Consider the following 230,686-nt stretch of genomic DNA (forward strand, 5'->3'; position numbering starts at 1 on the left):
CCGACAAAGCATCTGGCAATTTTCTTTAGACAGGTGTTCCTTTATGTGAAATTTAATATTTAGCATATTTTGCTATACATCTATTCTATTATTTATCATGGCTCTATTTTCAAATTTCCATTTGTCAACCAAATATTTATCTTTACCCAATATTTTGATTAAATTTTGTGTTTGTTGAATACAAGCATCGTAGTCATAATAATATATTACAATGCGATTATTATTTTTTATAACTTCCCTTATAATATCGCCATCATTTACATCTAAGCTATGACCAAAAAAATACGCAGTATTGTCAATTGGCGAACTATCGTCGTAAAATCTAGTATACTTTCTAGCTGTATTTTTTACTTCACGCTGCATATATTTTTTAAAATACGCGCATCTTGTGTCTTTGCTAGCATTGAAATCAGGTAATGTTTCTTCACACCCTAACACCAAATTGCTTATATATTCTCCATGGATTTCACCTGCTTTCCCATGAACAAATTCTATTTTCCCATTGTAGTTTATATTGTCTTCCCTATTCATAAGTTTCCTATATTTCATTCTAAATATATCAGTATAGTTAAAGATAATTACTCTATCAAAAACAAGTGCTTTACCCTTTTCATCTACAAAATCTTCTACTTCTATGTGATTATCCATTAGCTCTATAAACTTAATATACTCATCCATAAAGTTTATAAACACATCTAGTTCTTTTCTTAGATACTTTATGAATTTATCCATGTTAAAAAAGTAGACATTACGCTGCCGAATGTAGGTGATTAATCCTTCCCCTTTTTCATCCATATATGTTTGTAAATCAATTCTGCTACCTATATTTCTTACATTCACTCCATCCTTTAAGGCCATCTCAATTGTTTCATCTTTTTCTATTTTTTCTATCACACGAGATATTTCTTTCTCAAAATCTACCCAGTTATCACCGTTAATTCGAATACACTCTCTTACTAGCCTATCATCATTACGAAGAAGGGCTTTATAGTATTCATACCAGCAATTTCTTTTTCCTTCACTATAGTATTCTTCCATATACTGTGGAACTATTGAATTAATATTACCTGCCTTAATATCTATTTCCTGAAGAGTATTTTGCATACACCTTGCTAATTTTTCCCAAAGCTCGCTATAATTTTTTTCTATTTCTTCTAAAGTAGTGTTTGCATTATTAGATTTCCTTTCAATAACAATTTCACATAATTGAAAGAAGTTCATAAAATCCTTGTATTGGGTAGGATACCCATGTGCTAAATCAAAACCATTACCAATAACCAGTGTATTCACTAATATTACCTCCCCAAAAAAATTATTCGTTGTATGTAAAAAACCTGCTACCAAAAGTTAAACACTTATGAGCAGGTTTTTCCTTTAAGCCTCATTCAATGCAGCTAATTTATCACATAATGGCAACAGTTGCTCGATTCTGTCCACAATGCGCTTTTGTTCGGCCAATGGTGGGAGAGGGATAATTGTATTTGCAATGTCACGCAAAACCCAATTTTTATTGCCAACACCTCTGGTATTTAATTTACATTGTTCTTGTACAATGGGTGATTCTAATAATTTGACAAAAAAATATGTATCAATATCAGACGTATACTTTAACAACGCAATGCTAACAAAAATACTAAACTCCTTATCTGATTCTATAGCAACTGGAATACCAGTAGTACCAACTTTGCTTAATAGAATATCTCCTTTTTGTGGGTAACAACGCTTCTTTAATTCTTCATGTTCATCTACAGATATGAACTTTGTGTTATTAAAATCTATTTTTCCAGAAGAAATATTTTTTACTGATAAAAATGGCACCCCACTTTCAGTATAATGTGGTGTACTATGTGTACCATCTGTTAATGATAGTAAAACTTCTCCCAATCTCACCCATTCCCAGCTCTCAGGCACATCGAATGGGATTTCATCCTCGCTGATAGGTGGCAATGGTTTGGTTTTCTTTATTTTCCCTTCCTTTATGAGCTGGGCCTTTTCTGCCTTGATGGTTTCCAGTAATTCCTGGGCAGTACCATCCTCTGGGCGCTGCTCCACCAGTTTGCCCTCAATGGCATACTGGAGAATGCTCTTTTTCATATCCTCCGGGAATTTACCGTTTAATTCAGTGATTTTGGTATGGGCCCGGTCATATTCGTCCACCAGTGGCAGGAGTTTTTCTATCTTGGCCACAATGCGTTTTTGCTCAGGTAATGGTGGGAGTGGAATAAGAAAATTCTTTGTTTTTTCTGCACTTAATCCTTCTCTTGATACCCCAACTTGGACAGACATTATCATCTGTTGTATGTAAGGCGAAATTAATACAGTATGAATATAGTATCTACATAACTCGTTTATGTTACGAATAATCAGTATGTGCTGATTTATATTAGCAATATCAAAATCATCTGGCACTAATGCACATCTTCCGATAGAACCACCAGTTATATTGAGAAGGATATCCTTCGCTTGTACAATACTTCCTTGTTTACGATTATTAATTTCTTCACTAATATATGTAATTCCAGCCATTTTCAGACCATCATTATATATATTTTGTGAGCGCAAAAACTTAATGCCAGACTCAGAATATACAGATTTTCCACCCGTTGGTGTACTTCCAGCACCAATTTTAGAAGTAATATCCCCTAACCTCACCCATTCCCATCCTTCCGGCACATCGAAGGGTATTTCATCTTCGCTGATAGGTGGCAATGGTTTGGTTTTCTTTATTTTCCCTTCTTTTATGAGCTGGGCTTTTTCTACCTTTATGGCTTCCAGCAATTCCCGGGCAGTACCGTCCTCTGGGCGCTGTTCCACCAGCTTTCCTTCAATAGCCCGCTGGAGTATGCTGTTTTTTAACTGTTGTGGTGTCATCCTTTTTCCTCCAGCATGGTTTCAATTGTAGCCAAAATATTGTCTATCTTCTTATTGAGGCTGGTTCTTTTTGCCTGATAGGACGCTATTAATTCATCCGGTGGCAGTATTTCTTCTTCCTCATGTGGGAAGCCGCACAAATCAAGGTTAAAGTCATTGTCAGCAATTTCGGCAGCTGTGAATTTCTTGGCCTTTGGCCATTCTTCCACAGTTATTTCCTGCCGGTTGTTCCACCATTCCTTCACCTTTTCGAAATGCTCCAGCTTCATTGGCTTGGTCTTGGAAAAGTGCTTGTACCCTTCCGGCATATCCATCCGATAAAACCAAACATCCTTGGTGGAGCCGGTATTATCAAAGAACAGAATATTGGTGGTTATGCTGGTATAAGGGGCAAAAACACTGCTTGGCATACGGACAATGGTATGGAGATTGAATTCTCCCAGCAGCTTCTTCTTGATGCTGGTCTTGGCATTATCATTGCCAAAGAGGAAGCCATCTGGCAGAATAACCGCCGCCCGGCCATTCTTCTTTAACCGATACATAATAACAGACATAAATAAATCTGCGGTTTCACTGCTGGCCAGATCATCCGGGAAATAGCCCTTGATGGCAGCATTCTCATGGCCACCATAAGGCGGGTTCATCAAAATCTTGTCAAACTTGTCCTTGTCGGTATAATCCAAGAGATTTTTGGCCAAGGAATTGTCGTGGACAATGTTTGGATTTTCCACATCATGGAGCAGCATATTGGTAATGCAGAGCATATATGGAAATTGCTTCTTTTCCACGGCATAAATGGAGTTGTTTATTTTCTCATTGTCCTCAGTGTTTTTCTCCTGGGCTTTCAACTGCTTCAGCCAGCTGGTGAGGAAGCCGCCGGTACCGCAGGCAAAATCCGCCATAGTTTCACCGATTTTTGGCTCTATCATTTCAGCCATAAATTCTGTCACTGCTCTTGGGGTATAGAATTCACCAGAGGAACCCGCAGACTGGAGTTCCTTCAGGATGGTTTCGTAAATATCCCCAAAGGCATGGGTTTCAGTAACATCGTCAAAATCTATTTCATTTACTACATCAATAATCTGACGAAGCTGAACGCCATCCTTCATATAGTTATTGGCATCCTCAAAGGTGGCCTGCACAATGGCCTTTCTTGCTTCGGTATCGCTGGATACATTGAGATTTTTCAGAGCCGGGAACAGCTCATTATTGATAAAGTTCAGCAATTTTTCTCCGGTCAGGCTCTTGTCATTGGCCCAGTTGTGCCAGCGGAATTGTTCCAGAATAATGGACTGATAGCTGTCATCATCAAATTCCCAGTTTCCTTCCTTGGCATCATATACCTTCAAAAACAAAATCCATACCAACTGCTCAATGCGCTGGGCATCACCATTGATACCCGCATCCAGACGCATAATATCTCTTATTCGCTTCACAAAGCCAGCTATTGCCATTATTAACCTACCTCATCCTCATATAAATCTTTTTTCAGCTCCTGGACAGCTGCCAGGTACTTGTCCTTACCGCCAAAGATTTCGGCTATCTTCTTCGGGGTGCCAAACTTGGCAAAATCCGACAGCTTCAATATGGCGGTTTTCTCTATTTCCTTTATTCCAAGGTCCATATATTTATCCAGCAGGGTTTCAAGGATTTCCTTGGCGGTACCGCTGAATTTGCTGAATATGTCCTTTTTCTTGATATTGTTGGCCCGTTCCTTGCGGGTCAATGGTTTCTTGCCATAGGCAATGTAGCAGATGAAATCAAAGTCATCCACATGGGCCATGTTCTGTTCCCGCTTCAGCTTGTCTATATCTATACCAAACTTGGCCAGATATTCAGCCATGATGGCCTTGCGTTCAGAACCCTTCCATGTCCTGATAAACGCCTCCAAGGAAGCATAGCCGTTTAAAATATTGGTCTTGGTATAGTCGATGATATTTTCCTGCCGAAGCAGCTTGCCCCCAGCATCATATACGGCCACAGTTTCATGGATAACGGCCACCTTGCAGCCATCTTCCTTCACATAGTAAACGGTGCGTGGGTCCTTCGGTGACTCCGGCTCCGGATTTGGGTCCTTTTCTCCGCCATTTTCAAGACCTTCTTTTTCCTTTTTTGCGCCTGTAAAGCCCTCATTAATCTCAATAGGCCCATCCCAATCCGGATCAGCAAAGAGACGGGTCACATTCCGGAAATCCATTACCATAAAACTCATTTTGCCTTCGTTTGGGCGCAGTCTGGTGCCACGGCCAATAATCTGCTTGAAGGTGGTCATGGAGTTAATCATTTTATCCAGTACAATGAGCTTGGTCATTTTGCAATCCGCCCCAGTGCTCAAAAGGTCTGAGGTGGTTGCTATTACCGGGTATTCTGCAGATACGGATATAAAATAATCCAGCTTGCTCTTGCCGTAATCATCACTGCCGGTTATACGAACCACATAATCCGGATTTTTCTGCATCATATCCGCATTGCAGTTTACTAAGGCCATGCGCATACGTTCAGCGTGTTCTTCGGTGGCACAGAATACTATGGTCTTCTGCATCCGCCCGGTTTTCTTCAAGTATTCCGTAATTGTTTCCGCCACCATTCTGGTGCGGTCTTCAAGGACAAGATTATAGTCATAATCCCCATTGTTATAGATGCGGTCCTCGATTTCATTGCCGTAGTAATCCAGCTGACCAGCCCTTGGACGCCAACCATCAGATATATCCATGGTTATATTGATAACCTTGAATGGAGCCAGGAAACCGTCATTAATACCATCATTTAAGCTGTAGGTATAAAGGGGCTCCCCGAAATAATTTATATTTGATACATACTTGGTTTCTTTTGGAGTGGCGGTCATACCTATCTGGGTGGCACCCTTGAAATACTCCAAGACCTTCCGCCAGCGGCTTTCTTCCTTGGCAGAGCCACGATGGCACTCGTCCACAATAATCAGATCAAAGAAATCTGGGTCAAAGTAGTCCCGAAATCTTTCCTCGCCATTATTCCCCACCATCTGATGGTACAAAGCAAAATATACTTCATAGGAACCAATAGTTGTTTTATCATCCTTGGAAAAGTTTATCTTATGGATGGTTTTATCCAATGGGGCAAAATCCTGCAATATGGATTGGTCCACCAAAAGGTTGCGGTCAGCCAAATAGAGGATTTTCTTTTTTATGCCGGCTTTCAGCAAGCGGTACACTATCTGAAAGGCCGTAAAGGTCTTGCCGGTGCCGGTGGCCATAACAAGGAGTATTCTGTCCTGGCCAAGTGCAATGGCATCCAGTGTGCGATTGACAGCAATTCGCTGGTAATATCTTGGGGTGTTAGCTCCCATGCCGGAATAATATGGCTGCTCAATAAGAGTCAGTTCTTTCTCTGTAAGATTCTTTTCCTTTTTGAAGCGTTCAATAAGCTCCTGCTCACTTGGGAATTCATTAAGTGCCAAAGTCCGTTCCTTGCCCGTGAGAAAATCATGCTCAACAAAGCCATCACCGTTGGAGCTATAGGCAAATGGCAAATCCAGCATTTGGGCATAGGTCATGGCCTGCTGCAGACCATAGGAAACAGAATGCTTGTGGTCCTTGGCCTCCACCACCGCAATAGGGTTGTTGGCAGACAAGTACAGCAGATAGTCAGCCTTCTTTGGCTTTTCCCGGGAGGCCATATTGCCACGAAGGTTTATACGGCCATCAGTCACCTTGGTTTCCATGGTTATCTTGCCCCGGTCCCACTTGGCTTCGATGGCTGGTGTAATAAAATGTAGCTTTATGTCTTCTTCTGTCATTTGGTCAATGGTCAATACAGTAGACATTTTAATCAGCTCCGATAGTAACTATTTTGAAAGATAATATATGTATCACATAATGTATTGGCTAAATTTTATAATACTCCTGCTTTAACGTATCATTAATATAAATAACTGTCAAAGGAAAGATGTCATTTTTTTTGAACAACACAATAATATTTCATATATGCTCCTGAATGTCCTTGAAATAGAACAAAAATTCTGCTATCCTATACATACAAAACAGAACTCATATTCTATATAGAAAGGAGGATTTTCCATGGTTCTATACCGACCCCGGATGGCGGATTATCATGAAGCCATGCGCCACATCAAGATATTTGACCAAGTACCGGAAGTAAACCGATACATCATGAATTTTCACAACCTCTACAACATTGCTGAAGCCACCAAGGCGGACTTTCTGCTCCACGGTGACGGCCAGGAAATGAACGATGAAAGGAACGGCTGGAAGCACTCACGTTACATTTTTCTCGGAAACACGCCCCTGGGTATTTTTGACTCCAGCACCCTGCGGGACATTAAAAAGCCCCGGCTCCAGATCAAAGAGGATTATACCGGCGGGCTTAGCTGCCAGTTCCAGATAACGGACAAGGAATATATTTTCTTTCTGGGCATCGACCTGTGGCAGACCACCAGCCGCTGTCAGGGCTTTCTCTGCCGACAGATGGGACATCCCCTTTTCCGGATGGATGACATCCCCATCACCCGTGAAGCCTTTACTCAGCTGCTTACCAATTTCATTGCCGAAACGGCCATAAGGGAAATCCAGACCGCCGAAAAGGCTGCCAATATTCGTGAACAAACAAAAAAGCCCGTATAAACTACGAGCCTTCATCATATTTACTATTGAAGCATTCCCTAAAAAAGGTCATGTATCACTGCCTCTGAGCCCCTATTCCATGCGACCTGAAAAACAATGATACAAAGTGGTCGTCCATCTTACCTGAATGCATGGAGATAATACACGCCGACAACCTGCAACAGCATTATCACCGGAACACCATATTTGAATTTCAAATGCAGTGTTTTGTGATGGAATAAGGACATAGCAAACAATGCCCCTAAACTGCCGCCTATTACAGCAATGGCCAGCAGCGTCTTTTCTGGCACTCTCCACTTATGCCGTATCGCACACATCTTATCCCAGCCATAAACTGCAACCGCAATAATATTGATGATAACCAAGTACCACATCAAAATTTCATGTACGTTCATATTACTCAACTCTCACAAATCTATATTCCTGTTCAACCTCCGGATATTTATCCCTATCTACTTTGCTCATGAACATATCCAGCGGTCTGGCATAAATACCACCATCACCATACATCGCCTGGTACACCACAAGCTGTTCATCATTTTCAGTATGCTGCGCAATGGCAACAATACGGTACAGTTTGTTTTTGAAATGCCGCCAGATCTCATCCTGGCGAGGTAATTCTCTATCCATAAATGTCCTCCCTTGTCTCTGGCTCATATTATAGCATAACAATGAGCTGCATTATGTAATCTTACACTATGTATCCCGTTTACTGGGAAGCTGCGACGCAAATCTAGTCACTTTAGTGCTTCAGCGGCTCCTTTTTATATTTACTGACTCAAAAAAATTTTTATCACAGTAATCAGCCTAATGTATCATTAACATTAGTATCGTTGCATTCCTTATTATTGACCGATATTTTAATACTGTATTTTACAATATTAACTATTGCTGTATAAATTCTTATGTTTTATACTGCTCATTGTAGCAGTGACCTTCTCCAAAAACTCCCAAAATGTTTTTGTCACTCTACTCCATAAATTTGCTGGTCCATTCCTCCAGCAACATATTCATTCTTAGTGGGCTGTTTCGGCAGCCCATCCCTATATTTAGACGTACACCGGGATAACCCAATCATATTTACCCTAAACAGCGCACACATTGTCCCGGTTACTATGGGGCTGCTTACGCAGCTCCTTTTTCATATTCTTTACAATTTTGTATGGTACATTACACCCACTATGAACGGAGGGAAAAGTCTTGATAAACATAAAATTATTACCACTGGAAGAAAGCGACCGGGAACAGTTTATACTGGATAATCAGGCGGCCTTCAAGTACGGAGCAATGGAAGAATTTGGCATGAGGGATAATCACTTCGAGGAAGATGAAGAAATTATATCCCGCAAAACCATTGATAATTTCATTAATATAGGAAATGCCTATAGAATAATGCTGGACAATAAAAAGGTTGGTGGCTTAATCATCAAGGTTGATGGTGAGAAAGGCGAGCTGGGAATTTTATTTACTTCCCCAAAGGAACACAGCAAAGGCATTGGTTATGCCGCTTGGTGCGAGGTAGAAAAAATGTACCCGGAAGTAAAACTCTGGGAAACTGTCACTCCGTATTTTGAAACCAGAAATATCCATTTTTATGTGAACCGATGCGGGTTCCACATCGTGGAATTTTATAACAGCCATCACCCTGATCCTAACGATACAGATGAAATGGATAATTCCCTTAATGACCAATTTCCCGCTGGAATGTTCAGATTTGAAAAGAGGATATTGTAATTCATATCAATAATCCCTCCCAGACAATAATTTTAAGATTTGATATACGACACTCCTCAATAATATATCATTATTTGAAGAAAAAAATACTCCAATATTAAATTATTGAGGGGCGGTGGTCGGGGGCTTGGCAGCTTGACATATCTGTTTTCCTAAATAAAAAAATCGAGGTTTTAACACCCCGATCTTTTAAGAAACCATTCCACATATACATCCTAATTTAATGTGTTAGCCGCCATTGCCTGTACCCTAAAAGCAATTAGGGGAATAACACGAAGAATACTGTTAGTTTTTCATTGATAGTATATCCTCGCATATTATTCGTTGGCAGTGTTATTTATATCCTTTGATGTAATATCAGGACTGACCATCGCTTGTGGCTGCACGTCATCTTCCTGTTTAAGTCCTTTTACAGTTTCTGTAGAAATTACTGTAGGATTTTTTTTCAGGGTGGGTTGCAGGAGTTTTACTCTGAGAGATAATCTTACCCTCTTTCCTAACAGTCGTGAGAGTTGAACCATCAGACAACACCTGAGTAGTCACCGTGGTTTTGTCATCAACCTGTATGGCATCATCATAGTTAGCCGGTTTATATTCCCTCATATTTTGCAATATCTTGGAGAACTCGTCACTTACGGGTACTCCCTTATTGCTCTTTTTCTTGTCCTGTGTTTGCTGTAATAGAATATTGCTGTTGTTTAAATCATTGTTTATCTTCACGCAAACCACTCCTTATTGCACTGAGCCAAACTTGAAGATTACTTTTCTTAGCATAATTATATATTTTATGTATGGAAAAGTCATTAGACTTAAAGATTAAAATAAAAAACGAAGCCGTTAAGCCCCGGTTCTGTTCCACTTTCTGTATATATCACCTACACAAGCGGCTAGGCAAACTGCCGCCCATCACTCCTGGTAGTGATGCCGATTAAGCAGAGAGGTAAAAGCCAGGCGCCAAGACTGCTCAATGGCCTGTTCCGGTTCAGGTGATGGGTACATTATATCAGTAGAACGAATGTTTTGTCAATTAATTAACTTAACATATATTTTGGGGTGATATGATTGTAAAATTACTATTTTTCATCTCCCAAAAGTTGTTCCAATATATACTCTCTTCGGTTTATAAAAAGTGATGTAACCTGATAACTATCTGTCTCTTCATATGGAGATATGTGAATTCCTTCATCATCAAAAACGAGTATTTCTGAATGAGGCATCCCCAATAATATTGGAGAATGGGTAACAATAAAAAACTGTGAACCATCCTTAACACTCAAGTATATTTTCCGAAGTAAAGCAAGTTGTCTCTGGGGGGATAATGCTGCTTCTGGCTCATCAAGAAAATAAAGTCCATTATCTCTAAACTGGCTATCGGCAACCCTAAAAAAGCTCTCACCATGTGACATTTCATGAAAATGCTCTGGCGCACCACCAGGGCCTTTGCTGTATTCATCTTCCTTAGTAGCAACATTATAAAAACTCTCGGCACGTAGAAAATATCCCCATTGAGTTCTCCTGGCACTTTTTATTAAGCACATGGCATCGCACAAATCAGAATGCGAATCGTAAGTTGAAAAAGTATAATTTTTCGTGCCACCCTCTGGGTTGAAACCTGATGCCACAGCCATTGCTTCTAACAGCGTTGATTTACCCATGCCATTTTCTCCAGCCAGCAAGGTAATTGGCGCATGAAATTCCAGCTCATCAATAGAACTTATCGAAGGAATATCCCTTAAATAGCTATAGTCATCGATTTTATTCCAATCAATAGTCAACTTATTAATAAACAATGAACAATCCATACTGCTCACTCCCTCGTGACCTTATATTGGTTAGAGTACCTTTCACCATAATATGCCATTTTCTTTACATTTATCCATAAATAAAACATTGCGCTTTTATCTTATCCCAGCCATAAACTGCAACCGCAATAATATTGATGATGGCCACGTACCATATCACAATTTCATTCATATAGTTAACTTCCCTTTATTGATTTGGCATTTCAAATAGCTCCAATACCACTCCATCTGGCAACTGCACCCATTTTTCAGGCTTTCCCGGAATAGAATTCACCTTTTCATAAGCAAGCATTTTAGCCAGGGTGTTCTTAAAATCCTGCACCCGTATCCCCAAATGATGAGCTTTACCTACCCCTGAATTGTCATCAGAAGCAATCAGCTGAATGCCTCCATCCAGCCAGATCTGCTGCAATACACCCTCATTCTCCCGCCGACGGGTTATGGTCATCCCCAATATTTCCTCAAAAAATTTAATATGCCATTCAATATCCGTTACTGTAATGGCCGCGTGATCGATATACGCATGCTTATTCATCAAGAAAACACCTCCTCACATCCGCTCCCACCAAGACTCGAATTTTCTTGGTTGCACACCGTCAATATAGACTGGTTCCCCGATTTTAGGAGTTAACAATTCATAAGTTTTATTCTGGCTATATTTGACCAACTCCTGATATGGTTCCTGCCAAGGATGCCGAGCCAAGGCGAACTTGCCACCATGGGCCGGAATAAGCATTTTTGTCCTCACATCCACAGCCGCCTGAGCCGTTTCCTCCGGCAGCATGTGAATGGCATGCCAGGCCATATTATATTGGCCATTTTCCCCCAGCATTAAATCAAATCCGCCAAACTTTTCTCCGATAGCCTTAAAATGGGGACCATAGCCACCATCACCAGTGTAATACACCTTCCGATTTGGAGTAACAAAGGCAAAACCGCACCAAAGAGTCTGATTGCGGGTAAGAAAACGTCCGGAAAAATGCTGGGATGGCAAAATATGCACTGATAAATTATCTACCAACTTTATCTCACTGTCCCAATCCTCTTCATGTATTATAACAGTATCAAAACCCCAGGCCTCGAGATGCTCCCCTACACCTAATGGACATACTATCTGTTTAATCTTTGATTTTAGTGCCATGATAGTAGGATAATCCAAATGATCCCAATGGTCATGGGAAATGGCCAGCACATCAATGTCCGGCATATCATCGGCAGTGTAGATATTACTGCCCGGAAAAGCCTTATTGATAAAGAATAATGGCGAAGCATAGGAGCTGAACACCGGGTCTATCAATATATTCTTGCCATCCAATTTCAAGAAAAATGAGGAATGGCCCATCCACACCGCAGTATCCCGGTCCTTTGACAATGACTTTAAATCAGTTTTATTTGAGAGCATGTTTTCCTTTGGAGAAAGATGTGATTTATCCCCAAAAAGGAATTTTGCCATTGCTACGAAACGATTCTCACCACTTTCATCACTCATGACCTTTACTGGCACCAGATTTTGAAATTCTCCATTGCGATAATTGGGAGAGGCCATTATCCGGGCCAGCCGCTCCCCTTGTGGGAGCCGGCCAAATTCCGGACGACGGGTAAAGAGCCAGCCGCCCCCAGCAGTTATCATAGCCAATATTCCAATGCCTCCTACGATAAATGTTCTTCTATTCATCAGCTTGTCCTTTTATACCGTTCATTTTTCCTGATAAACCTTCCGATTACCACATACATTCCCATTATAGCCAGAAGCAATAATACATAAATACCCATTGGCTCATTTACGGCTTCTGTGCCAAAAATATGCAGCATCAGCAGCCTGTCGCCCACCCGATTAAGGATTGAACCGTAAATTCCGCCGAAAATAATGGCCATAGGTAAAACAACAGCAATTATTCTGGAAGCTTTTGCAGGTAAATCAATATTCAGTGCATTTTTCCATTGAGAGAGCCAGCTATCAAAATGAAGTCCCCAGTGAAGGCCCATAAAAATCAGCAAATAATATGGCAAGGATACATGCAATTGTTGTAATGTGATACTTCGCCTGATATCCATTGGCATTATTCCCTTAAACAGATGATGAGAGATGCCACTGCCAGCCGCCACTGCCACCAACAGCCCAATAATAAGTCCAATACTTATTATGGTGTTGATAGCTCTAACCAGGTCCCACTGCCCCTTACCAAAAGAAGTAAACCATCTACGGTTTTGCCAAATATGAATAAGGGCAGCAATAAGCCACACCAGGCCTATTATTTCATGTAAAATTTTTGGAATATGGTGAAAACTCATAACCAGGAGGAAAAGGACCAGCAATATAACCGTCATTACCATCCTGCCCGTAATCTTCTGCCCGTTTATCATTACAGATTTACTCCTATTTTATATGCCATATCACCGAATTCTGAGCGCTCAACCAATGAACGGGCCCCACAGCCGGTAGCCCAGACCTGCCCCACATCCTGCCATCCCATATAGCGTACCAATGTCTTGTAATGGGTGGACAAGGCCTCCATAGTCCAGTCAGCGCTGTCATAGGAGGTAGCCATGAAAATGGACTTTTTGCCATGCAGCTTACTGGTGCGGGAATAAAAACGGTCGATTATGGTCTTTAGCTGGGCTGACATGCCAAAATAATAAAGAGGGGTCACTAATACTAACAGGTCTGCCTCCAGCATTTTCGGCATCAAGGTATTTTCTATATCATCCTTGAAGATACAGGGACCATCCATACCGCATTTATCGCACCCCCGGCAGGGATGGGTATCGGCATTGGCGGCATCAAAGGCAAACACCTCATGCCCGGCCCCTTTTGCCCCCTCAATAAACCGGCTGGACAAATATTTTGATGTAGACTGATCATCCGAATGTGGGCTACTGTTTATTACTACAATCTTCATTGCTTTCCCTCCTGACACACTACCCTTTTCGGGAATTTTTGAGCTACTGTTTCCCTTTTCTTCGCCCAGCCCCAAAAGACCGCAACCAGAAAAGAAGAGTGTCATAGCCCCAATACCACCTATTTTTAAAAAATCCCGCCTGTTCATAGCATCCCCACTTTATACAAACACTTGTAAAAATCCCATACTATTAATCAACACTTATCAGCTCATAGTCACGGTTTCCCATCCCCAGATCCTGCATAGCACTGAGTTGACGCAGGCCCTCACGGCTTTCGATACGCTCAATCAGGTCCTTTTTGCGGTCATCACCAAAGTTATAAACCAAATCAATGGAGGCTTGATCAATAGCCAATATATCCCCCCTCGTTAAGCCACATCGCTATATTGTGCTACAGTTTTTCATAAAAAGCTTTATCTATTGGCTCCAGCCACTTATTGCTGGTATTTTCTCCCGGTACTTCAAGAGATATATGTGAAAACCAGCTATCTTTTTTTGCCCCATGCCAATGCTTTACATTTGGTGGAATTACAACGACTGTACCCTCTTTCAGCTCCTGAGGTGCCTTTCCTTCCTCTTGGTACCACCCCTCACCAGCAGTACAGATAAGTATTTGCCCGCCACCTTTATCAGCATTATGAATATGCCAATTGTTGTGACAGCCCGGCTCAAATGTCACGTTAAATAAAGGAAATTGCCCATTCTTAAAATCGGTCAAAGGGTTTAAAAAACTGTCTCCAATAAAGTATTGAGCATATCCATCATTAGGCTGTCCCGTTCCAAACATATTAGCCTTATCAAACTCAGCTTTGCTTGAGTATTTCATGTCTATTCCTCCAAACTTGTTTCCCTATATTCCCAGACCACTGAACCATGTCTTTATCTCTGACTCGGAGCTTTGCGGGGTAAATAGTTTACCCTGTTTCCAATTTGCCTTCCCCTTTGTCAGTTTCTGCAGAGACTCAGTAGTAGTGCCAATATCACTGCCACCGGAGGTACAAATATTGGTTATATTTTTCCCGGTAAAAACATAGCTCTCCACAAAGGTATCAATAATCCTTGGTTCCTGTCCCCACCAGATAGGGTGGGCTATAATAACAGTCTCATAAGCTCCGATATTGGCATTCTTATCCGCCAGTGCCGGACGGGCCTGATTATTTTTCTGTTCCACAGTAGCCCGAGTGGTTTCATCATTGTAGTTTAAGTCATTGGAGGTATAAGGCTTTTCCGGACGTATTTCATAAATATCTGCCCCCAGTGCCTTGGCAGTGGTTTCAGCCAACGCTTTAGTATGGCCAGTTACAGAGAAGTATGCCACTAAAATTTTGCTTTGGCTACTGTTTGCCTTCTGTTCCTCCTTGGATGGTGCCGGATTTTCTTCTGCCTTGCCGGCCCCGCCACATCCTACAACACCAAAGACAAACAACATTGTCAGTAATAATATCCCCATTTTACGCATATACATTCTTCCTTTCTAAACTATGGAACTATTTATCCTTTTTAAGATCATCTTCGCAATCATCCCAGGAAAGCACCCCTGTTTTCAGTGCTACATCATAGCGGGAAATCTTATAGTTGAGCCTGTCCATAGTGGCCTGGTATTTATCCAGATTTTCCTGAACCGTCACCCGGGCCTCCATCAGCAAATTCCGTCTGGCCTCAAGGGTTTCGTCCCCTTCCTGAAACAGCTTGACATATTCAATCAGCATTTCAATGGGAACACCGGCATTTCTCATACACACTGCATTTTCAACCCATTTTTCATCCTCGGCAGAATAGCTGCGGATACCTCCCTTGGTCCGCCGCACCGCTGGAATCACCCCCACCCTTTCATAGTAACGGAGAGTATCAGCCGTAATACCATATTTTGCACAAATTTCTTTAATGGTCATAATACTTCACCTCACATAATTTACTTTATATCTGAACTATACTACTTGGAGTCAGCTCCAAGTCAAGTATTATTTATGAAAAACTGTCATGGTAAAAAAGCATGCTCCCGTCAAGAAGCATGCCTTAATTATAGTTATATTTTATTTCAAATTCCCAGCAAAGAAAGCCTCAATTTTGTCAAACGGAATTAGCAGACTGCATGGTTGCTCTATATTATTCAACTCTCACAAATCTATATTCCTGTTCAACTTCCGGATACTTTTCCCTGTCCACTTCACTCATGAACATATCCAGAGGCCTGGCATAAATGCCACCATCCATTGGCATTATTCCCTTAAACAGATGATATATGCCATATCACCGAATTCTGAGCGCTCAACCAATGAACGGGCTCCACAGCCAGTAGTCCAGACCTGCCCCACATCCTGCCATTAATCAACACTTATCAGCTCATAGTCACGGTTTCCCATACCCAGCTCCTGCATGGCTGTGAGCTGGCGCAGACCCTCACGGCTTTCAATACGCTCAATAAGGTCTTTTTTTCTGTCGTCACCAAAATTATATACCAAATCAATGGAAGCCTGATCGATAGCCAATATGTCCGTTGATGCCAATATTCCAATATCCGGAATAACCGGCTCAGCGGCAGATGTGCCGGCACAGTCGCAATCCACCGACATACGCCGCATAACATTAAGGAAGGTGATATGCTTGCCAAAATGGTCACATATTGCCTTACCACTGTCGGCCATCAGCTCCATAAACAATCCACCAGTTACCCATTTACCGTAATCTGCCACTCCGTGAACCTGTTTTTTCCCTTTATTGCCTGAAGCACAGCCAATAGCGATATTTTTTAAGGAGCCACCAAAGCCCCCCATGGCATGGCCCTTAAAATGGGTCAAAACCACCATGGAGTCATAATCTGCCAAATGGGAACCTACGGCCACCTCTTTTAAATGCAGGCCACCGTTAACAGGAAACGGTACATCGCCATCAGCGTCAATTATATCCACGGGACAGAAATTCCAGCCGTTGACCTTTAAGGTATCCAGATGACCGGAAGTTGACGAGCGTGGCCCACCATAAGCCACATTGGCTTCAACTATGGTTGAATTTGGCACTTGTCCCTGAAAGGCTTTCACCATATCCCTTGGCAGGATATTAGGACCGTGGGGCTCACCAGTATGCAGTTTTATAGCCGTCTTGCCAGTGATTTCGCCGTTTACTTTTTCATATAGCTTTATCAAATGCTCTGAATCGATATTCTTGGAAAAATAAACCTTAGATTTTCCACCTGTTGCTGCCTTAATGTCAGGAGAACTTGGCTTTGAAGCTGATGAAGAACCACTTTCTTTCGCACAACCAGTAGTAATCCCTAACAATCCAGAAACCGATAGTGCAGCCGTGGCCATTCCCGCTATCTTCACAAAGCTCCGCCTTGAAACCTTTTTCACATATACTCCCCCTCGTTAATCCACATCTCTATTCTAAGTTATTTCCCTAAAGATATGACTGCCGTCACATCACCCTTGCCAAGTATATTTTTTAACTCAGCTTGGATAATATTGTCTATATGCCCCAACCGGGTGAACAAACTAAAAATCTGCCTCATTTTTATCTTCACTTCCTTTTCAACTATATTTCTCGTAATATTCTATATACGCAATATACCACTTGGAGTCAACTCAAGGTCAAGTATTTACAATATAACTATAGAAAAGTTAAATCTATGCTTTACAGTAATAAAAATATGTATATATAATATTCCCAACATACATTTCAGGGAGATGTTGCAATATGGAATTACGCGTATTGAATTACTTTCTTACAGTAGCCAAAGAGGGAAATTTTTCCCGAGCGGCAGAAAAACTGCACTTATCACAGCCTACCTTATCCCGCCAAATAAAAGATATGGAAGAAGAATATGGCAAAATTCTTCTAATAAGGGAGCCGCGCCGGATTATCCTCACTGATGATGGGGAATTGCTGCGCCGTAGGGCTGAAGAAATTCTTTCCTTGGTAGATAAAACCGAAGGAGAGCTTTTAAGTAATGAACGGTCAATTTCCGGCGATATCCGTATCGGCGCCGGAGAATCGCCTAATTTTGCTCTTATTATGGAAATAGCCAAGGAAATTCGCCAACATTATCCTGGCATTCACTTTCATATTATCAGCGGTGATGGTGAAACCACCAAAAAACGCCTTGATTTGGGACTTATTGATTTTGGCTACCTTTACGGCCATTTGGATTCGGCAAAATACACAGAACTATCACTACCTGTCCAAGACCGCTGGGTTTTATTGCTGCAACATCTTGACCCACTGGCCAAAAAGGATTTTATTGCACCAGAGGACTTGTGGGAAAAGCCATTGCTGTTCTCCCGCCAAAGCCTTTCCCCGGGAGTCCATGGCGATTACCTTTTAGATTGGTTAAAAAAGCCTTTGGACGAGTTAAACATAAAAACAGCCCTGATATACATTGATATCAAGGCTGAAATTGTTTGGTTGAACGACCCTCCAAATTCAGTGGGTCGTATTGGTAAAAAAAATAATGACACAATAAAAGAGCAGCTCATAATGAACTGCCCTCATAGAAGCATGTCATCATGTGTTGTCTTCATCGAACCCTGCAACTGGGCCATTGGAGCCACCAATAATAAAGCAGACAGCCGTTCTGTTTTTCTTACTGGTTTTTCCTAAACCAATCCCCAAAAACGCACAAGCATTTATGCCTCCACCGTTAGTACCACCCGCTACCTGCTCCAGCTCATCCTCGGAAAGAGTCATGTTCTTCATCTGTTCCTGCTCGTATTCCTTCAATTCCTCAAGGGTAAATGGCAGGCCAACTTCCTTTGCCAGCGGAACAATAACAGCTTCAACTGCCTTTTCACGCATAGCAGCATCATCTGCAGAAGCCCCGTTCTTCTCTGCGAAATCCTTGTCCAGAGCATTGAGCTTTTCAGCCAAAGCTGCGTCCTGGGCCAACTTCTCATAAAACTTTCCTACATTTTCCTTTGCCATGATGTCGTCCTCCTCTTTATAGTTTTTCGTTTGATTGTTCTTTCCTTATCGTCCAATTTTAATTGCTGTCGGCGATAGGCCCGTTAGAGATACCAACAAAGATGCAAAATGCTGTCTTTTTACCGCTCTTGACTTTCCCCACTCCAACGCCGATGAAGGCACAGGCGGCGGCAGTACCCCCTTTTTTTCCTTTCCGATTCCGTTTGTTATAGTCATATTGATACCAATCACCACCAGCTACCTGATCAAGCTCATCCTCGGAAAGAGTCATATTCTTCAGCTGCTCCTGCTCATATTCCTTCAATTCCTCAAGGGTAAATGGCAGACCAGCTTCCTTTGCCAGCGGGAGAACAATAGCCTCCGCTGCCTTTTCACGAAAAGCAATATCATCTGCAGAGCCCTCATTAGTATCTGCAAAATCCTTGTCCAGAGCATTGAGCTTTTCAGCCAAAGCTGCATCCTGGGCCAGCTTAGCATAAAACTTTCCTACATTTTCCTTTGCCATGGTATTTTCCCCCTTATATTTAAATTTTGTTATTTGCTCTTGTCCTTTATATCCATAAGGAGATAAAAATGTTATCTCTTTTTTACTTTTCTGCAAAAAATTTGGTTTTCCTGCAAAAAAGAAGCCTTCTCATTGAGATAGGCTCCGTTTTCATTCCCGATTAATGATTATTTCTTGTTCATATTAGCCGCACCATGGATGGCATTTGCAATATCAATAGCACCGCCGGCTATAACAATAGCACCAGCTCCTGCACCGACTCCGGTGGCACACATTGCTGTACCGATGCTTTTCTTTGAGATGCTGCTGTAAAATCTTCGTGGACAGAGGGAAAAATTTATAATATCCCTGTGTAATAGCTCAGAAATTTAATCGTATATGGAGTCTTAATATGGCTGCATTTTTTTATTTTTATGCACAAAAAATGCATTATAACGCCATTGTTCAAATTTTTCTTCTTTAGAAGAAAAATCTTCCAATTAGCGTTTCCCTAAAGGACTAACTCACTTCGTTCGTGTCGCAACGAGCTGGGAGATATGCTCGCCAGCTGTTGTAGTTTGTTTCCCCCCACCTAAAGAGGTGGGGGACATCTAAAAGCTCGTTATAAACTTGCTGGTTACCGCATCAGCAGGAAAAAGGCTGGTCTTTTTGATATGTACCCTCTTTCCTGGACATCCAGGAAGGAGGGTATATATCACATACGGCACGCCTTTTTTTAAATCATCTTTTTCCTTCGCAAGATGAAGAACATATTAATCTCGTTATATCCATGGGAGGATAACGGTGTTATCTTTCCGTTTACGACCTATAGCTTAGCTTATTAAACTCTTTCAATAAGTTATCGGCCAATTCATGTTTTCCATCCTTTCTGAGCATACCTACTGCAGCATCAATGGTTGCTTTTGCAAGATCATCACCTAGTGGCATTACATTTTTGTACACTAAATAAGCCATTTGAGCGGCATTGCAGCCTTTTTTTACTATGACACCAATGTCACTAACGGCCGATATTATCTTCACTGGTATAGCAATTGGTTTAAAAACAGTTAGCGCTATCCCTTTTACGAAGCCACCAATAGACCATCCACCAGCAACTTTATCTAGTTCCTCATCAGTAAGTGTTTGCCCTGCAAGGTGATATTCTTCTAAAGTGAAGGGTAATTTCTCTGCTTTAGCCAATGGCTGAAGTACCTCTGCAAAATATTTGTCATTGTAGTCCTTTATGTCAATTTCTGTAGTAGATTCCGGTGGTATAGGATTTTTTTCGCAATAAATATTATCTGCTTCTTTTAGTTTTTTTGCAAACTCCTCGTTCTCTAATACCTTGTCAAAAAACATTTTTACATTTTCAACAGCCATAATTTTTCCCTCCCATTAGTTGTATTTTTTATTTGTTCTTGTTATCTATATTTTTAATTTTTTCCATTGCAGGATTGCCGGCTGCAACCACCATATCCAGCTCATCATCTGTCATCTTCCCCATCATAATACCTTTCATGGCATTATCCTGACGGTGCATGAACAATAACTGATTCCTTAAAGTCTCCCTCACTGGATGCAGGAGAGAAAAATCAAAATCTTCCAGCCGTTTTGTCAACTTCTCATCATTCATTTTTATCCCCCCTGTGTTATTTTTTGTGATTTAAATTCTTCCTGTTCTTTATATCCATGAGAGGATAGAAGTGTTATAGATTTTTCAAAATATATAACTAATGGCACAATAAAAGAGCAGTCCATAATGAACCGCTCTCATAGACTAAAGCTCGTTATTTACTTTCGCCTCCAATTGGGCCATCGGAACCACCCAGGAGGAAGCAATAGGCCGTGTTCCCTTTTCTCTCAGTCTTACCAAATCCAACACCAAGAAAAGCACAGTACGCGACTGGTTTAGACTTTTCACCATTACCACCACCAGCAATTTTAGCCCTTCCCCCTGCCACCTGATCAAGCTCGTCCTCGGAAAGAGTCATGTTCTTCATCTGGTCCTGCTCGTATTCCTTCAATTCCTCAAGGGTAAATGGCAGGCCAACTTCCTTTGCCAGCGGAACAATAACAGCTTCAACTGCCTTTTCACGCATAGCAGCATCATCTGAAGAAGCCCCGTTCTTCTCTGCAAACTCCTTATCCAGAGCATTGAGCTTTTCAGCCAAAGCTGCGTCCTGGGCCAACTTCTCATAAAACTTTCCTACATTTTCCTTTGCCATGATGTATTCCTCCTTAGTATTTAAATATTGTTGTTTACTCTTGTCCTTTATATCCATGAGATGACAAAAGTGTTATCTCTTTTTTATTCTTCTGCAAAAAATTTGGCTTTCCTGCAAAAATGGAGCAGTCCATAATGAACTGCTCCCATAGAAGTTTGTATTTGTATGGTTTTATTGTTTACTGTTTGTCATCAATCTTCACTGTCGCAAACACGGCCGTTAGAAAAACCTAATAAGAAACAGGCAGCTGTATTCTTACGCTTCTTATCTTTAACTACGCCGACACCAACCCCCACGATGGCACATGCTGCTTTGGACGAAGGTTTACCTTTGTCTTCAGGTCGCGGTTTAGCCCTTCCCCCTGCCACCTGATCCAGCTCATCATCGGAAATAGTCATATTCTTCAGCTGCTCCTGCTCATATTCCTTCAATTCCTCAAGGGTAAATGGCAGACCAACTTCCTTTGCAAGTGGAATAATAATGGCATCAACTGCCTTTTCACGCATAGCAACATCATCTGCAGAAGCCCCGTTCTTCTCCGCAAAATCCTTATCCAGAGCATTGAGCTTTTCAGCCAAAGCTGCGTCCTGGGCCAACTTCTCATAAAACTTTCCTACATTTTCCTTTGCCATGATGTTTTCCCCCTTATATTTAAATTTTGTTGTTTACTCTTGTCCTTTATATCCATGAGAGGATAAAAGTGTTACCTCTTTTTTACTTTTCTGCAAAAAATTTGGTTTTCCTGCAAAAACGGAGCCTTCTCATTAAGATAGGCTCCGTTTACATTCCCGATTAATGATTATTTCTTGTTCATAGTAGCCGCACCGTGAACGGCATTTGCAATATCAATAGCACCGCCGGCTATAACAATAGCACCAGCTCCTGCACCGACTCCGGTGGCACACATTGCTGTACCGATGCTTTTCTTTGAGATGCTGCTGTAAAATCTTCGTGGACAGAGGGAAAAATTTATAATATCCCTGTGTAATAGCTCAGAAATTTAATCGTATATATAGACAAGAAAAGAGAATCGTAAAAACACAAAGAAAGGAGTGCTTGAAGATGAAAAAGATGGAACTGAAATTAGAGGAAATGAAAAATGTATCGGGCGGAACCGGACCTCTTACTACCTGTGATCCACCAAAAGGAACTGGCCCTCTCAACGTAGTCGGTCCTGTGAATGAAACTGGTCCTATCGACGTAGTTGGTCCTGTAAACTATCCTTACAAAGGAATTGGTCCTCTTGGCTATGAAACTGGTCCTCTGAACTATCCTTACTAAAAAAGCTGATGTATCCCACTTCAATAGGCGAGGATGCCAAGAAGCTGGAATTTAGCCAGGAACAATCGGAAGCAGACATCAAACTCCAATCCTACATGCTAAACTCATATAATATCCCGGTTACTGGGGGGCTGCTGCGGCAGCCCTTTTTATTTTGGGCATAAAAACAGCCCTGATAGCAAGTATCAGGGCCGATATTATTCAGTTTGACACACTCCAAATATTGATGATCATAATACATGAATTTGAATTTTATGCTTTTTACAAATTTGAATTTAATACAATCTTAGTTATCACACCGTTCTTTACCGAAAATGCTAAATAAGCATAGCTAGTTACTTCCCAATAGTAACAATACCGTGTGATATCTTGGTGTTGTATAGTCTCATTAGGCGCGCCATAAACATCATAAAGTTTACTTACTGGCATTCCTACCTCAATTCCATCTGCTGTTTTTATTCCATTTTTATCCGAAGTTGTTATTTCGTACAACCACAAATTACCCTCGCCCCGAAAACTAAATATTAATGAATCACCGTAGCAATAATGAACCAAGCCTTTTCTTTCATTAATGCTGCTAGGCTGGCCATACATTTGGGTTACTGTTTGAGGTGAAGAATCCAGAATAGGTATATACCCTAAGGTTAATTGCTCTTCTTTAAGTGTTCCTTGAGGTAAAAAAGAAGCGTATGTGGAAACCGCATAAAACATAACTAAGGCAAAAATAGATAAAATAGTCAATTTTCTTTTCATTACAATCAAACCTCTCGTTTTTTGATACAACGATATAATGATATCATTCCTATCGAAATATGAAAAGAATTATTAAACTAACTACAGCACATTTCTTTTCTATATGGGCGGAACCAAAAGGAGTGCGCAGCACGGCTGGGTGCGAATAAAAAAGCCCGGCCCATACTCATAGTAGTAGCCATAGAGACATCCTAGCACTTCCACATTACCAACCTATAAAAAAGGGACTGCCGAGTTGTAGGTTGCCAAAGGCTGTTTATCTTCATCTCACTCAACTCTCACAAATCTATATTCCTGTTCAACTTCCGGATACTTATCCCTGTCCACTTCACTCATGAACATATCCAGAGGTCTGGCATAAGTTCCCCCATCACCGTACATTGCCTGATACACCACAAGCTGCTCACCAGTTTCAGTATGCTGCGCAATGGCAACAATACGGTACAGTTTATTCTTGAAATGCCGCCAGATTTCATCCTGGCGAGGTAATTCTCTGTCCATAGGATGCCCTCCCTTATCTTTGGCTCATATTATAGCATAATACTGTGTTTGCTTCCTTTTTTATGATATCTTTATTATCTGTTTAGTTTTTGTTTAGAATTGCCCTTTATAATAAAACCATCAAAGAAAGGAAGCGATTGTATGAACAAGAAATCTATTATTGCCGGAGTTGTTGGTATTATGATGTTAAGTGCTGTCCCAGCCTTTGCAGCTACCCATCACAATGATGGACATAATGACCATGAAATCTATCACCATGCCACAGCAATTGAGCATTTCAACAAAGAGGTTCCGCCACCACATAAGGATGTAAAACCGGCACCTCCTAAGAAGGTTGAAAAGCATGACCCACCAAAGGATCATGAGCCTATTCCAGCACCTCCTAAAAAATAACTATCTCGTATTACGAAAGCAAACAGCCTATCAGATAATCTGACAGGCTGTTTTTCATTTACATTATATGCTTTCTTTTCACTATCAATGCCACACTCTCAGCCGTCAACTGCATCCAATCAGTCTGCACTACGCTTGACTTCTTGGGCAGTTTTGGCATGGTCAGTGCTTACTGATTCTTCGGGCGTTTCACTTCCTCACAATCAGAGCCACTGACACAGCATTACAGCTCGGTGCCCTCATATATTTCAGTGATTATATCATTATCGTCCACATAAAAACTCATTTCCACCGGAGAACCAGCAGCCTGGTAGATATAACAACGCCGGCCACCTATCTTCATTTCCTCGCCATAACCAAAATACTCAATCAATTTTTCATAGGATATGCCTTTTAACATCAATTCCACATTCTAGCAGTTCCACATTCCCAACCTATAAAAAAGGTAACGAGAAACGAACATATCTATATCGCCCCAGTAAATATGCGTGTTCCAGAGTTGATATGTTTCCAATTTCAGAGCAACATTATCGCAACATTCCCAACTATGCCATTATCAGAGCTACATACCCAACCCTAATGCAAAAAACAGCAGAGCAACATACTCAATAGGATAGTTGAGTATGTAGTAAAACTATTTTTTAGCCTACTTTATCAATTTTTAGTCTTTTTCAGAACACATTTTTGTTGATTTTAAAAAGCCGGAAACCCTTGATATACTTGGGTTTCCGGCACTTTTATTTTTTGTTAATTAATGCTACCGACTCAACGTGTGATACTTGGGCTTTGTGTATAACATATCCACAACCTGAAACCCCTTTATTCTTCAAGTTTTATCGTGTATAATAATTAAAATTTTATTTGCAATAAAGTAGGCTAAACATATTCTTTCCGGAGGTATTAATATGCCCAAAATTAGAATAATCCCAGCCAGAAAATTTATGCGCAAACAACACGTCGGTATCTATTGTCGAGTTAGCACTAGAGAAAAGCAGCAGTTCGACAGCCTAAATGAGCAAATATCCGCACTTACAAGGCATGTTTTTTACAAGCCACATTGGATGTTATTTGACAGCTATATTGACATTGCTCCAGGAATCAGTATAGCAAAACGCCCTTCTTTTCAAAGAATGTTACAAGACTGTCAGGATTCTAAGCTGGATATAATTCTTATCAAAAATATCAGCAGACTCGGTAGAAACACTATCGAACTCCTGGAAGTCTACAATAAGCTTATTTCACTTGGTATTCGTATAATTTCCCTGCAAGAGGATTTTGATAGTACAAATGACGATGCATCTGTATTTATCTCCATTTTCAGTAAAATAGCCGAAGAAGAGAATATTGCTCGAAGCCAGAATATTATCATGGGACTAAAAATGAGAGCCCGATCTGGTTCCTTACGCAACTTTGACAGGATATGCTATGGATATCAGCATGAGAACAAAATGCTTGTCCCATCCTTGAAAGCAAAATATGTAAAAAAGATATTTGATTGGTACGTGTACGGATTAAGTATTTTGGCTATTATCTCAAAGCTTGAAGAAGAAGGTATTCCTTCACCATCCGGAAAGCCTAAGTGGTGCAAAGCTGCAATTAATAAAATTCTTACTAACCAAAAATATACCGGCCTTGGAACCGTAAAAGTTCAAGGCAAAATTCATATTATAGAAAATCATCATCCTGCAATCGTTGATACCGAAACCTTTGAATATGCTCAAAAACTTATGCAGGATAGAACCAATGTTATAATCATGCCTGATGGGACAAAACAGCGGAAAAAGACTCGCTATTCTTCTACTACTTAATTTTGTTCTAGTAGTTCTTTCCAATTATCAGGAAATCCCATTGTCTTCACATCCGCGTGTTCATTTTTATCTATCAATTCAGCGATTTTATTTACATATAGATTCCAATGCAAATCATTTTTCAAAATCTGCTTCATGCAAAGAAGAACACCAAATATTCTATTATTGCGAATACCTGCTTGTGAGTATTCCTTATACAGAATTGGAGTTTTTGACAGTTTAGCATTATATAATCTTCCATAATGTGCGCATATATTACGGACATAAGAAATGCTCTCTATCCAGCTTTCCAAATATGTGTAGCCAATCCCAAAGCTCTTCGCTACGACTTTCTTATCTACATTTTTCATATTCTTATAAAACTTTGATAATGTTCCAAAACTGAACACTTCTACAAGAGCATAAATAGGTAAATCGGCACCTTCATAATTATCCTGGAAATTTCTTACAAAAGGGGCTTTCGAATTTCTTCTAACTTCCTCACCTATATCTTTTAAAAAAATTTCATGATATTCTTCGTTTACAAAATTTGAAGAATCTTTATAGCCTAAAACACCATATATTTCCGCAAAATAATTTGCTATTCTGCATCTGACATTAACCTCAATCTTCTCTATTTCTGCAAAGGTAAGCTGCCTAAAATTGGCATTGAATAGATATAATTCAACGATTTGTTCAAATGTTACTCCGGAAAGATAATTTCCGTTTTTAGGTTTTAAACCTAAACTATAGGCTTTGATCAATCTAAAATATGATATGTCATTTAATATCTTCTTAGCATATTCTTCATCGTTTATTAATAGGCCAAGTTCTTTTAAATTATCAATTTGTTCATCAATCGTCATGGGCGGTTGATGTTGCTTCAATTCTCCCATAAATATCTCCTTAAAATTAAAAGACCCAACGTGGTCCGCATCGTCGAGAGGCGTGTTGGGTTCTGTTGCCATTATTATATTCTATTTCTTATAAAATTACAACGATTTATTTCTTACTTAAAAACCTCCCCAGATGATGTAGCTGTATAACTTCTTACTCGACTTCAACTAATTCGCGCTCAGCTCCACCTCAGCTTCCACCTCAGCTTCCAGCTCTGCTATGGATTCTGCTAGATTATAGCACATCTACATTCTAGCAGTTCCACATTCCCAACCTATGAAAAAGGTAACGAGAGCTGAACACGTCTATCTCACCTCAGTAACCACGCCCGTTCCCGAGTTGATATGTTTCCAATTTCAGAGCAACATTATTGCAACATTCCCAACTATGCCATTATCAGAGCTACATACTCAACCCTAATGCAAAAAACAGCAGAGCAACATACTCAATAGGATAGTTGAGTATGTGGCTCTGCTGAAATTCACTAAAAAGCTGTTTTTCTGGCACAGCTAAAATCTTTATTTTTACACTTTTTAAAATCTCGTAATCCCTTATACCACAAGGGTTTACGGGGTTTTTATTTTCTGTTAATAAGTACTACTGTCTCAGTGGTTCGCTGTTAACCGCTCTGCTTTCTCTGCGTTTAGCAATCGCGGACAGCTATCACATGGTCAGTGCTTACTGATTCTTCGGTCGCTTCACTTCCTCACAATCAGAGCCACTGACTCAACGTGGCTGCTGGACACGAACATGTCTACTGGCTGGACCTTTTCTGCCTTGTAGCCCAGTTTATCCAGTATTTCCAGATCACGGGCCAGGGTGGCCGGGTTGCAGGATACATAGACAATGCGGTTTGGCTGCATATTGGCAAAGGTCTGCAGTACCACTTCGGTACAGCCTGCCCGTGGCGGGTCCACCACGATTACATCAGGACGGATGCCCTGATTATACAGGCGTGGCATTACCTTGGTGCAGTCTCCTACGATGAACTCGGCATTCTTTACGTTGTTTTCACGGGCGTTTTTCTCTGCGTCCTTGATAGCCGGGCTTACAATTTCTACGCCATAAACCTTATGAGCCTTCTGAGCCAAGTAAAGGCTGATGGTACCCGTACCACAGTAAGCATCGATTACTGTCTCTTTACCCGTAAGCTGAGCAAACTCCAGTGCCTTGTCATAAAGCACCTCTGCCTGCTTGGTATTAACCTGGAAAAAGGAACGGGCAGAAACATTAAAGCTGAACTTCCCCAGCTTAGCCTTAATAGTTGGACGTCCCCACAACAGCTTGGTCTCCCGGCCCAATATAACATTATTTCTATAAGTCTGGATATTCTGCTGAAGGCTAACCATCTGAGGCAGACGGCTTCGAAGCATCTTAATAATTTCCTTTTCACGACTCAGCTGCTTGGTGGCAGTAACCAGCACCACCATAAGCTGTCCCTTTTCACCGGTGCGGGCCACCACATGGCGCATAACACCAGTATGACGGTCCTCATCATATACAGGAATATTCAGCTTATCTATTACCTCACGAACTGCACTGATGGCCTCGTTATTAATTTTGTCCTGAATCATGCAGTCAGAGGAATCAATAATCTTATGAGTTCCTTGGGCAAAGCAGCCGATAATAGTCTTGCCCTTTTCACGGCCCACAGGGAATGCCACCTTATTGCGGTAATTCCACGGCTCCTTGGCTCCAATGGTAGGCAACACGGGGAGATTCTTGAGATGGCCTATACGTTCCATGGCATCCTTCACCTGCTGATGCTTGGCCTTTAGCTGTCCTTCATAGGAAAGATGCTGCAGCTGGCAGCCACCGCACTCCTTGTAAATACCACAGGAAGGCATCACACGATCAGGACTTGGCTTTAACACCTTCACCAGCTTGCCTGTGGCATAGCTTTTCTTCACTTCACTAATCTTTACGGTGAGCTCCTCCTCTGGAAGACCTCCCACAACAAATACAGTGAAACCGTCAATACGGCCCACGCCTTCACCGCTACTGCCCAAGCTATTGATTTTTATATTGTATTGCTTTCCCTTTTCTACAGGAACCTTAGCCATTTATTTTCCTCCAAAACATAAAGAGGGCGTCACCCTCGGAATAATTGCATGGTATATTATACCACAAACATCCAAAGCTGACGCCACACCTTAATAATTACTTTTTTAGTTGACCTTACTTTTTGAACTGTACCTCAAAAAGAAGATCTGTTGGCTTATCCAGAAGCATTTTAGCTCCATTTTTCAAAAGCTCCTCATCCTTGCGGAAGCCCCAACGGGCACCAATAGGAAGGAAGCCTGCATTAACGGCAGTCTGCATATCCACGCCGCTGTCGCCCACATAAGCCACCTTTTCCGGCTCCACACCAATTTCCTTGCAAATTTCCAGGCAAGTAGCTGGATCCGGCTTTCTTGGATGACCCGGACGGTCACCCATTACAACCTTAAAGGTACCAGGCTCAAACAAAATGCTTATAATTGTCTTTGCCGCATCCATTGGCTTGTTGGTGCAAACAGCCATAGGAACATCCTTTTCAATGAGCTTCAGCAGCAGCTCACGAACGCCTGTATAGGCACGGGTTTTATTCAGCACCTTACCGTTATAAATCTCTCTGAATTTTGCCAACGCCTTTTCATAAAAGGCTCTGTCCTCGGATTTGTCAATTGGCAATGCTCTTTCCACAAGCTTGCCAATACCATTTCCTACAAAATATTTATAGGCCTCAACATCATGTTTTGGCAAATCGTATGCCGCAAGCATTTCATTACAGCTGTCTGCCAAATCATCTATTGAATTTATCAATGTTCCATCTAAATCGAATATTACTGCTTCGTAGCGCATAACTTTCTCCGCCTCTTTCTTCCATAAATAAATCTCGTACGATTTGTAATATTCTATAAAAAAAATTAATATCCTGCAAATTTTTTAATTTTTTTGAAGACAGCTTAATTTAAGCTGTCCGCTTCCATCAATACCTTAAGAACAGCCTGCTCATTAGCTAATAATTCTTCATTTTTTCCACTATGGTGACGAAGTACAATGTCAGCTTCGTGAATCATCCCCAGCTTCATCAGCTCAGCGCAGCCTATTTCAGGATGATTATAATAACGGTACATTATTTCCTTAAAGTAGCTGTCACTGGAGCGCTGACTGTTATTTACGGACCATTCATGGAAGAATTTATCCAGCAAAACCCCATAGGTTTTTTTGATGCTGTTCATCCTTGGACCACGGCCAATATCATGTAAAAGACAACAGCGCTTTAAAAAGTCCATGTCAATAAAGTCGACCAGCCCCTGCTTTTCAGCAATATCCACTGCAGTTTTCATAACACTAAGGGTGTGACGCTGATCGGCTACCGTCATGTGATAAAAGGCCTGCTGAGCCTCAGGGGACAGCAGGTCATTTATTGTATTCTGTTCTTCCTTATTGGGGCCCTTTGCAAGAACCCCCTTAAAAAACTGAACTATTCTTTTTATCATTATCTCACGAATATCAATTGCTGATATCCCTTTCCTGCACGATATTCCTCCGCATCCTGTTCGGTGGACGGTCCCATGGCCATTTCACATGCTTCCCCTGCCATACGCAGCTTCTGAACTGCCTTTATAGCCTCCGGCTCCTTCCCTGGTGCAAAGGCCACATACACATCCCGTTGGGTCTGTGGTGCCTTAAGTCCGTGACGCTCCAAAGCCAGCATTACACGCTCTATGCCAAAGGCAAATCCAGTGGCTGACATATCTGTGCCAAAATCCGTCAGCATATTGTCATAACGGCCGCCACCACACAATGGATAGCCAAGCCCCGGTGTATACGCTTCAAACACCATACCTGTATAATAGCTGAAATCACGGATTACACCTAAATCAAAGGTAATATACTCAGATACACCATAGGCTTCCAAAAGATTGCAAATCTCAGAAAGATTATCCAATGCCTTCCGGGACTGCTCGTTGTTCACCATGGAATAAGCCTTCTTCAAAATTTCACGGTTACCGTGAAGAAGAGGAATCTCCTTAACCATTTTTCTGGCATCATCTGAAATATCTGCCTTATCAGCTATATTATTAAGTCCTACAAGATCACGATTTTCAATGGCCGCACGGATATTGCCCATTTCCTTGGCACTTAAACCGCACTGCTTCATAAGGCCATTAATAAAATCAACCTGTCCAAGGCAGATAATAAAGTCATTGAGGCCCGTCTTTTTTAAGGCGGATATTGCTAAAGCGATTATCTCTGCATCAGCAGTTGCCTTATCACTGCCCAACAGCTCAACTCCCGCCTGATGGAATTCACACTGGCGACCAGTCTGAGCCTGCTCATAGCGGAATACGGAGCTGATATAAGACAGCTTCAATGGCAGCTTGTCTTCCTTCATACGGGAGGCAGCCACCCTGGCAATAGGAGTAGTCATTTCATAGCGTAGAGCCATGGTACGGTTATTCTTATCAAAGAGCTTAAACATATGAGGCTCCAAATTGCTGCCATTACCCATGGTAAGGGTGTCCAAAAATTCAACAGTTGGAGTCACGATTTCATCATAGCCCCAAAGGTTGAATTCTTCAGCTATAGCCGCTTCAATGGCACGCTTGCCAGCAGCCTCACGAGGTAAAAAGTCTCTTGTTCCATAAGGGATTTCCAAAACCATATCTCTATTTTCCATAGTCACTTCTCCTACGCCCAACTTGCTTTAATACTATTTCTTGTCCTTTAAGCGGTCAAATACCAGTGAATATCCGTCTGCACCATAATTCAGGCAACGCTTTACCCTGCTGATGGTAGCTGTGCTGGCTCCGGTACGGCTTACAATATCATCATAGGTGTGATGATCCTGCAGCATACGGGCCACCTCCAGGCGCTGGCTCATAGCCTTTATTTCACTGATAGTACAAATATCCTCAAAGAACTGATAGCATTCCTCCACAGTTTCCAATTTTAAAACTGCCTCGCAAAGCTGGTCGTTCAAATCATCCCTTAACTTAGGATTTACCATAAATACACCACCTATTACTAAAATGTGTTTATTCGCTTTCGTACTTTTATTCTTTCACGCTTTACTTTGTGAAAATATAGATATATTATACAGCAGTTGTTCAAATTTTTCTATAAAAATATAGAAAAAATGCCGCCATAGTTTTTATTTCATGACAGCATTTCGAAACAGCATATTTGTTTCACTAAAATTTCACTATTTTTTCACTATTTTTCACTATTTCTTCACTATTCTTCACTAATCAGGTGTCGGTAATGTTCATAAAATGCTCTTTGTACTGAAGTTCCAAAATTGGCAGCACATAATCCAGATCCACCCTGTTTTCCATGGTTTCCAGGGCTGCCCGGCGGGCCTCCAGCAAGATATCTATATCCTGCAGTACGTCAGCAATTTTAAGGTCTGGCAGGCCGTGCTGCATGGAGCCAAAGAACTGTCCCGGGCCACGGAGCTTTAAATCCTCCTCAGCCAAGATAAAGCCATCAGAGGTGGTTTCCATAATCCGCATACGCTCCTTGGATACCTCGGTTTTTCCATCTGTTACCAGTACACAGTAGGAGCTGTATTCACCACGCCCGATACGCCCACGAAGCTGATGAAGCTGGGCCAGACCAAACTGTTGGGCATTTTCAATAACCATCATGCTGGCATTGGGCACATTGACACCTACCTCAATAACGGTGGTTGCCACCAGCATTTTTAGGCGTCCCTCGTAGAACTCCTGCATGATATCTTCCTTTTCCTTCTGCTTCAGCTTGCCATGAACCAGCCCGCAGGGAATATCACGGAAAATGCCGTGGGTCAGCTCATCATAAACCGCCTCAGCAGAAAGAAGATTACTTTCCTCGCTGTCCTCAATAAGAGGGCATACCACATAGCCCTGGCGTCCCTTGGAAATTTCATCCCGCATGAACTTATAAATAAGCTCCCGCCTGTCAGGGGTACGCACAAAGGTTCGCACCGGCTTTCTTCCCGGTGGCAGCTCACGAATAAGGGACACATCCAGATCCCCATATACCGTCAAAGTCATGGTACGGGGAATAGGGGTTGCAGTCATAACCAGCACATCCGGCATAAGAGTCCCCTTCTTTTCCAGCTCAGCACGCTGATTAATGCCGAAACGGTGCTGCTCGTCCGTTACCACCAGTCCCAACTTTTTAAAGGCCACCTGTTCCTGAATAAGGGCATGGGTACCAATTACAATATCTATTTGCTGAGATACAAGCTCCTCATATATCTGTTCCCGTTGCTTTTTCGTCAATTTTCCAGACAAAAGAGCCACTTTTATTCCAAGTGGCTCCAGCTGTTTTACGAAACCTTCATAATGCTGTCTGGCTAATATTTCTGTAGGAGCCATAAGGGCTCCCTGATACCCGTTTTCTACTGTCTTTACAAGGGCCAGCATGGCGATAACCGTCTTGCCTGAGCCCACATCCCCCTGCACCAAGCGGCGCATAGGCACAGAACTCTCCATATCATTGCAAATATCATTCCAGGCCTTTCGCTGGTCCCCAGTCAGCTTAAAAGGCAACAGCCCCATGAGTTTATCCACCATTACGCTGTTAAGCCCATGTCTTATGCCCTGCTTTTTCTCCTGGGTCCGCTTCTTCAGCATCATAAGGCCGCACTGTATAAGATACAGTTCCTCAAAGGCCAAGCGATTTCTGGCCTGCTTCACCTTAAGAAAGTTATCTGGAAAATGAATGCCCTGAAAGGCCTCACTGCGAGATAACAGATTATAATGCCTTAAAATATTATCCGGAACCACCTCTGGAATGGTATCCACGCTGTTTAACAGTTCTCTAATGGATTTACGGAAAAACTTCTGATTAAGTGACTCCGTGGAAGGATAAATGGGAAGAATTCCCAGCCCCTTGGTTTCATCCTCATCAGCATCCATAATCTCGAAGGAGGAAAGCTGACTCATGGCGTACTGGCCCTGACCACCAAAGGCAAACTCCACCTTTCCGGTGGCAAAAACCTTTTTTCCTGGCTTCAGCTTTGCCTTCAAAAAGCGCTGATTAAACCAGGTAATCTGCACAAAGCCTGTGCCATCACTGACCATGGCAGTGAGAATAAACATATTTCGCCGTCCCGCCCGCTTTTCCTGCAAAGAGGTTATAACGCCGGAAATAGTGGACTTTTCCCCTGGCTTCAGCTCCCCGATAGGGGTAATACTGCTCTGATCTTCATAACCCCGGGGATAGTGGGTCAGCATATCAAATATTTTGCTTATACCTAATTTTTTAAGGAGCTGAGCCTTCTTTGGTCCGATTCCCTTCAAATATTGAATATCCTGCTCCAGCTCCATAAAAATCCTCCAAAACTGCTATACTTACTTTTATTCGCCACCACCGCTGTTCAAGAATACACCTATGGTTACGAAAATAACAACCATTATGACCACGAGGCCCACAAACATGGCTCCCAGCTTCACCCAGTTAGTGGAATCTTTAAGGAACTCCTCGCTTTCATTTTTTAGCTCATCAATAACTGATTTATCCTTTGGTGGCTCCTTAACTTCCTTATCAGGAGCTTCTGCAGCCTTTTCTTCTCCAGCAGGCTTTTCCTCCTCAGCAGGGGCCTCTTCCTTAATTATTTCAACTACCTTAAATATCTCACCGGCACCAGCCTCAACATCGCCTACATTGGCCTTGATTTCCGTGCCATCCTCTTCCTCAGTGACAACTATTACCGGCGTAATAGTATTAATCCCCTTTTCCTCAAAGGCTCCCAAATCGTACTCTGCCACCAAATCACCGGCCTGGACCTTCTGGCCCTGCTTTACATGAACGATGGTGGTCTTATCTGCCACATCATGGGCCTCCAAGCCTACATGAACTAAAATATTAAGTCCCGTATTAGTCATAAAGCCGATAGCGTGCTTAGTGGCAGCCACTGCAGAAACTATACCGCTAACAGGGCTATACAGCATACCATCCTTTGGAATAATGGCCACTCCGTCACCCATCATTTTCTTGGAAAAAGTATCGTCTGGCACCTCAACTAAATCCACGATTTTTCCTGTCATTGGTGCAAAAATAGAACTCTCTCTTGTATTCTGAGCCATAATAACTCAACCCCTTTTATCTGATTTTGCCCACATGTGCCGCATAGACCATGAATTCATCTTCCCCATCAAGGCCTAATTCGCGGTTCAGCTCTTCATCGTTAAAATGTCCTATGGCACAGCATCCAATTTCCTGGGTATAGCAAGCCAAATAAAGATTTTGGCATACATGACCCGCATCCAGATAAAGATACTGCAATGACCTTCCCCCAAAGGCATAGTCCATTCTATCAAGAACTGCCGCCCACATGAATGTAACGGCACCTGCATCATACATATTAATTTTATTAAATCCCTTCCGCAGCCTTTCCTTGACGCCATTACCGATGTCAATTGGCAGAAGTGCATGCTCGAAGGCCAAAAATCTGTATAAACCCTTTTCCAGGCCCTCAACCTTATCTATATAAAGATAGGTTTCAAAGGCGTTTCTGGCACCGGCCGAAGGCACAGTGCGCTTAGTGGCACCGGCAGGAAGCACCATCTTTACCCCCTGGGTACACCACAACAGAAAGGACAGCTCCTTCATGGTAAGAGGCCTCTCACTGTACTCACGGACAGTGGAACGAAGCTCCATGAGCTCCAAAAAACTGACTTCCTTATCCTCCAGATAATCCGGCTCCGGCAAGGCTATCAGCTGGGCATCTTCAGGATATGGCTTCTGGGGCATAGGCACTTCTTCATGGTTAATCTTTCTTGTATTAAGATTATTTTTTACCAACGAAGCCTCCCGCAAAGCCTTAAATATATCCTTGTACATAAAAACGCCTGCCTTTCAAAGTATCACTACCTATAATTATAACTCAAAGGACAGGCGTTTTAAATACATTATTAGCTTAATCTACTGGGCGAATGCCAGTTTTTCCCGTAAATTTGTGATAATCGCCACCATTATGACGATTTACCAGCTCACAGAACACTTCCTCAGGATTAATATTGTGATATGCCATCAGTACAAGACAGTGATACCAGAGGTCACCCATCTCGTAGATGATTTCATTTTTGTCGTTGTTTTTGGAGGCAATAATGGTCTCCACAGCTTCCTCCCCAACCTTCTTAAGGATCTTGTCCTGACCCTTTTCAAAGAGATAGTTGGTGTAAGAGCCTTCCTTTGGATTCAGCTGACGGTCCTTGATAACATCATAAAGCTCGTTCATGATGTTGGCCAGATACTTATCTTCAGGCTGGTCCACAACGGCCAGTGCCTTATCGTTTTCCAGCAGACGACGGCCGCTGAAGCAGGAATATGTGCCGGTGTGGCAGGCGCCACTGCCCTTCTGATGGACAATAACCAGCAGAGTATCCCCATCACAGTCGTAATACATGTCCTTTACCTCCTGGACATTGCCGGAGGTAGCCCCCTTGTTCCACAAGGATTTGCGGCTGCGGCTCCAGAACCAGGTGGTTCTCGTTTCAATGGTCTTTTGGAGAGAGTCAGCATTCATGTATGCCATCATCAGCACCTGGCCATTTTCTTCCTGAATAATGGCTGGTACCAGGCCCTTTTCATCAAATTTAATCATTGAAATGTCAATCATAACGTTTTCCCTCCATTTGTAGTGTATCCGGTTGATAAAGGGCAGTTGACTCCAGCGAGGGACTCAGGACTAAAACTATTTTTTGCGTTTTAATTAGCAGCAAGAAAAGTCGAACTCGCTTCGCTCAAACAGCAACATTTTCTCGCTGTGTAAGAATGCAAAAAATAGTTTATTAACGTCCTTCGCCCAATGCTTCAGTCAATTTGCCCTTATCAACATATATTTTCAAGTAGATCGGTACTAACAAGAGCCATTAAACTACAGCACGTAAGAAATATTTTTTTGCATTCCTGCATTAGTGAGAAAAATTATTTGTTCGAGCAAAGCGAGTTATAATTTTTCTCGCTATTTAAATTATTGTAAAAAAATATTTTAGTGATGTAGTTGAGGCGATGGTTGGTACCGACTACCCTAAAATCTCATTTCTATCCCACGAGATTTCAAATACTCTTTCACTTGACGAACGGTGAACTGACCGTAGTGGAACACCGACGCTGCCAGCACTGCATCGGCCTTGCCCAAAGTCAGCACATCATAGAAATGCTCCAGCTCTCCTGCGCCGCCAGAGGCAATAACCGGCACATCCACGGCCTCGGATACTGCTCTGGTGAGCGGTATATCATAGCCATCCTTGGTGCCGTCCGCATCCATGCTGGTCAGCAGGATTTCCCCGGCCCCCAGTTCAGTGCCCTTCTTAACCCATTCTATCACATCTATTCCCGTAGGAGTCCGTCCCCCATTGACGAAAACCTCCCACTTGTCCTCGCCGGTCTTTTTGGCATCCACTGCCAGCACCACGCACTGACGGCCAAATATTTCCGCCCCCTGCCGGATAATATCCGGATTTTTTACGGCTGCTGAATTTACTGAGGTCTTATCTGCCCCAGCCTTCAGCATTTTCCGCATATCCTCCGGTGTGCGGATTCCCCCGCCTATTGTAAAGGGAATAAACACCTGGGAGGCACAGTCCCGGGCCACCTGCACTATGGTGTCCCGCTGCTCATTGGAGGCTGTGATATCCAAAAATACCAGTTCATCGCAGCGTTCCTCATCATAACGACGGGCCAGCTCCACCGGATCTCCCGCATCCCGCAACCCTACAAAATTGGTGCCCTTCACTACACGGCCACCTTTAACATCAAGGCAAGGAATAATTCTCTTGGTATACATACTGATCACCCCTCTGCCCCGGAGGCCACCTTAATGGCCACAGACAAATCAAGGGAGCCGGTGTAAATGGACTTTCCAACGATAACCCCTTCTATGCCGTCCTCTTCATAAGGAAGAAGAGCCTTTATATCCTCAATGGATTTAACGCCGCCGGAGGCCACCACCTTGATGCCGCTTTCCCTAGCCAGCTTGGCAGTTGCCTCGACATTAACACCTTTTAATGTGCCGTCACGGGATATATCCGTATAGATAATAGTTTTGACACCAACTTTGGCCATTTTCTGGGCAAGGACACCAGCCTCCACATTTCCGGAGACCTCCCAGCCGTCTACAGCCACAATACCGTCCTTGGCATCAATGCCAACCACCACCCGCTCACCATATTTGGCACAGGCAGTCTGAACAAGAGCAGGATTCTTGGCGGCCACAGAGCCCAAGATAACACGCTGAACCCCGGCAGCCAGAACCTCATCAATGTTTTCCATGGTGCGGATGCCACCGCCTAATTCCACGGGAATATTGACCCTGGCAATTATTTTCTTTACCACATCAAGGTTCATAGATTTGCCCGCTCTGGCACCATCCAAATCCACCAGATGCAGATACTGACCCCCAAGAGATTCCCATTTTGCAGCCATTTCCTCTGGCTCGCCGAAAACCGTCTCCTGGGAAAAATCACCTTTGTAAAGGCGTACAGCCTTGCCTCCACGAATATCTATAGCAGGAAAAATAATCATACAATCTTCCTTCCACTAAAACCCCTTGCAAAATTAACTCTCAATAAAGTTTTTAATAATCAGCAGCCCCACATCCCCGGATTTTTCCGGATGAAACTGAGTGGCCATCACATTGTCCCTGGCCACTGCCGCTGTTAGCTTCTCACCGTATTCTGTGGTAGCAGCCACAATGGAACTGTCCTCTGGCACTGCATGATAGCTATGAACAAAGTAAAAATATGGCACCTCTGGCTCATCTTTGAATAAGCATAAATCCTTCTGGGTAAATTCCACACTGTTCCATCCCATATGAGGCACCTTCAGACCAGGAGCATTAATGCGTTTTACCATGCCCTTGAAGACTCCCAACCCCTTGGCGTTTGGAGATTCCTCGCTGCCCTCAAAAAGCACCTGAAGGCCCACGCAGATACCCAAAAGGGGCACTCCCGCAGAAATTCTTTCCATAATAGTTGGAATAAGTCCAGAGTCCTCCAGATTCTTCATGCAGGCCCCAAATTCCCCAACCCCTGGCAGTACCAGCTTTTCGGCATTTTCTATTTCAGCCTTGTCGCTGGTCACCTTCACATCATCAGTAAACTGGGCAAAGGCCTTTTCCACACTGAAAAGGTTCCCCACCCCGTAGTCAATAACAGCAATCATAAAAATCCTCTCGCTACTACCATTAATTTTTTTCCTATTCAATTACCATTCAGTAATTTCCTCTAACCCCTGAACAGTAAACGGTCCATCATTATATAAACAAAGAACATTCATAGACTTTACTTCCTTATCTGGGCCGTCCATAAAAACATGTTCCGGATTACCAAAATAATTATTAGGATTGTAGAGAGGAGGGTTATGGGAATAAATGCGATAATTATGTGAATGAAGCCAACTAAACAGGCCGTGTTTCTTGTCTTCCCTGTCTGCTTCCGCATAAATAACCGGGTGGAAGGTATTTATCAGCTTTTCGCCGCCTCTTAATACTTGCAATTCCATGCCCTCCACATCGATTTTTAGGAAATCACATCTGGGAAGATTTAAAGAGTCCAGAGTAATAGTTTCAACTGGCTCACCTTCAGTGGTGTGTTCCAAAGGCATTCCACCCCAGTTGTTTAACTTTTCCGTATCAAAAACAGGAACTTTTACCGTTCCAGGAACATCAGATACGCATTTCTGCTCACAATAAACATTATATAAGCTATTAATAGCCATATTCCCTGCCAAAATCTGAAAGACCAGTCGCTGTGGCTCAAAGGCCCACACCACTCCACTTGGACCGACCAGTTGGGCCAAATGCACCGTATGAGAACCAATATTAGCTCCCACTTCCACCACACAGTTTCCTGTATGGACTAACATCTCAAAAATATCAGCTTCTCCCTGACAGTATTCTCCATAACATTTCAAGGATTTACCAACATACATATCCAAGTTGTTGTAAATTATCTTACCATACCTAAAATCATGACATAAATTCATAATCAGTTTCTCCGATACACCATTATATCTCCCTTACAATACACCCTTGGTAGAAGGAATCTCATCCGCAGCCTCCGGATCTATTTTCACTGCTGTTCTTAGGGCGTGGCCCAAAGCCTTGAATATAGCCTCCACCTTATGATGTGAATTGGTGCCATACATCACCTTTACATGAAGGGTAATCCCAGCATTAAAGGCAAAGGCCCGCAAAAATTCCTCTGTAAGCTCAGTATCATAGCCACCAATCATTGGAGCCATTGAGCCGCCGGCATCGTATACCAGAAATGGTCTGCCACTTATATCAAGGGATACCATGACCAATGTTTCATCCATAGGAAGGAAGAAGGTTCCATAACGGGTAATTCCCTTCTTATCCCCCAAAGCCTCTTTTACGGCCTCTCCCAGGGCAATTCCAATATCCTCAACGGAATGATGACCGTCCACATTAATATCCCCATTACAGCCCACCACCAAATCCATGCGGCTATGGGCAGCAAAAAGATTCAGCATATGGTCAAAGAAGCCAATACCAGTGTCAATATCGGACATTCCTCTGCCATCAAGACTAATAGTCAAATCAATAGAAGTTTCCTTTGTTTCGCGGATAACCTTTCCTGTACGCATATTAATTCTGCTCCTCCACAAAGGCCTTTACAGCCTTAAACACAGCATCATTTTCCTCACGGTTGCCCATGGATATTCTCAGGGCATTTTCCAAAAGAGGTGCCTTGCCAAAGCTCCTGATGCCTATACCACGGCTTTCCAGATATTCATTCAGCTCCACAGCCTTATCATACTTAAGGAAAATAAAGTTGGTGTTGGAAGGGAATACCTTGAAGCCCTTTAAAGATCCGTACTGCCCCTCCATACGCTTGCGCTCCGCAATGGCCATCTGAATTCTTGGAATAAACTCATCCCGCATCTGGAATACAGTATCTGCAGTAACCAATGTCAGCACATTCATGTGATAAGGCATCATGGACTTGCCAATCATATCTGTCAGCGGTGCTGATGCCAGCATATAGCCACAACGACAAGCCGCCAGTCCATAAGCCTTGGAGAAGGTTCTGGCAATAATCATATTTGGATATTTCTTCATAAGGCCAATGGCAGTCTGGCCCTGGAACTCAATATAGGCCTCATCCACCAGGAATGCACAACTGGTATGGCTGGCAATATATTCAATGTCCTCCAGGGAAGTAAAGCTGCCAGTTGGATTGTTTGGATTACAAATCACACAAAGAGCGGCTTTGCTCTCATTTACCACATTGACAAATTCCTTAACATCCAAACTGTAGTCCTTTTCACTTAAGTTTACAGGAACAGCCTCGGCCTCAGCAGCCTTTGCATAGATGTGATACATGGAAAATGATGGCTGCGGGAATACAATTTTTCTTCCCCGGCCTCCAAAGCAATAAAAGATTTTCTCAATAATCTCGCTGGAGCCATTACCTATAAGGACATTTTCTACGCCAAGACCAAAATTCCTGCCAATAGCCTCCATCAGCATCTCCAAATCCTCATTTGGATAGCGGTTAAAGGCAATTCGGGAAAGACGGCTCATTACCCGTTCCTCCACCAATGGAGGAAGATTCATGCCGCTTTCATTGGCATTTACCTTAATATTCCAGTCACGCTCCACCACATCATAAGAGGGCATATCTGCCAATTTATTTCTATATTTCAACTTTGCCATTGTCCATAGCCTCCTAGCTTATTTCTCAATTTTTCTTATGCGAATGGCATTGGCATGGGCCTGCAGCCCTTCGGCCTCCGCCAGACGGATAATATCATCACTTACCCGGCTCAGCTCAGGCTGGGTGTAGGAAATGAGGCTGGTACGCTTCATAAAGGTTTCCACATTCAGCACTGAATAATAACGGGCGGTACCGCCAGTAGGCAATACGTGATTTGGTCCTGCAAAATAGTCACCCAGCGGCTCCGGAGAATAGGCTCCCAGGAATACTGCCCCGGCGTGACGTACATAAGGAAGCAGCTGGAATGGCTCCTTGGTAAGGATTTCCATGTGCTCCGGTGCGGATACATTGGCCAGCTCAATGGCCTGCATTATATCCTCAGCAATAATAATCAGCCCGTTCTTATCAAGGGATGCTCTGGCAATCTCCTGACGTGGCAGCTGCTGCAGCTGCTTTTCTGCCTCCTGGGCCACCTTCTCAGCCAGCTCAGGACTGTCAGTAATAACAATACTGGAGGCCAGCATATCATGCTCGGCCTGACTCAGCATATCCGCCGCTGTATAGGCAGGATCTGCTGTTTCATCGGCCACAATCAAAATCTCACTTGGTCCTGCCAGCATATCAATGTCGCAGTGGCCATATACAGCCTTCTTGGCCAGAGTTACGAAGATATTGCCAGGGCCGGTAATCTTATCTACCCGAGGGATAGTTTCTGTACCAAAGGCCATGGCAGCAATAGCCTGGGCGCCGCCGATTTTGAAAATCTTGGACACACCGGCTTCCTTGGCAGCAACCAGCACATAAGGATTAATCTTGCCATCCTTTGGCGGAACCATCATAATGATTTCTCCCACCCCGGCCACAGCAGCCGGAATGGCGTTCATAATAACAGAGGATGGATACGCGGCAGTACCACCTGGTACATAGATACCCACTCTATCCAATGGAATTACGGACTGCCCCAAAATAGAGCCCTGTCCCCGATAAGTCATCCAGGAATTTGGCTTCTGCTCCTGATGATACTGACGGACATTGGCTGCCGCCTTCTTCAGGGACTCCACTATTTCCGGATCAGCGGCCTTATAGGCTGCCTCATATTCCGCCTCAGTTACCAAAAATTCCTCTGCCGTAAACTCAGTACGGTCAATGAGCTTCGTATATTTAATAACTGCCTTGTCACCCTCGGCTCTGACCTCGTTCACAATCATATCCACGATTTCTGCCGCCGTCATGTCACGGCCGAACAATTTCTTGTTTGCCTCACGAATTCTTGGATTTAGCTCCACCTGGTCAAATGCAGGCTTTTTCAGCATTTTCTCAACATTTATAAGTCCAGTATCTTTTACATTAACAATCTGCATTACTTTTCCTCCCGAGCCATTTCCAATATCTTTCTTAAATCCTCCGTCATCTGATGGATACGGTCAAACTTCAGCTTGAAGCTGACTCTGTTGCAAATCAGCCGTGCCGTAGCATCCATGATGAAGGCTATTTCTTCCAAATTATTTTCTCTAAGCGTGGTACCGGTTTCCACTATATCCACAATACTCTCAGACAGACCCACTATAGGCCCCAGCTCTATGGAACCATTGAGCTTAATGAACTCCATCTGCATTCCCTTGCTATTGAAAAATCTTTCAGCAATATGAGGGAACTTGGTGGCTACCCTGGTATGGGCATAATCACTGAGCTTGGCCCGTTTCTGGTCCTTGTGTACTGCCATCATCAGGTGGCACTTGCCAAAGCCCAGATCCAGCAGCTCATACACATCCTTGCCGGATTCCAGGAGGACATCCTTGCCGATAACTCCAATATCCGCTGCCCCGTACTCTACATAAGTAGGAACGTCTGCTGTCTTGCTGATGATAAACTTTATCTTCTTTTCTTCATTGGTAATAACCAGCTTACGGGATTTTTCACTCAAATCCTCCGCTGTATATCCAATCTTGGCCAGAAGGTCGGCGGATAAACCAAAGAGCTTTCCCTTTGGCAATGCTATTGTAAGATATTCCATATTATTTGAAGTCATAAGCTTTCCTCCACACGCCCATATTTTTATTCTTTATCTCGTTAAAGTGCTAACGTGATAATACTAACACATTATGTATTCCCCGTCAACCCTAATATGGCGCAGTTTATGAAAAAGCCCCCTGCCGCAGCAGGGGGCTTAATTGGTAGGTTAATGTCTAAGACGATTATTCTTAGCCTTTTTCAGTTGCATCTACAACTACAGCAACGGCACCATCACCGGTGATGTTAACGCAGGTACGGAACATATCCAGTACACGGTCGATACCAGCTACCAGTGCAAGACCCTCCAGAGGAAGACCTACAGACTGGAGAACCATTGCCAGCATGATAAGACCTGCACCTGGAACACCAGCAGTACCAATGGATGCCAATGTACCGGTTAATACAATCATCATCATCTGGTCAATGCCAAGAGGCACACCATAAACATTAGCAACGAACAGTGAGCAAACACCCATGTAGAGTGCAGTACCATCCATGTTCAGGGTAGCACCCAAAGGAAGTACGAAGGAAGCAATCTCGCGGTTAACGCCCAGCTTCTCCTGACAGTTCTTCATGTTAACTGGCAATGCAGCTGCGGAAGAACAGGTAGTGAAGGCAATCATCATCTGCTCGGACATGCCCTTGAAGAAATCAATAGGGCTATGGTTACCCATGATACGTGCCATAGTGGAATATACACCCACAGCGTGGATAGTACAACCAATAGCTACGCAGGCAATAACTGTCAGCAATGGCAGCAATACCTTTGGACCATTTGCAGCAACTACAGGAAGCAGCAAGCAGAATACGCCGATAGGAGCGAGGTCCATGATAATAGCGATAACCTTGTAGCATACTTCAGCTCCGGCATCAAAGAATCTGATGAGAAGATCCGCCCTCTCACCACCAACCTTAACGATACCTACACCGATGAACAGTGAGAATACGATAGTTGGCAGAATTGCTGCCTTAGCCATGGAATCGATAGGATTAGAAGGAATCATGTCAAGGAGAACCTGCATAATGTAAGGAGCTTCCTTAACCTTTGGCTGTGCGCCGGCAACAAAGTCAGCACCAACACCAGGACCGATGATACCAGCTACTACGAAACCGATGGTAATCGCAATAGCGGTGGTAAGAAGATAGATACCTACTGTCTTCAAGCCGATACGGCCCAACTTCTTGGTATCACCAAGGCTGGTAATACCTACAACCAGGGAGAAGAATACAACTGGTACGATCATCATCTTGATGAGATTGATGAACATTGTACCAACTGGTGCAATCCACCATTTGATGAATGGCAGACCTGCTTCACCGGCAACCAGACCGACAATTACGGAAAGGACCAGTGCAATGAAGATTTTTACAGATAAGTTCATTTTGAAATACCCCTCCTTCTTAGATTATATTAACCTATTAGTAGTATAACATAACAATATTATCTGTTTCAACTAAATTATGCTGTTTTTATATGGAAGTATAAATTTTATTTATATGTTCTATACTTTTTAATATATGAAATGGATTTTTTAACACTTCTATTGTATAATAATTGCGTCAGGAAAGGAGTTTTGTCTATGGATTTTGAGATTTTAGGTTTTTTGGCCCTTTTCGGCTTTATTGGTGCGTTTATCGATGCAGCCGTTGGCGGGGGCGGTCTTATTACCATTCCGGCACTTATGTGGACAGGGCTTCCTCCTGTTACAGTATTGGGTACCAACAAGGTGGCCGCTTCCATGGGTTCCATATCCAGCTTCATTACCTTTGTAAGGGCCGGCAAGATGGATATAGAGCTGATGAAAAAGCTGTGTCCCCTCTCCCTTATCGGTTCCTTTGCCGGTGTAATTTTGGTCCAGCACATTTCCTCGGAATTTCTCCGGCCGCTGATTATTGTCATGCTGGTGCTGGTATTTCTGTACACCGTATTTAAAAAAGACTGGGGAAAGGATTCAAAGCCCCAGGAACTTACCACCAAAAAGCTGATTATTTGCCTTATAATGGCCTTTTCCTTGGGATTCTATGATGGATTTTTCGGTCCAGGCACCGGCTCCTTCATTTTATTTTCTTTCATTATGATAGGATATGACTTTATCTTTGCCACCGGCAATGCCAAGGCCATGAATTTTGCCAGCAACATCGCCGCCGCCATCCTGTTCTCATATTACGGCAGCGTGGACTTCACCTATGCCATTCCAATGGGTGTATTTATGGCATTGGGGGCCATAGCCGGCTCCAAGATGGCCATAAGCAAGGGGGTCAGCTACATCCGTCCAATGTTCATCATCATAACGGCTGTACTTATCGGAAAACAGATTATGACCATGTTTGGTTGATAAATAAAAAATGAGCAGTCCTCACGGACTACTCATTTTTTTGTGCTTTATTTTCTTCAATGAGCTGGAGCTTTTGATCCCGGCTCATTTTTTTAATGTGCCACTCACGGCTCATGGCGGCTTCCTTATCAGGACATTCCTCCAAGTAAACCACCTTTACCGGCAGCCGGCCCCTGGTATACTTGCTGCCCTTGCCACTGTTATGGCAGGCCAGACGCTTTTCCATATCTGTAGTATACCCGGTATATAGGGTGCCATCAGCACACTCAAGTATGTAAGCAAATGCCTTCATTTAACTTACCTTCATTTTAAAATTACTCAGCAGCCTTAATCTTGATGCTGCTGATAACCACATCATGAACCGGACGGTCCTGCATGCCGGTCTGAACGTGACCAATCTCACGAACTACCTCCATGCCCTTTACAACCTTACCGAATACTGCATGATGGCCATCAAGCCAAGGAGTAGCAGCCAGGGTGATGAAGAACTGGGAACCGCCAGTGTTAGGGCCTGCATTGGCCATGGACAGGATACCCTCGCTGTCATGACGGAGGTCCTTGTGGAACTCATCCTTAATGTGGTAGCCAGGGCCACCCATACCAGTACCGGTTGGGTCACCGCCCTGAATCATGAAGCCATCAATGATACGATGGAAAATAAGGCCATCATAGAAGCCCTCCTCGGTGAGCTTGATGAAGTTGCCGGCAGTAACAGGTGCCTTGTCCTCGAAAAGCTCCACCTCAAAAGTGCCCTTGTTGGTATCAAATACCGCAATACGATTTGCCATTTTAGAATTCTCTCCTTTTACATTGTCTGAAGCCATGCAGCCGGTGGTCATAAAGAGCATCAGCATCATAGCCAGCACTAAAATTTTATTCATAATTTACCTCCTTGTATTTAACGCCACCCTAACGGCTTCCTAAAAGCTTAAAGCCGTAATCAAGCAGCATAGCACCCTCGGTAAATCTGGTGTCCGTATCCTCGGAGTGAAGAATAACCACCAGCACTTCCTCTCCGTCCCGCTGGGCAGCAACCATCAGGCAGCCCCCCGCAGCATCAGTATACCCGGTCTTGCCACCAATGCACCCCGGGTAGCTTGTAAGGAGATCATTGGTATTTTCACAAAGCAGGGTCTCATCCTGAGGAATTATACTATATACTGTCTTTTCCGGTATGGCTATTATTTTCCTGAACTTTGGATTTTCAAAGGCATGACGTGAAATCACAGCCAAATCCCTTGCAGTGGAATAATGCAGGTTGGAGGTAAGACCGTTGGCATTTTCAAAATGGGTTCTGGTTGCCCCCAGCTCCTTGGCCTTGGCATTCATTTTCTGCCAGAACTGCCATGCACTTCCATTGCCCACCGCCTCCGCCAGGGCAGAAGCCGCCACATTATCGGAAATCATCAGCATCTGGGTCAGCATATCAATCTGGCGCATACTCTGGCCGGTATAGCAATAGGAATAAGGCTTCTCTCCGGCCCAAGGGCTCACGGTAATAATCCTGTCATCCCTGTCATCGTCCAGCACCAGTATGGCCGTCATAATCTTGGTAAGGCTGGCAGGATGCTCACTCTTGTCCCCATTCTTCTCATAGAGGATTTCGCCGGTCTTATTGTCCATCACCACCACAGCATCAGCTGTCACACGGGGCGCCGCCGGCAATACCTGCTGAGTCTTCGCCTCTTTCTTTCCCTTTCCCTGTGTAGCTCTGGAAAAATCATTATTTACCACTGTCTTGGCCACCGCCATGGACGCCACAACGGAAATCACCGACATGGCCACCAGCAGGGTTACTGCCAAGGCAGTAGCTTTCATATTATTCTTAAAAAACAAAACAATCACCTAGTTTTAAAACCTGTCAATTTGTAGGCAAGCCACCATAATTAAACCTCTGTGCAGGCTTCTTTTCTTCCTCGTCAAAGGTTATGATAATTCCCGGATCATCAAGCTCCAGACTGGTATAGGTCCAGCTCAGAAGATAGCGCTGTTCCGTCTCCATCTCAATCAGCAGCTTTTCCTTGGGAACCACCGGATTATAATAAATATAGTAGATATTGCCATCAAGATGCTTATGCTCAGCCTGTCCAAAGGCCTTTTGAAGGCCGGCCCTGGTGGCACCGTAGGTTACCCCGTGAGGTCCCACATAATGCTTGCTCTTGCAGAACATCTCCACCACTTTTTTATCATCGGCATCCACATAAATCTTCTGGTCAGCGGAATAAGTATAGCGGATAACATGAACTCCGCGAAGATACATATCCGTGTCAAAATCAGGCTCCCCCAGCTTTTCAACCATGGTATCATAGCTGTCTCCCAGCCTCAGCCCCTTAAAGGCAAAGTCATCGGCCACGGCTCCAAAGGCAACCGTGGAAATCAGCATTGCCAGCAGGAACAGCACTGCACTTATTCTAAACTTAAAATTCTTCATGGAAATCACCTTACTTTTTCAAGGAAGTACCCTTGTCCACTACCATATCAATCCATTCCTCATGGAAGCCCGCATCCATCAGCACTTCCTCCAGGCTGGTCAGACGGTGCTGGGTAAGGAACATGGATACCCGTTCCTTTTCAATGGACTTCTCCATATAGAAATCCTGCCCCTCAGAGGACTCATCTGGGAAAGCCACCGTATATTCGTGATATTCCTCGTCAGACATGGAGTCAGGCAGGCTGCAGGAATGAGCCACATTGGCCTTCCAGGCCGGAGTCTGCTTCTCCAGCAGCTGCTTTGCTTCATATATAATTGGCTGAACAGCATCCCTATATTCCTGAAGGGCATCCTCCACAGCCTTGGTATCCTGCAGAATAACTGCACAGATTAAATCACGGAGGCTTTCACGGGTAGAAAGATCAAACTGCATGAGATAAGAGGACTCAGTTATGCCATCAAGCCACTTCTGAAGGCTGTCGGTCATGTACTTCTTTGCCTTGGCCGCCATCAGCTCATCCAGCAGGTGGAGCTGGTGACACAGATTATAGATATGCTGGCCCTCCTCCTGGGATTCCATAATATCCTTCTTGGCACACTCACTGCAAACGCCCACAATGTGATAGGTGAACGGCTTCTCCATCAGCTCCCAATTGGCCGGGAAATCAAGGCTTAAATCCTCATAAACCTGCTTCTGGGCTGCAATACGGCTCTTGGAGAAATAAGTAATACCGTCATTGTCGTTACGGTACTTTACGGTAAACTCCCCCTTGCACTTCGGGCAATGGTACATCTTGTCTACCAGCTTCACACCCACATACATGGCATCATTGGGCTTATAAAAGCCATAAGGCATTGCATCTATAAAAGCGTAGTTATATACACTCATGAGATTATCGGTAATTCTTGTCATATCTATCTCTGGCATTATTGTCTTACACCTCTGCTAAAAAATTCACCTAGTCATTATACCCCAATTACGACTTTTTTTCCATTTTTTAAGAAATTCTTTCATCTTCTAATACTTCTAATGTCCTATTTTCCTCACTTTAAGGATTTTTTAATGTGCTCCGTGATATAATTAAACAGGTAAATAAATTAGGTAAAAAGGGGCGATATTGATGTTCAATTTTAAAAAGAAGCTTTCGAAAGTAATTGCCAGTGCCATGCTGGTGGCTATGCCTGTATTTGCCGGTGCGCCAGCCCAGGCTGATGCCAACTGGCTGGAAGCAGCCATAAATGTGGGCATTGCCGGCTACCAAATGTCCGAGTATAACAAGCAGATAGATAGAATCAACAACACCGAGGAAGGCAGACAGCAGCTGTATTCCCAGATGAAGGAAAAGCAGGGTGTCGAAAACGATCCGTATCTGAATCAGCGGCTTGATGGAATAATGACCAATCTTTCCAACTCTGTTGCTGTTACTGAGCCATCCATCAATGAAAAGCCTTTCCTTTATTTTATTAACCCAAGCAAGGATTTTAATGCCGCCTGCTCCCTGGGGCATGTAATGACCGTCAATGCGGGAATCTTCGATTTGTTGCGTACTGATGACGAGGTTGCCGTGGTTCTCGGGCACGAAATGTCTCATGGCATGAGAGATCACGTAGTTAAGGGCTTCAAGAAGTCTGTGCCTGTAACCCTTATTGCTACTGCCATCGCTTCCAATACAAATTCTGTGGGAATAGCAGTCACCAATGTTATTGTTAACTATACTGAAAAGGTTCATATCACCAAGCCTATGGAATGGGAAGCAGATAATATTGCCTTCCAGTACATGGCAGATTCCCACTACAATTTAGGTGCCTGCGCCGCAGTTTGGCAGCGGGTTATTGAAAAATACAACAGCAACCAGGACAAAATGACCGGTGACATCTTCTCCGTTTCCGACCATCCTTCCCATTCTGAGCGCTACAACAACTACATTCAGAAAATGAAGGAATACAGTGGCAACAAGGTGGATGTCAAGGGCAATGCCGTATATGTAAACGGCAAGGAATTTATTGTTCCGGCCGCTACCGAGGAAATGTCTGAAAAGGTTCGTGCCTGCTATGTAGCCGGCAACCTTGCCCGGGCCTTCCACGATAACGGTGGCATTGATGCCATTGCTTACGAGGGTACCGTATACATGGGCAACCAGGGCATAATAACCTCCCTGGGCACCGATGCCTCCGCCGAGGAAATTGCCAACAAGCTGAACAGCATTAAGTAAAACCTGTAATAAATGATTCAACTAAAAATGCTTCCCTACAATTTCGTAGAGAAGCATTTTTTATTTACTTATGAATTTTAGAAGCTCCAGACAGCACCTATCTGTGCACTGACACCTCTTTGCTTGCCTACCCAACCAGTTACACCAAGGTCTACGGTTACAGGGCCACCTGGCTTTACCTGCCAGCCCAGCTCCATCATGCCACTGCCGCCACGTACACTAGGGCTAGGAGTGGAACCACCATTATAATATGCTGTAGCCTTACCGCCAAATTCGAACTGATAAGCCAAACCGCCATAGAAGCTATTTTTATCATCTATTTCATGGGTAATGCGTGCGCCTAAACGAAGGCGATGGCTATTGATACTACTAAAGCTCCAATTTTCATCACCAGTAATGCTGGCATGCATTGTCACATTATCGCCACCCTGATGGCTATAGAAATACTTCAAATAGCTGTCAAGAGTATTGTGATGGCCTAAATCCATAATCTTACCTAATCCAAGATGAGTTGCCACATAAGTAGAGGAGCTGTCATAGGTTACATTCTGATTATTGAAATTACCATTATAATCCGAATTTACACGACCAACCCGTAAGCTTCCTTCATAGTATAAGCCATCATTGTTTATCTGCCGTGCCATGAGGCCAATGCCCCAATAATGGCTCTTGCCATCGCCGTGAGTGCCATTATCCAGATAGCTGTCATATTTGCCGCCGCCATATTCAACCAACGGGCCAAAAAGCAGCTTGCCCTGACCATTGGCAATCTCTCTGGCAAAACCGATATTCAGGCCAAAGCCCTTGGTATCTACATGCGATCCACTTTCTGCCCGCATACTGGAGCCGCCAAAGGCTGCAAACGGAGTGAAGCTGCTGACTGCTGGAGCTCCGCCGCCATTTTGCTGCTGCTTGGCCGTATCCAAAGCCACTGCATTTGCCGCCTGAGCAAAGCCCTGTGAAGCCAACATATCCGAACCTGCATTGATAAAGGTGGTGGTAGCTGCCTGGGTCTCAACTACAGACTTAGCATTGTTTTTGGCGGTTTCACTGTCAATAATACCACTGTTGGAACTATTATTGCCATTATTACCACTATCACTGTTGCCACCACTGTTACCACTATCACCACCAGAACCACCGTTGTTCTCACTACCTCCGTCATTGGTAAGAGTAGCTACAATCTTGTTGCTTTCTGTGGCTACGCTAAATTCATAGGTACTTACTGTTGTAATACTGGTAGGCACGGAAATATCCGTGGTCTGGGATATGGTATTACCGCCAGTCAAGGTATTGGCACTAAGCAAGGTTACTTTGCTATTTTTCGTAAGATTTGCCAGTGTTCCTTGTGCCAGAACACCTACCTTGGCATTAGTAACGTCGGCTGTGCCATTTACTGTCAGCATGGTATCGCTGGTTGTGATGGTGGTTGGGAGATAGAAGTTTAGGTTTTGGAAGGCTCTCAATCCAGCACCCATGCTACCATTTCCAACAATTACACCAGATGCACTTATATTTAACGTATTTCCCGAAGATGTACCGCCCTCAGACTGACCACCTTCCAATGAGTTTGGAATGGTAACTTTGGATAGTATATTGACGATATTGTTATTGGCTATACCACCCATAGAAAAACCGCCATAAACTGAAGTATAATCCCCAGTAAAATTTACATCCCCTTGAATAGTAAGTACATTATTGCTGGCTTCCTTTGCAACTTGCGTTGCACCACCTTGTACTGTACCACTTACTGTAACCTGAGCTCCTCCGACATTTCCAATGGTAACAGTATTACCTGATGCGTTATTGTCACTACTGTTACCACCGTATACTGCATTATTTACTGTACCCTTGATTATAGCATTATGAGTCTGAACTCCGGATTCTGCAGCTGGCCATCCACCAGTACCTTTAGCCCCATTAGATACATAATCCACAGTTTCCCCTTCATTCACTGTCACATCTGCCGCATTAACCGATGACATATTTAACAGGCTGCCACCAGTACACAATAAGGCCGCCAAAATCATCCCTGTTAATTTTCTGTCCTTGACCCTACTCATAATAATTTTCCCTCCCGTAGATAAAATTAAAAATAATAGCTTTTTACCCAGTGCAAAAATATCTTTTTCTGCAGATTGGATTTTTCCTCTCCTTCCCCTTCGACAGAAAAAAACATTTTCCTACTGTCAAAATGTTCAGTTTTTATATTTTACCACCTGTCAAATTTGGTAGGTGCCCAGTATTATCAAGGGATTACGCTATTAGGGTCAATATTTTAAGAACAAATATTCATCTCATTTTATTGGACCACTTTATGGAAAATTTCCCTCTTTTGGTGATAAAATAAAAATGTAAATATGTTTTTTCTTAGTGGTAAGAGGTGTTTTATTGTGCCATCGATTCGTTTAATTATTTCAGAAATGCTCCTTTGGGTATACGTGCTTCTTGTATACCAAAATATAATGAGTGAAAATGGTGGACTTTTCCTGCCTGGATTTTTAGGTTCGCCTGATTTTCGTATACTTTCAAATATAATTGTTCTCTCTCTGGCCGGTGCAGCTGGTATGGCATATTTTGCCTTCTTTTATAGACAGCTTTCAGGTACGATCCAAAAGCATTCGCCTCTGTATGCTTTTGGAGGGGCGACTATAGGGCAGCTTTTGATGGAGCTGTTTGCCACCAGTAATATCCTTGTGACGATAGGATTAGTGCTTTCCATGATGGGCTGGGGATATGTTATGGCCTACATACTGTATAAAGTTGCCACAGAATCCCTAGGAACCCATTTTGGCCGATTCATAGGTGTTTCCTTAGGAACGGGGGCTATTATTGCATATATAATTGGCACTATAGGTGCTTTTTTTCCCAAATATACCTGTCTCCCATCTCCTTACCTTGCCATGCCTTGCTCTACTGGCATTTATTTGCCCCAAGAAGGATTATTCGGAGATTCCGCAGGCTTCAGCCTCAACTTCGACCTGGCATACCTTTTTCACAAAAAGTCGTACTTATCTAATAATCGCAGCCACTTTTATGGGAATTTTAATGGGCCTTTGTGACAGTGTCACAGTTATTCGTTTTCCTGAATACGCGCCTTCTTTTCCTACGTCCAGACTTTTCTACGCTGGAGGCCTGCTCTTCTTTGGATGGCTAGCTGATAAGAAGTTTTCTGTCATGCCTGCCGTTGTACTAGTAATAAGCACATATTTTCTTTGGTTCAGAACATTCAATACAGAGCCTGGCTTATTTCTCCTTTTGGCCCAGTATGTTGAAGCCATCTATGCCGCACCAATCATAGTTTTGATGATGACAGGATTCCTTCATATAGCAGCTCATTCTGACAGGCCTGAAAAATGGGCTGCAATGAGCCGCATAATTGAGCTTCCCTCTATGAGTCTTGGACTATTATTCGGTGTCCTTTTTTTCCAATATGTATCCCTGCCAGTTATTTTTGCTACATACGCAACGCTACTGCTAATCAGTGTGGCACTGTTATATAAGATTACTATGTCCTATATGCAAGGATTGGCTGAGGAAAAGCTAGGAAAAAAGGTTGAAGCTGCTGTAGAATCTCATAAACAAGAAAAGCTCCCAGATGAAACAGCAAGGTTTAACACATATTGCAAAAACTATCACTTAACTGATCGTGAAGCTAATGTCCTGCAGGAATTACTAAAGGGACTTAAGATTTCCACCATAGCGGAAAATCTATTTATCAGTGAAAGGACAGTACGCTTTCACATTAATAATATTCAAAATAAAACCGGACAGGAATCCCAGCTGGCCATTGTTTCTGATTATTACCGCAGCAGCGATGTAGCACAGCCATAATAATAAAACTCAATTGTTAGAGGATAAATCAATTAATAGCACAAAAATAAGGACTGTATAGGATGATTCCAATGCAGTCCTTTTAGTTTTTCTGGAGGTGACACCCAGATTCGAACTGGGGAATAAAGGTTTTGCAGACCTTGGCCTTACCACTTGGCGATGTCACCACATAAAAAAAATGGAGCGGAAAACGAGACTCGAACTCGCGACCCCCACCTTGGCAAGGTGATGCTCTACCAACTGAGCTATTTCCGCATAATATTTTACAATATTTAATTATTTTTCCCTCTATCTCTTACAGTTAACGATTATAGCATTTATGCGGGTTCCGTGTCAAATGCAATTTTGAAAAAATACAACATACGCTTTAAAGTTTTCTTGTCCTGTTTTTGCCAATAGCAGAAATCATCCCAGGCATCATCGGACCATGATTTAATCATCGTAATTTACCTCGTGAATCGTGCCGCCAGTTTTTTCCATTTGGGCAATGGATGCCTTCAGACGACTGATATTTTCATCTGAATAAAACGGGTCAGCAGTAATTTCAAAAGGAATACGGCGTTCTCTGCAGAGTTTCTTAGCAAAGATGGTAAATGCAGCGGTCATGGAAAGGCCCATTTCCTTGCACATTTTTTCCATATTGTTTTTCAATTCCTTATCCATACGGAAATTTACAGCTACCTGTGCCATTTTGAATCCCTCCTTTATAGATACATTATAAAGAAAAATATATACATTGTAAAGAAAAGTCATTACATATTAGGATACAAAAAAATGTAACAAAATGCTGCAATTTTACTTTTATTGGCACAAAAAAAGCCCAACGCAAGTTTTGAAATCCTGCGAGGGCTTGATATTACTATGGAGGTGCCACCCAGATTCGAACTGGGGAATAAAGGTTTTGCAGACCTTGGCCTTACCACTTGGCGATGGCACCAGATAAATGGAGCGGAAAACGAGACTCGAACTCGCGACCCCCACCTTGGCAAGGTGATGCTCTACCAACTGAGCTATTTCCGCAAAATGGCGACCCGAAGGGGACTTGAACCCCTGACCTCCGCCGTGACAGGGCGGCATTCTAACCAACTAAACTACCGGGCCGCGTTTAGTTATCGCTTGTGACGACAATAGATATTATAGGTGATTGAAGCCTTGTTGTCAACTACATTTTCGCCACTTTTTATCATTTGTTCAATTTTGCCTGCTCCTTCAAGTCAAAAATCCTCTTAAGGCTCTCACTATATGGAGCTCTGGCAATGCCAAATTCAGTCACGATACCAGTCACAAGGTCATTGTCCGTCACATCAAAGGCAGGATTATAAACCTTCACACCCACAGGAGCCATGCGATTTTCATACCACATCTCCGTAACCTCTTCAGGCTTGCGCTGCTCTATCCTTATTTCATTTCCCGTTGGTGTAGCCATGTCAATGGTAGCCGTAGGTGCACAAACGTAAAAAGGAATGCCATGCCGCTTGGCCACGGTAGCCACAATAGATGTACCAATCTTGTTGGCCACATCACCGTTGGCCGCCACCCGGTCACAGCCCACAAAGATAGCATTTACCCAGCCGTTACGCATGACCATATTGGACATATTATCACAGATGAGGGTAACATCCAATCCATACTCCTGCAGCTCAAAGGCCGTAAGTCTTGCCCCCTGAAGCAGCGGTCTGGTCTCATCGGCAAAAACCTTGAATTTATAGCCCTTCTCCTGCCCCACATATAAAGGAGCTGTGGCCGTGCCATACTTTACTGCCGCCAGCTTGCCGGCATTGCAATGGGTCAATATGCCGTCTCCATCCTTAATCAGGGTCAGACCATGCTCACCAATGGCCCGGCACACCCGGATATCCTCATCACGGATTTCCACTGCCTCATCATGAAGACACCTTATAATATTCGCCACACCTTCATTTTTATGGTCCAGAACCACCTTTTCCATGCGGTTAAGAGCCCAGGAAAGGTTCACTGCCGTTGGGCGGGCGGAATCAAGATATTCCTTGGCCTTGCGGAACTTTTCATAAAAGCCCTCAAATTGGCCTTCCTCTGCCCCTATTTTCTTGGCCTCAAGATAAATACCAATGGCCGCCGCTACCCCAATAGCCGGTGCTCCCCGAACCTGCAGCAAATAAATGGCATCCCAGATTTCCTTTAAATCCGTCAATTCCAGTATTTCCGTGCTGTAGGGCAGCTTGGTCTGATCAATAATCACCAGCGCACTTTTGGCATCATCAAGAGCCACTGTATCATAATCCATAATGGTCTTCATATCGCTCATAATTACCTCATTTACCCTTTATTTGTTCTCACCGGGCAGGAGCTTTATTTCCTTTGGATAGGCCCACTTCTGCAATTCTTCCTTATCTACGTAGTCCGGCTCCTTGCCAGGGCCCAAAATGGTCAGGGTATTATAATAAATCTCCGCCAGCTCCTCGATGTAAGCAGCCTTGGTCAAGGCCTCCTTAATATCCTTGTCCACAGCCACAGCCCCATGCTTTTCCATGAGGGCCACATCGGCAATCTGCAATGGCTTTACCACTGACTCAGCCAAAGCTGCCGTAGCCGGCCGCCCGTAAGGAGCCACAGGAATATAGCCTTCCTTGCAGCCAAGATGCATTAATTCCGTAACAATGGCCGGAATTGGCTTATTTAAAATGGCAAAGGTAAGGGCAAATTTGGAATGGGTATGTACAACGGCATTAACATCAGGACGGGACTCATAAATCTTCAGATGCATAATGAGCTCACTGGTAGGCCGGTGCCCCGTTTCTGCCTCCACCACCTCAGCATCCATATTCACCACCACAATATCGTGGTAGGTCATATCCTTGCGGTCCATGCCGGTTGGCGTAATGCAAATGAGCCCCGTATCCTCATCCCTAATGCTAAAATTCCCGGACCGATGCTGGCACAGCCCCATCCGCTCTGCCTCCAAAGCACACTCCAGCACTTTTCTCTTTACATCCTTTAACATCTCTTTGCCCCCTCTCAGCTACTCATGTACCATCAATATACCACCTTAAACCTCTTCCTCCATGGTCTCCAGCAAAAAGCTGACGGGACGGAAGCCGTCATTGCAGGACAACATGGCAGACCGTGGGTTCTTCATCCATCCGTCATAGAAGTTCTCTGCCCCGTGGGACAGAGCCAGCACAAAGGGTGACAGGGTCTCCCAGGCGCTTTCGCAAAAGCCCTCAGGCCGCTGCCAGCCCTCAGCAATATATACGGACCCCTCCACCATATCACAGGCGTGTTCTATGGGATTCTCGTATTTTTCCATTAAATCAGGGTACAATGCCTTGCGCATGACCGTTATTCTAACCTTTTTCATAAAACCTCCGCTAAAAAAGACTCATCTGGTCGCTCTCATCCATGCCATCCAGACAGCCATGGATTCTCAGGGCCTCAATACTGGTTTTGGTTATACCGGTACGCTTTTTCAGGTTCTCCACCGAAGAAAACGGACCAGTTTTCCGCTTTTCCACAATGGATTTGGCATCCACACCGCCCAGCCCGGACAGGGTGGTAAATGGCGGCAGGAGAGCGTTCTCCTCTGTCACCATCTGGAAGCGGTCAGCCCCGGACTTATAGAGATCAACCTTCTTAACCTTGAAGCCGCGGATATACATTTCCCAGGCCAGCTGAAGCACTACATACAATTCCTCTTCCTTGTTATCCCGCTTGTCCTTGGCCTCCAGCTCCTCCATCTTCTGCTTGACGGCATCCTTGCCCCCGGCAATAATGTCCGAGTCAAAGGCCGCCGCACGAATGGAGAAATAAGCCGCATAATAGGCCAGCGGATAATGCACCTTACAAAAGGCAATGCGATAGGCCATCATAACGTAGGCTGTAGCATGGGCTCTTGGGAACATATACTTAATCTTCTGGCAGGACTCAATATACCACTCCGGAATACCCGTATTGCGCAGGGTCTCCACCACATCAGGAGCTATACCCTTGCCCTTGCGGACATTCTCCATGGTCTTGAAGGCCAGCAGCGGCTCTACACCATTGTGCATGAGATACATCATAATATCATCACGGGCCGCAATGGCATTCTGCATGGTACAGGTGCCAGCACGGATAAGGTCCTGGGCATTCCCCAGCCATACGTCAGTACCATGGGAGAAGCCGGAAATACGCACCAGATCCGAGAAGCAGCTTGGATGGGTGTCCGCAATCATCTGGCGGGTAAAGTCGGTTCTAAACTCCGGAATACCAAAGGTACCGGAATTGGCCCCCAGCTCCTCCTCTGTCACTCCCAATGCATTGGTGCAGTTAAAGAGGCTGAGGGTGGCCGGGTCATCAAATGGAATGGTCTTCGGGTCACGATGGGTCAGATCCTCCAGCATCTTGATAACCGTCGGATCATCGTGGCCCAGAATATCCAGCTTAACCAGTCGGCTGGAAATGGAATGATAATCGAAATGGGTTGTAATGGTAGCTGATGTCTTATCATCAGCGGGATGCTGCAGTGGCGTGAAGAAATGCACGTCCATATCCCGGGGCACTACCATGATGCCCGCCGGATGCTGCCCGGTGGTACGCTTAACACCGTTACAGCCAATAGCTACCTTATTTATATAGGCCTCCCGCTTGGTCTGGCCCTTTTCCTCATAATACTTCTTTACAAATCCGTAGGCGGTCTTTTCCGCCACTGTACCGATGGAACCGGCACGGAATACGTTATCCTTGCCAAAGAGCTCCTCGGTGTACTTATGGGCCACTGGCTGGTATTCGCCGGAGAAATTAAGGTCAATATCAGGAACCTTATCACCGTCAAAGCCCAGGAATACCGCAAATGGTATTTCGTGGCCGTCCTTAATCATATTGGTACCACAAATAGGACAGTCCTTGTCCGGCAAGTCATAGCCACAGCCGTAGGAGCCATCCGTAATAAATTCACTATGCTTGCAATGTGGGCAACGCCAATGAGGCGGCAGCGGATTTACCTCCGTAATATCCGTCATGGTGGCCACAAAGGAGGAGCCTACGGAACCTCGGGAGCCTACCAGATAGCCGTCCAGATTGGACTTGCGCACCAGCTTATGGGCAATGAGATAAAGCACCGAGAAGCCGTGGGCAATAATAGGCTTCAGCTCCTGGTCAATACGGGCCTGAACAATTTCCGGCAGCACCTCGCCATACATACTTCTGGCCTTGGCGTAGGTCATGTTGGTAATATCCTCGTCTGCCCCCGGAATCATAGGAGAATACAGCTCATCAGGAATTGGCTTGAACTTCTCGCACATATCCGCAATTTTCCGCGGATTGGTGACAACAGCCTCATAGGCCTCCTCTTCCCCCAGATACTGGAATTCAGCCAGCATTTCCTCGGTGGTCCGCAGATACAGCGGTGGCTGCAGATCCGCATCATCAAAGCCCTTGCCCTTCATGAGAATAGCACGATATATCTGGTCCTCAGGGTTCAAAAAATGCACGTCACAGGTGGCAATAAGAGGCTTGTTCAGCTTCTTCGCCAGCTCCGCCACCTTGAGATTTATATTGATAAGGTCATTATCGTCCTTAATATTCGGGAAATCTGGGCTTCTCACCAAAAACTCGTTATTGCCAATAGGCTGGATTTCCAGATAATCGTAGAAATCAGCTATTTTCAGCAGCTCCTCATCACTGGCACCAGCCACAATAGCCCGGATAAGCTCCCCGGCCTCGCAGGCTGAGCCGATAATAAGCCCTTCCCTATACTCCTGAATAAGCTGCCGTGGCAGACGCGGAGTACGGTGGAAGAACCGGAGATGAGCCATGGTAACCAGCTTGTAAAGGTTTCTCAGGCCATTAGGATTTTTCGCCAGAATAATGATATGGTTGGCCCGCTTCTGCTCATAATCCTCACCAACCAAATAGCCTTCAACACCGTAGATTATCTTTATATTCAACGGCTTGCGGCCAAATACGGTTTCCATGGCCTCCGGGAAGGCCTGCACTACACCGTGGTCCGTAATGGCAATGGCCGGCCAGCCCCATTTTACAGCGGTCTTGATAAGGCTGCTGGCAGAAGATACCGCATCCATATTGCTCATGGTGGTATGGCAGTGAAGCTCTACCCGCTTTTCCTCGGCATTATCCTTGCGGCTTTCCACATCCACCAAAAGAACACTGTCGGCAAAATATACATAGTCGTTATCATATTTATCGTAGCGAACGGAACCCTTGACCTTAATGGTGCCGCCACCCTTGGCAGCCTTCTTCAGGCGGTCCAGTACCTTCTCATAGCCCTCTGTGTCCTTAAAGAAGGCCTTGCAGGTGATACCCTCGGAATTATCCGCCACTGCAAAAAACAGCAGATTGGTGGACTGGAAGCTGCGGCCATCAACGCCGGCAATGGTACCCTGTACCACCACGTCCCGCATCTCCCCTTCAATCTCGGAAATAGGGGTAATTTCACCGATAATGGCATTACCATATACCAATGGTGAATCATCATCACCAATAGGAACTGCCGCTCTTCTTGACCGGGAAGGCTTATTGGAGCCACCATTGTTATCACCACTGTTGGATGGTGCCCCACCACCATAATTGCCCCCAAAGCCGCCACCGCCCTGGGCCGGCTTCGGAGCCGGTGCCTTGGCAGCCTCCAGGGCCGCCTTGTATTCCTTGGTCTCGTATACTGCGCCTTCTACGTCCGGCACTTCAATTTCTTCGTAGACAGACTGGCACTCCAGCTTAATTGGATAGCCGATTATCTTGATGCCGGCCTCCCGCAGCTCGTACACAACATTGTGCTCCTCCAGCAGGAACTTGCTGAAATCCCCATTAACCTGCAGAATAATTTTCGAATCCTTATAGATACGGTTGGAATGCAGCAAAATGTGGCGTATCCCCTGGTTTTCCCTGGCCACATAGTCCACCAGCTTCTCCCAGTTCTGCTCCACAATCTTGTCCATCTTCATGGCAGACTGATAGATAATAACATCAGACACCTGATTCTTTTCCCGCACAAATTCACTTACCCGTTCAAGGAGGGGCTCAGCAATTTCCGGCATGGTCCATGCCAGTATTTCCCAGGTGTTGGTGTCCAGAGAAATCTCCACATGACGAATAAAGCCGCCCTTCAGCAGCTCTTCCTCATTACTATTCAGTTCCATTCCCTTGGCCAAATCATACAATATGCGACTGGTCTTGGGAACAATACAGTATTTATCCACGAAAAACCAAACCCCCGAATACAAAAACATCTTTCCTAAATAGTATAACAGAAAACTGAGGACAAATGAGGACAAAAAAAGAATTCGCCGCAAAATTTCTTTTGCGGCGAACTCCTCCTGAAAGGGGAACTATTGAATAAAGGTATTAATCAAAGCATACCTTATGAGGATTCAAAATGTTGTTAGGATCAAATGCCTTCTTAATCCCCTGCATCAGCTTCATGGACTCCTTAGGGAGGCTTTCCTTCAAGTATGGCTTCTTGGCCAAGCCGATACCATGCTCACCGGATACCTGACCCTTGAGCTCACGAGCCTTGAGATACATGCGCTCCATAGCCTTGCCCAGCATCTCAGCCCACTTCTTGTCATCCATGTCATCACGGAGAATGTATACGTGAAGGTTACCATCACCTGCATGACCAAAGCTCTTAATACGGATACCCATCTCATTGCGGAGGTCATGGATAAACTCTACGAACTCATTTACGCAGCTTCTAGGAACAACTACGTCTACCTCATCCATCATAGTGGTAGAGCCCTTGATTGCCTCAAGGAATGCTCCTCTTGCCTTCCAGATAGCCTCAGCACGCTCGTCAGTATCTGCAATCAGGAGGTCAAGAGCACCCTGCTCCAGACAAATCTGAGCAACGCTGTCATAATACTTGCTGATTTCCTCTACGGAGGCACCATCGAACTTCAGAAGCAGATAAGCATCTGCCTGATTATCCGGGAACTTCTTGCCCAGATATTCCTCGGAGTCCATGATAACCTCACGCTCCATGAACTCTACAGCAGTAGGGATAACCTTGGAGCTTACGATAAGAGGAACTGTGCCAATAGCCTGTGCCAGAGTTGGGAATGGAATCAACAGTGATACATTCTTCTGTGGCAGTGGCAGCAGTCTGAGGATAGCCTTGGTTACCAGGCACAGAGTACCCTCGGAACCAACGATCAAGTCCTTCAGATCATAGCCGGAGCTGTTCTTTACAACCTTGCCGCCTACTTCCATGATAGTACCGTCAGCCAGAACAACCTCAAGGCCGCGTACATAATCTCTGGTTACGCCATATTTAACAGCACGCATACCGCCGGCATTGGTGCTGATATTACCACCAATAGTAGCAGTCTTCTCACCTGGATCTGGTGGATAGAAGAGCCCCTTCTCCTCAACATACTGGCCGATTTCCATCAGCAGTACACCTGGCTCAACAGTAAGAGTCAGATTCTTTTCGTCCAGCTCCAGGAAATGATTCATGAGAGTAGTATCAATCATGATACCCTTTTCAACTGCAACGGAGGAACCAACCAGACCGGTACCGGCACCTCTAGGAGTTACAGCGATATGCTTTTCATTGGCATATCTCATAACCTTGGAAGCTTCCTCTGCAGAGGTAATACGAACTACCATCTCAGGATAGGAAGCATCTGCACTCAACTCGTCATGACTGTATTCTTCATTTATTTCATCAGCCCAAAGAATGCGCTCACGAGGCACAAACTGGCTAATAGCCTCTAAATCGGAAGCATCTAAAACCTTGTATTCGCTCATGCCTTAACACCCTTTCCCTGTTTAACCTGCTCAATGAGCTGTGGAATAACTTCATAAATATCGCCGATAACAGCGTAGTTTGCTACCTTGAAGATACCGGCATTAGGATCGGTATTGATAGCAAAGATGTTTTCGGAGTTGTTCATACCAGCAACAAACTGAATTGCACCGGATACGCCACAGGTAATAATGAGTTTTGGACGAACGGTACGGCCGGAAAGACCAATCTGATGCTTTGGATCCAGCCAGCCAGCCTCTGCCAATGGTCTGGTGCAGGCGATATCGCCACCCAGAGCATCTGCCAGCTGCTTAACCAAATCAAGGTCTTCCTTCTTCTTCAGGCCACGTCCTGCAACAACGAGGATGTCAGCATTTTCAATGCTCTTTTCCTTCTGCTTCTGGGTAATGCCAAGAACCTGGGTACGGGTCTTGAGCTTGTCAGCAGAAACGCTGATCTTAACGATCTCACCCTTGGCATCAGCACTGCGCTCAGGAGCATCCATAATCTTATAACGAACAGTTGCCAGCTGAGGTCTGGAGTTTGGAGTCAGAATCTCTGCCATGATGTTACCACCAAATGCAGGACGAATCTGTACCAAATCAGTATTCTCATGAATGTCCAGAATTGTGCAGTCTGCAGTCAGACCGGTGTTAAATCTGGAAGCAACCCTTGGTGCCAGCTGACGGCCTACAGGAGTAGCACCTACCAAAATGGCAGAAGGCTTAACCTCGTTGATAAATGCCTCGAAGGCTGCGGTATAGGATTCCATCTGGAAATCCTTCAGCTCAGGAGCATCCACAACAAATACCTTGTCTACACCATAGTGAAGCAGCTCTTCAGCCTTTTTCTCAATATCGCTGCCGATGAAAATAGCATATACCGGATGGTTAATCTTCTTGGCCAGCTCCCCTGCCTTGCCAAGAAGCTCCAGAGTTACCGGATGAATCTCGCCATTTACATGGTCAACATATACAGTAATGCCCTTCCACAAAGACTTGTCTACGGACTTTACTTCTTCCTCTACAAATTCCATTGCGCCAGGCTGGCCCTTCTTGACACAGAGCTGGCACAGCTTACAGCCTGCATTGACTTCCAGCTTGCCATCCTTCTCCTCAAGGGCATTAAAAGGGCAAATGGAAATCATTGCCTGAATATCAGTAACTTTATCCTGATGTACTATAAGTTTTCCCATTTTTAATCCCCCTTATCCTAACAATTTTCTGCTCTTGATTGCACCGTAAATTTTCTCTGCCAATACATCAGCAGGATCATCCCAGGTAACCTGAACCTTGTCGGATGTAGGTGGGAATATACGCTGAACCTGAGTTGCGGAACCGTTAAGACCATAATTGTTCTTATTCTGGTCGTCCATATCCTTTAAGGTATACATAACGATTTCCTTGTTCTCAGTGTCTTTCTTCTTAAGATAAGATGGAAGACGTGGCTGTACAATATCCTTCTGAACAGTGATAAGGCATGGGAAGGAAACCTTCAAATGCTCAATATCCTGTGCCATTTCCATGTCTACAAGTATATTGTCACCCTCGACGCCCTTAATCTCTTTTACATTGCATACGCATGGAATATCCAGCTGCTCGGATACCTCAGGACCAACCTGAGCAGTATCACCATCTGTAGTCTGGAGTCCGCAAAGTATTATATCAAACTTGCCAAATTTCTTGATACCCTGTGCAAGGGTATGTGCAGTAGCCAATACATCAGCTCCGCCGAATGCACGGTCAGATACGATAGCACCTGCGTCTGCACCCATTGAATATGCCTCCTTGATAATTGCCTGAGCCTGTGGTGGTCCCATGGTAATAACGCTCACTCGGCCACCGTACTGCTCCTTCAACTTCAGTCCACATTCAAGCGCATACAGATCGTAAGGGTTCATTTTGCTATCTGCACCATTACGCTTCAATACTCCGGTAACAGGATCAACCTCTACCTTATTGGAGCCTGGAACCTGTTTGATACAAACCAGAATTTCCATGAATAAATCCTCCTCATACTTTCATTATAATGCCATTGTTCAAATTTTGCCCACGGCAAAATATACCTCTTAGCATTTCAACGAGGTGAAACCTCGTTATATCGCCCAAGGTAAGCATAATGCTTACCCTGGACGTTCCCCTGCTTAATATTATAACGCTATTGTCAAAATATTTCTTCAAATTTAGTAAGAAATATTTTCCAATTACAGCTTTTCAGCCAACAAATCTGCAATATGCTTTACCTTGATGCCAGTATTCTGGTTATCAAGACCGCCGCCAATCTGCATCATACAGGATGGGCAGGCCACAACGCAGGTGGTAGCTCCGGTATTCTTGATGTTTTCCACTTTTTCTTCCAGCATAGGGATAGAAACCTCAGAATACTTCATACCGAAGGAACCGGCCATACCACAGCACTTATCGCAGTTCTTCATCTCAACCAGCTCAACCCCTGGAGTAGCATCGATGAGAGCTCTAGGCTCCTCATAAATGCCAAGCCCACGCTTCATGTGGCAGGAATCATGGAAGGTTACCTTCTCACCGCCAGCAGCTGGCAACAGCTTGCCCTGAGCCTTGTATTCCTCAGCTACAAAGCTGGAGAATTCGCGAACCTTGGCACAGAATGCCTTGGCTCTAGGACCCCAAACAGGGTCATCGGCAAAGAGCTTTTCGTAGGTCTCACTGAGAGTCTCAGCACAGGTTGGGCAGGAAGTAACAATTACATCCGGCTTAACACTTTCCAGAGCCTCAATATTGCGCTTTGCTGCCTTCATACCAGTCTCACGGTCGCCTACACCGAGGATTGGCTTGCCGCAGCAGCTCTGAGCCATAGGATATACAACCTCCATGCCCAGGCTCTGAAGTACCTTTACTACGTTCTCGCCTGTGTCAGCGAATACGAAGTCAGTGTTACAGCCACTGAAGAATGCTACCTTCTTCTTTGCATTGGACGGATTCTTCTTTTCCAAAGCTGGCATCCGATCACGAATGGATCTTTCAGCAATGGTTGGTAAGCTTCTGCCCTTGGTCATGCCGGCGAAGAACAGCGGCAAATGACGGATGTACTTGCCTGACTTAAATGGTGCCTGACCAACGGAACCGGCCTTCAGCAGCAGCTTGTGGAACAAGCCTCTGTCGTTGAGTACGTTGTCAAAGAAGGACTTATCCATTGAAGGAACACCATGCTTCTTAACATATCTATTTCTCAGTTCATCAATGAGGTCCGGAATTGGAATCTTACCAGGACAAACCGTAGTACAGGTCCGGCAGCCAATACACAGATCGGAGAACTGACTAAAGTTTTCAATACCATTTAAGAGACCTGTAAGGATTGCACCAATACCACCGGAGTAGATATGGCCATATACGTGGCCGCCTACCAGGGTCCAGATTGGGCAAACATTCAGGCAGGATGCACAGCGTACGCACTGATAAACCTGCTTCATAACAGGGTCATGAGCAGCCTCAAGACGGCCGTTATCCAAGAGGATTACGTACTGCTTTCTGTCCTCCTCTACCCACTTGCCATCCTTCTTGTACATAACAGGAGTAGGACCATCAATCATTGTCATGTAGCTGGTCATCTTCTGGCAGGTACCATTACGAGGCAGCAGGCGCAGGATCTTGGCTGCATCCTCTGTCTTAGGAATTAACTTTTCATAACCAATAAGTACAACATGAATTCTAGGAAGAGTAGTTACCAGACGGGCATTACCCTCATTGGTAACAAGGCCGATGGCACCATTTTCTGCAATACCGAAGTTTGCACCGGTGATACCCATATCAGCCTGAAGGAACTCCTGACGCAGGGTCTGGCGGGCCTTCTGAATCATGTATGGAATGTCTTCGCCCGGAACCTCCTCCTGGAGCTCCTTCTCAAACATTTCCGCACACTGATAACGGTTCAGATGGATAGCAGGCATAACCATGTGGGATGGCTTCTGGCCTGCAATGGCAATCATCCACTCACCAAGGTCGGTTTCCTTGACACGGATGTCGTTGTCGGTAAAGCACTCGTTCAGATGAATTTCCTCGGATGCCATGGACTTGGATTTTACAACTCTCTTGACACCATTTTCCTTACAGATCTGAATGAGGAATTTCTTTACCTCATCTCCATCCTTTGCTCTAAATACTACACCACCACGGGCCTTGACATTTTCTTCGAACTTGTCAGCCAGCTCGTCAATGTGGTCAACTGCATCAGCCTTCATGCAACGCAAGTTTTCACGAAGCTCTTCAATATCCTGACCGGCATAAGACTTAAGACGGGAACCTGGATACTGATCTGCAAAGCGTGACAATGCATCCTGCATTATGTCATCTTGAAGCTTTGACTTTATTTCTCTTTTCAGATCACGTGCCATTACTTAGCCCCCCCTTCGTTCTCTACAGCGATTACAATGAGCTTGTTAGGGCCATGAACACCAAGGCTCAATACACGCTCAATATCTGCTGTACGGCTTGGGCCAGTAACAAATCCGCAATAGCCTTTCGTGAAGACCTTGCCAATAATCTGGCAGGCAGTTGTGATGTTTTCTACCATATAATTGGCATTTACGAAAACAACATTTACAAACGGAAGCATACTGGTTACTCTTGCTTCATATGAAAAATTATCAACAACAAGACTTCCGGACTCTCCTACACCAAATTCGGCTGTTGAAATGCCAACATCCGCGCTGGCAGCATGTTCAGCAATGTCGAACTTTTCAGTGTATACCTTTGTCCCATCTGCATCCAATCTGGAGTAGATCCCCTTCAATGCCGGATTTTCATCTCCACCAACGGCAATGATTTCCTTTGGGGCATACTCTTTTAACACTTCCTTGAGTTTTGCCTCACCTGCTGCATAATCAGCTACCTTATATACCTGAGCAGCTGCAGCTGTGGCATTTGCCTCAAAGTCGGCCCAGTACTTGGCATCTACCAATCCATTGATAAACGCCTTTTCCGGCCAGTTAACACACACCTTTTCCATTAGATACTCTCCTTTCAGAGAAATTCATCCAACAAAATCATCAAACCATTTCTATTCACGTTTTATTATAATATCGTACAAATCGTCTGTCAATAGGATTAAATAATCTAAAATCAATGCTAAAATTCGTTTTAATTAATATTTTATTGAAAAAATTATTCAGACAATTTTCTACATTTTTCTTGATTATTACAAATTTATCCCATATAATTATCATAACAATTGAATACGTTATTATATTTTTTATAGGCGTATATGGAAATCATCTTACAAATAGCCGTTCATTCATTTCAGTGAACAAGCAAACCATTTCTATTCGGCTTAAGTAACATATAATGAATCTTTTCATTATATATGAATGAAATGCAAGGAGATGATATATGTGTTAGCAATTATTGCCGCAATACCAATTATACTTACCATCATATTAACGGTAGGTGTAAATATGCCAGCTAAAAAGGTACTGCCAATCGCCTGGTTATCCATCTGTTTGATTGGTCTGTTCTACTGGCAGATGGATTTGCTCCATGTTACAGCTTATACCATAACCGGTTTCCTGGGGTCCATTGATACCCTGCTGATAATCTTCGGCGCTATTCTTCTTATGAATATGCTGAACGAAGCCGGGGCAATGCACAGAATCGAGTCGATGTTCAACGGTATCTCCGAGGATGCCCGCATTCAGCTGATTATCGTTGGTTATGCACTCTCAGCATTTATCGAGGGTGCTGCAGGCTTCGGTACTCCACCGGCTATCTGCGCACCACTGCTGATTGGTCTTGGCTTCCCTCCAATGGCAGCAGCAGTTTCCTGTCTGATCCTGGATTCACCTCCAGTATCCTTCGGTGCAGCCGGTACACCAACCAACTCCGCAGCCGAGATTTTGAAGGACACACTCCCTACTATCGGAGTTACTGACCTTGAAGCGTGGAAGCTTGACTTGTCTTGGGCTACTGCAGTTGGTCTTGCAGCTGGTACTTTCTTTGTTATTATGGTAGTTTTGGCAATCGTAACCAAGCAGTACAGCGAAGAAAAGTCTTTCTTCAAGCATTCCCTGCCAATGGTTCCATTCGTATTGTTCACTACTGTAGTATTTGACGTTGTTTATCTCATCGTTGCAAGATTCATCGGTTCCGAGCTGGTATCCATCTGTGCCGGTGCTGTTACTATCTTCGCAACCCTCGGTGCGGCCAAGGCCGGGTTCCTTGTACCAAAAGAAACATGGCGTTTCCCTGGTACTGAGCGTAAGGCAGAGGCTACCGCAACTACTGATGATAAACCATCCATGTCCCTTTTGAAGGCCTGGACTCCTTATCTTCTCATCGCTCTCTGGCTGGTACTTACCAGAATTCCGGAAATCGGTCTTAAGGGTATCATTACCAGCTTCGTATTCTCCATGAACAACATCATGGGCGTTGAAGGTGCCGGCTTTGCCATGAAGTATCTCAACAACCCTGGTTTGTTCCCATTCGTTTTAGTCGTACTAATTTCCATACCGTTCTATGGCTTAAGTGCAACACAGGTAAAGGGCATCGTAAAGAAATCCTACAATCAGCTCTACGGTGCAACCATCGCCCTGCTCTTCGGCTTTGCAATGGTTTACATTTATCGTTACTCCAATGCCAACCCATTAGGCTGGGATTCCATGCTGGTATCCATGGCCAAGGGTATGGCTGATCTGGCTGGTGCCAACTATGTATTCGTTGCTCCATTCATTGGTACCATCGGTGCATTCATGTTTGGTTCCAACACAGTATCCAACATCATGTTTACTCCGCTCCAGTTTGAGACTGCAACCATCCTGAACATTCCTCAGGTATTTATCGTTGCTCTCCAGAACCAGGGTGGTGCCGTTGGTAATATCGTCTGCATCAACAATATCGTCGCGGTGTGCGCTACCACGGGCATAATAGGTGCCGAAGGTAAGATGATAAAAGCCGCTGCGTTGCCGTGGGTAATATGGTACGTTGTACTGATGGCGGCAATGCTTGGTGCAGTAGCTCTAGGAATAATATAAATAATCCCAATTTTGGTAAAGCAATCTTTAGATAGTAGGTGGCCTGCCACCCCGATGGGTCACTTATTATAGATATTCCCTTTATCTAACAACCCAAATAAAAACGCGCTGTCTCCCCGACAGTGCGTTTTTATTTTCGCAAGAATCTATATAAAGTAATGGTGGAGATCCATGTGCGGAACGCTCTCGCTCACTAGTTTACATAACGGATACTAAGTTCATTCTTCGCTTTCAGCTTGAATTCACTAAGTACCGATGTAAACTACGTCCGCCCATAGACCTCCCCCATTACTTCAAAACTTTTCCACATAATAAAAGGACTACTCCCATAAAAGAAGTAGTCCTTTTTTGTTATCTATTATGCTTCAGTAGCTGCTGGCTTATGTCCAGCACCATTCTTTTTGCTTTCTGCAATATTACGCATGGTTACCCACAATGGGCTTGCAATAAATATTGAGGAATAGCAGCCGCTGAAGAAGCCGCACAGCAGTGCAAAGGCGAAATCCTTGGTGGTATCGCCGCCGAACCAGTACAGTGCAAAGGTAGTAAACAAGCAAGTAAACACTGTGTACAGGGAACGGGTCAGGGTCTGGTAAATACTGCGATTTGCCAGCTCATACAGGTCACCGCCACGACGGAAGTGAAGCTTCAGATTCTCTCTGATACGGTCGAAAATTACGATGGTATCATTGATGGAATAACCAACGATGGTCAGTACAGCCGCTACAAAGGAGCTGTCCACCTGCTTCTGAGTGAAGGAGAAAATACTCAGTACAATCAGAATATCATGTACCAGGGCCAATACCGCAGACACACCGAAGCGCCACTCAAAGCGGTAGGATACGTACATAATAATCAGTACCCAGGAAATCAGGGTTGCCATAACGGCATCCATAATCAGCTCGCCACCGATGGTAGCACCAACCTTCTCCTCACGGAGTACAGTGTAGCTGCCCACATCCTCCTTAAGGGTGGCCATAACCGCCTTGCGGTCGTTCTCCTCCAGGTCAATGGTACGAATCATAACATCCTTGGAGGCCTCTACATTGGTAACATCACCGGATAACTGAATAGTTGCATTATCCAGATTGTACTTTCTTAAGGAATCACGAATTTCAGGAAGGGTTACTTCCTTTTCAAAACGCATGTCGATAATGGTACCACCGGTGAAATCAATACCGAAGTTAAAGCCATTGGTGAACATACTGAAAATACCAGGAATGATAATAAGCAGGGAAATGGCGAACCAAATCTTGGAACGACGCATTATATCAAACGGAATATTAACCTGCTGTTCAACATACTTCTTAGCCAAGCTTGGTCACCTCCTCCTTCTCCTGTCCTACATTGCTGATACCATAACCGTAGATAGCAGGATTCTTGAAGAGATTTGCTGCAATCAGGTTCTTACACATGAACTGGGTAAGAGTAATAGCAGTGAACATGGACAAAACAACACCGAGGCCAAGGGTAATGGCAAAGCCCTTGATACTACCGGTACCAAAGCAGAACAATACTGCAGAGGCAATAATAGTAGTGATGTTGGAGTCAAAAATTGTAGTAAATGCACGCTCAAAACCGGCATCCATAGACAGACGCATGGTCTTTCCTGTGCGGAATTCTTCCTTAAAGTGCTCGAATATCAGCACGTTGGCGTCAACCGCCATACCGATGGACAGGATAATACCAGCCACACCCGGCAAGGTAAGGGTTGCATCCAGCATCTTCAGGCTGAAGAGCAGAATGATAACGTAAGCCATAAGGGCAATATCTGCAATAAGGCCTGGCAGACGATAGAACAAAATCATAAACAGTACTACGGCACCAAGACCGATAGCAAAAGCGTATACGGACTTATCCTTGGAATCCTGACCAAGGGAAGGACCTACAGTACGGGTCTCAATGATGTTAACCTTAACCGGCAGAGAACCACTTCTCAGGAGAATAGCCAGATTGTGGGCCTCCTCCAGGGTCTTGTTACCAGTGATAACAGCCTTGCCACCCATAATTGGCTCGTTTACACGAGGGTTGGTAAGCACTTCACCATCCAACAGAATGGCAATATTACGGCCTACATTCTTGGTGGTCAAATCAGCGAACTTTTCGCCGCCCTCCGGGCTGAACTCCAGCTCAACCAGATTCTGGCCCTGCTGGTCAGTCTGCTCACGGGCATCCTTCAAATCAGTACCAGTGAGAACAGTCTCACCCTTGTCATTCTTGAACTCCAGCATTGCGGTCTTACCAATAACCTGGATTGCCTTATCTGGGTCCTTGATACCCGGCAGCTCAATAATGATACGGCGCTCACCCTGACGCTGTACAATTGGCTCTGCCAAGCCCAACTCATTAACTCGCTTCTCCATGATACGCACTACGCGATCCATGGCATCACCATTAACTGGTGCTTCCGGGGTGTCCTCAGCTTCCAGTACCACATGGGTACCGCCCTGCAGGTCAAGACCCTGTCTGATGGACTTTGCCAGCGGACCAACAAAAGCAAAGAACACGGTGACAGTGATGACAACAGCAGCCAGAAGCTTTAATAAACTATCCTTTCTCAACTACCTTCATCCTTCTTTCAAGTATATTATTCGGAACATTTTATAATTCCATTATGTAATAGAAGATAATCCACGGGAATATCGTGGTCCATAACCTTGATCTCCTCCAGCACCTGACTCTCGTAGGCCACGGCCACCAGGGCCGCCTTGGGGATTTTTTCAAGGAATATGTCATAATATCCGCCGCCCATACCGATGCGATGACCCTTTCGATCAAAGGCCGTACCAGGCACCACCACAAAATCAATCTCCTGTGGGCTTACCTCCTGGTAGCTTTCCTCACTGACGCTGAGTATATCAAAGGCCCCCGGCGTCAGCTCACTCAAGGCACGAACTCTGGCCGCAGTCATAATCCGGCTTTGGGGCTCCGCAATATAGGGAATGCAGAGCTTTTTTCCGTCCCTTAGGACCTGCTCCATGATTTCCGTGGTATGGACTTCATCCTCCAGTGAAACATAACAAAAAACGCAGGATGCCTTTTTATATAGCTCAAAATCCTTCAATAATTCAGCTATGCAATGACTCTCCGCATCCCGCTGCTCATGGCTCATGGCCCGCCGTTTGGCTAAAGCATTCCGCCTGAGCTCTTTTTTTAATAACATGAGGTCATCACTCATTATTCTTTATCCTTTGCTTCCTCAGTGGTGGACTGAACAGGCTCACTGCTCTCCTTCAGCTCCTCCTCTGTAACAAAGGCAGTAGCTATCATTGGCTTGGCCACCTCAATAACTACACCCTCGGCAACCTCCAGCATAACAGTGGTCTCCTTTACCAGGTCCACCCTGCCGAAAATGCCGCCACGGGTAACAACCTTGGTTCCCCGCTTCAGCTTGGACACCATATCCTGCTGTCTCTCCTGCTGCTTCTTCTGTGGACGGTAAAGCAGTACATAAAACAGGATAACCATCAGGATTATAGGTGCTGCATTACCGAGACCAAAGAAATCTTCCCCCATTAAAATACCCCCTTAATCTGCTCTCTTGGCAGAATAATTATAAGAATCAAGGAAATTCCGGCGGAACTCGCCAAATCTGTCCTCAATAATTGACTGACGCATTTCATGCATAAATCTCTGCAGGAAGCGGAGATTGTGCAAAGAAAGAAGTCTCAGGCCGAATATCTCATTGGCTCTTACCAAATGACGGATATAGGCCCTGCTGAAGTTGCGGCAGGCATAGCAGTCACAGCCCTCCTCCAGCGGTCTGAAATCGCTGGTGAATTCAGCATTCTTCATTACCAGACGGCCATGCCAGGTCATGGCAGTACCATTTCTGGCCACTCTGGTCGGGAATACACAGTCAAACATATCAATACCGTGCATAACGCCCTCTACCAGACAGTCAGGAGTACCAACCCCCATGAGGTAACGTGGCTTGTCCTTTGGCAGCTGCTCAACTGTATGGTCAAGCATCTCATACATAAGCTCCTTAGGCTCGCCTACGCTGAGACCGCCAACGGCATAGCCCGGAAAATCCATCTCCACCAGCTCATTGACGCTGCGGGTACGGAGGTCCTTGTACATACCGCCCTGAACAATACCAAAGAGACCCTGATGCTCGCTGGTCATGACCTCCTTGCACCGCTGGGCCCAACGGGTTGTACGGGCTGTGGATGCCTTGGCATAGTCATAATCAGCCGGATATGGAATGCACTCGTCAAAGGCCATGACAATATCAGAACCCAAATCCATCTGAACCTTCATGGACACCTCTGGAGACAGGAACTTCTTGGAACCGTCAATATGTGAACGGAAGGTAACCCCCTCCTCGGTAATCTTGCGGAGATCACCTAGGCTGAACACCTGGAACCCGCCACTGTCGGTGAGAATAGCTCCATCCCAATTCATGAACTTATGAAGGCCGCCGGCCTCCCTTACCAGATCAGACCCAGGACGCAAAAACAGATGATAGGTGTTGCTGAGGATAATCCCCGCCCCCATATCATGAAGCTCCTCAGGAGATACGCCCTTTACGGACGCCTGAGTACCAACTGGCATAAATATTGGAGTAGGAAAGCTGCCATGAGGGGTGTGGATAATACCCGCACGAGCCCCCGTAGCCGGATCCTGCTTTATCAATTCGTAGGTTATAGCTGGCAAATAATCGCCTCGCTTTCATTAGTATTTATATAGGCATTTATACATACCCTAACTGAAATATCATAACATAAAAAGCCTGTTCTTTCAACAATGGCTAAAAGAACGAAACTACATGAAAAATCGGACTTCCACCGAAAGGCAGAGGTCCGATTTTGTATGCAATGATATCACACTTCTCTATATGGAGTGCGTACAATCATGAAAATGGCCAAAAAGACCGGAACAATGCTTATTAAAAGGGCTGTTTCCAGGCCGATATAATCACCCAGCACAGCAGTGACCGCCGCACCGATACTGCCAATACCGTAGCAAAGGCCCATCATCATGCCGCTGGCCACACCGATGAACTGAGGCATCAAGTGTCCCGTCCACACAATGGAGCTGGGCTGCGGTGCCATCAGCAATGCACCGGCAAAAAACAGGGCAATAATGGCCAATATGCTGGTATTAGGCATCAAGAAGAAATACACCACCGGAATAATGGCCAGCACCAGAGAATAGGCCATAACCTTCTTGTGGTTGGTTCTGTCCCCTATTTCACCGCCAAAAAGTCCACCAATGGCTGAACCTACCAAAAATACTCCCAAAAGAGTACCGGACATAACAGCAGATATACCCTTGCTCTGCATCAGCAAAGGCAAAAAGGTTACCACCGATACATGGGTCCAGCAGCGAAAGCCCATGGCCAGATTAAGCCGCACCACATCAATATTACGCAGGATACTCTTAAAGTCAGTTTCTACCGCTTCATCAGAAGGCTTGTCGCTTTTTGAAGGCAAATTCCACAAATTGGTGAAGATATAGGCCGCCGCCAGCAGCACCCCCGGAATAATCAGCACAGGCAGGCTCTCCAGCGGAAAGCGGTCCAAAAAGGCCACCACCAGCACCGGAGCCAGAGCAAAGCCGATATTGCCCCCGGCCACATAAATGGATACGGACCGGCCCATATTCATCTTACTGCTGACCTTACGCAAAAGTGAGGTCCCCAGAGGATGATAGGCAGATACCGCCACGCCCAAAAGGGCACACAGAAGGAAAAGCACCAGCTTGTTGGGGGCATAGCCCACAACGCACATAAAGACACCAGACAGGGCCACCGCATACACCATGCTTCGGCTGAAGTTATGCTTATCAAAGATATAGCCGAAGATTGGCTGCAGCAGATTGGCTGTTATGGACAGCACCATAACCAGCAGGCCGCACATGGTCAAGGACATATCCATCCTAACCATGATTATCGGCAGCAGCACCGGCAGAAAATTATTGTAAAAATCTATCATAAAATGACCGCCGGCCAGAAGCAATACTCCCGTCTTTGGCCCACATTTAATTTCGCCCATGTAAATAACCTCAACTTTCTCTAGCATTTATCTGGACTTATCAGAACCTATCTGGTCTTTACGCAATCATCACCCAAAATTTCCTTTAACAGTGACAAGGCTTCCTCGGAGCCATCTATCCACATAGACTGCTCCGTTTTAATAACCTTCTTGCGCGCAGAATAATAAATATATACAACGTGATCGCCCTGATGGGTAGTCAGCACATCCTTTACAGCCTTATACACTGCGTCATTTTCATGAGCCGCACTGATGGCCAGGTAAATATCCGGCTTATAATCCCTTAGCAGACAAACTCTGTCAGCCAATACCTTGATACCCTCATCAGTATAATTAACCTTGCCGCCGATCATGACTGCCGAATCAGGCTCCAATGCATTAACGCAACTATAGAACACCTTTGGGAATACCACCACCTCAATGGAATGGGAGAAATCCTCCACCTCCAGGAAGCACATGGTGTCACCCTTCTTGGTGGCAATACGCTTGGCACTAACTATCATGCCACCCAGCTTCACATTCTTGCCGTCCTTGACCTTTCCGGCCAAAATATTGCTTATACCGGTAAAGCCCTTGAGAGTATCACCATATTCATCCAAAGGATGGCCTGTAATGTAGAAGCCGGTGATTTCCTTCTCCCACATAAGCCGGGTACTGTTATCCACCTCAGGAATATCCTGCAGCTTCACCTCAGTTACAGTGTTCAGCTCCTCTTCGTCAAAGAGGCCCATCTGTCCGGTAGCCTTATCCTTCTGTGCCACCGTCGCAGCATCAACAGTCTGGGATAACACATCCAGCAGCTGGGACCGCCGAGCCCCAATGGAATCAAAGGCACCGCATTTAATCAGGCTTTCAATAACCCGCTTGTTAATGGTCCGCATATCTATCCGGCTGCAGAAATCCATCAATGACGTAAAAGGACCACCATTGTTGCGTTCCACTTCCAGATTAATAAGGGCCGCCTCACCAACGTTCTTTACCGCTGCCAAGCCAAAGCGAATAGCTGAGCCATCAACGCTAAAGTTGGTGGAGCTGGCATTTATATCCGGTGGCAGCACAGCAATGCCCATGCGCCGGCACTGCTCAATATAAACACTGACCTTGTCGGTGGTATTCATAACACTGGTCAGCATGGCCGCCATAAATTCCTCAGGATAATTGGCCTTTAGATAAGCTGTCTGCCAGGCCACATAAGCATAAGCCGCACTATGGGATTTATTAAAGCCATAGTCAGCAAAATGAGTCAGCAAGTCAAATATCTTATTGGCCAGCTCCCCATCAATGCCATTCTGCTCACAGCCCTTTAAGAAATTTTCCTTCTGGGCCATCAGAATGGCCGCCTTTTTCTTACCCATGGCACGGCGCAGCAAATCCGCTTGTCCCAAGGTAAAGCCAGCCAGCACCTGCACTATCTGCATAACCTGTTCCTGATAGAGCACCACGCCAAAGGTTTCTTTCAGAATAGGCTCCAACAGTGGGTGCATATAGGTTACTTCCTTGGTGCCATGACGACCAGCAATAAAGTCATCCACCATGCCGCTGCCCAGTGGACCCGGGCGGTACAGGGCCACCAAAGGAATAAGGTCTGTAAAGCCTTCCGGCCGCAGTTCCTTAATTATATTGGTCATGCCGCTGGATTCCATCTGGAACACCGCGCTGGTATAACCGTTGCAGAGAAGCTCCGAGGTCTTTTTGTCCACCAATGGAATAGTGCGCAAATCAACATCAAGGCCCCGATTTTTCTTGATATTCTTAATGGCATCATCCAGCACCGTAAGAGTACGCAGCCCCAGAAAATCCATTTTTAACAGGCCCAACTCCTCCACATGGTCCTTAGGATACTGGGTTACCAAAGTGCCGTCAGATACCATTACCGGCAAATAATCAGTCAAAGGATTGCGGGCTATCACTATACCCGCCGCATGGGTGGAAGAATGACGTGGCAGTCCCTCTACCCCCATGGCATAATCCAGCAAACGATGCACTTCAGGAGATTCCTCATAAAGAGTCCGCAGCTCCTTGGTGCTGTCAATGGCCTTCTGAATGGTTATGCCCAATTCTTCCGGTACCAGCTTGCTTACCCGCAATACGTCACTATATGACATATCAAGGGCCCGGCCCACATCCTGAATAGCACCCTTGGCCGCCAAGGTACCAAAGGTGGCAATCTGGGCCACATGGTCCTCACCATAGCGACGTTTTACATAATCAATAACCTCTTCACGACGGACATAACAAAAATCCACGTCGATATCCGGCATGGTTACGCGCTCAGGGTTCAAAAAACGCTCAAAGAGCAAGGAATATTTTAATGGGTCAATATCCGTAATTCCCAGTAAATAAGCTACAATACTGCCAGCCGCCGAACCACGCCCCGGGCCCACCGGAATCTGTTGGCTGCGGGCATAATTTATAAAGTCCCATACAATAAGGAAATAGCTGTCAAAGCCCATGGTGTGAATAACACCCAGCTCATACTCCAGCCGATCCCGCACCTCTTTGGTTTCCTCCGGATAATGGGAAGACAGATTGTCCTCACAGAGCTTTCTAAGATACTGCTCATCCGTCATCCCCTCCGGCAATGGGAACCGTGGCAAATGGCGGCTCTCAAAATCAAATTCAACGTGACAACGCTCTGCTATTTTAACAGTATTGGAAAGAGCCTCCGGATACTCCGGAAACAGCTGGGCCATTTCTTCCGGACTCTTCAAATAAAAGTCGCTGCCAAAAAACTTCATCCTGCCTGGATCATCCACGGTTTTCTTCATCTGAATGCATAAAAGAATATCATGATACTCACTGGCCTCACGGGTCAGATAATGAGCATCATTGGTGGCTACCAGGCCAACGCCGTATTTACGGGCCAGCTCAACAAGACCTTCATTGGCCTTATGCTCCTGCTCCATGCCATGGTCCTGAATCTCAATAAAGAAATTCTCCTTGCCAAAAATATCCAAATAATCCTGAAGGGACTTTTCCGCTCTACTCATGTCCCCACGCAGAATCCAGGCGGGAATTTCCCCGGCGATGCAGGCACTGAGACAGATAATTCCCTCATGATACTCCCGCAGCAGCTCCTTGTCTATACGAGGCTTATAGTACATACCCTCAATGTTGGCCTTGGACACCAGCTGCACCAGATTCTTGTATCCAGTCTGATTTTCCGCCAGCAAAATCAGGTGATAATACTTGGTACCATCTACCTCAAAGGTCTCCCGACGGTCCCGGGGAGCCACATAGACCTCACAGCCAATAACAGGATTAATCCCTTCAGCCTTGGCCGCCTTATAAAAATCGATAACACCAAACATATTGCCATGGTCAGTAATGGCCAGGTGCTTCATCCCCAGCTCCTTGGCCCGCTTCACCAACGGCTTTATCCTATTAGCACCATCCAGCAAACTGTACTCTGTGTGTACATGTAAGTGGGCAAAATCTATATTATTGTTCTCAAGCATACTTTCTTCCATGCTTAATCCTCCACTATTTACTCATCTTATTATTATACCCTATATGTAGATATTTTGCCCTCATTATTTATAATCTTAAAAGCTAATACACCAGTGCCCCTGCCCCTGAACGCACTATCTTATTTTGTTTACATAATAACAAAGGGCATGTGCAATATACTGCACATACCCAAATTGAATCTAATCTTTTTAATTTTGAATACATCAATATTCTTTATATGTTGGCTGCTCAGAAATACAGTTTTATTTCGTACAAATACCAAACATGCCACGACAACTGTATTAATTCTATTAAAATATACAAACAAGTGGATTATCCTCGTCAGGATCTACAAAAGCAATATTGAAAATGTATTCCTCTCCTCTAACTTTTTCCTTAATACAAATCTTTCTTCTAGTATCGTCTTTGATAAATTCTTTAAAACTATCTTTTTCATTTAAAATGCCTTCTATCTGTGATGGATTTAACATATTCTCCAATGAATAATCACTATCATACAGATACTTGTAAAAAGATCTTTTCATCGATTTTACTTCGGATTTAGTATCTTTATCGCCATCCAATGATGGTGTATAAGAGTAACTGACAATATAAATTTGTGGCTTATCTGATATCATATCCACAGTATTTACACCATATAGCGGGTTTTGGGGATCAATTATCCCTAATTCAATATTTGATTTAATCATTTCAACCAATTCATGTCTCAACTGATTGGTATATGAAGCAGTATTATATAAATACCGTAGAAAATCAGCAATATGACTTACAACACCACTTCCATATTTGACTTTTCGATGCTTAGCAATGTAAAGATTTTTACTCAATTCCTCATATTCTTCTTTTTTTTCTCCATAAGTTTTTCCGTTCAGCCCTTTAAAGCTTCTATTCGTTACCTTTAACTCAATAAGTGCAACATCATGTTTCCTCTCTTTATTCAATTTACGATTTATAGCAATCATATCGAATCGTCCACAAGGATTAGTTTTATCAATGTATTCCATGTCAATGTAATACCAATCATCCAAAACCTGGTTCGCGCCATTCATAAGCCATTGCTGACATATTTTTTCCCGTCTTTTTTTCCGATCGTGTCCTCCAGAAACATGCTTTTTGATTTGCCTACATATAGTCTCAAATGAATCCTGTAAAACATCAAATGTCATTTCTTTTTTAGAATCATCATCTTCAACATAATAACGATCCGTCTCGTAAATTGTATTTCCTTCCTTTTCGGTAAGTTTAAATGCACACATCCCCTTGTAATATAACTCTAGATAATCTCTTCTAAATCCAACAAAAAACACCCTGTTTCCTTGCTCGTCTGTCTCAAAACACTTTTTTACAAGATATTTGTATTCATCTATATGATTGTTTTTAAGATTATCCAATAGTTTTTCGCAAGACCTCATTAAATACCCCTCCTAAATTACTGATTACTAAATACATCTACAATTGTATATTCTACAGTCACTACTCATTTCCTTTTTTCTAAAACCAATCATGAAACGGTGCATCATCATCCCAGAACAGCAGCCAGAACAGCACTATCTCCCCCAATGAGGCTGAGCGTAAACCGGACCAAAGAAGCCAAACACATAAAACCGACAATGCCAGCCAAATTATTAATATCAGCAATAACATTTCATCCATCTCCTAACACCCGGTCATTATCATCCTAGTTATCTTCCATCTTCATCATTGCTTCACACATATCGACAACAACCAAGAATTCCTGCCTATACTGACCTTCAGGATACTCTTCATCAATATGTTGTTTGAATTCTTCAAGTGTTCCTTCCCAATCGCTTGTAAGCCAATCGCGCCTGATTAAATTGTCATCAATGTAGCATACAACATATTCTTTTTGACTTCCTACCGGACCGACCTGCAAAATCCTGGATGGCAGTTTAGCTGCGGTTAAATTGGTTCCATTTAATAAAGCACCACGCAGGTCAGTATTGCTCAGGTTGGCATCATGCAGATTAGCCCCATCAAAAACAGTATTACAAAGGGTCGCCCCCTGAAGATTGGCCGACCACATTTCGGCCCTATTCAGGATACTTTCACTCAAATTGGCTCCACGCAAATCAGCTTTATCCAGGAAACAAAAACTCAAATCTGCTCCACTCAGATTAGCCCCCTGCAGATTGGCCCCCCTCAGGTCAGCATAACACAAATCAAATCCACACAAGTCTGCTTCACTCAGGTCAGCTCCAGAAAGGTCAGCTTTTTCTCCACCAATTTCACCTATAAGCCATTTTTCATGACGTTCTAAAATCTCCTGCAGTTTATCCTTATCCATAGAAATTTCCCCTTTCCCAAAACCATGACATTCACTTTTGTTTTTATAATATCAAAGGGCATGTACAAAATATTGCACATGCCCAATTTAAATATATCTATTATTTTGCTCCAATTTTATATTGCTCAAAATCTGTCATTATACCGAGAAATTCTTCTGGCAGTCTGCTTTCACATTCCTTTTTCATTTCATCAGGGACGCCATACATTGCTTCGCCTACCGAACCCGCTATACAGGTCAGCGTATCACAATCACCACCAAGGGATACGGCATTTCTAATAACATCCTCAAAATCCGTCCCTTCAAAAAATGCCGTCAGTGCTTCCGGGACAGTTTCCTGACAGCTTTCCACATGATGATATGTCGGCCGGATATCATCAAGGGTGCGTGAAAAAACATAGCCATAGTTTTCAACAATATACTTCTTTATTTCACCCTTGCTGCTGCCTGTACGAGCCATATATATTGCTGACGCTATGGACTCAGCCCCCTTTATTCCTTCTGGATGGTTGTGGGATATTTCAGCAGACCATCTTGCCACTTCTTTTGTCATCTCCAATGAGTCAAAGGACCAACCAATGGCAGAAACCCGCATGGCAGCTCCATTCCCAAAGCTGTTATAAGGCTGAGGATTTGGTAATCTTAACCACCTTGCAAACATACCCCCATAATCCCTGACAGCATATCTGTTGCCAATATCCTGCATACACGTAATAAATGCTTTTTTCATTGTTACTTCGTCCGAATCAGTTCCCACTGTCATTATCCCCTTGGCTATTGCCAGGGTCATTGCCGTATCATCTGTGTATCTGACCAGCTTCCGGGGATCAAACAGAATAAAGTCCTTTGATTTATTCCCCCGATCAAACTCATAAGGTGCGCCTATCATATCACCTAATATTGCTCCATACATTTACCTTTTCTCCCCCCATATATCCTGAACATTGTTGTCCAGTTTCTCTTTCAGCCTGTACCTGTTCATATTCACTACCACTCCACCAGAAAATCTGGAACGAAGTTCTTCTAACAATCCTCTTGACTTATAAGGTGGACAATCTCCAGAAATAACTATCTGATTATTTGCGTCCATCACAGCATCAAAGATATTGCGTAATCCTTCCTGAATTGGCAGTCTACGACTGCATAACTGAATATCATCCAGAAGTAAAAGGTCCGCATTTCTATACTTTTTTAAAAATATTTCTATTTTATTATCACGAACAGAACCAATTAATTCCTCTGTAAATTCCCCTCCAGTGGTATAAACTACTGCTTTCTCTGGATTATTCTTCTTGAACTCATCACCAATATCATGCAATAAATGTGTCTTACCTGCACCTGTATCTCCGTACAAATAAACCGGATTATATTTTCCTCCAGGATTAGCAACCACCTCAGAGATTAAGAAATGTGCAAAGTTTGAAGTTTTATCTTCGTTTATTTCATTTTTTGTGTCAACTTGTGGTATAACATTTCCGCTGGAATTAGCTAAAAATCCTTGCAATGCCTTAGCCGCCAGATCAGTTGTTATATCAGATTGCAGCAACTCAGCATAGCCCATCACTGTTTCTAAGACACCATTTAATTCTCGCATATTACTGTCTATATTGTTAGCAAGATACTGAATAACATCATCACCTACATTGATATTTTTTATTTCAGCCTTGCCTTTTAAAAAGGCAATCCTTGTTTCCAAATCTGGCTTGTGAATCACTGCTATTGACTTACTGGACAATTTGATATGTAGATTTTTCTCCAACCATTTTTTCTCATCATACTTTTTGCCAATCATATTATGTGGGCAATTACCAGAAAAAACTATCCGACCATTCGCTTTCTTCATCTCATTAAGGATAAGTAATAGTTCTTTCGTAGTCCTTTGGCGATAAACTAACGATTGAATTTCATCCATAAGTAAAAGGCTTACATTGCTGTACTTTAGCCTAAACTTATCCATATTGTTGTCTCTCAAAGCGTTAACCATTTCTTCTGTAAATTGCTGTACAGTTGTATAAATCACTTTATTATCTGGATTCTTTTTTATGAACTCATTGCCTATAGCACGCAATAAATGAGTCTTACCAACGCCTATACCACCGTACAAATAAATTGGATTATGTTTTATGTCTGGATTAGTGGCCATATCAAAAGCTAATGAATATGCCATGCGATTAGAGCTGCCAACAGTAAATTGATCAAATACATATTTTGTCATTTGTTAATCCTCCTGTAACTTCGACTTTAGCTCTTCGGAAATGTTCAACGCCCTAAAGCCAGCGACGTTTTCCGTATGTATCGGCCAGATTTTGTGGGTGGGATTCACCTTGTTTATTACCTGCTCGATTAGCTCAGTGAAGGCGTGTCCGCTGGTGTGCTTGGAAAAAGCGTTATATTTCTTGCAAAATGCAGCCAGCTTTTCATCATAAGCCTGATTCTCCGGATTCAAATAGCCATCCCACATGGAATAAATCAATTCCGGCTTAGTGTCCGAAAGCTCATCCATAACCCGCTCATAATGCTCTGCTTCCCTGACTACTGCCACAAAGCCCTTTTTCCGCATTTCTCTTATGATGTTTAGGGCCTGTGTGTTATCCGCTCCTTCTTTGTCAGATATAAACGGTAATGGCTGTACATTGTAGAAATTATACATGGAAGTGTGCCATCTTTTGCCGGCCTGTCTATATACTTTAAACTGCTGCAAAATATACTTGTTGGCATACATTTTTATCCCATTTTTCCTGGCAGCCTGATAAAAGCTGGCCAGACTGTCTGCATTGGTGGAAGAAATCCTGAGAAAAATATGTCTATGTTCCTTGAAATACTCAGTGGCCCAAGCCATAAGGTCTTTCTCTGAAAAACGCTTTTCCTGGGACCGTTCCCCCATCATTGTGCCTTCAATAATAAGGTCATCCACACGTCTGCCATCCTTCAGGATATGTTTTTCTATAACCTCCAAAATGATATTTCTGTCCCCATTTTTGCCCTTCTTATGTCCACGATGGCCATGGTCCCGAAAATCCCCTGTGTACAGGATATTCCTTCCATCAGCTTCCACAAGATACATAAGGGCATCATAAGCGGAATGATCCACTGCAAAGCCGGTTACCACCACATCGTCATTTATTGCAATAGACTCGTTGACTTCTACAAATTTAATCGTCCCCTTGGTCAGCCGTGCTTTCATTGAATTAACTGTATCCCAGTCATGAAGTGCTTTACGGATATTAAGCAAAACCTTAAAGGTAATCCTTCCCATATACATGATCACATCATCAGGAATCTCCATAAAACGGCCAATATGGTCCCCATGATAATGAGTGAAGAATACAGCATCCACCCTTTCCTTGTCCCAGTCATACTTTATGTTGGTGGTGTCCTTTGCTCCAGGCAGACTCAGTCCAAAATCTATCAGTATTTTTGTTTTTTCTGTTGCAAGCTCCGTGACACAGCCACCTATTCTGTCCTCGTTATATATTTTGATGCTGCAAGCCATTTGTTTTCCCCCTTCGTTTTTTTGGCTTTTCATGGATGTCCACTGAAAAGCACATCTATTATGTTGAGCTTAGTCTAACACAATAGATGTGCAATATTTTGTACACGGAGTGATTATTATTAATTTTTAAAAATTATTTGCAGTATTTTTGCCACATATTTTCCACATCTTTCCGAAGCTGATCGCGCAATTCCTTTGGCCTCAACACCTCAACATTTGGCCCGTATTGCAAAGCCCAATACCTGATGGCACTTTCGTTACACTTTACCCGGATAACAATATAGTCTTCCTTCTCTTCTTCGATGGTAAAATCCTTACCGAACCAGTCAACCAAATCTCCCATCCTGTTCGGTTGGGTCTTTATCCATACCGGAACAGTTTCACCACTGAACATATAAATGTGTTCCGCCATGTGTTTAGGCAAATCCAATTTTTTACCATGAGCCAACTCTGGTATTTCTTCTTCCTTTTTTCTTGACGCAGCAAGGATTTCTATCTTCGTCATTTTATCAATGCGCAGATGAATAAGATTATCATGCCCATCCATATTACCAATAAGATAAAAGCGGCCGTTATTTGCTACCATCTGATATGGGTTAACTACATAAGGCTCGTTCTTCTTCGGATGCAGCTTTTTATCAAGGCCCATTTCATTGAAAATAAACTGGATTTTCTTCTCTTGTTCAATGGCTGCATTTATCACATCCACCACCTGGGCGACTGCTTCATTATCCGTATGACTAAGGGATGGAAGATTACATACATGGGTCACTTTTTTCTCGAAATTTTTACTGGCAAATCTCTGGAGTTTTTTTATTAAAGCCTTAGCCTGCTGCTGAGAAATGGTTTTTGAAAACAACACACTATCCACCAGCATTCTGAGCTCCCACTCCTCAAAGGTCCGTTGGAGCCAGTATCCTTTTCCGCTTATATGCACAATCTTCCGATCAAATGGGTCAAAATAATCATTTAAATCATCCAAAACCCGGCCTACTGTACGCCGGTCACAAATAATACCATATTCACTTTGCAATTTTTCTATTATATCGCATTGTCTCAGCTGGGTATTCCTATCTGTGTATTTTTGCAATATATCCAAAATATACAGATTAATAAGTCTTTTATTTCCTGTTTCCATACTATCCCCTGCCTTTAGTTAATAAAATCCATTTCATAACGGTTAAATATTTATTATCTTTATATTATCATTGCAGCTAAGTCTTGAAAATACCACTATTAGTAAAAATTTGACCACCATAAAAACGGCCCACCAGAGTGATTCATAACACACTCCAATGGGCCATCAATTCATTTACCTATGCAAATCAGCCACCTTCCTATATCACACAAACCCGATTGCAGTCTTAGGCTTTTTGTACATCTTTTCTGCATTTACAGAAAAATCATCTGCCATAAGAGATGTTAGATCCTTACGGCTGATCTTTTTGCCATTGGACTCCTTTATAAGTCTGTCTGACTGCTTCATCATGGCCTGTTCCAAGAGATTTCTGGCAAAGCGCCCATTGCCAAATTCCGATTGTCCGCAGGCACATTTAAATATATCCAGGCACTTTTCCCGTACCTCATCATTAATTTCATACCCCTTGTTTTTTACCATAAGCTCAAGAATTTGAAGCATCTCCTCGGCATTATAGTCAGGAAAATCCAAATGAAAAGCAATACGGCTTCTCAGCCCTTCATTTTCCGCCAAAAACTGTTCCATTCTATCAGGATACCCGGCAAAAATAACAATGACGTCATCCCGTCTATTCTCCATTTCCTGCACAATAGTATTAATGGCCTCCGCCCCAAAGGAATTTGTATAATTATCTACCAATGCATAGGCCTCATCAATGAATAATATACCTCCCTTGGCTTCACGGAACTTTTTCTGCACTATCTGAGCTGTCCACCCCACATATTTACCTACAAGATCCGCACGACCGCACTCCACAAAATGCCCCGTCTCCAATACACCTTCCTGCTTCAGGATTTCCGCCATAAGGCGGGCAATCGTAGTTTTGGCACTGCCCGGATTGCCGGTAAAAATCATGTGCTGGGATACTTTGTAGTTATCCAGCCCCAGCTTGCTTCTGGACTGTCTGATTTTGGCAGTATTAATAATCTGGTCCACCAATGCTTTTATATCCGCAAGCCCCACCATATTCTGCAGTTCCTCATAAGGCTTGTTTTCTTTCTTCTTTTCCCTAACAGCAACCTTCTCCACTGATTTGTATGCCTTGTAGGCCTTGCTCTTCAGCCCATTGCTAAACCATTTATTATAAGTTTTGTATACTTCAGTTGCCGTAAAGGTCTTGGTTTTGGTCGGTAAAGCCTTTTCCAGTTCCCCACGGGAAGCCTTGAATTGTGATTTCTTCGTCAGCTTTTCCAAGTAATTAACTGCCTGCTCCTTGTCTCCCCTTCCTTCACAGATTTCTATCAGGTGTATATCATCCTGTACAGCTGCAATAAGGCCTTTACTAAACCCAGGATTTTCCGAAAGCTGCACAAAAAAGCAAAGTGTATACATCTGGTTATCTACCACTGTCTTTGCAATAAAATCTACAACCTCCCGATATGCAGAAGCGTACACTCCGTGGTCTTCATCAGTACCACTCATATCAATCGCCACAGCCGATCCCCTGCCCAATTCAAACATTTGCTGGAAATCTTCATCACCGGAGCAATGCTCACTAATTTTATTAACGTAGCTTACCCGTCCTCCCAAAAGTCGGTTATTTGCCTTCAATGCAAAAACAAGCAGGCTAATAATATCATTGGCAGCCTGTACCGTTCCTGCCGTGATAACATAATGTACAGGATTACCATAATATTTCTTTTCATTCTGGCTGGAATAAATTCTGTCAATCTCCTCCAACAGGCTTTTGTCAGCCATAATATCATCAGCAAAAGATTTAAGTTTCCTTTTGGTGATGTCCTCCTGCTCATATACCCGTTCCTGAACCTGAAACCTTCTGTTTTCAAGATAATCCAGTCCCAGCTTGTTTGCTATATTCCATCCACTATAAAAGTCCCTGTCATTGGCCTTATCAAGAAGTTTATTAAATTCTTTTGCAGAAATTTCGCGGATATTTTCCACTGCCACATTTTTAACGGCATAATTATCCAAAAAATGATTCTTAATCCACTTCTCACAGTCTTTTAAAGTAACCTTTTCCAAATTGCAGGCAAAAACCATCTCCCAGTGTCCATATTCACCATTTACGGCAGCGACACTCAGGTTGTCATCCAAGCCGCAGCGAACCCCAAGGCCATCGTTGGCGTCATTAATAATCCGGCAAATTCTTTTATCATCAATTGCAGGATTCAGGGTTTCCTTATCGTTCTTTTGAGTCCGCAGAGATTCATATCTCAATTCAGCTTTGTAAATAATCATATTGCCCGCCTCCATCTAATAGCAGCCATATTTTCAAATATCCTCTTTTTCTTTTGTCTGTATTCTACAATATTGGATGTACAATATTTTGTACATCGCAATAAAAAAATGAAAAAAGCACATCCATCCTGCTAAACTGAGTCTAACAAAATAGATGTGCATTACATGCGACATATCGCTATTTCCTATTTTTCGGGGTTCCTAACATACACTGTTTGTTTACCTCGGCCCATTGGCATTATACGCCCCTGCTCCTTCAGTTTTCTCAATATTCTGGTTGCAGTGGACAGGCTCACTCCCAGCTCCTTTTCCACTTCCAGGCGGGTAAGCTCCCTCCTTGTATTGAACATATCCAATACCCTCGTATATACGTCATTATCAATATACGTGGTCCTATATGTTCCCGGTGCTTCCGTAACCATCTGTTCCCTGCCCTGATAAATTAAGTTCGGCAGTAAGACCTTAAATATGCCCTCAACTGCCACAAAGGATGGCTGAAAGCCATGGGCATTGTATATATCTGACCCGGTGTCCCTGTTGGCATAACCCGCCTGCATTTTGCTGAAGCCGGTGCCATACATTTCAATCAGCTTCAGACGATAAAAAATGTTGGCCAGCTTGGGATTACGGCAGGCCGATACACCACTCAGGGCCATTTCAAGGGTAATATCTCTTGGCAGGCCACCATAAGATAATATCTCTATCCTATCAGCGAAAATGCTAACCTTCGTGCTTACAGACAGCGAAGAATAATCCCTATGAACCACTGCATTAATTAATGCTTCCCGCAAGGCCACCGGCGGATAGCTTCTCTGATCATGGCGATACAGACCATTAAAGGACGCCGCGGTATGGTTATTAAGCTCCAAATAACTATAAGCATCGTTCATCTGCTTGAATACTGATCCGGAAAATTCTTTACGGTCCTGAAAATCCAGGCAATCAGTACCACGAAAAACTGCGCCTTTTATGATGTGGGGACATTGATCAGATACCAGCAACCCAAGATTGGTGTACATTCCATCACTGTTGGTAATACCCAGGGACTGCATTTGAACCTTGGATAAATCAATGTTCCTTTTCGAAAATTCCTCCATCATTTGCTTAAAGGTGAGCTCCTGATCAACTGAAAGCATATCCTCATAATTTCCCAGAGAATCACTTATCATTTTCCTTATCAGGTATATGCTGGCGGGATTGGAAGCTGAGCCATTGCGGATATATACCCCATTGGATGTGAGTCCTTTATCTTTAAGATAGTAGGGACGGTCCGGCCCCTTCTGAATAGTTGCCTCCACCACTTTTTTACCATCAAAATCCTTGACAGCGCAGGATATAAATCCCATGATATCCGGTCTTACGTTATCTCTGGCACAGTTTATTACTGACAGCATCACATCATCTGGACTGTCTACACCTGTTACAGTCCCCGTGTCATCTACGCCGATGTAAATTGTCCCGCCCATGGAATTGGCAAAGGCCACTATTTCCTTGCGAATCCCTTTGGTAAACTCTCTCTTCAGCTCAACAGTGCCGCTCTCCGTAAACTTCATTCTCCCCACCACCTTTCTGATTAAATTATATTCTTTCTAGTCATTCTATTCAAGTCATGAATATTAAAAAGCACACCTATACCATACAATCAATGCTTTTTCCTACCAAAAAAAGAGCAGTGCAAATGCCCTGCTCCAATACCCCTTTCCCGCATACCGACCAGTTAACCTGTCCTGATGAGATTGCGGAAATGTATCCAAATTTAATATTACTTGTTTAATCCTGTCAATCTGCCCCTTGGCATTCTCCGGAGATAGTTTATCTAGTGCTATAGCCAATTACTTTTTCAAATGAACTCATTTTAATGCACCTCCATAAATTGTTAATTTTCTTATCTTCTTGGCTATATCGTAGCAAAAGTAATGTACGCAATTACGTACATTACTTTTGCAAACAAAAAAGAGCAGTGCAAATGCACTGCTCTAGAAATCATCAAGCTTTAATGCCTGGTTGCTTTTGTACTGCTTGATCATGAACTCTTTCTTCAGTGGGTTAAATGTTTTCCCATAATTAAAGTGGACTCCTTCCTGGTAACTCCATTCCTTCATATTTTACTATAAAAGATTTTTTTCTACCATTCCGTGTTCACTTTTAGAGTAGCATCAATATTTTGCACATAGATATAAAAAAACATCCATATTGCTGGTGTATTGACAGCAATATGGATGTGCCATGATTTTTATTTCTTATCATCGAACGAACATTTCCATCATAATATTTTTTCCTTTGCTAAATATTCACCTATACATTCTACAAAACATTCCGCCTGCTCAATCTGTTTTTCTGCATCCTCCTTCGAAGCAATAAAGAAATCCAGATAGTCAGCCTTCTCTCTGCTTTCAGAAGAATATTTGATAATTTTAGATAATTCTTTCGTAAATACTCCACTTTTTACATAGTTTTGGTTGAAATATGAAATTACTCCACTATGCTTGCTGCTATCAAAGCCATCTAGGGCACAAACAGCTCTAATTGCGTGAAATATTGCATAATAGGCCCGATTAAGGGCATTTTTATACCTTCCATTATCAAACATTAACTTTGCGTCTGCAATATTTTCAAGACTGGTTTCATATCTATATTTGGATAATTCCTCTATGCTGCCTTCCATAAAACAATACCCTCTTTTTCAATATTTTTATAAAACGGCAATGAATTTTTCCACTCCAAATAATTTTGGATTTCAATAGGAATAACAGATAACGATACAGCCAAATCTAATTCATAATCTACAACAATGTCTATCATTTTATCATGTTGCTCTTGGCTGATATCTGCTTTTAATATAAGGGCGATATCAACATCAGAATCAGCACTTTCTTCGCCTCTGGCATAAGAACCATATAAAATAATTTTATCGACGCTATCACCATATATGCCATGAATATCATAACACATTTTAAGAAGTGCCTTCATCAATGTTGGATAGTTTTTTCTGATGGTCATTTTCTTCCGCCAATTACGATAATTGCCATTTTTTATCCGCTTATCCGATGGATATTTCTCGCTTTTAGGAATAATCCACTGATTGCCCAATTTTTCTCCGATTAAAGTGCCATTTATGAGCATACGTCTAATATTTCCGCTATCTCTTCCAGTTAAATTGGCATATTCAGTAACAGTATAATAATCCACCATAAAAAGCACCTCCTTTTTTCTAACATTAACACAGTATCGTGTAAATGTCAAAATTATAATTAATCAAAAAAACACATCCATCTTGCCAATACAGCAAAACAGATGTGCTAAGTTATTTTCAATGTACTCTTTTACTTGTTCTACCTTAAAACGCCTTATTAATATCAAGTAATCCAATATCTATCAACATTCTGGCAAAATCATTGCCATTTACTAACCGAACACCATACTCGGCAGCCAATATTTTAGCTCGGTCTGTAAACGAATCTGCTGAACTTATTACCCATGTAGCATAAGTGCAACCTTCATCACCAGTTTCTTTTTGATCTTTGTATCTTTTAATTTGCTCCACTGACCATTCATCCGTATCCCCTTCATGGTGTTTTGCCTGAACATATACTGTAAATTTTAAATTATCAAACTCAGCAATGATATCCGCATCAGCTCCATCAACCTTACCCGCTTCATTTTTAGCAGGTATCCATACTAAGCTTGCACCACATTTTTCAAGATACCATTTGATTATTTTTTCAAATTTACTATCATCTAAATTTTTAACAATAGATTGCTTGACCTGGATAACAAGGTCATCTATGGTTTCTTCATATAACAGTATTGGCTTGTTATTTATGCCTGCTTGAATACCATCCTCTACATTAGCTTTTATATCAGTTATATCAGCTGTTGTTACTCGTATTTTCATCCTTGAAACAAATTTGGAGTCAACAAAACTTCTCGGAACATTTTTTACAATCGGCTCCACCTTTATGTAAAACCCTAAATCAATACAACGATTATTTGTGTCATCATATATTCTATGTTCTTTCCATGTTAATTTATTATTCCCCCATGCAGTCTTGACCGTAGACATTATTGTTTCTAATTCTGAAATAGATTTTGCCAATTCTACAACCTTAAATACTGAAAATTTACCACCGTACAAAGGCACAACAACTGTGTCACCAATATTCATTTTAGCAAAATACCATATCGACCACCTAGAACGCGAACAGCCTGTAGTAATCTCCTCAAATTTTGCCATGTTCCCTTCTATCACTGCATCAAGTATATCAGTACCTGCAAAATATCCCCAGCCAAGTGTAAGATAACCACTCTCAAGCAAACTGTATGAAACATAATCTTCATGAGATATTCTGTGCAAATAATATCTTTTGTTCATTTTCTTCCTCCATTTAATTTTGTTTACATTTTAGTAATATTTTTTTATCCATTTGATGTATTACTTCTACGTTCATTAGCAAAACCCTTTTCCCAATCTCTTATTTAATCACTGTTTCTACACTTTTTTCCAACAAAAAACACATCCATCTTGCCAATACAGCAAAACGGATGTGCATTTTAATTGATGCTATTTATTTCTTCAGCTTATCGAATTCTTCTCTGGTGAGATAGGAATCCTGGGTTCCCTTGCGGGTTACGCTGAGGGAAGCATACTGGGAGGCTTCCTTCATGGCCTCTGGAATATTCTGGGTGCGGGAGTAGTTTTCCACGAAGCAGCCGATAAAGGAATCACCGGCGCCGGTGGTGTCTACAGCATCAACCTTGACAGCAGGCACTACCAGATAATCTTCCTTGGTGAGCCACATGGAGCCCTTGGAGCCCATGGTAACGATTACGTTCTTCAGGCCCTTGTCCACCAGAGTCTGGGCAGCTGCCTTAATCTCCTCCAGAGAGTTGGTAGGCATGCCAGTCAAAATGGACAGCTCTGTTTCGTTTGGAACGAAGAAATCACAGAGGCAGGCCTTCTCAATGGACAGCTCCTTGCTGGCAGGTGCCGGATTCAGGAGTACAGGCACATTGTGCTTCTTGCCCATATCAATTGCGGCATAAACGGTTTCCAATGGAACCTCCAGCTGCAACACGATAAGGCCACATTCCTTCAGGGCATCCTCGGCATCCTCAATAACCTCCGGCGTGAGGCAGGCGTTGGCGCCCTTGTGGATGAGAATGCGGTTCTGGGAGGACTCATCAACCAGGATAGTAGCTACACCGTTGGCTACCCCGGTGGCAGTCCACACATACTCGGTATCGATGTTATTTTCCAGGAAATTGTCCATGGACTTTTCCCCGAAAAGGTCATCACCAATGGCGGTTACCATCATAACATCAGCACCCAGCTTGCCGGCAGCTACGGCCTGATTGGCACCCTTTCCGCCGCAGGCGGTGTGGAAGCCAGTGGCCTCTCTTGTTTCACCGGCCTCTGGAATTTTGTCGGTATAGGATACAACATCCATGTTTGTTGAACCGATAACAGCAATTTTCATATATTTCACCTTATCTTTTTAGTTTACCGACGCTGCCCCTTACCACCAGATCATTGTAGAGTCTGGTGCAGGAGTGAGCCTCGTCACGGTTTTGAATCTGCTCTACCAGCCGGCGCACTGCCAGGCGGCCCATTGCCTTAATGTCCACACTAATGGTAGTCAGACCCGGAGAGAAAGCCTCTCCTAATGTAATATCATCGAAGCCGATAATGGATATATCCTCAGGAATGGAATAGCCATTCTTCTGCAAGGCCTGCATGGCCCCCAGAGCAATCATATCATTATCAGCAAAAAATGCGGTAGGCATTTCCCGGCCTTCTGCAATATAACGGTTCAGCCCTTCAAAGGCACCTACTACAGAGGGTTTTACATTAAATACCAGATTTTTGTCCAGGGTCAGGCCATTTTCCCACAGAGTCCGGCTAAAGCTGCGGCCTCTGGCAATAAAGTTTCTGATACGGGTATCCCCCTGAAGATAGCCAATCTTGGTATGACCGTTCTCCAGCAGAAAATTTACTGCCTTTGTTACGGAGTCCTCATTATCCATGAGCACCGTATCAAAGTTGAGGGATTCAAAGTAATTATCTACCATAACCAGCGGTATATGGGCATCCGTAAAGAGTCGGGCATCCTCCTCCGTCATCTCGGTGCCCACCAGCAGTACCGCTGATACAGTGTCATTTAACAACTCCCGGACATTGTCCTCAAAATCACTATGATGTCGGTAAAGATTAACAATAGAAACATCGTAGCCCGCCCGCCTGCTTTCGGCCTCTATGCTGTCCAGCAAGGTGGAAAAAAATGGTGATTCAGTAAAAACCTCTCCACTGTCGCGGTAAGTAACCATTTTGATACGCTTGATCTTTTCATCCTTGATATACCCGTTTTCCCGGGCTATCCTGATAATCCGCTCAGCCGTATCCTTGTTTACTCCCCGCTTGTTACTAAGGGCGTTGGAAACCGTTGCTACAGAAAAACCAGATAATTCACTGATTTTCTTTATATTTACCTTCATAGCAACAGTCCCCTTAGAATACTACGCCAGCCCTCAAAATAACATTTGCATAAGGACTAAACTCACCTGTGCGGATAGCAAACTTAACCTGTGCAGAGAACTCCTTTAAAGCATCGTGAGGCATGGATTCATGCTCAATGCCAGGGAGCTTCTCACCCACATAAGCCTTAAGCTGCGGATTTTTGTCATCCATTTCATCAGCCAGATAATAGTATTCAACCTCCATCTCAGTAAGCAGGGCATCAAGAGTCTGCTTAAAGGTTGGAATACCAGGAACCAGTGCCATATCTACAATAGTAACGCCCTCCGGAATAGGCATTCCGGCGTCACCAATCATTACAAGATCCTTATGACCCAATCCTGCCACCAGATAGGAAAGGTCAGCATTTAAAATTCCGGTCTTTTTCATAATAATCGCCTCGTAGCTTTCTGCTGTCTAATTATTAGTCCTTGGATTCGTTACGTGCCTGGAGAGCCATCTTGGCTTCCATGTTACGCTGGAACTGGTCAATGATAACGGCCAGGATAATAACCAGGCCCTTGATGATCATCTGCCAGAACTCGGATACACCGCACATAACCATACCATCGGAGATGACGCCGATAACGAATGCACCGACGATAGTACCGCCAATGGTACCGATACCACCGGCCATGGAAGTACCACCAAGTACTGCCGCAGCGATGGCGTTCATTTCCCAAGTCTCACCGGTTGCCGGATGAGCTGCTTCCAGCTGGGAAGCGGTAATCAGACCTACGATAGCAGCACATACTGCAGAGAAAATATATACGAGGATTTTAACCTTGTCTACCTTTACACCGGACAGCTTGGCAGCCTTCTCGTTACCGCCGATGGCGAAGATATGCCAGCCGAATACGGTCTTTTTCAGGAGAATGTGGGCAATGATGGCAATAACTACCAGAATCAATGCACCAACAGGGATTTCAGCGATACGGCTTCCGAAGAAGTTAAATCCCGTATTGCCAAGGGCCTCATTACCAGCCAGGCTGGAATAGGTTGCACCATTGGAATGGAGCATTGCCCAACCACGGGCCATGTACATGGTACCCAAAGTTGCGATAAATGGTGCTACGCCAAACTTGGTAATGATGATACCGTTGAGCCAACCAATGAAGGCACCGACGATAATGGTGAGAATAACTACCATTGGAACGCTGAAGTAAAGGGTTACGCCAGCAAACTGGAGAGTTACACCATTCTGTATCATACCGCCGGCAATCATGCCGGCCAGACCAACCACGGCACCTACCGACAGGTCGATACCGCCCGTAATAATTACGTAGGTCATACCGATAGCCAGAATACCATACAGTGCTACGTGCTTAGCCAACAGCAGCAGGGTATTGGTTGAAAGGAAATTTTCATTTGCAATGCTGAAGAAAATCAGCAAAAGTACCAGAACAATCAAGGTACGGCCCTTCAGGAGGGTCATCATCATTGATGTTTTATCTTTAAACATTTTAAGTTATCCACCCTTCTTTAATTCTTCTTCCCAGTGTTATGTCCCTCATAGGAAGCCATAACCAGTCTGTCCTCAGTGATTTCATCGCCTGCCAGCTCAGCAGTCTTGATACCGTTGGAGAGAACGATGATGCGGTCTGCAATGGATTTAATCTCCTCCAGCTCAGAGGAAACAACCAGCAGGGAAAGACCGGCATCTGCAAAGTGATTCATGATTTCAAATACATCGGTCTTGGCACCGATATCGATACCACGGGATGGCTCATCCAGAAGAAGAATCTTTGGATTAGTCATGATACCCTTACCAATTACTACCTTCTGCTGGTTACCACCAGACAGGGAAAGAATTGGCAGGCGCTTATCAGCAACCTTGATGTGGATTTCGTCGATAATTTTGTCAATATTGGCTTCTTCCTCATTGCTCTTGAGGAAAATACCCTTGGCATATTTTTTCAGGCTGGACAGAGACAGATTCTTGCCGATATCCATGGTCTGCACCAAACCCTCACGCTGTCTGTCCTCTGGGATAAGGGCAAAGCCGCGGTCAATCTGCTCGGTGATGCTCTTGATTTTCAAGGTTTCACCGTTCAGGATAACCTCGCCGGTGTGCTCCGGACGAAGACCCATAATGCACTCAAAGACCTCAGTACGTCCGGCACCCATAAGACCGTAAATACCAAGAATTTCGCCCTTCTTCAGCTTGAAGCTGACCTTATCAAGAAGCCAGCCGCCACCCTTTTTAGGCAGAGACAGATCCTTGACCTCAAGAACAGTCTCCCGCTTGGACCAATCAATGTCGCCGGCCCGCTTAGGATAGCTCTTGCCCTTACCTACCATCTTCTGAACAATCCAGGAAATATCAATGTCCGCAACGGCTGCGCTGTCCACCAGCTTACCATCACGGAGAACGGTTACATAGTCACCGATCTGCATGATTTCCTCCAGACGATGGGAGATATAAACGATGGAAATGCCCTCAGCTGTCAGCTCACGCATGATCTTAAAGAGAACCTGTACCTCCTGCTCACTAAGAGAAGAAGTCGGCTCGTCCATAATCAGAATCTTCAGATCCTCCTGAATAAGATTACGGGCAATCTCAATCATCTGCTGCTGACCTACGCGGAGGTCACCTACGATAGTATAAGGATCAATCGGATGCTGGAGCTTGTCCATTATCCGCTTGGTTTCCTGAATGTGGTATGCATTGTCAATGCCAACGGCGCCCTTTTTGCGCTCCTTGGCCATAAATATATTCTGGTATACTGCCAGATTTGGGAACAGATTCAGCTCCTGATGGATAATACCGATACCATGCTCTCTGGCCTCAGTAACGTCATCAAAATGAACCTTCTCCTCACCCATGAACAGCTCGCCCTCAGACTCCTGCTCAATGCCGGCGATAATTTTCATAAGAGTGGATTTACCCGCACCATTCTCACCAATGAGTACGTTTACCTTGCCCTTGTACACATTGAAGGAAACCTCATCCAAGGCCTTGGTACCAGGATAAATCTTGCTGATTTTCTCAGCGTGAAGGCAAACATCAGGCCCATTTGTTATATTGACTGCCATTTGCAGTTGCCTCCTTTACTTAACAATTAATTCTGCTGGGGTAACGAGAATTTCATCTGGCTTATCTACAGTGAATGCACCAGTGAATTCAATAGTCTTGCCCTGGAGCTCAGTAACCTTTGCCGGAGCAATAACATCCTTTGCTACAACATCGTGAATGCTCTGGGATATTTTAGCCCAATCAACCTGATTGGTGTAATCTTCATACTTAATAAAGCTGAGGCTGTCACGGATAGCAGCACCCTTGAATACGCTGCCGATCTGGAGCTTAACCAAAATAGGACCGCTGTAGCCTTCCAGCTGAACAGTCATATAACCAGCTTTCTTTTCGGTGTTAATCTCGGTAACCTGGCCCTTGCCCTTTACCACAAAGCTCAGCTCACCGGAATCACCCATGGAATATTTGCCGTACTTGCTTGCTACGGACTTGAAGTTGCCATTTGCCTCGTTCAGAAGCTTTGGCAGCTCTACTGCCTTTTCCTTCAGCTCAGGAACCGCCTGGGACGCCCAAATAGCCTCAACGGATTCAGCAGCATTAAATGCCTTGTTGCCGGTAATTTCATCCTCATGACCGATCTGCACAACCTTTACGCAGCCAGTAAGAGAAAATACCATTACCAGACAGATCATTAAAACTAAACTAATTCTCTTCTTCATAATTGTGTACTCCTCGTTTTCCAATTTTCTAAGGAAAGAGGGTGAACCGCCTATTGTCCACCCTCACCTTTGCTCTTTATACCTTAAGAATTACTCTTTGTATACGAAAGCCTTGAGCTTGTCAACATTCTTTGCAGTGATAGCAATGCAGTCTACAAGCTGCTTCTCATCGAGACCAGTGGAACCAGTCTTGAGGTACTTATCAGCCTGCTCTACTGCCATTTCAGCAATCTTTGCAGCCTGCTGCAGAGCGGTACCGGTCATGTCGCCAGCCTTGATTGCAGCAGCAGCCTCGTCGGAACCGTCAACGCCGATGATGGCGATCTTGCCCTGGAGACCTGCATTCTTAACAGCAGCTACAGCACCAACAGCCATGGTGTCGTTACCGCAAACGATACCCTTAATGTTAGGGTTGGACTGGAGAATGGTCTCAGTCTTCTGGAAGCCTTCAGTCTGCTCCCAGTTAGCAGTCTGCTGTGCAACCATCTTCATGTCCTTGTACTGGTCAATAACTTCATGGAATGCCTTGGAACGAACGCCTGCATTGGTGTCGGACTCCTTACCGAGCAGCTCAGCATATTCGCCCTTCTCACCCATCTTCTCTACGAATGCCTCAGCAATAGCCTTTGCACCCTGATAGTTGTTTGCTACAATCTGGGAGATTGCAACACCGCTTGCATTGATTTCGCGGTCAATCAGGAAAGTAGGAATGCCAGCCTCACGTGCCTTCTTAACAGCAGCTACAGTAGCATCAGCACCTGCGTTGTCGCAGATGATTGCTGCAGCCTTGTCGGAGATTGCATTCTCAAACAGCTCGGACTGCTTAGTAGCGTCGTCATCATGAGATACCATCTTTACTTCATAACCAAGAGCCTTTGCCTTAGCAGCAGCTGCATCAGCCTCAGTCTTGAAGAATGGATTAGAATGAGATGGAGTGATGATATAGATAATATTGGAGCCGCCTCCCTTAAGAGCAGCCTTGTCCCCTCCATCAGCAGCTTTCTTGTCGGCACCGCAACCAGCGATCAGCATCATCATCATGCACAGAGATGCTACTAATGCCAAAACTTTCTTGAACTTACCCATCTTGTTTTTTCCTCCTTTAAGATATAATTGGAAAACGTTTATGATTTATCAGGTTTAGGCTCCCTGCTAAATCCAAAGATTATTATGTACGAGCCAATGTTCTCCTAATTGAGCTCTTCCAACCCGATTTAAGTTGGTCTCTACGGTCCTGGCCCATACCCGACACATAACTAATTCGAGATATGGAGCCAAAAACCTTCTTATTTTCATAAATTCCTGCAGAAATTCCCGCGGCATAGGCTGCGCCAATGGCTGACAGCTCTTCCACATCAGGAACCTCCACTGGCCTGTCCAGAATATCCGCCTGGAACTGCATGAGGTAATCGTTTCTGGTAGGACCTCCATCAACCCGCAGGCCCTGAAGCTCCTTGCCCGACTCCTCCTCCATCAGCTCCGCAATGTCGGAAATCTGATAAGCTATGGAATCCACAACAGCCCTTACCAGCTCTGCCTTACCAGTGACACGGGTAATTCCGGTAAACATACCAGTTGCCTCGCTGTCCCAATAAGGTGCGCCCAAGCCGGAAAAAGCCGGTACAAAATATGTTTTGTCTGCCGGGTTGGACTTCTTGGCCAACTCAGCAGTTTCCTTGGCACTTTCAATTAGCTCCACATTGTCCTTGAGCCACGAAATGGAAGCGCCAGTGTAATTTATATTGCCTTCCAATACGTATTCCGGCTTACCATCAAGGCTCCAGGCCAGGGAGGTCACCAGTCCTTTTTTACTTTGAATTGGCTTTTCGCCAATATTCATCATAACTGAGGATCCAGTGCCATAGGTGGCCTTTATCATGCCGGGTGTATGACAGCCCTGGCCATAAAGGGCTGCATGTGAGTCGCCGAATACTCCATGAATAGGAACCGGCTTCTCAAACAGGCCCTCAAAATCAGTCGTGCCATACAGTGCATTGGAATCGCAAACCTCAGGCAGGGCCGAAGCCTTTAAGCCGAAGGCGTTGCATATTTCTTCATCCCACTTAAGGGTGTTGATGTTAAATAACTGTGTACGGGATGCGTTGGAGAAATCCGTCTTATGGGCTTTTCCCCCGGTCAGCTTGTAAACCAGCCAACTGTCCATGGTACCTACCGCCAGCTTGTCAGCCGCCAGCAGTGATTTCGCCTCACCTACATTTTCCACAATCCAGGCCAGCTTGGCCCCGGAAAAATACGGAGATAAAGGAATTCCCGTATGGTCCTTAACCCTGTCGCCAAAGCCGTCATGGTCCAGCCGCTGGCAGATAGCCGCGCCTCTGGCACATTGCCAAACTATGGCGTTGTATATAGGCTCTCCGTTTTCCCGGTTCCAGGCCATGGCCGTTTCCCGCTGGTTGCTGATACCCACGGCCGCAATGTCCTTGCTGTCCACCTTGGTTTCAGCCAGCAGCTCCTTGGTTATCTCCAGCAGATTGTGCCAGATTTCCATAGGATCATGCTCTACCCAGCCCCGGTCATCGATTATCTGACGATGGCCTTTATCCACCCGGCATATGGCCTTGCCCTCATTATCGAAGAGCAACACCTTGGTACCCTGAGTGCTTTGGTCAATTCCTAAAATATACTTTGCCATATCAGAGCTGCTCCGTAACGGTTTTCACAATACCCTCGGCATCAAGGCCGTAGTATTTGAAGATTTCTCTTGATTTGCCGGTTACCACCGGAGCATCTGGCAGAGTCAGATTTACTACCTTTACTGGAGCGTTGGCAGCGGTAATCTGTGCCACCATGGAGCCCATGCCACCATACATGGTGTGCTCCTCTACAGTAACGATAAGCTTGGTTTCCTTGGCTGCCTTAATGATTGCGTCCTTGTCGATAGGCTTTACGCAATACATATCCAGAACCCTGGCGGAAATACCCTTGCCAGCCAATTCCTCGGCTGCTGCCTTGGCATCCCCTACCAGCTCGCCACAGGCTATGATGGTAACATCACTGCCATCCTTTACCAGAGTGGCTTTATCAAGTTCAAAAGGAACATTGCCTTCCTCGTATACATCCTCAACGGCGTTACGGCCGATACGGATATAGGCCGGCTTTTCGTCCTTCAGTACGCTTCTGATGAGCTTCTCGGTCTGGAAGCGGTCACTTGGGAGATATACCCGCATATTAGGCATGGAGCCCATAGTTGCAATATCTGTAGCAGAATGATGGGTCATTCCCAAGGCGCCGTAGCTGACGCCACCGCTGATGCCGATAAGCTTTACATTTGTATTGGAATAGGCCACATCCACCTTGGCCTGCTCCATACTTCTGGTAGAAAGGAAGCTGGCTGGTGATACAGCAAATGGCTTCTTGCCACAGGCTGCCAGTCCGGCAGAAATACCCACCAGATTCTGCTCAGCAATACCTACCTCCACGAACTGCTCCGGACGCTGCTCAGCGTAGGATTTCATGCCCGCAGAGCCTCTGGAGTCACTGCACAGTACGATAATATCCTTATCCTTTGCAGCTTCTTCCAGCAATACATCATTTATTACCTGCTTGTTAGCTATCTTGTTCATAACTGGGCCCTCCTCTCATCAAGCTCCTGAAGTGCCTGCTTATATTCAGCCTCAGTAGGAACCTTGTGATGCCATGCTGCCTTGTTTTCAATAAAGGAAACGCCACAGCCCTTGGTGGTGTTGGCAATGATAACCGTAGGCTTGCCCTTGGTCTTTTTTGCCTCCTCCACTGCATCATCGATGGCCTCCATGTTATTGCCAGGAATGGAGATTACATTCCAGCCGAATGCTGCCCAGCGCTCTTCCTGGTCATCAGCGTTCATAACTTCCTCAGTGGTGCCGGAAATCTGCAGACGGTTTCTGTCCACAAAAGCCGTAAGATTGTCCAGCTTGTAATGAGCACCGGCATTCACTGCCTCCCAGTTGGAGCCCTCAGCCATTTCGCCGTCGCCCATTACGGCATAAACCCGATAATCCCGCTTGTCCATCTTGCCTGCCATAGCCATACCCACAGCTACAGACAAGCCATGACCAAGGGAGCCGGTATTCATTTCCACACCGTTAATCTTGTTGTTTGGATGGCCGATGAATTTTGACAAGTACTTGGAATAGGTATCAAACAATTCCTTCTTGTCAAAGAACCCCCGGTCAGCCAGGACACAGTAAAGAGCTTCTACAGAATGGCCCTTACTGAGAACAAAACGGTCACGGTTCGGATCCTCCATCTTGTCCGGGTCCACGTTCATCTGCTTATAGTACAGGTCTACCAAAATGTCGGTAACACTGAGGTCGCCGCCAATATGGCCACAGCCTGCGCTATAAATCAGCTCAACAATATCCTTGCGGATATCCAAAGCCTTTGCCTCAAGATTCATAATTACTCACCTCTCAAATAAGCCTTTACCTCTTCCTCAATTGGGTCGTAAAGATCCGGCTTTACCCCAATATATTTACATGCCTCGTAAAGTACAGGCACAACATTCTTGTGAATACCTACACAGTGGTGAATATAAGGGCCTTCAACAACCTTGGCCTCCAGACGCTTGATGTTCTCTACCTCAATCCAGAGATAGGTACCCATGCAGCGTGGGCCCTCAACGCCCTTGGCATTGCCCAGGAGCATGGAGTACTCGCCGTTGTCGCCATCAAAGCGGCACAGGGTAACATCACCATGACGGGCCTCAGCAGTCAGGGAACCAGGATGGTCAAAAGCTAATGGATAAGTAAGCTGAGCCTTTTCCTTGGCAATGGAAATTGGCCATGGACCGCAGTGCTGCAGAAGCTCACCATTTTCAATATCAGGATGACGAATAGTCCAGTCAGCGAAGAAGGAACGGGTTTCACCCATGCCGGCTGCCTCCACCAGAAGGGCGGTAATGGCACCGTGAATATCAGTTTCGCAGACTACCGGAATACCCTCGTCATTTAACAATGCATTGGCTGCACATGGCATAATGCCCAGCTCAGACTGGAGTGCGTTCCAGCACTGAATAGCTGCTGCATTGCAGCCATATTTCTTGATAAGGTTGGACATGCCCACCTTAAGGGCTGCTACGTTCTCAAGCTCGTCGTCCTTAACCTTGATTTCCATCTTCTCGCGGCAGTATGCCACTACCTTCTGGACCTCGGTGCCCTCTTCCTTGGCTGCCTTTACGGCATCCATAAGCTCAGGCATAGGAATTGGTGACAGCTGAATGTTGAACTTTTCCAGCAGCTCGCCTTCGTTGCACATGGTAGTCCAGAAATCATACGGACGTGGTGCAATCTGAAGGATTCGGATACTTCTAAAGGTCTTTACAATATTGCAGACTGCCAAAAAGTCCTTGATTCCCCGCTCAAACACCGGGTCACTGAGACGGCAGTTGGTCATATATGTAAATGGCACCTGAAAACGACGGAGCACCTTGCCTGTTGCAAACAAACCGCACTGAGTATCACGGAGTCTGACACCGTTTGGCTCCGGGCGTTCATCCAGTGGACCCCAGAGAAGAACCGGAACGTTCATGTCCTTTGCCAGACGGGCACACAAATACTCAGTACCAAAATTGCAATGAGGCAAAAATAATCCGTCGATCTTTTCTTTCTTAAATTTCTCTACGATCTTTAAGCGATCGTTCTCATCGTAGAGCAGCCCCTCCTCGTTAATATCATCGATATCAACGAAATCAACGCCCAACTCCTCAAGGCGCTGACGGGTTAATCCACGATACTTTACTGCATCTGGAGCACTGAAGATACTGCGTCGTGTAGGCGCATAACCTAATTTGATTTTTACCATGTCATTTTCCCCCTATAAAATAACACACATAATTATATCTAAATTTTTAGTTTCCCTTTTATTGGGTATCTTCCTTACCCTATACATTCTCTCTTTTTTTACACTCTTATTATAGCATTTGCTATATAAATTTTTCAATAAAATTTTAGTAAATTTATCGGTATTTTTTATTGTTTACCCCGTTTTTGGGTATGTTTTGGGTATTTTCAACTTGGTTTTAGGATTAATTCATGGGTTGTGGCTAAATAGTTTTATGTGTCTACAATTTTTATATAAAAATCCTCTCTAAAATTTTATAAATAATTTTATATAAAATTATGCATATTCCCCTTCTATTCCTAAAACAGCCAAATTTGACCAGGATACCCGTAAATGTTATCCTTATTCTAGTTTTGTACATTGCTAACATTTGCCAGACTTCCTCAAAAAGAGGAAGATAAGCAACCTTAAAGCTCTGGGTAAACTCGACTAGATTCAGCGGAAACAAAAATCTCCACTGAATAAGTCTCATTATATATGGAGGTACGCTCTTATGAGTTTAGATGGTATTTCTATGCATCCGTTGGCCATAGAGCTGGATAGGGCCATAACCGGCGGACGTATAGACAAGATTAATCAGCCAAATAAGCAGTCGGTTATTTTATCCGTAAGACAGCCGGGCAAAAATTATTTGGTTCATATTTCGATAAATCCCCAGAACCCTGCCGTTCATATTATAGAAAAGGCACCGGACAACCCTCCGGAGCCACCTATGTTCTGCATGGTTCTGCGCAAGCATATAGAAACTGCCCGCATTGCCCGGGTGTATCAGCACAGCCTTGACCGCATTATTATTTTGGATATGGACGTACTGGCCGCCGGAGGACAAATTGTCACCAAATCACTGGTGATCGAGCTCATGGGCAAGTACAGCAACATTATCCTGACACAGGATGATAACATCATTGATGTACTGCGCCGGGTAGGAGCCAATTCCAGCCGTATAAGAACAGTGCTGCCGGGAGATCCGTATGTTTTCCCACCAATTCAGGATAAGATGGATCTGCTGGAGTGTCCTATGGACAATGTGGTGGCTTCCATAAAGAGCAAAGGCGAATTAAAGCTCAGCAAGGCCATTCTCGATACCTGTCTGGGCTTTGGCCCGGTTACGGCCAAGGAAGTGGCCTTTGCCGCCGGCCTGCCCCACAACCAGCTGGTCAGTGAGCTGGAGGAAAGTGATTTTTCTTCTCTTAAGGATGCATTGACAGAAATTACAGGGGCCTTTAAGGAGCCATGTGGCGAAGCCTGTCTGGTAATCGATGCCAACAGGAAGCTGCTGGCCACTGCCTCCTTCCCTCTCCACTACTACATAAATGATACGGTACTGACCTTTGATACCATCAGTGAGATGCTGGCCAAGGCCTCCAGTATTGCCGGAAGCTTCCAGCTGCCGGACCGGGACCGCTTCAAGAAGCTTATCAAAAACGAGCTGAACCGGGCCGAAAACAAGGTGGATAAGCTGAAGGGCGATATTGCCGCGGCGGATAATGCCGAGGAATACCGCATTAAGGCGGATAATCTTATGACCTACCAGTATCAGCTGAAGGACAGGGAGGATGCCGTAGTTACTGTTGTGAACATCTACAGCGAAGCCGGTGAAAGCATTGATATTGCCATGGACCAGCGGCTGTCCGTCAGCGAAAATGTTCAGGCCTACTACAAAAAATATGACAAGCTGAAGCGTGGCAAGGAGCTGCTGGAAAAGCAGCTGGAGAAATGTCTGGATGATATAAAATATCTGGCCTCCATAGAGACTTCTTTGGAAGCCTCTACCAGCCTTGCGGAAATCAATGATATTAAAACAGAGCTTATTACCAATGGCATCTTGCGGGAAAACCTGAAGAAGCATGCTTCCGTAAAGCAGTCCCAGCCATTTAAGTTCACTGCCCCGGACGGCACTGTTATTCTGGTGGGCAAGAACAATTACCAGAATGACCGCCTCACCTTCAAGATCAGCAATCCGGGAGACATCTGGCTGCACACTCAGGAGATTCCCGGTTCCCACGTTATCATCCGCTGTGACGGTGAGGACCCATCCGAGGACACGCTGCTGCTGGCCTCCTATCTGGCAGTTCATTTCAGTCAGGCTGCCAACTCCTCCAAGGTGCCGGTGGACTACACCCGCTGCCGTTTCGTCAAGAAACCGGCAGGAGCCAAGCCGGGCTTCGTAATCTTCACCAACCAAAATACCCTCTATGTCACCCCGGAGGACGAGGTCCTGAAGCCGGTTCTTTTGCAGGAAAATCAATAAAATAGGACAAACAAAAAGGACAACGCACGTCAGTGTAAATACTGAATGCGTTGTCCTTATTTTTATGCTCATTTAGTCAAGAACGAATACGATTACCGATTGTTATCATCCTTATTGACCTTAATATCCTCCAGGCCATAATACTTACATAGTCCACCCTTTGTTACGCTGTTATCGAAATCCACAAAGAACACATGGCGCAGAGCCCGATTAGTCATCTTAATCGGCTCCATGTAGGCAATCGGCTCACCCTTGGTCACGGTTTCCTCCACAATTTCTATGCGGGCATTATGCTCCTGCTGCATGGTGTACATGACCACCGTAGCGGCAGAAATGGTGAACAGGCCAATGCCAAAAGCACCGGCATACAAAAGCTTCTCCGTGTACTGCTCATAGTACTGACGGATAATTGGTTCCCTTAAAACCGCCAACGTAGCAATAATAATCATGCACACTGAGCTGAAGGTTGCACGGGCCGGGAAGGTCGGTGCCGCCAGCATAACCATGTTGTTTAACAGGGCCAGGGCCAGCATAATTCCTGCATAACGAACAGACTCATAACGGTTCCATACTTCTCTGGCCTTCACATGCTGGGAAAGGAGCTTTATATTTTCCCCGGAAAGTCCCAGCTTTTTCTTGGCTACACCGTAAATCAGGAAAATTATAAACCAGTAAATGGCCATTTCCTCAAAGCCCCGGAAGATATTATTTACTTTGTCCAGCACCTTAGGGTCCGTCAGTCCAACCGGCACCATGACGCCGCTATACAGGGCATCTCTGAGAGCCCAGGCCACAAAGCTGCCATTAAAGTAGGACACCACCAGAAGTATGATAAGCCCAAGTAAAATCCACTGACCAGTGGTGATTTTTCCATCCACTTCTTTGAGGGCTATTCCCTTCTCCTGGGCCATTTTGATTTTAAAAATCCGCCATGCTATCAGAAGAATCAAAATCATTGGCAAAATGTAGAGAACCATCTCACCGTTGCCGGCAAACTGGTTGCCAATATGGGTAAGAATTCCCTTGCCCTGCCCCTGATCATCGTAACGGACGAAATTACCCGGTGCAGCCACCAGCCCCACCAGACCAATTAAGGCGCCTACACAGCCTGACAGCATCCATGCAGGCATATTGCCATTTTTCTTCATATACCAGCTGATGAGGGCCGACAGCCCCACCACGGTTACCGCCAAATTCTCCACTGACCAGCCGGCAATTACGCCAAACAGGAGCATTGGCAGAAGCATCCAGCCACCAAGGACTGATTCGCCTTTTTTCAAGGAAAGATTATATGGAAGTAAAAACAGGGCAACTGGCACCGCAGACCACAAATATACGGTGGAACCGCTTTTCCAGATAGCCACCTCGCCAAAATGTGGGAAGGACAGCCAGGCCAACAGGCTGGCAATGGCCACCATAACCGGCTCCTTGGTAAGGGAAGTATCCCGGCGGGCATGAAAATAAATCAGAACCACCAAAGCCACAAACATCAAGGCATTGGCAATATCAAACCAGATTTTCCCCAGCCACAGAAACAAATCCAGACAAAATACCGTGACCATACGGCCGCCATGCAGCATGTAATGCATATAGCAGGAATACAGCACATCACTGAAATTCTCGATGTGCACAGCCGTAGTATAAATCATGGAATAATCGTAATCATCACGATGCAAAGGCATCAATATATTAAGCATCAGCATCAGCAGAAAAAGCGCTGTCAATATCAGGCCTGTCTGCCAAACGTAATTTTTAGTCTGGGACAAAATGCTACACTCCTTAATTCTTAGTTACCTCCGGCTTTCTCACCGGACTGTCATATATAACCTTAATGCCGTTATATTCATCCACCAGATACACCGGACGATGCTTGCTCTCAGTAAACACCCTGCCCAGATATTCACCGATAATACCCAGAGAAAGCAACTGTACGCCGCCCAAAAACAGCATAACAGTAATCAAGGTTGGATACCCCGCCACCGGGTCACCATAACACAGGGCATTAAACAGCACGAAGCACATATACCCCAAGGCAAGAACGGAAACACCAAGACCAAGCATAGTAGTCATTCTGAGAGGTGCCGTAGTAAAGGAGGTTATACCCTCTATGGCCAGATTGCACAGTGACAGATAATTCCATGTGGTTTTGCCATAGGCCCGAGGCTGAACCTGGAAAGGGATTTCCTTTTTCTTATAGCCCACCCAGGTGTACATTCCCTTGGTAAACCGCTGATTCTCACGCATCAGCCGCAGAGCCGCCACACAGCGTTTATCCAAAAGACGGAAGTCGCCTACATCCCGCTGCAGCTTGTACTTGGACACGGAGTCCATGCCCTTGTAAAACAGGTTGGCCGCCGTGCGCTTCAGCCAGGCCTCATCCTGTCTATCAGTACGCTTGGCACAAACATCGTCATAGCCCTTATGCCACCAGTCTATCATTTCCGGAATCAGCTGTGGTGGGTGCTGCAGGTCAGCATCCATAATTATCACCGCATCCCCCTCGGCATAATCCAAGCCAGCCATCATGGCAGGCTCCTTGCCGAAGTTCCGGGAGAGGCTGATGTAGGACACATCACTATGATTCTCAGCCAGATTCCGTATCTTTATCAGAGTTTCATCAATACTGCCGTCATTTATAAACAGATAGTGAAATTCACAATCCTTTATATCCTTTAAGACATCGGACACCACCGTATAAAATTGTTCCACGCCCTCCTGCTCGTTATAGCAGGGAACTATGATAGTTATCTTATCCATTGTTGCCTTTGTCTCCTTAGCCTTCCATCACCAAAGAACGGAAATTGGTTATTTTCACCTTATTTTCTTCAATAAGCTTAATGATAGCCGGGGATGTCATGGCTTTAAATTCCGCCTCAAAATCGTGGTCCCAGCCTGTCTCAGGAATAAGCTGACCGTTATGGGTGCCCGGGTGCATCATAACCTCGGTAACTCCCGGCTTCAAATCACGGATAACACCGGCAAGGTTCTCCTCAGTTACGGCTTCTCCCGCCACAATGCCCGCAAAATAATCCGGAGTAGCCACGCCTCTCGCCTTGGCCTTACTGCCTGCCATCATAGCCAGAGTCCCCAGTCCCAGACGGCCAATAAGCTGACCAATGCCCCCAAACTCACCACTGAACAGTGGAGCCTTGGGAATGCGGACTGCCTTGATGCCTGCTTCCTTTACCAAATCCAGAACCACATTGATTACCCCAGGCAATGTATGCATGTGCTGATGGCTGTCTGCATGGGTCAGACTAAGTCCCGTATTCTGCATTTTTCTGAGCTGGGCACCAAGCTCTGCCCGTACCTCCTGCATATTTACGCTGCCAGAAACCAGCTTTTTTACAAAGGCTGAATGGTCATCCACAAAAACGCCTTCCTCCGTTACCAGAGAAGGAATCTCCTTGGGAGGCAATACAGGAAAACCATTTACCAGAGTAAAATGGATACCGACCCCCAGCTCCGGATGGCGCCGACCAATGTCCACTGCCGAATCAAAGGCTTTTGCTCCCGGCATAAGAGTGGCAGACCGCAGTATTCCCTTTTCTGTTGCCTGCTCCACCGCCTTATTAATCAGCTCATGACGGCCAAAATCATCGGCATTTACAATCAGTTTTTTCAAATATCTCAATCCATTCTATAGAAACTCAATTAAAACTCAATGTCTAACCAAGTTATTATACCGCAGTTAGTCCATTTTTTCCATTTTATGGGGAAATATTATCAAATTCAAAAGGACGGTCCCTAAGGCCGCCCCCAAAAACTATTATTTATACCGCTCCGGCCAGCAGGCCTTCAGATATTCGCTGATTCTGGCTTCCCGTCCGTTGGAGGTCGGGTGATAATAAGTAGTCCCCTTCATGGCTGTCGGGAGATACTGCTGCTTCACAAAATGATACGGAAAATCGTGGGCATATTTATAATTAATTCCATGCCCCAGCTTTGCCGCCCCTTTATAATGGGCATCCCGCAGATGCTCCGGAACCACACCACAGTCCTTGTGCCTTACATCAGCCAGGGCCGCATCTATAGCCATATAAGCCGCATTGCTCTTTGGTGCGGAAGCCACATAGGTTACGGCTTCTGCCAAAGGAATTCTGGCCTCCGGCATGCCCACAAACTGAACCGCCTGCACTGCTGCCATGGCCACCACCAGGGCAAAGGGATCCGCATTACCCACATCCTCTGCTGCACATATAGCCACCCGACGGGCAATGAAATTCAAATCCTCGCCACTGGCCAGCATCCGGGCCAGATAATGAATGGCCGCATCTGGATCACTTCCCCGCATGCTCTTAATAAAGGCCGACACCGTATCATAGTGATTATCGCCCTTTTTATCATAGCTTTGGATACGCTCTCCCAAAATAGTATGCAGCAGCTCCATGGTAATTTCACTGCCATCATCCACCATGGCAGCCGCCTGCTCCAGCAGATTCAGGGCCATACGGCCATCACCGCCGGAAAGCTGTGCCATGGCATCAACAGCCTCTTCGCTGGCTGTCAGCTTACGATTGCCCAGGCCCCGCTCCTTATCGTTTAAGGCCTGATTCAGCATCTTGGCCAAATCCTTGTCCGATAAAGCCGACAGTCGAACGATACGCACCCTGCTCAAAAGCGCATGATTTACCTCGAAAAAAGGATTTTCCGTGGTAGCACCTATCAGAATAAGCCGCCCGTCCTCCACATAAGGAAGCAACACATCCTGCTGGCTCTTATTGAAGCGATGTATCTCGTCAATGAATACGATGGTCCGCTTCTGATAAAAACGGCGGGCCTCCGCCGCTTCATCCACAATTTTGCGTATGTCACCGATACCAGCCGACACTGCGTTTAATTTTTTAAAATTACTGTTGGTAAGAGTGGCCACCATCTGGGCCAGGGTGGTTTTCCCCGTACCCGGCGGACCATAAAGAATCATGGAAGGAAGCTGGTCCTTCTCTATCATCTTTCTAAGGTATTTTCCCTTGCCCACCGCATCCTCCTGACCGATAAACTCGTCAAAATTACGGGGCCGCATACGCTGGGCCAAGGGTTCATACTGTTTACTTTCGCTCTGCTCAGCCGCAGCAAATAAGTCCATACCTAACTCCATATTGTTCCCTTACTTTCCTGTGGAACCAAAGCCACCTACTCTGTCAGCACCAACGCCGGCCTCGTCACCGTCCACGGTGAGATACTTGTAGAATATCCCCTGCGCCACCCGGGTTCCCTTGCCGATAAAAAAGTCCTTATCCCCGTGATTTATAAGAGGCACCATAATATGCCCCTCATTGTCCGGATTATTGTAATAATCCGCATCAATAATGCCCTGGCTGTTGATGCAGGAAATGGAATTTTTAATGGATATGCCGGAACGGACATGGATGCCCAAATACTCGTCGGGCTGCATATATGCCTTCAGCCCGGTAGGAACCAGCACCACCTTATGAGGTACCAGAGTCACATCCTCCGCCGCCTCAATGTCATACCCGGCACTGCGGCCTGTCTTGCGCTTTGGCAGATTTATGTTTTTGCCTTTATAGGTGCTTACCACCTGAAAGCCTCTGTTTTTCTCTGTCATACACTGATCAGTCTTTCTTTTCCCCGGTAATATTTTCGACAGGGCGTCCCATGGTAATGGTAGAAATGGCATGCTTGTACACCATCTGCTGCTTGCCCATGGAATCAATGATAACTGTAAAGTTATCAAACCCCTTTACAAAGCCCTTTATCTGAAAGCCATTAACCAGATGAATAGCCACCTGAATATTCTCCTTGCGCACCTGATTTAAGATACTGTCCTGCAAATTAATTACCTTTGATGTCATAACCATAACCCCCATTATCTCTTAAAAAATCTAGCTATGTTCCAGGAAACATTATCAATAAGTCCCCGTTCTCTATATAGCATAGGATGATACCAATGCACATAAGGCATTTTTCTATACCAGGTCAGCTGCCGCTTGGCAAAATGTCTGGTCCCCTTTTTTATCTCATCCACTGCCTTCTCCAGGGTATCAGTTCCCTGAATATATTTAACCATTTCCTTGTAGCCAATACCCTGCATGGCCTGGCTGTCCGGGGAGATACCGCTGTCCAGCAGCTGGCGAACCTCCTCCACCAGCCCCTTGGCCACCATTATGTCTACCCGCCTGTTTATTCTATCATAAAGGTCGGAGCGCCGCCAAATAAGACCTGCCACATAGGCATCATAAACCAGCTCACTTTCCTTTTCAGTGGAAATCTGCTCTCCCCCTAAATGATACACTTCCAAAGCCCGGATAACCCGCCTAAAATTATTGGCATGTATCCGTTCTGCTGCCTCGGGATTTACTTCCCGCAGCATGTCATGAATATACTGATTGCCCTTCTCCTCCGCCAGCTTCTCCAGCTTCATCCGATAAGCCTCATCCCCGGCGGTTTCATTAAACTGATACCCCTCCAGCAATGACTTGATATATAAGCCTGTACCCCCGGCGAGGATAGGCACCTTGCCCCTGCTGTTGATTTCAGTAATCAGCGGCTTTACCCGTTCAATGAAATCAGCAACATTAAAGGACGCATCCGATGGCAAAATGTCAATCATGTGATGGGCTATTCCGTCCCGTTCCCGCATGTCTGGCTTGGCAGAACCAATATCAAAGCCCTTGTAGACCAGTTGGGAATCCCCGGAGATAATTTCAGTTTTAAACTGCTTGGCCAGCTCAACAGCAAAGCCTGTCTTGCCGGAAGCAGTCGGTCCCAGCACCACTATCAGCTTTTCTCTCTGTTCCTTCGCCACGATGCATCCTCCATACAAAAATCATTAATAATAAAAGGACTACTGCTATAAATATACCACAAGCAGTAGTCCGTGAAAACAATTTAAAGTTAATTCCTAATGGATATTAAGCCTTAATCATATCATGCTCAATCATGTATTCTGCAATCTGGAGGGCATTGAGAGCTGCACCCTTGCGGATCTGGTCACCGCATACCCAGAAGTTCAGACCATGGTCAATGGAATAATCCTTGCGGATACGGCCTACCTCTACATCATCCTTGCCGGAGGTCTCCAATGGCATTGGATATTCCTGCTCGTCAGGATTATCTCTGAGGGTAACACCAGGGAACTTGGCCAGAACCTCCCGGGCCTTCTCCACAGAAACCTCGTCCTCAAACTCCACGTTTACGGACTCGGCATGGCTGCGGTATACAGGCACGCGGATAGTAGTAGCAGTAATACGCATATCCTGGTCATTCATGATTTTCTTGGTCTCGTCGATCATCTTCATCTCTTCCTTGGTGTAGAGATTTTCCTTGAAGACATCGATCTGAGGAATCAGGTTGAAGGCAATCTGATAGTGCTTCTTCAGTGCAGCACCTGGCAGAATGTTGGCCACAACCTCCTTGCCCTCGTTGATATCCTTAACCTGCTGCTCCAGCTCAGCCATAGCTTCCTTGCCACCGCCGGATACAGCCTGATAGGTGGATACAACCACACGCTTAATCTTGGCTACATCATAAAGAGGCTTCAGAGCCATAACCATAATAATAGTAGAGCAGTTTGGATTGGCAATAATGCCCTTGTGCCAGGAAATATCCTCAGGATTTACCTCCGGCACAATCAATGGAACCTCAGGGTCCATGCGGAAGGTACTGGAATTATCAATAACGATGGCACCAGCCTTGGCAGCAGCAGGACCAAGGGTCTTGCTGATGGAACCACCGGCAAACAGTGCAATATCTACATCATTGAAGGAGTTCTCTGTAGCTTCCTCAACGGTATATTCCTTGCCCATAAACTGGATTTTCTTGCCGGCAGAACGCTTGGATGCAAGCAATTTTAGATTGGCAAACGGGAACTTGCGCTCCTCGATAAGATTCAAAAACTCCTGTCCAACGGCACCAGTAGCACCCAGAATGGCAACATTGTAATTCTTCATACTTATATTTCCCCCTTAAAATGGACCTTAATCCATAAACTTATCCAACCCAATAATGAGACCCTTGTGACCCAAAATACTCTTTGCTGCCAGACAAACTCCCGGCATAAAGGATTCACGGTTCAGAGAATCGTGGCGAATGGTAAGGGTCTGACCCAGACCACCGAAGATAACCTCCTGATGGGCCACATAGCCTGGCAAGCGGACACTGTGAATATGCATGCCATCCACATCAGCTCCCCGGGCCCCGGCAACCTTTTCCTTTTCCTCAGGATTACCCTGTACATGGGCCTTGCGCACCTCGGAAATCAGGGCCGCAGTCTGCAGTGCAGTACCGGATGGAGCATCCAGCTTCTTGTCGTGGTGAAGCTCAATAATCTCCACCTCCGGCATATATTTGGCTGCCTGCTTGGCCATCTGCATCATGAGAACAGCACCGATGGCAAAGTTTGGCGCAATGAATACCGGAGTATCGTTGGCCTCAGCCAGTTTGGCCAGCTCCTGCTTCTGTCCATCGGACAGGCCGGTAGTACCAATTACTGGTGCCACTTTATTATTAAGGGCCACCTGGGCACTGCCAAACACCACATCAGGAATTGTAAAGTCCACCATTACCTGTGGCTTTACAGCATCAATAGTAGCCTGTAAGTCCTTGGTAAAGCTGACACCGCACTTGGCCAAGCCAACTGTTTCTCCCGCATCACCTTCACCTACTATATCAACGGCGCCCACCAGCTCCAGGTCCTTATCCTCAAGAACGGCCTTTACCACTGCCTGGCCCATGCGGCCGTAGGCACCATTTACCAATACTTTTATCAAAGTACAACCCCTCCGTAAAATTATGATTGTCCACTGCTGACGCATATAGACATCACATAATATTTTATATACAATGGTACTGTTTGGCAAGAAAAATTTCGTATTTTTCCATTTGCAGAGTACAAGTGTCTACTTCAAGAAAGGTTGCGTTACATTTGAGAATAAATCTTCCCCAACTTTATTTCAGTAAGCTGATGCGGGCCATTACTGAATTTGAACTTATTGAAAACGGGGACAATATAATGATTGGCGTATCGGGGGGCAAGGACAGCATCTTTTTGGCCTACGCCATGGCCATGATGAAGCAGCGGCTGAAAAAGGATTTCAAGCTGAAGGCCGTTACCATTAATCCCATGTTTTCCGATAACTTTGGCGACGGAGTGGAGCGTATCCGTGCCTTCATGCAGGAGCTGGATATTCCCTTTGATACCATTGATGTTGATATTGCAGGAACCATCGAGGCCCAGAACGGCAAGGACCCGTGTTATTCCTGTGCCTTCTTCCGTCGGGGCGCAGTAAACCGCTTTGCCAAGGAGCATGGCTGCAACAAGGTAGCCTACGCCCATCACCATGATGATGCGGTGGAAACCTTCTTCATGAGCCTGCTGTATTCCGGCCAGATTCACACATTTACCCCAAAAACTTATCTGGATAAAATGGACGTTACAGTTATCCGTCCCCTGGTGTACTTTAGGGAGCAGGAAATCATTGATGCCATTGAATATCACGGTTTTAAGCCTGTGGCATCCCCTTGTCCTTATGACGGACACACCATCCGCCAGACCGTCAAGGAGCTTATACAGACCATGAGCAAGGATAATCCTCAGCTATATCCCCATCTTGCCTCCGCCATGAGGGAAAATGCCGTGGGAGAGCTATGGCCGGCTCCAAAAAACCGCCAGGAAATGAAAAAAGCCTATTACAGTTATATGTATGGGAATAATAATGGCTGAACATACTGCTTTTCAGCATACAAAAAGGACTGCGACATTTTTATGTCTGCAGTCCTTTCTTATATTGTCTTATTGTGCTGGATTCAGCATCTTCTCGTAGTCCTCTACGCAAAGCGGTCGGCTGAAATAATAGCCCTGTATCATATCGCAGCCCAGATCCTTTAAGATATCCACCTGGAATTTTTCTTCTATGCCCTCGGCCACAGTCTTGATGCCCAAATCCTTGGCCATCATCATCATATAGCGGACAACGGCAAGATCCTGATTGGACATATTGAGGGTCATGGAATCAAAGAAGCTCTTGTCAAACTTCAGGATATCCAGCGGAATTCTGTTCAGAAGCCCCAAAGAGGAACAGCCTGTTCCAAAATCATCCATGGCAATCTTGAAGCCCAGCTTGTGAATCTCATTAATAAAGTCTATTACCACATCTTCATCAGTACCAGTGGAGCTTTCCAGAATCTCAAACTCAATCAGATCCTGCGGTATATCGAAGAGAAACAGCTTTTCCTTTACAAACTGCAGATATCCTGCCCCGTTCTGCATGGTTGGTCGGGTCACATTTACGGAAATCGGATGGATTTCCAGTCCCTTGGAGCGCCACTCACAAATGTTCTGGCACACCAAATCCATTACGTGCATATCCAGACGCACTGCATTGCCATCCCGTTCAAACAAAGGAATAAATTTCCCCGGCGGCATAAAGCCCATTTCGGCACTGTTCCAGCGGATAAGGGCCTCCGCACCACCATGGACGGCCTTGTCCCCTCCAATATAGAACTTTGGCTGATAATACATCATGAATTCGCCACGTTCAATACCGATAAGGAAGGCATCCTCAATTTTCTTGTCCTCAAAAAGCTCCCGGCGCATGCTCTCGTCAAAAAGATGAACAGTGTTGATATTTTCGCTCTTGCCCCGTTTCCTGGCAATATTGGCATCATCCGCAAATCTGGCTGCCAGCTCCCGACATCTTTCCTGAAGCTCCTCTGGGGTACACCCCGCCAAATCATTGCGCAGATCCTTGGCACAAATACGTATACCACCGGCGGAGAAGGAAATCATGTGGTTATATATGCCACCATTTAAATCTCCTTGAATATCCTCGTCATTGGTGGAAAGCAAATCGATGGACACATTATCAAGTATGCTGCGAATACGTCTGTAATCGCTGTCCCTATCCTGACTCTTCAAAAGCAGATAGAAAACATCATCATATATACGGTAGCACTGCTCCCCTTCCTTAAGGTTATTGGAAAGCATTTCACCCACCATGCGGATAATCTTTGTACCACCGGCAAATCCAAATACGTCATTTACAGTCTTGAACTTATCAATATCCAGGGTCACCATAATGTAATCCTGGTTATCGTCGCCTTGAGAAAGAAGATCCAAAAAATCCTCATTGTACCCCACTATGCTTGGCAGCTGGGTAACATGATCCTTTATATCACGCTCATGATACTCATGGAGTCTCTTCTTTTCCGCCAGTATGGAATAGCCGGCATTAATGGCCACCAGCAAAAATACAACCACCAGGCCCTTGTTTAAATAGTTGGCCACGGCCAGGGATTCAGCCTTTGGCAAAACCGACATCAGCTGAAATTCCATGTAGTTGCTGAGAGCAAAAAGCACAACGCTGGTAAGAATAGCCAATATTATAATCATGTTGCTTCGCTGCTTTAAAATCTTTATCATATGGAAGTTTGCCCCTCCTTCTTTTTTCTGGCCAAGGAAGCCATTATGCCGAAAACACAAATAAATGAGAAAATCCTGAATATCATCTGAATGGCCTCCAACAAGGCCTCATTATCTGCACCGGTCACTGACTGAACCGCATTTACATCCATGATAATGGTTACTATGGCCATCGAAAAGGCCTGGCCAATAAGCCTCATGGTAGCCAGCAGGGAAGATGCGGTACCATAATACTTAGGCTGGCAGGCTCCTAAAATTGCATTGTTGTTCGGTGAGGAAAATAATGCAAAGCCTATACCAATCACCATCAATATCAGCCCCACAAGCACCAGGGAGCTGTCCCTGTGAAGCCACGACAGGGCAAACAGTCCCACGCTGTTAATAGCCATTCCCACGGAAGCAACTACCCCCGGATCAATTCTGTCAGATAAGGCCCCGGCCTTTGGTGACAAGGTAGCCATCATAAAGAACTGCAGCAGGATGACACCACCGGCCACCGTGGCACTCAGACCACAGATAACCTGCAAATACATGGATACCAAAAAGCTGATTGCAAAGGTTGCGGCATAATGGAGCATAGCCGCCAGATTGCTGCATGTAAACACCCGGTTTCCAATAAACAGATTTACATCCAAAATAGGGTGTTTGGTCTGACGCTCCACATATATAAATACTCCCAAAGCCACCAAACCGGCAATAAAGAGATAAATTCCCAGAGTATCCGTAATTTTCGAAAAACCATACAGAATCATGGGTATGGTTATCATATAGCAGAAGCTGCCCTTATAGTCAAAGGGTGCCCCCCTGTCTCCATACCATTCTTCCTTTACACGGAGCATGAAAATCAGCCCCGAAGCTGCCACAGCTCCCGTAATCAGAAAAAACCAGCGCCAGCCCAAATACTCACATATCAGACCGCCAAGGGCCGGTCCACAGGTCAGCCCCACGTAAACCGAGGCTGTCTGATACCCCAAAATGCGTCCCCGCTCCTTTTTGTCAAACACCGAAGCCAGTACTGCCATTCCGGGGCCAAAAACCATGGCCATGAGCCCCCCCTGTATAAATCGTATATCCATGAGAAAATCTATAGAGGGGGCAAAGCCTGCAATAAGCAATGTAATGGAGAACATGACTATGCCGATTTTATAAAGCCGCTTTCTTCCTAAAATATCGGCCGCCTTGCCCAGGGGCAGATTAAATATGGCTGAACCAAACAAATAGGCCGCTGCTACCCAGCTAAGGTCCCCTGTCATAGCATCAAAATCCCGACCTATGGAAGGAAGGGCCACGTTAATGCCACTGCCCACCATGGAGCCAATGAAAGATGTTATCATAACTGCATATAAAACGTACTTCTGCAAGTCATCATCCCCCGTACTTCTCTTAAGTATAATTTTACAATAAATTAAACTAATATTCTACGATATTAAGGAAATAGATTTGTTTACTTGCAAAAAAATACCAGGCTACTGGCATAGCCTGGTATAAAAATAATTATACGGAATTAATATTTAAACTTGCGGGCCTCCACATTAAGCTCCTCTGCCAGCTCAGCCAGTGAATGGGCTGCTGCAGCAATTTCTTCGTTGGAAGCGGACTGTTCTTCTGTAGCTGCCGAAATTGTCTGGATTTGACGTGAAGTATCACGGCTAACCTTATCAATGGATTCAACGGCATCTACTATGCTATTTGCACCATCGGATACAGTGCTAACAGAAGAATCAATTTCCGTCATCTGATCGCTGATATTGCCAACCTTATTCATGATAGCCCGGAACTGCTCACCTACGTTGCGGATGGCTTCAATACCTTCCTTAACATCATTGGTACCAGTTTCCATGGTCTTAACAGCCTTTTCGGTCTCGCCCTGAATACCGCCAATGCGGGTTCTGATTTCTTCCGCAGACTCCTGGGACTGCTCAGCCAGCTTGCGAACCTCCTCTGCTACTACAGCAAAGCCACGTCCTGCCTCGCCAGCACGGGCTGCCTCAATAGCTGCATTCAATGCCAGGAGGTTTGTCTGTTCAGAAATAGCGGTAATGGCATCTACAATCTCACCAATCTGCTGTGATTTCTCACCCAACTGAGCAACAACAGCAGCAGACTGAGTAACGCTCTGCTCGATGTTGTTCATCTTGGATACAGCATCTTCCATCAGTCTTTCACCCTTTTCTGCAGCCTCTGCAGTGGAATTGGTGGCCTCTGTAACCTTCTTTGCCTTTTCAGCCATGCTGTTGATATCATTGTATACCATATCAACATTATGCTTGGCGGTATCAATGTCCATAAGCTGACTTTCAGTACCATTGGCTACTTCGCCTACAGTCTCAGCCACATTTACGGAAGCATCTGCAGACTGGCTGGCATTGGCCGTAAGCTCCTCAGAAGCATTTGCCACCTTGCTGGCTGTCTCGGTAATTTTCTTAATAGTACCTCGCAAATGATCCTGCATCCTATTGAAGGAATTTGCCATATCTCCCAATTCATCACCAGAAGTTACATCTACATGGCGGGCATTGAGATTACCAGCTGCCATGCCTTCAATTGCAACCTTCAAGGAACCTGCCACAGACTGGAGCTGGTTACCAAACATCATGCAGGCGGCAAGAATAAGGAGAATACCAATTATGGAAACAACGATAAACTTGTTACGCAGGGAGGTAACAGGAGCAAAAACAACATCCTTGCTTACAACTACAGTTGCAATCCAACCGGTGGTGTCCAAGGTGGAATAGGCTATTACATCATCGCCATCTACAAAGAAGCCTTCACCATTCTTTGTCATCTCAGCAAAATGACTACCCCAATGCTTTTTATCTACTTTTTCCAATGGAGCTGTATCATCATTGGCACCAATAATAACACCAGACTGTTCAATAATATAGCCTACGCCTTCACCACGATACTTAAAATCCTCAACCATTTCTTTTACGCGGGCAATCTGCACATCTTCACAGATAGCACCGGTAAAGCCACCCTCACCAAAAAAAGGTGTAATACAAGAAATAACCAAGGTATGGGTAATGGCATCCTCGTATGCCTCGGTTACAAAGGTTTTCTTTTCGCCCATGGCCTTTTTGTACCAAGGTCTGGTGGTAGCATCAATTACACCGGTGATATCGCCGTCCTTGAAGCTCATCAAGGCACCATCCTTATGGGCTGCAATCATACCCAAAATAGTAGGATCATCGCCACCCATGGCCAGATTACTCTTGGTCATAACAGCCTCATGGGAACCGCCGGCACTGGTTATAACCTGGCCAGCAGCCGTGGACATGGATTTACGTCCTTCTACCCACTCACCGATTTCACCCTTTTCAGCCTGAACCACGGCCACCAGCTCTGCCTCAACGCTTTCTTCCACTGTATTATTGGAGGAAACTAAGCCCACAATGGAGATAATTGCCATCAGCAGGCCACAGCCCACAGCAAGCAGAGCAAATTTTTGTTTTAATCGCATACTCATTCACCTTCCTAGATAAAATGATTAACCAAGATAGTTGCATTAACAAACTTTTTCCTTACATCTTCTATAATTCGACACATTAGTTATAATTCCTTTAAATGAGTCCAATCAATTTTAACTTTTAAAAAGTACACAAAAAAAGCTGGAAAGCATTGAATTATCAAAGCTTCCAGCTTTTTAAAATCATTATATCTTAGCCAACCTGAGCGGTCAATACTTCAATAGCCTTTTCCAAAGCAGCATTCAAATTCTCCGGCTTCTTGCCACCGGCCTGGGCCATATCTGGACGGCCACCGCCGCCACCGCCTACAACAGCAGCAGCTTCCTTGATAACCTTTCCGGAATGGGCACCCTTGGCCACAGCCTCCTTGGAGGCCTTAACTACCAGGTTCACCTTGTCACCATTAACAGTACCAAGTACAACTACACCGTTGGTAATCTTCTCGCAGGTCATATCAGCAATGCTTCTGAGGTCATCCATATCAGCAGCCTGTACAGCGGCAGCAATTACACTAACCTCGCCCACAGTCTTAACCTTGTCGGTGAGAGCCGCAGCATCAGCCTTGGCCTTTTCTGCATTGATAGCATCCAGCTGCTTCTGGAGCTCCTTGGCCTGGGCAGCCAATGCCTCAACATGGGATACCAGCTCGTCCTCACGGCACTTCAGGGCAGCCGCAGCATCAGATACCATCTTGGCCTTGTTATTGGCATATTCCAGAGCCGCACGGCCGGTAATAGCCTCGATACGGCGTACACCTGCAGCAACACCGGTCTCGGATACAATCTTAAAGAGGCCAATCTGACCTACATTCTTAACATGGGAACCACCGCAGAGCTCCATGGAGAAGCCAGGAACGCTTACCACGCGGACAACATCGCCGTACTTCTCGCCGAAGAGGGCCATAGCACCCTTTTCAACAGCAGCATCCTTGGACATTTCCTCGATAACCACGTCGGTACCCTTGAGGATTTCGTTGTTTACCAGCTCCTCTACATCAGCCAGCTGCTGAGCACTTACTGGCTCAAAGTTGGTGAAGTCAAAGCGGAGTCTGTCGCCATTTACGGAGGAACCAGCCTGGTTAATCTGGTCACCTACTACAGTCTTCAGGGCTGCCTGCAGCAGATGGGTAGCAGTATGGTTACGGGCGGAGGACAGCTTCTCAACCTTGTCCAGCTTAATCTGAACCTTGTCCCCTACCTTCAGCTGACCCTCTTCAACGTAAGACTCATGGTAAATAGTGCCATCTGGCAGTTTCTTGGCATTGGTAGCCTTAATACGGCCCAGCTCGCTGATGAACAGACCAGTATCACCTACCTGGCCGCCGCCCTCTGCATAGAATGGGGTAACAGACAGGATAATGCCTGCTTCCTCGCCATCCTGAAGGGAATCAACCAGAACGCCATCCTTCCAGATAGCCACAACCTCAGCCTCAGTAGCAGTTTCATCATGCTTCAGGGCTGCAGTATCAATATTTTTCAAATCTGGTACAGCAAAACGCTGATTTTCTGCACGGGCAGCTCTTGCACGGTCACGCTGCTCCTGCATTTCCTTGTCGAAGGCATCCTTATCGAACTCGATGCCATTCTCCTGCAGAATTTCCTCAGTCAGCTCCCAAGGGAAACCAAAGGTATCATAGAGCTTGAAGCTCAATGCACCATCGAGAACCTTCTTGCCGGCAGCCTTGGTCTCAGCCATATAGCCGTCCAACAGCTCCAGGCCCTGCTCCAGGGTAGCGGAGAAGCGGTCTTCCTCAAGGGAAATAACCTTCTTGATATAATCCTGCTTCTGGGCCAATGCCTCGAAATCGCTGGCACCGTCATAAATCTTGCAAACAGCATCCACTGCACCCTCAAGGAACTTGTCCTTGATGCCCAGCATGCGGCCATGACGGATAGCACGACGGAGAATACGGCGCAGTACATAACCACGGCCCTCGTTGGAAGGAAGAATACCGTCCATAATCATGATGCTCATGGAACGGGCATGGTCAGCAATAACCTTCAAGGATACATCCTTGTCTGCATCCTCACCGTACTTCACACCGGAAACCTTGGAAGCATACTCGATGATTGGGAACAGCAGGTCAGTCTCGAAGTTGCTTGGTACACCCTGGATTACAGAAGCAATACGCTCCAGACCCATACCAGTATCAATATTCTTGTTTTCCAAATCGTTGTACTGACCATCCTCAGTACGATCAAACTGGGTAAATACGTTGTTCCAGATTTCCAGATAACGGTCGCAGTCACAGCCTACAGCACAGTCAGGGCTGCCACAGCCGCGCTCCTCACCCAGATCGAAATAAATCTCGGTATCAGGACCGCATGGACCAGGGCCGATTTCCCAGAAGTTATCATCCAATGGAACGATGTGTGTTGGGTCGAAGCCAGGCTGCTCCTCCCAAATCTTGCGTGCCTCATCATCCTTTGGATAAATGGTAGCCCACAGCTTGTCCTTTGGCATTTCCAGAACCTCAGTAAGGAACTCCCAAGCCCAAGGAATAGCTTCCTTCTTGAAATAATCGCCGAAGGAGAAGTTACCCAGCATCTCAAAGTAAGTCTGATGACGGGCTGTGCGGCCCACGTTCTCAATATCACCAGTTCTGACACAGCGCTGGCTGGTGGTGATACGGTTGCGTGGCGGCTTAACCTTGCCGGTAAAATATGCTTTAAATGGTGCCATACCAGCACCAATCATTAACAAAGTTGGATCATTTTCAGGAATCAGAGAAGCACTTGGCAATCTCAAGTGGCCTTTCTTTTCAGCAAAGAAAGTAAGATAAGCTTCTCTAAGCTCATTACCTGTCATTTTCTTCAAAACAATCTACCTCCAAAGAATATGTAAATTATTAAGTATTCACACTAACTTTAAGATTATACCATATTTATTGGCCAATATGAAGATTTACACAAAAATAACTGCCGCATACAAGTATACAGCAGTTATTGATATTCCCGAATTTACAGTGGTATCACTGTAATATCTCTTTTACCAGATTAATGGCTGCTTCCTCACTGGAATCGTTGGTGCCCAGCTCTCCCCGGAAGGCCCGGGACAGAATGGCTTTTTTGATGATTCCGATGGAAGCAAGGGACTGCTCACAGGAAGCATTTACAGTACGCTCCTTGGCCAACAGATTACGCAATATAGATGATATTTCCTGCTGCTCATGCATAGTAGGAACAGAAACCTGTATATCCTGCTTTTCCTCCAACGCCAGTGTTTCCTCAACGGGCTGGGAATCAGTCTCCTGGGAATCAGCCTCCGGCTGTTCAACACAGTCTGACTTCTTCAGCCACTCCCTAAAAGGCTCATAAATATCCTCTGAGTCAAGGGATTTGGTGCACCAGCCATCGATTGAAACACCTTTGATTTTCCGCCAAAAAGAGGTCAATTTTCCGGTTACGCCACCATGGATAATGGCCTTTTTCCGCAGCTCTGCCCCATCCAATACACTTTGGATTTTTTCCTCTGCCGCATTCAAATCAGCAAGCATAGGCTCAATAAGTGAGGCAATCCGCTTCTGCTCAGGCACAGGTGGCAAAGGAACAGGCATATTGCCCAAGGCCTTGCCGGCAAGCTGTATTGGCTTGGAGCTGCTTGCATTCTTGTACAGATAATCCTCAAAATTAAGAATCAAAAATTTGGTATACATACTATCAACAGCATTGCTTCTGATGGCGTTCATTCCACGGCCCAGACAATACTCCTTGTCTGCTACTACAGGCTTTCCAAGAATTACCTTGGCAGAAATCACCACATCCCCGGCCTGGGCCAATCTGGCAGCCGCCTTGGTATATTTTTCCGTCTCTATGGAATTATCCTTAAGCTCTCCCGCTCCGCTTATTACAGGAATACAGGAGGCATCCTCAGTTATATCATCTTTTTTGGGAGACTGCCCCAATATAATATCACAAACGCTTCCAAGTTTTGCCCAGCACCAGTTTTCCGGTATCTGATATGGCTGCTCCTCCACCGGCACCAGGGCATCCTGAAGCTTCTCTTCTAAAGTCAGTTGTTTTTTTGCCATTTCTATATTATCTCTCCAAAGATTCCAGGGTATTTACTACAGCTTTCATCAGGTTAGCAGCCTGCTCCAGCTGCCCAGCCGCCTCCCGTACAGCCTCCAGCGGATCAGGAAGCTCCTCAACAGCCACCCCGTTATCTATGTTCAAGCTCTCATCATTTTCCACGTATCTTCTCCTCCATAATCATAAATGCTACCCTTTATAATAATATATGTAATTGAATTTGACAAATAAAGTTGTACCATAAAAAGACAAATGCCGCTGACTCAAATTGAGCCAACGGCATTTCCTTTAGGAATTTTCAGTGCAATAAATTACATTTCCTTATGAAAACCGCAGCCATCAAAAGGTGCCTTGTCAAGCTGGGCCATCTGCGGACAGCGGCATTTACCATTACCCTGCTCGTACTCAATCATGGTTTCGTAGGTATCAATATAATGATGCTCCCCTCCCCAATATCTGCAGCTTGCACAAACCGTGGTTTCCTTATTAATTGTAGCCATATAAATTCCTCCTTGCCCGTATAAAATAATCACATTTGAATTTCAGCTTTCATCATTATTATACAAAATCCGCACAAAATATTATTAAACTGCTGGTTAAAATAATGCCCATCCAAATATAGTGCCCCAAAATGTAAAGAAAAAAGCAGCCCGAAGGCTGCTTAAAAATCAAATTATAAGTTTCTGGGTAATAGATTTAAAAAACTCTTTGCTCCAAATTTCGATAGAATCCGGATTACGAACAAATGGCAATACATCTTCTTTGGCCTGTGAATAATCAATGATTACAATTGCCATATTATTATGGCTGTAGTAGGATTATGATAGCGATGCAATACAAAGCAATACATTTGTGAGGTATTATGATTTCTAAAATAAAATTGCCAGGAATGACAATAGAATATACTGGTAAGATTCCAGATAACCAGCTGGTACTTGTTGGGGGTGGCAGGCAACCCGACAGACAGTGGCTAAAGACAGTAGCCACTGACAAGGAGCTGTGGTGCATTGACCACGGGATGGATATTTGCCATGAGCTGGGTCTGGTGCCGAAATATTTGCTGGGAGATTTTGACAGCTGTGCTTCTGATAGCCTGACTTGGGCAGAAGACCACGGAGCAATAATTGAGCGTTTTAATCCCCAAAAAGACTTTACGGATACCCAGGCGGCTCTTGCCAAGGCAAAAGAAGATGACCATTACACCATACTAACGGGTGCCCTGGGAAAACGCTTTGATCATACCTACAGCACAGTATATTCCTTTGGATATTCGGGAATCAAGGGCTGTATTGCCGACGAACAGGAGACTGTATTATTCCTCCACGACGGAGAGACTATCTCCATAACCTTGGACCACAACCCAAAGGCCATTTCCCTGCTGCCTATTACTGACACCATGCAGGGTGTTACCACCCGGGGACTGTACTGGGAACTTAAGGATGCCGAGCTGACCCAAAGCAGGCCTTATGCTGTCAGCAATATTCCAGCCCATAATACGGACCATACCGCTGCTACAGATGCCGGCACCTTTACTGTGTCAATAGCCAAAGGCATTTTGGCCCTATACATCTGCCAGACAGAATAATATACCGACTCAATTTACTATATTTTTACAATAAAAAAGCCCTATAGATAGACTTTGGATACGTACGGGAACAGTCTATTTATAGGGATTTTTTGTTTCACTCTAACTTTAATTATACCACATAAGTTAATTAATAACAAATTATGTCTTCCCCGCCTCTGTTTGTAGTATATTTTTAATACAAATGTATCTATGATAATTATTTTTTCCTAAAATAATTACAATTAACTCTACTTTTCATAAATATTTTTTGATATTTTTACAATTTTTTATTATAATTCTACTTGACATTTAATCATACAAGTACTATGCTTTGCATAGTATATATATATGTTTTATAAGGGAGTGTTGTTTATGGATATCAAAATTCAGCGTACCACCAAGCCAAAAACAAAACCGGACCAAAAGGCCCTGGGCTTTGGCAAATATCTCACTGACCACATGTTCCTGATGGACTACAATCCGGAGCAGGGCTGGCATGATTTCCGCATAGTTCCATACGGACCTATTCCCATGGAGCCGGATGCCGTGGCACTCCACTATGCACAGGAAACCTTTGAGGGATTAAAGGCTTACCGTTATCCAGATGGTTCCGTTCATCTCTTCCGTCCGGATATGAACGCCAAGCGTTTAATCAACTCCAATAAACGCCTTTGTATGCCGGAGGTTCCGGTGGAGCTTTTTGTGGAGGCTTGTAAGGCCATTGTCCGCGTGGATGAGGACTGGGTACCATCCGAGCCTGGCACTTCCCTTTATATCAGACCATTTATGTTTACCAGCGAGGGTCAGATTGCCCTGCATAACTGCACCCGCTTCACCTTCGCCATCATTCTCAGCCCTGTAGGAGCTTATTTTGCCGAGGGTATCAATCCTGTAAAGATTTTGGTTGAGGATGAATATGTCCGGGCCGTAAAGGGTGGCACTGGCTTTGCCAAGTGCGGTGGCAACTATGCCGGAGCCATGATTGGCCAGGAAAAGGCAGAAAGATTGGGCTATTCCCAAGTGCTGTGGCTGGATGGTGCTGAACGCAAATATGTGGAGGAAGCCGGTGGCATGAACTTTGTTTATTCCATTAATGGCGAATTCTGGACCGCCCCAACAGAGGGCACTGTTCTTCCTGGTATTACCAGAGATTCCATTCTCCACATTCTCCGTGACTGGGGTGTAACTGTCCGTGAGGAACGCATGGACATTGATACCCTGATGGCTGCCGGCCACGATGGCTCCCTGAAGGAAGCCTTTGCCTGCGGTACTGCGGCGGTAATCTCCCCGGTAGGTGCCCTAAACTACAAGGGTGATGAGGTTACCATCAACGATTTCACCATTGGTGAGCTGACCCAGAAGCTCTACGATTACCTCACCGGCATTCAGTGGGGCAGGGAAGAAGACAAATATGGCTGGACAGTAGCCATCAAATAACAATAACTGATAATCAACGTTTATTTTAATGATGCAAGAGGCTTTCACCCCCTATGCGCATTTTTTAGGAGGAATAATTATGGCTAACAATGAATTATGGAAACTGGTTGCAGATTTAAAGGGTCCTAAGTATAAGTGGGTAGACCTGACTCATGAGCTTAGCCCGGAAACACCCCACTGGTATGGCTTTAAGCCGCTCCAGCAGGACCTGTTGTTTGATTATCTGGATGGTACAGCAGAAGACAAGCTGGCCCCAATGCGGGTTTATCAGTACAGCGTGGCCGGTCAGTACGGCACCCATGTAGACGCTCCTGTACACTTCCACGACAAAGCCCGTTCCCTCAGTGAAATAGAGGTTGATGAGCTGGTATTCCCACTGGTGGTTATTGATAAATCTGCTGAATGTGCCGCTAATCCTGATTTTATTCTTACCATTGATGATATCAAGGCCTGGGAAAAGGAATATGGCAGGATTCCAGAGGGTTCCTTTGTTGCCTTCCGCTCCGACTGGTACAAGAAGTCCAATCTGGACAATCCGGATGAAAATGGTGTGCCTCACTATCCTGGCTGGGATGTGGCGGCCATTAAATGGCTGGTGGAAGAGCGCAACATTGGTGCCATTGGCCATGAACCGGCTGATACTGACCCTGGTTTCGTAACCACCAAGGAGGGTGCTTACCCATATCCAGGTGAACAGTACATCTTATCCGTGGACCGCTTCCAGATTGAGGTTATGCGCAATCTGGACCAGCTGCCACCAACCGGGGCCATTATCGTAACCGCATTCCCACGATTAAAGAATGCACCAGGCTTCCCAGCCCGTGCCTTTGCCATTGCACCTGTTGAATAAACTTTTATCTCGTTTTGAAAAGGAGACTTGATATGGCACTGAAATTTGATGAGCAGCTTTCCCGGCTGCAAAAGCCTGACCGGGCAGAAATGACCGATGAGGAATACAAGCTCTTTGACAAAAATGTCAAAGCCATGATGAAAAACTGGGGCTTCATTAATAATCTGTTTAAGATTTTGCCCCTTAATGCCAAGGAATACATCGGTTTTCTGAACCTCAAGCAGTCACTGTACAATGACACCTGCTATCTCACCGATGCCCAAAAGGAAATGATTGGCGTTGTGGTTTCTTCCTACAACTGCTGTCATTATTGCCTTACTACCCATGGAGATAATCTGCGGGGAATGTGGAAAAATGCCCGGCTGGTGGATACCATCAGCCACAACTATCGGGCTGCAAAATCTGAACTGTCCAAGGTGGACTATGCCCTGTGTGAGTACGCCTGGTATGTAACTGTTCATCCGCAGGAAATCGGCCAGGAACAGGTGGACAAGCTGCGGGAAGTCGGTCTTGATGACCATCAGATTTTGGAAGCCGCCTATGTGGCCGGATTCTTCAACTATACCAACCGCTGGGTAAGCACCATTGCTCCGGTGGCCAATCCTGGTCATTTTAGTCACAACCGGGATTTTGATGAATAATTTGCCTCTCCTGATTACCGTAATATAATACTCCACACTAAAAGGACTGAATCACTGCAATGGATTCAGTCCTTTTACTTGTCAATATTTACTTATCCCCGTATGGTATAGCCGGCCTCAAAGCCGTCCCTAATGGCATCTCCGATACGGCCGCCCCGACGGGCATCCCCCACAGCCCTGATTTCTGCCTCCGGAAAGGCCTCCTTAAGCTCATCAAAAATCTTTTTCCGTGGGCGAACTCCCAGGGCCAGCACCACGCTGTCTGCTTCAATTTGTATTTTTTCCCCACTGGACATATTTTCCACGGTTATATTGTTCCCATCTATGAACAACAACTTATGCCCCGCATATACCGCCGGCTTGTGGACAAGCAGCCGCCCCAGCTCGTCATTACGGATAGCCGGGAATATGCCAGGGCCAATTTCCGGAGCCATCTCCACCAAGGCTACCTCATGGCCGGCACTGCACAGCATTTCTGCTGTCTCAAGGCCTGTTAAGCCGGTTCCCACTACAGCAACCTTTCCTTTAGGCTGTACGGTCCCAGCCACCACCTCTTCAGCCAAATAGACATTTTCTCCGTCCACCCCCGGCAGCTTGGGAACCACCGGCTCCGCTCCGCAGGCCACAATAATGGCCCGTGGCTTTATGGCTTTGATTGCCTCTATATTGGCAGGCTGGCCCAATCTTATAGTAACCCCCAAGGAGTCCAGTTGAGCGGTCATGGTCCTGGTCAGCCTGGTCAGCTTATCCTTAAAGGCTGGCTTATCGGCAATATTCAGGGTACCTCCCAGCCTGTCAGACTGCTCAAATAAATGCACCTCAAAGTCCCGCAGGGCCAAAATACGGGCAGCCTCCATACCAGCCGGGCCACCACCAATTACGGCTACGGTCTGCCCCTTGCCATCCCGGGCCAGCTGTTCAAATTCGATTTCCCTTGCCGCCCGGGCATTAACCGTACAGCGGATAGGCATGGCATCCCGCAGCACCCGCTCCCGACAGTACAGACAGCCGATACACTGTCTTATTTCCTCAGACTTGCCCGTAGCTGCTTTCAACATAAAATCCGGATCTGCCAGCTGGGACCGCCCCAAACCAACAAAGTCACACACGCCTTCTGCCAACAGGGTCTCGGCAAAGGCCGGGTCCTTAATGGTATTGGTGGCAATAACCGGAATATTCAGAGCCTCTTTATAGGCCCTGGCCACATGCTTTTTCCACCCGGACTTATAGGAAAACGGCTCACAATTAGCATCGCCATTACGGGCACTGCCGTTGCTGATATTTATGGCATCAATACCAGCCTTTTCCAGCTCCTTGGCAATTTCAAGCCCTTCCTCCAGGGTCAAAAAGCCCTCCACCGGGGTCATTTCATCACCACACATGCGGACAATAACCGGGTAATTTCCATATCTTTCCCGTATGCCTGCAATAATCTCCGTCAGAAAGCGGGCTCTGTTCTCTGCACTGCCCCCATATTGATCCTGCCGCCGATTGTAGTATTTACTGAAAAACTGGGCAATAAGATAGCCGTGGGCCCCGTGAAGCTCCACTGCATCATAGCCTGCCTTCTTACAGCGTCCCACCGCTGCCAGAAATTTATCCTGCACCCGCTTTATATCCTCCAGAGTCATCTCCCTAGGTACCGGGCGGCCATCAGCTATTGGCACCGCACTGGGCGCCAGATTTTGTCTTCCCGTAAAGCTTGGATTTGAAGTTGCTCCCCCGTGATGAAGCTGGGCTACTATCTTGCAGTCATACATATGAACTGCATCTACCAGCCCCTCCATGGCGGCCGTGTGATAATCTCTGGCAATGCGTAAATTGTGAATGGAAGGGATGCTGTCCACATCATCCACTCCCGTGTATTCGTTGATTATCATGGCCAGACCACCCTTGGCCCGCTCCTGATAATACTTTATCTGCCGTTTGGTTACCAGCCCGTCCTTGTCGGCCAGGTCGGTAGCCATGGGCATCATGATACCGCGATTCTTTAACACCAGTGGACCAATTCGTCCTTCGGAAAATAGCTTGGGATAATTCATACTTACTTCCTCCCCGTCTTGCAGCCATCTTATTACACTAACAGTTGCCCCGCAGTATTTCATTGTCTATATTTTTAAGAACCCTGCGGTCAACCGTCTTCAGTGATGATATTAAAGCATCAATATCCTTTCGGGTATTAAACATACCAATACTGATTCTTACGGTACCATCATACTCCTTGTTGTTTAAATGTTTATGAATAAGACCGGCACAATGGTGACCGGCCCGAACAGCAATATCATATTTATAATCCAGTATGGCAGCCACCTCGTTGGCCCTGAAGCCCTTTATATTAAAGGAAATCACTCCAGCCTGGCTGGCACCCTTTGGTGCTTTGTAAATGGTGATATCCGGAATCAGCGGGAGCTTTTCCAGCAGATATTCTGTAAGCGCTGCCTCCTGCTGCCACGGCTCCACGGTTTTAAGCCACTCCAATGAGGCCTCCAGCCCTGCTATGGCCACGCTGTCCATGCTGGCACTTTCCAGCTTGGCCGGCATATATTGGGGCATCTCGGGATTTTCCGACTTGATGCCATTGCCCCCCACGATAAATTCCTGCAAATCCACCCCGTTTTTAATGTACATTCCCGCAATTCCAAAGGGACTATACAGGGTTTTATGTCCAGCAAAGGTAATCACATCCGCCATGGTCCGGGCAAAACGGATTTTCAGCAATCCCACAGCCTGGGCCCCATCCAACAGGGTAAAGGCACCATGCTCCTTGGCCAATAAAAATATCTCCCTGGCTGGGAGAACATAGCCCGTAACGTTGCTTATGGCCGTAATGCAGACCAGCTTTGGTGGATTTTCCTTAAAGGAGCCTTCGACTGCCCCCAAATCAATGGATAAATCATCCGCCAAAGGAAGCTCCCTTACCTTAATCCCCACCCGCTTCTGCAACAGATGCAGAGGGCGCAGCACTGCATTATGCTCATATGGTGATACATATACCACATCACCCCTGCTTAACCCCACTCCGTTAATAACCATATTAAGGGCGATGGTCACTGATGGGGTAAAGGCCACCTCAGCCTGTTCACGGGCATCTATAAGGCTAAGGAGCATATTTTTCACCCTGCCCATCATGGCAGTGGCCTCTCTGGCCGTCTTATAGGCTCCCCGGCCGGCATTGGCACCGGAGGTCCTGGCAAAATGGTCCACCGCCTGATAAACTGCCTCCGGCTTTGGAAAGGTGGTGGCACCGTTATCTAAATAAATCATACGCAGTCTCCTAATATCTTTCTCTTGGGTAAACTGCCCACTTCGTCTTAAAGGATGGAACGCTTTCTGAAGGCCTCATACAGCAAAATTGCCGCCGCAGCAGACACATTCAGTGATTCGGCCTTGCCGGTCATTGGAATAAATACCTTCTGGTCGGAATCCTCCAGCATTCTGGTGGAAACACCATTGCCCTCGTTACCGAAAATAATGGCACATGGGCTGACGTAATCTGCCAGATAATGCCGCACCGCAGTTTCGTCCAATGCTGTGGCAATAAGGGCCACCTCGTTATCGTGGCACACATCCAGCAGTTCCTCCGGATGAATGCCGGTCATCACCGGAATATTAAAAATCGAGCCCATGGAGGAACGGACCACCTTATCGGCAAAAATATCCGTGGTTCCTTCCATGCACACCACCCCGGAGCACCCCAGAGCATCGGCAGTACGGATAATATTCCCCGCATTGCCCGGATCCTGAACCCCATCCAGTACAGCGATTAATGGAGCCGCGGCGTCCTCATTATTTAATTTCAGAATTTCCTGCCATGTAAAGATGCGGAATCCCATTACCAGCATCAGGCCCTGAGGGGTTACCGTATCCGCCGCCTTGTTATACAGCTGATCACTTACAAGGTAGACAGGACAGCCCTTTTCCTGCAGCTGCTCCACCACAGCCACTGCTCTCAGATTTTCCAGGGCAGAATCAGAAATCAGGCCAAATTCCATAGGCCAGTCTGACTGGGCCGCCATTTCCACAAGGCGTACTCCCTCCGCCACAAAGAGATTCTCCGCTTTACGGTATTTATTGGTATGCAGCTTGGCTGCCAGCTTGATCTTTGCATTGCTGGAACTTTCAATCCGTTCAAGGTCTAACATGGCCTCAGCTCCTTTCTCTCAACATTTCCATTATACCACAAAATAAAAAGAGCTGCCCTAAGGCAACTCTTGTTATTTGATATTACAGGTTTTCCTTTGCAACTGCAACCATCTGAGCAAATGCGTTAGCATCGCTGATAGCCAGGTCAGCCAGCATCTTGCGGTTAACCTCTACACCAGCCTTGGTGAGGCCAGCGATAAGACGGCTGTAGGAAATACCGTTAGCGCGTGCAGCAGCATTGATACGAGCGATCCAGAGACGACGGAAAACACCCTTCTTCGCACGACGGTCACGACGAGCGTAGTAGAGAGCCTTCATAACGGTCTCATTTGCCTTCTTAAACTGCTTGCTCTTAGAGCCCTTGTAGCCCTTTGCTAACTTTAAAATCTTATTATGACGTCTATGTGCAGTCACGCCGCTTTTAACTCTTGGCATGTTCTTTTCCTCCTAAATGTTTATCTAATATTTTTACCAATTAAGCGTATGGGAGACACTTGATCTCGCGCTTGTAATCACCAGCTACCAGGAGAGCTGCCTTACGCATGTTACGCTTACGCTTTGGGGACTTCTTCTCCAGGATATGTCTCTTATAAGCCTTGTTTCTTCTAATTTCGCCAGTACCAGTTACAGTAAAGCGCTTTGCAGCTGCTCTACGGGTTTTCATCTTCTGCATTACTGTTTTCCTCCTTTAGTTTGAGCCTTAGGGGCTAAAATCATAATCATATTTCTACCTTCAAGCTTAGCATCCCGTTCTACGGTTACTGAATCCTTCAGCGCCTCTGCAAACTTGCCAAGGATTTCCTTACCAAGCTCCGGATGGGACATTTCACGGCCGCGGAACATAATAGTTACCTTAACCTTGTCGCCATCTGCCAGGAAACGCGTTGCATTCTTCAACTTGACGTCAAAATCATGCTTCTCAATGTTTGGACGAAGCTTTACTTCCTTGATGGAAATAACCTTCTGCTTCTTGCGTGCTTCTTTCTCACGCTTCTGCTTTTCATATCTATATTTACCGTAATCCATGATACGGCATACAGGTGGTTTTGCCTTTGGTGCAATCTCCACCAGGTCAAGATGCTGTTCCATAGCCATATTCAATGCATCCTTAACCTGCATCAAACCCAATGACTGGCCTTCAGCGTCAGTCACACGGATTTCTCCGCCACGAACTCGGATTTCTTCGTTGATTCTCTCAGTTTCCTTACTAATAAAAAACACCTCCCGCTCCATTTTTAAAACATATAAAACAAAATGAGGGCGGCATACACCACCCTCAACAAATACAATCTGTATCAGACCCGCTGACCTAATCAGCAAGGTGAGAAGCGGTGGCCTCTGCTTTGTTTACCTTGAATATATTACCACTCAGCGACCACCATGTCAACAGATTTTTATTATATTTTTTATTAATACTCAGCAGACTTGGTTTCAATCTTCTCCTGCAGCAGAGCGATGAACTCATCCACCTTCATGGTACGGGTTTCCTTCTGGCCATGGCAGCGAACATTTACAGTGCCGTCAGCCACTTCCTGATCACCTACAACCAGGAGGTAAGGAATCTTCTTAACCTGACCCTCACGCATCTTGTAGCCAACCTTTTCATTGCGGTCATCTACCTCTACGCGGTAACCCATTTCAAACATCTTCTTTTTCAGCTCGAAGGCATAATCCATGTGCTTGTCGGTAATAGGCAGAATCTTGGCCTGCACTGGTGCCAGCCAGGTTGGGAATGCACCGGCATAGTTCTCAATGAGGATACCGATGAAGCGCTCAATGGAACCATATACTACACGGTGAATCATAACCGGACGATGCTTCTGGCCATCCTCACCAACATAGGTCAAGTCAAACTTCTCCGGCAGCTGCATATCCAGCTGGATAGTACCACACTGCCAGGTACGGCCGATGGAATCCTTCAGATGGAAGTCAATCTTAGGGCCATAGAATGCACCGTCACCCTCGTTGACAATATACTCCAGTCCACGATGGTCAAGGGCGTTCTTCAGGCCGTTGGTAGCCAGCTCCCACATCTCATCGGAGCCCATGGAATCCTCAGGACGGGTGGACAGCTCTGCATGATACTCAAGACCGAAGGTGCTGTATACTTCATCAAAGAGGTCGATAACCTTCTGGATTTCGCCCTCAATCTGCTCAGGAGTCATGAAGATATGGGCATCATCCTGAGTGAAGTTACGTACACGGAACAGACCGTGAAGTGCACCGGAAAGCTCATGACGATGAACCAGACCAAGCTCGCCGGCACGGAGTGGCAGGTCACGATAGCTGTGCTGCTGAGTCTTGTAGACAATCATGCCGCCCGGGCAGTTCATTGGCTTTACAGCATAATCCTCACCATCAATTTCGGTGAAGTACATATTCTCCTTGTAATGAGCCCAGTGACCGGAACGCTCCCACAGCTGACGGTTCAGAATCATTGGAGTCTTGATTTCCTGATAGCCATAGCGGCGATGAACCTCACGCCAGTAGTTAATCAGCTCATTGCGGATAACCATGCCGTTTGGATGGAAGAATGGGAAGCCAGGGCCCTCCTCATGAATGCTGAAGAGATCCAGCTCCTTGCCCAGCTTGCGGTGGTCACGCTTGGCAGCCTCCTCCAGCATGTGGAGGTAAGCATCCAGCTCGTCCTTCTTCTCGAAGGCAGTACCATATACACGCTGGAGCATCTTGTTCTCAACATTGCCACGCCAGTAAGCACCAGCAACACTCTGGAGCTTGATGGCCTTTACCTTGCCGGTGGAAATAACGTGAGGACCGGCGCAAAGGTCGGTGAACTCACCCTGGGAATACAGGGAAATAGTAGCATCCTCAGGCAGGTCATTAATAAGCTCTACCTTGTAGCTTTCCCCGGCAGCCTTGAACATGTCCAAAGCCTCCTGGCGGCTAACTTCCTTACGCTCCAGCTTCAGGTTCTCCTTGACGATCTTGTTCATCTCTTTTTCGATGTCCTTCAGATCCTCTTCAGTAAGGCGCTTCTCCATATCAATATCATAGTAGAAGCCATTATCAATAGCCGGACCAATAGCCAGCTGTACATTTTCAGACTTATAGAGGCGCTTAATGGCCTGGGCCAAAATATGGGAGCCGGTGTGACGCAGTGCCCAACGGCCTTCCTCATCCTCAAAGGTGAGGAATTTGATGCTGGCATCCTTATCAAGAACAGTAGTAATATCCTTGGTCTCACCATCAATGCTGATAGCCAGTACCTTCTTGGCCAGACTGTTGCTGATGGACTTAACCAGCTCCAGACCGGAGATACCAGCCTCTGCTTCACGAACTGACCCATCTGGCATAGTTAATTTAATCATAATCAATTCCTCCTAAAATAAAAAAATACCTCAATCCCAATAGGGACGAGGTATACACTTCGCGGTTCCACCCTGCTTGCCACACTTACATATAAATGTGACCAACTTTGACGATGTTAACGGAATCATTCCGGCAGCATTTAGTATAGGTTCATGCTGCGGCTCCGAAGGGGTAACAACAGACTCAATTATAGGACTTTCCAGCAACCGTCCCTCTCTGAATAACGAACTTCTGCGTCATGGCTTCTTCATGGCCTGTACAATATCTAAATTACTGTCTAATTATAGTATTCATATAATTCACTGTCAAGAAAATAATTAGCGGCTGGCCACCTGAATTTTCTGCCCGTCCCTGGCAATGATCGGAATCTGCAGCTTGCGGCCTGCCCGCATATCCCGGGCATTTTTAATGTCATTGATCTCCCGGATAGCTACAGTCAGCTCCTCCAGCTGCTCACTGTCAGAGGTGTAGCGGCTGGCAATATTCTCAACACTTTCACCATGCTGTACCACCACGGTATCAAATTCAGACGCTCTGAGATAGGAATTGGTTAAATTGAATGGGGACAAAACTGCAAGACCAACCAGAATAGCAATAACAAAGTTCTTCATAATAATGCTCCTTTACGACTGAATTTGAAATAATGCAACATACGTTCAAAGAAAATAAGTTCTTAAAACCTCTGTTTGGTTAGATATTATCATAGAATCAATGTTCTGTCAATAATTTACCAAACAAATTTTCGTTGATTTTATTTTTTCTTTCTGATACATTATCTGTGTTAGTTATGTATCAGTAAAAAGGAGGTTCCCATGGTTTTACACGGAGCCGTTATCATTGAGCAGGGCGTAAAATTTGCCCTTATATCGGTCAAACAGTCCGTTACCCAATATACAGTCCGTTCCACCAGATTTCGGCATGCCATTGCACCTTTTTTTCCGAACATGCCAATTATCCTCATGTCCCAGGATAAAAACGGTGTCCCCCACTACTATGGCCGCAAGGACATTGTGGAGTTTCTGAAAACCGTGCCCCTGGACCGGATTCCATGGAAAGTGTATCACATTTATTAAAAAAGAAAATGATTTTGTGGTCAAAAAAATAACCATCCCGAAGGATGGTTATTTTTATTTGCATTTATTAAATTATCAGCCACGGAGCTCAGCGTCAAACTTCTTCTCCACTGCAGCAATAATCTTGTTGAAGGACTCATCCACCTCTTCATCGGTGAGGGTCTTGTCATTGGACTGGAACAGCATGGTGAAGGCCACACTCTTCTTGCCAGCCTCAATCTGCTTGCCGGTATAGAGGTCAAAGAGAACAGCTCTCTTGAAGTACTTGCCGCCATTTCCGATAATGGTCTTTTCGATGTCGGAGGCATTTACATCCTTGTCCACCAGAATTGCCAGATCACGGAAAACAGCAGGATACTTAGGCAGCGCATCAAAGTTGAACTTTGCGGAGCTGTACTTCATAAGGGTAGGCACATCCATTTCAAAAATGTATGCCTTCTTGGTAATACCAAAGTTTTCAGCCACCTGTGGATGCAGCTCACCTACAGCAGCGATAATGTCCTTGCCCTTCTTGAAGAGAGCAGTCTTGCCAGGGTGCATTGCAGTATACTCCCCTGCCTCCACCTGATATCTGTTTATGTTCCGTCTTGCCAGCAGCTCCTCCACAACGCCCTTGGCATCGTAGAAGTCAATCATGTCGTCACCGGTATTCCAGCCCATTGGATTACGGCGTCCGCACATAAAGCCGGCTACCTTTACCACCTCATCAGGAAGCTCGGTGAGAGGCAGTGATTTTGGATAAAATACAGGTGCTACATCATAAAGGCGGATATCCTCGTTCTTGCGGGAAAGGTTGCGGACAGCATTTTCAATGACGCTGGCCAACAGGCTGGTACGAACCAGCTGTGCCTCCTCAACAAAAGGATTCATGAGAGGAATAGCCTTGCGAAGCGGACTGTCCTCCGGAATCAGCATCTTGTCCAGTACATCATAATTGCTGAAGCTGAAGGACAGCTCCTCACTCAGGCCAATGTGGGTCAGAGTAATCTTAATGTGGTCGATGAAGTCCTGCAATGGGCTCTGAACACCCTGAACCATGGTTCCCTTAGGGGTAGTTGACTGAATGTTGTCAAAGCCATAGATGCGGGCAACCTCCTCGGAAAGGTCCTCCATAAAGGTTACGTCATTTCTCCAGGAAGGAACTGACACATGGTAGCCCCCCTTGCCGTCGGCCTCGCACTTGAAGTCAAGGCTTTCCAGGATTTCCACCATCTTTTCTGCCGGAATATCAGTACCCAGGCGCTTGTTAATCTGCTCCGGAGCAAAGTCAACAGAAACAGGCTCCTTTGCCACCGGATATACATCTACGATACCCTTGGTAACGGTGCAGGCGCCCATATCCTGAAGGAGCTGGGCTGCTCTGTCCAGAGCCCGCATGGTCTGGGTCTCATCCACACCGCGCTCAAAGCGGCCGGAGGCCTCGGAACGAAGGCCGCAGGAACGGGCAGTACGACGGATGCTGGCACCATTGAAGGCAGCTGCCTCCAGTACAACTGTAGTGGTATTTTCAGTAACCTCAGACTCCAGGCCACCCATTATACCAGCCAGGCCAGCCGGCTTTTCGCTGTCGGCAATAACCAGCTCCTCACCCTTGGCAAGACGGGAGGAATCATCAAGAGTATGGAGGTTTTCCCCCGCTGCCGCCTTGCGGGCAGTAAGGCTATGGCCGGCAATCTGGTCATAATCATAAGCATGCATTGGCTGTCCCAACTCCACCATAACAAAGTTGGTAACATCCACAATATTGTTGATGGCACGGATTCCCGCATTTTCCAGACGGATCTGCATCCACTCAGGGGACTCCATTACCTTTACGTTCTTCAGTACTCTGGCAGAGAAACGGGAGCAAAGGTCGTTAGCCTCAATGCCAATCTTAATCATATCAGCTGTGGAGGCCTCATCATCCTCATTAACCTTAATCTCAGGCCACTTTGGAGTGTTGCCGGTAAGCACCGCAATCTCACGTACAAGGCCAAAAACACTGAAGCAGTCACCACGGTTGGCAGTGAGCTCAAACTCCAAAATATCATCGTCAAGACCGAGAGCATCCTTGGCTGGAATACCCACCTCAGTATCGGCCGGCAGAATGTAAATGCCATCCTTCTGCTCGTCAGTAAGGGCAGTCAAGTCCATCTTCAGCTCATCAGCAGAGCACAGCATACCATTGGAAGGAACACCACGGAGCTTGCCCTTGGAAATCTTCAGGCCGTTAGGCAGCTTGGCGCCAATCATGGCAACAGGAACAATATCCCCCTGCTTTACGTTCTGGGCACCAGTTACTATCTGAACCAGCTCAGGCTGGCCCACATTCATCTGGGTGATGAACATGTGGTCAGAGTCCGGATGACGCTCAATGGTCTCAACCCGGCCGGTAACTACCTTATCCAGGCCCTCACCGGCGTGAACCACGTTCTCCACGGGAATACCCGCCATGGTCAGCTTGTCAGCCAGCTCATCGGAAGTCTCAGTGAAATCTATATAATCGTGAAGCCATTTAATCGATACCTGCATTTTCTATCCCCTCCCTAATTAAAACTGTTCCAGCAGACGAATATCGTTGTCATAGAACAGACGAAGATCATCAATACCATACTTCAGCATGGTGATACGCTCAACACCCATACCGAAAGCAAAGCCGCTTACCTTGGAAGGGTCATAGCCGCTCATTTTGAGTACATTTGGATGAATCATACCGGCACCCAGGATTTCCAGCCAGCCGGTTCCCTTGCACACACGGCAGCCCTGGCCCTTGCACATTACGCAGGAAATATCCACCTCGGTGCTTGGCTCAGTGAATGGGAAGAAGCTTGGACGAAGACGTACCTTTACATCCTTGTTGAAAATCTGACGCAGGAAATCCTCCAGGGTTCCCTTCAAATCGGAAAAGCTGATGTTCTTGTCAATAACCATGCCCTCAATCTGGGTAAACATTGGGGAATGGGTAGCATCATAATCATCGCGGCGATATACACGGCCCGGTGCAATCATGCGGATTGGGCTGTTTGGCTCATGGGCCTCCATGGTACGTGCCTGAACAGGAGAAGTCTGGGAACGCATGAGAATGTCCTCAGTGATGTAGAAGGAATCCTGCATATCACGGGCAGGATGATCCTTTGGCAGATTCAGTGCCTCAAAGTTATAGTAGTCCTTCTCGATTTCAGGACCCTCCTCCACGCTGAAGCCCATACGCATGAAAATATTCTTGATCTGCATAAGGGTTACGGTAAGAGGATGAATGTGACCATGGTTGGTAGGACGGCCCGGCAGGGTAACATCAATCTTCTCGCTGGCCAGACGCTTTGCCATTTCCTTGGCCTTCAGCTCCTGATTTTTCTCCGCAATAAGCTGCTCCAGCTGCTGACGGGCATCATTAACTATCTGGCCAATGCGGGGACGGTCCTCCGCACTGAGCTGGCCCATGCCTCTGAGTATAGAGGTGAGCTCACCCTTTTTGCCAAGATACTTTACACGAATATCATTTAAATCATTAAGAGTACCGGCTACATCTTTGATAGCCTTGGCTGCTTCCTGACGCAGCTGTTCAATCTTGCTTTCCATAGTTGCCTCCTGATAACTGATTTTTTGTAATATAAAAGACCCTCACCCACAAAAAGGGGCGAAGGTCTGATTCGCGGTACCACCCTAATTTATTACTCATTTACGCCGTAACGCTGCAATGCGCCCTGACTACATCTCTTCACCAGGGAGACTCCGGAGTGAACTTCACCTGGCCTTAGCTGCCCTGTTCTCAGTTATCAGGACTTCCTGTAAGCATATCTCCCGGCTACTCTCTCTTTCCTTGCCTAATGTAGAACATTCTACCACTTACCGAACAATATTGCAAATTAATCTTTGATGATTACCCCGCTATCTCCGGAAAAAGCTTTTCCTTAAGGTTGCCTACCATATTGCTCAAAATTCCCAAAAATACCTTTCTGTCCTCTTCGGAAATCCCGGCAAATTCAGCCTCAATCCACTGGTGACGGCATTTATCAATGGCCTTGGCAGCCTTCCTGCCCTCCGCAGTGACCACTATATGGTTCTTGCGGTGATCCTGCTGGTCCTTTTCACGGACAATATAGCCCAGACGGGCCAAAGAATTAAGCTCCCGGGTAACATAGGCCTTGTCCATATTCAACCGTTTGCCAATTTCATCCTGTACCATACCCTCATGCAAATATGAGGAATACAGAACTGCTCCCATGGTTACTGTCCTAATGGAATATGCCTTCATGCTCTGTTCAAAAAACCGTTTCCAGTACATAACAAGAGCAGACATGGTCATTTCAATTGATTGGGTTATTGATGTTTTTTTATCCATTATAAGCCTCTCACTCAAAATTTTCTCTATTCATGGTACAACGGCCCAAGCTATATAAAACAGCTTCTATAGGTGATAAGTTGTCTGTGGTGGTGCCACAGGTCTGGGTACTGATTATATTGCCGTAGGGATCCGATATGTCCTCCTGAACAGTGATCTGATATACCTTCCGTGTCAATTGCTTTGCATCAATAGTAACCCGGCATATACGGTCACAGGAGGTCCTGATTGCTGCAGCATTCTGAGCTCTCTCATCTGTCTCATCTCCATCTACCGACTCATCAAAATCATAGCCCTCTATCATTTCCGTAAGCTGTTTCATATAAACTGCATCATTGTCGATATCATCCGGAAGATGAACTACTGCCGGAGCCAGATAGGCCCTTCCCTTTACCGGCTTTCCAGGCAGGGAAAATATCGTGGTTGCCTCGTCTGCAGCAACATGGTTATGCAAATCCTCATGCTCTGTCTCCAGGACATCCAAAAAATTACGGATGGAAGAATCCAGATACTCCGACATATTGTGGCTGAACTTCAAGGAATTTGGATTGCGTTTGCATTTTATCTCCTCTCCTGTCTGTTCATAGCCGGCCTTAATAAACTGCAGCAGGCCATGGACGGGATCGCCGCTCATGGTATATCTGGTATGCTTTACCACATTGCCATATTCATTGGCAAAGGTTTTGTTGCCCACAGCCGGAGCTCCAAAGGTTACTATACGAATGCTGCCCGGTGGAATCCCCATACATTCCATACGGGTACCCAGCAGCACCGCTACAGCACCGCCCAGACTATGACCGGTCAGTACGAGATCCTCCTGGTCATTATAAATAATATCCATCAGCGGGTCCACCCCAAGGGAACCATCCTTCTTCGGGGTGAAAAAAGCCGTCTGGGTATAGTCATTGAAGCCCTTGTGGACCAACGGCTGAGCTGAGGTGGTCTTCTCAGTGGCGGCATACTGCTCAAACTCGGAAGGAACAGAACCACCAAACAGGACCTTTTGAAATCTGAGATCCACCTCCACATCCTTCATCTTTTCCGTCCCCGGAACAGCAACGATGTTAAGGTACTTCCCCGACAGCTCCTCGGGTTCCTTTGATCTCAGTAAAATAAAGTTGGTATCAGCTTTTTTATCCTGATTGTTGTAATTGACAATATCATAGCCATAATCAGAAATCACATCCCTGATTACCTCATTGAGCTGGCTCTTATAGGACATCATATCCAACAAGGCACAGGCATACTGAAGTCCGGCATTACGGACAGCCTCCGATGCGGCATTGGCCTGTCCCACAGCTACAGATAAAACCAAGGAAACGGCTATTACGATTTTACTGCCATAGGAAATCACTTTAGATACGCATTTTGAAATCTCCATAGTCAAATCCCCTTACAATCTCCACCTCACCACGGTTATTTACTGCACAGATGTGAGGCAGCGGCATTCCGTTGAAGGTATTGTTCTTTACCATGCTGTAAATTGCCATGTCGCCAAAGAGAAGTCTGTCCCCAGGCTTTAAGGCATTGTCAAAGGAATAGGTCCCAATAGTATCTCCCGCAAGACAGGTAGGTCCTGCCAGGGTGTATGTATAAGCTTTCTCTCCAGCCTCACCGGTGCCCATAAGAGGTGGCCGATAAGGCATCTCCAAAACATCCGGCATGTGACAGGCCGCGGAAGTGTCAAGAATGGCAATATTCGCCTTCCGTCCATTTTCCGGAGTGGCCTCAATAATGTCCAGCACCGTTGCCACAAGAAAGCCTGCATCAAGGGCTATTGCCTCTCCTGGTTCAATATACACCTTTAAGCTGTATTTTTTCTGTATTCTGTTTATGCATTCTTCCAAAAGGCCGATATTGTAGCCTTCTTTGGTAATATGATGGCCGCCCCCAAAGTTCAGCCATTTTAAATGCTTAAAATACTGGCCAAACTTCTTCTCCACGGCCTCCAGGGTTTCCGCCAATGGCTCCGCCCCCTGCTCGCACAGGGTGTGAAAATGAAGGCCGCTGATACCATAGAGGAATTCATTCTGCGGTGCCACCTTCAGGGCCTGCTCCAGCTCACTGAGCTTGGTTCCCAGACGGGAATCCCCGGAGCATGGGTCATAAATTGCATGCTCCTCCGGCTGGGTGGAATATTCAGGATTAATTCTTAATCCGTAGGAACGGCCGGCTTTTTTTGCCATAGGGGCAAACTTTTTCAGCTGATTAATGGAGTTGAACACTATATGGTCGCAGATTTCCAGAATCTCCGGAAAATCCTTGTCCTGATAAGCAGGGGAAAACACATGGTTTTCCCCCTTAAACTCCTCATGGCCCAGCTTGGCCTCATAGATACCGCTGGCAGTGGTCCCCTTAAGGTATTCACCTATCAACGGATAAAAATGGTACATGGAAAAGGCCTTCTGGGCCAGCAGTATACTGCACCCCGTCCGGTCCTGTACCCCTTTAAGAATCTCTAAATTGTGTCTAAGCCTGTCCTCCTCCACCACATAACTGGGGGAAGGAACCTCAGTCAGCCATTTAGGCTGATAGACAAAGCTCATTAGTCCACCAGGGCAGGGTTATGGCTTTCCTGCCAAGGAAGACCCCATTTATTAAGTGCATCCATAAATGGATCCGGATCAAACTCCTCAATGTTGTATACGCCCGGCTTCTTCCAAGTGCCGTTCATAACCAGCATGGCACCAATCATGGCTGGTACGCCAGTGGTGTAGGAAATGGCCTGGGAGCCAACCTCCTTGTAGCATTCCTGATGGTCGCAGACATTGTAGAGATAGTAGGTCTTGTCCTTGCCGTCCTTCTTGCCCTGGAAAATGCAGCCGATGTTGGTCTTGCCCACAGTGCGAGGACCAAGGCTGGCAGGATCTGGCAGAACTGCCTTCAGGAACTGCAGTGGAACAATCTGCTTGCCCTCGAACTCAATTGGCTCAATGGAGGTCATGCCCACATTTTCCAGACACTTCAAATGACGGAGATAGCTCTCGCCAAAGGTCATGAAGAAGCGGATACGCTTGATGCCAGGAATGTTAAGGCCAAGGGACTCCAGCTCCTCATGGTGCAGGAGGTACATATCCTTTGGACCAACCTCCGGGAAGTCATATACACGCTTGATTTCCATTGGCTCGGTTTCAACCCACTTGCCATCCTCCCAATAGCTGCCCTTGGCAGATACCTCACGGATGTTGATTTCAGGATTGAAGTTGGTGGCAAATGGATAGCCGTGGTCACCGGCATTGCAGTCCAGAATATCAATATAGTTAATTTCATCAAATTCATGCTTTAAAGCGTAAGCACTGAATACACCAGTTACGCCCGGGTCAAAGCCGGAGCCCAGGAGAGCGGTAATACCGGCCTTCTCAAAGCGCTCACGGTACTCCCACTGCCACTTGTACTCAAACTTGGCAGTGTCCTCCGGCTCGTAGTTGGCAGTATCCACATAGCTGACCTTGCACTCAAGGCAGGCATCCATAATGGTCAGATCCTGATAAGGCAGTGCCAGATTCAGAACTACATCCGGCTTAACCTCCTTCATGAGCTTAACCAGCTGCTCCACGCTGTTGGCATCCACCTGGGCAGTGGTAATCTTGCAGACATTGCCATACTGCTTTTCCAGAACTTCCTTCAGCTTGTCGCACTTGCTCTTGGTGCGGCTGGCAATGCAGATTTCCTCAAATACCTCATGATTCTGTACACATTTATGAATTGCTACGCTGGCTACACCGCCGCAGCCAATAACTAAAACCTTACCCAATGTAAATTCCTCCTGTATATTAAACACAAATTATACTAATATCAGGGATAATTTCCTGTAGCGAGGGACTCAGAACTAAAAATATTTTTTACTCTCAATTACACATCAAGAAAAATCCAAACTCACGTCGCTCAAACAATGGATATTTTCTCGATGAGAAAGAATGTAAAAAACATTTTCTTAACGTTCTTCCCCAAATGCTACAGTAAATCTATCCCTAAAATCTATACTAAACTATATTTGTTCTGGGCCTTTTATAAAAGGCTCCTCCAGCTTTAACAGCATTTCCCGCAGGATTTTTAAGGCTGCCGCAGTGGACGCCCCGCTCTGGTCCAGACCAGGAGAAAGCTCCACAATATCACAGCCAACCACATTCAGGCCGCAGCCTGCTATGGCCGCTTCCATCAGCTCCTTGAAGGAAACCCCGCCATATTCCGGTGTGCCAGTGCCAGGGAATACCGATGGGTCCATAACATCCAAATCAATGGTGAAATACACTGGCTTGTCCGTCAGAGCCGCCAAGGCCTGTGGCATGGCCGTTAAATCAAATTTATGAAGATGGGTATGCTCCTTGGCCCACTGGAACTCCTCCCGCATACCGCTGCGGATTCCCAGCTGCCAGATACGGTCATCCCCCACAATATCCCAGGCTCGGCGGATAACTCCCGCATGGGTCAGATGGGTGCCCAGATACTCGTCCCGAAGGTCCGTATGGGCATCAAAATGGAGAATATGCAGATCCGGGTACTTTCTGGCCACGGCCCGAATAGCTCCCAGAGATACCAGATGCTCACCGCCAATCATAAAGGGCAGCTTGTTGGCTTCCAGAATCTCCTCCGCCCGCATTTCAATATCCTTCAATGCCATTTCCGCATCCCCGAAGCACAGCTCCAGATCGCCGCTGTCAAAGACCTTGGCATCCTCCATATCCAGATCCTGATATGGACTGTAGGTTTCCAGACCGTAGGACTCTCCCCGCATTATCTTGCTGGCAAAGCGGGTCCCCGGCCTAAAGGATGTGGTGCTGTCAAAGGGTGCACCGTACAGCACAATCCTGGCCTCATCGAAGGAAGCCTCACAGCCTAAAAAAGTCTCTATATTAGGACTCAACATCTCTTAGCAACTCCTCTACATAGTTTGGCAGAGCAAAAGCCCCGGCATGCAGGGCAGTATTGTAATATTTCAGCTTCAGCCCCAGCTTTTTCCATCTATCCCAGTTTACGCCCTTTACAGGGTGGTACTTCTTTGAGGCAAAGCCAAAGAGCCAGTGCCCCGATGGATAGGTAGGGATATGCACCTGATATACCTTGCTTATTGGAAAGGACATACAGATACGCTTGTGGGCCCGCTGCATGGCCTCAGCATCACCCTCGTAAAATGGGCTTTCATGCTGGTTGACCATTATGCCGTCCTCGTGCAGGGCCTTGTAGCAATTGCCATAGAACTCCCTGGTAAAGAGGCCCTCTCCCGGCCCGAATGGGTCCGTGGAATCCACAATTATAATATCGTATTCATCAGTCACCCGACGGATGAACTTCAGCCCATCCTCGAAATAACAGGTAACCCGTGGATCATCCAGCTTCAGGGCAGTAGAGTGAAGATACTTCTTGCTCACATCCACTACTTCCTCATCGATTTCCACCAGATCAATCTTTTCGATGAAATCATACTTGGTAAGCTCACGGACTGTGCCCCCGTCACCGCCGCCGATAACCAGCACCCGCTTAGGATTAGGGTGAACGCACATGGCCACATGGGTAATCATCTCATGATAGATGAACTCATCCTTTTCAGTCAGCATCAGATACCCGTCCAAAACCATGATGCGGCCAAATTCCTTGGACTCAAAAATATCAATGCGCTGAAACTCACTTTTGCCGCTGTAAATCTGCTTGTCAACTTTTATGGAAAGGCTAACATTTTCAGTATGCTTTTCTGTGTACCATAACTCCATTTGTATCACCTTTATTTCATCACATTAAGGAATCTGATATCCATATCCTCCGGGCCCGTCATGGAACAGCCCTTCTTCTTGGCATAGCGGATATACTGGAGAATCTCCTCCGTAATCCTCTCTCCCGGAGCCAGAATAGGAATCCCCGGCGGATAACACATAACAAATTCGCTGCACACCCGGCCTACTGTATCACCAATTGGAAGGGACTCCTTCGCGCCATAAAAGGCCTCCTGAGGCCCGCACACCACCTGCGGGTTGATATATTCCGCCTTCAGCATCTTGCGGCCGGTCTGACGGTAGTTCCGCCGGATTTCTGCCAGGGCCGATACCAGACGTTCAATATCCTTCAACCTGTCACCCACGGATACATAGGCCAGTAAATTGGCAATATCCCCAAATTCTGTCTGAATATCGTACTCGTCCCGCAGCAGGTCATAAACCTCAATGCCTGCCAGACCAATGGAACGGGTATATACCGACAGCTTGGTTATATCAAAATCAAAAATGGAATCCCCATTTATCAGTTCCTTGGAATAAGCGTAATAATCGCCAATGGCGTTAATCTCATCCCGGGCATATTCCACCAGATCAATGATTTTATCAATCATCTCCCCGCCCCTAAGGGCCATATTGCGTCGGGAAACATCCAGACTGGCCAGCAGCAGATAGGAGGCGCTGGTGGTCTGGGTCAAGTTGATAATCTGATGAACATAGCCCTCCGGCACACTGTCCCCAATGAGCAGCATGGAGCTCTGGGTAAGGGAGCCGCCGGACTTGTGCATGGACAGGGCCGCCATATCCGCCCCTGCATGCATGGCCGCCACTGGCAGCTTGTCACTGAAATACAAATGAGACCCATGAGCCTCATCTGCCAACAGCAGCATGCCATTATCATGAGCCAGCTTTGCAATTGATTTTATATCTGAACATATGCCGTAATAGGTTGGGTTATTGACGAACACCGCCTTGGCATCAGGATTTTCCCTGATAGCCTGCTCCACATCGGACACGCTCATGCCCAAGGAAATCCCCAGCATGGAATCCATCTGCGGATTTACATACACCGGCACCGCCCCACAGAGAATCATGGCATTGATGGCACTTCTGTGTACGTTTCGGGGAATAATAATCTTGTCCCCCCGCTTGCAGGCAGTCATTACCATGGCCTGCACCGCCGAGGTGGTCCCCCCCACCATAAAGAAGGCATGGGCCGCCCCAAAGGCATCTGCCGCCAGCTGTTCAGCATCCTTGATAACCGACACCGGATGACAGAGGTTGTCCAGCATCTTCATGGAATTAACATCCACCGACAGACACTGCTCTCCCAAAAACTCTGTCAGCTCCGGGTTACCCCGGCCCCGCTTGTGGCCCGGCACATCAAAGGGTACCAGACGGGCCCGCTTCATTTTCTCCAAGGCCTCCAAAATAGGGGCACTGTCCTGAGAATAGTATTTCATTCTTCCCTTATCTCCTTAGAAAACATTTTTCCCGCTAAAGATTTCAATCATTTCCTTGCGCAGGTTATCATGTATTTCCAGGCGGGTCTTTGGTGGAATCTCGTAAATATCCGTATTAAAGAGATAGTTCTTCAGGTCCAGCTCCTTGATGAGCATCTTGGTATGGAACAAATTGGCCTGATATACATTCACATCCACCGTATCATATTTATTAATTGTCTTTTTATCAATAAAGTTCTGAATGGAAGTAATATTATGGTCCATGAACAGCTTTCTGCCGGACAGGTCACGGGTAAAGCCCCGCACCCGATAATCCATGGTAATAATATCCGAATCGAACATGCCAATGAGATAATCCAGAGTCTTCAGCGGAGTAATCTCACCGCAGGTGGCCACATCAATATCCACCCGGAATGTAGCAATGCTGGTCTCCGGATGGAATTCAGGATAGGTATGCACCGTAACGTGGCTCTTGTCCAAATGGGCCAAAATAGTATCGCTGACAGGCTTAACCACAGTATCCCCCAGTGGCTTCTTCTGTCCGGAAGAAACCGCAGCCTCCTCCGCTATGAGCAGAGTAACACTGGCCCCCTGAGGGTCATAATCCTGTTTGGACACACTAAGAACCTGAGCGCCTATCATTTCCGTAACCTTAAACATTATCTTTGTCAGACGCTCTGAGTTGTATTGGGAATCAATGTATTTTATATAATCCTTTTGTTCCCTTGGTGTCTTAGCATAACAAATATCATAGATATTAAAGCTAAGGGATTTGGTCAGGTTGTTAAACCCGTAAAGTTTCAGCTTATCTTCCAATCTGATCTCACGCCCCTAAATCGTAATTTTTTACATAAAAAAACTCAGGTGCAGCAGCCTGTGCCCTGTTCGTCCTGAGAAAAAACAGCAATTAACCACAAATGAGCCATTGTGCTGCGGAACAGTCGAAAATGCTGCTTCTGCAGTTGTTGCTGATTTGGGTATCTCTCCCTCTTAAGCATATCTAATTATATGTTAAATAGTTCCTAAAAGCAAGTATTCTCCAAGTTCCATTAATAGTTGATTTTCCTTGTCAGAGCTGTTAATATTTAGAAAATTTAAACTACTACACATACCGGGGCTCCTATGCTATACTTTCACATGGTGTATCAAGTAAGTTAGGAGTTTAGTATTATGACACAAAATGAATGGGTGCTCAAGCAGATGGCATCCTTGAAAAATCTTCTCAGCGTGGGAACACTGCTGTTGTTTATGATGTACATTCTGGCATTCAGTGAAAGCAACGTCCCCGTTATAGTATTTTTTGTCTGCTTCTTTTTGGCTACTGCCTGGCGTATGCTGGCCATGATGCTGTTCTTTTCCCTTATAGCCTTCGGGCTGGTCACGCTTCTGCCCTTTTTGGCACCCATAGCATTTATTATTATGCTGGTGCTGTTTTTGGCCCGGATTGGCTTTGTGCTGAAAAACTGGCGGGCTGTAGTTTCAGGACTGCTGGTTTACGGTTTGGCCTACTGCTTATATGATGAGAAGTTCTATTACTTTGTTAATCCTATGTATGACATAGCATATTACATTTTGAACTTTTTTTCCAGAAGCCTGGTTTGCCAATCTCCAGGCCAATCTTTTTTATCAGTGCTACTTGGTCTCCCTGTGTGCCTGCACCATTGCCTTTCTGTTTCAGTCACTTTTATACTGGCAGTACCGCAACGGCTATACAGCTACAGGGGCATTAAACATTATGGGCAGCATTCCTTTGGTGATTATTGCCCTGATTCTGCCCTTCCTTAAGCTGGTATCTGCTGACGGCATGATTGACGGCGGAGCCGGCGGTGAATACACCTATGATGGTGATTTTGCCCCGGAGGGCGAGATGGTACATGATACTGCCATCACCCACGACAGTGCCATAGCCCACGATGGAGCCATCAGTCACGACGGCTATGTGAAGGCTCCAAGCGGCTATCATCACGTTAATGGCTATGACCGCCTGTCACCTACGGGAGAAATCGAGCATGTAAACGGCTATATCCGTTCCAATCCTGACGGCATTGTGGAAAACAACCTGTCCTATCACGGTGAGCATGGCTATTATGGGGAACACGGAGCACCTGCTGAAGGTGGTTACGGCGATGTAAATACCATTGACGCTGACCCGATTTTCAGTGACGTTCCTTATGTAATGGTAAACAACACCTACAGCTCAAAGCTCAAGAGATTTATAAATCCAAAGCGTCACATTTTCAGCTTCATGACAATCGGATTTTTTTCCATGAGCTTTTTGATGACAGGTATCCTTTACACATATTTTGCCAGCAAATCATTTTAAGCAAGTTTTTAGTATAGAAGGTAATATTATGTTATTTGTTTCCATGCTTATAATGGGCATGATAATCGGCTTTATTGGTATAGGTGGGGCCGGGATTACTATTGCCCTGCTCACTGTGGGGTTCTTGGTGCCTATACATACTGCTTTAGCCGTGGCTCTGTCTGCCATGGTCTTTACCACAATGTCCGGTGCCTACAGTCATTTTCGGGAGGGCAACGTCATACCTAAAACGGGAGCTGTCCTGGGTATCAGCGGCATGGTAGGTGCTTTTCTGGGAGCCAATGTATCCAATATTATTCCCTCAGATATTTTAGGGAAAATGTCCGGCTCCATTATGGTGTTGTCGGCAGTACTGCTGTATATCAAGGTATATCAGCCTGAATGGCTGAATAAGCACTTTCCTCCCCGGGATGGCCTGCTGGAAGGGCATAAGCTATACATTTACGGAAGCATAGCCGGGTGCGTCAACGGCCTTATCTCCGGTGCCTTCGGCATCGGGGCGGCCGCCTTTATACAGCTGACCCTTATGATAATCTTTGGAGTTCCTGTGCTGTACGCCATTGGCACCTGCATGATGGTTATTCTTCCAATATCCATCGCCGGTGGAATGGGCTATTTCCTTAACGGCCAGCTGGACCTTATGATATTCATCCAGACTCTGGTGGGCCAGTCCGTGGGAGCTTATCTCGGAGCCAAGCTAACCCGCCTCGCTCCCCGTCCAATATTGAAATTCTTTATGGTAGCCATGTCCGCCTCCGGTGGGCTGGTCATGCTGTTGTTGTACTAATTTAAAAAGACCTCCATTTTCATGGAGGTCTTTTAGTTTATTTAACAATATTTTTTATGATCCATTCCAGCAAATGCTCTTCAACACTACAGCCGATATGCTTGGCTATCTTTTTTGTGTCGGCATGGGCGTTGGCCGGGGCTATGCCGATGTCGGCGGCAGCCAGCATTTCGTTATCGTTAAGGTAGTCACCGCAGGCGATAATCTCGATGCCCGGCAGCTCTTCCCTGATAAAAGTCAGCATGGAACCCTTGGAAACATTCTTTGCCACGAACTCATAGTAGTTATCCTCAGAGTAAAAGCCGTTGCCCAGCTCTGCTACTCCCATTTTCTCTGCCAGTGCCACATATTTTTCCAAATGGGCGTGCTTATCGCAGGCAAAAAATTTCAGCCAAGGGGTCTTCACCGTATCTGTAAGCTGTTCCAGATCAGTGTGGGCATAGCTATAGTACTCCCGTGGCAGACGTGGATCGTCATTGGCCTCCGGGGTAATAATATGACAGTTGTCTGCAGTATAGACCTCCAGACAGGCTTCAGAAAAATTCTTTAGTGCCTCCCGGGCAAACTGCGGCCAGAGCTTCTGGCTGTCACCCGCCGTCAGGGGCAGGGTTTTGATAACCTTTTTCTTCTCCCAGTCATAAAGCATGGCACCATTAAAGAATACCGACGGTGCGTTGATTGGCAGCCCCTCCACATAGCCGGAGGCTGCCTCCGGGGTACGGCCGGTGGCAATGGCAAAACGTCCGCCCTCTGCCACAAAATCCGCAATGGCCGCTCTGTTTTCCGGGGAAATCACACCGCCCCGGGGAATCAAGGTGCCATCCAAATCCGAAATAATCATTTTACCTGTATATTTCCCCATAATCACAACTCCTTACAGTTTGATACCCACAGTTATTTCCTGCATAAATGCCTTTGGCGTAGTATGCAGATACTTTTTAAAGGCCTGGGTGAAATTCTTGTAATCACCAAAGCCCGTCTGCTCTGCCACCTCATATACCCTCCATGTGCCGGTCTGGAGCATTTCGATGGCCTGCTGCAGTCTGTACTGGGTTAAAAGGCCCCCGAAGGTCAGCCCAGTTTCCTCCTTTAGCTTACGGGAAAGATAGCTGAAGGAAACTCCCAGCTCCTCAGCAATGGTCTCACCGCTCAGATGCCCCTTAAAGCCTTCCTCAATGCGCTTCAGCACATTTTGTACATAAGGGTTGCCCGTATGATAAGCGGCCCGCAAGCCCTCATCCCAGGACAATTCCTCCTGCTTCTGCTTTTCCCGTTTTCCGTCAATTTTGGCCAGGGCATTGGTTAAATCCGCCTCATTGACCGGCTTAAGCAGATAGTCGGTAACATCCAGCTGCAGTGCCCGCTGGGCATAAGAAAAATCCGCATAACTGGTGAGATATATTATTTTGGCAGGATTTTCCGCTGCCTTCAGTGCCTCCGTCATGGCAATGCCATCCATCACCGGCATCTTAATATCCGTCAGTATCACATCCGGCTTGGTAGCCTCAATGACCTCCAGGGCCTCCTTGCCGTTGGCGGCCTCCCCCACCACCTTGGCCCCCATTTTCAGCCAATCGATGGTACACACCAGTCCACGACGGATTATTTCTTCATCTTCCACAATAACCAAATTAAGCATTTTTTTGCTCCTTCTTTGTCAGGGGCAGTCTCAGGCTAATTTCCGTGCCGCCATCCGGTGGACAGCTCAGCGTAAGGCCATAGTCAGTGCCATAGAGCAGCTGCAATCGCCGCTGCACATTAAAGAGTCCCCAATGTCCCGTATCATTTTCGCTGCTTTCCAAAAGATTGCGCAGCTGGGCAAGCTTTTCCTCCTCAATGCCCCGGCCAGAATCCTTCACCAGAACATGGAGCTGCCCGTCAATAACCTGCACCTGAAAGCTGATCCGCAGCTTGCCATCTTCATCTTCACCATATTTAATGGCATTTTCCAACAGCGGCTGAAACAGCAGCTTGGGAACAGCAGCTGAGCGTGCTGCCGATTCTATGTCGGCGTTAAATTCCAGACGGCTGCCAAAACGGTACTGCTGAATTTTCATGTAGCTTTCCAAATACTTTATGTCTTCTCTAAGCTCCACCTGCTGCCCACCACTGGTAATACTGTATCGCAACAGGGACGACAGGGCCATAATCATTTCCGTAGCCGCCCCAGGGTCCAAACGCACCATAAATTTTATATTTTCCAAGGTGTTGAATAGGAAATGTGGGTTAAACTGGGATTCCAGCTCCCGCAGCTCCGCAATGACAGTCAAGTCATCCACTGCCTGGGCCGTCATCTTGGTTTCCTGGGCGATGCTACGCATAATAAGCGGTACCATGAGCAGTATAACCAGCAGCATTGCCCCCACTCCTATGCCGTAACGCATAAGCAAGTCTGAAACTTCTGACACAGACTGGAGCCGATAGGTTTCATTGCCAAAAAATATATCCTGCTGAGATACATAGTAGATACCCTTGGAGCTTGATACCAAGCCATTGCGCTTATTGAGAAATTCCCCCTGCACCTTGCGGTGGTTTACTATCTTGTCAGCCGATTTAACCAACCGGGCATTATCGAGCCTATCAACTAAAATGATACCTGCCCGACCATCACCGGCCAAATGCTGCAAATACTCAGATGGCAGAATATAAATCAGGAAGCCTGCCACCTGGCCCTTAATACGAACAGCCTGTCCACAAATTAAATCCTGCCCGTCAGACTGTGGCAAAAATTCCAGCTGTGAAGCGTCTGGCCGATTATACAGCCGTGACCATATCCCCCAGTCACGTACCCCTGGCAGCAACTCTGCTGGCAGCTTGTCCTGGCTGCCTAAAATAAGCCTGCCCTGGATATCCAGCAGATAAAAATCCACGCCCCGATAGCCGGTATCATGGTATAGGCGGGCAAAGGCCTCCGCCCTTAGGCCCTTATCCGTCTCCCAAAGTGAAATATCCGGCACAGTCCCCAGAAATTCAGCTTCCACCTTGGAACGCTGCAAAAAATCCTGACTGACATTTGACAGGACATCTGCCGCCAGCTCCCGGGCTTCATGATTTACCTGGATAACAGCATGTCGCCAGCTGTCCAGCATTAACAACGACCCCAAAAAGACCATTACCAGCACAGGTACCAAAGCATACCAGGCCAAAGTCCGTTGCAGACGGGATTCCAAATAACGGTGCATGCGGGCCGCTCCTTTCGTTAAATATTACTACTTTATTATAACGCAATTGTGCAAATTTTTCTTCCAATTATGAAGATAATAAAATAGCGTGAAAAACCAGCTGTCCGTTCAAAAGAAGCTTTGGCTTTCCACGCTATTAAAGTACCTAAGTTACCTAGTATTACTGCACGCTGGTGAAGATATCTCTGAACTTATCCAGCCATGCCTTCTTGTTCTTGTTTACTACTTCCTCATCATCAGTAATGGACTTAATCTCATTCTTTGGCAACAGACCTACAGGAGCATCTACGTCATCGCGAACACTGCGACGATGGAGCTTCTGGGTAATCAGAGTCTGAGCTTCCTTGCTGGTGATAAAGTCGATGAACTTCTTGGCATTTTCCATGTGCTTAGCATTCTTGACGATATAAATACCATCTGGCTTGGAAATTACGCCTTCCTTCATGTAAACCAGCTTAACAGGTGCGCCATCAGCAACGTACTTTGCGCCGCCTTCTTCAAAGGTAAGACCTACAGCATACTCACCATCAGCAACTCCCTTGTATACAGCGGAGGAACCGGACAGCAGCTTGCCATCGAGGTTCTTGGCCAGCTTGGTCACATAATCCCAACCATTGTCTGGGTTGCCCTTGCCCATAGCATAGAGCATATTAATAATGTGCTCGTAGGAAGAAGAAGATTTGGAAGGATCAGCAAAAGCGATCTTACCCTTGAGGGCTGGATTCAGCAAATCCTCATAGCCTTCTACCTTAACATCACCGATCAGGTTAGTGTTAATCATGATAACACTTGGAATATCAGTGAAGCGGGTGATGGAGCCTTCCACATTCTTGAAATCCTTCTGAATGTGGTCTTCGTTTACGGAACGATACTCCTCAAAGAGAGCAGCCTTAGGCTTTACAGTGGAGAGAGAACCACCCCAGAAGATGTCGGCCAGTGGGTTGGCTTTCTCAGATTCCACACGTTTCAAAAGCTCCCCTGTACCGGCGGCTACTACTTCAACCTTTACGCCGCTCTGCTTCTCAAACTCCTCCACCAATGGGTTGATAAAGGCCAGCGGATGCGGGCAGTAAATAACAAGCTTGTTTTCTTCACTACCAGCGGCTTTCTCCGCTTCCTTCTTGTCACCACCGCCGCAACCGGCAAAGCAGGTGATGAGCATCGCCATGCCTACCAGCACGGCAATAAGTCTTTTCAGCTTCATAACGAAACCTCCTTAAAAAAATGTTATAACGTTATAACGTAACATCCCGACGGCCGGATACCTTGAAGAAGATAACCATGGCCGTGATGGTCGTTATCGTAAGGATAGTGGACAGGGCCGCCGCCGTACCGTAGCTGGCACGGATAACCTCGGTATAGATTGCAACCGACATGGTTTTCGTGGCTCCTGTAAAGAGGATAACCGATGAACTTAATTCGTTAATAGCCGTAATCCAGGAAATAATGGCACCACTCATAACGCCAGGCAACATCATTACTGCCGTAACCTTAAAGAAGGTCTTGAGAGGTGAAGCACCCAGGCTTATGGAAGCCTCCTCCAGACTCGGACTCAGCTGATAAAGAATGGCCGAGCTGGAACGAAGGGTGTACGGCAAACGACGGATAACCAGTGAAATAATGATGATAATCGCTGTACCCGACAGAAGAATAGGATCGTCATTAAAGGCCAGCAGCAGGGTAATACCAAGTACTGACCCTGGAATGATATAAGGGAACATGGTCAGGGTATCAATGATATCCGTGAGCCAGCTCTTTTTGCGGGTAGTCAGATAAGCCACTGTCATACCAAGGAACACAATCATGGCCATGGCTGCTGTACTGAACAAGTAAGTATTGCTAATGGCAGTCCCCAGGGAACCAAATATGGTGCGATAGCTGTCCAATGAATAGCCATCAACGAAAATGGCACCGTTGGTCTTAAGGAATGAAGTATAGATAACCACCATCTGTGGAATCATGGACAAAGCCACCAGCAAATAGATGCAAACATGCATGATGACATTCTTAATGCCCTTCATCTCCCCCACCGGCAGAGGACGCAGGGAACTCATGGTGAAGGATTTCTTATTTACGACATATTTCTGCAGCATGAAAATTGTAGAGGTAATCAATACCATAATGGCCGCCATGGCCGCTGCAAAGTTGGCCTGGTCACCAACCTCGTTGATGAACTCAGAGTAAATCATAACCGGCATAACGTTGAAGCCTTCACCAATCAGCATTGGTGTACCGAAGTCTGCCATGGCATTCATGAATACCATCAGGGCACCGGCAAGAATAGTTGGTGTAATCAGCGGCAGCATGATGGTAACTACTTTCTTGATACCGCTGCAGCCCAGACTCTCCGCTGCCTCAATCAAGGCCGAGTCGATATTTTTCATGGCTCCGGCCACATAGAGATAAATGAATGGATAGAGCTTCAGGGTCAGAACCAGCAATATTCCGGCAAAACCGTAAATTGATGGGAAATCTATACCCATGCTGGCCATCCACTGGGTCAATATACCGCTGCGGCCACCAATCAAGATCCAGGAATAAGCACCGATAAACGGTGGAGACAACAGGGAAATGATGATGCAGATTTCCACGATATTCTTGCCCCGAACCTTAAACAGGGTCATAAAGTAGGCCAGGGCCGTACCGATAACCACTGCCAGCACCGTCACACAAGCGGTGACGCTGAAGCTGTTAATCATGGACTGATAGTAATACTTCCTCTCAAAGAAGAGGGTGAAGTTACTCATGGTAAAGGCCCCGGTACTGGCATCCTCAAATGCACTGGCGAACAGGGAGAACAACGGATATATCAAAAACAATCCAAAAACCACAATGGAAAGCAGAGTAATCCATGCCCAAAAATCCCACTGGAATTTCTTATTCATTTTCCACCACACCTTCCATCAGGCTCTTGCTGCCATCTGCACGGAATACATTGATCTTGGCGGCATTAGGCTTCAGATAAACCGTATCACCAATTTCAAATACCTTTTCAGCATGACCCAAATCCTGGCTATACTCGATGGATGGTTGGTTTGGAACAAGCATATCCTCCGGGAAATCCAAGCCATAAGTGATGTATTTGCCCAGGAACACCTTAGTTTTTATGGTGCACTTTATTCCCTGTCCTTCACCCCGGATGGAAAATTCTTCCGGACGAACAGCAATAGTTACATCCTCACCAATTTTCCCCTCTTCGCTCAGAGTACTCATCGGCAGAACAAAACCATCTGCAAAAACAACTGCTTTGCCACCATCAGCTTCTTCTATCCGCCCCTTAAACAGGTTGGAATGACCGATAAAGGTAGCTACGAACACATTATAAGGTCTGGTATAAATAGTATGTGGGGTGCCAGTCTGCTGAATTACACCCTTTCTCATAACGGCGATTCTGTCGGAAATCGCCAGGGCTTCTTCCTGATCGTGGGTTACATAAACTGTGGTAATACCCACCTGCTTCTGTACCTCCCGGATAGCCGAGCGCATTTCCACACGCAGCTTGGCATCCAGATTGGACAGCGGCTCATCCATAAGCAGCACACTTGGATGAATAACAATTGCACGGGCCAGTGCTACACGCTGCTGCTGACCGCCGGACAAACGCTCCGGGAGCCTGTCCTGATACTCCGTAATCTGTACAACATCAAGAATCTTGTCTACCTTTTCCTTCATCTCTTCCTTGGACATATTGCGAAGCTTCAAACCATACTCCACATTTTCCCGAACAGTGAGATGCGGGAATATTGCATAGCTCTGGAACACCATGCCGATATTGCGCTTGTGAGCCGGAATATCATTAATAACCTGCTCATTGAAGCGGATCTGGCCACCCTCAATGGTGTTAAATCCGGCAATCATACGCAAAAGTGTGGTTTTGCCACACCCCGAAGGTCCCAACAAGGTGAAGAACTCTCCGTTTTTAATATTCTGGGTCAGCTGGGGTATAATAGTCAAATCCCCATACCGCTTAACCACTTTATCCGCCGTAATGGCAACACTCATTGCCCACTCCTCCAATCGAATTTCCTATTATTTATTGATTTATACATATTTTAACCCTCACAATAATACCAAACAAGCCAAAATATTGTATAAATGTCAGCAAAACTGAACTTTGTGTGAAAATTCAGTATAATTCGACACTATTTCGTCAAACGGCAAGGGGTAAAATTGGGCAACAAAAAACGCGGCCCAAAAGCTCTGTTGATCTTTCAAGTCGCGTTTTTATCTGTTTGGATATACCAATTTCGTTATTTCGTTAGCCATGTTCTGCAGGCTGACCTGTCTTTCCACAGCCCCCATATTAAAGGCTGCCTTTGGCATGCCATATACCACACACGAGGCCTCGTCCTGCCCCAGGGTTCTGGCGCCGGCCTGACGCATTTCCAGCAGCTTTGCAGCACCATCCACCCCCATGCCGGTAAGGATAACCCCCACCGCTTTGGGTCCAATAACCTTGGATACAGATTCAAAAAGCACATCTGCAGATGAAAGCACACCATGAATACGCTCCCCTGCCTTACAGGTGATGCGGATGGATGAAGGATTGCCGGATATGGACATATGCTTGTCCCCCGGTGCGATATATATGGTATTAGGCTTGGCATACTCGCCATCCACTGCCTCTTTTACCGCCAACTCACACTCTCTGTCCAGTCTGGCAGCAAAAAGCTTGGAAAATGTAGCACTGATATGCTGCACCACCATAACCGGAGGAAGAGGCGGCTTCAGCTTGGACAGAATCTCAGACAAGGCTTCTGTACCACCAGTGGAAGAGCCTATAGCTATAAGGCTGCACCAAGAGGATGGGGCTGAGGAGTATGATTCTTTTTTATCTGATATCTTCGATGCAAACAAGAAATCACATCCTTGGATTTAACTAAGAACAACACGGCAAGTTAAACATCATCCCTATCGTGGGAGCCAAGCTTCATAATAGTCTCCTCAATCTTATCCCTGTCTGTGTTTTCCTCAGAGAAAATAAGATTCAGTATGCCCAGCAGCCTCTCACCATCCCTGCGGATGATGTCCATGTATTCACTGATTTCTTCGTTACGCCTTGACGCTTCCTTGGCCGCCTTTGACTGTTCTATTATGTTTAATAAAGGTCCCCGGGCCACATCGTTTAACTGATGCCCCATGGCCTTAACTATTTTGCGTTCATTCTCGTAATGCTTTTCCCGAAGCTGCTGCTGCTTATCCATGCTCTTAAAGGCCATGACAAGCTCATCATTGGAGTCCAGCACCTTTAAGACCTCAGCCTGAGCATAATGAATTTCATCATTGGTGAAGGTCCGATAATTAAAGCTGTAAGCCATCTGCCGGGAAAAAATCTTACGCAGATTGGAAATGGTGAGTATAGGTTCAAAGAGCTCCTGGTCTTCACGGTACACGGCATTTCGCACAAAGTTATATATGTGGGTTTCATAATCGCCGCTGGCAAACTGCTCCCCAAATTTGTCCCGTACAAAACGGGCCATACGGTAGCTGCGGACCTGCCCCGTGGCAAGATTAACATAATAAACCCCTTGATAACTGTAGCACAAAGCATCAATAATCTTATTGCTCAGCTCCATCTCGGAACGGAGCTTCACCGTGCTTGGAATATTGTCCTTGTCCATAATAGACACACCCCTCTATACTACACTACTTCAATTATACAGGAGTATCAATTTAAGTACAATACGAAATATTATCAGAGTTTTGGGTAAAAAATATAAAAGTTCACCAAGTTAGCTATTTATAGCCAAAACCTTATCTGGGACTATAGTCTTATTTTTTTTGTCGTAATGGCCTATACCCAAAAATTCTCCACTGGCATAAACCCTAAGTATCTCATTTTCAGAATCGGAAGAAGCTGCCACAAAGGACCTGTCATCCGATGAAAGTCCATTGCAAAAGGCCTTTCGCCGCTTTGGATTAATATCATACCGCCTGATATGTCCAATGTATTCCTCGGAGCTCAGCAATGCCCTGTCCCCCAGCTCCTGCAATTCCTCAACGGACACCGCATCAGCCAGGCGGAATCTGCCCACTGCCGTCCGTATTAAAAATGACATGGTGGCCGGTATTCCCAGAGCCTGTCCCATGTCCTGGCACAACGAACGGATGTAGGTTCCCTTGGAGCAGTCCACATTAAAGAGCAGTGTTTTTTTTCCGTCATCCTTTTCAAGGAGCCTCAGGCTGTGAATCTCCACCTGTCTTGATGGAATATCCACGTGAATGCCCTGGCGAATCAAGTCACATGCCCGACGCCCATTAATCTTAATAGCAGAATGAGCCGGAGGCACCTGAACAATGGTACCGGTGAACTCCTTAAATACTTCCTCCACCCGCTCCACAGCAGGCATATCAAAGGAATCAACCCGTTCCAGGACCTTCCCCGTATCATCGCCGCTATCGGTCTCCACACCTAACAGCATCTCTGCCCTGTAGGACTTGCTTACATTGTCAAGGTATTCAATTAAACGGGCCGCCCTGCCCACTGCAATAGGCAATACACCCGCCGCACCAGGGTCAAGGGTACCCGCATGCCCCACATGCTTTTCGTGGAGCACACGGCGCACCAATCCCACTGCATCGTGGGAGGTCATGCCCGGCGGCTTTAGAAAATTAATAAAGCCTTCCATAAATACAAAAATCCTTATAACGCCATTGTTCAAATTTTTCTTCTTTAGAAGAAAAATCTTCCAATTAGCGTTTCAACGAGATGGGAAATATGCTTACCATCTGTTATAGTTTGTTTTCCCCACCTAAACATCTTTATCTCGTTATTCTGCAAGTGACTTTTCTATCTCTTTTAATATTTCTGCCTTGGCCTGGGCAAAAGGCTTTTCAATGGTACAGCCGGCAGCCCTGATATGGCCGCCGCCTCCAAGACCAACTGCAATATTTGCCACGTCTGTTTTCTTGGAACGCATGCTGACACGGCAAACTTCAGGCTCCACAGCCTTTAACAGCACTGCCACATCAACGCCATCAATCACTCTCACATGATCAATAAAGCCCTCAGTAGTTTCCAGTGATTCCGTCAGCTCATTGTCCAGAAACAGGCCGGCAACCCTGCCATCAGCATGAAGCTCAATGGTCTGCAGAGCCCTGGCCATACCCTGAACCACTGCAAAATCCTTGGTTTCAATAGCCTCAGAAATCATTTCAGGCCTGATACCGGTCTCCAGAAGCTCCGCTGCCGCCCTCATGGTATGAGGAGTAGTATTGGAATATCTGAAATATCCGGAGTCTGTGGCCAAACCCGTATAAATTGGTGTGGCGGAGTTTATATCAAACTCCACCCCCAATTCCTTGCCCAACTCAAAAATAATCTCACATGTGGCCGCACTTTTGGCATCAAGACAAAGGTAATCCGCCTTTTCGTCATTGGTGCGGTGATGGTCAATATTCAAGGTTGGCGCCTTGCATTTTTCAATTACAGTGCCCACCCGGTCCAGGCTGGCATCCAAAATAACCAGATAATCGGCCTCATAGCTTTCAGCCTCCGGTTTTTCTATTGTGTCTATGCCCGGAAGAACGCCAAGGAACTTTGGAAGGTCATCATCAATGAGGACCCTCACCTTTTTTCCCAGCTTTTCCAGCATAAACTTTAGCCCCAGACAGGAGCCAATGGCATCACCATCCGGATTGACATGAGCTGTCAATACCAGGCTCTTGGCGGCCATCAGCCTGTCTGCTGTTTCCTTTAAAGAAATAATCATAACATTATCCCTGTGTCTGCTCTTTTTCAATCTGCAAGAGCAGCTTCTGAATGTGATCGCTGTAATCCAATGATTTGTCCAGAACAAATTTCAGCTCAGGAGTTACCCGCAATCTGATGCGGTGCCCCACCTCACGGCGAATGAAGCCCAAGGAGCTGTTTAACCCGTTCCAGGTGTCCTCAATCTGCTTGTCATTGCCCATAATGCTGACAAACACCTTGGCAATGCTCAAATCCCGGGTGATTTCCACCTGGGTTACAGTAACAAAGCCAATGCGGGGATCCTTCAGCTCCTGCAGGATAATCTGGCTGATTTCCTGCTTCATAAGCTCCTGAATCTTTTCAATACGAAGCTGGCTCATATAAAACTCGCCCTCCTCATCAGTCCTTGTTCACATCATTGATGTTGGTCTCAATTTCTTCCATGGTATAGGCCTCAATAATATCGCCTTCACGGAAGTCGCTGTAATCCTTAATGGTAATACCGCACTCATAGCCGGCAGCCACTTCCTTGACTGCATCCTTGAAGCGGCGCAGATCCTCCAGCTCACCATCGAATACCTCAATGTTGTCACGAACAATACGGATCTTGGACTTGTTGGTAATCTTGCCCTCAAGAACGTAAGAGCCGGCTACCTTCAAGGTCTTGTTAAATACCATTACCTGACGGATTTCTACCTGGCCCTGGATAACCTCCTTAAACTTAGGAGCCAGCATGCCGGACATAGCATCCTTAACATCGTTGATAGCATCATAGATAACGCGGTAGGTGCGGATATCAATATCCTCACTTTCAGCAATGCGGCGGGCATTGGCATCAGGACGGACATTGAAGGCGATAATAAGGGCGTTGGAAGCTGTTGCCAGCATAACATCGGACTCATTAACAGCACCTACGCCGGAATGAATAATATTTACACGAACCTCGTCGTTCTTGTTGAGGCTCAGCAGAGAGCTGTTCAATGCCTCTACGGAACCCTGTACGTCAGCCTTAACCAGAATATTGAGGTCCTTCAGCTGACCCTCCTGAATCTGGTTGAACAGATCGTCAAGGGATACCTTTCTGGAATGAATGAGATCATTACGCTGCTTTTCGATACGCTTCTCAGCGATGGTACGGCAGAGCTTCTCCTCCAGTACAGCCAGCTCATCACCGGCGGAAGGAACGTCGTTAAGACCAAGTACCTCAACAGGAACGGAAGGACCAGCCTTCTTTACGTTCTCACCACGGTCGTTGGTCATGGCACGAACCTTACCATAGCAGGTGCCGGCAATAATGGAATCACCGATGTGGAGAGTACCATTCTGTACCAGTACAGTTGCCACAGGACCACGGCCCTTGTCCAGCTGTGCCTCGATGATGATACCACGGGCATCACGCTTAGGGTTGGCCTTAAGCTCCTGAACCTCAGCAACCAGCAGAACCATCTCCAGCAGCTCGTCAATGTTCATGCGCTTCTTGGCAGAAACCTCAACCATAATGGTGTCTCCGCCATAATCCTCGGAAACCAGGCCATGCTCCATGAGCTCATTCTTAACCCGCATAGGGTCAGCGCCTGGCTTATCGATCTTGTTGATGGCAACGATAATTGGCACCTCAGCAGACTTGGCATGGTTAATTGCCTCGATGGTCTGAGGCATTACGCCGTCGTCGGCTGCAACTACCAGAATTGCAATATCGGTAACCTGTGCACCGCGGGCACGCATGGCAGTAAATGCCTCATGGCCCGGAGTATCAAGGAATACAATCTTCTTGCCCTGGCACATAACCTGATATGCACCAATGTGCTGGGTAATACCGCCGGCCTCGGTGGAGGTAACGGCAGAGCTGCGGATGCAATCCAGCAGGGAGGTCTTACCATGGTCTACGTGACCCATTACAGTAACAACAGGTGGACGAATAACCAGAGTCTTAGGATCATCCTCGATCTCCGGAATCTCAGTAAGATCAACCTCAGGAGGAAGCTCCTCAACATTTACGCCGAACTCGGCAGCTACCAAAGTAGCAGTATCAAAGTCAATATCCTGGTTAATGGTAGCCATAACGCCCATGAGCATCAACTTCTTGATAATGTCGGCAGCAGTACAGCTGATCTTGCTGGCCAGATCCTTGACAACGATGGTCTCACCAACCTTAATCAGCTTAGGACGGGCGATTTCCATCTTAGGAGCTGGCTGCTGGCCCTTGCCGTTGCGGTTGTTCTTGTTGCCACGGAAGTTCTTGCCATTGCGGTTGTTGTTATTGCCAAAGCCGCCGCCATTCTTAAAGTTGTTATTTCTGTTGTTCTTGTTGCGATCCTTACCATTGCGGATATGATCATTATGCTCCATACGGTCATTACGCTCCATACGATTATTTCTGTCGTTTCTGTTGCGGTCATTACGCTCGTTACGCTCATTACGGTCGTTACGGCCGCCATCGTTCATTACCGGCATCTGTCTGCTCATATGTCCACCAGCCTTCTTGCCCTGCTGCGGACGGTTGTCAAAGCCGCCTTCATTGCGGTTACGCTCAAAGCCACCCTGGCCGCCATTATTCTTCCGCTCACCGTTATTGCGGTTGCGGTCAAAATTGCGATTGTTATGGCTGCCGTTGTTATTTACCGGACGTGGTGCACTGAAGCCGCCCTTCTTTACTGGCTGGTCGCCAGTCTTGGCCTCATGCTGCTTTTTCTGCTCCGGCTTGTGCTCAGCCCTGTGTTCTGGCTTTTGCTCCGGCTTATGGTCACTTGGCTTGCTCTCAGCCTTCTTTTCCGGCTGCTTTGGAGCCTTTGGTGCTTCTGCCTGTGGCTGTGGCTTCTTTGGTGCCTCAGCCTTCTTTGGAGCCTCGGCCTTTTTGGCCGGTTCACTCTTCTTCGGTGCAGCCGCACCCTTCATGGCATCCAGCACCAGCTTCTTTTCGCTGTCACTGATGGAACTGGAATGCTTCTTGCCGGTGATGTTATTCCGCTCTAATATCTCAATAATCTTCTTGTTCTCTGTATTTATTTCTTTTGCAAATTCGTGTATTCTCATCAATCCACCCCCGAATGACTATCTGTCTTCAAAGAGTTTGGATAAAGCATCTGCAAAGCCCTTATCCATTATGGCAGCCACCGCCCGGAAATCCTTTCCGATACAGTGACCAAGTTCTTCTCTGTCAAATAGATAATATACGTTAATTTCTGCATCATCCGCCATGTGCTGATAATTCTTTTTCGTTTCCTCTGAGGCATCCTCTGCCACAATCATCAGCAAGGCTTTTCGTCCTTGTACTGCCTTGGTTACAGCGAAGTCACCGGATACCACCTTGTTGGCCCGCTGTGCCATACTAAGCAGATTCAATATTTTCGTCTTGTCCATATTTATTCAAACAGCTGCTTTTCCAGCTCGTCAAAAATGTTTTTGTCCACCGTACACTTGAATGAACGGTCAAAACGGTGTTCCTTAACGGCCTTCTGGAAGCATTCCTTGTTGTTGCAGATATATGCTCCCCTGCCGGCCTTCTTGCCGGTTAAATCTATTGAAAACTCCCCTTCCGGGCTGCGTACAATACGCACCAGCTCCTTCTTGGGATGCTGCTCCTGACAGCCTATGCAAAGTCTGGTTGGAATCTTCTTTACTGTTGCCATATCTGTCACCCTTGCTTTTCTTACTCTTCCTCAGCCTCGAACTCGTCATCGGCGAAGACATCCAGATCCAACTCCTCTGTCTCCTCATCGTCAAAGCCAAATTCCTCAGCCTGGGACTCGCTCTTGATATCGATCTTCCAGCCGGTGAGCTTTGCAGCAAGGCGGGCATTCTGGCCTTCCTTGCCGATAGCCAGGGACAGCTGATAATCTGGAACAATCACCCGGGAGAGCTTTTCCTCCTCGTTGATGGCTACGGATACAACCTTGGCCGGGCTCAGTGCGTTGGCAATCAGCTGAACAGGGTCATCGCTCCATTTTACGATATCAATCTTCTCGTTGCGAAGCTCTTCTACAATAGCCTGTACTCTTGTACCACGAGGGCCTACACAGGAGCCTACTGCATCAATGTTCTCATCCTCGGCATAAACTGCAATCTTGGAACGCATGCCAGGCTCACGGGCTACGGACTTAATCTCCACGTCGCCGTTCTGAATCTCAGGAACCTCCAGCTCAAAGAGACGCTTCAGAAGTCCAGGGTGGGTACGGGATACCAGCACCTGTGGACCCTTGCTGGTGTTCTTGACCTCGATGATCAAAGCCTTGATACGGTCATTTGGTGCATAGCTTTCATGAGGAATCTGCTCGCTGGCACCGAGAATGGCCTCGGTCTTGCCAAGATCAATGTACACGTTCTTGTTCTCTACACGCTGTACCACACCAGTGATGATATCATTGGCACGGTTTACATACTCGCTGAAAATAATACCTCTCTCAGCCTCGCGAATAGCCTGTACAACTACCTGCTTTGCATTCTGGGCCGCAATACGGCCGAAGTTTGCCGGAGTAACCTCCTCCTCCAGGGTATCACCTACAGCATAATCAGCAGACTTCTGCTGAGCCATGGCCAAGGAAATCTGGGTAACAGGGTTCTCCACCTCATCCACAACTTCCTTGATGGCATATACATGATATTCGCCAGTCTGACGATCCAGACTTACACGGCAGTTAGCCTCATTGTTGTAATTCTTCTTATAAGCAGAAGCCAGTGCCTTGTCAATGGCATCAAACAGGATTTCCGGGGCAATGCCCTTCTCCTTGCCTAAAACCTCTACTGCCTCCATAAAGCCTGTATCAGCAACAGCCGCAGACTTGCTCTTCTTTAATTTGGTAGCCACTAAATAACCTCCTAGTTTATCTGACTTGTCAAAAATCTATATGCAAACGAACCTGAGCAACATTGTCCATTGGAATTACCTGCTCGTCGATGGTCACATTATCGCCATCATAGCCGTTCAATACGCCAACCAGCACCTTATTGCCGTCCTGTGCGGCATACAAGGTAACATCTACCTTCTTGCCCTGCTCCCGCTTGAAGTCCTTTTCCTTCTTCAATTCACGGTCAAGGCCTGGAGAGGACACCTCCAGCATGTAGGCTCCCTTGATGACATCCTTTTCATCCAGAATGTCTCCAAGACGTCCACTGAGCTCCTGGCAGTCATCTATCTCAATGCCGCCCTCTTTATCAATGAATACTCTAAGGTACCAATCCTTTTCCCGGACGTACTCCACCGCCACGAGCTCAATGTTGGTGCCTTCAAGCAGTTCTTCAACTATTTTTTCCACCGTATCCTCGATAAGTTTACTCATACGCGGACCCCCTTTTCTGTAAAGCAATTTTTAATCTTAAACATAAGACAAAAGAGCGGGTTTGCACCCACTCTTTAAAAATCAACTCATTATTAAAGGTATTTTAACACAGCCATCGCCGTTTGTAAACACATTCTACACTATTTTTTACTATATTGCAAACCATTCTGTGAGTTTGTGTTTAAGTGCCAAAATTGGCGAATGAAAAATCATTTTGGGGCCACTGTACCGCATTATCATCCGTATGCGTTCCCGACGATTAGGGGCAAAGCAATGGGTATTGCAGGCGCTGCAAAAGGTCTTCTCCTCCATGCGCGGACAGGCTGCAACCCGCTTCTCAACATAATCCAGAAGCTCCTGGCATTCAGAACAAAGATTAATACCATCAGTCTTATGAATATCCCGGCAATATATACCAATCATTTCAGTCACAGTTTTCAGTTCCTGCGCACGCTTATGCTGTAGCTTGTCCATATTGCACCTCCTATGACTGAAAATTTAATCACCATTGTTCTTCCTTATTTTACTCTAAATAAGGATACTTGTTTAGACATAGGGGGTATTTCTAACTGAAGTTTAATATTTTAATGTGTTTCTAATATTTTACTTGCCTGCCGCCAGTATTTCCCTGTCGTAATCCTTGTCATCAAAGATACGCGGCCGCAGTCTGTTGAAGCTCTGGCTGATGATACTCTTGGTAGGGTCAAAGTCCGCAGTGTGAATATCCGCAATATCCAGCACCGTATGAATCATATCATCAGTCATATAAGGATTGTTGATGGCCTCCTGGATCAGGGCCCACTTCTCAGGATGGTTCTGCTTGAACTTCTCCGAAGCCCACATAATCAGCGGTACCTCAATCATGTGACGGCTTGGGTTCTCCTCGATGTGACCGTTGACACCGCCCTCATCATACACCGCCTCGCCGTGGTCAGGCAGATAAATAACTATGGTATCGGAATTAATTTCCCGGAATTTGTCAATAATGCCGCTGACAATATAGTCATTATAGAACAGGGCATTATCATACTGGGCAATAACCTGCTTCTGGTCATCATTGTACTGGTCGCCCTTGATGCTGGCCTCAGTAAACTTGGTGAACTCATAAGGATAACGGTTGTAATAGGCCAGATGGGCTCCCATAAGATGCACCACAAAGAAATTCTTGGTGCTGCCGTTAATATCGGCAATGGCATTATCCACCAGCGGGAACAGCTCCCCATCAACCCGGCCTTCATCCTCCTTGGAATCACGAATCTGGGTATAGTGGCTGACATTACTGTGAGCAGCATAAATCTGGGCCACGTTGCCCCAGATGCCGGAGCTCTCCTGATTGGACAGCCAGTGGGTCTTGTAGCCGGCGGCATTCATAATATCAATAAGATTATTGTATTCATACCAAGGCTTCTCGGACTCATGGTCACAGAAGGTAAATATCTTGCTGAGGGACGCCACCGTAGTGGAATGGGCACTTACCACATCCCTAAAGAATACAATCTCGCCTTTTTTTGCCATATCATCAAGATTTGGCGTATTCTCCTGACTGTAGCCATAGAGATGCATATGGTTGCGGTTGGTAGACTCACCCAAAATAAATACAATATTGGTAATCTTTCCCTCATTCCGGGTCAGATGAATATCCACATCCAGCTTGGCCTGCAGCTCCTGATAGGCCACATGGTTTTTCCACGCTGTGCTGGTGGCACCCATAAGCCTGGTCAACGGAGTAAGATTATCCCCGCCAAACATGATTCCCGGATAGGCAAAGCACATGTAAATGGCATAGCATGAAGAAACAGCCATTACAATGCCCGCAATAACCTTCTGGGATATGGCATCAGCCTCCAGCCTGCGCCAAGGCTTATATCTCACCAGATAATACATCACGGCAGCGATAACGATGGCAAGAATACCACCCTCTACACCCACAAAGGTGTTGATAAATTCCGCCGACTCCTCCGGATTGGTTTCAAAGAGGGAATTAATGGTGCCCACTCCGGTGAGAGCACCGTACTGGTACAGTACAAAGGCCTCGATAACAAAGGCCGCAAACAGCACGCTCCCCAATATGCAGCGGATTATTTTACAGGCCTTCGGCACGAAGAGCCATCTTGTAATAAAGGTAACAAACAAAGCCCCCAAAAGCCCCGTAAAGGCCATGGACATTACAAGGTCAGTTTTTCCCGCCATGCCCCACTTAATAACCTGGGTGGAGCAGCTCAGCAGCCAAAACAGCATAAAGCAGCCAAAATCCTGGCGCACCAGGTCTGCCACATCCTGTAGGAACGCAGCTATTTTATTTGAAAAGGATTTCTTTTCCACCTGTTGCTCCTCCTTATAACTGGTCCATCATACGATGAGTCTGAGGAATAATCCGTACATCATGAAGGCTTTCCAGTGCCTGCTGCTGAAGCTCCAGCATCTGCTCCGGCAATGCGGCCTCCACCCCATTCAGCGGAGTAACCGGCTGTAAAATCAGCAGGATATCCGGGTCCACCCCGGCCACCAAATCCACGGCCTTCTGGAAGTCATCCATGTTAATATCCCCGGAAACTACCAGCTTAACATATACGTCCTTTGCCCTGGCAATCTCCAAAAACCTTCTGTGGTCATCCCAATGGTCCTCTCCGGTGGCCTGAGGCAGCTTTATATCCATGCTGATAATATCCACCATATCAATGACACGGGCCAGCCTGTCCGGCAGGGTGCCATTGGTTTCCAGCATCACCTTGGTGTTGACCATTGGCAGCAGCTCCTGCAGAAAAGCAGAGTGAAGCAAGGGCTCTCCCCCGGTAAAGCTGATAGCCTGATGAGGCAGCTCCATGGTAAAGCGGTTTATATATGCTGCCACCTCAGTTGGCTCCAGAGGATTTATGGCATCATGAAATTTTCTTGACCCCGGAAAGGTCTCAACGCCACAAATCGGATGGGTGCCGGCCTGGTTTTCCGTATCACAGTATTTGCAGTTTAAATTACAGCCCTCAAATCGTACAAAGAGCTGACGGCAGCCCACATAGCGGCCCTCACCCTGCACGGAGGAAAAAATTTCTATAAGATTTGCGTTCATAATTTTCCCTTAGTCCAAAGAGTATATCACGGAAGATTTAGGGGACTCCCAAACCTGAATATGCTTAAGCTTTACATTATCATTGAAGAACTCCGCCTTGGCCATTTCCTCATAAATGTACTGGGCCAGATGCTCCGCCGTAGGATTATGGCCGTCAGCAAAGGCAGGCAGCTCGTTAAGATACTGATGATCCAGGGTCTCCAAAAGGTCCCGCAGACGGCCCTTAACCACCTTAAAATCAACCAGCATGCCCAAGTTATCCAGCTTTGTTCCAATTACAGCCGCCTCAACGGTCCAGCTATGGCCATGGAGCCTGTCACACTTGCCATTGTAGCCAGCTACTCTGTGAGCCGCCTCAAACTCGGCACTTACATGTATTTCAAACATAAATTGTCTACCTCCAACATAATGGAAACCCCTTCATTGCCAACGCAGCTGAAGGGGTATTTTTCATCATTTTCGGCCGTCAATAAACTGATCGTAGCTTACAGCCTGTGTATGCTTGGTGTGAGCCCATTCATGCTCGTTGCGGTGAATGAAGCCCAGGAACACGATTGGCAGCCAGGAATAAATAAACACCTGATAAAGGGGTATATACAGCCAGGCCTTCCACTTGGCATTCATCTTGATGAGGATAATCATTGGCAGCAAATACTGGATAATGGTTATGGCCGTCATCAGATGGTTTGGCATAAAGGCATAAATACTGGTGTAAATCTGCTGGCCATAAATCTGCTGAATATAGCCCATGAGAATAAAGAAGGCTGTAAACATCAGGAAATATGGCTGAATAAGGTAGAGACAGCCGTCCAGAATAGGAATACTGCGTTGCTTGATACCCTCCTTCAGCAGTTTAGGAATAAAGCGGTGTGCCACATCAAACTGACCCTGGGCCCAACGCTTTCTCTGATACCAGGACTGCATGAAGGTCAGCGGCTTCTCGTCGTAGATGATGGCATCCACTGCCCAGGTGGTCTTGATACCCTCCACCAGTGACTTCATAGTAAACTCCATGTCCTCTACCAGACAGTTGGCACGCCAGCCATGACGCTTCAATACCTCGGTGGTAATACACATACCGGTGCCACCCAATACAGCAGACAGACCCAGATTGGTCTTGGCCTGATGAATCAGATAGTCAATAACCCAGAAGGACAGGGCAAAGGTAGCGGATACCCAGGAATCGTATGGATTCTTGGCGTCCAAAAAGCCCTGAATAATCTTGGCACCCTTCATAAGGTGATGGTTCATTTCAATGAGGAAGCGTGGATGAACCAGATTGTCTGCATCAAAGATACAAACCGCATCGTATGGCTTCTCCATATCCTTTTCCATATCAAAGAGCTTGGCAAACATCCAGTCAAGAGCATAGCCCTTGGTCTTTCTCTCAGGATCAAAGCGCTCGCAGACAATAGCACCAGCCTCACGGGAAACCTTGGCAGTATCATCTGTACAGTTATCGGCAATTACATAAATATCATACAGCTCTTTAGGATAATCCAGCTCCTGAAGATTCTTAACGAGATGACCAACCACGGCCTGTTCATTATGGGCCGCAATCAGGCAGGCAAACTTCTTTTCCGGGGTTGTAATCTTTTTCTCTCTGAACACCACCAGCCCAAAGAAGCCAATAATAAAGAAATATATAGTGAAACAGAACAGGAAAACCTGTAATGGAATCATTATTATATCAAGTGGATAAAACATTAAATTTTTTCTCCTTTATGACAGCATAAGTATCCAGCTTATTTGCTGCCGGAAATAAGATTAATACTGTGGTTTACAATACCAAAAACCGCATAAGACGCAAAAATGCCGAACAGAACAGCATAGCCTATTCCATCAATGCCCAGCCAGAGTATAGCTGCAAATACAGCTGCCGCAACGACCTTGGCCACCAGATTCATCTTCTCGCCATCACCCTTGAAATCAGGATAATGTACGGTGCTGACCATGAGATATGCCACTACCATGACAATAACAGGATATGCATAGGATATTTCATCCAGATTATAGCCCACAGCATTAATAAGCAGGGTGGATGTAGCAATAAGACAGCCACCGGCAGGAATAGCCAGGCCCATGAAATAACCATGAACCACCGTGGTATTTACATTGAACCGGGCCAGACGCCACATACCGCAAAGGGCAAAGAAAATAGCCGCAATGCAGCCAAAAATACCGAAATCAGCCAGCTGAAGCCTGTAGGCCAGCATGGCAGGAGCGGCACCAAAGGAAACCAGATCACACAGGGAGTCCATTTCCTTGCCCAGCTCGGAGCTGACCCCAAGAGCACGGGCAGTACGGCCATCCAGTCCGTCAGCCACCAATGCCAGCAAAATACATACTGCAGCGGCTGTCAGATTATCATTGAATGTACACAAAATGGAAATCATTCCAAAAATAAGATTACTGGAAGTAAACGCATTAGGAATTACAGATTTGCTCATTAGTCCTTAATCCTCCCCACAATGGTCTCTCCTCCATGAACCTTGTCACCCTTCTTCATAAGAACCTCGACGTTCTTAGGTACCACGATCTCAGTACATGAAGCAAATTTAATAAGACCGTATACATCGCCCTTCTCCATCTTGTCATCCAGGGTCACCCAGGAAACAATGCGACGGGCCAAAATACCTGCAATCTGAGTTACAGTCACCTTTAATCTGTCATTTTCAATACCAATCATGTGACGCTCATTCTCAAAGCCCACCTCATCCTTGTACGCAGGCTTAAAACGACCGCAGACATACTTCTGGGTCTTGATTTCACCCGCAATAGGACTGCGGTTCACATGAACGCTAAAAATGGACAGGAAAATAATAACCTTGGTACCAGGACCCTTTAAAAAGTCATCATATTCCACATCCACCACATCCTGCACTGTTCCGTCAGCCGGAGAAACAATCAGATTCTCATCTGCGGGAATAACACGGTCAGGATTTCTGAAAAAATATGTAAAGTATACTGCCAAAATTCCTGGTACTACTGCACCCAGCGGTCCCAGCAGCAAGCCCAGGAAGGCAGCAACAGCCAAAGCTCCGAAAATGAAAACGTATCCTTCTCTTACAATATGGAATTTACCCAAATTTTGCACCTCCTGATAACATATTTATACGAGAAAAATAGCTTTAAACTGGAATAATTATATTCCAGCCATCAGCCCTTGTCTACTCATTATTTTTTGCTTCCCATAACCTTAAACACGAATTTTGGAAGTGCCATAAGACGACCGATACGGCTTGGCTGCTTCAGTCCACGGAAAAGCCACTCCAGCTTTGCCTTCTGCATCCACAGCGGAGCCCGCTGCATAACACCGGCCATAACATCAAAGGAACCGCCTACGCCAATGGAAACCGGAACCTCCAGCTCCTTCATGTGGGCATAGAGCCATTTCTCCTGCTTGGGAACACCCAGGGCCACAAACAAAATATCCGGCTTTGCCGCCTTGATATCAGCAATAATCTGTGGCTCGTCATCAGCTGTAAAGAAGCCGTTGCGTGTACCCACTATATTAATGCCGGGATACCACTCCTCTGCCTTCTTCTTTGCCAGATCCGCTACCCCAGGGGCAGAGCCAAAGAAATAAATCCGCTGGTTTTTCGACGGTGCCAGCTTCATGAGCTCCTGGGACAAATCATAACCGGCCACACGCTCAGGCATTGGATGCCCGAGATAGCCGGCAGCCCACACGGTGCCCGCTCCATCAGGAACCACCAGATCAGCAGCATTCAAAATGGTTTTAAGCTCCTCATCGTAGGTAGCCCGCATTATCATTTCTGCATTTGCCGTGGCAATAAGGGTACTCTCACCTTTTTCAATGAAGCCCTCAACAGTTTCCACTGCTTCGGCCATGGTTGGAGAGTCTACCTTTACCCCAAGAATATCAACCTTATCAAAAGACATTAGTTGCCTCCTAAATTTCAAAAATACAAATTTCATTGTAACACAAAAGTATAAAGAAGGCTATAGGCAAACATGAGAAAAGGGACTGCTTTGCGGTCAGCCCCTTTTGCATTAAATCAATTTAATGATTAGTCTTCCTTAATCTTTTTCTTTACGTGGGTACGGATGGAAAGCTCCTTCAGCTGCTTCTCATCAACCTCGGAAGGTGCCTGGCTCATTACGTCAGATGCACTCTGGGTCTTAGGGAAGGCGATAACGTCACGGATGGACTTTCTCTTGGCCATGAGCATAACCAGACGGTCAAGACCAAATGCCAGGCCGCCATGAGGTGGAGCACCATACTTGAAGGCATCCAGCATGAAGCCGAACTTGTCATGAGCTGCCTCAGGAGTCAGGCCGATAGCCTCGAATACCTTTTCCTGCAGGTCGTTCTGATAAATACGGAGGGAACCGCCACCGATTTCCACGCCGTTAAGAACCATATCATAGGCAATAGCCTTAACCTTGCCAGGATCAGTGGACAGGAACTGAACATCCTCATCACGAGGTGCAGTGAATGGATGATGCATTGCCTTCCAACGCTTATCCTCTTCGCTGTATTCAAACATAGGGAAATCAACAACCCACAGGAAGCTCAGCTTATCAGGGTCAATAAGGCCACGACGACGGCCCATTTCCAGACGGAGCTCACCGAGAGCCTGGGCTACTACCAATGGCTTATCAGCAATTACCAGCAGCAGGTCACCAGTCTTGGCACCGGTAGCCTTCTTGATTTCCTCGAAGGTTTCATCAGAATAGAACTTCTTGAATGGAGACTTAACGCCCTCTTCAGTGTACTGAATCCAGGCCAGGCCCTTGGCGCCATAGCCCTGTACGTACTGAACCAGACCATCCAGCTCACGGCGTGGAATGTTGGCATAATCCTCAACATTGATAACCTTAACCTGGCCGCCGTTCTCCAGAACAGAAGAAAATACCTTAAAGTCAGAGCCCTTAACATACTCGGAAATATCCATGAGCTCCATGCCGAAACGGAGATCCGGCTTATCGGAGCCATAACGCTCCATAGCCTCATCCCAGGTCATGCGCAGGAATGGAGCAGGAATCTTGGTATCAAGAGCCTTCTCAAAAATCTCACCCATCATGCCTTCCATCATGGTCAGGATAGTCTCCTGGTCGATGAAGGACATCTCAATATCCAGCTGAGTGAACTCTGGCTGACGGTCAGCACGGAGGTCCTCATCACGGAAGCAGCGAACAATCTGGAAGTACTTCTCAAAGCCGGAGAGCATGAGAATCTGCTTGTAAATCTGTGGAGACTGTGGCAGAGCATAGAACTCACCTGGGTTCAGGCGGCTTGGTACCAGGAAGTCACGGGCACCCTCAGGGGTGGATTTGCAGAGCATTGGAGTCTCAATCTCCAGGAAGCCGTTGCGGTCAAAGTAGTCACGCATAACCTTGGTTACACGATGACGGAGCATGAGGCACTTCTGCATCTCCGGACGGCGCAGGTCGAGATAACGGTACTTCAGACGAAGCATCTCATCTACCTCAATACCATCCTGAATGTAGAATGGAGGGGTCTTGGCCTTGTTGAGGATACGGAGCTCCTTAACTACAACCTCGATCTCACCGGTAGCCATGTTAGGGTTTACGGTCTCCTCGCTGCGGGCACGAACATCACCACGGACAGCCAGAACGAACTCGCTGCGGATGGTCTCAGCCTTGTGGAAGGCCTCCTCACCAATAGCAGCCTCATCAAATACGATCTGAACCAGACCGGAACGATCGCGGAAATCAATAAAAATCAGACCACCATGGTCACGACGGCGGGAAGCCCAACCGCAGAGAACAACCTCACTGCCTACATTATCCTTGCGCAGCTCACCGCAATGGTGGGAACGCTTCAAACCTTCTAAAGTATCCATTTAATCCTTCACCTCATACAAAATATTTTGGGTTATTATTTAAGTTTATTGAAAAGCTCGCTTACAGGAACCTTCTCCTGCTCGCTGCCAGCCATATCACGGAGCATTACCACACCCTCGGAAAGCTCATCATCCCCCATAATGGCGGCGAATTTTGCTCCCAGCTTGTTGGCCTGCTTCATCTGGGCCTTCATGCTACGGCCCGCATAATCAACTGCGGCACTAAAGCCCGCATCCCGGAGGTCCATAACCAGCTTAAAGGCTTCCTCCTGTGCTGCTTCGCCCAGGGCTACCACATACACATCGACGCTGCGGTTCTTATCCGGCAGCAGCCCCTGCTTTTCCAGGGCCAGGAGAACACGCTCCAAACCAGTAGCAAAGCCCACAGCCGGAGTAGGGTTACCACCCATTTCCTCAATGAGACCATCATAGCGGCCACCACCGGCAACTGCACTCTGAGCCCCCAATGGAGGATATTTAATCTCAAAGGCGGTCTTGGTGTAATAATCAAGGCCACGGACCAGACGTGGGTCCAGCTCATACTTGACGCCTGCCTTGGCCAGATGCTTCTGGAGCTTCTGGAAGTGATCACTGCACTCCTCGCACAGGCAGTCAGTAATCTTTGGAGCATCCTTCATATAAGGCTTTTCCGCATCCTTCTTGCAGTCCAGAATACGCATTGGCGCTCTGTCAAAACGGCTGCGGCAATCCTCACACAGGTCCTCCAGCTTATCCCGGAAGAAATCCTGCAGCATGGTACGGTACTTGGCCCGACAGGTTGGACAGCCTACAGAATTTATGTACAGCTCCAAATCATTGAGGCCCAGGCCCTGCAGCAGCTTCATGGCCAGCAGGATAATCTCGGCATCCACAGCCGGATTGGACTCGCCAATGGCCTCCACACCAAACTGGTGGAACTCACGCATACGGCCAGCCTGCGGGCGGTCATAGCGGAACATGGAGCCAATATAAAACAGCTTGGTCAGTGCATTTTCCGCATAAAGCTTATTCTGCAGATAAGCTCTGACAGCTGAAGCTGTATTCTCAGGACGCAGGGTGATGCTTCTGTCTCCCCGATCAGTAAAGGTGTACATTTCCTTGTCAACTACATCAGTACCCTCACCGATACCCCGCTGAAACAGCTCAGTGTGTTCAAACATCGGGGTTCTGATCTCCTGATAGCCAAACCGCTTACAAAGAGAGCGGATATTCTCTTCCACAAACAGCCAGTCACCGACGGTATCCGGCAGTATGTCCTTGGTGCCCCGTGGAGCATTTGTCAACATATCTTACAAAACCTCCTTTGCTTCATTTAATATGAAAGCAAGGTATTATTTATTATCTAAAGGCTCTCCGTAGGCCTCCGCCAACAGAGCTGCCCTCTTTTCAATGTAAATATCTATATCCCTCAGATAAGTGATTAAATCCTTGGCATTAAATGAGGATTTCAACCGCTTTTCCCGGAAATTCACCACCTTGCTGGTGGCTGCACCACCAATACCAAGTATGGTCTGGTGCTCCTCCATAATCTGGATATTATAGATACTTTCCGCCCCCTCACGGCAACAGCCAACATTTTCCAGTTGACCGCTCATATAGCCCTGACGGTACAGATAATATGGCTTCATACCAGCCTTATTAATATAGCCCATAGCCGTATGGAACATATCCCGACAAGTCTTGTCATCCGGCAGCTCATACTCCTCCAGATTCATCTTCAAAACGGAGCCCCGCTTTAAAGCCAGGGAATGAAGGGTTATATCATCGGGCCCAAGGGCCACGATTTTCTGCATGGTATCTTCAATATCGGCCACCCCTTCACCAGGAAGGCCAATAATTAAATCCATATTGATTTCCGGAATACCAGCCGCCCGCAAATCATTGTACATAGTCACAATAGCTTCCGGGGAATGGTTCCTTCCAATGCGTTTCAGTGTCCTTGGCTGCATGGTCTGTGGGTTTACGCTGACCCGGGTAACCTGCATATCCACCATGGTCTGAATCTTGTCCGGGGACATGCTGTCCGGCCGGCCCGCTTCCACCGTGAACTCAATGGTATGTTCACAGTAAAAAGCCTCCCGTACTGCGCTGAGCATTTCCCGGAAATATTTATCCGGCAGGCTGGTGGGAGTACCCCCGCCTACATAAATGGACTGGACCTTAAAGCCATAGTCGGCCACCGCCTGCTTTACTGCAGCCAAGTCCTTATGGAATACCTCCATAAACTCCTGCAGGCCCTCTTCCTTCGGCAGGATGTTGGCCGGGAAGGAGCAATAAAGACAACGGCTCAGGCAAAATGGTATGCCCACATAGATGCTGATGGTCTTTTCGTCTGTCCTGGCCAAAAATGGCTGCTGGCGGATGGCCATATCCACAATGGTGGTAGCCTTTTCCTCGCTGGCTTCGTAATCATGGAGCAGCCGGTCCACCACCTCATCCCGGGATAATCCACCGTCCAGCAGACGATGAACTATCTTGGTGGGACGTACCCCGTGAAGGATACCCCAAGGCGCCGCTTCAAGGCCAAACTGCTTTCTGAACAGCTGATAGAGGTTCAGCTTTATGAGACGATGCTTGCCGGCGGCAAACCGTTCATCACTGCGGCCACGGATGGTCTGGGTGAGATGCACCCTTTCCCCATTTACGCCAGTCATATCTATAACCGTCTCCACCACCGGAACATTATCGGGGTGCAGATGGTTTTCTATATTTAGTGATTCCCAGGCATAATCCTCCTGGCAGCCCGTCTCAAACTTAAAGAGATTCAAAACCTCCCGGACCACCTTGACTACCACCTGATCCTCACTATTTAAGGTAAACTCGTTAATTTTCAAGCTTCTTGGCACACTCCTGACAGTATCCATAGAATAACACCTGATGATCAATGATGTTGAAGTTGCACTGATCAGCAATCTTCTGCTCCAGGCCCTCCAGCATATCCTCAGAGAATTCTATAACCTTGTCGCAGCCTTTGCAAATAAGGTGATGGTGCTGATGGCCGTTCTCCTGAATCTTCTTCAGCTCGTAACGGGCCCGCTTCTCACCGAATTCCATCTTCTGCAAAATATTCATTTCAGGACTGCACATTAACTCGAGAGTACGGTACACAGTGGCCAGACCAATATCATATCCCTTATCCCGGAGAGTACGGTGTACTTCCTCAGCACTAAGGTGTTCTCCTGTACTATTTAAGAAAACCTCCAGTACGTCCTGTCTCTGATGAGTCAGCTTGTACCGGCTGTTCTGGAGTCTTTTTTTCAGTTCTTCAATGCTAAATCCATCACGCATTTCTATATCCCCCGCATGCCAAAAATTTGTAATTAACATTACTCTCCTAATTTACACTCCAATTATTGTATTATAACGTAATTGTTCAAGAATTTCCATAACTATATGGAAATTCATCCCATTAGGCGTTTCGACGAGCCCAAAAGCCTACTCGTCATAACGCAAAGAATCATGTTTTTCCATATGTATTATTCATATTCAGCAATATATTTTGCTAATTCTGCATCATAGCTGTATTCATAACCAGAAGGACGGGTATCATCTCCTAAAAGATATCGTGATTCATTTGGCTTTATTTTTAATCTGTCAATAACCTTAAAATATCTTGTTTCATGATCCGCACAAGTCAAATATATGTCCTCAATATCTGAATTATGGATGTCATCTCCTGTATATACATTAGTAAAAGCAAACTTTCCACTTCCTAAAAAGCCATTATGGATAATATCAGCTATTTGTCCTGCCACGAAATAGGTTCTATCGATGGTCGATACCCTATCATTACCGTTTATAATCCCTGTCCCCATAAAAGGCCTGCCATCCAAATAGAATTTTTGGTTATTGAAAGTTACTCTGCCATAGGAATGCTCAGAAATCTGCTTTTCCAGCCTACGGATGCGCTCAAGAGTATCTGGGTGCGGGTTGTATTCATTCCCATCAATTACCTGAATGCCTTTGATATCATACCTTTTTTCATGTTTATCCATCCGATAAAGGAAAGAAACCAAGCTGCCGGGAGAAAATCGTGTGCTGTTGTTTAAAAAGGATACAGCCTGTCTGTCTGCCAAATATTCCCCTTCAACGGAGAACTGGGCATTTATGGCAGTTTTATTGTAAGCAATATCTGTCATCAAAAGCATAAGATTTTCAGGAGAAGGCGTGTTCCAATTACTCCCCAATAATGCTTTTAATCCCTTTTCCCCATAAAAATTATCTATCTTCCGCTGGAAATCACGGTTATACCAGTGAGAGGCTTCATGGGCAATAACCGAAGCAAGCATAGAGTATTGATACAGACTCCCTTCGTTATAGTCTGCAAGATTCCGATAATCTATCTTATCAATAGAAGGGATAGTCATAGTAAAATCAATCATTTGGGTTGATAAAAAAATACGCCCGGAAGGAAGGGTTGTTGCATCCACCTCATTAACCGAGGATTCTTTAATAGGATAAAGAAAACGGGAATGAACTCCGTCATTAAAATTTAATGTGGCCGGATTCATTTCAACCAGCTCTTTTTGTATTCTATAGATAAAATCATTATGCCAGGAACGAACTCCATTGGCATATTCATCTTCGATAAAATCACCATAAAGATGTTCAGCTTCATCGCTGATGACATAGGCTTCAGAAATATTAGCTACAAATGATACCGTTACCAGGGCTAAAGCCATAAAGCCTGCTAAAAATTTCTTCCTTGGATTCATATTTAATTTCATTAAAAACAATCCTTTCATGTAATTAATCAGAAGCTACACCAGAGCAGCCACTTTTTAATATAACATTAGAATATAATCAGGTACCTCTACTCTTCTTTTACTTACAATGATTTTTATTCTATCATCATCGTCAAAAAAAGTAACTTCTCTATCCATATCGGATTTACCCTGGGTATCCATAACAAGTTCAAAATCTTGGGAATGAGGCTTTTCCTTCAATTCAGCCATATCAAATTCAAGAACATTGGAATAAGGCTTTTCCTGGGGTGCTTCATATTTATATTTTTTTAGCTGTATATCTTTGATTTTTAGCACATAATGATTATCCTTTTGTTCAATGATGAAACAGGATGTAGAATCGCTATACATAATAGTTCCATCTATTAATTCTTCCGCCTTATTGCCCTGTGTACTACCGCGATATATCTCCATATAATCCTGATTTTCCGCTACCTTTTGACGGACTTCTACCAACCATTCATCTTCATATACAGGTTTCTTTTCCACGAACTGTGACGCATGGCTTATTGAAGCATGAAAAACCAGCAAAAATGTAAAACACATTACCCACATAATACATTTACCTACACCCATTAAATCCTTATTCATATTTCTACACTCCTCCCCAAATCATAAACTTAAACTAAAAGAACTACAGCCTTTCACGGATGTAGTTTTTTTAGTGTGCAATATAATGTTTGATGCCGCGAGCGGCATTTGCCCTGCGCAATTATTAATTATTATGTCAATGCAAAGCCTTCAGAAATGTTTCAATGCCGCGAGCGGCATTTGCCCTGCGCAATAAAACAACAGGCAAGGTAGTAGTTATGGGTATGAAGTTTCAATGCCGCGAGCGGCATTTACCCTGCGCAATTGCCATCTATGGCACAAAGGAAGATAAGGAAGCTTTCTAGTTTCAATGCCGCAAGCGGCATTAGCCTTGCGCAAGTAACTACTGGTTCACCAATAATTGAGTTTGAGGGTCAGTTTCAATGCCGCAAGCGGCATTAGCCTTGCGCAAGAGGTAATCCCTGATAAGCGAAAGAAAGCCCCAAAACAGTTTCAATGCCGCAAGCGGCATTTGCCCTGCGCAATTCGATGACCGTGACCCACATGCTATTCTGCATGGCATGTTTCAATGCCGCAAGCGGCATTTGCCCTGCGCAATGAATGGTTGGTAGAATTATCCCAATTTTCGCTTAGTTTCAATGCCGCAAGCGGCATTTGCCCTGCGCAATACTGTCCTCTGAAACCATTGAAAACAGTGGGCTGAAAATGAAAAAATAACACAGAAGGCGATTTTCAGCAAAATGTTCCAAAACGCCCGTGGACACTTGTTGCACTTTTATCCCAAAAACCGCTATGCAGTAAGCAACAAAAGCCATCCTTTAGTCCACGAAAATCCTTAATTCAGATTTTCATTTTGCTGGGTTTCTTCGCCATCGTCTTCCTTATTATAGAATAATTATAGTCCTTCTGCAACACTACATAATCGGGTCTGACCCATTCCCTGGGCGGTCATGCGTCCAACCCCAGCAAACTGGGCAAAATATGCTAATCTGTAAAATATCTTTTTTTGTTCATCATCAAGATTATACAGTGAATAGGTAAATTCCCCCACAAACCCAGTAACAGCGATATTTTTATTATATCTGAGCCGCTCTGTATTCCCCTTCCACTTCCACGGTACTACCTTTTCAGCCATGGCCTTGCACTCAGCCACATCAAGAGGCTCAGGCATATCAAACTGATTCCACTTCATTGCCAATGATCCCCATACCATTCTTGGCTCTGGGAAAGGATAATCACTTGTATCAAGTCTGAAGGTGGTCGGTGAAACATATCGCAAAGTAACCAACTCTGGTACCTTCGGCGGCATACTATCCATGAATTCTTTCTTGGTCAAAAGAACAGCTTCCGGATGCTCTGAAGTGGCTTTAAACACGGATTGAAGCTCAAAATTCGCTTTTCCTATCTGGAAAACATATCCTTCCGGGACATTCAAAAAGATATGTAAAACATCTTCTGAGAACGCAGTAATCGATATTTCAGCGCACTCTCCCTGTTGAACAGAATAGTGACTGATATCCTCTGTCTGTTCACCTTGATTGATATGTAAAGGCGCAACAGTAAAGGGTTTAACCTGCAAAGCATTATGCAATTCTGTTGCCAGCCCCTCTGACTGACTTTTCAGTAGCTTAAAAACAGCACCATGAAGCAGTTTTCCATTCACCACTGGCACACGGCATTTTTCTGTTGCCTGCACACGATATACAATTCTTCCTAAATCCATAATTAAATTCCTTATTTATTCCTTAGGCGCGGAAGAATATATTTCTTCCAAATAGCTAAAGTTGTTCTGGCATCATATAGAGCATTATGCTGCATTCCGTTTTCCAGTGGATTCACCAGCTCTTCTCTTGCTTTCAGAGGATCTATACCAATAACATAAAGCATACTGGATATATCCAGCATCGGAAACGGTCCCTGAAAAAGCCGCTCCTCAATATTACTGGAAACACATTTAGACATCAGACGGCTCTCCACCGGATGCATTACATCTATAATGATATAAGCATTCTGGGCATGAGTCCGCCAGAAGGACCATACTGCTTCTAATAGGCTATGCTCATCATCATACTTTTCGTACTCTCCCATAATGGGAAGTACATTCTCTCGAACCCATTCCGTTCTTATATGCTTTTCAGGCTCACTCAAACCGATGTATTGCTTTTCCAGCTCATTACCATCGGCATCAGTTAAAACCATAGCTACAGAAACAAATGGCCCATACAGGCCATCTGTCTCTGCGTCTAGAAAGATATAATTCATTTAATTACCTTCTGTTATTTCTATTACTACCTTGTGGCCTATTGTTATTAGACGGATTCGGTTTAGGAGCATTGACTTTCAATAACTCATTTTTGGACGGCTTTTTCACCATCATACCAAATCCAACATTTGTCTTGGCACCTATACCCATATCAAGTACAATTTGTTCAAATAACTCAAGCAACTCTGCAGCAGTAACTACTACTTTTTTGTCAACGACATAATCCTTACACACAAAAAAGAACTTAAATATTACTCCAGGCTTAATCTTTACCATGCTAACGGGTTTGGGCTCTTTAAACTCACTTGGATGCGGGGTGATATACTCTGTCGCTAACAATGTTTTATCATTTTCATCCACTTGAGGAAAAGCACCTAGAAAATTTATATTGCCCGGTTTATCCTGCCCAAAAATCCATTTGGTAAACTCTACTATGTCATCTACTTTCTTTCCATTTGGGCATGATTTAATATATTCAATTCTAGCATCATCTCCGGGTTCCGGAAAATAGCTTCTTAACATTCCTTTTAAAGATGAACCGGGTAAAAATGGCAGGCCAGTAACAAAGTCAAAGGTAAATCCATTTTTTAAGGCATCAACCATTTTTATCTCATGTAAAAGCCCTGTTCCTATCATTAACCCTGGATAAGCAGTATGCAGACTAAATTCCTGTAGTCCATCAATATGTTCAAATTCTGCCGGAAAAATATTCTCTGTTGGAAAATGAAACTCAACAATATTGGTTGTCCTGTCTGTTATACCTCCATTGACAAAAAATTCTTCATCATTCAAACCTAAGCCATCGTAGTATTCAACATTATATAAATAACTCATATTATTGGACTTCATCACTTTCTCCCGCCTTCTTATCAACCAATTCATAAAGATTCATGGCCAATTTCAGAGCAATTGCTGCATTAAGTATTTCTTCTTTACAATCCCTCTCAGCAGACATTCCCCTTTTTTTCCGTTCGATGGCATACTCAAACAGGGTTTCATGAAACTGTTCGCCCTCATGACGGCTCTTCACAATATCATAAATTGCAGCCAAAATCAGCTGACGTTCAACCGAAGCACCAGCTCTTTTTGAAAAATAAGCAATAGCCGCCAGAAGACTGCCCATAGTTATAGCTGCCCCAAAGGAAGATATCTGTCCACGAAATGCTCTATCAATCTTACCATCTTGAGCAATACCGTGCTGAGCCAGCAAACTATATGCTGACTCTATTTCATCATTTATTACACGCTTATTCATTGCTCATACCTCCCCCACAGTCGTCAGACTACATAATCCGTAGCCAATGGAAGCATTTCCACCAAACTGAACAATTTTCCCTTCAATAGCGTTCTTAAAGCCCCGCAAAGAATCCACCGCATCGTCACGTACTATTACCGGAAAAACAAACGTACTATGATGTGGTACAATTTCCTCATACCAAAGATTTTTACTTATACCATTCTCAAGACAATTCCTGGCCATTACAGGGAGCTCTATCATGCGGAACTCTGCATCACTCATAGAATATACAGTATCACCGGCCACAACAATTTTTTCTTCAACTTTTATTCCCTCAACAGCAACATTCGTCGAATCAGTATAATCTTCACCAGAAAAATCATCTGTTTCTGGAATAGCAAAACTTTTCCTTAACTGATCATATCTTTCCTGCGAGGATTTCGGTGAAACCATATAAAATGCCTTATCCCCTTCGGATGCTCTGGCTGGCATTGCCATCATATCTGCTGACAGAATTTTTAATGCTCCTTCAGTTTTTGCATTATCATCGCCAAACCAACTATTGACATCATCTTTTTGATTGTTCTCCGTAAAATACTGGCGCAATGCTCCTTTTAAACCGGATGAATTTATTGTAGGCAACCCAGTAACAGGATCCCTCTCCACTTCATTGTCGATAATATTGTAATTTACGTCGCCGTTGCCTACATGCAAATTAGTAACACACTGCACTTTTACTAAAATAGCTTTCATTTATTATCCCCTCCGATAACTATAATCTTGTTATACCCCAATTTTTTGAGATTTTTGCTTTTACCAGCTTCATCATCAGATATTTTAAAACAATTATTATAAAATACGCTCCCCCGCTGTATAAGCACAGTTCGTTCAGGTGTCCGTGAAAATCGGCTATGATAGCTGAGCTTATCCTTATATGCCTTGGTTATAATATTACGAACAAACCGCATGTCCACCATGACAAAATCATCATACTTAGGCACTTCCTGCAATACTATATCCGACAACGCATAGCCCCAGACCTGACTGCTATTATCACCTAATTTTCGAACCAGTCCTTCCAAATCCTCTTCCTTTTCAACAAATCGAATGGAAAAAATGTTCTTTCCAGCACCGACAGTAACAATATCATCCCTTAATATAACATCATTTGTTTTGACAAAGAACGCAAAGCATCTATTACTACGCTCACCTTTTTTCAAAACATACTCAGAACGACGAAAAAACGCTTTTGATTTCTGCGCCTTATCTATCAAATTCCCATTTTTATTCTTTCTATTTCCAGTCTGTACCACCCTTTTAAATAAGTCATCGTCAGAATAACATTTATGGGTAGTAAGATTTATATATCCTTCTGCTGGACCCGTTTTTCCTTCGTATTTATCAGGAAGATGTATTGTCCCATAATCTGTTTCCCCACAAATCTCTTTCATTGATAACCCTGAAAAACCTTTTTTACAAATATTACATTTTGGATTTTTTACTATATACTGAACCTCGCCATTATCACCATATTCACACAGGAAAACTGGTGATATACTGAGCAATTTGCCGAAATCCTGTTCCCCCTTGCTGGAAAAATCAAAACTTTCTGCTCCTATCAGCTCTTTTATAGACTCTGATTCCTGCTCACTATAATCAAAATTCGAATGTAACAAACCTGCCTGCTCCAGCATCAAAAGGCGCAACATTCCCCATATAGAGGTCTGTTCTGGAAATTTTTTTGATTCAATGTAATATGACTCTTTTCCGGTTGGCGTCTCGCCAGTATCATCATATCTACTTTTTTGGTCCGTGGAAAAGGTGTATGGATTTTCTGGGTTCATTATCGCTAAATATGTCTTCATATTATTCTTCCTCCCCTGCCTTTTCCAACAGGAATTTATTAAGTTTCAAAAAACCAACAAGTGCCTGTAGATTTTTGTCTTTACAATCAGAATCAGTCCCCAAATTTACAATAGCATAATCATTTTTCAGGAAGCAGTCATAGTATAAATCAACAATAGCCTTATAATATTCCTTAAAATCAGCCTGCCCAACATTATCCTGAAAATTCTTCCATCCATACCAAAGCTGCTGTCGACCATCGTCATCCTCGGTAATGTTTGATACTGCTTCATCCATTATTGCCATTATATTGCTATTCTGATATATAGTCTGTATGACACTACTTCCCACAGTTGATATATCCTTGAATTGAGCTTTCTTTCTATCAATTATCTCTCCCAACTTTTCTGCTACCACTTCATATTTTTCCCTTAACATAGTATATGCAGGAACCGGTATACACAGGCCAACAGTCTGCCCACTGTGCTTCTGTAGCTCCACTGCCATATTATTTTTTGGTTCCTGCTTGGCCACATCAAATAACAAGTGAGCAGCATTCTTCAATGCCTCATATAATGGAGCTTTCTTATGCTGAATCGCTATTCCAAACGACAATGTAGTATTCACAGTGCCTGAATTACCATTTTTTGAATTCATCTTATTAACAAAAAGCGCATTTAAATCATCACATAGTTTAAAAACACTTACCCCCTTGTCATTTTCTACAGGTGCCAAAAAGAGTAAATCATCACCACCGGCGTATATTGTCATCCCACCAAATTCACCAACCTTGGCAGATGCCTCTCTGGCGTATTCCATGCAATTTTTTGAAAACGCCTTAACCTCTTCATCTTCATCGATACTGTTCAGCAAAGCCCCCATCCGATCACCGTCAGCCTGTACAACCGCAAAATAATTATATTTCTTTAAATCACTATGCTTATGGATTCCATGACAACTTGCTATGTCTTCAATGCTCCAAATATTCCTGCTGCCATCATCAGAATCAAGTAGCTGATTGGCATACTCAGGAACTTTTTTAAATAATAATGAATCTTTAAGCGTCCGATTTCGATTATTCTCCTTGTTGGTCAATATTTTATAAAACAGATTATCCTTATCATCAACCGGACACGTCTGCATCAGTTCCAATGCATCAAGATATGGCGATATTTTTAGAATAACATTTCCTTCTCTTTCAATTTTTTGAACGTTTTCCTCCGTCAACAAAACATAATGACATTGCAGGTAGTTCTCTAAAAAAGAAGGCCCTCCGTCTATATTATGATATTGTTTCGGAAAATCGTTGATGGATTCAGCCTTGACATCCCGCATTATTTTCTTAACAGCCTTATTTACTTCGTCAAGATTTTGGTCAATGCTGAGTTTAAGTATTATACGGTCGTGATATTTTCCTACACCATCCTGCAAAAAATCATTCTGACCAGACTCAAAATGTGGAGAAAGAATATCCACACCGTTTTGATACTTATCCAAAAAAGCCTTGCATAGTCTTCTGGTCAAATTTGAAAAAAATGTACTGGCAAACCAAAGTCCTGCTGGACTGCATGCGTCATTTAATGTATTTAAAATAGGACCGTTTGTTATCCCCAAGTAATAACTCATTCGCAATTCACCACCATTATATTATTCGCAGTAATTCTTAAATCCTTATGTAAGCCACCATTATAATACTCTACATATTTGGCCATAAAATCTTCAATCGGGAAAACTCCACCATAATCGGAAAAATCGGCCTTAGATGGTGTCTTCAATGCCTTATCTATATCACCCTTAAAAACAAATTCCTGGTCATAGACCTCTTTGGGTACTTCCATTCCTATGATATAGACGAAATTGTCAATAATCTTAAAACGTACAATTGACGGTATTCTATCCAATGAATCAGACTGAGAATCTGCCGGTACAATCTTTATTAACTTCTTTTCATCTTTTTTTAGATTTTCATCAGCAAAAAATTCAATTTTATCACCCTTACCAAACAATGCCCGTACATAACGGGGATTCGGGTTTTCCGGATAAACCTCACGAACATGATTTTTTTCCACATTTGGAGCAATATCCAGTTCCTTCATCCAAGCTTTTTCATTGTCAATATTTAACTCATCATGCATATACCTGAATAAAAAGGAGCGTGCATACCAGCCCTTAGGGTTATCAGGATTTTTAAAACTCATATTTAAGCCAGATTTCATAACCGAATAAAAAGTTTTAATCTGGTTAAACATTTTTATAGAAGTTTCTATTTGTGGAGGATTTCTCCCTGTAACAACGACTGCCTTCTTATCAAATTTCATTTTATAAACAGTCTTTGCCCCCGCAGACTTGAATTCCTCTATCAATGTTTTTTCATCCCATTGCTCATTTTGAGGCATAAAACCGCCAAACCCCTTACCCTGCATAGTTCCAAAATTGGTTACCATAAAAAAACTGGTAAGATATTTTTCAATCTGCTCACGCAGCCCCTTCTTAAAACAGAATATAGTAATTACTGGGAATGATATTATTCCCATTTTATAATTACCCTCTCCCATATTCCCATAGAATATACTATAATTGTCTTTCAACTCAACCTTGTAGGTTCCCCTTGATGTTATACGTACTTTATATGACAATGCTTCAGTCTTCTTATCATCCGTCTCCTTTGATTTGTCCTTTTTTTCAATTAACCAGTCCTCATAATGTATTTCTTTTTCTTTAAACCTACCTATTAAGAATTTATCCAGCTTAGGTTTCATTTCTGATGCCCGTAGCGTTGCCCCACGTTGATCATATTGAAAATGAATAAGCGGCGATTGTGGCCACAGATTAACTGTCAGCTTACTCCCAGTAAATTTCATTTCTTTTTCTCCCCTCTTTATTTATTTCTTTGCCTAATAATAAGATAGAATATTGATATCAACACAATTACTTTTATACAAAATACCGAACCTGCCCACGCATTATCGCAACTACCATTAATATCATTTAAGATATCAGATACTATTTGCAATGGCCCAGGCCAAGTTGGAGAGTCTCCGAAGAACGATGGCAAGGCAATAAATATTGCTGCCAATGATACCAAAACAGCCCATTGGCTTATATTATCCGACTGACGAATGTTGGCAATATTATATAGTCCATCCAAATGCTCCTGTAAAATGCTGGTATGTTTATTGACTAAAAATATCTCCCGCATCATATCATAAAGCTCTATTGCCTGTTCCTGAGATGATACTTCACAGAGATTTATCTGATTTTGGAAGGCAATTAATTTCTCCTGCAAATTGGCAATCCCCCTGCGTGTCTCCTTATCAACCTCATTGTCCATTTTCTCTATACGGGCAGATAAATCTGAAGCCTCATTTTGCATTACCCGCAAGGAAGCTCTTTGAGCCAGTACCAAACACGCCATTTCATAATATTCTGTACGAAAATAATTTATAAGAATATTATAATCCGTGACACACATAAACGCTTGGGCTGAAATTGAATACATGGTTCCATATTGAGGCCTTATCCATCTACAATAAAGATGTTCTTTGATAAGCTGTTGTCTCATTTGCTCAAATACACAGGAACACTCCCCCGGTGGATCACAAAACATAAATTCATATATTGATTTTTCCATACTTTCATAATTATACAACCTTTTATTGTTAGCAAAATGTCCAGGTTGCAGAGCATTTATGTAGTCAAATGGAAAAACTTCTTTTCCATTTTGAAAAACCTGCTGATAATCTCCATTAACCTCACACATAACAAACATTCTATCATCTAATGCTGGTTGAATATACCAATAATTTTCTTTGTTTTTAGTATCCTTACTTGTAGTAAATTTCCAATTATTTGTCCCACTGCACGTAGAATAATTCAAAATCTGTTTTATAAAATCAGCAATATGATTAAGTTTAGGATTATATCTTTCACTGGTTCCATCAGCATTATTGAACCTTATAATGTTTTCCCTAAAATTCTGGCCAATATATCCATCCATTCCATCCCAATAAATATCAATTGAATCAGCACACACCGAGGCATCCTCCTCTGATGTCTTAGGAATAAATGGCAACGTAATACGCCGGCCATAATCGTTGATGATTTTTATGTCTGACAATTTATCGGATATGTGATTTTCACAAACGAATACCAATAAACCTACACCAGTATTATACAGTCTAAGCTTTATATCTGTTAAATCCAGATGGTATTCTTTTTTGTCATCTTTTTTGTTTTTGCGAATAATATATTGTGCCCGTTTAGTTAATTTTCCTTTTTCATCTTTTATTGGCTTAAATGAAAAATTCTGTACTACTTCCTTTTTATTTTCTTCATTTCCCTTACCAAACACCGCATCGCGGATTGCTGGCTGAAAATATTGGTATGTGGCATATTTCAGCTTATTAACATTTAGTCCATCAGGCTGCACATCTTCATCATTTACTTCAATTTGATGCCAATCCCTTAAATCATCATCCTCCCATGCATCATTATCATTGAATATACTCATAATTGAATTAAAATCGCGTTCTTTTTCCGTTTTATAATTCTGCCAAATAAACGGAAAAATGAAATTATGATAACTTTTTGCCAAATCTTCCATCTAATATCCCCCTACAAATGCTTTACAACCTCTATATCCATTTCTTTAGCCCGCTTGGCAATCCCCGGTGAAACTCCTTTCTTGGCCACTAAAACCTTACGGACCAGCGTGCCACCAAATCTATCCGCCACTGTTTCCAGCTCATAAAGTGGCTGGTTCATAGAAACCATTTTATTCTTACAGGATATAAATGTAGGTATATTTTTCTTCATGTAAATTATATCTATTTCATTCACCACATCCGGGCCGGGCCTGTATATGGAATTCGGATCCCCATCCCCAATCCAGTTTATGTGGTAGCCAATGGCACAGTCATTTACCTCAGGGTCCCGCACTATCTGCCAATAGGTAATGTGTTCCAGTATAGCTCCCGGATCACACAGGATATTACGTTCCTCATCATTGTAAAACGCAAGATTAATAATGCCATCACTATATAGTAAGCTTTGAAGAATATTCTCCTCCTTCATTTTTTTCAGCTTATCAATAAATGTGGATACAGACATCCTGGCTATCCTGGCAGCACCAGCCACATCCTTGCTGTCACCACAAATCAAGTCATCTTGTTTACTACAAAGATATGCCAACCCTTGGGACAACTTATTCCAGCACGATTTCTCGGTTTCCATGAAACGATTTAATTCAATCATTCTGGATTTATGGGCCTCATCATTATATTTTTGGTTTTTGGATTTCTGAAGTCTCCATTCAATGACTCCTTCATGAAGATTGAGGTACTCTTCAATATTCAAACGATAATCCCGTTTCGGTAATTGTTCATACGCTTCCGGAAGCGACTGAATCCTTACTTCATCCTCTGCCAAATCAATTTCATGCATGGGAAGATTCTTTTCGTCAGCCACCATCCCCGCTGCGGCCAATACAAGTTCTTCTCCACCAGTAAGGTCAAAAAAACATTGATTGCCTAAATCCTTTTCTTTCTCGACTATTTGAACCAGCTTTTTTTCAATATCATCAAGCCGCCCCTCCGGCAAAGGAACAAACTCTAACTCTTTTACTCCAATTTCTTCTTTTTTTAGGAACGCCGCCACAGTGCTTTTGGCTGCCCGATCCATATCTTCTTCGGCATAACCTAAAAAGATGACCTTATCAAACTGGAATTTTGTACAGGCCAATACATTATCCATAGGGTCATCGCTAAAAAATTCTATATCGACATTCATATAAAAGATCCTCCATTATCACAAATCCGCTCACGCCTTACTACTTCGATAAAAAAACTTTTTTTCCTGCTTAATAAGTATTTAGGCCTATATAAATATGTAAATAAAAAAAGTGTTAGATACCAATTTTAGTATCTAACACTTTTTTGTTTGAAAATAAGCCGCAAGCGGCATTAGCCCTGCGCAATACCTTATTCTTGAAGCTTGTGAAAACGAGCAAAAGTTGTTTCAATGCCGCAAGCGGCATTAGCCCTGCGCAATTTAATATCGCTTCTCAATACAAGGCTTTGGTTGAGTTTCAATGCCGCAAGCGGCATTAGCCCTGCGCAATTTATAAGTCGGAAGACAAGATAACAGAGGGTAGTGCGTTTCAATGCCGCAAGCGGCATTAGCCCTGCGCAATCCCGAAAGACATAAAGGTTCGTCCATTTTTACGGTAGTTTCAATGCCGCAAGCGGCATTAGCCCTGCGCAATACTGTCCTCTGAAACCGTTGAAAACAATGGGCTGAAAATGAAAAAATAACACAGAAGGCGATTTTCAGCAAAATGTCCCAAAACGCCCGTGGACACTTGTTACACTTCTATCCAAAAAACCGCTATGCAGTAAACAATAAAAGCCATCCTTTAGTCCACGAAAATACATAATTCAGATTTTCAATTTACTGGGCTTCTTCGCCTCTATTCACTTTATTATAGGACAATTATATTCCATCTGCAACATTAAAAGTGACACGCCACCATTGACGTGCCACTTATAGTTTATCCTATATTCATTACGCAACAATCTGGATTTTTCCTACAGTGTCAGCAAATTGCTCAATTTCTCTAAAAATATATCTGCGCCAGGATAAGCCATCCAGCAATTTACGCTCCTTGGTTATATATTCTTCATAATTTTGAATCCATCTTTTCCTGGCCTTGTCAGTCATCCTACAGCCGTCATCTTCATCATATTCAAAGTCATTAGGCGCAAAAATATGCTTCTCTTTTCACAAATCTTTCCCCATAAATTCAATTAACCCCCGTATAATATTTTTAATATCTTTAAAGCCCGCCCTTTTCTCACAACCCTTGGCCAGATACAAGCCGCGGTTAATTTCTATCATTACCGACTTCACCCTGGCATCCTGCTGATAATACTTAATTGGAACCAATGCCCCAGCGAAAGGTGTGTTTATCCCTACAGACAGGTTATGGGCACGCAGATAATTAACCATTTTCTCCACCAGCTCCGGTGGGGTGTGATAATCATCAGTACCGATACATATATCCGGGCGATCCGGCTGCTGGTCCAACTCATAAGGCAACGGTTTCGGATAAAAGGAATGTCCGTCAATGATAAGGCAATGGCCATATTGGGCCAGTCGCTGTTCCACAGCAGCCTCCAGCTCTGCATGATGCGGGTCGTAGTAGTTTCTGATCACCTCTTCCCGCTTGGCATTACTAAATTTTCTAAATGGCATATTCCAGGAACTATGAGTATAATACAGCCCCATTCCCCTTTGGCTCATAGTCTCATCCTTGTCATCACGAAAGCGCTCCACATCGCACACCAAGCGGCTCACCTTTAGATCCACCATCTCAGCCTCACAGGCAAACAGCTCATTACAATACCAGTCTGTCATTACCAGCATTTCGTGGCTCAAAACCTCCAGATCATAGTCCGGGATATACTCCTCAGGAATGTACAGGGAAGCGTGTGGTACATGAATTACAACTTTTTCCATCATTTTCATCGTCTCCTTTTGCTTTGTAAACCAAAAAGAGACGCAAATGAAAAAGCCCATCGTCTTGATGGGCCAGATTGTCTCATCCTACCCATCAATCAAGCTTTAGCACCTTGCCACACTTTCACCTGTGGTAGGTTGCTGAAGGGTCATAGAGCTTGTCTCTCGCCTTCTCTTTATGGTTAAGAATATATGTAATTATCTTGTTGCCTTTCCGGCAATCATAGTGTAGCAAATCTTATATTTTCCGTCATTAAAGTGATATTAAAAATTCCTTTCAATTATTTCAGCATTTCTGCCCTGTTCTTCAACTTCCATCGCCATCTGAGTTTTCTTCCTCTATGACGGTATTAGCACTGGCTTCAATCATTTGTGTAACAACGTGATTTAACTCCGATGCCTTTTTGCTAGTAATAACCGATCTGCCTGTTCCCTCTTCAATAGCCTTTCTGGCATCGCCAGCCACCTTGCCACCTCGCTTAGCTACAGAAACATTTTGAGCAAGTCCAGATGGTTTTTCTGCTTCTGAAAATTCTTTGGCCGCCGTTTCTGCCAGCATATTTATAACTAATTCAGTGGTACTCATATTATCCCGAAGACTTTCCTTTTTTAGTCCTTTTAGATTTTTGTACTGGCGAGTAGACATCCCGCTCCACGCTTTAGTAAGTTCATCGGTAAGTACAGCATATTCCTTGCCCTGCTTTATCCCACGTTTTTTCCATTCATCTGTTAGTTCCTTACGAGCACTAATTGCCATAAGCCGCTGATTTATCCACTCTTTGGTATATCCCTTTCGTTCATAGGTAGCCACCAATCTATCAGCTATAAGCTCCGGATCTAGGGTTTCATCAATACGCTCTTTACCCACCTGTGCCAGCCACAATTTGAATGGTTCCGCTTTCTTAGATGGTATTGACTGAATAATACGCAAAAGTTGCTCCGTATTGGCTACATCAGTAGCATATCTTTTTCCATCTTTTGGAGACTTCAATTTCAGTTGGTGACAATTTGTCACCAACTCACTTCCCTCAGCTTTTAGCCGTTGCTTTAGCTTGTTCCAATACTTACGGCCATCACTACTTTCCGTCAGTATCCGCACCACATCCACAATAGAAAAATACCATTCTTCCTCCGCCTCGTTCCAAGCAGTACGAATGGGCTGGTCCTCAAACAACTGCATATTTTCCATTTCTTCACTCATTATCCGTTTCTACCTTTCTAACGCCCTTTAAATAGAACAACAATTCTGTTATCTCCATTATATAAAACACATATTCTATAAATCAAGTATTTTATCAAAAATGTGCAATTTCCAAAAAATACCCTGCAACTCCATTACAAAGCTACAGGGTATCTTGCATATAAAATATCATTTTTAGAAAAACGGATTACTTTCCCGCTCGATGCCCATGGTAGAGGCTGGGCCGTGGCCCGGGAATACCTTGGTGGCGTCGGACACCTTGGCCAGAAGGTTGCGGATGGAATCCAGGATATCCTCGGTGCTGCTGCCCGGGAAGTCTGTACGACCTATGGAGCCGGCAAAGAGGGTGTCACCGCTAAAGAGGGCGCCGCCCCCGTAGAAGCAGACACCGCCCGGGGTATGCCCCGGGGTATGGATAACCTTGAGGCTGCAGCCGCCGAAGGAAACATTGTCTCCGTCCTTCAGCAGTACATCAGCTGCCTCCATTTCTCCCGGTGCACCCACAAAGGCTGACAGATTTTTCTTGGCATCCGTCAGCATCTCCGCATCATCAGAGTGAATGGCCACCGGAACCTTCAAAGCATTTTTCACCCCATCCAGTCCCCCGATATGGTCGAAGTGACCATGGGTCAGGGCGATAAGCTTTACCTCCACGCCCATTTCCTTGATGGCGGACAGTATCTTTTCCGGATTTCCTCCGGGGTCCAGAACCAGTCCCTCATTGGAATTGTTGTCCTTTAGTATATAGCAGTTGGCAGCAACAGGGCCAACCTCAAAGCTCTTTACAGAAAACTCCATCTGGTGTGAACCTCCCATCAGTCATTTCTCTTGTCAGGGGTGGAAGCCATGGCTCTGTTTACGCTGTAGACATCCTTCAGGCGGCGGATTTTCGCCATAATCTGTTCAACCTGGGATGTGGCATGAACCTCAATACCCATAACTATCAGCGAAGTCTTGTTGTTGCGGTTGGTCTTGGCATTAACCGAGGATACATTTATCTTCATTTCCGTCGGAATAGCCAGAATACCGGCCAGAATACCCGGATTATCATTACAATGTATCTCAATTTCCACAGTATAATCACGGTCAAGGCCCACATCCCAGTTTACGGCAATAACTCTCGTAGCCGCATCACTGGTAACCGCCACATTAGGACAGTCCGCCCGATGAACGGACACTCCGCGGCCCTTGGTAATAAAGCCGGTAATAGGGTCTCCCGGAATCGGGTTGCAGCACTTGGCTAGACGCACCAGCATACCGCCCTCACCCTCAACCAAAATACCATGGCTGGCCTTGGACTGCTTGTGGGAGCCCTGGCCCTGTGGACGCTTCAGCTTCTCCAGCATTTCAGAAACATCCTGCGGGGTATTCTCCTTCACCAGCTTCTTGTGAAGCTCAATGAGCTTGGCAATAACACCGCTTACGGTAACACCGCCATAGCCGATGGCTGCCAGCAGATCACCGGAATTATTGATGTTAAATCTCAGGCACACCTCATTAAGCCACTCATCCCGCAGAAGATCCTTGGGATCGTAGCCCAGCTTCTTGCCTTCCTTTTCCAGCAACTCCTGGCCCTTGGCCACATTTTCCTCACGGCGCACCTTCTTGAACCAGCCGCGAATCTTGCTTCTGGTATCAGAGGCGGCCACGATGTTGAGCCAGTCACGGCTCGGCCCCTGATTGGCCTTGTTGGTAATAATGGAAACAATATCACCATTTTTCAGCTTGTACTCCAATGGCACAATCTTGCCGTTGACCTTGGCGCCAACGCAATGATGACCGATTTCCGTATGAATTCTGTAGGCAAAATCTATTGGCACGGAGCCCTTTGGCAGGTCAATAACGTCTCCCCGTGGAGTAAATACAAACACCTCATCGGAGAAAATATCCATCTTAAGGGCCTGAATATACTCACTTGGGTCGTTAAGCTCCTGCTGGAGATTTACCATCTGACGAAGCCAGGACAGCTTCTTGTCGTAATCGTTGGCCGCAGTGGCTCCCTTGCCGTTTTCCTTGTATTTCCAATGGGCCGCAACACCATACTCGGAAATCTTGTGCATGGCAAAGGTACGGATCTGAATTTCCAGCGGAAAGCCACGGGTCATAACAGTGGTATGCAGGGACTGGTAGCCATTGGATTTTGGCATGGCAATATAGTCCTTGAACCGTCCCGGAATCGGCTTCCACATGGCGTGGATAACACCCAGCACCGCATAGCAGTCCTTCACGCTCTGCACCAGAACCCGGATGGCGGACAGGTCATAAATTTCACTTATATCCTTGTTGTCCCGCTTCATCTTGCGGTAGATGCTGTAAAAATGCTTGGCACGGCCGCTGATTTCCGCCTTTATGCCGCTTCGTATGAGCTTGGTATGAATCTGCAGGATAGAATCCTCAATAAACCGCTGCCGCTCCTGGCGCTTTTGCTTAACCTTTTCCACAAGGTCATAGTAATGCTCGCTGTCAAGGTACCGCAGACACAAATCCTCCAGCTCCCACTTGATGCTGGAAATACCCAGACGGTTGGCCAGCGGGGCGTAAACCTCAATGGTTTCCCGGGCAATACGCTGCTGCTTTTCTTCCTTGACGAATTTCAGGGTACGCATATTGTGAAGCCGGTCAGCCAGCTTTATGATAATTACCCGGATATCCTTGGCCATGGCCAAAAACAGCTTCCGGTAGTTCTCCGACTGCTGCTCCACCTTGGACTGGAACTTAATCTTGCCCAGCTTGGTAACGCCGTCAATGAGCATGGCCACCTCAGGGCCAAACATTTCCTCCATCTGCTTCATATCATAGATGGTATCCTCCACCACATCGTGAAGGAGGGCCGCCGTAATGGTTACAGCATCAATCTGAAGCTCCGTGAGAATCTTGGCCACACAGAGAGGATGGATAATATATTCTTCACCGGAAGCCCGCTTCTGCCCCTCATGGGCTGCATGGGCCAGGTCATAAGCCTTGCGGACAAGGTCCACGTCCGCATTAGGCTGGTATTTCAACAACGCACTAATAATATCATCAATGGTAACTTCCGCCGTAGCATCGGCCGGAACAGGAGTATAGATATTTACATTTACAGAAGTTGAATTGGCATCCATGTTAATCACCGCCATTCAATACACAAATAATAGTCAAACTTTTACATATTATAGCATATTTTCGTAATTCTCTATACATAAAAATAGCTATAATCCTCTATTTTCCTCTTTTTTCGCAAAAGAAAGGGAATAGCACTTAGCTATCCCCTGCTCTAATAATAGTATTATATTAGGTTATCCATTGAGCCGGCAAAAGGTTGGCGAATCCTGCAAATTCATCTTTCCCGTGCCCTCCACCAGATGACAGACGCCGTCGGCATCCACCTCCAGCAGACCCAGCTCCTGAAAAATCTTCAGCCCCTGCTCCACGGCCTGGGCCTCTGACTGCCTGCCGTCCCTGCGCATTCTCATGGCCAGCCATGGGGCATCCTCCAGCACCGGCTTTTTGTCATCACGGCACTGCTTTAAGAACAAATACAAATCCTTCAAAAACTCCCGGTCCACGCTGATGGGCCTTTCATCCTCCAGAGGATGGTCCATACTTTGCACTACACACTGAAGGTAACGGGTTCCCATATACTCATTTATGTTAAATGTATAGACCAAATCCAGTGGCTGAGAATTAATGACATCCAAATCCTCATTCATGTGAAAGGCAATAGCCCTGGCATAACGGTTACCATCAGTAATACTGAACCGTATGTGCTGATTGAGATCCCCCACATAAGAAGCATATGCACCTCTCGCCCCCCTATAACCAAAGAGGGGGCTTTCATTTTTCGTGCCGCAGGGCTCCAGCAAAGCCAATTCCTCCACCATTTCCATGGTAATCTCCAAAGGAGAAATCTCCTGTTCCAGCTCATAAAATGGTATAAATTGCTCTGCCGTCAGCTGCCGCATGGCTTCCTTTTCCATACGGCGCCTGAATTCGGGGATATCCTCCTCTTTTATGGTGAGACCGGCGGCTGCCTCATGGCCACCAAACTGCACCAGCACATCCTTGCAGTTCTCCAGTGCCTCATAAAGATTAAAGCCGTCAATGCTGCGGGCCGAGCCCTTGCCGATACCATCCTTCAGGCTGATGGCAATGGCAGGCTTATAATACTTGTTGACCAGCCCCGTCGCCATAAGCCCGATGACACCATGATGCCAGTCCTCACCGGCCACCACCAGCACCTTGGCATTATCTATGTCCACAGATTTTAACTGCTCCTCGGCCTCCAGCTGCATATCATCCTTCAGCTGTTTCCGTTCATTATTAATCCCGTTCAGCGTCTCGGCAAGCTCTGCCGCCCGTGTCTCATCAGTACAGGTCAGCAGCTCAACCCCCAGAGATGCATCGCTCAGCCGTCCGGCCGCATTTATACGGGGTGCCAGCCAATAGCCCACAAGGCCACTGTTCACCGGCTTTCCCGAAGGATTGACTGACTCCAGCAAAGCACGCATCCCAGGCAGCCTGCTGCTTTCAATGGCCTTTTGGCCAACACTGACAATACGGCGGTTTTCATTGACCAGAGGCACCGCATCAGCCACGGTTCCCAAGGCCACCAGCTCAATGCCCCGGTCATTAAGGGGCTCCCCTTTTATCTCCTGCCAAAGCGCCTGACACAGCTTAAAGGCAATACCAACTCCCGCCAGCTCAGGACAAGGATACTGTGAATCCCTTCGATGGGCATCCACCACAGCCACCGCCTCCGGCAGCTCCTCTCCCGGCAGATGGTGGTCCGTAACAATTACATCCATCCGCCCTGCCACAGCCTTTATTTCCTCCACGGATTTAATACCGCAGTCAACGGTAATCAGCAGATTAATCCCCTTGGCAGCCAGCTTCTCCATGGCCTCCGTATGAAGCCCGTAGCCCTCCGTCAGACGGTCCGGAATATAATAATCCACATCCACGCCCAAGTCCTTGAAGGTGATCATCAAAAGAGAGGTGGCGGTAATGCCATCACAGTCATAATCGCCATATATGGAAATCCGCTCCTTATTGTCAATGGCCTTGACTATCCGCTTTACGGCCTTGTCCATATCAGGCAGCAAAAAGGGATCACAATATTCAAAACGCTCCGGGTGCAGGAATATCTCACCCTTTTCCCTGGTTTCAATTCCCCGATTTATCAGTGCCCCTGCCAACAGCTGGGAAATCCCCAGCTCTGCTGCCAGCCTGGCCGTTTTCTCCCCTGAGTAGGGCTTCATTCTCCATTTTTTCAGCATAATAAACCAACTCCTATTTACCTGTTACCTTTAAATCTTCTAGAAAACTTCTTAAAATCCTCTTTTGTGCAAAACATCTCCAGGAGCCGGCACACAAAAAAGGAGCCCCACATGGGAGCTCCCCACATTTTTATCTGTTTTCTTCAAGTCTCATCAGTACAAAGCACAAATCAGAAACCCGGTTGATATAGAACCTGTCACTGTCGTGGACTATCTCCTGCTCCGCCAGGTCCAGAATAGCCCGCTCCGCCCTTCTGATAAAGGTACGGGCCAAATCCAGGCAGGAGCCCCCCTGGCTCTCGCCGGAAATAAGGAACTGATGCAGCGGAGGCAGCTTGGCCTCAATGCCATCAATAATGGTTTCAAGCTCCACCACATGACCGTCCGTAATCAGCGGTTCCTGGTCAAGGCTGGCCAAATCCGCCATGAGAAGTCCGTTGTTCTGCTGAAGCTTGAGGATTATATCCTTCACCTCGTCATTTTTACAAAAGGCTCTTGCCATACCAAGGGCTGAGCTGACCTCATCAATTGTACCGTACGCCTTCACTCTCAGTGAATTCTTCGCAATGCGCTGTCCCGTATAAAGACCGGTGGTACCCTTATCGCCGGTTTTGGTATAAACACTCATAACGACCTAGCCTCCTACTATACTTATCCGATGTTAACGGTTGCCAAAATTTGACTAACTTCAGATGGCTTTTAAAGCTCCACCTGAATAAGTCTCCATTTTATCAGTCAAAAATCTCAGTAGCACTAAAGTATAAGGAAATCTCCCTGGCTGCACTTTCAGGGGAGTCGGAAGCATGTACTGCATTGCGGCTGCCGCTGGAAGCATAGAGCTTACGGATGGTACCCTCATCAGCCTCGGCAGGGTTGGTCTTGCCGTTGATCTTGCGCACGTTGGCAATGGCGTCCTCACCAGCCAATACCATGGCAATAATTGGACCGGAGGTCATGAAGCCCACCAGATCATCATAATATGGGCGGCCGATATGCTCCACATAGTGCTGGGAAGCCAGCTTCTCATCCATCTGAAGCATCTTAACTGCCAGAACCTGCAGGCCCTTTTCCTCATAAATCTTAAAAATATCACCGATGTGATGTGCCTTCATGGCATCTGGCTTAATGAGTACCAATGTTTTTTCCATTTTGAAATAAATCTCCTTTTAAATACCTATTTTTTTAAATATCCTTTAAATTCTCCTGATACATCTTGGCAATATCCCTATAGGCGTCAGCAGACTCCTTAAGGGCGCTTATCTCCTCCTCGGTCAGCGGGCGGATAAGCTTGGCAGGATTGCCATACACCATGGAATTTGGCGGAATCTTCTTATTCTGCGGAATAAATGAGTTGGCGCCAATAATGCAGTTTTCACCGATCTCCGTATACCCCATAATAACGGTACCCATGCCCACAAGACAATTATCATGAATCTTGCTGCAATGAACCACCACATTATGGCCAATGGTAACATTGTTGCCAATAATGGTCGGGGTGTCCCACATGGTATGAATGGTGCTGTTGTCCTGGATATTGGAATTGCTGCCAATAACCACCTTGTTGATATCCCCCCGGACAACGGAGCTGAACCAGATACTGCTGTTGTCGCCAATCTTAACATCCCCGGCCACCACAGCATTAGGTGCAACATAAACATTCTTGCCTAATTCAGGCTTTTTATCAGCTAATGTCATCACATTTCCCATAAAAAAACCTCCCTCAAGATGTACACTTACTTTATTATAACGCAGTCGTTCAAAATTTCCCACAACCATGTGGGAAATTCTTCATTTTTAGCGTTTCAACCCGATTTAAATAATAACGGGTTATAACGCAGTTGTCATACAAATTCTAGCCCTTTAGCCAGCGTGTGCAGGCCATAACCCGCTGATGCCGCAGCCATTCTCCCAGAGCCTTCCCCTGAACGCCCTCCGGGGCCATGTTTCCATCAATGGACAGCAGCACATCCCTAAGCTCTGTGTACCGCTCCAGATATGCCGGCAGCTGCCCATGGTCAGCCCTTATAATATGGCAAAAATCCTCCGGTGGAAGGTAGCTGGCCATCTTGTGCAAAAGCAAAATGAAATCCGTAATCTTTCCCGGCTTCTGCATAAGAGGTGCCCGCATATGCTCCTCAATCACCAGGGCCCCTGCCCTCATCCACAGATTTGAGAATTTTGCCCTTTCATTCCACCTTTTAAGGACATCCAGCCCCTTCTTTTCGTGATCGTAATGATGGGGCAGCATATCCTCCGGGGTAACCCCCTTTCCAATATCATGAACCAGGCCGGCAAACACAGCCACCACATTGTCCGTGGCTGCTGCCACCTTATCTGTCACCAGCATGGTGTGATTATAGGCATCCCCCTCCGGGTGGAAATCCACCGGCTGAGTCTTGCCGATAAGGGCGTAAATTTCCGGAAACAGTGTTTCCAGCAGCTCTGCCCGTTTCAGCACCTGAAAGAACACCGATGGCTGCTTTGTTTCCAAAGCCCGCTTCAGCTCCCCCAGAATACGCTCCGGCGGCTCACCCTTCAGCTCCTCCCGGCAGCCCTTCATGGCCTCAATAAGCTCATCAGACACAGAAAATCCCAGCTGGGTGGCCTGACGGGCAGCCCTCAGAGCCCGCACCGGGTCCTCGGAAAAATGCTCCGATACCGGCCGCAGAACCCTGTCCGCAATATCCTGACGCCCCCCGTACAGATCCACAATATTCCCTGTCAGCACCTCCATGGCAATACTGTTCACCGTGGTATCCCGCCGATACAGGTCCTCCTCAATGGTAATATCCTCATCCGCCACTATATCAAAGCCCGTATAGCCGGCCCCCACCTTTTTTTCCTTTCGGGCAAAGGCCACCTCACAGCTCACATCATTTATTTTTACCAGAAAAACGGGAAAAGCGTTGCCTATCAGCTTGGCCGACGGGAAACAGACCTCAAAGCTCTCCTTGGAAAGGCCCACCACCACATAATCCTTGTCATTTGGTTCCTTGCCCATGAGCCTGTCCCGGACCCAGCCCCCCACTATATACAGGGTGCCTCCGGCCTCACCTATCTGTTGGGCAAATTCCTGTTCAGTCATCCATTCACCACCTCAGCCTTACTCTCTTTTAAAATTCGTTATTTTACCTACAAATCCTGCAAAAGCCCATCAAAAAACTGCTGCAACCAATGTCACAGCAGTTTGCTTTTCCACTATATAAGCCGGGCGCCCTCTTTGTCAATGTCCAGTATCATGTAGGTGGACTCCACCTTGTTGTCCTTGAAGGCCCTCTGCATGGCCTCCGCCACCTTTACCTCGTTGTTGGTGGCAAGAGCCATCAGACACGGACCGGCACCGCTGAGGAATGCTCCCAGAGCCCCTTCCTTTTTGGCCGCCTTGAACACATCGTACATGCCCGGAATAAGCTCCGCCCGATAAGGCTGATGGAGAGCATCGTCAAAGGCATTCCGCAGAAAATGACGGCTTCCCTTTATAAGAGCTGCCACCATCATGGCCGTACTGCCAATATTAATGATGGCATCCGCCCTGTCCACCTGCTTCGGCAGCACCTCTCTGGCCGCCTTGGTAGGCAGGAAGAAATCCGGCACCACAACCACCATTTTAAAGCGGATTTTCGGAATAAAGCGGAAGGTTTCCGGCCAGCCGTTTCTTACAGTGCTTATGGTCATGCCACCGAAAATAGCCGGTGCCACATTATCAGGGTGCCCCTCAATGTCCGTGGCAATTTTTAATAAATCACGGTTCTTCAGGGGATTTCCCAGGGCCTCATTGGCGGCCTTAATGCCGCCCACAATGGCTGTAGCACTGCTGCCCAGGCCACGGGATAAGGGAACCTTGTTGTCCATAACAATGCGGGCCCCTTTAAATTCATCAGCACAGCCCACCCGCTTCAGCACTCTTTGAATGGACCGCCAGACAATATTACGGCCGTTCTTGGGGATATTCTCCGCCCCTTCGCCGTGAATTTCAATGTCCAGCACATCCTCCCTCAGCAGGGTAAGCTCCAAATCATTGTAGCAGGAACAGGCTATGCCTAAAGTATCAAAGCCCGGCCCCAAATTCGCCGAAGTACCCGGAACTCTTACTTTAACTGTCTTTGCATCCATAACACTGCCCCCCAAGAATATTTATCAGTCTCCCTCAACCCGAATAATATTGCAGATTTTATCCACAACAGAGAGACCGTTCAAAAGCTCTGCGGCTTTTTCAAGCTTTCTGTGCTTAACCACATGGGTAACCGCCACAATTTCCGCATGATTGTTTACCATACGGGTCTGAATTACCGACTTCAGGCTCACATCACTGTCACCAAAGGCCGTGGCAATGGCCGCCAGAACGCCAGGCTCATCATCCACATGGAGGCGCACATAATAAGAAGATTCCGTATCAGCCAACGGGCACAGGGTCCGCTGGTTGTAGCAGGTGCAGCTGACCACAGCTGTATTGCCCGTCACAATGTTGCGGGCCACCGCTATAATATCCGCCAATACAGCAGAGGCTGTCGGCAGAGAACCGGCCCCCCGGCCGTAGAACATGGCATCCCCAATGGCATTTCCCCGAAGGAAAATGGCATTGAATACATCATTTACTGCCGCCAATGGATGGGTTGCAGGCAAAAATACAGGATGAACCCGTACATTAACGCCCTTGTCACCATAATCCTTGGCCACCGCCAACAGCTTGATAACATAATTCAGCTGCTTGGCATAGGCAATATCAGCCGCCTCAATGGTGGTAATACCCTCCACGGAAACGCTGTCCAGATGGATTCTGGTATTAAAGGCAATGGAACCCAAAATAGCGGCCTTTCTGGCTGCATCAAGGCCCTCCACATCAGCCGCCGGATTTGCCTCGGCATATCCCTTGGCCTGGGCCTCCTTCAGCACCTCATCGTAGTCACTGCCATCCTGGGTCATCTTGGTCAGCATATAGTTGGTGGTGCCATTCACGATACCCATGATGGAGGTTATCTTATTGCCGGTCAGGCACTGCTTCAATGGAGTAATAATAGGAATACCGCCGCCTACACTGGCCTCAAACATGAAGTCCACCTTGTGGGATTCAGCGGCAGAAAACAGGGTCTCTCCTGACTGGGCCACAGCATCCTTGTTGGCCGTTACCACATGCTTGCCGGCCTCCATGGCCTTCACCATGTATTCAAGAGCCGGATGAAGTCCCCCCATCAGCTCAACCACAATACTGATTTCAGGGTCATTTATGATGTCATCAATATTATCCGTAACCTTGATGCCCTCAAGATTTGCTCTCTTTTTGGCCAAATCCCGCACCAGGACGGTCTTGATGCCAATTTCACAGCCTACACGCTGTTCAATGTCCTTAACATTTTTCTTTAAGACCTCAACGACCCCGGAGCCTACTGTACCGGAGCCCAACAGTCCGATCTGAATTTTATTGCCCATAAAGCCCTGTTACCCCTCTCACGCCTGAGCCTGACCAAGTACCTCTAATCTCTTAACGCCGTCAACCATGCGCAGCTTGTCAAGCAAAGCCTCCAAATCAACGGACAAATTCATGGTTTCGATGGAAATTGTTGCATTTGCCACACCCTGGAGAGGAATACCCTGATTGATGGTGAGGACGCTGCCGGAATCACTGGAAATAGTGTTCAGCACGCTGGAAAGAACACCCTTCTTGTGCTCCAGCAGAAAGGTCAGGGTAACGATCTTGTTCTGACTTGCCTCATAGAACGGGAATACATAATCCTTATACTTGTAATATGCACTGCGGCTCAGCTCCATCTTCTCAACAGCCTCGTTGATGGTACGGGCATTGCCCCGCTTCAGCATTTCCTTTACGCGAATTGTTTTCTTTATAGCTTCTGGTAAAATTTCTTCTCTAACAAGGAAAAATCCGCTTTTTTCTTTTGTAGTCATATTTTTTCCTCCGTACACTATAAGTGGATATTTTTCTACGCACAAGAGATATTATACACTGTATCTCTAGGGATGACAATAGTGTTTTCAATAAAAACGTAAAAAGGGGTATTCACCTTGCGTATGAATACCCTCTTTGTCTACATGTAAAATACATTACTTTGCTGCCTTGATTTTGCTCTCCGTACCGTTCAGCAGCCGTTCAATATTGGACTTGTGGCGATAGATGATAAATACGGCTGCCAAAGCACCAAAGCCGGTGTAAACCATCGGCATATCGAAAATATAGGACAGAACCGGCACCATGGCCGCACCCACGATGGAGCCCAGAGATACATAACGGGTCACAAAAACGATGGCCAGCCATACCAGGAAAACGATTACAGCGATTATTGGCATAAGCATAATCAGAACCCCAAGGCCCGTGGACACGCTCTTGCCCCCCTTGAACTTCAGGAAAATGGACCAGGAATGGCCTACCACTGCCAAAATACCGCACAGCACCCCATACTCAGGAGCACCGGCATAAAACAGGCCCAGACCGGCTCCCAAAAAGCCCTTCAGCATATCCAGCACAAAAATACAGATACCCGCCGGCTTGCCGATGGTGCGCCAGGCGTTGGTGGCACCAATATTCCCGCTGCCATGCTCTCTGAGGTCCACACCCCATACAGCCTTGCCCAAAATAAGGCCGTTGGGGATGGAACCAATAAGATAGCTTGCTACACATGCAATAATCAGCTCTAACATCAGATATCCTCCTCTTCCTTACGGCCGCGTACAATGAGCTTCAATGGAGTACCCTCAAAGCCGAAGCTCTCACGAAGGCGGTTCTCCAAAAATCTCAGATAGGAGAAATGCATCAATTCAGGGTCATTAACAAAGACAATGAACTTAGGCGGGCAAATATCCGCCTGGGTCATGAAGTAAATCTTCAGCTGCTTGCCCCTATGGGATGGCGGTGGATTTACGGACACCGCATCACGGATCAACTCATTGAGGACACTGGTCTGAATACGCATGGACTGCTGGTCAGCCACGTATTTTACCAGCTCGGTAATACGCGGAATACGCTGATGGGTCAGGGCGGAGGTATAGAGAACCGGCGCATACTGCAGGAAGCCCAGCTCATCACGCAAATCCTCAGTAAAGCGCAGGGTGGACTTGTCATCCTTGTCCGGGAAAATATCCCACTTGTTGACGATAATCACAACACCCTTGCCGGACTCATGGGCATAGCCCGCAATCTTCTTGTCCTGCTCCGTGATGCCCTCAAAGGCATTGATAACCATCAGCACCACATCGGCCCGGTCCACGGCCCTAAGGGAACGCATTACGCTGTAGCGCTCCACGGCCTCGTCAATCTTGCCCTTGCGGCGCATACCGGCTGTATCTATGAGCATAAACTTGTTGCCATCAGATACAAAATGGGTATCAATGGCATCACGGGTGGTGCCGGCTATATCGCTGACAATAACCCGCTCCTCACCAATTAAGGCATTTACAATGGAAGATTTTCCAACATTTGGACGGCCAATAACCGCAATGCTGATTTCATCCTCTTCCTTTTCCTCCTCGTCATTCTGTGGGAAGGACTCTACCACTGCATCCAGCAGATCGCCCAGCCCCAGGGCATTGGAGGCAGAAATACCGATAGGGTCACCCAGACCCAGATTGTAGAACTCGTAGATATTGGCCTCCAGCTGAGGGCTGTCGATCTTATTAATGGCCAATACCACCGGCTTCTTGGCGGAACGCAGCATATGTCCCACCTCTTCATCGGCGGAGGTCAGGCCTACACGGCCATCCACCACAAATACAATAACATCCGCCTCAGCCATGGCAATCTTGGCCTGCTGACGCATGGAGCGGAGAATCTGGTCACTTTCATCAAACTCAATACCGCCGGTATCAATCATGGTAAAGGTATGATTGAGCCATTCAGCGTCCATATATATGCGGTCACGGGTAACACCTGGCATATCGTCAACGATGGATACCCGACGCTTGCCAATCTGGTTAAATAAAGTGGACTTGCCCACATTCGGGCGTCCCACAATAGCTACTATAGGCTTACTCATTGTTGTGGCCTCCTCTCTTGGTATATGCAGCATTACTCTGCCACATATAAGCAGCTGCCTCACCATTCACTCCCTGATAATTGAGAAAATCCGTCAACGCCATAAAATAATCCTTGCCGTCTCCAACGGTTTCCATCCGCCCAGGGAACCAGCCCTTGAACTCATCCAGGGAAACATCATCCAAAAATATATTATCGCCAGCCCGGAGAGCCGACTCCGGTATCAAAATACCGTCAAATTCCTCATTTAAAGCATCCATGGCACTTTTCATATCATGGGCCGTCAGCAGCCCCGATACATTTACAGTAGTGCCAAAATGGTTGTTTGGCACCGGCACTATGGTCACTTCCAGATTGTCCACCGCCAGCTCATCCGCCAGCTTTCTGAACATAGGCGCCACAGCAGTGCCGGTCATTACCGCCAGCCGCAGCCTTTTTCCATAGCCCACCGATGGAGCATCCAGCTCCTGACGGGCAGCAGAAAACTCCTCCATGAAGTTTCGGGCCAGCCCAATGCCATTATCCAGCTGTGGGAATCCATCATAGACTTCGGCAGGCGGCACTTCTTTTCCTGCCAGGAAGTAAAATTCATCACCTAAATACACAAAGGTGCGGCCAGTGGTTTCCCGCTCCTGCTTCTGGAACTTTTCCACCTGCTCAATAACCCGCAAAGCACTTTCCTTGTCAAAGCCCTTTAAAGGATAGCGGTCCTTACGGAATTTGGTCAAGCCCACCGGCACAATGGCCATGGACAAGGCATGGGGCTTCCGGGCCAGAATATCCCGAATGGAACGATCCAGCTCCGGACCATCATTAAGGTCACGGCACAGCACTATCTGGGTGTGGTACTCCACCTCGGCCTCCTCCAGCTTGTCCAGCTGGCTCATGAGGTTGCCGGCGGTCTTGCACCGCAGTATCTGGCTTCTGAGCTCAGGATTCGTACACTGAACCGATACAAACAGCGGGGACAGATGATACTGCTTTATACGCTTAAAATCATTGTCCACCATGTTGGTCATGGTGACGAAATTGCCATACAAAAATGACAGACGATAGTCGTCATCCTTTATATTCAAAGAATCACGCATGCCGGGAGCCACCTGGTCCACAAAGCAGAAGTAGCAGTTGTTGGCGCACTTGCGGATGCCGTCAAAAACAGCGGACTCAAACTCCACTCCCAGCTCCTCGTCGTAATCCTTGTCAAATTCCAGCATTTCCTGATCGCCATTTTCATGCTCGATCAGCATATCTATTTCTTCATCGGCGAAGGCAAAGCTAAGGTCGATAATGTCCCGGAGCTTCATGCCATTCACTTCGATTATTTTATCTCCAGGAACCAGCTCCAGCTCTTCCGCCAGACTGCCAGGCTCCACGGACAATATTTTACCGTAGCCCATACATTCTCCTTTGCTTAATTTTCACAAGATTTACACTATCCGTAAAAACTGTAAATAGGGAGTGATGTAACCATCACTCCCCAGAATTTGTTCATTATACAGTTAAAGCCAATGGCCTTGAGTAAAATTACTCAGCCTCGTTGGACTCGCCAGCCTGCTTAATGCTGAGAGAAATGCGCTTTCTTTCAACATCGATGTTCAGAATCTTAACAGTAACCTGGTCGCCAATAGCAACTACCTCATCAGCGCTCTTGATGCGTCTGTCAGCCAGCTCACCCATAGGAATGAGACCATCAAGGCCCTGCTCAATACGCATGAATGCACCGAAAGCCTTCAGGCCAACGATCTCACCGGAGATAACATCACCGGCATTGTACTTCTCAGCCTTAACTACCCATGGATCTGGCATGGTGTCCTTAACGCTCAGGGAAATACGAACCTTGCCGTCCTCGGACTCAGCAATGCTCTTAATCTTAACGTCAAGCTCCTGACCCTCTTCCAGTACATCTGCAGGATCCTTAACACGGTTCCAGGAGAGGTCGGAAATGTGAACCAGACCATCGATACCACCGATATCAATGAATGCACCGTAGTTAACCAGACGCTTAACAGTACCCTTAACTACATCGCCTTCCTTAACGTTCTCCAGCCAGGACTTGAGCTCAGTCTCAAGAAGCTGACGACGGGAGAGAACCAGACGCTGCTTGGTAGGATCGAGATCAATAGGAACAACCTTTACAGTCTGGCCAACATACTTGGACAGATCCTTAACGAAGTTCAGCTCAATCTGGGATGCAGGGATGAATGCACGAACACCAAGTGCACGGGCAACCAAACCACCCTTAACAACCTGAGTAATCTCAGCCTCGATAGGCTCAGCCTTCTCAACGATGCCATCCAGCTCCTTCCAGGATGCCAGACGGTCAGCCTTTACCTTGGAAACAGTAAGACCGTTCTCGCCACCCTTGGCAACAACCAGAACCTCAATAACATCGTCAACCTTAACAATGTCCTTTGCAGACTCAGGAGCTGGCTCAGCAAGCTCGAACTTGGAAATTGGAACATCGTTCTTGTTGCCCTGGATGTTAACGATTGCTTCGCTATCATTTACAGCAACAACTGTAGCCTTAACTAAATCGCGCTCATGTATCTCCTTCATAGAATCTTCTGCTGCTAACCAAGCTTCCATTGAATTCATTTCTTCTGACACTTTTTATAAACCTCCTTGATAATCCAGTCCGGCGTAGAAGCACCGGCTGTGATACCAATTTTTTTAATTTTATCAAACCACTCGTCACGAAGCTCATCTGCTGTTTCGATATGGTAAGTTTTGCATTTATCACTGCAAAGCTGAGCCAGCCTTGTAGTGTTGGCGCTGTTTTTGCCGCCAATAACCAGCATAAGGTCAACCTCACCCGCCAGCTTTATGGCTGATGACTGACGTTGGTCTGTTGCTGTGCAGATAGTTCTCAAATATTTTATATCATTTGACTTGTCAATAAGTCTTTCAGCAATCTGCTTAAATTTAGACACGGAGAAGGTAGTCTGTGCTACCACGCCAAGCTTTCCATACCTTGGTAAAGCCTCGGCCTCTTCTTCCGTTTCAATAGCTACGGCGCCTTCACCGGCCCATTCGATAATACTCCTTACCTCCGGGTGGTGCTTTTCACCGATGATAACTACCTGATACCCCTCATCAGCAAGCATCTTGGCCGATGACTGGGCCTTACGGACATGCGGACAGGTGGCATCAACCATATTCAACCCCATGGCCTCAATCCGCTCATATATGGCAGGGCCTACACCGTGGGACCGGATAATAATGGTCCCCCCCTTGACTTCATCCAGGGAGTTCACCGTTCCTACGCCATTCTCCGCAAGCTTTGCAACCATCTGGGGATTATGGATAATCGGTCCAAGGGTGTTGGTCACCTGACCGGGAACCGCTGAATCTTCTGCCAGCTGAATGGCCCGCTTTACTCCATAGCAAAAGCCCAAATTGTCTGCAAGGATTACTTCCATAACATATCACCTTGTATGCTGATTAATATGATTTGTCCAACATACCCACACATTATATCATTATTTTTCATGCTTGGCTATTCATTTTTATTAAATTATCGATTTTCTCCATAATTTTTTTAGAAAAATCAGCCAATGCTTCTTTATCATTGTGTTTTCCTTCAAAATACATAGGCTCCCCAAAAATAATTTGGAGACGTGGCAAAAAGCCCCCATTTTGCAGGATTTTGTTGGTCCCGATAATAGCCGTCGGCACCACAGGAACCTTGCCCATGGCAGCCAGCAGTGCTACCCCGGCCTCCGCCTTATGGGTCTTGCCGTCCTTGCTGCGGGTTCCCTCCGGAAATACCCCCAGACACAGGCCCTGCTTCAGAATCCCCAGAGCCGTCTTGATGGCCCCCCTGTCAGCCGCTCCCCGCTTTACGGGAAAAGCGTACAGGCTGCGGATAATGGCCCCGGCTATGGCCGGCTTGAACAGCTCCTCCTTGGCCATATAGGCCACAGGCCTTGGCATATAGGTGCCCACCACCGGCGGGTCCCAGTTGCTCAGATGGTTGGCCGCCATAATCATGCCGCCCTCCATTGGCACATTCTCCTGCCCCTGGATTTTCGGCCGGAACAAAATGCCGAACAATATCTGAAAAATAACCTTCAATACCTTATAAAACATCTTCTCACCTGCATCTGTCCAGAATAGCCTGCACTACTTCCTCAATGCTCATATCACTGGTATCCAGCAGCTCCGCATCCTCCGCCTGCACCAATGGAGAAATTTCACGCTCGCTGTCAGCCTTGTCACGGGCCGCAATTTCCTCCTGCAGCTTCTTCAAATCCACATCGTAGCCCTTGGCCTTCATTTCCTTGTAGCGGCGATCAGCCCGCTCCTCAATGGAGGCAGTAAGGAAAATCTTGATATCGGCATTTGGCAGTACATTGGTGGCAATATCCCGGCCATCCATAATAACGGACCCCTTGGTGGCCATATCCCGCTGCAAATCCGTCAGCTTCTCACGGACAGGACCCAGTGCAGCCACCTGGGAAACAATGGCAGTTACCTCAGGAGTACGGATAGCGGCAGTAACATCAGTATGGTCCACATACACCTTGGTCTTGCCATCCTTGTAATCCAGCACAATAACGATGTCCTTGACAACCTCATTGATAAGCTCATCAGTAACCGGCTTACCCTGCTGGAGAGTTTTCCATGCCACCGCCCTGTACATGGCCCCGGTATCAATATAAGTAAAGCCCAGCTCCTTGGCCGCCATCTGGGCCACAGTGCTCTTGCCTGCCCCGGCAGGGCCATCAATTGCCACAACTAATTTTTTCATTTACCATTACCTCTTTCGTTATTTGGTTAATCTATCCACTTCATCATAGAAGCTTGGATAGGAAATATCTACACAATCCGGCTCCTGAATCTCCACGCCGGCTCCGGCCAGGCCCAGCACTGCCAGACACATGGCCATGCGATGGTCATTGTAGCTGAAGCACTCCGCCATCTTCGGCACAGTGCCCCCATGGATAACCAGACCATCCTCAGTACCTTCAATATTGCCTCCCAGCCTGGTGAACTGCTGGCAGATTGCCTCCAGCCGGTCTGTTTCCTTCACCCGCAGCTCCCCGGCCCCGGTGATCACCGTATCACCCTGGGCAAACATGGCCGCCACCGCAATAGCCGGAATCTCATCCACCAGCCGCGGAATAATATCCGCCCCGAAGCTGGTGCCATGCAGCTGGGCGTATTTCACCAGCATATCTGCCACCGGCTCACCGCCGCTCTTGCGCTCATTGATAATTGTAATATCAGCGCCCATATCCTGCAACACATCTATTATACCAGTTCTGGTTTCATTTATGCCCACATTTTTCAAAAGCAGCTCACTGCCCGGAATAATGGAAGCTGCCACCAGCCAGAAGGCCGCAGAGCTGATATCCCCCGGCACCACCAGCTCCTCCGGTGCCGTCATTTTCTCAGGAGCCTTGATGGTAATGCTGGTTCCTTCATATTTAAGCTCTACCCCAAAGGCCTCCAGCATCAGCTCCGTATGATTGCGGGACGGATACGGCTCCACCACCGTGGTCTCTCCCTCCGCGAAAAGACCCGCCAGCAGCATGGCCGACTTCACCTGGGCACTGGCCACCGGCATCTCATAGCGATAGCCCTTCAGCCGGCCCTCCACCGGCACAATGGTAATAGGCAGCTTGGTATTGTCCGCCCTGCCCACAATATGGGCCCCCATCCTGCTGAGAGGCTTGATAACCCGGCCCATAGGCCGTTTATGCAAAGAGCTGTCCCCCGTAAACACGGAAACAAATTTCTGAGGGGCCAGCATCCCCATCATCAGACGAAGGGTGGTTCCGGAATTGCCCGCATCCAAAATAGTAGCCGGCTCCTGCAGGCCATGAAGGCCGTTGCCCTCCACTACAAGCTCCGTATCGCTTATTATATCCACCTTGGCCCCCAGAGCCCGCATAACTCCCACAGTAGACAGGCAGTCCGCCGAAGGAAGGAAATTGGTAATATGCACCGGCGTATCACCCAAAGCGGAAAACATCACACTTCTATGGGACACGGACTTGTCCCCCGGAATTATAACCTCGCCCCGTAACGCCTTTAAGGCCTTATTTATAACTCGATTCCCCACTTACTTTTCCTCCTCGTCATTCCATACTGACCAATTGCCGGCCGCCGCTCCCATGGAAAAAGCCGCCTGCAGATTATAGCCGCCGGTATAGGCATCCACATCCACCACTTCCCCGGCAAAATACAGATTCTTTATCAGCTTGGATTCCATGGTCTTTGGATTTATCTCCTTTACATCCACGCCCCCGGCTGTAACAATGGCCTCCGCAATAGGCCGTGTTTTGGTCACGGTCAGGAGCAGCCCCTTCAGCACATTGACCAGACGATGGCGCTCCTCCTTGGTAATGGAGTTCACCATTCTGTCAGGCTCAAGATAGGCCCCGTCCAGCACCGGCGGAATAAGCCGTCCCGGCAGCAAATCCTTAAGGGCATTCTTCATTTCCTTACGCTGGTATTTCTCAAAATCCCGCAGCACCCGGGCATCCAGCTGCTCAAAGGAAAGGGCCGGCTTCAAGTCCAGCATCAGCTCCACAAAGCTGCCCTCTTCCAAAAGCTGGGCCGTCTGGCGGCTCAGTGACAAAATAATGGGACCGCTGACCCCGAAATGGGTAAACAGCATCTCCCCAAACATATCCGTAATCTTCTTTTCATCAGCATAAAGGGTCACCCGGACATTTTTCAGGGACAGGCCCTGCAAATCCTTCACCCATTCCTCCTCCAGCTCCAGCGGAACCAGGGCCGGCAATGGAGTAACCACCTTATGACCGATATGGCTGGCCATTTTATAGCCATCACCCGTGGAGCCGGTCCCCGGATAAGAGGAACCGCCGGTGGCCAAAATAACAGCTTCCGCCTCAAAGACCCGGCCATCCGCCGTCCTAACTCCCACGGCCTTGTTATTCTCCACCAGTATATCAGTTACCCGTACATCAGTGTACAGCTTGACTCCCAATTCATGAAGCTGCAGCACCATGGCATCCACCACATCTGCGGCCTTGTCGCTCACCGGGAACACCCGGCCTCCCCGCTCCACCTTGGTGGGCACCTCTATGGCATTGAAGAAATACTGCACATCCTCATTATCATAGGCCCGGATACAGCTGTTCAAAAACTTGCCGTTTCCGGGTATATTCTTTATCAGCTCGGGAATCTCCGCCACATTGGTAATATTGCAGCGGCCCTTGCCAGTTATGAGCATTTTCTTGCCGGCCCGCTTCATCTTCTCCAGCAGCACCACCTGGGCGCCGTTCTCCGCCGCCTTGATGGCCGCCATCATCCCCGCCGGCCCGGCTCCTACTACCACAATTTTATCCATATTATTTCCCCGGCTTTCCCGCAATATGCTTCAGCTTGGCCACCTCATCAGCCGTCAGTTCACGGTATTTGCCCCGGCTGACCCCTTCAAGGGTAAGTCCTCCAAAGGCAATGCGCTTCAGGGCGGTGACCTCGTGCCCCACTGCACTGAACATGCGTCTCACCTGACGGTTGCGGCCCTCATGGATTACCACCTTCACCTTGGACCAGTCACCCTGCTCGTTGTATTCCACCAGCCTGGCCTCCGCCGGAGCCGTCATGCCGTCCTCCAGCCTGATACCGGTCCGCAGTTTTTGCAGCTTGTCCGGAGTCACCATGCCCTTCACCCGGGCCAGATATGTCTTGTTCACCTCATAGCGGGGATGCAGCAGACCATTCATCAGCTCCCCGTCATTGGTCAGCAGCAGCAGGCCTTCCGTATCATAGTCCAGCCGTCCGATAGGGTAAATGTACTCATCCACATCCGCCAGCAGCTCCACCACGGTCTTGCGGCCCCGGTCATCCTTTACGGTGCTCAGATATCCCTTTGGTTTATTCAGCAAAAAATACAGCTTGGCCGATTCTGTTCCAATAGCCACGCCGTCAATGGTAATTTCATCATTTTCCTCGGCCTGGGTCCCCAGCTCGGTGACCACCTGCCCATTAAGGCATACCCTGCCTTCCTTTATCAAACGCTCCGCTTCCCGCCGGGAGGCTGCCCCTGCCCGGCTGATGAGCTTCTGTATCCGTTCCATCTATAGACACTCCTTCTTAAATGATTAAAACATAAAGGCCAAATACTGTCTAGTTTTTATTGAAGAAGGACAAAAAAAGACGGGGACAGCTGTCTCCGTCTTTTTCATTCATTTTAGAAGCTGTAATTCATTCCAACATTCCATACCCAGTTTCCTTGGGCAGCCTTGCTGCCGATTCCCAGTCGGCCAACTTCAATATGCCATTCCACCGGACCGTCCTGACGCCTGAAGCCCAGGGCCAGATCCAGCCAGGTGTCCTTGAAGTCATTTTCAAGGGAATTGGACATTCCCCTGGTCATGGTGGCCCGCACACCTCCGGCAAAATCGTGCATAAGGTCGGCCCTTGCATAGAAGGTGCTGCCATGGCCAAACTCCCGGCCCACATTGATGCCAAGGTTTCCAATGAAGGAATTGCTGGCATCCACCGAAACATCGGAGCCGTCACTTAGGCTGTAGTTATAGTCATTTACATGGGCCCACTGGAATCCCACATGTGGCTCCATGTACCAACCGTCCGGCTTTTCCATGCGCTGACCATAAGTAAAGCTGATGGCCTGTCCGTAGGTGCTGTTGTCCCCCTTGGAGAGCACCGCCTGTCCAGGGTCCTGCAAATCAAGGTGGGAAGCAAGTCGTCCGGCCCGAAGGGTTATTTCGGAGTACCTTCCCCCATTGCCCTGCCACAGGCCGTAGGCGGTGAGAATATCATCGTGTGAATCCCCGCTGCCGCATGAATAGCCCTCGCTGCCGTATTTCAGGCCATAGGAAGCCCCCACCGTCCAGTTGGCATTGACCCTGCGATCAAAGCCAATATCCATGCGGCTGTAGGTGGCAGATACATCATAACCAAGATTATCCAATGAGTTCTTGCCTCTGGTAAAGTTCACCCAGAAATCGTTGCCCAAATCCGGGTGCCTTCTAAGCTGAGCCATACGTTTTATTACAGGAGCACCGGCCTGCCGCCAGTATGCCGCCTTGGAGGAGGCATTGCCCAGTGCAGCATACATCTGATTACTTGCTTTATAAAACTGTACACTGGTTATCTTCCAGGTAACGCCGGCATCAGTGGAGGTAACCGTCGGCAGATAGATATAGCCACCGATGGTGCTGGAGGCCCCGGTGAAGGTGGCCTTATTGGCCGCTCCCACCGTAGCCACCGTGGTATCGGTGTCTGTTACCTCGGCTCCCGCTGCCAAAGTCGGGTCATAGTTGATTCTTACAGTATTGGCACGGGTGCCATTTACCACCGTGTCCATCTTAATAACATCACTGGTGTTGTTGGCCAAATCCGTGTTTACATAGAAGTTGGCGTAGCCATCCATATTGGTCAGTACCAGAGTCTTGCCCGGTGCCGAGTAGCCGTTAGCATCCCCCAGACCAAGCCGTACGGTGTCACCCCGGGCATAAGCATCAGTAACAGTAAAGCTAGTCCCGGCCGGAGTAGTTAGATCACCGAAGCTGGCCTCGGCCAGGCCAATATCCAGCAGCTCCAGCTTGCCACCGGTAGCGGCATCTATCTGAGCTTTACCGTAGTCCTCCACCACCATAGTACCACCATTCAAGATAATATGCGCCGTGGTTCGACCTGAATGAACGATGGTTTTCCCGCCATCAGTCAAGGTCAGGCTGGCCCCTTCACCAACTACAGTATCAGCTGTTACACCGCCAGCAACAACCTCCTGTTTGCCGCCGGACATAAGAATAGCGCCATTAGCGGTACCGCCGGAGGCTATGCTTTGCACACCACCGCTATTGATGGTAGTACCGCTAGCCGTGCCACCGGAAGCCACGTCCTGTATACCACCGGAATTAACCGTTGTAAGGACAGCACTGCCATAAACCTTTTGGACAGCCCCCTTGATCAGGGTTCCACCGGAGGCAATTCCCCCGGCTTCCACGGTCTGGACGCCGGCCAAGGCACCGCCCTCCATGGCAATCTGAGTACCACCGGCTTTTATTGTGGTATTAAGGGAAGTTCCGCCACTGCTGACAATCTGGGTGCCACGACTCAAGTTCTCAACCGTGGCCGTACCGCCGCAGTAAACCCTCGTTGAACCGCCACTCTCGATGACGTGCAGATGGTAGCCGTCTGCAATAACCTGCGTGCCGCCGCTCATGGTCTCGATCGTGGCCGTGCCGCCCGAAACGCGCTGCTCGCCGCTGACGAGGGTCTTGATCGTGCCCGAGGCCAGACCTTCGACAGACTGCATGCCGCCGTTCATGACCTCGATTGTGCCGTGGCCCCCTGCGTATTCACCGTTCTCGCTTCTTTTAACGATCTGCGTGCCGCCGTTCATGGTCCTGATCGTGGCCTCAGCGTAGTTACCGACCATTTGCACGCCGTTTTTCATGGTCCCGATGCTGCCCGTGCCGCGGCTGACATCCTGCGTGCCGCCGTTCATGACCTCGATCGTGCCCTCGCCCGGAGACCAGGGGTCGTATAGAATTACCTGCTTGCCGCCGTTCATGGTTTTGACCGTGCCACTGCCCATTGAATCAATAGACTGCACGCCGCCGTTCATGGTCGAGATCGTACCGCCGGCGTTGGCGCTGACTATCTGCAGGCCGCCGCTCATGGTCAGGATCGTGCCCGTGCCGGCCGAGCCTCTAGAATCAATATCAACTATTTGCTTGCCGCCGCTGCTTATGGCCAAGACTATGCCCGTGCCGCCGCTGATATTCTGATTGCCGGAGATGAGGGCCGAGACTGTGCCCGTGGCGCCCTCATAAATTGTCTGATAGCCGTTGTTAGTGATCGCGCTGACCGTGCCCGCCTCGCCCATGACGCCGCTCGAAAGGATCTGGCCGCCGCTGTCGAGGAGGGTGCCCGTGACTATGGCGCCACTCTGGACGATCTGCGTTCCGCCGGAACCGACGGTTATGTCGTAGGCCGTGCCGCCCGCCTCGATTTCCTGCACCCCAATGATATTAGTTGTTGTGCCCCCCTCGTCGTGTCTTTCATAAAGTAGCAGGGTTCCGCCGGAGGTGTAGCCGCCGCTGTCAATATTATGCTGGCCTGTAAGGGTTCCGCCGCTGGTGGCAAGCAGTTTGCCGCCGGAGGTGATGCTGGTATGCTGTGATATGCCGCCGCTGCTTACGATTTGCCTGCCACCGTTAGAGAGAGTCACATTGTTGGTTGTGCCGCCTTGATAGACATACTGTATAGCAGAGCCTCCGGTGACAAGGACGTTCCCCACCAAGCCCTTGATGTGTTGCGTCCCTACCAACGTGCCGCCTATTGTGCCGTCCGCGCCGCCGGAGTTGCAGCCGCCAGCCTCAATCCTATGCGTGCCGGAAAGGATACTGCCTGGCAGGGACTCCAGCAGGCCGCCGGCGCTGACGGTGGTATTCAATGACGTGCCGCCCAATTCGACGTACTGTGTGCCGCCTTGCATGATCGTCGTGTCCTTGGCCATGCCGCTGTTGTGTACAATCTGCAAGCAGTTATTGCTCGTTACCGAGCCGACGCCGCCTGCGAAAATTTCCTGACGGGCATTATGGCCACTTGCCCAGGTCAGACTCGAGATAATGCCAATGCCACCATTGTAGACCCACTGCGTGCCGCCGCTGCTCACGATTCCGACCGTGCCAATACCGCCGCTATTGACATTCATCTTGTCACCGGCGGTCAACATTGCGACTGACACGGAGGTCGTGGAGCCGTCCGGCACATTATAATCTGTCGCCTCAGCCGTGGAATAGAGCTGGGCCGCAAAGGCATCCGTCAGCCCCTGGACCTGTCCCCCCGGAGCCTTCATATCCCGGGCCACATTCACATAGGGCAACGCCACCGGTGCAGTGGTGTTCAGGGCGTTCACCAAGGACATGGCCACCGCCAGCTTCTTCTGAAGATTCCAATTTTTCTTCGAATGACCTTCCATAGGTTTCATACCTTTCCCCAAAATTTTTATGATAATGTCAAACTATTCCAAAAATTTCCATATACACAGTTAAAGTTATCTCACAATTCTTGTGAAGTCAATACCAAATCAAAAAGTGATGGAAAAAACAAAAAAGTGCAGTTCATCTGAACTGCACTTTTTTATATCAGAACTTGTAATTAAGCCCTACATTCCATACCCAGTTTCCTTGGGCAGCCTTGCTGCCGATTCCCAGTCGGCCCGCTTCAATATGCCATTCCACCGGACCGTCCTGACGCCTGAAGCCCAGGGCCAGATCCAGCCAGGTGTCCTTGAAGTCATTATCTATGCTAACGGACCGTCTTTTCGTCATGGTAGCAGTTACACCCCCGGAGAAGTCATGCATCAAATCAGCACGGGCATAGAATATGCCCCCATTATCCAGTGTTTGTCCCACGTTGACTCCCACATTGCCGATAATGGAAGTAGCCCCATCCACGGACACAGCCGTTCCATCGCTTAGATTGTAGTTATACCCGTTCACATGGGACCACTGCAGGCCCACATGAGGTTCCAGATACCAGGAAGCTCCCTTTTCCATTTTCTGGCCATATACAAGGCTTACAGCCTGACCATAGGTGCTGTTGCTGCCACTGCTATAGGCCAGTTGGTTAGGGTCCTGCCAATCCGCATCAGCTCTCATGCGTCCAGCCCGCAGGATGACCTCCGCATAACGGCCGGCATTTCCCTGCCACAGGCCATAGGCTGAGAGAATGTCATCGTGGGAGCTGCCGCTGCCGCAGATATATCCTTCACTGCCATAGCGCAGGCCGTAGGCACCACCCAGGGTCCAGCCACCGCCCACGCAATGATCATAGCCAATATCCAGCTGGTTGTAGGTTCCCCAGGCATTGTGCCCCTGGTTGTCCACCGTGTTCTTGCCACGGGTGAAGTCCACCCAGATATTGCTGTCTTTCACCTTGGACTGACGCAGCTGGGCCATGCGGTTGGTCACAGTCTGTCCCCCCTGACGCCAGGCTGCCATTCTAAGAGAACCCTGACCCAGGGCCGCATACATCTGCTCAGTAGGTTTGGAATAATAAACAGAAGTAATCTGCCAGGTCTTGCCGTTATCCACCGAGGTAACAACAGGAATATATCCCATACCGCCTACGGTACTTTCAGCACCTTCAAAGGTGGCAGTGCCCGTCTGCACTGTAGCCACCGTAGTATTGACATCATAAATTTCTGTTTTTTGGGCCAAGGTTGGATCATAGTTAATTCTTATGGTATTGGCCTTGGTACCATTTACCACGTTATTCATCTGGATTAGATCACTCTTGTTGTTCTCCAGATCAGTATTCACATAGAAGTTGGCGTAGCCATCCATATTGGTCAGCACCAGGGTCTTGCCGACAGCAGTGCCCTGGCCCAGCCGCACCGTATCCCCACGGGCAAAGGCATTGGTTATGTTAAAGGTTGTATCTGCCGCCGTATTTATATCACCCAGGCGGGCTTCCGCGTACCCCACATCCAACAGCTTCATGGTACCGCTGATGGCCTCGTCAATTTGGGCCGTACCATAGTCATTTACTACCAATTCACCGCCATTTAAAATGATATGCTCCGTCGTTCTTCCCGAATTAACTATAATTTTAATGCCTTCATTCAGAGGCAGGCTGGCCCCGTCGCTAACAACAGTATCGGCAAGTACAGCTCCGGAGGCAATCAGCAGCTGACCACCAGCCTTAAGAATGGAAGCATTGGCAGTACCGCCGGATGCCACATTCTGCACGGCACCATTATTGATGGTGGTGCTGGTGGCTATACCATATATGGATACATTCTGGGTGCCCCCGCTTTCCAGAATGGTGTTTTTGGCTTGGGCATAATATGTTTTGCCATCTGTCTCATCATATACCCCCTCAACAATTTGCTGGCCGCCGCTCTCGATGATTGTATTCTCTGCCATGCCGCCGAAAATCTTCTGGGACCCGCCATCCTTGACCCGTGTACTGATGATATTCGCATCTGCTTTTATTAAAACTGTCTGTATTCCGCCTGACATAATCACCGTATCAATGGCCGTACCCCAATCTATACTTTGCTCGCCCCCCGACGAAATAATTGTCCCGCTGGCTACACCGCCATAGGACGTACCGCCGATGATGAGATGCTCCAATGATTGGACTCCACCGGAGGAAATAACTGTGCCAAAGGCGGTGCCGCCTCCCAGTTTCTGCTGCCCACTATTCAAGATAACAGTTTGGGAAGCAATGCTGCCCGGATTGACCTCCTGCACCCCAGGCTCAACAATATACTTATCAGGATCATCGTCTGCAATTACTGTACCGCCGCTCACAGTGGTGTTATAGGCGATACCATAAGTTAGTTCACCATCCTTCTGGGTTCCCACATACTGATTGCCAGCTGCCAAAACCCTGGTATTGTAGGCAATTCCCGGCTTGTCCTTGGTACCACGCAGCTCCTGGGAGCCAGCCTGGCGCACAAGTATACCCGTATCAACAGCAGCACCCGCAACGGTAGTATTATAGGCCCTGCCGCCCCCCTGAACTGCCTGCATGGCCGTCGGCATCACGCTGACGCCGGACGCCGTGCCAAAGACATACTGCTGGCCCCTCAGGCTGCCGCCGGAAACCACGCCCCCCGCCGAGACCACAGTGTTTCCGCCCATGGTTCCGTCCGACTCGACAATCTGTTTTCCACCGGAATCGACCATGGTGTTATAGGCATTGCCCCCCGTCAGGACTTTCTGTATGCCTCCCGAATGAACAAAGGTATACCTCAGTTCCGCGGTGGTAGAGCCATCCACCCGGCCGGCATTGCCGTTTTCATCAACTATCTGCATTCCGCCGGCATAGATGTGTGTATCACGGGCTGCACCGGAACTGCTTACTATCTGGATACCGCCGCCGTTAATCTGCGTATTGCTCGTAATACCATTCTCACTAACGATTTGCTTGCCACCAGAGTTAATCGTAGTTCTTATAGCCGTACCGCCTGCATTGACATTCATTGTAGTGCCACCGTTCAAGGTTTTATCAGTTACAGTTCTAGGAGCGCCATCCCCGGCCGGAACATCAATCTCTGCTGCCTGAACAACATTAACATAAGGCAATGCCACCGGAGCGGCGGTGTTCAGGGCGTTCACCAAGGACATGGCCACCGCCAGCTTCTTCTGCAGATTCAAATTTTTCTTTGAATTCCTTTTCATAATATTATCCCCCAATTTTAGCTAATCAGCTGGAAATATCCTTCCGTACTGCCTCGATTACATCCTGCACATACTCCGGTGTAATGCACCGGGTACATTCAAACTCCCGGTCAGTGCCCCGATGATGCGGACAGGCTCCAAAATCTTCATAATTGTGCTCATTGCGCTGGTCGTTGGCACAGCCATTGCAGGTGTGGAACTGCTGCACCCGATACGGGGTGTAAAACTCCGTACCCGGCAGTGAAAAGCCCACTATCATTACCACCGGCACATTGCAGCCCCAGGCCAGCCATGACAGGCCGCTGGGCAGCCCGATGAAAAAATCTGCCCCGGATATGAGGTCAACCCGCTCCTGCAGTGTGCGATTTCCCGTAAAATCCTCACAGCCATATGGAATGGTGTTGCCAAAAATACCATTTTCCACGACCTTGTCCCGATCCACGCACAGTACCCGATAGCCCTGCTTTTTCAGATAATCCACTATCTGCAGCCAGCCATTGGCATTGTTCCAATACTTGGACTGGGCCGTGGCCTGGGTGGCTATGCACACATAGGGCTTTTGTGGCCGGATTTTTTTTGCATTTCTGGAAGGAACCAGTCTGACCCTTTCCTCCCCTGGGAACACCCCCAAAATATATGCCGCATGGGCCTGCAGCCCCAGCCAGTCAACGGGCTGGAGATCCCGGTCATCCCAGGGGGCAAACAGCCCAATATAGTAGGTGGCGTATAAATCCGCCGGTCTTTCCTCATTGGAAATGAAATGCAGTTCCGGGTATCCCGGCTTCAATATTTCTTCATATTTTTTATCAACAATTACATAGAGCTTACACTGGTGCTTTTGCCGAAAAATCTCTGCATAAGGGAACCAGGCCAGCATATCCCCCAGGGCCCGGCCGGCAAACTTCAACAGTACCTTTTTCCCTTTGGCGTTATAGTCATGGGAAAAGATGAGCTTGCCTTCCTTTTTCTTTTTATCATTTTCCGGTGGCTCCTCCCACACCTCCAGCCTAAAGTTGACGAAGAACCGCTTGCTGCTTATGGCCATCACCCCGGAGGCCTTGGCATCATACACTGTCAGATGGCTGGTGCGGTCAATAAACCTTACCCGATAATTTCCCTCGGGAACACTGACCCGCAGCCCCAGATTAAAATCAAAAAACATACCCTTTTTGTCCGTCTTTTGGGTTGGTGTTGCCGGTGGTTCAAAAACCATGTAAGGTTCCGGCTGTGGTCCTTTATTTTCCATTAATAGCTCTCCTTATCTTACCCGCCTTGGGATCCAAATCATAATCCTTCATAAGCCGCTGAACGGTCTGGCAGACCTGGCCGGAGCTGATATAACGGGTACATTCAAATTCCCGTTCCGTGCCGGCATGGCGTGGGCACCAGCCAAAGTCAGCGTGCTTGAATTCCTCGCTGCTGTCCGTCCAGCAGCCGTTGCAAACATGGTAGTTTATCACCCGATAGGGGGTATAGAACTCATTGTAGGGCAGTGTAAAGCCGGAAACCATGATTACGGGTGTTCCGGCCCCCCAGGCCAGCCAGGCCAGACCGCTGGACAGGCCAATAAAGAAGTCTGCATGGGCCAGCACATCCACCCGCTCCTGCAAAGGCAGGCTGCCAGTGAAGTCCTCACAGCCATAAGGGATAGTGTGCCAATGACGGCCGAAGCCGTGAACCTTTTCCTTGTCAATGCACAGCACCCTATAGCCCAGCTGCTTCAGAAATTCAACTGTTTCCAGCCAGCCCCTGGGATTGTTCCAGTACTTGGCATGGCTGGTGGCCTGGGCGGCAATGCACACATAAGGCTCCTTGATGGGCCGCTGGGCTGATGGAGTAAGAACAGGCCGCCGCTCCACCACATCCAGCCCCAATATATATGGTATGTTCAGGGCCAGACCGATAACCCGGAAATCCGTAGGCTGATGGAATCTGTCATCTGCCGGAAAGAATATCCCCATATAATAGGTAGCATAACACTCCGGCGGTATAGTGTCCGGCGGCAGGAAGTTCAGCTCCGGATAGGCCGGGGCAAACAGCTTGCCAATCTCCTCACTCATGGAGCAATAAACCCTGCACTGGTGCTTTTTTCTGAACTCCTCCGCATAGGGGAACCAGGCCAGGATATCTCCCAGGGTCCCCACGGGGAATTTTATATGAACGTTTTTATCCTTCAAATCAAGGTCGTGGGTCAGGGCCAGCTCCCCGTTCTTCCAGATTTCCACCCGAAAGTTGATGTAATATTTTTTGGTGCTGGTGACCATAACTCCCCTGGCATCCGCATCATACAGAATGGAGCTGGTGTCCAGATCCGTAAGGCGCACATGATAGTCGGCATCCCCCGGCAATATTATCCGCGCACCATAGTTGAAATCCAGCTTTACACCGGGCAGGCCACTGTCCATGGTAACCGGACCCGGGTCAAAGCTTGCGTATTTTTTTTCTGACATTATATAGCCTCCAAATAAGTTTGGTCGGAATTGTAGAAATATTTAAACATTTCTCCCCAATCTAAAGTCTATATAAATTTTCAAAAATTTCAAGGGAAATCAAAAAGTGATGGATTTTTCGAAAAAGTGATGGTTTTTAGACCTTTTGACGTTTTTTGTTGCATCTAAACTGCATTTTTTTGCAAAAAAAACAAAAAGAATAACAGCTGCACAAGAACGTGCAGCTGTTATTTACAAATCTTCGGGTATATGAGGTATCATCCCCTCAATATGCCTTCCCCTTGAGGGGAAGGTGTCAGCCGATAGGCTGACGGATGAGGTGTCCCCCTTTAGAAATTATACTTTAATCCCACGCCGCCGGAGTTTTGACGTTTATTTTATGGGATTTTTTGTTCAATGCTGATTCAATCAGGCTTTTATAAGCTGAGCGGCAATATCACAACATTGCTCTATAAACTCCTGTGGAGCATGTTCTACAAGCTTTGCATTTCTGTAATTTACATCCAACACCCTAAGTTGAAACGGCAAAGCATAACCTTCAGTTTTAAGCCCTGAAGGCAATGGAAGCTCTAGCGGATATCCCTTATTTTTGGAAGTTATAGGAATCACAATATGCAGATTGCTTGGCAAAGGAACATCATCGCGATCAATTATCATGGCAGGACGGTAATTCCCTTGTTCATGGCCCTTAGTCGGATTGAAGTTTACTAAAATAATGTCTCCTTGCCTCATTCTATAATTTCTCCTCCAACATCAGAACCCCATGCTTCTTCATTATAGGTACCAACCTCTTCACGGCATATAGAAGCCATTGGTTTTTTATAATGCGATTCAAAAAGTGTCTCGATACTTGTGGCCGGCTTGATAACGATTTTTGACTCATCTGAAGTAATAGTAACACGTGACCCTGGCTGAAATTTAAAGTTTTCCACTAATTCGCGGGGAATTCTAAGACCTAAACTGTTTCCCCATTTGTTCAGTACAACTTCCATATAATCACGCTCCTTTTGATATTCATTGTATATCATTGATAAAATGATGTCAATTAGCGCACTCAGCCCCAACTAAAGGGGACAGCTACAAACCCGTAGCTGCCCCCTGCAGGTCAAACTTAATGTATATTAAAAAACTTTCCCTTCATTTATAAATGAAATAATGTTCACATGGTGGATACCACTTCGCTTTTGGAGTAACCGGTCCAATGTCATCACATATTTTGGATACGAATCCCGTATTCGCTCAAGAGGTCTATATTCCCGTTCTTCCGTAATATTATTTCCATTTTCATCATAGTTGTCATTATCTATATAGCGGGCAACCTGAATATAGAAGTAGTCATTACTATTGTTACGCAAAATAAAGTCTATCTCCAATTTTCCTATGCGACCTACACTAATATCATATCCCCGGCTTTTGGCATAGTTATACACCACATTTTCCAGCACCGGCCCATACTCTATCCTATTATCAGTGTTATTGGCAAAATAAAAGCTGAGATCCGACAAATAATATTTTTCTTCCCCCCGCAGGCTTTTTTTGCTTTTCAAATCAAATCTTGAGCACTTGCTCACAATTTTTGTTTTTTCCAGAA

The 230,686-nt window shown here is 45.9% G+C and carries 216 protein-coding genes, 5 tRNA genes, 1 pseudogene, 1 CRISPR repeat array, 1 riboswitch and 2 other annotated features (2 of these 226 only partly in view); of the genes and pseudogenes, 21 read left to right on the top strand and 201 right to left on the bottom strand.

Translation table 11 applies throughout. The features are described 5' to 3' along the window. From D081_RS13095 to hsdR, 5 genes are all read right to left on the bottom strand, one after another. On the bottom strand, positions 1-66 hold the 5' portion of the coding sequence (locus D081_RS13095) for an HNH endonuclease (protein WP_143272143.1). Its footprint begins 30 nt before the window's first position; 66 of the gene's 96 nt are visible here — the first part of the coding sequence; the start codon lies at positions 64-66; the stop codon falls past the left edge of the window. 6 nt (positions 67-72) lie between these two features. Continuing rightward, complete coding sequence (locus D081_RS05960) at positions 73-1,290, bottom strand: AbiH family protein (RefSeq protein WP_158087575.1); 1,218 nt, start codon at positions 1,288-1,290, stop codon at positions 73-75. Between the two features lie 84 nt (positions 1,291-1,374). Beyond that, positions 1,375-2,871, bottom strand: coding sequence for a restriction endonuclease subunit S (locus tag D081_RS05965; protein ID WP_085023226.1), 1,497 nt, complete (start codon positions 2,869-2,871; stop codon positions 1,375-1,377). Beyond that, positions 2,868-4,325, bottom strand: a complete 1,458-nt coding sequence (locus D081_RS05970) for a class I SAM-dependent DNA methyltransferase (RefSeq protein WP_085023227.1) — start codon at positions 4,323-4,325, stop codon at positions 2,868-2,870. The genes D081_RS05965 and D081_RS05970 overlap by 4 nt, the downstream gene beginning before the upstream one ends. 2 nt (positions 4,326-4,327) lie before the next feature. Next, a complete protein-coding gene (hsdR, locus tag D081_RS05975; RefSeq protein ID WP_085023229.1) occupies positions 4,328-6,673 on the bottom strand; it encodes an EcoAI/FtnUII family type I restriction enzme subunit R in 2,346 nt (781 codons plus the stop codon). Positions 6,674-6,926: 253 nt separating this feature from the next. Between hsdR and D081_RS05980 the strand changes: the two genes are divergently transcribed. Continuing rightward, positions 6,927-7,490: a hypothetical protein gene (locus tag D081_RS05980; protein WP_143272144.1), complete on the top strand. Its 564-nt coding sequence runs from the start codon at positions 6,927-6,929 to the stop codon at positions 7,488-7,490. A 119-nt stretch (positions 7,491-7,609) separates the two neighbouring features. Here D081_RS05980 and D081_RS05985 read toward each other — a convergent pair whose 3' ends face one another. Next, a complete protein-coding gene (locus tag D081_RS05985; RefSeq protein WP_085023232.1) occupies positions 7,610-7,885 on the bottom strand; it encodes a DUF1294 domain-containing protein in 276 nt (91 codons plus the stop codon). 1 nt (position 7,886) lies between these two features. Then, positions 7,887-8,120 carry a DUF1653 domain-containing protein gene (locus tag D081_RS05990; RefSeq protein ID WP_085023234.1) on the bottom strand — a complete coding sequence of 78 codons (234 nt, stop codon included), beginning with the start codon at positions 8,118-8,120 and terminating at the stop codon, positions 7,887-7,889. Between the two features lie 570 nt (positions 8,121-8,690). On the opposite strand from D081_RS05990, the gene D081_RS05995 reads away from it, so the two are divergent. Continuing rightward, positions 8,691-9,224: a GNAT family N-acetyltransferase gene (locus D081_RS05995; RefSeq protein ID WP_085023236.1), complete on the top strand. Its 534-nt coding sequence runs from the start codon at positions 8,691-8,693 to the stop codon at positions 9,222-9,224. A gap of 399 nt (positions 9,225-9,623) precedes the next feature. Here D081_RS05995 and D081_RS06000 read toward each other — a convergent pair whose 3' ends face one another. The 12 genes and pseudogenes from D081_RS06000 to D081_RS06050 all read right to left on the bottom strand — a co-directional run bounded on the left by D081_RS06000 (position 9,624) and on the right by D081_RS06050 (position 17,277). Then, a complete protein-coding gene (locus tag D081_RS06000; RefSeq protein WP_085023238.1) occupies positions 9,624-9,944 on the bottom strand; it encodes a hypothetical protein in 321 nt (106 codons plus the stop codon). Between the two features lie 353 nt (positions 9,945-10,297). After that, positions 10,298-11,026, bottom strand: coding sequence for an AAA family ATPase (locus D081_RS06005; protein WP_085023240.1), 729 nt, complete (start codon positions 11,024-11,026; stop codon positions 10,298-10,300). Positions 11,027-11,213: 187 nt separating this feature from the next. Then, on the bottom strand, positions 11,214-11,561 hold the full coding sequence (locus D081_RS06010; protein ID WP_085023241.1) for a VOC family protein: 348 nt from the start codon (positions 11,559-11,561) through the stop codon (positions 11,214-11,216). Between the two features lie 15 nt (positions 11,562-11,576). Next, positions 11,577-12,701 (bottom strand): MBL fold metallo-hydrolase, encoded by a 1,125-nt coding sequence (locus D081_RS06015; RefSeq protein WP_085023243.1) that lies wholly within the window; start codon positions 12,699-12,701, stop codon positions 11,577-11,579. After that, positions 12,701-13,390, bottom strand: coding sequence for a hypothetical protein (locus D081_RS06020; protein WP_233127439.1), 690 nt, complete (start codon positions 13,388-13,390; stop codon positions 12,701-12,703). Before D081_RS06020 ends, D081_RS06015 begins: the two co-directional genes overlap by 1 nt. Beyond that, positions 13,390-13,926: a flavodoxin family protein gene (locus D081_RS06025; protein WP_233127440.1), complete on the bottom strand. Its 537-nt coding sequence runs from the start codon at positions 13,924-13,926 to the stop codon at positions 13,390-13,392. Before D081_RS06025 ends, D081_RS06020 begins: the two co-directional genes overlap by 1 nt. 190 nt (positions 13,927-14,116) lie before the next feature. Continuing rightward, positions 14,117-14,281, bottom strand: coding sequence for a hypothetical protein (locus D081_RS12625; protein WP_158087576.1), 165 nt, complete (start codon positions 14,279-14,281; stop codon positions 14,117-14,119). A 37-nt stretch (positions 14,282-14,318) separates the two neighbouring features. Continuing rightward, entirely contained in the window at positions 14,319-14,753 is a 435-nt protein-coding gene (locus D081_RS06030) for a cupin domain-containing protein (RefSeq protein WP_085023247.1), read from the bottom strand. 24 nt (positions 14,754-14,777) lie between these two features. Further along, entirely contained in the window at positions 14,778-15,386 is a 609-nt protein-coding gene (locus tag D081_RS06035) for a flavodoxin (protein WP_085023249.1), read from the bottom strand. A gap of 28 nt (positions 15,387-15,414) precedes the next feature. Further along, positions 15,415-15,819, bottom strand: a complete 405-nt coding sequence (locus tag D081_RS06040; protein ID WP_085023251.1) for a MerR family transcriptional regulator — start codon at positions 15,817-15,819, stop codon at positions 15,415-15,417. A 214-nt stretch (positions 15,820-16,033) separates the two neighbouring features. Further along, positions 16,034-16,132, bottom strand: a pseudogene (locus D081_RS06045) (DUF1653 domain-containing protein); the annotation flags it as partial. 119 nt (positions 16,133-16,251) lie between these two features. Then, positions 16,252-17,277, bottom strand: a complete 1,026-nt coding sequence (locus D081_RS06050; protein WP_233127441.1) for a DUF362 domain-containing protein — start codon at positions 17,275-17,277, stop codon at positions 16,252-16,254. Between the two features lie 343 nt (positions 17,278-17,620). Here D081_RS06050 and D081_RS06055 point away from each other — a divergent pair, with 343 nt between their 5' ends. After that, on the top strand, positions 17,621-18,523 hold the full coding sequence (locus D081_RS06055) for a LysR family transcriptional regulator (RefSeq protein ID WP_085023255.1): 903 nt from the start codon (positions 17,621-17,623) through the stop codon (positions 18,521-18,523). On the opposite strand, the gene D081_RS06060 is transcribed toward D081_RS06055, so the two are convergent. The 6 genes from D081_RS06060 to D081_RS06085 form a co-directional block, all read right to left on the bottom strand. Further along, entirely contained in the window at positions 18,428-18,844 is a 417-nt protein-coding gene (locus D081_RS06060) for a Nif11 family protein (RefSeq protein ID WP_085023257.1), read from the bottom strand. The two genes, D081_RS06055 and D081_RS06060, sit on opposite strands and share 96 nt — an antisense overlap. 58 nt (positions 18,845-18,902) lie before the next feature. Then, on the bottom strand, positions 18,903-19,349 hold the full coding sequence (locus D081_RS06065) for a Nif11 family protein (RefSeq protein WP_085023259.1): 447 nt from the start codon (positions 19,347-19,349) through the stop codon (positions 18,903-18,905). Between the two features lie 798 nt (positions 19,350-20,147). Next, on the bottom strand, positions 20,148-20,708 hold the full coding sequence (locus D081_RS06070; RefSeq protein WP_085023261.1) for a Nif11-like leader peptide family natural product precursor: 561 nt from the start codon (positions 20,706-20,708) through the stop codon (positions 20,148-20,150). Positions 20,709-20,736: 28 nt separating this feature from the next. Continuing rightward, positions 20,737-20,961, bottom strand: coding sequence for a hypothetical protein (locus D081_RS06075; RefSeq protein WP_085023263.1), 225 nt, complete (start codon positions 20,959-20,961; stop codon positions 20,737-20,739). A 154-nt stretch (positions 20,962-21,115) separates the two neighbouring features. Next, positions 21,116-21,553, bottom strand: a complete 438-nt coding sequence (locus D081_RS06080) for a Nif11 family protein (RefSeq protein ID WP_158087577.1) — start codon at positions 21,551-21,553, stop codon at positions 21,116-21,118. Between the two features lie 191 nt (positions 21,554-21,744). Continuing rightward, positions 21,745-22,185, bottom strand: a complete 441-nt coding sequence (locus D081_RS06085; RefSeq protein ID WP_085023267.1) for a Nif11 family protein — start codon at positions 22,183-22,185, stop codon at positions 21,745-21,747. 439 nt (positions 22,186-22,624) lie between these two features. On the opposite strand from D081_RS06085, the gene D081_RS06090 reads away from it, so the two are divergent. Next, positions 22,625-22,834, top strand: a complete 210-nt coding sequence (locus tag D081_RS06090) for a hypothetical protein (RefSeq protein WP_233127442.1) — start codon at positions 22,625-22,627, stop codon at positions 22,832-22,834. A gap of 261 nt (positions 22,835-23,095) precedes the next feature. On the opposite strand, the gene D081_RS06095 is transcribed toward D081_RS06090, so the two are convergent. Together D081_RS06095 and D081_RS06100 are read right to left on the bottom strand one after the other, a co-directional pair. Continuing rightward, complete coding sequence (locus D081_RS06095) at positions 23,096-23,587, bottom strand: hypothetical protein (RefSeq protein WP_085023271.1); 492 nt, start codon at positions 23,585-23,587, stop codon at positions 23,096-23,098. A 267-nt stretch (positions 23,588-23,854) separates the two neighbouring features. Further along, positions 23,855-24,088: a DUF1653 domain-containing protein gene (locus D081_RS06100; RefSeq protein WP_085023273.1), complete on the bottom strand. Its 234-nt coding sequence runs from the start codon at positions 24,086-24,088 to the stop codon at positions 23,855-23,857. Positions 24,089-24,229: 141 nt separating this feature from the next. Between D081_RS06100 and D081_RS06105 the strand changes: the two genes are divergently transcribed. Next, entirely contained in the window at positions 24,230-24,481 is a 252-nt protein-coding gene (locus D081_RS06105; RefSeq protein ID WP_085023274.1) for a hypothetical protein, read from the top strand. Positions 24,482-24,704: 223 nt separating this feature from the next. On the opposite strand, the gene D081_RS12630 is transcribed toward D081_RS06105, so the two are convergent. Then, a complete protein-coding gene (locus D081_RS12630; RefSeq protein ID WP_158087578.1) occupies positions 24,705-24,881 on the bottom strand; it encodes a hypothetical protein in 177 nt (58 codons plus the stop codon). Between the two features lie 505 nt (positions 24,882-25,386). On the opposite strand from D081_RS12630, the gene D081_RS06110 reads away from it, so the two are divergent. Continuing rightward, positions 25,387-26,289, top strand: coding sequence for a recombinase family protein (locus tag D081_RS06110; protein WP_085023276.1), 903 nt, complete (start codon positions 25,387-25,389; stop codon positions 26,287-26,289). On the opposite strand, the gene D081_RS06115 is transcribed toward D081_RS06110, so the two are convergent. The 19 genes from D081_RS06115 to D081_RS06205 all read right to left on the bottom strand — a co-directional run bounded on the left by D081_RS06115 (position 26,286) and on the right by D081_RS06205 (position 45,226). Continuing rightward, a complete protein-coding gene (locus D081_RS06115; RefSeq protein ID WP_085023278.1) occupies positions 26,286-27,164 on the bottom strand; it encodes an Abi family protein in 879 nt (292 codons plus the stop codon). The genes D081_RS06110 and D081_RS06115 overlap by 4 nt on opposite strands. A gap of 699 nt (positions 27,165-27,863) precedes the next feature. Then, positions 27,864-29,228: a 23S rRNA (uracil(1939)-C(5))-methyltransferase RlmD gene (gene rlmD / locus D081_RS06120; RefSeq protein WP_085023280.1), complete on the bottom strand. Its 1,365-nt coding sequence runs from the start codon at positions 29,226-29,228 to the stop codon at positions 27,864-27,866. A gap of 115 nt (positions 29,229-29,343) precedes the next feature. Then, entirely contained in the window at positions 29,344-30,009 is a 666-nt protein-coding gene (locus D081_RS06125) for an HAD family hydrolase (protein WP_085023282.1), read from the bottom strand. 104 nt (positions 30,010-30,113) lie between these two features. Then, positions 30,114-30,650, bottom strand: a complete 537-nt coding sequence (locus tag D081_RS06130; RefSeq protein WP_085023284.1) for an HD domain-containing protein — start codon at positions 30,648-30,650, stop codon at positions 30,114-30,116. Further along, positions 30,650-31,834 carry an ATP phosphoribosyltransferase regulatory subunit gene (gene hisZ, locus D081_RS06135; protein ID WP_085023285.1) on the bottom strand — a complete coding sequence of 395 codons (1,185 nt, stop codon included), beginning with the start codon at positions 31,832-31,834 and terminating at the stop codon, positions 30,650-30,652. Before hisZ ends, D081_RS06130 begins: the two co-directional genes overlap by 1 nt. Before the next feature lie 33 nt (positions 31,835-31,867). After that, the gene (locus D081_RS06140) at positions 31,868-32,164 is read right to left on the bottom strand and encodes a YerC/YecD family TrpR-related protein (RefSeq protein WP_085023287.1); all 297 of its coding nucleotides are present in this window, start codon (positions 32,162-32,164) and stop codon (positions 31,868-31,870) included. Between the two features lie 241 nt (positions 32,165-32,405). Continuing rightward, complete coding sequence (recG, locus tag D081_RS06145) at positions 32,406-34,472, bottom strand: ATP-dependent DNA helicase RecG (RefSeq protein WP_085023289.1); 2,067 nt, start codon at positions 34,470-34,472, stop codon at positions 32,406-32,408. Between the two features lie 30 nt (positions 34,473-34,502). After that, on the bottom strand, positions 34,503-35,231 hold the full coding sequence (locus D081_RS06150) for a PTS glucose transporter subunit IIA (RefSeq protein WP_085023291.1): 729 nt from the start codon (positions 35,229-35,231) through the stop codon (positions 34,503-34,505). A 16-nt stretch (positions 35,232-35,247) separates the two neighbouring features. After that, positions 35,248-35,988, bottom strand: coding sequence for a SagB/ThcOx family dehydrogenase (locus D081_RS06155; protein WP_143272145.1), 741 nt, complete (start codon positions 35,986-35,988; stop codon positions 35,248-35,250). 76 nt (positions 35,989-36,064) lie between these two features. Beyond that, entirely contained in the window at positions 36,065-36,766 is a 702-nt protein-coding gene (hisIE, locus tag D081_RS06160; RefSeq protein ID WP_085023292.1) for a bifunctional phosphoribosyl-AMP cyclohydrolase/phosphoribosyl-ATP diphosphatase HisIE, read from the bottom strand. Between the two features lie 411 nt (positions 36,767-37,177). Then, a complete protein-coding gene (gene hisF, locus D081_RS06165; RefSeq protein ID WP_085023294.1) occupies positions 37,178-37,936 on the bottom strand; it encodes an imidazole glycerol phosphate synthase subunit HisF in 759 nt (252 codons plus the stop codon). Positions 37,937-37,941: 5 nt separating this feature from the next. Further along, entirely contained in the window at positions 37,942-38,673 is a 732-nt protein-coding gene (gene hisA / locus D081_RS06170; protein ID WP_085023296.1) for a 1-(5-phosphoribosyl)-5-[(5-phosphoribosylamino)methylideneamino]imidazole-4-carboxamide isomerase, read from the bottom strand. A 33-nt stretch (positions 38,674-38,706) separates the two neighbouring features. Then, on the bottom strand, positions 38,707-39,312 hold the full coding sequence (hisH, locus tag D081_RS06175; protein WP_085023298.1) for an imidazole glycerol phosphate synthase subunit HisH: 606 nt from the start codon (positions 39,310-39,312) through the stop codon (positions 38,707-38,709). Between the two features lie 42 nt (positions 39,313-39,354). Next, positions 39,355-40,134: an FkbM family methyltransferase gene (locus D081_RS06180; RefSeq protein WP_085023300.1), complete on the bottom strand. Its 780-nt coding sequence runs from the start codon at positions 40,132-40,134 to the stop codon at positions 39,355-39,357. Positions 40,135-40,167: 33 nt separating this feature from the next. Next, on the bottom strand, positions 40,168-40,758 hold the full coding sequence (hisB, locus tag D081_RS06185) for an imidazoleglycerol-phosphate dehydratase HisB (protein WP_085023302.1): 591 nt from the start codon (positions 40,756-40,758) through the stop codon (positions 40,168-40,170). A gap of 1 nt (position 40,759) precedes the next feature. Further along, entirely contained in the window at positions 40,760-41,830 is a 1,071-nt protein-coding gene (hisC, locus tag D081_RS06190; protein ID WP_085023304.1) for a histidinol-phosphate transaminase, read from the bottom strand. A gap of 18 nt (positions 41,831-41,848) precedes the next feature. Next, positions 41,849-43,192, bottom strand: coding sequence for a histidinol dehydrogenase (gene hisD, locus D081_RS06195; RefSeq protein WP_085023305.1), 1,344 nt, complete (start codon positions 43,190-43,192; stop codon positions 41,849-41,851). Next, positions 43,192-43,860: an ATP phosphoribosyltransferase gene (gene hisG / locus D081_RS06200; protein WP_085023306.1), complete on the bottom strand. Its 669-nt coding sequence runs from the start codon at positions 43,858-43,860 to the stop codon at positions 43,192-43,194. The genes hisD and hisG overlap by 1 nt, the downstream gene beginning before the upstream one ends. Positions 43,861-44,032: 172 nt before the next feature. Next, the gene (locus tag D081_RS06205; RefSeq protein ID WP_085023308.1) at positions 44,033-45,226 is read right to left on the bottom strand and encodes a dicarboxylate/amino acid:cation symporter; all 1,194 of its coding nucleotides are present in this window, start codon (positions 45,224-45,226) and stop codon (positions 44,033-44,035) included. A gap of 198 nt (positions 45,227-45,424) precedes the next feature. Here D081_RS06205 and D081_RS06210 point away from each other — a divergent pair, with 198 nt between their 5' ends. Beyond that, a complete protein-coding gene (locus tag D081_RS06210) occupies positions 45,425-46,180 on the top strand; it encodes a TSUP family transporter (RefSeq protein ID WP_085023310.1) in 756 nt (251 codons plus the stop codon). Positions 46,181-46,208: 28 nt separating this feature from the next. On the opposite strand, the gene D081_RS06215 is transcribed toward D081_RS06210, so the two are convergent. The 5 genes from D081_RS06215 to D081_RS06235 form a co-directional block, all read right to left on the bottom strand. Continuing rightward, positions 46,209-46,472, bottom strand: coding sequence for a GIY-YIG nuclease family protein (locus D081_RS06215; protein ID WP_085023312.1), 264 nt, complete (start codon positions 46,470-46,472; stop codon positions 46,209-46,211). A 22-nt stretch (positions 46,473-46,494) separates the two neighbouring features. Continuing rightward, positions 46,495-47,028 (bottom strand): peptidylprolyl isomerase, encoded by a 534-nt coding sequence (locus D081_RS06220; protein WP_369823998.1) that lies wholly within the window; start codon positions 47,026-47,028, stop codon positions 46,495-46,497. A 61-nt stretch (positions 47,029-47,089) separates the two neighbouring features. After that, the gene (locus tag D081_RS06225; protein ID WP_085023316.1) at positions 47,090-48,016 is read right to left on the bottom strand and encodes a D-alanyl-D-alanine carboxypeptidase family protein; all 927 of its coding nucleotides are present in this window, start codon (positions 48,014-48,016) and stop codon (positions 47,090-47,092) included. 25 nt (positions 48,017-48,041) lie between these two features. After that, positions 48,042-48,611 carry a hypothetical protein gene (locus D081_RS06230; RefSeq protein ID WP_085023317.1) on the bottom strand — a complete coding sequence of 190 codons (570 nt, stop codon included), beginning with the start codon at positions 48,609-48,611 and terminating at the stop codon, positions 48,042-48,044. A gap of 10 nt (positions 48,612-48,621) precedes the next feature. Next, positions 48,622-49,539, bottom strand: coding sequence for a hypothetical protein (locus D081_RS06235; protein ID WP_085023319.1), 918 nt, complete (start codon positions 49,537-49,539; stop codon positions 48,622-48,624). 193 nt (positions 49,540-49,732) lie between these two features. Between D081_RS06235 and D081_RS06240 the strand changes: the two genes are divergently transcribed. Then, on the top strand, positions 49,733-50,824 hold the full coding sequence (locus D081_RS06240; RefSeq protein ID WP_085023321.1) for a M48 family metallopeptidase: 1,092 nt from the start codon (positions 49,733-49,735) through the stop codon (positions 50,822-50,824). A 77-nt stretch (positions 50,825-50,901) separates the two neighbouring features. Here D081_RS06240 and D081_RS06245 read toward each other — a convergent pair whose 3' ends face one another. Further along, positions 50,902-52,887 carry an autotransporter outer membrane beta-barrel domain-containing protein gene (locus D081_RS06245; RefSeq protein WP_085023323.1) on the bottom strand — a complete coding sequence of 662 codons (1,986 nt, stop codon included), beginning with the start codon at positions 52,885-52,887 and terminating at the stop codon, positions 50,902-50,904. A 330-nt stretch (positions 52,888-53,217) separates the two neighbouring features. On the opposite strand from D081_RS06245, the gene D081_RS06250 reads away from it, so the two are divergent. Both D081_RS06250 and D081_RS06255 read left to right on the top strand, forming a co-directional pair. After that, positions 53,218-53,886 carry a hypothetical protein gene (locus D081_RS06250; protein WP_085023325.1) on the top strand — a complete coding sequence of 223 codons (669 nt, stop codon included), beginning with the start codon at positions 53,218-53,220 and terminating at the stop codon, positions 53,884-53,886. After that, complete coding sequence (locus tag D081_RS06255) at positions 53,861-54,658, top strand: helix-turn-helix transcriptional regulator (RefSeq protein WP_085023326.1); 798 nt, start codon at positions 53,861-53,863, stop codon at positions 54,656-54,658. The genes D081_RS06250 and D081_RS06255 overlap by 26 nt, the downstream gene beginning before the upstream one ends. Positions 54,659-54,750: 92 nt before the next feature. Here the strand turns inward: D081_RS06255 and D081_RS06260 are convergent. From D081_RS06260 to D081_RS06335, 15 genes are all read right to left on the bottom strand, one after another. Continuing rightward, a tRNA-Cys gene (locus tag D081_RS06260) sits at positions 54,751-54,825 on the bottom strand. A 12-nt stretch (positions 54,826-54,837) separates the two neighbouring features. After that, positions 54,838-54,913, bottom strand: a tRNA-Gly gene (locus tag D081_RS06265). Positions 54,914-55,090: 177 nt separating this feature from the next. Further along, on the bottom strand, positions 55,091-55,348 hold the full coding sequence (locus D081_RS06275; protein WP_085023330.1) for a type II toxin-antitoxin system RelB/DinJ family antitoxin: 258 nt from the start codon (positions 55,346-55,348) through the stop codon (positions 55,091-55,093). Between the two features lie 172 nt (positions 55,349-55,520). Continuing rightward, positions 55,521-55,595, bottom strand: a tRNA-Cys gene (locus tag D081_RS06280). Between the two features lie 7 nt (positions 55,596-55,602). Then, positions 55,603-55,678: transfer RNA gene (locus D081_RS06285), tRNA-Gly, on the bottom strand. Positions 55,679-55,682: 4 nt separating this feature from the next. Continuing rightward, positions 55,683-55,759 (bottom strand) — tRNA-Asp (locus tag D081_RS06290). 82 nt (positions 55,760-55,841) lie between these two features. Then, positions 55,842-56,942, bottom strand: coding sequence for an S-methyl-5-thioribose-1-phosphate isomerase (mtnA, locus tag D081_RS06295; RefSeq protein WP_085023332.1), 1,101 nt, complete (start codon positions 56,940-56,942; stop codon positions 55,842-55,844). Between the two features lie 18 nt (positions 56,943-56,960). Next, complete coding sequence (locus tag D081_RS06300) at positions 56,961-57,638, bottom strand: class II aldolase/adducin family protein (protein WP_085023334.1); 678 nt, start codon at positions 57,636-57,638, stop codon at positions 56,961-56,963. A 45-nt stretch (positions 57,639-57,683) separates the two neighbouring features. Then, entirely contained in the window at positions 57,684-57,995 is a 312-nt protein-coding gene (locus D081_RS06305; protein WP_085023336.1) for a TIGR04076 family protein, read from the bottom strand. Between the two features lie 10 nt (positions 57,996-58,005). Next, positions 58,006-61,860, bottom strand: coding sequence for a PolC-type DNA polymerase III (locus D081_RS06310; RefSeq protein WP_085023338.1), 3,855 nt, complete (start codon positions 61,858-61,860; stop codon positions 58,006-58,008). A gap of 115 nt (positions 61,861-61,975) precedes the next feature. Continuing rightward, on the bottom strand, positions 61,976-63,379 hold the full coding sequence (locus D081_RS06315) for an FAD-binding oxidoreductase (RefSeq protein ID WP_085023339.1): 1,404 nt from the start codon (positions 63,377-63,379) through the stop codon (positions 61,976-61,978). Then, the gene (locus D081_RS06320; protein WP_085023340.1) at positions 63,376-64,572 is read right to left on the bottom strand and encodes an electron transfer flavoprotein subunit alpha/FixB family protein; all 1,197 of its coding nucleotides are present in this window, start codon (positions 64,570-64,572) and stop codon (positions 63,376-63,378) included. The genes D081_RS06315 and D081_RS06320 overlap by 4 nt, the downstream gene beginning before the upstream one ends. A 12-nt stretch (positions 64,573-64,584) precedes the next feature. Continuing rightward, positions 64,585-65,376, bottom strand: coding sequence for an electron transfer flavoprotein subunit beta/FixA family protein (locus tag D081_RS06325; RefSeq protein WP_085023341.1), 792 nt, complete (start codon positions 65,374-65,376; stop codon positions 64,585-64,587). Between the two features lie 204 nt (positions 65,377-65,580). Further along, positions 65,581-67,743, bottom strand: a complete 2,163-nt coding sequence (gene ldhH / locus D081_RS06330) for an L-lactate dehydrogenase (quinone) large subunit LdhH (protein ID WP_085023342.1) — start codon at positions 67,741-67,743, stop codon at positions 65,581-65,583. Further along, a complete protein-coding gene (locus tag D081_RS06335; RefSeq protein ID WP_085023343.1) occupies positions 67,743-68,357 on the bottom strand; it encodes an LUD domain-containing protein in 615 nt (204 codons plus the stop codon). The genes ldhH and D081_RS06335 overlap by 1 nt, the downstream gene beginning before the upstream one ends. 382 nt (positions 68,358-68,739) lie before the next feature. Here D081_RS06335 and D081_RS06340 point away from each other — a divergent pair, with 382 nt between their 5' ends. Next, a complete protein-coding gene (locus tag D081_RS06340) occupies positions 68,740-70,374 on the top strand; it encodes an L-lactate permease (RefSeq protein ID WP_085023344.1) in 1,635 nt (544 codons plus the stop codon). A 358-nt stretch (positions 70,375-70,732) separates the two neighbouring features. Here the strand turns inward: D081_RS06340 and secF are convergent, their stop codons facing one another. The 29 genes from secF to D081_RS06495 all read right to left on the bottom strand — a co-directional run bounded on the left by secF (position 70,733) and on the right by D081_RS06495 (position 105,045). Beyond that, positions 70,733-71,656: a protein translocase subunit SecF gene (gene secF / locus D081_RS06345; protein ID WP_085023481.1), complete on the bottom strand. Its 924-nt coding sequence runs from the start codon at positions 71,654-71,656 to the stop codon at positions 70,733-70,735. A 25-nt stretch (positions 71,657-71,681) separates the two neighbouring features. Beyond that, on the bottom strand, positions 71,682-72,935 hold the full coding sequence (gene secD, locus D081_RS06350) for a protein translocase subunit SecD (protein ID WP_085023345.1): 1,254 nt from the start codon (positions 72,933-72,935) through the stop codon (positions 71,682-71,684). 26 nt (positions 72,936-72,961) lie between these two features. Beyond that, positions 72,962-73,537: a 5-formyltetrahydrofolate cyclo-ligase gene (locus tag D081_RS06355; protein ID WP_158087579.1), complete on the bottom strand. Its 576-nt coding sequence runs from the start codon at positions 73,535-73,537 to the stop codon at positions 72,962-72,964. A 14-nt stretch (positions 73,538-73,551) separates the two neighbouring features. Next, the gene (yajC, locus tag D081_RS06360; RefSeq protein WP_085023347.1) at positions 73,552-73,890 is read right to left on the bottom strand and encodes a preprotein translocase subunit YajC; all 339 of its coding nucleotides are present in this window, start codon (positions 73,888-73,890) and stop codon (positions 73,552-73,554) included. 12 nt (positions 73,891-73,902) lie between these two features. Continuing rightward, on the bottom strand, positions 73,903-75,033 hold the full coding sequence (gene tgt, locus D081_RS06365; protein ID WP_085023348.1) for a tRNA guanosine(34) transglycosylase Tgt: 1,131 nt from the start codon (positions 75,031-75,033) through the stop codon (positions 73,903-73,905). Between the two features lie 167 nt (positions 75,034-75,200). After that, the gene (locus tag D081_RS06370) at positions 75,201-76,400 is read right to left on the bottom strand and encodes an MFS transporter (RefSeq protein WP_233127444.1); all 1,200 of its coding nucleotides are present in this window, start codon (positions 76,398-76,400) and stop codon (positions 75,201-75,203) included. A gap of 20 nt (positions 76,401-76,420) precedes the next feature. After that, positions 76,421-79,843, bottom strand: a complete 3,423-nt coding sequence (locus D081_RS06375; RefSeq protein WP_085023350.1) for a DNA polymerase III subunit alpha — start codon at positions 79,841-79,843, stop codon at positions 76,421-76,423. 291 nt (positions 79,844-80,134) lie between these two features. After that, positions 80,135-81,256: a hypothetical protein gene (locus D081_RS06385; RefSeq protein ID WP_085023352.1), complete on the bottom strand. Its 1,122-nt coding sequence runs from the start codon at positions 81,254-81,256 to the stop codon at positions 80,135-80,137. Between the two features lie 266 nt (positions 81,257-81,522). Continuing rightward, on the bottom strand, positions 81,523-82,149 hold the full coding sequence (locus D081_RS06390; protein WP_085023353.1) for a pentapeptide repeat-containing protein: 627 nt from the start codon (positions 82,147-82,149) through the stop codon (positions 81,523-81,525). Positions 82,150-82,249: 100 nt separating this feature from the next. Beyond that, entirely contained in the window at positions 82,250-83,062 is an 813-nt protein-coding gene (locus tag D081_RS06395) for an ADP-ribosylglycohydrolase family protein (RefSeq protein WP_085023354.1), read from the bottom strand. Next, entirely contained in the window at positions 83,063-84,364 is a 1,302-nt protein-coding gene (locus D081_RS06400; protein ID WP_085023355.1) for a DnaA ATPase domain-containing protein, read from the bottom strand. Positions 84,365-84,367: 3 nt separating this feature from the next. Beyond that, a complete protein-coding gene (locus tag D081_RS06405; RefSeq protein WP_158087581.1) occupies positions 84,368-85,642 on the bottom strand; it encodes an MBL fold metallo-hydrolase in 1,275 nt (424 codons plus the stop codon). Positions 85,643-85,775: 133 nt separating this feature from the next. Next, the gene (locus D081_RS06410; protein WP_085023357.1) at positions 85,776-86,780 is read right to left on the bottom strand and encodes a YafY family protein; all 1,005 of its coding nucleotides are present in this window, start codon (positions 86,778-86,780) and stop codon (positions 85,776-85,778) included. 204 nt (positions 86,781-86,984) lie between these two features. Then, a complete protein-coding gene (locus tag D081_RS06415; RefSeq protein ID WP_158087582.1) occupies positions 86,985-89,039 on the bottom strand; it encodes an AAA family ATPase in 2,055 nt (684 codons plus the stop codon). A gap of 185 nt (positions 89,040-89,224) precedes the next feature. Then, positions 89,225-90,592: an RNA-binding domain-containing protein gene (locus D081_RS06420; protein ID WP_085023359.1), complete on the bottom strand. Its 1,368-nt coding sequence runs from the start codon at positions 90,590-90,592 to the stop codon at positions 89,225-89,227. Positions 90,593-91,302: 710 nt separating this feature from the next. Then, positions 91,303-91,704 (bottom strand): HEPN domain-containing protein, encoded by a 402-nt coding sequence (locus D081_RS06430; RefSeq protein WP_085023360.1) that lies wholly within the window; start codon positions 91,702-91,704, stop codon positions 91,303-91,305. Beyond that, entirely contained in the window at positions 91,689-92,231 is a 543-nt protein-coding gene (locus tag D081_RS12820) for a nucleotidyltransferase domain-containing protein (RefSeq protein WP_085023361.1), read from the bottom strand. The genes D081_RS06430 and D081_RS12820 overlap by 16 nt, the downstream gene beginning before the upstream one ends. Positions 92,232-92,376: 145 nt before the next feature. Beyond that, on the bottom strand, positions 92,377-93,411 hold the full coding sequence (locus tag D081_RS06440) for a restriction endonuclease (RefSeq protein WP_085023362.1): 1,035 nt from the start codon (positions 93,409-93,411) through the stop codon (positions 92,377-92,379). 193 nt (positions 93,412-93,604) lie between these two features. Further along, the gene (gene rbsK, locus D081_RS06445; RefSeq protein ID WP_085023363.1) at positions 93,605-94,516 is read right to left on the bottom strand and encodes a ribokinase; all 912 of its coding nucleotides are present in this window, start codon (positions 94,514-94,516) and stop codon (positions 93,605-93,607) included. Positions 94,517-94,526: 10 nt separating this feature from the next. Then, on the bottom strand, positions 94,527-95,531 hold the full coding sequence (locus D081_RS06450) for a substrate-binding domain-containing protein (RefSeq protein WP_085023364.1): 1,005 nt from the start codon (positions 95,529-95,531) through the stop codon (positions 94,527-94,529). 13 nt (positions 95,532-95,544) lie between these two features. Beyond that, complete coding sequence (gene rbsD, locus D081_RS06455; protein WP_085023365.1) at positions 95,545-95,940, bottom strand: D-ribose pyranase; 396 nt, start codon at positions 95,938-95,940, stop codon at positions 95,545-95,547. 34 nt (positions 95,941-95,974) lie between these two features. Then, positions 95,975-97,012, bottom strand: coding sequence for an ABC transporter permease (locus tag D081_RS06460; protein WP_085023366.1), 1,038 nt, complete (start codon positions 97,010-97,012; stop codon positions 95,975-95,977). Positions 97,013-97,032: 20 nt separating this feature from the next. Further along, on the bottom strand, positions 97,033-98,586 hold the full coding sequence (locus D081_RS06465) for a sugar ABC transporter ATP-binding protein (protein ID WP_085023367.1): 1,554 nt from the start codon (positions 98,584-98,586) through the stop codon (positions 97,033-97,035). Positions 98,587-98,601: 15 nt separating this feature from the next. Continuing rightward, on the bottom strand, positions 98,602-99,243 hold the full coding sequence (locus tag D081_RS06470) for a DUF2291 domain-containing protein (protein ID WP_085023368.1): 642 nt from the start codon (positions 99,241-99,243) through the stop codon (positions 98,602-98,604). 90 nt (positions 99,244-99,333) lie between these two features. After that, positions 99,334-100,329, bottom strand: coding sequence for a D-ribose ABC transporter substrate-binding protein (locus D081_RS06475; RefSeq protein WP_085023369.1), 996 nt, complete (start codon positions 100,327-100,329; stop codon positions 99,334-99,336). A gap of 82 nt (positions 100,330-100,411) precedes the next feature. Further along, positions 100,412-101,896, bottom strand: a complete 1,485-nt coding sequence (locus tag D081_RS06480) for a glycerol kinase (RefSeq protein WP_085023370.1) — start codon at positions 101,894-101,896, stop codon at positions 100,412-100,414. A 1-nt stretch (position 101,897) separates the two neighbouring features. After that, positions 101,898-102,827 carry a transketolase family protein gene (locus D081_RS06485; protein ID WP_085023371.1) on the bottom strand — a complete coding sequence of 310 codons (930 nt, stop codon included), beginning with the start codon at positions 102,825-102,827 and terminating at the stop codon, positions 101,898-101,900. Continuing rightward, positions 102,824-103,642, bottom strand: coding sequence for a transketolase (locus tag D081_RS06490; RefSeq protein ID WP_085023372.1), 819 nt, complete (start codon positions 103,640-103,642; stop codon positions 102,824-102,826). The genes D081_RS06485 and D081_RS06490 overlap by 4 nt, the downstream gene beginning before the upstream one ends. Before the next feature lie 2 nt (positions 103,643-103,644). Further along, complete coding sequence (locus tag D081_RS06495; protein ID WP_085023373.1) at positions 103,645-105,045, bottom strand: L-fucose/L-arabinose isomerase family protein; 1,401 nt, start codon at positions 105,043-105,045, stop codon at positions 103,645-103,647. 532 nt (positions 105,046-105,577) lie between these two features. Between D081_RS06495 and D081_RS06505 the strand changes: the two genes are divergently transcribed. Beyond that, positions 105,578-107,335, top strand: coding sequence for an NFACT family protein (locus D081_RS06505; protein ID WP_085023375.1), 1,758 nt, complete (start codon positions 105,578-105,580; stop codon positions 107,333-107,335). A 92-nt stretch (positions 107,336-107,427) separates the two neighbouring features. Here the strand turns inward: D081_RS06505 and D081_RS06510 are convergent, their stop codons facing one another. From D081_RS06510 to dapB, 9 genes are all read right to left on the bottom strand, one after another. Next, positions 107,428-109,101: a DUF6056 family protein gene (locus D081_RS06510; RefSeq protein WP_255375008.1), complete on the bottom strand. Its 1,674-nt coding sequence runs from the start codon at positions 109,099-109,101 to the stop codon at positions 107,428-107,430. A gap of 13 nt (positions 109,102-109,114) precedes the next feature. Further along, a complete protein-coding gene (locus D081_RS06515) occupies positions 109,115-110,092 on the bottom strand; it encodes a glycosyltransferase family 2 protein (RefSeq protein WP_085023376.1) in 978 nt (325 codons plus the stop codon). A gap of 16 nt (positions 110,093-110,108) precedes the next feature. Continuing rightward, the gene (locus D081_RS06520) at positions 110,109-110,960 is read right to left on the bottom strand and encodes a ChbG/HpnK family deacetylase (protein WP_085023377.1); all 852 of its coding nucleotides are present in this window, start codon (positions 110,958-110,960) and stop codon (positions 110,109-110,111) included. 144 nt (positions 110,961-111,104) lie between these two features. Next, positions 111,105-112,421, bottom strand: coding sequence for a replication-associated recombination protein A (locus tag D081_RS06525; protein ID WP_085023378.1), 1,317 nt, complete (start codon positions 112,419-112,421; stop codon positions 111,105-111,107). 21 nt (positions 112,422-112,442) lie between these two features. Then, positions 112,443-112,901 (bottom strand): dUTP diphosphatase, encoded by a 459-nt coding sequence (dut, locus tag D081_RS06530; protein ID WP_085023379.1) that lies wholly within the window; start codon positions 112,899-112,901, stop codon positions 112,443-112,445. 7 nt (positions 112,902-112,908) lie between these two features. Then, on the bottom strand, positions 112,909-113,148 hold the full coding sequence (hfq, locus tag D081_RS06535; protein WP_085023380.1) for an RNA chaperone Hfq: 240 nt from the start codon (positions 113,146-113,148) through the stop codon (positions 112,909-112,911). 14 nt (positions 113,149-113,162) lie between these two features. Beyond that, complete coding sequence (miaA, locus tag D081_RS06540; RefSeq protein ID WP_085023381.1) at positions 113,163-114,101, bottom strand: tRNA (adenosine(37)-N6)-dimethylallyltransferase MiaA; 939 nt, start codon at positions 114,099-114,101, stop codon at positions 113,163-113,165. A gap of 106 nt (positions 114,102-114,207) precedes the next feature. Continuing rightward, on the bottom strand, positions 114,208-115,245 hold the full coding sequence (locus D081_RS06545; protein WP_085023382.1) for an aspartate-semialdehyde dehydrogenase: 1,038 nt from the start codon (positions 115,243-115,245) through the stop codon (positions 114,208-114,210). A gap of 27 nt (positions 115,246-115,272) precedes the next feature. Continuing rightward, positions 115,273-116,064, bottom strand: coding sequence for a 4-hydroxy-tetrahydrodipicolinate reductase (dapB, locus tag D081_RS06550; protein WP_085023383.1), 792 nt, complete (start codon positions 116,062-116,064; stop codon positions 115,273-115,275). 155 nt (positions 116,065-116,219) lie between these two features. Here dapB and D081_RS06555 point away from each other — a divergent pair, with 155 nt between their 5' ends. Continuing rightward, entirely contained in the window at positions 116,220-117,017 is a 798-nt protein-coding gene (locus tag D081_RS06555) for a tRNA 2-thiocytidine biosynthesis TtcA family protein (protein WP_085023384.1), read from the top strand. Between the two features lie 69 nt (positions 117,018-117,086). Here the strand turns inward: D081_RS06555 and D081_RS06560 are convergent, their stop codons facing one another. The 7 genes from D081_RS06560 to D081_RS06585 all read right to left on the bottom strand — a co-directional run bounded on the left by D081_RS06560 (position 117,087) and on the right by D081_RS06585 (position 126,713). After that, positions 117,087-118,715: a GGDEF domain-containing phosphodiesterase gene (locus tag D081_RS06560; RefSeq protein WP_085023385.1), complete on the bottom strand. Its 1,629-nt coding sequence runs from the start codon at positions 118,713-118,715 to the stop codon at positions 117,087-117,089. Further along, complete coding sequence (locus tag D081_RS06565) at positions 118,712-120,076, bottom strand: MFS transporter (protein ID WP_085023386.1); 1,365 nt, start codon at positions 120,074-120,076, stop codon at positions 118,712-118,714. Before D081_RS06565 ends, D081_RS06560 begins: the two co-directional genes overlap by 4 nt. A gap of 143 nt (positions 120,077-120,219) precedes the next feature. Further along, positions 120,220-122,175 (bottom strand): methyl-accepting chemotaxis protein, encoded by a 1,956-nt coding sequence (locus D081_RS06570; RefSeq protein WP_085023387.1) that lies wholly within the window; start codon positions 122,173-122,175, stop codon positions 120,220-120,222. A 199-nt stretch (positions 122,176-122,374) separates the two neighbouring features. Further along, complete coding sequence (gene alaS / locus D081_RS06575; RefSeq protein ID WP_198941967.1) at positions 122,375-124,990, bottom strand: alanine--tRNA ligase; 2,616 nt, start codon at positions 124,988-124,990, stop codon at positions 122,375-122,377. Between the two features lie 163 nt (positions 124,991-125,153). Next, a complete protein-coding gene (locus tag D081_RS06580) occupies positions 125,154-126,212 on the bottom strand; it encodes a restriction endonuclease subunit S (RefSeq protein WP_085023389.1) in 1,059 nt (352 codons plus the stop codon). 7 nt (positions 126,213-126,219) lie between these two features. Further along, positions 126,220-126,375 carry a hypothetical protein gene (locus D081_RS12635; protein ID WP_158087584.1) on the bottom strand — a complete coding sequence of 52 codons (156 nt, stop codon included), beginning with the start codon at positions 126,373-126,375 and terminating at the stop codon, positions 126,220-126,222. A gap of 149 nt (positions 126,376-126,524) precedes the next feature. Further along, positions 126,525-126,713 (bottom strand): hypothetical protein, encoded by a 189-nt coding sequence (locus tag D081_RS06585; RefSeq protein WP_085023390.1) that lies wholly within the window; start codon positions 126,711-126,713, stop codon positions 126,525-126,527. A 362-nt stretch (positions 126,714-127,075) separates the two neighbouring features. On the opposite strand from D081_RS06585, the gene D081_RS06590 reads away from it, so the two are divergent. The 4 genes from D081_RS06590 to D081_RS06605 all read left to right on the top strand — a co-directional run bounded on the left by D081_RS06590 (position 127,076) and on the right by D081_RS06605 (position 130,708). Further along, complete coding sequence (locus D081_RS06590) at positions 127,076-127,798, top strand: thiamine diphosphokinase (protein WP_085023391.1); 723 nt, start codon at positions 127,076-127,078, stop codon at positions 127,796-127,798. A gap of 354 nt (positions 127,799-128,152) precedes the next feature. Beyond that, positions 128,153-129,217, top strand: a complete 1,065-nt coding sequence (locus D081_RS06595) for a branched-chain amino acid aminotransferase (RefSeq protein ID WP_085023392.1) — start codon at positions 128,153-128,155, stop codon at positions 129,215-129,217. A 79-nt stretch (positions 129,218-129,296) separates the two neighbouring features. After that, complete coding sequence (locus D081_RS06600) at positions 129,297-130,067, top strand: cyclase family protein (RefSeq protein WP_085023393.1); 771 nt, start codon at positions 129,297-129,299, stop codon at positions 130,065-130,067. Positions 130,068-130,099: 32 nt separating this feature from the next. Continuing rightward, complete coding sequence (locus D081_RS06605) at positions 130,100-130,708, top strand: peroxidase-related enzyme (protein ID WP_085023394.1); 609 nt, start codon at positions 130,100-130,102, stop codon at positions 130,706-130,708. Between the two features lie 92 nt (positions 130,709-130,800). Here D081_RS06605 and D081_RS06610 read toward each other — a convergent pair whose 3' ends face one another. From D081_RS06610 to D081_RS06645, 8 genes are all read right to left on the bottom strand, one after another. Then, positions 130,801-132,750 carry an FAD-dependent oxidoreductase gene (locus D081_RS06610; RefSeq protein ID WP_158087585.1) on the bottom strand — a complete coding sequence of 650 codons (1,950 nt, stop codon included), beginning with the start codon at positions 132,748-132,750 and terminating at the stop codon, positions 130,801-130,803. A gap of 37 nt (positions 132,751-132,787) precedes the next feature. Next, positions 132,788-133,972, bottom strand: coding sequence for an aminotransferase class V-fold PLP-dependent enzyme (locus D081_RS06615; RefSeq protein WP_085023396.1), 1,185 nt, complete (start codon positions 133,970-133,972; stop codon positions 132,788-132,790). Between the two features lie 47 nt (positions 133,973-134,019). Then, complete coding sequence (locus tag D081_RS06620) at positions 134,020-134,850, bottom strand: RNA methyltransferase (protein WP_085023397.1); 831 nt, start codon at positions 134,848-134,850, stop codon at positions 134,020-134,022. 82 nt (positions 134,851-134,932) lie between these two features. Next, positions 134,933-135,286: a 50S ribosomal protein L20 gene (gene rplT, locus D081_RS06625; RefSeq protein WP_027396133.1), complete on the bottom strand. Its 354-nt coding sequence runs from the start codon at positions 135,284-135,286 to the stop codon at positions 134,933-134,935. A 40-nt stretch (positions 135,287-135,326) separates the two neighbouring features. Beyond that, positions 135,327-135,524, bottom strand: coding sequence for a 50S ribosomal protein L35 (rpmI, locus tag D081_RS06630; protein ID WP_027396134.1), 198 nt, complete (start codon positions 135,522-135,524; stop codon positions 135,327-135,329). Next, the gene (gene infC, locus D081_RS06635; RefSeq protein ID WP_085023483.1) at positions 135,524-136,084 is read right to left on the bottom strand and encodes a translation initiation factor IF-3; all 561 of its coding nucleotides are present in this window, start codon (positions 136,082-136,084) and stop codon (positions 135,524-135,526) included. The genes rpmI and infC overlap by 1 nt, the downstream gene beginning before the upstream one ends. A gap of 13 nt (positions 136,085-136,097) precedes the next feature. Next, positions 136,098-136,201 (bottom strand) — a sequence feature (ribosomal protein L20 leader region). A gap of 59 nt (positions 136,202-136,260) precedes the next feature. Next, complete coding sequence (gene thrS, locus D081_RS06640; RefSeq protein ID WP_085023398.1) at positions 136,261-138,180, bottom strand: threonine--tRNA ligase; 1,920 nt, start codon at positions 138,178-138,180, stop codon at positions 136,261-136,263. 318 nt (positions 138,181-138,498) lie between these two features. Further along, positions 138,499-138,792: a LysM peptidoglycan-binding domain-containing protein gene (locus D081_RS06645; protein WP_085023399.1), complete on the bottom strand. Its 294-nt coding sequence runs from the start codon at positions 138,790-138,792 to the stop codon at positions 138,499-138,501. A gap of 201 nt (positions 138,793-138,993) precedes the next feature. On the opposite strand from D081_RS06645, the gene D081_RS06650 reads away from it, so the two are divergent. Continuing rightward, positions 138,994-139,254 carry a hypothetical protein gene (locus D081_RS06650; protein ID WP_085023400.1) on the top strand — a complete coding sequence of 87 codons (261 nt, stop codon included), beginning with the start codon at positions 138,994-138,996 and terminating at the stop codon, positions 139,252-139,254. A gap of 75 nt (positions 139,255-139,329) precedes the next feature. Here the strand turns inward: D081_RS06650 and pheT are convergent, their stop codons facing one another. From pheT to speD, 10 genes are all read right to left on the bottom strand, one after another. Then, positions 139,330-141,765 carry a phenylalanine--tRNA ligase subunit beta gene (gene pheT / locus D081_RS06655; RefSeq protein ID WP_085023401.1) on the bottom strand — a complete coding sequence of 812 codons (2,436 nt, stop codon included), beginning with the start codon at positions 141,763-141,765 and terminating at the stop codon, positions 139,330-139,332. A gap of 18 nt (positions 141,766-141,783) precedes the next feature. Further along, a complete protein-coding gene (pheS, locus tag D081_RS06660; RefSeq protein ID WP_085023402.1) occupies positions 141,784-142,812 on the bottom strand; it encodes a phenylalanine--tRNA ligase subunit alpha in 1,029 nt (342 codons plus the stop codon). 51 nt (positions 142,813-142,863) lie between these two features. Continuing rightward, positions 142,864-143,063 (bottom strand) — a binding site (T-box leader). Between the two features lie 50 nt (positions 143,064-143,113). Beyond that, positions 143,114-143,575, bottom strand: a complete 462-nt coding sequence (locus tag D081_RS06665; protein ID WP_085023403.1) for a MarR family winged helix-turn-helix transcriptional regulator — start codon at positions 143,573-143,575, stop codon at positions 143,114-143,116. A gap of 10 nt (positions 143,576-143,585) precedes the next feature. Next, complete coding sequence (locus tag D081_RS06670) at positions 143,586-144,956, bottom strand: lipase family protein (RefSeq protein WP_085023404.1); 1,371 nt, start codon at positions 144,954-144,956, stop codon at positions 143,586-143,588. Further along, positions 144,931-146,121 (bottom strand): carboxynorspermidine decarboxylase, encoded by a 1,191-nt coding sequence (gene nspC, locus D081_RS06675; protein ID WP_085023405.1) that lies wholly within the window; start codon positions 146,119-146,121, stop codon positions 144,931-144,933. The genes D081_RS06670 and nspC overlap by 26 nt, the downstream gene beginning before the upstream one ends. Further along, a complete protein-coding gene (locus D081_RS06680; RefSeq protein WP_085023406.1) occupies positions 146,121-147,329 on the bottom strand; it encodes a saccharopine dehydrogenase family protein in 1,209 nt (402 codons plus the stop codon). Before D081_RS06680 ends, nspC begins: the two co-directional genes overlap by 1 nt. Positions 147,330-147,563: 234 nt before the next feature. Further along, complete coding sequence (gene speB, locus D081_RS06685) at positions 147,564-148,442, bottom strand: agmatinase (protein ID WP_085023407.1); 879 nt, start codon at positions 148,440-148,442, stop codon at positions 147,564-147,566. Beyond that, positions 148,429-149,283: a polyamine aminopropyltransferase gene (gene speE / locus D081_RS06690; RefSeq protein WP_085023408.1), complete on the bottom strand. Its 855-nt coding sequence runs from the start codon at positions 149,281-149,283 to the stop codon at positions 148,429-148,431. The genes speB and speE overlap by 14 nt, the downstream gene beginning before the upstream one ends. A gap of 11 nt (positions 149,284-149,294) precedes the next feature. Further along, positions 149,295-150,743 (bottom strand): aminotransferase class I/II-fold pyridoxal phosphate-dependent enzyme, encoded by a 1,449-nt coding sequence (locus D081_RS06695; protein WP_085023409.1) that lies wholly within the window; start codon positions 150,741-150,743, stop codon positions 149,295-149,297. A 15-nt stretch (positions 150,744-150,758) separates the two neighbouring features. Beyond that, positions 150,759-151,559, bottom strand: a complete 801-nt coding sequence (gene speD / locus D081_RS06700) for an adenosylmethionine decarboxylase (RefSeq protein WP_085023410.1) — start codon at positions 151,557-151,559, stop codon at positions 150,759-150,761. A 354-nt stretch (positions 151,560-151,913) separates the two neighbouring features. Between speD and D081_RS06705 the strand changes: the two genes are divergently transcribed. From D081_RS06705 to D081_RS06715, 3 genes are read left to right on the top strand one after another with little or no spacing between them, the layout of a single operon-like run. After that, positions 151,914-152,528 carry a hypothetical protein gene (locus D081_RS06705; protein ID WP_085023411.1) on the top strand — a complete coding sequence of 205 codons (615 nt, stop codon included), beginning with the start codon at positions 151,914-151,916 and terminating at the stop codon, positions 152,526-152,528. Further along, a complete protein-coding gene (locus D081_RS06710) occupies positions 152,479-153,066 on the top strand; it encodes a hypothetical protein (RefSeq protein ID WP_085023412.1) in 588 nt (195 codons plus the stop codon). The genes D081_RS06705 and D081_RS06710 overlap by 50 nt, the downstream gene beginning before the upstream one ends. A 28-nt stretch (positions 153,067-153,094) precedes the next feature. Next, positions 153,095-153,853: a sulfite exporter TauE/SafE family protein gene (locus D081_RS06715; RefSeq protein ID WP_085023413.1), complete on the top strand. Its 759-nt coding sequence runs from the start codon at positions 153,095-153,097 to the stop codon at positions 153,851-153,853. A gap of 37 nt (positions 153,854-153,890) precedes the next feature. Here D081_RS06715 and D081_RS06720 read toward each other — a convergent pair whose 3' ends face one another. From D081_RS06720 to D081_RS07060, 70 genes are all read right to left on the bottom strand, one after another. Beyond that, complete coding sequence (locus D081_RS06720; RefSeq protein ID WP_085023414.1) at positions 153,891-154,715, bottom strand: HAD-IIB family hydrolase; 825 nt, start codon at positions 154,713-154,715, stop codon at positions 153,891-153,893. A 12-nt stretch (positions 154,716-154,727) separates the two neighbouring features. Next, the gene (locus D081_RS06725) at positions 154,728-155,492 is read right to left on the bottom strand and encodes a response regulator (RefSeq protein WP_085023415.1); all 765 of its coding nucleotides are present in this window, start codon (positions 155,490-155,492) and stop codon (positions 154,728-154,730) included. Further along, on the bottom strand, positions 155,485-157,035 hold the full coding sequence (locus D081_RS06730; RefSeq protein WP_085023416.1) for a sensor histidine kinase: 1,551 nt from the start codon (positions 157,033-157,035) through the stop codon (positions 155,485-155,487). Before D081_RS06730 ends, D081_RS06725 begins: the two co-directional genes overlap by 8 nt. A 160-nt stretch (positions 157,036-157,195) precedes the next feature. Continuing rightward, on the bottom strand, positions 157,196-158,239 hold the full coding sequence (locus D081_RS06735; RefSeq protein WP_085023417.1) for an ABC transporter substrate-binding protein: 1,044 nt from the start codon (positions 158,237-158,239) through the stop codon (positions 157,196-157,198). Positions 158,240-158,270: 31 nt separating this feature from the next. Continuing rightward, on the bottom strand, positions 158,271-159,920 hold the full coding sequence (locus D081_RS06740; protein ID WP_085023418.1) for an iron ABC transporter permease: 1,650 nt from the start codon (positions 159,918-159,920) through the stop codon (positions 158,271-158,273). Continuing rightward, the gene (locus D081_RS06745; RefSeq protein WP_085023419.1) at positions 159,913-161,037 is read right to left on the bottom strand and encodes an ABC transporter ATP-binding protein; all 1,125 of its coding nucleotides are present in this window, start codon (positions 161,035-161,037) and stop codon (positions 159,913-159,915) included. The genes D081_RS06740 and D081_RS06745 overlap by 8 nt, the downstream gene beginning before the upstream one ends. A gap of 222 nt (positions 161,038-161,259) precedes the next feature. Further along, the gene (locus D081_RS06750) at positions 161,260-161,892 is read right to left on the bottom strand and encodes a CheB methylesterase domain-containing protein (RefSeq protein ID WP_198941964.1); all 633 of its coding nucleotides are present in this window, start codon (positions 161,890-161,892) and stop codon (positions 161,260-161,262) included. A gap of 41 nt (positions 161,893-161,933) precedes the next feature. After that, on the bottom strand, positions 161,934-162,656 hold the full coding sequence (locus D081_RS06755) for a hypothetical protein (protein ID WP_085023420.1): 723 nt from the start codon (positions 162,654-162,656) through the stop codon (positions 161,934-161,936). Positions 162,657-162,767: 111 nt separating this feature from the next. Then, positions 162,768-163,664, bottom strand: a complete 897-nt coding sequence (truB, locus tag D081_RS06760; RefSeq protein ID WP_085023485.1) for a tRNA pseudouridine(55) synthase TruB — start codon at positions 163,662-163,664, stop codon at positions 162,768-162,770. 141 nt (positions 163,665-163,805) lie between these two features. After that, positions 163,806-164,747, bottom strand: a complete 942-nt coding sequence (locus tag D081_RS06765; protein WP_085023421.1) for a bifunctional oligoribonuclease/PAP phosphatase NrnA — start codon at positions 164,745-164,747, stop codon at positions 163,806-163,808. A 4-nt stretch (positions 164,748-164,751) separates the two neighbouring features. Next, positions 164,752-165,108, bottom strand: a complete 357-nt coding sequence (gene rbfA, locus D081_RS06770) for a 30S ribosome-binding factor RbfA (protein ID WP_085023422.1) — start codon at positions 165,106-165,108, stop codon at positions 164,752-164,754. 19 nt (positions 165,109-165,127) lie between these two features. Next, entirely contained in the window at positions 165,128-167,761 is a 2,634-nt protein-coding gene (gene infB / locus D081_RS06775) for a translation initiation factor IF-2 (protein ID WP_085023423.1), read from the bottom strand. Between the two features lie 18 nt (positions 167,762-167,779). Further along, positions 167,780-168,088: a ribosomal L7Ae/L30e/S12e/Gadd45 family protein gene (locus D081_RS06780; RefSeq protein WP_085023424.1), complete on the bottom strand. Its 309-nt coding sequence runs from the start codon at positions 168,086-168,088 to the stop codon at positions 167,780-167,782. A 2-nt stretch (positions 168,089-168,090) separates the two neighbouring features. Continuing rightward, complete coding sequence (gene rnpM / locus D081_RS06785) at positions 168,091-168,357, bottom strand: RNase P modulator RnpM (RefSeq protein ID WP_085023425.1); 267 nt, start codon at positions 168,355-168,357, stop codon at positions 168,091-168,093. A 20-nt stretch (positions 168,358-168,377) separates the two neighbouring features. Beyond that, a complete protein-coding gene (nusA, locus tag D081_RS06790) occupies positions 168,378-169,478 on the bottom strand; it encodes a transcription termination factor NusA (RefSeq protein WP_085023486.1) in 1,101 nt (366 codons plus the stop codon). A gap of 82 nt (positions 169,479-169,560) precedes the next feature. After that, positions 169,561-170,004, bottom strand: a complete 444-nt coding sequence (gene rimP, locus D081_RS06795; protein WP_085023426.1) for a ribosome maturation factor RimP — start codon at positions 170,002-170,004, stop codon at positions 169,561-169,563. 150 nt (positions 170,005-170,154) lie between these two features. Further along, a complete protein-coding gene (locus D081_RS06800; protein WP_085023427.1) occupies positions 170,155-170,478 on the bottom strand; it encodes a nitrous oxide-stimulated promoter family protein in 324 nt (107 codons plus the stop codon). A 129-nt stretch (positions 170,479-170,607) separates the two neighbouring features. Further along, positions 170,608-172,326, bottom strand: a complete 1,719-nt coding sequence (locus tag D081_RS06805) for a phosphoethanolamine transferase (RefSeq protein WP_233127446.1) — start codon at positions 172,324-172,326, stop codon at positions 170,608-170,610. Between the two features lie 13 nt (positions 172,327-172,339). Next, positions 172,340-173,071 carry a 7-carboxy-7-deazaguanine synthase QueE gene (locus tag D081_RS06810; RefSeq protein ID WP_085023428.1) on the bottom strand — a complete coding sequence of 244 codons (732 nt, stop codon included), beginning with the start codon at positions 173,069-173,071 and terminating at the stop codon, positions 172,340-172,342. A 9-nt stretch (positions 173,072-173,080) separates the two neighbouring features. Beyond that, positions 173,081-173,458, bottom strand: coding sequence for a 6-carboxytetrahydropterin synthase QueD (gene queD / locus D081_RS06815; RefSeq protein ID WP_085023429.1), 378 nt, complete (start codon positions 173,456-173,458; stop codon positions 173,081-173,083). Between the two features lie 66 nt (positions 173,459-173,524). Then, positions 173,525-174,778, bottom strand: coding sequence for a glycosyltransferase family 2 protein (locus tag D081_RS06820; RefSeq protein ID WP_085023430.1), 1,254 nt, complete (start codon positions 174,776-174,778; stop codon positions 173,525-173,527). A 38-nt stretch (positions 174,779-174,816) separates the two neighbouring features. After that, positions 174,817-175,521: a CDP-diacylglycerol--serine O-phosphatidyltransferase gene (pssA, locus tag D081_RS06825; RefSeq protein WP_085023431.1), complete on the bottom strand. Its 705-nt coding sequence runs from the start codon at positions 175,519-175,521 to the stop codon at positions 174,817-174,819. Then, on the bottom strand, positions 175,521-176,159 hold the full coding sequence (locus D081_RS06830; RefSeq protein WP_085023432.1) for a phosphatidylserine decarboxylase: 639 nt from the start codon (positions 176,157-176,159) through the stop codon (positions 175,521-175,523). Before D081_RS06830 ends, pssA begins: the two co-directional genes overlap by 1 nt. An 89-nt stretch (positions 176,160-176,248) precedes the next feature. Further along, positions 176,249-176,977 (bottom strand): WecB/TagA/CpsF family glycosyltransferase, encoded by a 729-nt coding sequence (locus D081_RS06835; protein ID WP_085023433.1) that lies wholly within the window; start codon positions 176,975-176,977, stop codon positions 176,249-176,251. Between the two features lie 128 nt (positions 176,978-177,105). Beyond that, positions 177,106-178,905 (bottom strand): aspartate--tRNA ligase, encoded by a 1,800-nt coding sequence (gene aspS / locus D081_RS06840; protein ID WP_085023434.1) that lies wholly within the window; start codon positions 178,903-178,905, stop codon positions 177,106-177,108. 35 nt (positions 178,906-178,940) lie between these two features. After that, positions 178,941-180,191 carry a histidine--tRNA ligase gene (hisS, locus tag D081_RS06845; RefSeq protein WP_085023435.1) on the bottom strand — a complete coding sequence of 417 codons (1,251 nt, stop codon included), beginning with the start codon at positions 180,189-180,191 and terminating at the stop codon, positions 178,941-178,943. 45 nt (positions 180,192-180,236) lie between these two features. After that, on the bottom strand, positions 180,237-181,739 hold the full coding sequence (gene hemZ / locus D081_RS06850; protein ID WP_085023436.1) for a coproporphyrinogen dehydrogenase HemZ: 1,503 nt from the start codon (positions 181,737-181,739) through the stop codon (positions 180,237-180,239). Continuing rightward, entirely contained in the window at positions 181,729-182,193 is a 465-nt protein-coding gene (locus tag D081_RS06855) for a Fur family transcriptional regulator (protein WP_085023488.1), read from the bottom strand. The genes hemZ and D081_RS06855 overlap by 11 nt, the downstream gene beginning before the upstream one ends. Before the next feature lie 188 nt (positions 182,194-182,381). Further along, positions 182,382-183,632: a M48 family metalloprotease gene (locus D081_RS06860; RefSeq protein ID WP_233127447.1), complete on the bottom strand. Its 1,251-nt coding sequence runs from the start codon at positions 183,630-183,632 to the stop codon at positions 182,382-182,384. Positions 183,633-183,686: 54 nt separating this feature from the next. Then, a complete protein-coding gene (locus D081_RS06865) occupies positions 183,687-184,241 on the bottom strand; it encodes a hypothetical protein (RefSeq protein ID WP_085023438.1) in 555 nt (184 codons plus the stop codon). Between the two features lie 398 nt (positions 184,242-184,639). Next, positions 184,640-184,786, bottom strand: a complete 147-nt coding sequence (locus tag D081_RS12925; protein WP_233127448.1) for a hypothetical protein — start codon at positions 184,784-184,786, stop codon at positions 184,640-184,642. Between the two features lie 311 nt (positions 184,787-185,097). Next, on the bottom strand, positions 185,098-185,925 hold the full coding sequence (gene cas6 / locus D081_RS06870) for a CRISPR-associated endoribonuclease Cas6 (protein WP_085023439.1): 828 nt from the start codon (positions 185,923-185,925) through the stop codon (positions 185,098-185,100). An 11-nt stretch (positions 185,926-185,936) separates the two neighbouring features. Beyond that, positions 185,937-186,464, bottom strand: a complete 528-nt coding sequence (locus D081_RS06875) for a hypothetical protein (RefSeq protein WP_085023440.1) — start codon at positions 186,462-186,464, stop codon at positions 185,937-185,939. Positions 186,465-186,468: 4 nt separating this feature from the next. Further along, the gene (cmr6, locus tag D081_RS06880) at positions 186,469-187,314 is read right to left on the bottom strand and encodes a type III-B CRISPR module RAMP protein Cmr6 (RefSeq protein WP_158087586.1); all 846 of its coding nucleotides are present in this window, start codon (positions 187,312-187,314) and stop codon (positions 186,469-186,471) included. Continuing rightward, entirely contained in the window at positions 187,301-187,720 is a 420-nt protein-coding gene (locus D081_RS06885; protein ID WP_085023442.1) for a type III-B CRISPR module-associated protein Cmr5, read from the bottom strand. The genes cmr6 and D081_RS06885 overlap by 14 nt, the downstream gene beginning before the upstream one ends. A 3-nt stretch (positions 187,721-187,723) precedes the next feature. Then, positions 187,724-188,455, bottom strand: a complete 732-nt coding sequence (locus tag D081_RS06890; protein ID WP_085023443.1) for an RAMP superfamily CRISPR-associated protein — start codon at positions 188,453-188,455, stop codon at positions 187,724-187,726. Then, complete coding sequence (locus D081_RS06895) at positions 188,452-189,567, bottom strand: hypothetical protein (RefSeq protein WP_085023444.1); 1,116 nt, start codon at positions 189,565-189,567, stop codon at positions 188,452-188,454. Before D081_RS06895 ends, D081_RS06890 begins: the two co-directional genes overlap by 4 nt. 1 nt (position 189,568) lies before the next feature. After that, the gene (gene cas10, locus D081_RS06900) at positions 189,569-191,173 is read right to left on the bottom strand and encodes a type III-B CRISPR-associated protein Cas10/Cmr2 (RefSeq protein WP_085023445.1); all 1,605 of its coding nucleotides are present in this window, start codon (positions 191,171-191,173) and stop codon (positions 189,569-189,571) included. Beyond that, positions 191,170-192,408 (bottom strand): hypothetical protein, encoded by a 1,239-nt coding sequence (locus D081_RS06905; RefSeq protein ID WP_085023446.1) that lies wholly within the window; start codon positions 192,406-192,408, stop codon positions 191,170-191,172. Before D081_RS06905 ends, cas10 begins: the two co-directional genes overlap by 4 nt. Positions 192,409-192,425: 17 nt before the next feature. Then, the gene (locus D081_RS06910; protein WP_085023447.1) at positions 192,426-194,150 is read right to left on the bottom strand and encodes a hypothetical protein; all 1,725 of its coding nucleotides are present in this window, start codon (positions 194,148-194,150) and stop codon (positions 192,426-192,428) included. Between the two features lie 11 nt (positions 194,151-194,161). Beyond that, the gene (locus D081_RS06915) at positions 194,162-195,334 is read right to left on the bottom strand and encodes a Card1-like endonuclease domain-containing protein (RefSeq protein WP_085023448.1); all 1,173 of its coding nucleotides are present in this window, start codon (positions 195,332-195,334) and stop codon (positions 194,162-194,164) included. Between the two features lie 152 nt (positions 195,335-195,486). Next, positions 195,487-195,809: a CRISPR direct-repeat array (repeat unit 36 nt; unit sequence GTTTCAATGCCGCAAGCGGCATTAGCCCTGCGCAAT). Between the two features lie 515 nt (positions 195,810-196,324). Continuing rightward, complete coding sequence (locus D081_RS06920) at positions 196,325-197,065, bottom strand: N-formylglutamate amidohydrolase (protein ID WP_158087588.1); 741 nt, start codon at positions 197,063-197,065, stop codon at positions 196,325-196,327. An 85-nt stretch (positions 197,066-197,150) separates the two neighbouring features. Then, a riboswitch (SAM riboswitch) is annotated at positions 197,151-197,247 on the bottom strand. A gap of 122 nt (positions 197,248-197,369) precedes the next feature. Beyond that, positions 197,370-198,263 (bottom strand): Bro-N domain-containing protein, encoded by an 894-nt coding sequence (locus tag D081_RS06925; RefSeq protein ID WP_233127449.1) that lies wholly within the window; start codon positions 198,261-198,263, stop codon positions 197,370-197,372. A 174-nt stretch (positions 198,264-198,437) separates the two neighbouring features. Beyond that, positions 198,438-199,061: an MBL fold metallo-hydrolase gene (locus tag D081_RS06930; protein ID WP_085023450.1), complete on the bottom strand. Its 624-nt coding sequence runs from the start codon at positions 199,059-199,061 to the stop codon at positions 198,438-198,440. Between the two features lie 17 nt (positions 199,062-199,078). After that, entirely contained in the window at positions 199,079-201,364 is a 2,286-nt protein-coding gene (locus D081_RS06935) for a bifunctional (p)ppGpp synthetase/guanosine-3',5'-bis(diphosphate) 3'-pyrophosphohydrolase (RefSeq protein WP_085023451.1), read from the bottom strand. A 174-nt stretch (positions 201,365-201,538) separates the two neighbouring features. Next, positions 201,539-203,518 (bottom strand): single-stranded-DNA-specific exonuclease RecJ, encoded by a 1,980-nt coding sequence (gene recJ, locus D081_RS06940; protein WP_085023452.1) that lies wholly within the window; start codon positions 203,516-203,518, stop codon positions 201,539-201,541. A gap of 130 nt (positions 203,519-203,648) precedes the next feature. After that, complete coding sequence (locus D081_RS06945) at positions 203,649-204,146, bottom strand: cob(I)yrinic acid a,c-diamide adenosyltransferase (RefSeq protein ID WP_085023453.1); 498 nt, start codon at positions 204,144-204,146, stop codon at positions 203,649-203,651. A gap of 103 nt (positions 204,147-204,249) precedes the next feature. Beyond that, the gene (gene ndk / locus D081_RS06950) at positions 204,250-204,666 is read right to left on the bottom strand and encodes a nucleoside-diphosphate kinase (RefSeq protein WP_085023454.1); all 417 of its coding nucleotides are present in this window, start codon (positions 204,664-204,666) and stop codon (positions 204,250-204,252) included. A 34-nt stretch (positions 204,667-204,700) separates the two neighbouring features. Then, positions 204,701-205,225, bottom strand: a complete 525-nt coding sequence (locus D081_RS06955; RefSeq protein ID WP_085023455.1) for a gamma carbonic anhydrase family protein — start codon at positions 205,223-205,225, stop codon at positions 204,701-204,703. Between the two features lie 145 nt (positions 205,226-205,370). Next, entirely contained in the window at positions 205,371-206,603 is a 1,233-nt protein-coding gene (locus D081_RS06960; protein WP_085023456.1) for an HD domain-containing protein, read from the bottom strand. Between the two features lie 113 nt (positions 206,604-206,716). Then, positions 206,717-207,631, bottom strand: a complete 915-nt coding sequence (gene thrB / locus D081_RS06965) for a homoserine kinase (protein ID WP_085023457.1) — start codon at positions 207,629-207,631, stop codon at positions 206,717-206,719. Positions 207,632-207,655: 24 nt separating this feature from the next. Further along, the gene (locus tag D081_RS06970) at positions 207,656-208,945 is read right to left on the bottom strand and encodes a homoserine dehydrogenase (protein WP_085023458.1); all 1,290 of its coding nucleotides are present in this window, start codon (positions 208,943-208,945) and stop codon (positions 207,656-207,658) included. Between the two features lie 18 nt (positions 208,946-208,963). Further along, positions 208,964-209,419, bottom strand: coding sequence for an ACT domain-containing protein (locus tag D081_RS06975; protein ID WP_085023459.1), 456 nt, complete (start codon positions 209,417-209,419; stop codon positions 208,964-208,966). A gap of 156 nt (positions 209,420-209,575) precedes the next feature. Continuing rightward, on the bottom strand, positions 209,576-210,169 hold the full coding sequence (plsY, locus tag D081_RS06980; RefSeq protein ID WP_085023460.1) for a glycerol-3-phosphate 1-O-acyltransferase PlsY: 594 nt from the start codon (positions 210,167-210,169) through the stop codon (positions 209,576-209,578). Further along, a complete protein-coding gene (gene der / locus D081_RS06985) occupies positions 210,169-211,500 on the bottom strand; it encodes a ribosome biogenesis GTPase Der (protein ID WP_085023461.1) in 1,332 nt (443 codons plus the stop codon). The genes plsY and der overlap by 1 nt, the downstream gene beginning before the upstream one ends. Then, positions 211,493-212,896, bottom strand: a complete 1,404-nt coding sequence (locus D081_RS06990) for a DUF512 domain-containing protein (RefSeq protein ID WP_085023462.1) — start codon at positions 212,894-212,896, stop codon at positions 211,493-211,495. The genes der and D081_RS06990 overlap by 8 nt, the downstream gene beginning before the upstream one ends. 127 nt (positions 212,897-213,023) lie before the next feature. Next, positions 213,024-214,106, bottom strand: a complete 1,083-nt coding sequence (locus tag D081_RS06995; RefSeq protein WP_369823997.1) for a 30S ribosomal protein S1 — start codon at positions 214,104-214,106, stop codon at positions 213,024-213,026. Then, a complete protein-coding gene (gene ispH, locus D081_RS07000; protein ID WP_085023464.1) occupies positions 214,091-214,918 on the bottom strand; it encodes a 4-hydroxy-3-methylbut-2-enyl diphosphate reductase in 828 nt (275 codons plus the stop codon). The genes D081_RS06995 and ispH overlap by 16 nt, the downstream gene beginning before the upstream one ends. A gap of 67 nt (positions 214,919-214,985) precedes the next feature. Beyond that, on the bottom strand, positions 214,986-215,588 hold the full coding sequence (locus D081_RS07005; RefSeq protein ID WP_085023465.1) for a 1-acyl-sn-glycerol-3-phosphate acyltransferase: 603 nt from the start codon (positions 215,586-215,588) through the stop codon (positions 214,986-214,988). 4 nt (positions 215,589-215,592) lie between these two features. Further along, entirely contained in the window at positions 215,593-216,249 is a 657-nt protein-coding gene (gene cmk, locus D081_RS07010; protein WP_085023466.1) for a (d)CMP kinase, read from the bottom strand. Positions 216,250-216,267: 18 nt separating this feature from the next. Continuing rightward, positions 216,268-217,566 carry a 3-phosphoshikimate 1-carboxyvinyltransferase gene (gene aroA, locus D081_RS07015; RefSeq protein ID WP_085023467.1) on the bottom strand — a complete coding sequence of 433 codons (1,299 nt, stop codon included), beginning with the start codon at positions 217,564-217,566 and terminating at the stop codon, positions 216,268-216,270. Continuing rightward, on the bottom strand, positions 217,567-218,820 hold the full coding sequence (locus tag D081_RS07020; RefSeq protein ID WP_085023468.1) for an NAD(P)/FAD-dependent oxidoreductase: 1,254 nt from the start codon (positions 218,818-218,820) through the stop codon (positions 217,567-217,569). A 1-nt stretch (position 218,821) separates the two neighbouring features. Continuing rightward, positions 218,822-219,553 carry a pseudouridine synthase gene (locus tag D081_RS07025; protein WP_085023469.1) on the bottom strand — a complete coding sequence of 244 codons (732 nt, stop codon included), beginning with the start codon at positions 219,551-219,553 and terminating at the stop codon, positions 218,822-218,824. A gap of 113 nt (positions 219,554-219,666) precedes the next feature. Continuing rightward, positions 219,667-223,440 (bottom strand): autotransporter outer membrane beta-barrel domain-containing protein, encoded by a 3,774-nt coding sequence (locus tag D081_RS07030; RefSeq protein ID WP_085023470.1) that lies wholly within the window; start codon positions 223,438-223,440, stop codon positions 219,667-219,669. Positions 223,441-223,597: 157 nt separating this feature from the next. Further along, positions 223,598-226,645 (bottom strand): autotransporter outer membrane beta-barrel domain-containing protein, encoded by a 3,048-nt coding sequence (locus D081_RS07035; RefSeq protein ID WP_085023471.1) that lies wholly within the window; start codon positions 226,643-226,645, stop codon positions 223,598-223,600. 25 nt (positions 226,646-226,670) lie between these two features. Then, positions 226,671-227,891, bottom strand: coding sequence for an autotransporter strand-loop-strand O-heptosyltransferase (locus tag D081_RS07040; protein WP_085023472.1), 1,221 nt, complete (start codon positions 227,889-227,891; stop codon positions 226,671-226,673). Further along, positions 227,881-229,095, bottom strand: coding sequence for an autotransporter strand-loop-strand O-heptosyltransferase (locus D081_RS07045; RefSeq protein ID WP_198941965.1), 1,215 nt, complete (start codon positions 229,093-229,095; stop codon positions 227,881-227,883). The genes D081_RS07040 and D081_RS07045 overlap by 11 nt, the downstream gene beginning before the upstream one ends. Before the next feature lie 408 nt (positions 229,096-229,503). Next, positions 229,504-229,827, bottom strand: coding sequence for a type II toxin-antitoxin system PemK/MazF family toxin (locus D081_RS07050; RefSeq protein ID WP_085023473.1), 324 nt, complete (start codon positions 229,825-229,827; stop codon positions 229,504-229,506). Beyond that, complete coding sequence (locus tag D081_RS07055) at positions 229,824-230,087, bottom strand: AbrB/MazE/SpoVT family DNA-binding domain-containing protein (protein ID WP_158087589.1); 264 nt, start codon at positions 230,085-230,087, stop codon at positions 229,824-229,826. Before D081_RS07055 ends, D081_RS07050 begins: the two co-directional genes overlap by 4 nt. A gap of 129 nt (positions 230,088-230,216) precedes the next feature. After that, positions 230,217-230,686, bottom strand: partial view of an ATP-binding protein gene (locus tag D081_RS07060; RefSeq protein ID WP_085023475.1) — the 3' portion only. 793 nt of this gene lie beyond the right edge of the window; 470 of the gene's 1,263 nt are visible here — the last part of the coding sequence; its start codon lies beyond the right edge, outside the window; its stop codon occupies positions 230,217-230,219.

The sequence above is a fragment of the Anaerovibrio sp. JC8 genome (assembly GCF_002100115.1).
Taxonomy (GTDB): domain Bacteria; phylum Bacillota; class Negativicutes; order Selenomonadales; family Selenomonadaceae; genus Anaerovibrio.

What these genes read in the sequence shown, in the direction of transcription:
- infC (WP_085023483.1), bottom strand. Translation starts at nt 136,084, where the DNA reads ATGGAGCGGGAGGTGTTTTTTATTAGTAAGGAAACTGAGAGAATCAAC.
- D081_RS06385 (WP_085023352.1), bottom strand. Translation starts at nt 81,256, where the DNA reads ATGAGGTCTTGCGAAAAACTATTGGATAATCTTAAAAACAATCATATA.
- dut (WP_085023379.1), bottom strand. Translation starts at nt 112,901, where the DNA reads ATGACAGAGAAAAACAGAGGCTTTCAGGTGGTAAGCACCTATAAAGGC.
- D081_RS06960 (WP_085023456.1), bottom strand. Translation starts at nt 206,603, where the DNA reads ATGACTGAACAGGAATTTGCCCAACAGATAGGTGAGGCCGGAGGCACC.
- D081_RS06920 (WP_158087588.1), bottom strand. Translation starts at nt 197,065, where the DNA reads ATGATGGAAAAAGTTGTAATTCATGTACCACACGCTTCCCTGTACATT.
- truB (WP_085023485.1), bottom strand. Translation starts at nt 163,664, where the DNA reads ATGGAAGGCTTTATTAATTTTCTAAAGCCGCCGGGCATGACCTCCCAC.
- D081_RS06720 (WP_085023414.1), bottom strand. Translation starts at nt 154,715, where the DNA reads ATGGGGAAATATACAGGTAAAATGATTATTTCGGATTTGGATGGCACC.
- ldhH (WP_085023342.1), bottom strand. Translation starts at nt 67,743, where the DNA reads ATGGCACGTGATCTGAAAAGAGAAATAAAGTCAAAGCTTCAAGATGAC.
- D081_RS06620 (WP_085023397.1), bottom strand. Translation starts at nt 134,850, where the DNA reads ATGTTAGACCTTGAACGGATTGAAAGTTCCAGCAATGCAAAGATCAAG.
- D081_RS06230 (WP_085023317.1), bottom strand. Translation starts at nt 48,611, where the DNA reads ATGAAGAATTTTAAGTTTAGAATAAGTGCAGTGCTGTTCCTGCTGGCA.
- D081_RS06460 (WP_085023366.1), bottom strand. Translation starts at nt 97,012, where the DNA reads ATGTTTAAAGATAAAACATCAATGATGATGACCCTCCTGAAGGGCCGT.
- rnpM (WP_085023425.1), bottom strand. Translation starts at nt 168,357, where the DNA reads ATGGCAACAGTAAAGAAGATTCCAACCAGACTTTGCATAGGCTGTCAG.
- D081_RS06585 (WP_085023390.1), bottom strand. Translation starts at nt 126,713, where the DNA reads ATGGCTACAATTAATAAGGAAACCACGGTTTGTGCAAGCTGCAGATAT.
- yajC (WP_085023347.1), bottom strand. Translation starts at nt 73,890, where the DNA reads ATGGGGGAAGATTTCTTTGGTCTCGGTAATGCAGCACCTATAATCCTG.
- D081_RS06015 (WP_085023243.1), bottom strand. Translation starts at nt 12,701, where the DNA reads ATGAATAGAAGAACATTTATCGTAGGAGGCATTGGAATATTGGCTATG.
- D081_RS06665 (WP_085023403.1), bottom strand. Translation starts at nt 143,575, where the DNA reads ATGGATAAAAAAACATCAATAACCCAATCAATTGAAATGACCATGTCT.
- D081_RS06610 (WP_158087585.1), bottom strand. Translation starts at nt 132,750, where the DNA reads ATGAATTATCCCAAGCTATTTTCCGAAGGACGAATTGGTCCACTGGTG.
- recJ (WP_085023452.1), bottom strand. Translation starts at nt 203,518, where the DNA reads ATGCTGAAAAAATGGAGAATGAAGCCCTACTCAGGGGAGAAAACGGCC.
- D081_RS06060 (WP_085023257.1), bottom strand. Translation starts at nt 18,844, where the DNA reads ATGGCAAAGGAAAATGTAGGAAAGTTTTATGAGAAGTTGGCCCAGGAC.
- hisA (WP_085023296.1), bottom strand. Translation starts at nt 38,673, where the DNA reads ATGATTATTTTTCCTGCTATAGATATTCGTGGAGGCAAGGCTGTACGC.
- D081_RS06030 (WP_085023247.1), bottom strand. Translation starts at nt 14,753, where the DNA reads ATGAAATACTCAAGCAAAGCTGAGTTTGATAAGGCTAATATGTTTGGA.
- D081_RS06650 (WP_085023400.1), top strand. Translation starts at nt 138,994, where the DNA reads ATGGTTTTACACGGAGCCGTTATCATTGAGCAGGGCGTAAAATTTGCC.
- infB (WP_085023423.1), bottom strand. Translation starts at nt 167,761, where the DNA reads ATGAGAATACACGAATTTGCAAAAGAAATAAATACAGAGAACAAGAAG.
- D081_RS06235 (WP_085023319.1), bottom strand. Translation starts at nt 49,539, where the DNA reads ATGCCAGAGATAGATATGACAAGAATTACCGATAATCTCATGAGTGTA.
- D081_RS06495 (WP_085023373.1), bottom strand. Translation starts at nt 105,045, where the DNA reads ATGGTAAAAATCAAATTAGGTTATGCGCCTACACGACGCAGTATCTTC.
- D081_RS06155 (WP_143272145.1), bottom strand. Translation starts at nt 35,988, where the DNA reads ATGTACAAGGATATATTTAAGGCTTTGCGGGAGGCTTCGTTGGTAAAA.
- D081_RS06710 (WP_085023412.1), top strand. Translation starts at nt 152,479, where the DNA reads ATGGGCAGCATTCCTTTGGTGATTATTGCCCTGATTCTGCCCTTCCTT.
- D081_RS06715 (WP_085023413.1), top strand. Translation starts at nt 153,095, where the DNA reads ATGTTATTTGTTTCCATGCTTATAATGGGCATGATAATCGGCTTTATT.
- D081_RS06075 (WP_085023263.1), bottom strand. Translation starts at nt 20,961, where the DNA reads ATGAATGATGAGAAGTTGACAAAACGGCTGGAAGATTTTGATTTTTCT.
- D081_RS06915 (WP_085023448.1), bottom strand. Translation starts at nt 195,334, where the DNA reads ATGAATGTCGATATAGAATTTTTTAGCGATGACCCTATGGATAATGTA.
- D081_RS06855 (WP_085023488.1), bottom strand. Translation starts at nt 182,193, where the DNA reads ATGCGTGATGGATTTAGCATTGAAGAACTGAAAAAAAGACTCCAGAAC.
- rplT (WP_027396133.1), bottom strand. Translation starts at nt 135,286, where the DNA reads ATGCCAAGAGTTAAAAGCGGCGTGACTGCACATAGACGTCATAATAAG.
- D081_RS07050 (WP_085023473.1), bottom strand. Translation starts at nt 229,827, where the DNA reads ATGAGGCAAGGAGACATTATTTTAGTAAACTTCAATCCGACTAAGGGC.
- D081_RS06040 (WP_085023251.1), bottom strand. Translation starts at nt 15,819, where the DNA reads ATGACCATTAAAGAAATTTGTGCAAAATATGGTATTACGGCTGATACT.
- hisS (WP_085023435.1), bottom strand. Translation starts at nt 180,191, where the DNA reads ATGTTGACAAATGCTCCACGGGGCACCAAGGACATACTGCCGGATACC.
- D081_RS06925 (WP_233127449.1), bottom strand. Translation starts at nt 198,263, where the DNA reads ATGAGTGAAGAAATGGAAAATATGCAGTTGTTTGAGGACCAGCCCATT.
- D081_RS06765 (WP_085023421.1), bottom strand. Translation starts at nt 164,747, where the DNA reads ATGATTATTTCTTTAAAGGAAACAGCAGACAGGCTGATGGCCGCCAAG.
- D081_RS06325 (WP_085023341.1), bottom strand. Translation starts at nt 65,376, where the DNA reads ATGGAAATTCTGGTTTGTATCAAACAGGTTCCAGGCTCCAATAAGGTA.
- hsdR (WP_085023229.1), bottom strand. Translation starts at nt 6,673, where the DNA reads ATGTCTACTGTATTGACCATTGACCAAATGACAGAAGAAGACATAAAG.
- D081_RS06740 (WP_085023418.1), bottom strand. Translation starts at nt 159,920, where the DNA reads ATGAATAAGAAATTCCAGTGGGATTTTTGGGCATGGATTACTCTGCTT.
- hisD (WP_085023305.1), bottom strand. Translation starts at nt 43,192, where the DNA reads ATGCAGATTGTTAATGTAAAAGATACTGGACTTATAAATGTTGAGAAA.
- D081_RS06580 (WP_085023389.1), bottom strand. Translation starts at nt 126,212, where the DNA reads ATGGCAAAAAAACAACTGACTTTAGAAGAGAAGCTTCAGGATGCCCTG.
- D081_RS06025 (WP_233127440.1), bottom strand. Translation starts at nt 13,926, where the DNA reads ATGAAGATTGTAGTAATAAACAGTAGCCCACATTCGGATGATCAGTCT.
- thrS (WP_085023398.1), bottom strand. Translation starts at nt 138,180, where the DNA reads ATGATTAAATTAACTATGCCAGATGGGTCAGTTCGTGAAGCAGAGGCT.
- D081_RS06605 (WP_085023394.1), top strand. Translation starts at nt 130,100, where the DNA reads ATGGCACTGAAATTTGATGAGCAGCTTTCCCGGCTGCAAAAGCCTGAC.
- D081_RS05970 (WP_085023227.1), bottom strand. Translation starts at nt 4,325, where the DNA reads ATGGCAATAGCTGGCTTTGTGAAGCGAATAAGAGATATTATGCGTCTG.
- rpmI (WP_027396134.1), bottom strand. Translation starts at nt 135,524, where the DNA reads ATGCAGAAGATGAAAACCCGTAGAGCAGCTGCAAAGCGCTTTACTGTA.
- D081_RS05990 (WP_085023234.1), bottom strand. Translation starts at nt 8,120, where the DNA reads ATGGATAGAGAATTACCTCGCCAGGATGAGATCTGGCGGCATTTCAAA.
- D081_RS06215 (WP_085023312.1), bottom strand. Translation starts at nt 46,472, where the DNA reads ATGAAGGCATTTGCTTACATACTTGAGTGTGCTGATGGCACCCTATAT.
- D081_RS06800 (WP_085023427.1), bottom strand. Translation starts at nt 170,478, where the DNA reads ATGGACAAGCTACAGCATAAGCGTGCGCAGGAACTGAAAACTGTGACT.
- hisB (WP_085023302.1), bottom strand. Translation starts at nt 40,758, where the DNA reads ATGCGTACAGGAAAGGTTATCCGCGAAACAAAGGAAACTTCTATTGAT.
- rbfA (WP_085023422.1), bottom strand. Translation starts at nt 165,108, where the DNA reads ATGAGCCAGCTTCGTATTGAAAAGATTCAGGAGCTTATGAAGCAGGAA.
- D081_RS06180 (WP_085023300.1), bottom strand. Translation starts at nt 40,134, where the DNA reads ATGAATTTATGTCATGATTTTAGGTATGGTAAGATAATTTACAACAAC.
- D081_RS06370 (WP_233127444.1), bottom strand. Translation starts at nt 76,400, where the DNA reads ATGCTAGAGAAAGTTGAGGTTATTTACATGGGCGAAATTAAATGTGGG.
- D081_RS06705 (WP_085023411.1), top strand. Translation starts at nt 151,914, where the DNA reads ATGACACAAAATGAATGGGTGCTCAAGCAGATGGCATCCTTGAAAAAT.
- D081_RS06140 (WP_085023287.1), bottom strand. Translation starts at nt 32,164, where the DNA reads ATGGTAAATCCTAAGTTAAGGGATGATTTGAACGACCAGCTTTGCGAG.
- D081_RS06910 (WP_085023447.1), bottom strand. Translation starts at nt 194,150, where the DNA reads ATGGAAGATTTGGCAAAAAGTTATCATAATTTCATTTTTCCGTTTATT.
- D081_RS07025 (WP_085023469.1), bottom strand. Translation starts at nt 219,553, where the DNA reads ATGGAACGGATACAGAAGCTCATCAGCCGGGCAGGGGCAGCCTCCCGG.
- hfq (WP_085023380.1), bottom strand. Translation starts at nt 113,148, where the DNA reads ATGACATCAAAGGTAATTAATTTGCAGGACAGTATCTTAAATCAGGTG.
- D081_RS06935 (WP_085023451.1), bottom strand. Translation starts at nt 201,364, where the DNA reads ATGGATGCCAATTCAACTTCTGTAAATGTAAATATCTATACTCCTGTT.
- D081_RS06300 (WP_085023334.1), bottom strand. Translation starts at nt 57,638, where the DNA reads ATGTTAAAGGATGTAAAGAGAAAAGTGCTGGAGTGTGCTTTGGAGGCA.
- D081_RS06390 (WP_085023353.1), bottom strand. Translation starts at nt 82,149, where the DNA reads ATGGATAAGGATAAACTGCAGGAGATTTTAGAACGTCATGAAAAATGG.
- D081_RS06095 (WP_085023271.1), bottom strand. Translation starts at nt 23,587, where the DNA reads ATGAAAAGAAAATTGACTATTTTATCTATTTTTGCCTTAGTTATGTTT.
- rbsK (WP_085023363.1), bottom strand. Translation starts at nt 94,516, where the DNA reads ATGAAAATTGCTGTTATCGGTTCAACAAACATGGATGTTGTATCCTAT.
- aspS (WP_085023434.1), bottom strand. Translation starts at nt 178,905, where the DNA reads ATGGATACTTTAGAAGGTTTGAAGCGTTCCCACCATTGCGGTGAGCTG.
- plsY (WP_085023460.1), bottom strand. Translation starts at nt 210,169, where the DNA reads ATGTTAGAGCTGATTATTGCATGTGTAGCAAGCTATCTTATTGGTTCC.
- D081_RS06945 (WP_085023453.1), bottom strand. Translation starts at nt 204,146, where the DNA reads ATGAGTGTTTATACCAAAACCGGCGATAAGGGTACCACCGGTCTTTAT.
- D081_RS06430 (WP_085023360.1), bottom strand. Translation starts at nt 91,704, where the DNA reads ATGGAAGGCAGCATAGAGGAATTATCCAAATATAGATATGAAACCAGT.
- D081_RS06245 (WP_085023323.1), bottom strand. Translation starts at nt 52,887, where the DNA reads ATGAGTAGGGTCAAGGACAGAAAATTAACAGGGATGATTTTGGCGGCC.
- D081_RS06905 (WP_085023446.1), bottom strand. Translation starts at nt 192,408, where the DNA reads ATGAAATTTACTGGGAGTAAGCTGACAGTTAATCTGTGGCCACAATCG.
- pssA (WP_085023431.1), bottom strand. Translation starts at nt 175,521, where the DNA reads ATGAGCAAATCTGTAATTCCTAATGCGTTTACTTCCAGTAATCTTATT.
- D081_RS06875 (WP_085023440.1), bottom strand. Translation starts at nt 186,464, where the DNA reads ATGAATTATATCTTTCTAGACGCAGAGACAGATGGCCTGTATGGGCCA.
- D081_RS06590 (WP_085023391.1), top strand. Translation starts at nt 127,076, where the DNA reads ATGATTTCTAAAATAAAATTGCCAGGAATGACAATAGAATATACTGGT.
- D081_RS06930 (WP_085023450.1), bottom strand. Translation starts at nt 199,061, where the DNA reads ATGGAGTTTTCTGTAAAGAGCTTTGAGGTTGGCCCTGTTGCTGCCAAC.
- D081_RS06410 (WP_085023357.1), bottom strand. Translation starts at nt 86,780, where the DNA reads ATGGAAACAGGAAATAAAAGACTTATTAATCTGTATATTTTGGATATA.
- D081_RS06955 (WP_085023455.1), bottom strand. Translation starts at nt 205,225, where the DNA reads ATGGGAAATGTGATGACATTAGCTGATAAAAAGCCTGAATTAGGCAAG.
- D081_RS06055 (WP_085023255.1), top strand. Translation starts at nt 17,621, where the DNA reads ATGGAATTACGCGTATTGAATTACTTTCTTACAGTAGCCAAAGAGGGA.
- D081_RS07020 (WP_085023468.1), bottom strand. Translation starts at nt 218,820, where the DNA reads ATGGATAAAATTGTGGTAGTAGGAGCCGGGCCGGCGGGGATGATGGCG.
- D081_RS06895 (WP_085023444.1), bottom strand. Translation starts at nt 189,567, where the DNA reads ATGAAGACATATTTAGCGATAATGAACCCAGAAAATCCATACACCTTT.
- nusA (WP_085023486.1), bottom strand. Translation starts at nt 169,478, where the DNA reads ATGGAGGCAGTAGAGGTTTTAGGCAAGGAGAAGGGCATTGCCCCGGAA.
- D081_RS06005 (WP_085023240.1), bottom strand. Translation starts at nt 11,026, where the DNA reads ATGGATTGTTCATTGTTTATTAATAAGTTGACTATTGATTGGAATAAA.
- D081_RS06615 (WP_085023396.1), bottom strand. Translation starts at nt 133,972, where the DNA reads ATGATTTATTTAGATAACGGTGCCACCACCTTTCCAAAGCCGGAGGCA.
- D081_RS06220 (WP_369823998.1), bottom strand. Translation starts at nt 47,028, where the DNA reads ATGCTCTTTATGACCACCGGCTGCATGGCTTCAGACAATGTAAAAGGA.
- D081_RS06125 (WP_085023282.1), bottom strand. Translation starts at nt 30,009, where the DNA reads ATGCGCTACGAAGCAGTAATATTCGATTTAGATGGAACATTGATAAAT.
- D081_RS06645 (WP_085023399.1), bottom strand. Translation starts at nt 138,792, where the DNA reads ATGAAGAACTTTGTTATTGCTATTCTGGTTGGTCTTGCAGTTTTGTCC.
- D081_RS06745 (WP_085023419.1), bottom strand. Translation starts at nt 161,037, where the DNA reads ATGAGTGTTGCCATTACGGCGGATAAAGTGGTTAAGCGGTATGGGGAT.
- D081_RS06465 (WP_085023367.1), bottom strand. Translation starts at nt 98,586, where the DNA reads ATGGCAGTCAATATAACAAATGGGCCTGATGTTTGCCTTCACGCTGAG.
- hisH (WP_085023298.1), bottom strand. Translation starts at nt 39,312, where the DNA reads ATGATTGCTGTTATTGACTACGGGGTGGGGAACCTTTTCAGTGTGGAA.
- D081_RS06970 (WP_085023458.1), bottom strand. Translation starts at nt 208,945, where the DNA reads ATGGGCAATAAAATTCAGATCGGACTGTTGGGCTCCGGTACAGTAGGC.
- cas6 (WP_085023439.1), bottom strand. Translation starts at nt 185,925, where the DNA reads ATGGATTTAGGAAGAATTGTATATCGTGTGCAGGCAACAGAAAAATGC.
- D081_RS06990 (WP_085023462.1), bottom strand. Translation starts at nt 212,896, where the DNA reads ATGGGCTACGGTAAAATATTGTCCGTGGAGCCTGGCAGTCTGGCGGAA.
- mtnA (WP_085023332.1), bottom strand. Translation starts at nt 56,942, where the DNA reads ATGAGCGATATGAAGACCATTATGGATTATGATACAGTGGCTCTTGAT.
- D081_RS06395 (WP_085023354.1), bottom strand. Translation starts at nt 83,062, where the DNA reads ATGTATGGAGCAATATTAGGTGATATGATAGGCGCACCTTATGAGTTT.
- hisZ (WP_085023285.1), bottom strand. Translation starts at nt 31,834, where the DNA reads ATGGAAAATAGAGATATGGTTTTGGAAATCCCTTATGGAACAAGAGAC.
- D081_RS06515 (WP_085023376.1), bottom strand. Translation starts at nt 110,092, where the DNA reads ATGGATAAGATAACTATCATAGTTCCCTGCTATAACGAGCAGGAGGGC.
- D081_RS06560 (WP_085023385.1), bottom strand. Translation starts at nt 118,715, where the DNA reads ATGATAAAGATTTTAAAGCAGCGAAGCAACATGATTATAATATTGGCT.
- hisIE (WP_085023292.1), bottom strand. Translation starts at nt 36,766, where the DNA reads ATGATTGACATTTCAATGATTAAATTTGATGAAAAGGGCCTGGTACCA.
- D081_RS06545 (WP_085023382.1), bottom strand. Translation starts at nt 115,245, where the DNA reads ATGAAGAATTACAATGTTGCCATTCTGGGTGCTACTGGTGCCGTTGGA.
- D081_RS06485 (WP_085023371.1), bottom strand. Translation starts at nt 102,827, where the DNA reads ATGAACAAGATAGCTAACAAGCAGGTAATAAATGATGTATTGCTGGAA.
- rlmD (WP_085023280.1), bottom strand. Translation starts at nt 29,228, where the DNA reads ATGGCTAAGGTTCCTGTAGAAAAGGGAAAGCAATACAATATAAAAATC.
- D081_RS06405 (WP_158087581.1), bottom strand. Translation starts at nt 85,642, where the DNA reads ATGGCTTGCAGCATCAAAATATATAACGAGGACAGAATAGGTGGCTGT.
- D081_RS07030 (WP_085023470.1), bottom strand. Translation starts at nt 223,440, where the DNA reads ATGAAACCTATGGAAGGTCATTCGAAGAAAAATTGGAATCTTCAGAAG.
- D081_RS06885 (WP_085023442.1), bottom strand. Translation starts at nt 187,720, where the DNA reads ATGAATAAGCGTGTAATAAATGATGAAATAGAGTCAGCATATAGTTTG.
- hisC (WP_085023304.1), bottom strand. Translation starts at nt 41,830, where the DNA reads ATGGCAAAGTTGAAATATAGAAATAAATTGGCAGATATGCCCTCTTAT.
- D081_RS06725 (WP_085023415.1), bottom strand. Translation starts at nt 155,492, where the DNA reads ATGCTTAATTTGGTTATTGTGGAAGATGAAGAAATAATCCGTCGTGGA.
- D081_RS06860 (WP_233127447.1), bottom strand. Translation starts at nt 183,632, where the DNA reads ATGAAATTAAATATGAATCCAAGGAAGAAATTTTTAGCAGGCTTTATG.
- D081_RS06810 (WP_085023428.1), bottom strand. Translation starts at nt 173,071, where the DNA reads ATGAACGCAAATCTTATAGAAATTTTTTCCTCCGTGCAGGGTGAGGGC.
- D081_RS07045 (WP_198941965.1), bottom strand. Translation starts at nt 229,095, where the DNA reads ATGTCAGAAAAAAAATACGCAAGCTTTGACCCGGGTCCGGTTACCATG.
- D081_RS12820 (WP_085023361.1), bottom strand. Translation starts at nt 92,231, where the DNA reads ATGGTGGATTATTATACTGTTACTGAATATGCCAATTTAACTGGAAGA.
- D081_RS06105 (WP_085023274.1), top strand. Translation starts at nt 24,230, where the DNA reads ATGAACAAGAAATCTATTATTGCCGGAGTTGTTGGTATTATGATGTTA.
- D081_RS06440 (WP_085023362.1), bottom strand. Translation starts at nt 93,411, where the DNA reads ATGAACAAAAGATATTATTTGCACAGAATATCTCATGAAGATTATGTT.
- D081_RS06115 (WP_085023278.1), bottom strand. Translation starts at nt 27,164, where the DNA reads ATGGGAGAATTGAAGCAACATCAACCGCCCATGACGATTGATGAACAA.
- D081_RS06010 (WP_085023241.1), bottom strand. Translation starts at nt 11,561, where the DNA reads ATGAATAAGCATGCGTATATCGATCACGCGGCCATTACAGTAACGGAT.
- D081_RS06820 (WP_085023430.1), bottom strand. Translation starts at nt 174,778, where the DNA reads ATGTTTTATCCACTTGATATAATAATGATTCCATTACAGGTTTTCCTG.
- alaS (WP_198941967.1), bottom strand. Translation starts at nt 124,990, where the DNA reads ATGACAGGTAATGAGCTTAGAGAAGCTTATCTTACTTTCTTTGCTGAA.
- D081_RS06110 (WP_085023276.1), top strand. Translation starts at nt 25,387, where the DNA reads ATGCCCAAAATTAGAATAATCCCAGCCAGAAAATTTATGCGCAAACAA.
- D081_RS06210 (WP_085023310.1), top strand. Translation starts at nt 45,425, where the DNA reads ATGGATTTTGAGATTTTAGGTTTTTTGGCCCTTTTCGGCTTTATTGGT.
- cas10 (WP_085023445.1), bottom strand. Translation starts at nt 191,173, where the DNA reads ATGAGTTATTACTTGGGGATAACAAACGGTCCTATTTTAAATACATTA.
- D081_RS06130 (WP_085023284.1), bottom strand. Translation starts at nt 30,650, where the DNA reads ATGATAAAAAGAATAGTTCAGTTTTTTAAGGGGGTTCTTGCAAAGGGC.
- pheT (WP_085023401.1), bottom strand. Translation starts at nt 141,765, where the DNA reads ATGCAGGTATCGATTAAATGGCTTCACGATTATATAGATTTCACTGAG.
- D081_RS06730 (WP_085023416.1), bottom strand. Translation starts at nt 157,035, where the DNA reads ATGCACCGTTATTTGGAATCCCGTCTGCAACGGACTTTGGCCTGGTAT.
- pheS (WP_085023402.1), bottom strand. Translation starts at nt 142,812, where the DNA reads ATGGAAAGCAAGATTGAACAGCTGCGTCAGGAAGCAGCCAAGGCTATC.
- D081_RS06415 (WP_158087582.1), bottom strand. Translation starts at nt 89,039, where the DNA reads ATGATTATTTACAAAGCTGAATTGAGATATGAATCTCTGCGGACTCAA.
- D081_RS06890 (WP_085023443.1), bottom strand. Translation starts at nt 188,455, where the DNA reads ATGAAAGCTATTTTAGTAAAAGTGCAGTGTGTTACTAATTTGCATGTA.
- D081_RS06310 (WP_085023338.1), bottom strand. Translation starts at nt 61,860, where the DNA reads ATGTTTTTGTATTCGGGGGTTTGGTTTTTCGTGGATAAATACTGTATT.
- rbsD (WP_085023365.1), bottom strand. Translation starts at nt 95,940, where the DNA reads ATGAAAAAGACCGGAATTTTAAATGCTGACCTTTCCTATCTGGTGGCA.
- D081_RS07005 (WP_085023465.1), bottom strand. Translation starts at nt 215,588, where the DNA reads ATGTTTTATAAGGTATTGAAGGTTATTTTTCAGATATTGTTCGGCATT.
- D081_RS06490 (WP_085023372.1), bottom strand. Translation starts at nt 103,642, where the DNA reads ATGAATCTTGAGGCAAAGGCTTTGGATATCCGCAAGGATATTGTTGAG.
- der (WP_085023461.1), bottom strand. Translation starts at nt 211,500, where the DNA reads ATGAGTAAGCCTATAGTAGCTATTGTGGGACGCCCGAATGTGGGCAAG.
- D081_RS06670 (WP_085023404.1), bottom strand. Translation starts at nt 144,956, where the DNA reads ATGGAGATTTCAAAATGCGTATCTAAAGTGATTTCCTATGGCAGTAAA.
- D081_RS06600 (WP_085023393.1), top strand. Translation starts at nt 129,297, where the DNA reads ATGGCTAACAATGAATTATGGAAACTGGTTGCAGATTTAAAGGGTCCT.
- recG (WP_085023289.1), bottom strand. Translation starts at nt 34,472, where the DNA reads ATGGAGCTGGAGCAGGATATTCAATATTTGAAGGGAATCGGACCAAAG.
- D081_RS06085 (WP_085023267.1), bottom strand. Translation starts at nt 22,185, where the DNA reads ATGGCAAAGGAAAATGTAGGAAAGTTTTATGAGAAGTTGGCCCAGGAC.
- queD (WP_085023429.1), bottom strand. Translation starts at nt 173,458, where the DNA reads ATGTTTGAAATACATGTAAGTGCCGAGTTTGAGGCGGCTCACAGAGTA.
- D081_RS06305 (WP_085023336.1), bottom strand. Translation starts at nt 57,995, where the DNA reads ATGAAAAAGGTTAGAATAACGGTCATGCGCAAGGCATTGTACCCTGAT.
- D081_RS06080 (WP_158087577.1), bottom strand. Translation starts at nt 21,553, where the DNA reads ATGGCAAAGGAAAATGTAGGAAAGTTTTATGAGAAGTTGGCCCAGGAC.
- D081_RS07055 (WP_158087589.1), bottom strand. Translation starts at nt 230,087, where the DNA reads ATGGAAGTTGTACTGAACAAATGGGGAAACAGTTTAGGTCTTAGAATT.
- nspC (WP_085023405.1), bottom strand. Translation starts at nt 146,121, where the DNA reads ATGAGCTTTGTCTATCAGCCTAAATGGCTGACTGAGGTTCCTTCCCCC.
- D081_RS06865 (WP_085023438.1), bottom strand. Translation starts at nt 184,241, where the DNA reads ATGAATAAGGATTTAATGGGTGTAGGTAAATGTATTATGTGGGTAATG.
- D081_RS05980 (WP_143272144.1), top strand. Translation starts at nt 6,927, where the DNA reads ATGGTTCTATACCGACCCCGGATGGCGGATTATCATGAAGCCATGCGC.
- D081_RS12630 (WP_158087578.1), bottom strand. Translation starts at nt 24,881, where the DNA reads ATGTTAAAAGGCATATCCTATGAAAAATTGATTGAGTATTTTGGTTAT.
- hisG (WP_085023306.1), bottom strand. Translation starts at nt 43,860, where the DNA reads ATGACTTCAAATAATATGGAATATCTTACAATAGCATTGCCAAAGGGA.
- D081_RS06475 (WP_085023369.1), bottom strand. Translation starts at nt 100,329, where the DNA reads ATGGGTAAGTTCAAGAAAGTTTTGGCATTAGTAGCATCTCTGTGCATG.
- D081_RS06275 (WP_085023330.1), bottom strand. Translation starts at nt 55,348, where the DNA reads ATGGCACAGGTAGCTGTAAATTTCCGTATGGATAAGGAATTGAAAAAC.
- D081_RS06065 (WP_085023259.1), bottom strand. Translation starts at nt 19,349, where the DNA reads ATGGCAAAGGAAAATGTAGGAAAGTTTTATGCTAAGCTGGCCCAGGAT.
- D081_RS06780 (WP_085023424.1), bottom strand. Translation starts at nt 168,088, where the DNA reads ATGGACAAGACGAAAATATTGAATCTGCTTAGTATGGCACAGCGGGCC.
- D081_RS06020 (WP_233127439.1), bottom strand. Translation starts at nt 13,390, where the DNA reads ATGATAAACGGGCAGAAGATTACGGGCAGGATGGTAATGACGGTTATA.
- hisF (WP_085023294.1), bottom strand. Translation starts at nt 37,936, where the DNA reads ATGTATACCAAGAGAATTATTCCTTGCCTTGATGTTAAAGGTGGCCGT.
- D081_RS06320 (WP_085023340.1), bottom strand. Translation starts at nt 64,572, where the DNA reads ATGGGAAAACTTATAGTACATCAGGATAAAGTTACTGATATTCAGGCA.
- cmr6 (WP_158087586.1), bottom strand. Translation starts at nt 187,314, where the DNA reads ATGAAGTCCAATAATATGAGTTATTTATATAATGTTGAATACTACGAT.
- speE (WP_085023408.1), bottom strand. Translation starts at nt 149,283, where the DNA reads ATGGAGTTATGGTACACAGAAAAGCATACTGAAAATGTTAGCCTTTCC.
- D081_RS06695 (WP_085023409.1), bottom strand. Translation starts at nt 150,743, where the DNA reads ATGAAATACTATTCTCAGGACAGTGCCCCTATTTTGGAGGCCTTGGAG.
- D081_RS06595 (WP_085023392.1), top strand. Translation starts at nt 128,153, where the DNA reads ATGGATATCAAAATTCAGCGTACCACCAAGCCAAAAACAAAACCGGAC.
- ndk (WP_085023454.1), bottom strand. Translation starts at nt 204,666, where the DNA reads ATGGAAAAAACATTGGTACTCATTAAGCCAGATGCCATGAAGGCACAT.
- D081_RS06420 (WP_085023359.1), bottom strand. Translation starts at nt 90,592, where the DNA reads ATGAAGTTTACGGAGAGCGGCACTGTTGAGCTGAAGAGAGAGTTTACC.
- D081_RS06570 (WP_085023387.1), bottom strand. Translation starts at nt 122,175, where the DNA reads ATGCGATTAAAACAAAAATTTGCTCTGCTTGCTGTGGGCTGTGGCCTG.
- cmk (WP_085023466.1), bottom strand. Translation starts at nt 216,249, where the DNA reads ATGAAAAAATTAGTTGTGGCAATTGATGGCCCTGCCGGGGCAGGCAAG.
- D081_RS07035 (WP_085023471.1), bottom strand. Translation starts at nt 226,645, where the DNA reads ATGAAAAGGAATTCAAAGAAAAATTTGAATCTGCAGAAGAAGCTGGCG.
- D081_RS06480 (WP_085023370.1), bottom strand. Translation starts at nt 101,896, where the DNA reads ATGGCAAAGTATATTTTAGGAATTGACCAAAGCACTCAGGGTACCAAG.
- D081_RS05985 (WP_085023232.1), bottom strand. Translation starts at nt 7,885, where the DNA reads ATGAACGTACATGAAATTTTGATGTGGTACTTGGTTATCATCAATATT.
- D081_RS06375 (WP_085023350.1), bottom strand. Translation starts at nt 79,843, where the DNA reads ATGGAAGAAAGTATGCTTGAGAACAATAATATAGATTTTGCCCACTTA.
- D081_RS06090 (WP_233127442.1), top strand. Translation starts at nt 22,625, where the DNA reads ATGGAACTGAAATTAGAGGAAATGAAAAATGTATCGGGCGGAACCGGA.
- D081_RS06240 (WP_085023321.1), top strand. Translation starts at nt 49,733, where the DNA reads ATGTTCAATTTTAAAAAGAAGCTTTCGAAAGTAATTGCCAGTGCCATG.
- speB (WP_085023407.1), bottom strand. Translation starts at nt 148,442, where the DNA reads ATGTTGAGTCCTAATATAGAGACTTTTTTAGGCTGTGAGGCTTCCTTC.
- D081_RS06150 (WP_085023291.1), bottom strand. Translation starts at nt 35,231, where the DNA reads ATGGCTCAGAATACAAGAGAGAGTTCTATTTTTGCACCAATGACAGGA.
- D081_RS06735 (WP_085023417.1), bottom strand. Translation starts at nt 158,239, where the DNA reads ATGAAGCTGAAAAGACTTATTGCCGTGCTGGTAGGCATGGCGATGCTC.
- D081_RS06450 (WP_085023364.1), bottom strand. Translation starts at nt 95,531, where the DNA reads ATGAAGGTAAATATAAAGAAAATCAGTGAATTATCTGGTTTTTCTGTA.
- D081_RS06035 (WP_085023249.1), bottom strand. Translation starts at nt 15,386, where the DNA reads ATGCGTAAAATGGGGATATTATTACTGACAATGTTGTTTGTCTTTGGT.
- D081_RS12925 (WP_233127448.1), bottom strand. Translation starts at nt 184,786, where the DNA reads ATGCCGCTTGCGGCATTGAAACATGCCATGCAGAATAGCATGTGGGTC.
- D081_RS05965 (WP_085023226.1), bottom strand. Translation starts at nt 2,871, where the DNA reads ATGACACCACAACAGTTAAAAAACAGCATACTCCAGCGGGCTATTGAA.
- D081_RS06975 (WP_085023459.1), bottom strand. Translation starts at nt 209,419, where the DNA reads ATGACTACAAAAGAAAAAAGCGGATTTTTCCTTGTTAGAGAAGAAATT.
- D081_RS06205 (WP_085023308.1), bottom strand. Translation starts at nt 45,226, where the DNA reads ATGAACTTATCTGTAAAAATCTTCATTGCACTGGTCCTTTCCGTAATT.
- D081_RS06255 (WP_085023326.1), top strand. Translation starts at nt 53,861, where the DNA reads ATGGGAATTTTAATGGGCCTTTGTGACAGTGTCACAGTTATTCGTTTT.
- D081_RS06835 (WP_085023433.1), bottom strand. Translation starts at nt 176,977, where the DNA reads ATGTCTTTTGATAAGGTTGATATTCTTGGGGTAAAGGTAGACTCTCCA.
- rimP (WP_085023426.1), bottom strand. Translation starts at nt 170,004, where the DNA reads ATGAGTAAACTTATCGAGGATACGGTGGAAAAAATAGTTGAAGAACTG.
- thrB (WP_085023457.1), bottom strand. Translation starts at nt 207,631, where the DNA reads ATGGATGCAAAGACAGTTAAAGTAAGAGTTCCGGGTACTTCGGCGAAT.
- ispH (WP_085023464.1), bottom strand. Translation starts at nt 214,918, where the DNA reads ATGGAAGTAATCCTTGCAGACAATTTGGGCTTTTGCTATGGAGTAAAG.
- D081_RS06070 (WP_085023261.1), bottom strand. Translation starts at nt 20,708, where the DNA reads ATGGCTGTTGAAAATGTAAAAATGTTTTTTGACAAGGTATTAGAGAAC.
- D081_RS06355 (WP_158087579.1), bottom strand. Translation starts at nt 73,537, where the DNA reads ATGTTATTAAAAAAAGAGCTCAGGCGGAATGCTTTAGCCAAACGGCGG.
- D081_RS07040 (WP_085023472.1), bottom strand. Translation starts at nt 227,891, where the DNA reads ATGGAAAATAAAGGACCACAGCCGGAACCTTACATGGTTTTTGAACCA.
- D081_RS06505 (WP_085023375.1), top strand. Translation starts at nt 105,578, where the DNA reads ATGAGTTTAGATGGTATTTCTATGCATCCGTTGGCCATAGAGCTGGAT.
- D081_RS06400 (WP_085023355.1), bottom strand. Translation starts at nt 84,364, where the DNA reads ATGACAAAATATGTATTTGATCAATTTACTGTTGGCAGCTCTAATCGC.
- D081_RS06315 (WP_085023339.1), bottom strand. Translation starts at nt 63,379, where the DNA reads ATGAGCGAATACAAGGTTTTAGATGCTTCCGATTTAGAGGCTATTAGC.
- D081_RS06335 (WP_085023343.1), bottom strand. Translation starts at nt 68,357, where the DNA reads ATGGAAAAGGTGTGTGTTAACTGGCCGGAAAAGGCGTTTATCAATGGA.
- D081_RS06470 (WP_085023368.1), bottom strand. Translation starts at nt 99,243, where the DNA reads ATGAAGAAGAGAATTAGTTTAGTTTTAATGATCTGTCTGGTAATGGTA.
- D081_RS06525 (WP_085023378.1), bottom strand. Translation starts at nt 112,421, where the DNA reads ATGGACTTATTTGCTGCGGCTGAGCAGAGCGAAAGTAAACAGTATGAA.
- D081_RS06100 (WP_085023273.1), bottom strand. Translation starts at nt 24,088, where the DNA reads ATGGACAGAGAATTACCTCGCCAGGATGAAATCTGGCGGCATTTCAAG.
- D081_RS06755 (WP_085023420.1), bottom strand. Translation starts at nt 162,656, where the DNA reads ATGGACAAGGACAATATTCCAAGCACGGTGAAGCTCCGTTCCGAGATG.